The sequence below is a fragment of the Pseudomonas sp. GW821-FHT02H06 genome, assembly GCF_059421525.1.
The window spans coordinates 55136-281723 of record NZ_JBWKVD010000007.1; the positions used below are offsets into that span (position 1 = coordinate 55136).

Sequence of the window (226588 nt, forward strand, 5' to 3'; positions counted from 1 at the left end):
CCCTGACTTGAACTGCTCGACGCCGGTGTAGGTCACACCGTCAGTGGCGCGTTCGATGGTGTGATCGACGTAATGCTCGACCTTGTCCTGCAGGGCCGCGACGGTGTCGATGCCGGCGAACTGGCGACGCAACTTGCGCGCGATGGCCGGTTGCAGAATCCAGCCGAGGGAGCCGGCCAGGCGCGGAAATCGGAAATGCGTGAGGATCGCGAGGAACGCCTTGTCACCCAGCAGCCGATCAAGTACGGCTTTTACTTCGGTGTCGTCGTACGGTCGGATGGCATCGAATTCGCCCATCATGCTCTCTTGTCGGAAACGGCTAAGGTAAAGGAGGTCGAGTCCGGTGCAGCAGCGAGTCACGACACCACAGGCTTGATGCCTGGGCGGCGGCCGCACAACAAGGCGGCTTCGCTCAAGGTGTCGACTCAGACTGATGCCCGGATGCTGAGGAATAAAGCTCGACCCGCAAACAAGTCGGCGATTATACGCAAAACTGGGCCCGGAGACTGCGATGCAGGAAATACAGGATTACGACTGCCCTTATTGTGGCGAACCGGTGGAGGCGGCGCTGGATCTGTCCGGCGGCGATCAGACTTACATTGAAGATTGCCCCGTCTGCTGCCGGCCGATCATCTTCAGCCTGCAAACCGATGGGGAAGAGTGGACGCTGGACGTCCGCAGCGAGAACGAGTGATGCGCAAGATTTATGAGCCCGAACACCTGATGGAAGGTGAGCTGCTGCAGGCCATGCTCGCCAGCGAAGGCATCGAGTCCCACATCACCGGGCGTCATTTACTGGGCGCCGTTGGGGATTTGCCGGCGTTCGGGTTGTTGGGCCTGACGGTCGAGGATGACCAGGCCGAGCGGGCGCGTCTGTTGATCACCGAGTACAATGCCGCCTTTCCGCTGCCCGGTGACGAGCCGGACAGCTATCCCGATGTGTTGCTGTGCTGAATCCGGTTCGCGCGCGCCTCATTCGCTTTCAAAAAGAGTTGTGCTGAACCCATGTGTGGACGTTATGCGCTGTTTCGTTGGTCGCCTGCCTTTGCGGCCCTGCCCGGATTTCCGAGCGACCAGCAAGCGCAGTGGAATATTTCTCCTGCCGCTTCTGTCTTGATGGTTCGGGCAGCGCCGGGCGAGGTCGAGGAGGGCGCCGAGCGCGGACGCGAAGTGGCGCGGGCACGTTGGGGGCTGACGCCGCCCTGGCTTACCGACATGTCGCGCACGCCGGCCCATGCTCGCGCTGAAACCGTAGCGGAGCAGCCGATGTTCAAGCAGGCGTTTCGTGAGCGACGTTGCCTGCTGCCGGCCAACGGCTTTTATGAGTGGCGTGGCAGCGTGCGCAAGCGGCCGTTCTGGCTCACGCCGGCCGAAGGATCGACGCTGTATTTCGCGGCGATCTGGGAGGCCTATCCCGTTGAAGGCCACATCTACCTGAGCGTTGCTGTGGTCACGCAGTCGGCCATGAGCCAGCGTCGACCGTTGATTCTCGACGAAGAAGGGCAGCGCGCCTGGCTTGATCCGGACTGCCCGCTGATCACCTTGCAGGCCATGCTCGCCGCCCCGCAGATGCAACTGCGCGAACGGCCTTTGGCCAATCTGGTGAACGATCCGAAGCTCAACGCGCCGGAATGCCTGACGCCGTTGTAGTGCTGTCTCACGGTGTGAATCGCGATCCCGTATTTCTTTCCTGTTACACAGCCGCGTTTTCCTGCGCCTTTTCACATGGCAGACGGCTGGCATCTGGTGCTCGGCCCGCGTATTGCCTAGGATGGCGCGATTGTTTCAATGGAGATACGAAATGCGCAGGATTTTTGCTCTTTGTGGCGTAACGGCAGCGTTGCTGGTGGCCGGGTGTCAGGCGGTCAATACCACCACCGGCGATTCGGTGGGTGTCGAGCGCAAACAATACATGTTCAGCATGCTGTCGACGGACGAAGTCAACAAGATGTACGCCCAGTCCTATCAGCAGACGGTCAGCGAAGCCACGTCCAAAGGCGTGCTCGACAACAGCAGCGCCGAGGGCAAGCGCGTCCAGGCCATCGCCAAGCGTCTGATTGCCCAGGCACCGAAATTGCGGCCCGACGCGGCGCAGTGGCAGTGGGATGTGAACCTGATCAAAAGCGATGAGCTGAACGCCAACTGCGGTCCCGGCGGCAAGATCATCGTTTACAGCGGCCTGATCGATACGCTCAAGCTTAGCGATGACGAACTGGCGGCGGTCATGGGCCACGAAATTGCGCACGCCTTGCGCGAACACGGCCGTGAAGCCATGTCCAAGGCCTACGGTGTGCAGATGGCGAAGCAGGGCGCCGGTGCATTGTTGGGGTTGGGGCAGGACAGTCTGGCGCTGGCCGACACCGTGGTCGATTACAGCCTGACGCTGCCGAACAGCCGCGCCAATGAAAACGAAGCGGACTTGCTGGGCCTCGAGCTGGCTGCTCGCGCCGGTTACAACCCGAATGCCGCGATCACGCTGTGGCAGAAGATGGAAGCCCAAGGCGGCGCGTCGCAGCCGGAGTTCATGAGCACCCACCCGGCTTCGTCCAACCGGATCGCCTCGCTGCAGGCGGCGATTCCGAAAGTGATGCCGTTGTATCAGCAGGCGCCGAAGGGCTGATCAACGCCTGATCCCGGTAGCAGACACGGTCATGTGGGAGCGAGCTTGCTCGCGAAGAGGTCGGGACATCCGCTGCATCTTCAGCGACTGGAATGCCGTCTTCGTGAGCAAGCTCACTCCCACATGGACTGAGCTTGCTCGCGATCATCAATTGTCGGCGCATATCTGCGAAACGGTTGAAGAGCATCGCGAGCAAGCTCACTCCTGCAAGGGCATGGGGTCTGTGGCTACACCCAGCCGCTGATCTGCATCGCCTTGTACACCGCAACGATCGCCAGAACGAAAAATGCACCCGCTGCCAGACGACGAATCAGCGTCAGTGGCAGTTTCTCCGCAGCAAAATTACCCGCCAGCACCACCGGCACATTGGCCAGCAACATGCCCAGCGTCGTGCCGAGGATCACCAGCCACAAGCTTGGGTATTGCGCCGCCAGCATGACGGTCGCGATCTGCGTCTTGTCGCCGATTTCCGCGATGAAGAACGCGATCAGCGTGGTCAGGAAGGGGCCGAACTTGCGACTGGTGCTGGCTTCGTCGTCGTCCAGCTTGTCCGGAACCAGCGTCCACAGCGCCGTGGCGGTAAAGCTGGCGGCCAGGATCCAGTGCAGGACGGCGTCGGAGAGATAGCTGCTGAACCATGCGCCAACGGCACCGGCCGCAGCATGGTTGGCCAGCGTGGCTGCGACAATCCCGGCAATGATGGGCCAGGGTTTGCGGAAGCGAGCGGCAAGAACGAGCGCGAGGAGTTGGGTCTTGTCACCGATTTCAGCCAGTGCGACGACAGCGGTGGGGACCAACAGGGATTCCAGCATCAGGGTTTTCCTAAGGGGCGGGTCAACACGGCTATGACACGTACAACCTCCCCGCCCCGGGTCAGGATGTTCGTGTCATAGGTCTTGTCAAACCACCGATCCGTCTGAGCGGATCTGGGGTCGCACGCACCATGGTCTGAGGACCAAGTATGTTGATGCGTGCCGGACGAGCATGGCGCTCGTGGGAGACTACTCCCCTAGGACGGTGCGGATTCTGCCTACACGTCTCGTGTTCGGCAAGCGCTAATTATCACGCACGTTTCGCACGGTAAATCCGGAAGCCCTGGCCCTCGGCCATGATTGCGCACGGCCCCAGATGCGACTCGATGATCGGCTGATAGCGCAGGAAGCTGTTTGCAACCAGGCGCAGTTCGCCGCCTTTTCTCAGATGTTCTCGTGCTTTTTTCAGCAGATTTTCAGTCGCGGCGTAATCAGTGTGGACGCCGGTATGGAACGGTGGATTGGTCAGAATCACGTCCAGATCGCTCGGTGCGGCGTCGATTCGGTTACCCGTCAGCACGTCGGCTTCAAGGCCATTGGCGGCGAGGGTTAGACGGCTGCTGGCGGTGGCGAACGCATCGACATCCAGCATCGTCACGCGTGTTTCGGGGTAGCGGCGTTTCACCGCCGCACCGAGAACGCCCGCGCCGCAGCCGAAATCGAGCAAATGGCCGGCGGGAAGTCGATCAATGTTTTCCAGCAGCAGGGCCGAACCCCGGTCCAGACGGCCGTGGCTGAACACGCCCGGCAGACTCACCACCTTCAACGCGCCGCCTTCGATTTCGATGTCGAAACGTTTGGCCAGGCTGTCGAGCTCGACGGCTTGCGGAGGCGTTTCGACGGTGACTTGCCAGAGCTGGCAATGCCGGGCGCTGTCGAGTTTGCGCGTACGCCCGAAGGGGCTCAGCTGGCGGGCAGCGGCTTCAATGCCACCGCGTTTTTCGCCCACCAGAAACAGCTCGCGTCCGGCCAGGCGGGAAGCGAGGGCGTTAATGAGGTAATCAGCGAGGTCGCGGGCCTTGGGCAAAAACACCACCGCGGCTTCAAAGGGTTCGCCCGGGGCCTCGGTGCCGAAGTGCACGCGCTCGGGAAATCGTGTCCCGAGGGTGTCGAAGTCGCCAGCGTGCCAGCTCCAGCCGCGCGCGTTGGGCAGCTTGCTCAGCAAGTCGTCGGCAGGGAGGCCGGTCAGCAGCAAGGAACCCTGAAACAAATCGGCCTGTCGGAGTAACACTTCACTGCGCGGGTCCATCATCGGCTCCTTGAAAAAAAGGGCGAAGTCTAACAGGCCTGCCACGCCGCGCACGCGCTGTGCGGCCGAGTGGCGAGCCTGCGAAAAGCTACGTGTCAGCTGACGACGCGGACCGGCTTGCCCTCATAGAACGCCAGAGCGTTTTCGTTGATCTGGCCGACGATGCGCTGCCGCGCTTCCTGGCTGCCCCATGCGCTGTGGGGCGTGATGATCAAGCGCGGAATATCGCCCGACAGCAGCGGATTGCCATTAACCGGGGGCTCGACCGTCAGCACGTCGGTGGCCGCGCCGCCGAGTTGGCCGTTGCGCAGGGCATCGGCCAGTGCCTGCTCGTTGATCAAGCCGCCGCGCGCGGTGTTGACGATGAAGGCTTTGGGTTTCAGCAGGCTCAACTCGTGGGCGCCAATCATGTCCCGAGTGTGCTCGTTGAGCGGGCAGTGCAGGGTGAGGGCATCGACTTGGGGCAGTAGCTCATTCAGTGGCACGCGATCAGGGCGAGCAGGACGACCAGGGATCTGACCCGACAGCACGCGCATGCCGAAGGCTTCGGCCAGCTTCGCGACCGCGCCGCCCAGCTCGCCATGGCCCAGCAGCCCCAATGTTTTGCCTTCCAGCTCGACGATGGGGAAGTCCAGCAAGCAAAACTGCTTCGATTTCTGCCACTGGCCTTGGTGGATCGCTTGTTGATAGTCAGGCAAGCGGGTGGCCATCGCCAACAGCAACATCAGCGTGTGCTGGGCCACGGAAGGGGTGCCGTAGCCCTGACAGTTGCTGACCACCACGCCATGCTTACGCGCGGCGTCGAGGTCGACATTGTTGACGCCGGTGGCCGTCACCAGCACCAGTTTCAGCTTCGGACAGGCGGCGAACGTGGCGGCATCGATCATGATCTTGTTGGAAATCGCCACATCGGCGTCCTTCAAACGCTCGGCCACCTGATCGGGTGTGGTGCTGCCATGCAGCACTAGTTCGCTGAAGGTTTCACGCCACGGCGCGAGGTCGAGATCCCCCAGATCCAGAGAGGTGTGATCCAGGAAAACTGCTCGGCGTTGAGTGGGCATCAGCTGTACCTTTTGCTCGGTGGGTGGGAGGCGTAATGTGACGAGCCTACCAGAGCCTGCCGCTCGCCATAACGCCTGGAGAACTTCGATGTACTGGACCGAATTTTTAACCGTTGCGCTGATTCACCTGCTGGCCGTCGCCAGCCCCGGTCCGGATTTTGCCGTCGTCGTGCGCGAAAGCGTGACCCACGGTCGCAAGGCCGGCACCTACACCGCCATGGGCGTGGGCACCGCAATTTTCCTGCACGTCGGCTATTCGCTGCTGGGCATTGGCTTGATCGTTTCGCAGTCCATCGTCCTGTTCAATGCCTTGAAATGGGCTGCGGCGGCGTACCTGATTTACATCGGCATCAAAGCACTGCGCGCCAAACCTGCAAGCGCATCGGATGCGCCCGTGGACATCGCCAAAGGCGAGCGCACCGCGCGTGGCGCCTTCACGGCCGGGTTCGTGACCAATGGGCTGAACCCGAAAGCGACCCTGTTTTTCCTGTCGCTGTTCACCGTCGTGATCAATCCGCACACGCCGATCCTGGTTCAGGCGGGCTATGGCGTTTACCTGGCATTCGCGACCGGCGCATGGTTCTGCCTGGTGGCACGCCTGTTCAGCCAGCCTCGGATTCGCGCGGGCTTTGCGCGGATGGGCCATTGGTTTGATCGGGCGATGGGTGGTGTATTGGTTGCCTTGGGGTTGAAGCTGGCGTTGACGGAAATGCATTGATGGTGGGTTTTTTTCAAGGTTGTGCCTGAACGCTTATGCTAACTCTTTAAGGGCTGTTTAAAGAGCAACCTGGGAGAGTTAGCGCTGCTCTGTACTTAACGCCAGGAGGTGATGGCTTATGAGACTATCTCAGCCCCAAAAGCTTTTGGATCTCGATACCTTTTTGCCTTCAGATGGTGAAGATGATGTTGAGATGTCTTGGGTCGATAACTCGCTCACACTTAACATCTATTACGATCCGGAGCTTCCCGGTATCGTGCGGGCAAAAAAAGCCTTTGTCTTTTTGTCGCCTAGCTATTTCGTAAAGACACCGTTCCCGGGGCATAGCTTTTTTAGTTGCCCTGACGACCGGGATTTATCGTTGCTAAGCTGTTTGGTGGAGTACAAAAGCTCAGAAATGCTGGATATCGCGAATAAGCCCCCCGGCTTGCCTAGATACCGGCATTTTCGGGTATACCTACACTCTGTAGGGGCGGCACTCCACATCGTTGCGCAGTCATTTGAAGTTATAGACTAGTCTTGGGAGGAAGCCACTCCGCAGGGACTTTATCGATTAGCCACACTTCATTTTCGGCCTTATAAAACTTGAAGCCCATTTCATGCATTCGAAGGGCTTCAATTTCCAGGACAACTGCCTTGCCATAGCGAAGCCCTACGGAATGGGCAGTCTCAGGGCTTTCCGACAAGTGCACATGGTGACGTGCTCCCGGCTTCAGCCCCTCGGCGTAGATTGATTCCAGAAAACGGGTGGCCGTTCCATGGTAGAGAAATTTGGGCGGTATCATCGGCGCGTGTTGAAGATTTACTGTGCGAGTTGAATGACCTTGCGCGGCTCGGATAAGTTGTCGGCTTTCTGAAATAATAAATCTTTTCTTCTCGCTTTCGTTAACCACCTTTTCCAACAGGTCTCGGTCAATAACGCGATTATTTCTCGAGGCGCACAGGATTAGCGCATCGATATCGGCCCATCCATCTGAATCCAGCTCCAAGCCGATGGCTTCTGGTTCATGCCTTAAGACATAACTTAAAAACTTGCTGGTTTCGTCAAGTAATTTCTTGTCCACACCGATTCCTCATAATGGCCAGCATTGAACGTGAAAGCTAAAGCTTCATCCGAAGAAAATCAATCCTGACCTCTGCTGCATCGTTATTCAGCAACGTTGGAACATTCTTGAGCGGTTAGGTATTCCAATGACACCTTTCTTATGATCTCGGCGGCACCGAAAAAATTCTTTATATCGGTCCAGAATTTCCTAGGCCAAGTTGGTATTTTTTAGGCACCTCAGACCAACAATTCATCCCTTCGGCTGATCCGATCGACGCGCCCAGGCCCTACAGTGCATATTTTCAGCCCCCGCACCTGCACCGTGAAAAGGGATTCCTATGCTGCACACCCGCGTGATTCCGCCCGCCGAAGGGGCGTACCAGTATCCTCTGTTGATAAAGCGACTGCTGCTGTCAGGCGTGCGCTACGAAAAAAACCGTGAAATCGTTTACCGGGACCATTCGCGCTATTCGTATCAAATGCTCAACGAGCGCATCTGCAGGCTGGCCGGTGCGCTGACGGCGGCCGGGGTCAAGGCGGGTGACACCGTGGCGGTGATGGATTGGGACAGCCATCGTTACCTGGAATGCATGTTCGCCATTCCGATGATTGGCGCGGTGATCCACACGATTAACGTCCGGCTTTCGCCCGAGCAGATCCTGTTCACCATGAACCATGCCGAAGACAAGCTCGTGCTGGTGAACAGCGAATTCGTGCCCCTCTACAACGCCATCGCCGGGCAACTGACGACCGTCGAAAAAACACTGTTACTGACCGACACCGATGGCGCGACCGCCGACCTGCCCAATCTTGTGGGCGAGTACGAAGCGTTGCTGGCCGCGGCGAATCCGTACTATCAATTCGAGGATTTCGACGAGAACTCGGTGGCGACCACGTTCTACACCACTGGCACGACGGGGAACCCCAAGGGCGTTTATTTCACCCATCGCCAGCTCGTGCTGCACACCATGGCCGTCGCGACGATCATGGGCAGCGTCGAAGGCATTCTGGGCGGCGACAAGGTTTACATGCCAATCACGCCGATGTTCCACGTGCATGCGTGGGGCGTGCCCTATGCCGCAACGATGCTGGGCGCCAAACAAGTGTATCCCGGCCGCTACGATCCCGAATTGCTAGTGGAGCTCTGGCAAAAAGAGAAGGTCACGTTTTCCCACTGCGTGCCCACCATCATGCAAATGGTCCTCAACGCCAAAGCCGCTCAGAACATGGATTTCACCGGCTGGCACATCATCATCGGCGGCAGCTCGCTCAATCGTTCGCTGTACGAGGCAGCCAAGGCCAAAGGCATTCAGCTGTCTGCCGCCTACGGCATGTCCGAGACCGGGCCATTGGTGTCGGTTGCGCACCTGAATGACGACTTGATGGCCGCCAGTGAAGACGAACGGACCGCCTACCGAATCAAGGCCGGCGCGCCGGGCGTGCTGGTTGAGGCGGCGATTGTCGATGGTGAGGGCAATTTCCTGCCTTCCGACGGCGAGACCCAGGGCGAACTGGTGCTGCGCGCACCGTGGCTGAGTGAAGGTTATTACCGCGAGCCGGAGAAGGGCGCCGAACTGTGGGCCGGCGGCTGGCTGCACACCGGCGACGTAGCGACGCTGGACAACATGGGCGGGATCGACATTCGTGACCGCATCAAAGACGTGATCAAGACCGGCGGCGAGTGGGTATCGTCGCTGCAGTTGGAGGATCTCTGCAGTCGCCATCCCGGTGTCCGTGAAGTGGCCGTGGTGGGTATCGCCGATCCTCAGTGGGGCGAGCGCCCGTTTGCGCTGCTGGTCGCCCGCGAGGGTCACGTCCTGGATGCCAAGACCCTTAAGGAACATCTCAAGCCATTTGTGGAACAGGGGCACATTAACAAGTGGGCGATCCCCAGCCAGATCGCCCTTGTTACCGAAATTCCCAAGACCAGCGTCGGCAAGCTCGACAAGAAGCAAATACGTCAGAACATCCTTGAGTGGCAGGGCAGTAACAGCGCTTTCCTCTCCACGCTCTGACGCTTTCCTTCGCGGCCATTTCATCGGTTCATCTCCGTGAAAATGTGCCGCGAAGGCTCTAATCCGGCGTCTTCCTTGCCAATTCTCTTTTTTCAGCCATGCTCCCCCTGCGTTGTGATTTGCCACTCTGGAGTCGGCGTGCCAGAGGTGTTGGCGCTGCAAATCACACTTTAGAGGGATCAAGCAGCAGCACCTGCTGGCTATAGTCGGCAGTAGGTAGGTACCGGAGAAAAAGCGCACTGATCGTTTCGCAGTTGTTTGGCTGCCCGATCGGCGTTGACACCCAGGCACTGCGGCCCGTCCGCCTGAGTCGTTTCTGGAAGCACCCACTGCCATAAAAATAAAAGCACATGGAGTAGCGTCGATGACATCAGCTAACCAGTTCTGGCGCCGGGCTAAATTGCCCCTGGCCGTCAGCCTCGCTTCCACGCTCGCCGGCCCTGCATTCGGCGTCAGTTTCAATATCGGAGAAATCGAAGGCAACTTCGACTCGTCGCTCTCAATAGGGGCAAGCTGGTCCACCCAGAACGCCAACAAGAACCTGATCGGCTCCAACAACGGCGGTCACGGTCTTTCGCAAACCTCCGACGACGGTCACTTGAACTTCAAAAGCGGCGAAACGTTTTCGAAGATCTTCAAGGGCATCCACGATCTTGAACTGAAATACGGCGACACCGGTGTGTTCCTGCGGGGCAAGTACTGGTATGACTTCGAGCTCAAGGACGAAAGCCGTGACTTCAAGGACATCAGCGATTCCGGCCGCAAGGAAGGCGCCAAATCCTCAGGTTTCGAGCTGCTCGACGCATTCGTCTATCACAACTACTCCATTGCCGATGAGCCGGGCTCGGTGCGTCTGGGCAAGCAAGTCGTCAGTTGGGGTGAAAGTACCTTCATCCAGGGCGGCATCAACAGCATCAACCCGGTCGACGTGTCCGCGTTCCGTCGCCCTGGCTCGGAAATCAAGGAAGGCCTGATTCCGGTCAACATGTTCTACCTGTCGCAAAGCCTGACCGAAAACCTCTCGGCTGAAGGCTTTTACCAGCTGGAATGGGATCAGACGGTCGTCGACAACTGCGGCACCTTCTTCTCGCAACCGGACGTGATCGCGGACGGCTGCAACAGCAACCTGGCCGTACTGCGTACCCGCAACAGCCTAAATGCGGCTCTGCCTGCCGCGTTGCGTGGCCCCGTTCAGAACACGCTGGCTGCGCGCGGCGTGAACTTTGGTAATCCTGACGAGGGCGCAGTGGTCGCCCGCGGCCCTGATCGCGATGCCCGGGACAGTGGCCAGTACGGCCTGGCCATGCACTACAACTTCGAGCCGCTGGACACCGAGTTCGGCGCCTATTACATGAACTACCACAGCCGTCTGCCGATCTTCAGCGGCAAGGGCGGGCCGGCAAGCGCCTACAGCGCAGCGGGTCTGGTTGGCGGTCTGGCGGCCAACGGCGTTCCTCGAGGCGTCGCGGCGGCCCTCGCGCCAACCTTGTTGCCCGTCGTGGTCGCTGCCAACTCCAGCTACTACGTTGAATACCCGGAAGACATTCACCTGTTCGGCCTGAGCTTCTCCACCACCTTGCCCACCGGCACGGCGTGGAGCGGCGAAGTCAGCTATCGCCCTAACGCACCGGTGCAGTTGAACACCACCGACATCCTGTATTCCGGCCTGTCGCCGCTGAACTCGAACGTGTCGCTGCTGCAGGGCGCACCCGGCCAGGACCAGAAAGGCTATCGCCGCAAGGAAATCAGCCAGGCGCAGACCACCTTCACGCACTTCTTCGACCAGGTGATGGGCGCCGAACGTCTGACCGTGGTGGGTGAGGTGGGCTGGACCCACGTCGGCGGGCTGGAAAGTACATCGAAACTGCGTTATGGCCGCGACCCGAGCTATGGCCCGGGCCCGCTGCCAGGCGGTCAATGTCAGACCCTCAACGCCAGCACCCTGGGCACTGCCGCGCAGAACAACCTCAGCCGCTACTGCGAAAACGATGGCTTCACCACCACCGATTCGTGGGGTTACCGCGCTCGCGCCATCTGGGATTACAACAACGTCTTCGCCGGGGTGAACCTGCGTCCGAGCGTGGCCTGGTCCCACGACGTCGACGGCTACTCGCCAGGTCCCGGCGGCAACTTCGAGGAAGGTCGTAAGGCCGTGAGTCTGGGCCTCGACGCCGAGTACCAGAACACCTACACCGCCAACCTTTCCTACACCAACTTCTTCGACGGCAAGTACACCACCGTGGACGATCGCGACTTCGTAGCGCTCAGCTTCGGCATGAACTTCTAAGGACAATAATGAAAATGAAAATCACGAAGGGTCTGTTGCAGGTTGGCGTGTTGGGTCTGTCGTTGTTGGCGACCAGCGTGATGGCTGCGGTGTCCGACGCCGAAGCCGCCAAGCTGGGCACCACGCTGACGCCGATGGGCGCGGAAAAAGCCGGCAACGCTGCCAACACCATTCCGGCCTGGAGCCCGATGCCGACCAATGCTGGCGCCGTGGACGACAAAGGCTTCCTGGCCAACCCGTACGCCAATGAAAAAGCGCAGTTCACCATCACTGCGCAGAACGTGGATCAGTACAAGGACAAACTCGCCCCGGGCCAGTACGCGATGTTCAAGCGTTACCCGGACACCTACAAGATGCCGGTCTACCCGTCCCATCGTGGCGCGACTGTGCCCGCTGACGTATTCGCCGCCATCAAGAAAAACGCCACCAACACCAAGCTGGTGGGTGGCGGCAACGGCCTGGAGAATTTCGAAACCGCAGTGCCGTTCCCGATTCCGAAGGATGGCCTTGAGGTCATCTGGAACCACATCACCCGTTATCGCGGCGGCAGCGTCTCGCGTCTGGTCACCCAGGCCACGCCGCAGACCAACGGCTCGTTCAACCCGGTGTATTTCCACGACGAGTTCGTCTTCCGCGACAAGATGAAGGATTTCGATCCGAAGAACCCGGGCAACATCCTGTTCTACTTCAAACAGGAAGTAACGGCGCCGGCGCGTCTGGCAGGTTCCGTACTCCTGGTGCACGAAACCCTCGACCAGGTCAAAGAGCCGCGCGCGGCGTGGGTCTATAACGCCGGGCAGCGTCGCGTACGTCGTGCGCCACAAGTGTCCTACGACGGGCCGGGCACCGCCGCCGATGGCCTGCGCACCTCCGACAACCTCGACATGTTCAACGGCGCGCCAGACCGCTACGACTGGAAGCTGATCGGCAAACAAGAGATGTACATCGCGTCCGACAGCTACAAGCTCGACGATCCGAAGTTGAAATACACCGACATCATCAAGGCCGGGCACATCAATCAGGACCTGGCGCGCTATGAACTGCGTCGCGTCTGGCACGTGACTGCCACGCTGAAAGAAGGCCAGCGTCACATCTACGCCAAACGTGACTTCTTCATCGACGAAGACACCTGGCAGGCAGCGGTCATCGACCACTACGACGGTCGTGGTCAACTGTGGCGCGTGGCTGAGGCCCACGCCGAAAACTACTACGACAAACAGGTGCCGTGGTATGCCCTCGAAGCTCTGTACGACCTGCAATCAGGCCGCTACCTGGCGCTGGGCATGAAGAACGAAGAGAAAAAAGCCTATGACTTCGGCTTTACTGCCACTGTCAGCGACTTCCAGCCCAACGCGCTGCGTCAGGAAGGCGTGCGCTAACGGCTGACCGAACAAGCGGAGAGCGTGCAACGTTGATCACAGCTACAGCGCACTGAAGTCCTCCGCTGTTTCACCCTATGGCTGAACCCCATAGCGCAGAAAGGAAACACCCCGAATGGTCGGGGTGTTTTTTTTGACCAAGGTTTGCGTCCACAGGACGCTGTTCCTCTTTATGCGTGGATCACGGCGGAAATGAAAAATGCTGTGCTCGAACCGAGCCGTCATCCAGCTCCTTTATCGCAACATTCTTCAGATGCTCCGAGCCGAACGAGTTCGCGGTGCAGGTTTTGCTCATGATGGTTTTGTTGAGCTTGAGTACCTCTAGAAACGCTTTGGCACCGAAGGTTTGTTGAGGCACACCTACGACATATCCGTACTCACCCGTGCGAAATCCAAAATAGGTGGTGTATGTCGCCTTATCTACCCACCGAAAAAGCGGGCGGGTTGCTCGGAATGTTTGCGTCATCTCATCCTTTTCAGGCGTCCCGAATCGATAGGTGATGGTTTCTTTGTTGGCACTGCTGCATAGAGAGACTGACCGCTGCTTTTGCTCATCAAGACGGCAACCGGCAATGAGGGTTTCGTTTTTGAGGCAACTGACGTCTTCACTGGCGAGAACTGACACGCTTATCAGAATCGTAACTGTGAATCCGAGGCTCAAAATCGACTTGATGCATGTACTTCTTTGATTCACTCTTTTCATGCTTCGGACTCATTCAGCTCGACGCTTACTTGACCAAGGAAATACCACGCCATCAATGTCCGCATGTGCCCCGCAAATACCCAGGCCTAACGCGGTTGGGTCGACATTTCTCGACGAGATGATCAGCGCTGCATCCGTTCGGATCATCCGTACTCGTCCGTGCGCGGTTTCGTAAATCAGGTGTCGGCCAGCTTCTTTCATGAGAAATGAAAACACACAGACATGCTGATTGGCCTGGGTGCTTTCAAGCGTCACCAGATAGTCCTCACCTTTTTTGCGTACTTCTAAACTGTCGTTGAAAACGTCTGAGCAGTCAGATCCGTTCTCTGGCGAGGTGCAAAGCAAACTGCCTACTCTGAACGTACCCTCCCAAGAGAAGTTAGCTTGTGCGTTGGTGGACGAACTCGCTACAGCAACTGTCGTTGCGCAACCGACACCAATAATGGCAAAACGCTTGGGAAGCGCCGCCATCCACACGCTGCATCTCATATAAAGCACTCTCCTAAAATTGGGCATATGCAGGTAGTATCTCGAGCAGGGTTTACTTGTAGCCAAGTGATTTTAAGTTTTCAGGAACTGCGTATCCTTGCTTGTATTCAAGCGTGTATGAGTTGGTTTTCTGCCCCAGGGTAGTGGTCTCACAGTTGGCTTCAGCTCCAAACGATCTTGTATTTCTCACCGTCTCTCTGACGACGATGTCAGCGTAACTCTCTCGCGACTGCTGCATTGCCAGAGTCATGTGCCTTTCTTGAAAGCTTCCACCGCAGTGCGTGTCCCATTCACCAACCCGCTCTTGGACAGTGAGTCCTTTCAATACATTGTTCAATCCGTTGTCACCTAAGCTGTATAGACTCAGCGAGGTCGAACCGTATGGATTTGGCTGTGACGATCCTTCCCACAAAGTCCGGATCCCGAACGCAACGTTATTTTTATCTAATCGGTAATTTGCCGTGTCTATCGTTATTCCATAACTATTGATTGCGCCTGCGTCGAGAGTTTCCTTCTCACGGGTTGTGCCCACGATGCTTTGCGTAGATGGGTCTATGATCACTAAATCCAGGTCAGCAATTACATCTGTTTTGATGGCGGTTGCGAAAATCAGGAATCCTGATGCAGGCCACCGCTTACAAACTGTCTCGTGCTGCGTGGGGTCATAGTCTTCATAGCGCTCAGCGATTAAAGAGCAGATCCTTGAAAGGTGCGAGCTGCCGTCTGCGCAAAAACAGTCCGCAAAAGCGAATATCTCTGTGCTTTTGAGAATTCCACCGAGGAGGACTAGGCTCATTGCTACTTTCATAGAAGTACCCCTTCTATTAGCTCGTATGCCTCTTTTCTCTCGGTCAAGCCCATCGCGCCGCCGTTTACCTTTCTTGTAATTTTGCCTACGTCCGCAAGACCCCCGCCGCTTTCGGATTCGTAGATCTTATAACTCACCCAGAACCACAGCGCGCTTCTGATTGCGTTTGGCATCTCATTGATCAGCTCCGGATTTGCAACGGTATCTGGAACTTTCCCGGGCCAATAGATGCTGTAGTTCTGCATGAAGTCATGATATTTTTCATAGCCTGTAATCTGAATCAGCCCTCTGCCTCGAAAGTTGAAGCCATCTTCTGAATGCGTCATTCGATTGCCGTTCAGTCGTTGAAAATGCTTCCTCCCTATGGCGCGTTGGTTTGAGCTGCGCACTATTTTCCCCTGAGGGTTTTTCAGATACGCATCCGCATCCGCTTCACCGGGATGGGACCGGTAATATGAGCTAAAAGACTTAAGCGCCGAGGCGGAATATTCCCAACTCTCGGTTATTCCTTTCATGGCGGGTCCAACTTCACCTTTAACTTGAGCGAAAAAGTGGCGCTGCCTTAATCGGGTATCTAACCTGAATTCCAGAAGCCGCCCATTTATCTCATCAATCACCAGAGCAATGTCCTCTGGAGTTGCTTGAGGAAATATCTGCTTTAACTGATCGGGAGTGATTTGTAATCGATCTGGGCTAGAAAAGAAGCCCAAGAGCCCCACCGGATGCAGGTGATGCACCTTCCCATCCGCCGGCAACCCAAGCCGCCCGGCCACCTCGGCCCACCAACTCATCGCCTTGATCCGCTCCTTCTCTGCCAGCCAGTTGCGGTTAGGCGTCGAGCCGCCATGCCCCAGCAAGTCATCCAGCGCATCCCACTTGCCCGGGACGTGATGCCATTCGCTTTGGTAGCGAACGATCAACTGCGAAATCGACTGCGCGTGGGCTGGCAATCTCAGTGCGGCTTGTATTTCGCTACCGCTGAGCTTGCCGTCACGGTTGCGGTCAATGATGTCGAACAGGCGCTTTTTGATCGGGCCTTGGTCGGCCTTGTCAGCCGCCGCGCCATGGCGGGTGATCTCGTCCTCGTTGAACCGGCCTGATGCACGCATAAAAGAGGCGAGCATGCTCCGCGGCGAATCGTAGTCGGCGAGGGTCTCGTAGCCTTCCCACGACCAAGGACTGAGCCACGGCGTCACGCCGACTTCTTCACGCACCCAGCCGTCGAGCAGGTTGTTGTCGGCGTCGTGCAGCAGCCCGTCGAGGCGATACCAGTTGCACGCTTTGCTGTCGCCACTGGCAGGTACAGCGATTTTTCTCTCGGCCGGCAAGCCGTCGATCAGGGTTTTAGGAAGCAACAATTGCGCGGCGCTGAGGTGACCAACCGCTTTCAACGTCGGCGGTTTTTTGCTGCTGAACGTGCCCTGATGCGCGATTACGCGAGTGCCTTTGACGAGTTTCAGCCAAGTCCTGCTGCTGGCGGGCAGTTTGTCTGCCCAAACGCGGCTGAGGCTCAGGAACATTTTCACGTCGCCCGCGCTGAACACCTCCAGGTGCAGACGATTCTCCGGGTAATCGACGGCGCCTTCGTGATATTGGCCTATGTGCCCGATCAGTTCACCGGCCTTGATCGCAACCGGCTTATCCAGAACGACAACGATGCCTCTCGCTTCCGGCTCGGCCGCGCCGCTTTGCAACGAAGCGAAGTGCACGTATTGATTGACCTGCTCCAGCTTGCGAAACCGGCCTGTGCCACTGACCGTCACCTCGGTGCCTGGATACAGCGTGCCGATCTCGTTGCCTTTGCAAACCATTGGCTGAGCACGGACGTTCAGGGGCGTCTCGGAAACGACCCTATGCTGAACGCCCGCTATGGGCCGCAGATAGTCGGCGCAGACATAACCTCGCAACGCGCCGCTGGCGTCTTTCAGGTGATCGGGGCCGGGGGTGTTTTCCAGCTTGCGATAAGTGCCTTCGCCGCTGACCTGGACTTCCGCACCACGCGGCAGCCAGCCAATGATCGCGCCCTTGCTCGCCTTGTTGCGCACGTTCAGTCCGCGTTGCCCGGGGTAGTCCCCATGGATGTCGTTAACGTCGACGCGAACTTGAAGGGTCGATCCGGATTTCCAGAATCCTGGCCTGACGACAGCCGAGTCTTTTTCGTACGCCGCCCAATCCCGCAAATGCATGTAGAGACTGTAAATAATCAGACTCGGCGGCGTGTCCGTGCTGCCCTTGATGGCAGGCGGCTGCAGGCGGTGTCGCACCAGCACGAAATTCCGCGAGAACGGCTTTGAAACGAGCTGTTTATTGACGAAATACGTCGTGTCAGGCGACTGCTCATCAATGCGATAGGCCACCACTTCACCGTCCGCGATGCAGTGCACGCTCGACTGGTCCAGCGTGCCCGCCGTTCCCGCATCAAAATGCACACCGCCATGCCAGAGCCCGCTGCTGCCGAGGGGATAGCTGCCGCTTGCGGCGTTTGCCAGATGGGTCAGGTGCTGGAGCGAATCGCGTTTATCGCGGAAGGGATGGCTCCAGTTTTGGACCGGTATCAGTGCGTCGTTGTTTGACTCTACGCCGGTGGATGGAGGAGGCGGCAATGTGTCGGGTGTCGGCAGCATAGGCTGCTGTAAGTCATCAAGCGCGTAGCGTGGTGCGAACAATCGTGTCATGGAGGTGGCTCCTGCTTTTCCACGAGATAAGCCAGCAAAGCTGCCGCTCTGTCGGCGAGGTCCCGGTCAACGTCCTGTTCGACCGATGCATCCGAACCTCGCGCTACGGCAAGGCCAGATTTGGTGCGCACGATGGCGAATTCCAGCGCGCGGTTCCAGAGGGGGAAATACGAACAGGAGATTTCCACGCGCATTTGCGGATGGGTCCCACACGAGGCAATCGTCGAGGATGGAGATGCGCTGGCCGACTACACTGCAGCGGATGTAGGACCGTGTATCTCCCCAGACATATAAACCAACATTCGCCCTGTTGATTGGATACGTTTTCTTACAGTCTTTCGTCTAACAATGTTCAAAAGGCACGGCATAGCCGCTAGTCTCCCGACATCTGAACGCCGAACAACAAGCACTCCAACAAGAGCCGGCCATGACTGATCTGTCGCGTTTGCAAGGATTCGCAAATCACGCAGTCACTGCGTTGGAAGGCCGTTTCTTCCGTCCGCCACTGCCTGAGGGTTATGTATCGAGACCTCGATTGTGCGAGCGGTTGAGTGCGGGTCTGTCTGGGCGTCTGTTGTTGATCAGTGCCCCGGCCGGTTTTGGTAAAAGCTCACTGGCGGTGGAGTTCTGCGAGAGCCTGCCCGATCAGTGGCAGAACCTCTGGCTGGGTCTGAGCCACCGGGACAGCGACCCGGGCCGGTTTCTCGAACGTCTTCTTCGCGGTCTCCAGCAATTTTTTCCGCAGCTCGGCAGCCAGGCGCTTGGCCTTCTGAAAATGCGTCAGCGTCACCAGCCCTTTGCCTTCGAAGAGTGGCTGGACGGTTTACTGGACGAGCTGGCAATGCACCTGATGTTGAGCAAACCGCTGCTGCTGGTGCTTGACGACTACCACTTGGTGCAGGGCCCCGTGCTGGATCGCTGCCTGCAATTTCTCCTTAATCATCTGCCTGCGGGCATGAACATCATGGTCACCAGCCGGCAGAGGCCGAACTGGCACCTGGCGCGTCTGCGGCTGTCGCGTCAATTGCTGGAATTGTCCGAGCAGGACCTGCGGCTGACCGACGACGAGTCGCTGGCGGTGCTGGATCAACAGCGCAATGGCTTGAGTGAGGAAGCACTGCAGGCCTTGCTGCAACGCAGCGAGGGATGGGTGGCCGGCCTGCGATTCTGGCTGCTGGCGGCCAACGAAGCGGGCAGTAGTGCGCTGACCCAAGGGCTCAACGGCGGGGAAGGGCTGATCCGGGATTACCTTCTCGAAGAGGTCATCGATTGCCTGCCGGCGGACGTTCAGGTCTTTCTCTATGAAACGGCGTGTCTGGAGCGTTTTGGCGGTGCCCTGTGCAACGCCGCGCGCGACAGTCACGACAGCGACGAAATGCTCGGTTACCTGCAAGCGCATCAGGTGTTTCTCGTCCCGCTGGACGAGCACGGTCGCTGGTTTCGCTATCACCATTTGTTCTCGGATCTGCTGCGCGCGCGCGCCGGGCCCAGTGTCACGCCGCAACAAAGACGCGTGCATCTGAATGCCTGCCGCTGGTTCAGCGACCAAGGGTTGCTCGACGAAGCCATTGAACAGGCGTTGCGCGCGGGGCATCTGGATGTGGCGGCCAATCTGGTGCAGAACCTGTCTGAAGAACAACTGCTCGCCGAGCAAAACGTCGGCATGCTGCTGCGCTGGAAAATGGACTTGCCCGATAGCCTGCTGGTCAGCACGCCGCGTTTGATCGTGCTGTACGCCTGGGCGCTGGGCCTGGCGTGTCAGCTGGACGCGGCCGAGGAGTTGGGCAATCACCTCAGTCGATTTCTGCCGGCACCTTCCGCGACCGCGCAAAATTCGATGCTGGCTCAGTGGCTGGCGCTGAGCGGGATCATCGCCCGAGGCCGCGGCGACAGTGAAACGGCCCGGCGCTATTGCAGTGAAGCGTTGGTCAGTCTGCCGCTGAAGCGATATGGCCAGCGTTTACTGTGCCTGTCGATCCTGGCGAATCTGGCTATCACCGATGGAGATTTATGGCGCGCCCGTGCGCTGAACCGTGATGCCCTTGAGTTGGCGCAGCGGGTGGCCAATCCATTGTTTGAAGCGCTGGCGCACTACGACCGCGCTCGCACCTTGCAGGCCCGTGGCGAAACACTCCGCTCGATGGAGGAAGTGCGCCAGGGCTTGCGACGTTTGAATGGCCTGTCTTCACAAAAACTGTACGCGGTGCGCGCGCGCCTGACGTTGTACGAAGGCTATTTGCTGGTGCAGTTCCTTCAACCGGAGGCGGGGCGCGAGCGCTTGACTGCCGGGCTGGCCGAGGCACGCGCCTGCCGTGACATCAGCGTGCTGATCGGCCACTGCGTGATTGCCGGAATGGAGGGGCGCGAAGGGCGCTACGCCGAAGCCTTCGCCGAGCTGGCCGAGGCCGAGCGGTTGATGCACATCTGGGACGTGCCGCCGGTTTATTACCTGGCAATGATCACCCTCGCCAAATGCGAGCTGTGGCTGGCCCAGGGCCGTATCGACCTGGCCGACGCGTGGCTCCTGCGACTGGGGCAGACTTACGGCGGCAACCAACCCGCCGCCGCCCCGGAATGTTCGCCGCAACTGCCTCAGCAGATCGAAACGCTGCGGGCGGTTCTTGATCATATTCAGGGCCGCACCGAAGAGGCGATGATGCGGCTGCACGGTCTGGTGGAGTATGCCCAGCGGATCGGCGCAGGACTGCTCGGCCTCAATGCGCTGAGTCAGCACATCCTGTTGTTACTCGACACATCACGCGGGCCCGAAGCCGATGAGCTCTTTCTACAAAGCCTTCAGCTCGCCACGGGTGGTGCGGTTCTGCCCTTCCAGCGCCTGATCCGTGGTCATCCCGACTGGCTGCGTGAGCAACTGCATAAACGACCCTCATGCCGGCTGGTCGATTACCTGCTTCAGCAACTTCCTGAAGCTGCGCCTGGCCAGGGGCTGCCTTGCTTGCGCATGGCCAGCGAGCCGTCCACCTGCATCAGCGGCAATGGCGGCGACCACCTCAGCGCGCGAGAACTCAGCGTGCTGCAGCTGATCGCGCAAGGCTGCTCCAATCAGGAGATCAGCGAACGCTTGTTCATTTCCCTGCACACTGTTAAAACCCACGCCAGCCATATCAACAGCAAGCTGGGTGTTGAGCGACGCACTCAAGCAGTGGCCCGGGCACAAGAGCTGGGATTGCTGGGCTGATCGATCGGTATTTAAATACCTATTTATGCCAAAAAAAATCCACTTTAGGCATTTAATTGCCTTTTCTGCGCTTCAGTCCGAATGTTTAGGCATTAAATTGCCGAGCAGCCTGTGATGCAGCTGACCCTCCAACACTACCTGTCGGGACGATGGCACGACGCGATCAGCCTGCTATGAACGACGAAATACGCCAGCGCGGCATCATCCTCGACGAGCTTCGGGGTCAGTTGTTGGAGGGGAGCGTTTCCATGGGCGCTGCCGTCAAACGGCTGCGGACCGAAATCACAGGACTGCGCCAGGAGCAGTTCGCGAGCATGTGCAAAATCTCGTTGCGCACACTGCGTCAGATCGAGCAGGACGAGGGTAATCCGACGGTGCAAACCCTCAACGCCGTGTTCAGGCCCTTTGGTATGCAGGTCGGCATTATTCCATTGCTACGCCGGCCGGCGGGAACCAGTCTCTAAGGCGTAATCGCACCGATAAGCCCGACGGCAGGCTCAAGCAGCGGGCTGACCGGCCCACATGCTGGCCACGTCCAGCAGGCCCCACTCCTCAGCCAGTTCGAACTTCAGGATGCCGTCTCGTACCGTGGGGCACGCAAGGTTGATGACTTGCGGCTCGAAGGGCATTCGGGTCCGGGTGGACAGGAAAACTTTCACTTTCGGGTGCAGCAGGGACTGTTCATCCTGCTCGACCACCACGCCCAGGCGCTCGCTTTTCAGGCGAACCAGCGCGCCGACGGGATAGATACCAACGGTCTTGACGAAGTGCTGGAACACCTTCGCATCGAAGTGGCCTTTCCAGGACGCCATTTCGCGAACCGAATGCGCGGCATCCCAGCCCTTCTTGTAGGGCCGGTCTGAGGTCACCGCGTCATACACGTCACAAATAGCGCCCATTTTCGCCAGCAGGCTGATCTCGTCGCCCTTCAGGCCGTGGGGATAACCGCTTCCGTCGACCTTTTCGTGGTGATGCAGGCACACGTCCATCACCAGTCGGGTTACCCGCTCGCAACCCTGGAGGATTTCCAGCCCGGCCTGCGGATGATGCTTCATGACCTCGTATTCTTCGTAGGTGAGACGATCGGGCTTATTGAGAATGGCCGAGTCGATCATCATTTTGCCGACGTCATGCATCAGCCCCGCGACGCCGGCTTCCCGCACTTGATCCTCATCCAGATCCATCTGCCGCGCGAGCGCGACCATCAATGCGCACACCGCCACCGAATGCATGTAGGTGTACTCATCCGTCGTTTTCAGGCGCGACAGGCTGATGAGCGCGTGGGGATGGCGCATGACGGAAGTGGAAATTTCTTCAACCAGTAGATCGACGTCTTCGGTATTCATTGCCCGGCTCATCCGGGCATCGCTGAACATGGTCATCACTGCCGCTTTCGCGCGCCCGCAAATCAGGCGCGCGCGGGCCAGTTCCAGTTCGAGGCTGCACGCCCCAGTCTCGGCAGGGTCGGGACACTCGGGGGAGGTCTGATCCGCTGGCGAGCTATCGGCAGGGCTTTTGCCAAGGCGAGTGTCAATCCAGACCTCACGGGTCGATGCCTGAATGTGCCGCAACACCGCGTCGTCGCTGAGTTCGCGCTCGACGTGGGCAGTCCAGAAGGGATCGTTGATCCGTGGGCGGCAGAACTCGTGGATGTACATGCCCAGCGTGAGGTCGGAAACGGGGATTTTTCTTAGCATAGAGTCAGCTCTTGCGCGTGAATACAGCGCTGCCTTGCCTGAAAGTGAGAGCGATCTTTGTTCTTTGCTTCATCACTGCGCTTTCCTGTACTTGCGCATGGCCAGTATAGGAAAGCGCTGGGGAAATGAAACTCCCTTGAATGTTGTGGGAATTACACTCCTTATAGATAAATATCAAACCTAATCAGTAGCTTGCATAGATTATTGGCGTTGTTTGACAAATCTCGCATCGAATAAATGCGATGAACAGCATGTTCAAAATGCATATAAATATTTGCTTTTTATATTAAAGAATTGCTGCCCTTGGCCGTGCACTGGCGGTTCAGGCCGCGTTAAGGAATTTTTGACGGGGACCGTGCTCTAATTGCCCAAATCGTCGGCCTTTATGTTTGGCCGTAGAAAAGCAAAACAGGAGCTCTCCTTGATGTTGACCTTTCGCCGTTTGATCATCGCTGCCACCGCACTGACCGTGCTTTCCGGCTGCGCGACGCAGAATCCATACGACAATCAGGGGCAGGCGCAGAACTCCGGCGGGATGAGCAAGACCGCCAAGTACGGCGGTCTGGGTGCATTGGCCGGCGCGGTCGCCGGTGCTGCCATCGATCACAACAACCGTGGCAAAGGTGCGCTGATTGGCGCTGCCGTGGCAGGCGCGGCATCTGCCGGTTACGGCTACTACGCCGACAAGCAGGAGGCTGCACTGCGCGCCAGCATGGCCAACACCGGTGTTGAAGTTCAGCGTGAGGGCGACAACATCAAGCTGGTGATGCCGGGCAACATCACCTTCGCCACCGACTCGTCTGCCATCGCCAGCAGCTTCTATGCGCCGTTGAACAACCTGGCCGGCTCGCTGAAGCAGTACAACCAGAACATGATTGAAATCGTCGGCTACACCGACAGCACCGGCAGTCGCCAGCACAACATGGACCTGTCGCAGCAGCGCGCCCAGAGCGTGGCGACCTACCTGACTTCCCAAGGCGTTGACGCAGCTCACCTGTCGGTGCGCGGTGCCGGTCCTGATTCGCCGATCGCCAGCAACGCCGACGTCAACGGCCGTGCCCAGAACCGCCGCGTCGAGGTCAACCTCAAGCCGATTCCTGGCCAGCAGTACCAACAGCAGCAATAACCGCGTGACGTGAAACCAAAAACCCCGGCCAGTGAGCCGGGGTTTTTGCGTTTGGACCTACGGGCGCTTAGCCCGGGTAACGGTCATGCATCTGCGCGAGCAACGTGTCCTTGTCTTCCCACAGCCGGTTGATCCACTGCTGAAACTCCAGGCGGTAGGCATCGTCCTGGTCGTAGCTTTTGCCAATGAACTGCGGCGGGATCTGCACTTCTTCAAAATGCGCGACGACTTCGCGCACGTCCCCGCAGAGCAAGTCCCAATACCCTGGCCGACCAGCCGGGTAATGAATGGTCACGTTGACGATGGATTCCAGCTGCTCGCCCATGGCATCCAGCACGAAAGCAATGCCGCCTGCCTTGGGCTTCAACAGGTAACGGAACGGCGAGTTCTGCTGTGCGTGCTTGGCTTCGGTGAACCGCGTGCCTTCGACGAAATTGAATATGCCGACCGGGTTGTTGCGAAACTTCGCACAGGTGCGGCGGGTGGTGGCCAGGTCCTTGCCTTTCTTTTCCGGATGCTTGGCCAGATACGCCTTGCTGTAGCGCTTCATGAACGGAAAGCCTAGCGCCCACCAGGCAAGGCCAATCACCGGCACCCAGATCAGCTCTTGCTTGAGGAAGAACTTGAGCGGGCGAATGCGTCGGTTCAGCACGTACTGCAGCACCATGATGTCGACCCAGCTCTGGTGATTGCTCGTCACCAGGTACGAGTGCTGATAGTCCAGGCTTTCCAGCCCGCTCAGGTGCCATCGGGTGTGACCAAGCACATCCATCCAGGCGTTGTTGTTGCTGATCCACGCTTCGTGGATGTGGCTCATCAGCCAGTCGGTGACCTTCTGCGCGGCCGGGAAGGGCAGGCACAGTTTGAAGATGGCAACGACGAACAGCGGCGTGCAGCAGAGAATCGTGTTGAGCGCCAACAGCAACGAGGCGATGACGCCACGCAAAGGGGCGGGCAGGAAATCCATGTGAATCGAACTCCGGGGCAGTCAGCCGCCGGTGGGTGCCGGCGGGGTTATTGTGGGCATGCGATATTGCAGCGCAATGTTATTGCGGCAGCGTGGCCGCCTGAATCGCCGTCAGTGCAATGGTGTAGACGATGTCGTCAACCTGAGCGCCCCGCGGCAGGTCATTGACCGGCTTGCGCAGGCCTTGCAGCATCGGACCGAGGCTCACGCAGTCCGCACTGCGCTGCACCGCTTTGTAGGTCGTGTTGCCCGTATTCAAATCCGGAAACACGAACACATTCGCGCGACCCGCCACTGGGCTGTTCGGCGCCAATTGTCGGGCGACGTGCTCGTTGGCGGCGGCATCGTATTGCAACGGCCCGTCGATCAACAGACCGCGCTGGGTTTCGCGCGCCAGTTGCGTGGCTTCGCGGACCTTTTCCACTTCCTCACCGCTGGCCGAGTTGCCGCTGGAATAGCTGATCATCGCCACCCGCGGTGACAGGCCGAACGCCACGGCCGAGTCCGCGCTCTGCACGGCGATTTCCGCCAGCTCGGTGGCGGTCGGGTGCGGGTTCATGATGCAGTCGCCGTACACCAGCACCTGCTCCGGAAACAGCATGAAGAACACCGATGAAACGAGGGTGCAACCGGGTGCGGTCTTGATCAGCTGCAGGGCAGGCCGAATGGTGTTAGCGGTCGAATGGATCACCCCTGACACCAGTCCGTCCACTTCGTCGAGGGCCAGCATCATGGTGCCGATCACTACCGTGTCTTCCAGCTGCTGCTCGGCCATCGGCGCATTGAGGTTTTTGCTGCGGCGAAGATCAACCATCGGCGCGACATAGCGCTCGCGGATCTGGTCCGGATCGAGAATCTCCAGGCCCGGCGGCAAGTCGATGCCGTGGGCGCGCGCAACGGCGTTCACTTCCTCGGGCTTGGCCAACAGCACGCAGCGGGCAATGCCCCGGGCCTGACAAATCGCCGCCGCCTGGACGGTCAACGGCTCGGCGCCTTCGGGCAGCACGATGCGCTTGTTTGCCGCCTGGGCACGCTGGATCAGCTGATAGCGGAACACCGCGGGCGACAGGCGCATCTCACGGGGCGTGCCGCAACGCTGATGCAGCCAGTTGGCATCCAGATGGCTGGCGACGAAATCGGTGATGATCTCCGCGCGCTCGCGGTCATCGATGGGGATTTCCTTGTTCAGCTGATTGAGCTGCGTCGCGGTGTCGTACGAACCTGTGCTCACCGACAGCACCGGCAACCCGGCCTGCAGCGCGCCTCGGCAGAGATCCATGATGCGCGGATCGGGCAGGGTGTCGCTGGTCAGCAACAGTCCGGCCAACGGCACGCCGTTCAGCGTCGCCAGGCTCACCGCTAGAATGATGTCATCGCGATCCCCCGGCGTGACCACCAGCACGCCCGGCTTGAGCAACTGCAGCGTGTTGAGCACCGTGCGGGCGCAGATGATGATCTTCGACATGCGCCGCTGTTCGTAGTCACCGGCGTTGATCACTTGCGCACCGAGCAGATCGGCGACGTCGCGGGTGCGCGGGGCGTTGAGGTCGGCCTGAAACGGGATGCAGCCAAGTAAACGGAAATCACCGCTGCGCAACAGCGGCGAGTGTTCCTTGAGCCGCGCCGAGAAGGCTTCCATGCTCTCGTCGGTGCGCACTTTGTTGAGGATCACGCCGAGCACTTTCGGGTCTTTCGGGCCGCCGAACATCTGCGCCTGCAGCTCGACGCGGCCGGAAAGCTCGGTCAGCACTTCGTTTTCCGGGGCGGATACGAGAATGACTTCCGCATCCAGCGCCTTGGCCATGTGCAGGTTGACCCGCGCGGCATAGCTGGCGCTGCGGGTCGGGACCATGCCTTCGACGATCAACACATCACGGCCGATCGAGGCTTCCTGATACAGCTTGATTATTTCTTCCAGCAGCTCGTCAAGCTGGCCTTCGCCGAGCATGCGTTCGACGTGGGCCAACCCCAACGGCTTGGGCGGCTTGAGGCCGTGGGTGCGGGCGATCAATTCAGTCGAACGCTCCGGGCCCAGATCCCCGGGATGAGGCTGGGCGATCGGCTTGAAAAAACCGACCTTGAGCCCGGCGCGCTCCAGGGTGCGCACCAGCCCCAGGCTGATGGACGTCAGGCCCACACCAAAATCTGTGGGCGCGATAAAGAAAGTCTGCATGCGGGCTTCTCGAAAATGAGCAGTGCAAGGGTCATGGCGCTATGAATTCAGCCATCGGACCGGATAAACCAGGACGCTGTTCAGTCGCAGCGTCTCAACGGGGCCCAAGGTTATCGTTATCTGACCCCTACGCGCACCAGCCGCAGTGAAAGGACTGACCGATTTTCGCCTGGCGCTGCGCGGGATCGAGCACCCAGGCGCGGGATTGCCAGGGCGGGTCGTGACGCAAATGCTGGGTGTGACCGCAGGAGAGCACGACCACCCAGTGACCGTCCGGGTCCTGAACAAAGCCGGTAATGATCGAATGGGGGGAGGGGGCTTTCGGGGATTCCAATCGGGGCCGTCCGTCTGAGTTGCGTTCGCTTTCGCGCGAGTGCTTGGTTAGACTTGGTCGCTCATATCTATTTGCAAAAGGTCTCGCCCCATGCCGATCGCCGCCAACAAGGCTGTCTCCATCGACTATACCCTGACCAATGACGCTGGTGAGGTCATCGACAGTTCTGCCGGCGGCGCGCCGCTGGTTTACCTGCAAGGTGCAGGCAATATCATCCCGGGTCTGGAAAAAGCGCTGGATGGCAAGGAAGTCGGCGACGAACTGAAAGTGGCCATCGAGCCTGAAGATGCGTACGGCGAATACTCCGCCGAGCTGGTCAGCACCCTCAATCGCAGCATGTTCGAAGGCGTCGACGAACTGGAAGTCGGCATGCAGTTCCACGCTTCGGCGCCGGACGGCCAGATGCAGATCGTGACCATCCGCGATCTGGACGGCGATGACGTCACTGTCGACGGTAACCACCCGCTGGCCGGTCAACGCTTGAACTTCGATGTGAAGATCGTCGCCATCCGTGATGCAAGCGAAGAAGAAATGGCCCACGGTCACGTTCACGGCGAAGGTGGTCATCACCACTGATTGTCCTGCTAAGCTGAATGAGTTGGCCAGGCGTCCTCGCGGTCTTGTGAAAACGTTTGTTTTTGCGGTCTGACAGGGCGCCTTTTTCGGCCAAGGGTTTCTAGGGGAGTCGTCATGAGTGTATTTCACGAGCTGAAGTTGAAGGCTCTGGATGGCCAGGAGCTGCCCCTCGCCCCGCTCAAGGGCAAAGTGGTTCTGGTGGTCAACGTCGCGTCAAAGTGTGGCCTGACGCCGCAGTACGCTGCGCTGGAAACCCTGTATCAGAAGTACAAAGACCAAGGCTTCAGCGTCCTCGGGCTGCCGTGCAATCAGTTCGCCGGCCAGGAGCCTGGTAGTCAGGAAGAGATTCAGGCGTTCTGCTCGCTGAACTACGGCGTAACCTTTCCCCTGGGGGACAAGCTTGAAGTCAACGGACCGCACCGGCATCGTCTGTATCAAATGCTCGCGGGCGAAGGCGCCGAGTTTCCCGGCGACATCACCTGGAATTTCGAGAAATTTCTTGTCGGCAAGGATGGACGCGTTCTGGCCCGCTTCTCCCCAAGCACGCTTCCGGATGACGCCAAAGTGGTGAGTGCGATCGAGAAGGCACTGCCCTAGTATTTCAATTCGCTGTCCTTCTTTTGAGCCTTAATCACTCCAGTCAATAGTGCTTCGTATCCCCTGCGCTTCGGCTCATTCTGTATGACCTTCATCATATTTCCAGAATGCCGAGGACGCCTGCATGCCTGTTCAAGCCTTGTTCAAACCCTTCCACTTGGGCAGCCTCGAGTTGCCGACGCGCATCGTCATGGCGCCGATGACCCGCTCGTTTTCACCTCGCGGCGTACCCAATTCCAAAGTCATCGAGTACTACCGTCGTCGTGCGTCTGCGGGCGTTGGCTTGATCATCACCGAAGGCACCACCGTCGGGCACAAGGCGTCGAATGGCTACCCCAACGTGCCGCAGTTCTTTGGCGAAGCGGCACTGGAAGGCTGGCGCAAGGTGGTGGAAGCGGTTCACGAAGAAGGCGGCAAGATCGTGCCGCAACTCTGGCACGTCGGCGCCGTGCGTCGTCTGGGTACTGAGCCGGATGGCACGGTGCCGGCCTATGGCCCGACCGAGAAGCTCAAGGACGGTAACGTTGTCGTTCATGGCATGAGCAAGCAAGACATTGACGAGGTCATTGCAGCGTTCGCCCAGGCGGCGAAAGACGCGAAATCCATCGGCATGGACGGCGTCGAGATCCATGGCGCCCATGGTTATCTGGTCGATCAGTTCTTCTGGGAAGGCACCAATCAGCGTACCGACGAATACGGCGGCGACCTCGCGCACCGCTCACGCTTCGCCATCGAGCTGATTCAGGCGGTGCGAGCCGCCGTGGGCCCGGATTTCCCGATCATCTTTCGGTACTCGCAGTGGAAGCAGCAGGATTACAGCGCACGGCTAGTGCAAACGGTTGAAGAGCTCGACGCATTCCTCAAGCCGCTGTCCGACGCGGGCGTGGACATTTTCCACTGCTCGACGCGGCGTTTCTGGGAGCCCGAATTCGAAGGCTCCGACCTGAACCTGGCCGGCTGGACGCGCAAGCTCACGGGAAAGCCGACCATCACGGTGGGCAGTGTCGGACTCGACGGCGAGTTTTTGCAGTTCATGGTCAACACCGACAAAGTCGCCCAGCCTGCGAGCCTGGAAAACCTGCTCAAGCGTCTGGGTGACGAGGAGTTCGATCTGGTCGCAGTCGGCCGTGCGCTGCTCGTCGACCCGGACTGGGCATTGAAAGTGAAGGAAGGCCGCGAGCACGACATTTTGCCGTTCAGTCGCGAAGCCTTGGGTCGGTTGGATTGACGGTCCGGTTCCGTCCTTGATCGGGGACTACACCCCCAAAACAACCCCATCCCGCGTCTCGCTCGCAGCGCGCAGGTAAGTCTCGAATGAGTCGATAATCCCGGCCCATCCCTGACGACTGGCGTGCTGCCGGGCGTTCAGCCTGACCCGGCGCAACGTTTCGTCATCCTCCAGCATCCATCGCGCGGCATCAATGAAACCTTCCTCATCCCCCGGCATCGCCACTGCGCCGTTATGGCCGTGGCGAATATGTTGGGCCGCCGCCGCTTCGTCATAGGCGACTACCCCCAGCCCTGACGCCAACGCCTCCAGCACCACGTTGCCGAAAGTTTCAGTCAGGCTCGGAAACAGAAACAAGTCACTCGACGCATAGTGCGTTGCCAGCGAATCCCCTCGCTGGGTGCCGCAGAAGATGGCTTCCGGGAGCTGACGCTGCAGCGTCGGCCTGACCGGTCCATCACCAACAATCACCAGCCGCAGGTTCTTCTCGGGATAGGTGCTGACCAGACCATCAAAGGTGGTCTTTAGCAGGCCCAGGTTTTTCTCCGCGGCCAGCCGCCCGACATGCAGGACGGCCGTATCGCCCGGTTCAAGGCCCCAACTTTCACGCAGCGCACTCGAACGTTTCGACGGGTGAAACAACTGGCAATCAACGCCCCGGGACAGCAACTCCAACCGCTCGAAGCCTCGGCGTTCGAGCTCGGTTTTTTGCGTGAAGCTGGGCACCAGGGTGGCGTTGGAGCGGTTATGAAACCAGCGCAGGTAGGTCGTCAGCAGGCGCGTGATGAAACTCAGCCCGTACTGCCGCGTGTAGTGCTGAAAGTTGGTATGAAACCCGCTGACGATGGCAATCCCCAGCCGCCGCGCGGCGCGCAGCGCCGAAAGACCAAGCGGCCCTTCTGTCGCGATGTACAGCACGTCCGGGCGATTGCGCTGCCAGCGGCGCAGCAGTTTGTGCATCGACGACTGGCCCCACTGCAATCCGGGATACCCCGGAATCGGCCAGCCACGGCACAGCATCAAATCTTCCCCGGCCGCGCGCAATTCATCGTCGGTCTGCCGCGGCCGAATCACCTCAACCCGATGCCCCCGCAGGCGCAGCCCGTCGCACAAACGGCTGAGCGTATTGGCCACGCCGTTTATTTCCGGTGCATACGTTTCGGTGATCAGGGTAATACGCAGGGATTTACTCATGAGATCAGTTTCTGAGCGGGTCATTGCGCTTGTGTGGCGGTTGAGTGATGGATTTGTGACTGCAAATGGCTGGCCGGGATTCGGTATTGGCCGCGCTTGATCCTGACCGGTTTCAGAGCGACATACGACCCGGTCAGGTTCGGATACGACTGCGGTGACACGGGACGCGTCATTTACCAACGGTGAAGGGCACAAGCCTCGACTCGCCGATGCGTTCGAAGGCAGCCGGCTCCGGCACGTAGTGGGTCTGCACCGGGTTCAAACTGGTCAGTTGCAGGTGCGAACGGGGCTCTGCGGGCCTGGCAAGGTTCGCGGATTCAGCGTTGAGGGTCTGTGAAACGAAAGGCTGAGTCGCCTGCGCCAGTGCTTGCATGAATGCGGGAGCGTGGGGTTCCGGCTTCTTCTGCCTGTCCATCACAAAGGACGCGGGGTTGGCGGTCGTTTTTAGCAAGGTGTTAAGCGGTGTTGATTCCATGGGCATTTAACTCCTGTGGGTGACTACGCCGCGAGATTGAAACGCGGCGAGCGAATGCTCGCCCGGAGTGGGCATGTCCATGGTCAAACAAGGAAGCTGTGGGACGTTGTGAATAGTGTTGTAGGAACCGTCCTGATTTTCCGGAGGTTGATTAAAACAGTGTTTCCGCCTTTAGCATGCGTCGCCTCAACTTCTGGAGGAAACGCTGTGTCCGAGCCATTCAATACACCACCTGCTGCCGATTTGACGGCGTTGCCTACGAACGGCCCGCCGTTTTATACCGTGTCGCTGATCAAGCTGACGGTGATGATGTTCACCACTTGCGGGTTGTACGGGCTCTACTGGTATTACAAGAACTGGTCGCGGTACAAAGCCTGTTCGGCGAAACCGATCTGGCCGGCTATGCGCACGCTTTTCTGTTTTTTCTACTTTCCCTCACTGTTCAGCAAGGTAAATTCCGCGCTTAAAGAGACGGGTCGAGGCGGTATCCCTTACTGGGGCGTCTACGTAGCAGGGATCTACCTTCTTACGTTTACCCCTTCGATTGTCACTGGGTACGCATCGGGTTGGGGTAGCAGCCCATCCGCAGCGCTGGGGCTCATCCCGACCATAGGGGTCTACACCATTACGGGGCTGGGCCAGTTCCTGATTATCCTGAGGGTGCAATCGTTCATCAACCGGTTGGACGGCAAGTCTGGGGATAGTCGCAGGATCCGCTTCACGTTTGGGGACGTGGTCTGGACGGTGATAGGCATCTGTTATTGGGCGCTTTTAATGCTGATCTATGGTTGGTTGAGTCCAGCAAGCATGTAATAAAAAGGCCTCAATCGAGGCCTTTTCAATAAATCAGCGAATCCGCTCTGCCAGCGTCTCCGCCCCACGCTCCCTCACCCAGAACAACGTCGCTCCCGCCACCGCCGCCGGCATCATCAGGATGTTGACCACCGGTATCAGCAGCACCAGATACACAATCCCGCCGAAACTCATGCTCTGCCAACGCTTGGCGCGCAGCCAGGCGAGCATGTCTTGCCAGCTCATTTTGTGGTTGTCGGCGGGGTAGTCGATGTATTGGATAGCCATCATCCACACGCCGAACATCAGCCACAGCGGCGCAGCGACGAGGTTCACCACGGGGATCCACGAAAGGATGAACAGGCCGATGGCACGAGGGAGAAAGTAGCCCAGTTTGCGCATTTCCCGGCTCAGGGTGCGCGGGACCATTTCCACCAGCTCTCCCCAACTGAACGCAGGAAAATCGTCCGTCCCGCGCAGGACCACTTCCACCTTCTCGGCGAGAAAGCCATTGAACGGCGCGGCGATGATGTTGGCGATCATGGTGAAGGTGAAGAACACCATCAGGGCGACAAGCGCCACGAACAGGGGCCATAGAATGTAATTGAGAAAGCCGAGCCAACTGGGTAGGGTCGGCATGAAGGAGTCGACCCACAGCCTGAATTCGTGGCCGGCGAAGTAGATCATGGCGCTGAACAGCACCAGATTGATCGCCAGCGGCAGCAGGACGAACAGGCGCAGACCGGGGCTCAGGACCAGTTTCAGGCCTTCGCGCAAGTATTGCGGGCCGGACAGGGCGGGTGCAGGCATGTGTGCCTCCAGGCAGTGATATCGCGCCGACCATACCGGCTTTGCTGCAGGGGCGGAAGCGCAGCAGCAGGGGCGACACTCGCTGAAACAATCGTGCAGCGGTGAAGTCTATGCAGGACTGCGATCGCGAAGCGGAAGATGCACATAGCGCGGGCCTATGAGCTGGATTGTGAAACGATATTTCCTTAATCTTCTCCGCCCCGATAAGCTTGCGGGCAACTTTCACCGTTGCTGTGCCCCACGTGGCAGCTTCACGTTTTCAGGATCGGCGGGCGCCACCCTTGCGGCGTAGGCCTCGTCAGTCCCAATCCTCTCAACCGGTACGCCGGTTCAGACCCAGTGACTCCGACCACGCGTAACGATGGCCGGTCAATAGGAGTGTGTCATGTCTGATGTACGTCATTCGCGAGTGATTATTCTCGGCTCCGGCCCTGCCGGTTACAGCGCGGCAGTCTATTCCGCGCGCGCCAACCTCAAGCCGTTGCTGATCACCGGGATGCAGGCGGGTGGTCAATTGACCACCACCACCGAAGTCGACAACTGGCCGGGCGACCCCCATGGCCTGACCGGCCCTGCATTGATGGAGCGTATGCGCGAACACGCCGAGCGTTTCGAGACCGAGATTGTGTTTGATCACATCAATGCAGTGGATCTGGCGGGCAAGCCGTTCAGCCTGAAAGGCGACAACGCCACTTACACCTGCGACGCGCTGATCATCGCCACTGGCGCCAGCGCCCGTTACCTGGGTCTGCCGTCCGAAGAAGCGTTCATGGGCAAGGGTGTTTCGGCCTGTGCGACCTGCGACGGTTTCTTCTATCGCAACAAGCCGGTCGCAGTGATCGGCGGCGGCAACACCGCTGTCGAGGAAGCGCTGTATCTGGCCAACATCGCCAGCAAGGTCACCCTGGTTCACCGCCGCGATACCTTCCGCGCCGAGAAGATCCTGATCGACAAGCTGCATGCACGCGTCGCTGAGGGCAAGATCGAGCTCAAACTCAACGCGACCCTGGACGAAGTCCTGGGCGACAACATGGGCGTGACCGGTGCGCGCTTGAAGAACAACGACGGCAGCTATTCCGAAGTGACCGTCGACGGCGTTTTCATCGCCATCGGCCACACGCCGAATACCAGCCTGTTTGACGGTCAGTTGGCGTTGAAAGACGGTTACATGGTCGTTCAAGGCGGTCGCGAAGGTAATGCGACGGCCACTAGTGTTGACGGTGTTTTCGCCGCCGGCGACGTGGCGGATCACGTGTACCGTCAGGCCATCACCTCGGCTGGCGCAGGCTGCATGGCTGCACTGGACGTCGAGCGCTACCTGGACGGTCTGGCGAACGTTTCGTTCTGACCTGATCTCCAGCTGCAAAAAAACCGGCTCAGTGAGCCGGTTTTTTTATGTCCGTCAATTTTACTCAATGACTCAAGCGCCCACTCAGGCCTTGGGCTTGAGCGGCTCGGCGGAAAACTTCACGCCGGCCAGACCGTTCGCGATCAGCGCCCGAATGTTGCCGTGGTCAGAGCCTTCCGGCGTCTCCAGCACTGAGCGGTAGTGCTCGCCAAAAGCCAGCAGCGCTTCTTCGTCGCTCAGGCCTTCCAGCAGCGCCAGGCCGAGGGTCTTGCACGAACCTTCGTTCTGGCCAGCGGCGCTTTCCACCGGGCCGTTGCTGAACGCCTGAGGCTGATAGTCGTAGTGTGCGGCGATGAAGGCGAGCGTGTCGGCGAACATATGATTGCCGCTGGCGAGGCTGGCGCGCAGGGCGCTCAGGTCAGTCATGCTTGGGTTCCTTGGCAAACGCGGCTTGCTGCTCGGCGCTGGCTTCTTTCTGGTACGTGGATTTCCACTCGCTGTACGGCATGCCGTAAACCACTTCGCGGGCGTCATCGAGGGTGATGTCGATGTGCTTCTCGTCGGCCTCGGCCTTGTACCACTTGGACAGACAGTTGCGACAAAAACCGGCGAGGTTCATCAGGTCGATGTTCTGCACGTCCTTGCGGCTGTCCAGGTGTGCAACCAGACGGCGGAAAGCGGCGGCTTCGAGTTCAAGACGTTGTTGCTCGGTCATGGTGTGCTCTGTCGGTATTAAAGATGGGCGGATGATAAGAGTGGCGGCCAGGCCGGGCAAGCGTGCGTCTGCAACGGCAAGCCCAGTGGATCAGCGTGCCGCCGCCAGGGTGATCGACACCGATTCGGCAAAACGCAGCGCGTGGGGTTTGTCGACTTCGACTTCGGCGTATTGCACCGCTTCATGGGTCATCACCAGGTCGAGCACTTCCTGCGTCAGGCGCTCGAGCAGGGCAAAGCGGTTGCTTTCCACGTGCTGGATGATCGCCTTGGTGATGGTCCGGTAGTTCAGCGCGTGATCGATGTCGTTGTCGCGCACCGCTTCCTGTGCCGCGTACAGGATCGTCAGGTTGATCAGCACGTCCTGCTTGTTGAGGATTTCGGCTTCGTTGATGCCGATAAACGTACGCAGGCACAGGTCTTTGACCCTGATGCGTGCGGTACCGGGTTCGAGTCTTGCCATGGACTACTTGCTCCGTCCGATCAATTGCAGAAATTCCATGCGGGTCGTGGTCGACTCGCGGAAGGCACCGAGCATCACCGAGGTGTTCATGGTCGAGTTCTGCTTTTCAACGCCGCGCATCATCATGCACATGTGTTGAGCCTCGATCACCACGGCCACGCCTGCGGCCTTGGTCACGTCCTGAATCGCATCGGCGATCTGCCGCGTCAGGCTTTCCTGAATCTGCAGCCGCCGCGCGTACATGTCGACGATGCGCGCGATCTTCGACAGACCCAGGACTTTTCCGGTAGGAATGTAAGCCACGTGAGCCTTGCCGATGAAAGGCAGCAGGTGATGCTCGCACAGCGAGTACAGCTCGATGTCCTTGACGATCACCATCTCGTCGCTCTCGGACGCAAACAGCGCGCCGTTGACGATCTCTTCCAGGGTCTGCTCGTAGCCATGACACAGGTATTGCATCGCCTTGGCGGCGCGCTTGGGCGTATCCAGCAGGCCTTCGCGTTCAGGATCTTCACCCAGGCCGACGAGGATTTCACGGTAATGCTGTGGCAGTGACAGGGTCATCAATGGTTCCTCGGGGCGGCTTACTTGACGTGCCGTCCGCCGTTTACGGTCAGAGTGGTGCCGGTGACGTAGGAGTTATCCAGCAGATAGCGCAGGCTCTGGTAAATCACCTCGGCGCCGGGTTCGATCCCCAGCGCCGATTTTTCCAGTGTGCGTGCACGGTATGCCGCGTCGTCGTCGGGTTGAAACATCAGCATGGCCGGGGCGATGCCGTTGACCTTGATGTGGGGCGCATAGCGGGCTGCGAAGGACAGGGTCAGGTTTTCCAGGCCTGCCTTGCTGGCGCTGTAAGCGATGTGCTTGCTGCTGCCCCTGCGCGTGACGTCGTCGCTGATGTGAATAATGTCGGCCGGCTCCGAGCGCCGCAACAACTCGGCGCAGTGCAGATTGATGAGGTAAGGCGCCAGCATGTGCACACTGAACATTTGCATGAACACACCCGCTTCGTCCCCTGGCGTCTCGGCCAGCCAGTCTGACGCGTTGTGCACGATAGCCCTCAGGCTGTCGGTCTGCTCCTGGAGTCGGGCGACGAAATCCAGGATGCTCGTCTCCGAAGAAAAATCAGCTTGAAGCACCACAGCGCCCTGCGCCTTTAAATGCTGCACGCCCGGCCGCTCGCTGCGGTAAGTGATAATCACAGGCTGGCCTTCCGCCAACAGACGCTCGGCGCAATACAGGCCGACACGCTGGCTGGCACCGGTGATCAATACAGGGGCGGGGAAGCGGGCCATGATCTTCACGCATTCATCAACGGGGAGGGAGGTCTGGCGAATCGGTGCTGAATGACGAACAGTGGGTGCTCGCAGTGCGGCATCGAAAACGACCGTCGGGCAAAGTTACCCCAACGGTCGATACTTGTACAAGCACGGAAAAATGTACATGTTTTGGATAGGCGCTCCGCTGTGACATTTCATCGCGGTTGGGTATGAACGCCCCTGATTAGCGCCCTTCGCCGGAAGCTAGCGCGTGGAGGCGGGCTCGGTCGAGCCGACCGGTGCAGGCGTGTTGCTGTGCAGCCACCCCGCCAACAGATGGGTCGACAGCGGGATGAACCAGAACACCATCAATGGGGTGAGGATCAAGGTGCTGATCATGATGCGCGGGAACAGCTCCAGCTGACCGAGCAGCGGCCCCAGCGCGAAGTTGAAGATCAGCGACACCGGAAAGAATGCCAGCCAGATGGCAACGGCCTGCTTCCAGCGCGGCGGGCGCTGACCCACGGCGCCAAACCAGCCGTCGATGCCGCTCACCCGGTGCACCGAATTTTTGGCAAACAGACCACTGCCGCGCACCAGCCAGGAGCGTCGGGAGGCAGAATGCTCCCAGGCGTGCATGGTGGCTTCATCGGCGAAGCGGAAAATAATCTGGAATTCATCATCCCCGGGTGGCGGAGCGAGCACGCCTGACCCTAGATAGCCGGGGAAGTCTGTAGCGAGTTGTTCGCCTTCATGCAGCCAGGCAATCAGTTCCTGATAGCGGCCATGGGCGACGCGACGGGCAACCATCAGCGTGACGGGTGAGGTAGACATTGTGTATCTCCGATAAACAAGTGAGGTTCCCGGGTAGGGAAATCACATGGCGCGGCGCCGGGGTGGTGGCGATGCGTCAGCTTCACTGGAAAAAGCAAGCAAGGATTATTCCTGAAACCTGCGATAAAGCCAGAGGTGTTTGTCGGAAGGGGAGAGCTGTCGCGAAGGATCGCCGGATCAGGCAATCCTAGAGGTGCATCGAGGGGTGAATCTTGCGGTGTTCCTGAAGAATGTACTGACGCAGGCGCTCGGTGTCTTTCTTGCTGTTCTGGCTCAATCGATACGCGGCCAGACCATGCTGGGTCAAACGTTCGAAAGTGCCGCGCAGCGCGATAGGCACATAGCCCTCCGGACTGAACCAGGCAGCGAAAGATTTTGGCGGCTTGGTCTGTTTGCGCATTTCCAGCAGGATGCCTTTGAAGGAAACCTCATGCACCCAAAGCGCGGTGGGCGAGCCCCTTTGCGTTTCCAGAGGCATCGGCTCGGGCAGTATCAGGCGCCATGGGCGGATGCGCGGGCCTTCTTCAAAGATGCTCGGCGCACCCAGCTCCAGATGCAGCGCATGAAATTCGTCCTCCACCAGATGCAGTGGGAAGGTCATTTGCTGATTATCGAATTGAGCCTGAATCGTGACTTGCTCATGAGCGGCGAGGCGAGTCAGCAGATCCTGAATCTGCACACCGCCGTTAACCACCAGACTGCTGGATTTGTCGCGCACATTCAGCGTGGGGTTGTGCTGCATGTTCTGGATAAACTCCAGCTCATCAGGCGTGAGGATGTTGTCGCGCTGCATGGTCAAGCTCGATTAACCGGTTATTGAGAAAGCAGACAGATGGTTCGCGTTTAGGTTGCGACCGTTCGTCAGTTGCCAGATGTTACCCCTTCAAGATTTCATTCTCCAGCCGAGCTTGCGCCCGTTCGGCATTTAACTCGACTCCTTTCCGCCGGGCGTATGGCCATTGGGTCGGATCAATTGGAGTGCCGATCTGAAGGTAGTACATAAGCAGAGATGGGACAGGAAATTTCCAGCATCGTTGAAAGTCATTTGGATCAACGGCGCGCTGATCACTGGGCTTGCCGTCTGGCATCGCAACGCTGGCAGTTCAAGACATGCCGCCGCACTGAGGCATAATGCCGCACAATTTTTACCGGTCACAGGATTAACCCATGAAAGTCGCGATTATTGCGGGCTCGGTATATGGCTCGGCTGAAGAGGTCGCCCGCCACGCCCAACAGATCATCAAGGATGCAGGGTACGAGGTGCTGTTCAACCCACGCGCCACCCTGGCCGATTTGCAAACCTTTGGGCCGCAGGCTCTGCTGGCAGTGACCTCGACCACGGGGATGGGCGAGCTGCCGGACAACCTTCAGCCGCTCTACCACCAAATCCGCGACGTGCTGCCTGCTGCATGGCGTGGGCTGCCCGGTGGTGTGATCGCCTTGGGCGATGCGAGTTACGGCGACACGTTTTGTGCGGGCGGCGAGTTGATGCGCGAGCTGTTTGGCGAGCTTGGGATCCGCGAGGTGCAGGAAATGCTGCGACTGGATGCCAGCGAAACCGTGACGCCGGAAAGCGACGCCGAGCCCTGGCTGGCAGCGTTCATCGGGCAGTTGAATAGCTGAGTGGCGCGCTGACTGCGACCCGTCCCGATCAAGGCATGACCAGCCATCCCCCAACATTATTGATCACCATTCAGCGGGTATTGTGTTGATTGTGACCCGGCAGCGAGTCGTTGACACTCGATGACTGTTTCGCCCGCTATTGCCGCTGCTGACGCCTGATTAGTTAAGGACAGCGGTGGCAAAGTCGGCATCATCATTGGGAGAGCAGCATGAGTGAGTCCGTACGTTTTGAAGACAAAGTGGTAATCGTCACCGGTGCGGGCGGCGGATTGGGGCGAGCTCACGCGCTGCTGTTCGCGCAACATGGCGCGCGCGTGATCGTCAACGACCTCGGCGGTTCGGCCCATGGCGAAGGTGCCAATGCTTCAGCGGCGGATCGAGTGGTCGCGGAAATCCGTGAAGCGGGCGGCGAGGCGGTTGCCAATCATGATTCGGTCACCGACGGCGACAAGATCGTCCAGAACGCCCTCGATGCCTTCGGCCGCGTCGACGTTGTGGTTAACAACGCCGGCATCTTGCGCGACAAAAGCTTCGCCAAAATGGAAGATGCCGACTGGGATCTGGTTTACCGCGTGCATGTTGAAGGGGCCTACAAAGTCACCCGCGCGGCCTGGCCCCACCTGCGGGACCAGAATTACGGCCGCATCATTTTTACCTCGTCCACTTCCGGCATTTACGGCAACTTCGGTCAGGCCAACTACGGCATGGCCAAGCTCGGCCTGTACGGGCTGACGCGCACGCTCGCGGTCGAAGGGCGCAAAAACAATATCCTGGTCAACGCCATCGCGCCCACCGGTGGCACGCGCATGACCGAAGGCTTGATCCCCGCCAGTGTGTTCGATCTGCTCAAGCCAGAGTTGGTCAGCCCACTGGTGGTGTACCTGGGCAGCGAGCAGTGCCACGACAGCGCCGGCCTGTATGAAGTGGGCGGCGGCTGGATCGGCAAAGTCCGCTGGGAGCGCAGCCTGGGCGCCGGCTTCGACCCACATGCAGGCTTTTCACCGGAAGACGTCGCGTCGCAGTGGCAAACAATCAGTGACTTCAGCGATGCGGTGCATCCGGCTGACAATGTCGAAGCGCTCAAGGAAATGATGGCCAATCTGCAGAAATTTTCCTGATCGTTGTTTTATCAATAGTCGGCCAGTTCGGGCGATCGAACTGGCCGTTTTTGTAGGAAGGTTATTTGCCGCGATGTAGGAACGGTCTCTGAATGAGGCAATGATTCCGTCTTCACTTTTTCAGCCTAAACCCCGCCCCGAGTCGCCCGACATGCCTGAGGATCAACCGATTTTCAGGAGGTTTTATGATTGGCAATCTGAGCAAGGTGCAGGAGCGGCTGAGGGTCTACAGCGCTGTCCCGGACAAGCAATTTAACGTGCGCTCCGGCCTTAATCCTCAAGAGGAGGCGGTAAAGCAGAAGGTGCGTCAGTACTGGGCGGACAAGAGCATTCCTGATGTTAAAAAGCTGGAGGGCTTGAACATCAACCTGGCTGGATTTGATCCGCGTAAGACCAGTAACAGGCAACTGATGGAAATCGGCGTTCTACTGGCCGAGCAAGGAATTATCGATGGAGACCTCATTGGCTCTATGTCTAGCATCAATGTCAAGTTCGATGCGCTAGGAAACGAGATTAATATGGATGAGGAGGTCAATGCGTATGAGTTCTTCACCCAGCAATTCGATCGACTGCAGGATTCTATCAAGCAAGGCAATGAAATGGCGAAGGGCGCCGTGGTGGATCTGAACACCGCCGTTTCTGTGCTGATGGCACTGGAGGAACATGCAAAGCGTCCACGCGAGCGCTCATTGGTGAATATTCGTGCCTGAGGTATATGAGTGCGCAGCCAGGGGCACAACCGATGTGCCCCCCGGCCTTCAGCTGTTACATGGGGACCACGCAACTTCCTGAGTAACGCGTCGGCACAGGACTTTGTACGTTATCGAGTACCAGTCGGAATGTGCCAGCACCGAACAAGCCTGATGGATCGTACGTTTTACCAGTCACCGAAGACCAACTTCCCCCTTCAAGCTGTTTAGGAATGTCGCTAGAAACGCTGTGGGATCTTTCTGAGCTTTGTTTTTGAGCGGAAGGATGGACCATCGCAAGCATGAAAGGCATCCGGAAAGTGTCCTGAGTCCAAAGCAAAAAAAAGCCGCTGCAATCGCAGCGGCCAAATAAGACGTTGAATCCAGGAGCTTCAAAACACAACGTCGGTGACGACGGTCGAGCGCATCCTCAAGCCATTCAAGGGCCAGTGGGCTGCTCAGAGGGCGCGAAGGTTAAGGGGTTTGTTGAAACCGAAACAGCGTGCTTTGTGACAAGCAGTTTTACAGCCACAGCAACAGTAGGACCTCGCAACGGGGTCGCAGGAAACGCTCTTTTTTCCTGCTTCATGGGTCGGCTGGTCTCGCCCATCGCTATCAATAGTTATCCCATCGATCTGCGACTCAGCGGTTTAGATGACAGCTCTTTCGGATTGCCCACGTATTTCACACTTTGGCTGGATGCCTTTGTGGCGCGGGCGGTCATCTTGGAGCTGTAGAGATGTCTGATCACTTTTTCAAAAATCATCCCCATCAGAAAGCGGGTTCGCTGCTCGATCACGCCAATAACGAAGGCGAGCTGTCTGCGTTGCTGATTGCGCATTTGCGCGAAGCCCCGACCGTACGTCTGGCCGCCAGGCAGATGCTGACGCAAGCACTGGGTCGCGTGACACGATTTCCCAACCCTGACGCGTTGTTCATTCACAGAAACAATCCTGGAGGATCCGATCCGGCACCGCTCTCGCTGACCGAGACTCTGTTGCGTGCGTTCATCGGAGACACCGCTCACCTTGATCATCAACAAGCGGTGTTGTCGACGCGAAGAGACTCCGCTCACGCTGCATATGGACTGCCAGGCCTGGACATCGGCGCAATCAGAGACATGTTGCCTGATCTGCTGAAAAGGCTGCCCGGCTTTTTCAAGTTCACTCTCGATCATTACTGGGCTGTGGACGAGCAAACTTTCACCCGAATCCCCTGTGAGGACGCCGTCCGTGGCACACGCGGTGAAGTCTTCGAGACTTTGCAGTCGTGGGTGCTTAGCCACGCCATCGCTTTGACCGTCGGCACCCGAGAGCTCGACACTCAAGAAAAGAACCGCCTGCTGAGCGTTGTCGATTCCCCCGACTGCAAGGGCCGTTATGCGCTGTCATTGCGCACATCGGACGGCGCAGTGCTGCCATTGATCGGGGTCTACGTAGCGACTGCCAAAGACGTCAATGTCATGCCGCTGGTTTCCGATGGCCCTGATGCCGCCGTCTATCTGTTCAGTCCCTATGGCGGGGTGGAGGAGTTCGCAACGCTCGACGCGATGGAAGCTGAGTTCAAGCAGCGCCTGATTCAGAACGACTCACGCGATCTGCTGCTGGGTTATCTCTCGCTCGAACATCAAATTCTGCTTGCCGACCATTCGGCGGTTGCTGTGCACCTCGACTATTCGCTGATGAAAGAAAAACCGGCGGCCCGCTACGTCGCCAGCCTTCGCGAAAAACAGCTGAAAGACTTCGACTACTTGCGTGCCCAGGCGCCGTTGAGCAGTGGCGACCCGGATGCCCTGTTGCAGATGTTCGACGACGTGAGCCGTCTGGACGATCTGGAGCAGGCCCTGAATGTTCGCTATCTGGACCTGCTGGCATTCGTGCATGAGCGGCGTCTGCCGGAATGGCTGCGGTTCGCCGCGCCGACAGATCGTCAGCGCTACGACGCGCTCGCAGAGGAGCAGTCGGTTTGTGAAGCGCGAATGCATACCCAGTTGGCTGGCATCGAGACACCCGAAGTCTTCGCGCGGGAAGAAATCGCGGCCTATTTGATCGAGCGTCTGGGTTACACCCTTGACCCGTCCACAGTGACGATCCATCTGCCCGATGAAATGCAGTTCGCCGACGCGCCGCTGAAGACTGTTTACACCAACACTCTCTTGGGATTCGCACTCGACGGTATGCCAGACACAGACCTCAATCTGGGCCCGAGTATCGAGGTCGATCCCGCTTACTCTCACTTACGCCTGAATTTCGATTTCGTGTGCCGATTGGTGCGAGAGCTCAATTTGAAGCAGCGTTACGGGAGCGAAGTAGAACGTCGGTACCGCGACCAAAGCACCTTGGATGCCATGAGCGCGTTGCGCGCCAGCAACATCGCGTTGAGTGCCTGGGCAGCGAAACTGCAAGGGCATATTTCGGATCGTGGTCTCGCCTTGATCGAGCAAGTGCAGTCGAACCTTGCCGGCAGCCCTTCGATAAAGGTTGGCGCCCTTTACCTCAAAGGCGGCAATCGGCGATTGGAAGATGTGGTCGTCATCAGTGAGATCAACGGAGATGACGAGTTTTATGTGCTGTACGCACCGGGTCAGCCAAATGGTCGCGAGATATTCGACTTCGACACCTGGCGCAAGCTGTCCCTTGAAGTCGGCAGTTGGACGGGTAACGCGCGCGGTGCGCAGTACCTGCTCGATCAGACCGTCGTCAATCCAGACCAGCACGTCGTGCCGTACATCGAAAGCATCCGGCTGAAGCCTTCGCAGTGGTCTAGCGACAGCGTCCAGTTAGTCGCCGTCAACGCCGCCTCTTTCAACGACGCGCTGTCGAGCTTGAGCCATTACAAGGTCGAGCAAATGCTGGCCCGCAATCAGATTGTCTCCAGTGGGCGGCTGCAGCACGTCACCGAGCAACACCGGATGGCGCAGGTGGTGCTGGCCCATCGGGTTGCAGCATTGAACAAAGCCTACGATGAGTTCGGAATCACGCCTTGGCGCGAAGCTGCCCGCCGCGAATGCGAGCGTTTGATCGACAGGCATCTCAAGGCGTCCGGGGTGCCGGGACGTATCGACCCGGACACTGTGTTTTTCGACGTCGAGGACAACGCTGGCGAGAGTGAACCGGATTTTGGTCGCTACACCACGCTCAGATGCCTGACGGACCTGTTCATGGTCGGGTACTCGGAAGAGGAATACGACTTTGATCCCGATGCCGCCGTGTATTCGTCGATTGGCCAGGATGTCTCCGGGCTCTCGGGTGACTTCGTAGACGAGATGATCCGCAGTTCCAACTATGCCGATGAGTACATCAAAAAACTGCGCCAGCACACGTGGGACCTCACCAATTCCCCGCCGGCCAGAGTGCGCGCCTTGTTCGCGCGCAAAACCCACTGTGAACTGCGGCGTGACGCGTTGATTGAGTACGCCGCAGGCCGGCTTGACGCTGATCAGTACAACTGGCTTGTGCGGATGGTCACGGGTCTCGACAGCAGTATCGTCGGGAACAACATTCAGGCGCCGGGGACACTTCATCTGCTGATCATGGCGTACAAATCCTTTGCCAATATCTACGTTTTCAAGCCGGATGAAGCCAACGCTCGCCTGGGAACGCTGGTCTACACACCGGGTGCGCCCGATGGCTATTTGTTCCGCCAGGAGGATGACGTTGTTCGCTCTGTGTCCCGCCCCGGCATGAGCCGTTATTACTATGATCAGGTCTATTACGGCGCTCAGCGCATCATCGGAACGTTGATGCAAAAGCTTGAGATGTCGCCCGTCGTCGACGGCAAGCCCTATAAGGTTTCTCAGTCGGCGCCGGTGACACTACAGGGCTTGCATGGGATTGCGGTGCAGCACTTGATCGTGGATATCGACACCCAGACCGAGAGTGTCAATGAGCGAAGGTTGCTCAATACGTATACCTTCGTCCGTAAATACGGCGGCCAGCTGGCTGGCTTGAACCCGATGACGAAGCTGGTCTGGACGGCGATTCACGCTGGCGTTGATCTCTTCCGCGGAATCCGTGCGTATCAGGATGGCGACCGTGCGCGCGCCAGGGGCTACTTCATGAAGGCTGCATTCGGAGCGTTCAAAACGGCCAAACAGGTCCGCAAGATCCGCAAGGCCGAGAAACTGAAGCGCTTGGGCAAGGCGGCAAAACCATCGTCGGGCAGTGTGCCGCGGTTCCGATAATCAGTGCAGCGCGCCCATTCCGGGCAGCTGAACCAACCGTTGAGTGAGCCGCACCCGTTGGACCGGGTCCTCGCTCAACATCAACGCATGCTCCAGGTCGAAACGCTCGGCCTGCGGGCACTCCAGATGCTGGTACAGGGTGGCACGAGCGAGGTAATCGCTGGTGTTGGCCTGGCCCAGCTCCATCACACGAGTCGCGTCCTTGAGTGCGGCGAGCAAGTCGTCGTTTAGCTGATGCAGGTACCGCAGGTTTCGCGACAGCCGCTGCAGCATTGCCGCTGGCGTTGCGGTTTTCATGTGCTCGGCCTTGAGCTGCATGTCTGCACCGAACTGGCGCAGCAGCAACTCACGACAGTCTTTTGGGTAAAGCCTGCGCCCGCCACAAGGGTCCAGCGTATGGTCGGCACCGGGCACACGCAGCAGAAAGTGACCGGGGAAGTTAACACCCTCGAGCGGGATTTCCAGCCGTTTGGCTATTTCCAGCGCAATCAACGCCAGCCCCAGCGGTTGACCGCGACGACGTTCAAGCACTTTGTGAATCAGGGCAGCCTGGGGTTTGGGCTGGGCAGCATCGTCCTGCTGAAATCCCAGCGTCGCCAGTTGCCGCAGCAATGGCTGGGCAAGCTCCGCAGCCGGCAATAAAGGAAGGGCTGCGCTGACACTACGTTCCAGCGCGGTGAGCTGGTCGCGGATAACCTGGAAATCAACCTGGCCGTCGTGCTCCGTGGCGATCCACGCAGCGGCTTCGAACGTGGACGGCGGATTGCGTCCTAGACAGGCAATGCATTGCTGGCGCGGATTCATCGACCTCTCCGGCAGGATATGACGGCTAAGAAGAGTTAACGGATGGCTCTGTTTTATCCCTGGCTGCCGCCTTCGTCCAGCATTGATTCATCGGGCACGTTGAATGGCAGTCCGTCGTCCGGATCCCCACGGGTCGGCCTTCTTTTTTTCAACCAGCGCCTATACTCGCCAGTACGAAAAAGGGGAGCAGTGCCCATGTTCGCTCTCATGCAAAGCTCACGCGTGCAATCACTGCACATGATGGTTGAACCCCTCACCGGCCTGAAGGCGGTGATTGCGATCCACAGCAGCCGCAAAGGCCCGGCGATGGGGGGCTGTCGCTACCTCTCCTATCCAAACGAAGAGAGCGCCATCGAGGATGCCATTCAGCTGGCAAGGAACATGAGTTACAAAGCTGTGCTTGCCGGGTTGTCACTGGGTGGGGGAACGGCGGTGATCATGCGCCCGGCACATGTGCCTGATCGAGCTGCCTTGTTCGAGGCGTTCGGGCGATTCGTGCAGACCCTCGACGGCCGTTACGTCACGGCCATGGACAGCGGCACTTCCAGGGAGGACATGGACTGCATTGCCCAATTCACCCCGCACGTCACCAGCACCACGGCAGTCGGCGATCCATCTGCGCACATCGCGCTAGGGTTGTACGCCGGGATTCGGACCACGGCCATGGCAAGACTGGGCAGCGATAATCTGGAAGGTTTGCGCGTGGCGATTCAGGGCTTGGGGCATGTGGGTTACGCGCTCGCCGAACAGCTGCATGCCGCGGGCGCCGAGTTGTTGGTAGCTGATCTGGACAGCGGCAAGGTGCAGCTCGCCATGGAGCAATTGGGCGCCAAGCCGATTGCCAGCGAAGCACTCCTCAGTACGCCTTGCGACATTCTTGCGCCGTGCGGGCTGGGCGGCGTACTCAACAGCCACAGTGTGACCAAGTTGCGTTGCGCTGCAGTGGCGGGCGGCGCCAATAACCAGCTGAGCTGCGCCGCCATTGCCGACCAACTGGAAGCGCGCGGCATTCTGTATGCCCCGGATTACGTGATCAATTCCGGCGGTTTGATCTATGTCGCGCTGCATCATCAGGGGCAAAGCCCGGGGACCATCACTGCGCATCTGTCTCAGATCGGCACGCGGCTGACCGAAGTGTTTGCCCATGCGCAAGCTGAAAAGCGCTCACCCGCGCGGGTCGCAGATGAGCTGGCAGAACGGCTGCTGGACATGGACTGAATCGCTTTCGTGTCAAACCTGCATTCAACTTTCTGAAGCTGAAGTCGCCGGCCTGATTACTCTGCCGGCTCCGCCGCGGGTGCCAGCTCGTTGAGGGCCAGGGCATTGCTCTTGAACGCGGCAGCGAAGACGGCGCGGTTCTTTGCCATGAAAATACTGGCGTCTTCGGCGTGTTTTTCGGAGAGGCCGGCGACGTTCTTCATCAGCACATCGGTGAGCAGTTCGGCCAGTTCCAGCATCTGATCATGGGCATCGGCGAGTTTGCGGTCCACGAACGTAGTCTCCAAATCACGGGTACTGCGGTAAAGGGTTTCAACAGCCATTGTTGGCCTCGTCGTCATTTCCAGAGTTGTAAGGGATCAGCCCGGGCGCTCAACGCTTCGGCCGACGGATGATGCAAAGACAGCGTACTCCGTCTTTTTACTGTTTATTTATACAGTGCGCAGCATAGGTGAATCGCCGCAGCTTGGGTAGGGGGTGCGCGCTCACTTTTTTCGCCATGCGCGGCCTTGCGACATCTGGTCACGTTCTCAAGCTTAGCCGATGGCCCTATTAATGCTTGCCCTCGGACATCCCGCACGCGCAAACCGTCATGCGCGCGCAGCATCATCCGGTCCGGGTCACTCAAGGAAGTACATCGTGAACATCAATGCGGCCTTAGGCCTGCGTCGACAGATCCACCGCTGCGCTGAATCGCAGCGCTCGTTATGAACAGTTTTGGTTGGGTCAGGGGAGGTGAGGGATGGGTGGTGTGAAATGGGCAGATCGGATGCGGGCCAAGCTGCATGGCGGCGCCAACAGCCTGGGCAACTTGGCCGTTGAAGCGTTTCACTATCTGGCGCTGTTCGGCATTGGCGCGGTGACCGCTTACGCCGCGATTAAAGCGTTCGTCGGCATGCTCGGGCAGGAATACATCGCCGTGGATGATATTTTGCTGTTGTTCATCTACCTCGAATTGGGCGCGATGGTCGGGATTTATTTCAAGACCAACCACATGCCCCTGCGCTTCTTGCTGTACATCGGGGTGACCGCTTTGATCCGTTTGCTGATCAGTGACGTGTCGCACCACAAGGCGCCGGATCTGGGGATTATCTACGTCTGTGGCGGCGTGCTGTTGCTGGCGTTCTCGATTCTGGTCGTCAGGTACTCCTCGTCGAGGTATCCGTCGGTGCAGGAAAAAGTGGAGTAGGGATGGGTGAGTCCTTGTCGTTTAGGGCTCATTCCACACTTGTCCGACTAATTCTTGGCGTTTGGCGTGCATGCGGTTAGCGGCCAACGCCGAGAAGTCGCGGTACGTTTCCGCAGCGTTCGTATCGGTCCACGATTGCCCGGATATAGCTCTTTTACATTCTTGCCTTTTTAGCAATTTCTTCTACCATTTTGAGCATGTCACGGCCTTCGATAAGTTCTATATAAAAATTGCTATACGCTCCAGAGAGGTCACGATATTTTCGGAGGTTTGATTCATCCATAATTCGATGGCCTGGTATGTCTCGTGCTTCGACCTGGGTATTAATCTCACCTCGCTCGGCGGCCGATATTAAAGGCTCCATATGCTCATACAAAGCGAGTGCTGCCGGTTCCTTTTCTTTATACCGTTCTAATTGCTTGCGTAACTCGATTGCAGTCTGTTTCAGCGCTAGTATGTCCATACTGATTCCTAATTGTCGATTTCGCCAATGAGCTTTGCTGCGGACCATTCTTGCCGATTAGGCACTAAATATTGTGCCGCCCCGCCTGTTCTGGTGATTCTCCCGCCGAATTCCACTGTCGGTGCAACCGTGCTCTTGAAAACTTCGGTGGGCTGGAGTGGCGTAATTTCAAACACGTGATATCTAGCATTTTCACTCGTAACCGGTAAGCCGAGTGCATCCGCTAGAGTTTTATCGGATTTAGCCGCCGCTTGCAATTCTTCCATTGTGGTGAAGAATGGTGAGAAGGCAGAGACGCCTTCTTGTGTCACAGGTACGATTTTCACAAGTGGTGTTGTAATGTTGGTGGTGACCGGTACGGTACTTCCTGAAGCTACATGACTGATGGCTCTTTCCAAGATATCTGGAAATGGTAACTCAGGGTCTGCCTTTGCGATTTTAGCGATATATTTTTGTCCGTCAACGCTTTGCAGATAATCACGGACCTGCTGGTTACTTAAGCCCTTTGGCTCAAGTGTCTTCACAGAGTTTCGTTTATGCTCGACTGACACGAACTCTGGGTCTTGCTTGGCGTAAAAGTCACGCATCTTACTTTCCCGCACCAGCTGCTCGACTGAAGTGACCCCCCTGATCTGTAATTCAGGATGTCCCAAAAGGTTCTCTTCATTTTTTGTGAGCCATTCAACGATTGGTTTGCTGGAAATATCTGCTCGTAGCTTGGCACTCCTCGTCGCGATACTTTCCAAACTGTTGGATACCCCCGCTCTCATCTGCCCTCGAGTGAGATAAGTGACAATAGCCATCAGTAATAGCAAGACCAATTGCTCTTGCCCTTGGGCCAGCAGCCGAGCTGCGCGCTCTATGCGGTCTTGGATCATCGCAGCGGAACCGCCAGTGGGGTCAAGGCCTGGATCTTTCAAGCCGTCTTCAGCTTGCCACGCAGTGCATAGCCCTTCGTATATCGTCGATAGGCATGGCCCGATACCTGCCGAGAAATAACCAGCGATTGCATATAACCCAAGCGCTGCCATGATCAAGTTTCCGACCTGCAACCCTACACTTGCGCCGATTGCCGCGCCGGGCAAGGCTCCAGCACCTAAAGCAAGTGAGCCGGCTGCGCCACCCATCGCAGCTCCCATCATTACGCTGCCGCCCACGATCATCACAACTTCCTGCAACAGCTTAATCAACTCCGGCAGAATTTCCTCAATATTGATCGACGCCCATTTGCGCCGAATGTTCATCTGCATGATGGGGGAGGATAAGTCCAGCGCGTGGCGAACATTATCGATCTTATGCCCACCCACGTATCTGTAGGCTTGAGTTGCGCCGTTACTGATGCGGCGGGTGAAGCCGTTCCAGCCGTCATCAACGCCCTGATTCAGCTCACTGAATTTTTGGTCGAGGTTTCGCTCGATGTCGCCCCAGCTAGGTAAATTAGCGAAAAAATCCATTTAGCGGTTAGGTCTCCATTGTTGGGCGGCATTTACGCCCAGATGGTGGTCCGACAGGACCACGGCATGCCGCTAATTTAGGACTACAGCCGCAAGAAAACAACTGAGAGTGGATTCTATCCTTCGCCATTAGCGCTACGACCAGTGATGCTTCAAGCAGTTGGCAGGTTGTTGCTGCAGCGGCGACCGAGATACTTTGCAAGATGGGATGGTCGTTCGGTACGAACTTGCCTCTCCCTTGTAATCGCCGCTTGCAATCAGCGAGCTGTTTTACGATGAGCTATCCACCAGCGAATCCAAAAAAATGCCCCGTCTAAGCGGGGCATTTTTGCGTGCGGCAGTTCGTTAATTCACCCACACCCCAACATGGTAATGCCAGCCATCGCCTCGACTTTCCCAGTACGGATGTTGATAGCGATAGCCCGGCCGTACCGCTTCCCAGTGGCCGTGCTCGGCGACGTAGCGGTTGCCGTTCCAGCGCCAGTAGCCGCGGGACCAGATGTAGCCCGGGCGCGGGGCCGGTTCTTCTTCGATGACGCGCACGGGCGGCGCTTGCGGGGCGACGACTTCGACATACTCGGCGCGGGGTGCGGGTCGGTCGACCACTCGACGTTCGTGTACCACTCTTTCTTCCACGCACCCGGTCGCCAGGGCCAGCGCGCCAATCAGCGCTATGTATCGTAGAGACATATCGTCACCTCAGACTTGTCCAGACTCTGCTGCTCGCCGTTCAGTTGTGTAACGGGGCAGCCGGCTTGCTACAGGTTTGTTGTAACAGGTGCTTTCTGTCTGGGGGCTGAATCGGCGGGACTTAGAGGGGAATCGGCGATCATTGGCGGGGGCAGGGCGCATCAACAATGATGCCCGGCAGAGGCTGCGCTGGAGAGGTGACAGAGATCACCTCACTCCATGCGCATCGAACAATCAGATGCCGGCAGTCAGCTGCGGACGGCCAAGGAAGCTGGTTCGGGTGGGCGGCGGCGAGAGTTGCTTGAGGTCGCCGTCGGTCATGGCTGCCAGGATCTTGATGGCGCTGTGGCCCTGTTCGATGGCGATACCGAACTGGATGCTCTCGATCAAACGACGCAGACGCTTGGGCGAGTTGCGTTGCTCCGCGCTGAGCAGGCGTTTGGCGACCACACCTGACTCATTCGACAGCGTCAGCATGATGGTCCCGTCGAGACCCTGAATACTCAGGTTGACCCGGTAGTCGGGGTGGAAGGCGTCAGTGATCAGTTGAAAAGGGTTATCCATGGCCTGTTACCTGTTAACGATCTGCATAAGTTGACTGGGGGTGAATCCTTTTAGTTCTCGAAGCCGATCAACGGTTAATGATTCCTGCCTTGGCCGCTCTCGCTGAAGTCGCGGTGATATCCATCAGTGGTCCGTTGAAACGTCGTCTCATTGAGCGAGTCACTGCGCGCGGAGCTATTAAGCATGCGGCGTGCAGGTGAGGTGTAAGCTCGACGATACAAAGCTTGCAGGGTTTGGGCCACAAGGGACGAAAGGAGTAAATGCTTTCAACAGGTGGACCGCGGGCCGCTGAATCGAGAAGCAGGTCATGGTTTAGGCGTCCATTTTGTACTGGCTAACTGTTTGGATAATTCCCACTCGGCACCATTTGCGCGCCCCATGCGTCCTTTGTGTGCGAAAGGTTGGCCAGTGAAGTCGCCGCGTGTTTAGCGCAGCTCACAAGGCGAACGTTCGGCGCTTAACGAACGCGCAAAAAGAAGGGGCGGGCCCGTTTCCAGGCCCGCCCTCCATCAGCAGTTCAGTGTTTCAAGGCTGCTGCATCAGCCGTGCAATGCTTCATCCTTCTCGAGAAATTCTTCTTCGAGCAACGCGTCAGCACTGACCGGCTCGTCATCCAGATCGCTTTCAATCACCGGCGCCGCGCCTCGTTTGTTGCCGCGCAGCTTTCCGAAAAGATGTTCCAGGGCGTGGTCCAGTTTGACCGCTGCGCCATCCACGGCCTGATCAATTGAATCGGCCTTGTGGGTAACAGAAATGGGTTGGTGTCCTTTTGGCCGGGCTTCCATCTGGCAACGGATGTCGTGGGGGCCGGGCTTGTCGCCGTTTTCGTCGTTGATGTGGACCTCAACGCGGGTCAGATCCTCTTCGTATCGTTCGAGCGTAGTTTCAACCGTGGTTCGTACCCACTCCTCCAGACGGACGCTGTTTTCGATGTGGTTATCGCTGTTGACCTGGATTTGCATAGTTCTTCCCTTACTTTGGCTTGCTCGGGAGAGTCTGGACGAGGTGTTTTTCGTCTGCCCTCATTCACAGTGTTGGCGCCGATCTACTAACAATTCAACCCCTTGGAACCGAGAATATATTTCGCGGACGCGGGAACTCGACCGGCAAGTCCATTTTTACTGGGCTGCGCCTTTTCAGGGTCTGGTTTCAGGCGCTGCAGATTTGTTGCGAGATTCGTCGGACATCTTTTGCGCATGAGAATATTTATCATTAATATCGCGCCTCGCATCCTCTCACCCAGTGCCTGACCATGATCGATCAGCCTCCGTCCTTGAACTCAGCGCGTCAGGACCTCGACCACGAGGCCCCGAAAGCTGCACGCGCGCGGTTTCTGGAGGTGTTTCTGTCACAGCGCCCGCAAATGGAGGCGCTGGTCAGCCGAAGGGTGGGTTGCCGGGCGACGGCGGCGGACCTGGTGCAGGACCTGTTTCTCAGGTTCTGGCGGCGTCCGCTGGTGCAGGTCGAGGAACTCAACACCTACCTGATGCGCTGCGCTGGCAATATCGCCATTGATCATCTGCGCAATGAAAGCACTCGCGCCCGGCTCAGCGACGAGTTGCTGCCTGACGCGCATCGGCCCGAGACTGACGAACCCCAGGCGGCGCTGGAGGCGAGCAATGATCTGCGCCACATCGAAGCGGCGTTGCGCGGATTGCCGGAGAAAACCCGGCAGATCTTCCTGCTCAATCGTATCCATGGGCGCAAGTACGCCGAAATCGCCAAGGCCATGGGCCTTTCGCAGAGTGCCGTGGAGAAACACATGATGCGCGCCTTGCAGGCCTGCAAGGCGAGCGTTAATGAGGACGCCGCGCGGATTGTGCCCCTTGGTGGGAAATCCGGGGGCTTACGTCGATGAACGCCGTTTCTGATCAAAGTGCCGATCCGCACACCATCGCGCTGAGCTGGCTCAGTGTGTTGCACAACCAACCGACGGTCGCCGATCAGGCGTGTTTTAGCCGCTGGCTGCACGCCGACCCCGCCCATGCCGAGGCGTACGCTCAGGCCCAGGTGCTGTGGGAACTGAGCGAAGAGCCTGCCGCCACACTGGCCGAAGAGGACGCCGCCGCGCTCGACGCCTTGTTGCGGAAAATGGACGCGCCCACGCTGCAACGGCTCCCGCGCTGGGGAGCGGCGCTGGCGATGGCGGCGTGTCTGGTGCTGATGGTGAGCGTCGGGATGGGCTGGAATCCGCAGCGCTGGGCAGAGGATCTGAGCGCCGATTATGTGTCCGCACCGGGGCAGGTCCGGACCGTGGCGCTGGCCGACGGCTCGCAGGTGACGATGGACGCTGACAGCGCGATCGCCGTGCATTTCGATGCGGGTGAGCGGCACGTCGAGTTGCGCCGTGGCGCCGCATTCTTTCAGGTCACCCATACCGGCCAGCCGTTTGTAGTCGATGGCGGACGCGGGGAAACCCGGGTGCTGGGCACGCAGTTCGAAGTGCGGTTGCAGCCCGTCGGGGCGCAAGTCACCGTGCTGTCGGGACGCGTTGGCGTAAAGGCGGCCTCCGATGCGCCGCAGCAGATTTTGACGGCCGGTCAGCGGGTCACTTATGACCGCGAACGCACCAGTGATCCGCAGCCTGTCGACAGCGAAAGCCAGTTGGCCTGGCGTCAGGGCTGGCTCAATTATTCCCGCACGCCGCTCGCCGATGTCATCAGCGACCTGAACCGCTATTACCCGGGGCGAATCATGTTGCTCAACGATCAGCTGGCCGCGAAGACCGTCAGCGGCAGCTTTCCCAGCCGCGATCCGCAGGCCGTGCTGGCGGCGTTGAAGTCCGTCATTGGCTTTGAGCAGTACGAAGCGCTCGGGCGCGTGATCGTGATCCGTTGATCACAGGCGAGCTGTTGCGGTGTAGCGCATTCATACGGGGTTGATCGATGTGAGAAGTGGGTATGTCGTTTGGGTTGTAGCGGTCTGGAGCGCGTGCGCTCAGGCAGCCGTGCCGGCCTACGACTTTTCGATCCCGGCCAAACCGCTGCCCCAGGCGCTGAGGGATTTCAGTCGGGTGACAGGGCGGGGCGTGATTTACACCCAGGAAACGCCCTACGCCGTGGATGCCCCGGCGGTGAACGGCTCGTTCAGTGCGGAGCAGGCGTTAGGCGTGCTGTTGAGCACGTCTGGCCTCACCTTCCGCCGTGCCACCGACGACACCTTCACGCTGCAATCCCGACCCGCCGAGGGCACGGTCACCCTTGGCGCGACGCAGATCGATTCCACACGCAGCGGTGCCTACAGCTATCAGCCGCCTGCTGTGACATCGGTGATGCGCAGCGCAACCCCGCGACTGGAAAACCCCCAGGCGGTGAGCGTCGTTCCGGCGCAGGTGTTGAGCGATCAGGCGCCGCGCAACCTCGATGACGCGCTGGCAAACGTAAGCGGCGTGACCCAGGGCAATACCCTCGGCAGCACCCAGGACACGCTGATGAAGCGCGGTTTTGGCGACAATCGCGACGGTTCGATCATGCGCGACGGCATGCCGGTGGTGCAGGGCCGCAACCTTAATGCCACGGCCGAACGCGTCGAAGTTCTCAAGGGTCCGGCATCGCTGTTGTATGGGATTCAGGACCCGGGCGGTGTCATCAATGTGGTCAGCAAGCGCCCGCAGTTGCAGTCGGCCAACGCCCTCACAGCTCGGGGATCAAGCTACGGCGCAGGCAAAAACGGCAGCGGCGGAACACTTGATAGCACCGGCGCCATTGATGGCGTTGATGGGGCGTCAACCGGTCTGGCCTACCGCTTGATCGTTGACCACGAAGACGAAGATTACTGGCGCAATTACGGCGTGCACCGTGAGTCGCTGGTGGCGCCATCGCTTGCCTGGTATGGCGATGACACCGAAGTGCTGGCGTCCTACGAGCACCGGGAATTTCTCTCGCCGTTCGATCGCGGCACGGCCATCGATCCGCGCACCAACCGTCCATTGAACATCCCAGCGACCCGGCGTCTGGACGAGCCATTCAACAACATGGAGGGGCGCTCGGACCTGTATCGATTCGAGGTCGACCAGACCTTCGACGACAACTGGAAGGGCCACCTCGGCTACAGCTACAACCGCGAGACCTACGACGCCAGCCAGGTGCGCGTGACTGCCGTCGATCCGGCAACCGGGACGCTGACCCGCTCCATCGACGGCACCGGGAGCGCCCTGAGCACCGATCGCTTCACCACCCTCACCTTGAGCGGCGACACCTCGCTGGCCGGCATGCGGCACGAGCTGCTGATCGGCGTCGATGACGAATACCGCAAGATTGCGCGCGGTGAGTTAATTCGCCAGAAAAGCCTAAGCACGTTCAGCTATTTGAATCCGGTGTATGGCCAGGAAGCGGAGGGTACTCAGGTCAGTGCGGCGGACAGCCATCAGCTCGACATTTTGCGCACTGACTCGGTGTTTGCTCAGGATTCCGTGCACCTCACCGATCGCTGGATTTTCGTCACGGGCGCGCGTTATCAAGTGTTCGATCAGCAGGCAGGCAAAGGCTCGCCGTTCATGCGCAACACCGATTTGAACGGGCAAAAGTGGATTCCGCGAGCGGGGCTTGTCTACCGCTACAGCGACGAGCTGTCGTTCTATGGCAGCTACACCGAAGCGTTCAAGCCCAACTCCAGCATCGCCACGCTGGCGGGCGGCACCGTGCTGGATTCGGCGACGCCGCCCGAAGAATCGAAAGCGTGGGAGATGGGTGCCAAGTGGGATTCGTCCGATGGCATCAGTGCGACGCTGGCGCTGTTCGACATCAGAAAGCGCAACGTGCTGGTGGCGAATTTTGACTCGCTGACCGCAGACACGGTGTACACGACGGCGGGCCAGGTGCGCTCGCGGGGTCTGGAACTGGACGTGGGCGGGCAGCTGTCAGAACGCTGGAGCCTGATTGGCGGTTATGCCTTCACTGATGCCTGGGTGGTTGAGGACCCGACATTGAAAGGCAACCGCTTGCAGAACGTGCCCCGGCACAGCGGGTCGGTCTCGGCGGTGTACGACTTTGGCGCGGTGATGGGGGCAGACCGTTTGCGAGCGGGCTTGGGCGGCCATTACGTCGGCGAACGCCCGGGCAATCCCGACAACGATTTTGATCTGCCCGGCTACACCGTCGCCGATGCCTTCGCGACCTACGAAACCCGTCTGGACGGGCAGAAAGTGAAGTTTCAGCTGAACGTGAAGAACCTGTTTGATCGCACGTATTACAGCTCGGCGGTAAGCCGTTATTTCGTGTCGCTGGGAGATTCGCGGCAGGTGGTCATGGCGACGACGCTGGAGTTCTGAAGGTCTTCCCCTTCCGAGGCGAAGTCCTGGCGATTTACGCAAACCCTGTAGGAGTGAGCTTGCTCGCGAAGGCTGTGGTCCGGCCGGTAAGCGGTCGGCGGATGTACCGGCCTCTTCGCGAGCAAGCTCACTCCTACAGTTGATATAGGTTGGGTCAGTTGGAGTGGGTGACACTCGAAGAGCATTTACTGAAACGCAGCCCGGTACTCACTCGCCGTTGCGCCGACTGACTGTTTGAACCGGTTGCTGAAATGACTGGCGCTGGCGAAGCCGCATTCCAGGGCGATCTCGCCAAATGGCTTGCGCGTCGAGCGCAGCAGCTCCCGGGCGCGGTTGAGGCGTCGGGCGAGGAGGTATTGGTGGGGCGGCAGGCCGAAGCTTTCGCGGAACATCCGTGCGAAATGGTATTCCGACAACGCGCACATGCCCGCCAACTGGCCGAGGCTCAAGGGATCGGCCAGGCTCAGCTCGATGAACTCGACCAACTGACGGCGTAAGTGCGGCGCCAATCCGCCTTTCAAGCGCAACCCTTCGCGCAGCCCCACCTGGCGCAGGACCATGTGATCGAGCAGCTCATGGGCGAGACTGCTGGTGAGCATGCGTTCGCCGGGCTCGCTCCAGTCCATGCGGATCAGGCGATGAAAGCGCTCGGCCTGCAGCGAGTCGTCCAGAAACGTGTGTTCCTGCAACGCCAGCTGGCGCGGCTCGCGATCCAGCAGCGTGACGCAATTGAGGGCGAACTGCTCGGGGCTGATGTACAGATGCGCCAGGCGGATTTCCCCGTTCACCACCCAGGAAGACTGATGGCCGGCCGGCAGCGTGCAGATCTTGTCCGGGGCGCCTTTCTTGTCTGGTTGATCGCGGCGGAACGTCCCGGTGCCGCCGTCGATGTAGCACGACAGGGTGTGGTGCGTCGGCGCGTGGTAGTTCTGCGCGTCGTGGCGGTTGTTCCACAACGCCGACATCACCCCGTCACCCAAGGGCGCGCACTTCTCCAGCTGCGCGTGGGGCGAGCTGTTCAGGGATTGAAAAACCTGGATGGTTTCGAGTGACGACATGGGGACTCCTCTACGCCTCGCATCCTACTCCGCGCCAAGCCGCCTGCCAGCGGGGCGACGATCAAATGCGCAAGTTTCTGCAAGTGAGCGCAGACCCGCGCCGCCAGACTGAGGCTTCACTGGGGAGCCTGACATGAACATCACGTTGTATCTGCTGACCGTTTTGATCTGGGGCACGACTTGGATTGCCTTGAAACTGCAACTGGGCGAAGTCGCCATTCCGGTGTCGATCGTCTATCGCTTCGGCCTCGCGGCGCTGATCATCTTCGCCCTGTTGTTGGCGACCGGGAAACTGCAGAAGGTCAATCGGCGCGGGCAGCTCATTTGTCTGGCGCAAGGGCTGTGCCTGTTCTGCGTCAACTTCATGTGCTTCTACACCGCCAGCCAGTGGATCCCGACCGGTCTGGTGGCGGTGGTGTTTTCCACTGCGACACTGTGGAACGCGCTCAATGCGCGGATCTTCTTCAAGCAGAAAATCGCGCGCAACGTGGTGATGGGCGGCACCTTGGGCCTGATCGGTCTGGCGTGCCTGTTCTGGCCGGAGCTGGCCGGGCACAGCGCCAGTCGCGAGACCTTGATCGGCCTGGCGCTGACCCTGCTCGGCACGCTGTGTTTCTCGGCGGGGAACATGCTTTCCAGCCTGCAACAGAAGGCCGGACTCCGCCCGCTGACCACCAATGCCTACGGCATGCTGTATGGCGCGACGATGCTGTGCGTGTATTGCGTGCTGAGCGGCACGCCGTTCGCGTTTGAGTGGAACGCGCGGTACATCGGCTCGTTGCTGTATCTGGTAATCCCGGGTTCGGTGATTGGCTTTACGGCTTACCTCACTCTGGTCGGCCGCATGGGCCCGGAACGCGCAGCGTATTGCACGGTGCTGTTCCCGGTGGTGGCGTTGAATGTGTCGGCGTTTGCCGAAGGCTACCAATGGACCGCCCCCGCGCTGATGGGGCTGGTGCTGGTGATGGCCGGCAACGTGCTGGTGTTCAGGAAGCCGAGGGTGGTTGTGCCGGTGGGCGCGAAGCTAGCGTAAGGAAGGCTGAGACCTTTGATCGTTCCCGCGCTCTGCGTGGGAATGCAGCCTGTGACGCTCCGCGTCAACCTGCCCTAATGGCGCGGAGCGCCGGGAGCGGCATTCCCACGGGGACCGTGGGAACGATCATCACAAGAGCTGTGACGCTCAGCCCTTCCACACCTGCGCATTCACCAGATCCTGCGGCTTCTCGCCCAGCAGCGCGGCGCGCAGGTTGGCGTAGGCGCGGTCGGCCATGGCCTGGCGGGTTTCGTCCGTCGCCGAACCGATGTGGGGCAGCGTCACCGCGTTGCTCAGCGCAAACAGCGGCGATTCAGACAGCGGCTCTTTTTCGTACACGTCCAGACCGGCGCCGCGAATGGTGCCGTCCTGCAGCGCCTTGATCAGCGCCGGTTCGTCGACGATCGGACCGCGGGCGATGTTCACCAGAATCGCGCTCTTCTTCATCAGCGATAGCTCACGGGTGCTGATCAGGTGCGTGGTCTTTTCGCTGAGTGGCACCACCAGACAGACGAAATCCGACTCAGCCAGCAACTGATCCAGCGTACGGAATTGCGCGCCCAGTTCCTGCTCGAGGGCGGTCTTGCGGCTGTTGCCGCTGTACAGGATCGGCATGTTGAAACCCAGACGACCGCGCCGCGCGACCGCTGCGCCGATGTTGCCCATGCCCACGATGCCCAAGGTCTTGCCGTAGACGTCGGTGCCGAAATGCGGCGCCTCGATGCTGCGCTTCCAGTTGCCGGCCTTGGTGTAGGCGTCCAGTTCGGCGACGCGGCGGGCGCTGCTCATGATCAACGAGAAGCCCAGATCGGCCGTGCTTTCCGTCAGCACGTCGGGGGTATTGGTCAGCATGATCCCGCGTTCGGTGAGGTAGCCGACGTCGTAGTTGTCGTAACCGACCGAAATGCTCGACACCACTTCCAGCTGCTTCGCGTTCTCCAACTGCTCACGCCCCAGCTTGCGACCGGCGCCAATCATGCCGTGGCTGTGGGGCAGGGCTTCGTTGAACTGCGCGTTCAGATCACCCTTTTTCGGGTCGGGGATGATCACGTTGAAGTCTTGCTGCAGGCGCTCGGCCATTTCCGGTGACACGCGGCTGAAGGCAAGGACGGTCTTTTTCATCGGATAGCTTCTCTCGGCAGGTCAGAAGGGCAATGCGTAGCACGCTAACATTCTTGCCGAGGGATTGGCAGGGTTCCGCCGTAACGCTCACGTGATGACTAAACCGTCTCCGGCAACACATGGGTCTGCAGGTCCGCTTCATGGGCGGCCATGATTTCCGGCAGGGACCCGCGCAGGTACTCGACCCAGGTTTTGATCTTCGCATCCAGGTACTGCCGCGACGGGTAGATCGCGTACAGGTTCAGCTCGTGGGAGCGGTACTGGGGCAGTACTCGCACCAGCGAGCCATTACGCAAACCCTCGATCGCCGAGTAGATCGGCAGAATCCCGATGCCCATGCCGCTGCTGATCGCTGCCTGCATGGCGTCGGCCGAATTCACCAGAAACGGCGAGTTGCCGATGGTCACGGTTTCCTGACCTTCCGGGCCGTCGAACGCCCACTTTTCCAGCGGGAACACCGGACTGACCAGACGCAGGCAGGCGTGATTGAGCAAGTCGGCCGGTCGATGCGCCATGCCGAACGCCTTGATGTAGGCCGGCGAGGCGCAAACGATGCTGTAAGTGATGCCCAGCCGCTGGGACACGAAGCCCGAATCCGGCAGCTCGCTGGCGAGCACGATGGACACGTCGTAACCCTCTTCGAGCAGGTCCGGGACGCGATTGGTCATGGTCAGGTCGAACGACACGTCCGGGTGATTGCGCCGGTAGCGGGCAATCGCGTCGATGACGTAGTGCTGGCCTACGCCGGTCATCGAGTGGACTTTCAGCTGCCCGGCCGGGCGCGCATGGGCGTCGCTGGCTTCGGCTTCCGCTTCTTCCACGTAACCGAGGATCTGCTCGCAACGCAGCAGGTAACGCTTGCCCGCTTCAGTCAGGGCGATGCGGCGCGTGGTGCGGTTGAGGAGTCGGGTTTGCAGGTGGGCTTCGAGGTTGGAGACAGCGCGCGAAACGTTTGCGGTGGTGGTGTCCAGTTGAGCGGCAGCAGCGGTGAAGCTGCCCGCCTGCGCCACGCAAGTGAAGGCGCGCATGTTTTGCAGAGTGTCCATTGGCCGTTCTCAGGTGAGATAGCAAATTGTGACATGAAGTAACTGATCCATGTCAGCCATACCAAAGGATTATCTCCTGTTCGGTAACAAAGATTCGCAGAAGTCCCGGCTTATCGCCGGACTAGACGCCCCCTAGAATCGCCGCATCATCGATTCCCCCTCCATTCAGGTAATTGCAGCAGTGCCGCGTCGTCTCGTCAGAGGGCTCAAGCCCCTCAGTGTGTGGGCTTTAACGTTACTCATCAGCGGCTGCATCGGAACTGGCGGAATCGCCCCACAAGGCACAGCGTTGTCCCCCGACGCGCTGGCCACCGACGACGCCATCAAGGCGGCCGACACAGACGCCCACTGGCCGGCCGGTCAGTGGTGGCGCGCCTATGGCGACGAACAACTCAATCGCTGGATCGAACTGGCCGCGCTCGGCAGCCCCAGCCTGGCGATTGCTGCCGCGCGGGTGCGTCAGGCCAAGGCCATGGCGGGCATCGCGGAATCGGCGGAATCCCTGCACATCTCCGGCGACAGTACGCTGAAACGCCACAACTGGCCGACGGATCAGTTCTACGGTCCGGGTGAGCTGTCGAACACCAGCACGTGGGACAACAACGCCTCGCTGGGCCTGAGTTATTCCCTTGATCTGTGGGGCCAGGAGAGCAACCACTCCGAACAGGCGCTGGACATGGCGCACATGAGCGCGGCCCAGGAACGTCAGGCGCAACTGGAATTGCAGGACAACATCGTCCGCGCGTACATCCAGTTGTCCCTCAACTACGCCCAGCGTGACATTGCCCAAGCCACACTCGCGCAACAGCAGCAGATCGTTGATCTGGCCCAGCGCCGTCTGAAAGGCGGCATCGGCACCCATTTCGAGGTCAGCCAGGCGGAAACCCCGCTGCCGGAAACCCATCGTCAGATTGACGCGCTGGACGAGGCAATTGCCCTGAGCCGCAATCAGATCGCCGCGCTGGCGGGCAAAGGCCCGGGCGAGGGCGCACGTCTTCAGCGCCCGACGCTGTCGCTGAATGCTGCATTGAAATTGCCGTCGGCGCTGCCGGCCGAATTGCTGGGACAGCGCCCGGACGTGGTCGCCAGTCGCTGGCGGGTGGCGGCGCAGGCGCGGGGCATTGATGTGGCCCATGCCGGGTTTTATCCGAACGTCGATCTAATGGGCAGCCTCGGTTACATGGCCACCGGCGGCGGCATGCTGGAATTCCTCGCCGGCAAGAAATTCAATTACAGCGTTGGCCCGGCGATCACGTTGCCGATCTTCGACGGCGGGCGTTTGCGTTCGGAGCTGGGCGTAGCCTCAGCGGGCTATGACGAAGCCGTTGCGCAGTACAACCAGACCCTGGTGATGGCGCTGAAGAGCATTTCCGATCAATTGATTCGCCGCGAGTCGATGGACAAGCAGCAACAGTTCGCCGATCAGTCGGTAGCCGCCGCGCAGAAAACCTACGACATCGCGATGGTCGCCTATAAACGCGGCCTGACCGATTACCTCAATGTGCTCAACGCGCAGACGCTGTTGTTTCATCAGCAGCAGGTGCAGCAACACGTCCAGGCCGAACGCCTGACGGTGCACGCAGAATTGGTGGTGGCGCTGGGGGGAGGGTTGATGGCGGGCAATGATTCGCCTGCGCCGGAAAGGACCGCTGCGCCGAAAACGCCGGTGTCGCTGGCGGTGTTCGATAAATGATGCGCTCCGGCAGGGCCTGGCGATGAGCGCCGCTTTTAACTGGCTCAAATCCCTCGAATGGCGTCGCGGCCTCAATGACTGGGCGCGCAGCGATGGCGTGACGTGGATCTACATCGCCAAGGTGCTGATCGCGGCATTCTTGACGTACTGGATCGCCATGCGCCTGGAACTGCCGCAGCCGCGTACGGCCATGATCACCGTGTTCATCGTGATGCAGCCGCAGAGCGGTCAGGTGTTTGCCAAGAGTTTCTACCGCTTGCTCGGCACGCTCGCCGGGTCAGTAGTGATGGTCACGTTGATGGCGCTGTTCGCGCAAAACAGCGAGCTGTTCCTCGGCAGTCTGGCGATCTGGGTCGGCTTCTGCTGCGCCGGGGCCGCGCGCTATCGCAACTTTCGCGCCTATGGTTTTGTGCTGGCCGGCTACACCGCCGCAATGACTGGGCTGCCCGCGCTCGCTCACCCCGATACCTCATTTATGGCCGCCATGTGGCGGGTGCTGGAAATTTCCCTTGGCATCGTCTGCTCCACTTTGGTCAGCGCTGCAATCCTGCCGCAAAGCGCCGGCGCGGCGATGCGCAACACCTTGTATCAGCGCTTTGGCACCTTCGCCCAGTTCGTCATCACCGGCCTGCGCGGCGAGAGCGATCCGGCGTCGTTCGAGGCCAGCAACGTGCGCTTCATCGCCGATGCCGTGGGACTCGAAGGCCTGCGCGCGGTCACGGTGTTCGAAGACCCGCACATGCGCCGTCGCAACGGCCGATTGAATCGCCTGAACAGCGAATTCATGACCATCACCACGCGCTTCAACGCCCTGCATCAATTGCTGGAACGCTTGCGTCGACGCGGTGTGACACCGGCCGTTCAGGCCATCGAGCCCGGCCTGACTGCGCTGACTGGATTGCTAGAGCCTTTCGCCGGTCGCGCGCTGACCAACGCCGACGCCGCGCTGCTCGCCAATCGGTTGAGCGTGTACAAGGCCGACTTGCCCGAGCACGTGCGCAGCCTGCGCGCCCAGTTCGTCAAGACCGAGCCCGGCGACGATGACCTGCTGGATTTCCATACCGCTTACGAATTGCTGTATCGCTTCGTCGATGACATGCACGACTACGCCCAGACCCACGCGTCCCTGGCCGATCACCGCCATGCGCGGGAGAAGTGGGTCGAGCCCTTCGTCTCCACCACCAGTTGGCTGTCTTCGCTGGCCTCCGGCGTGCGCGCGACCTTTATTCTCGCGGTCATGTCGGTGTATTGGGTGGCGACGGCCTGGCCGAGCGGTGCGTCGATGACCCTGGTGTCCGCCGCCACGGTGGCGCTTTCCGCGACGACGCCGAACCCGAGGCGCATGTCGTTTCAGATGGCGTGCGGGACGTTTCTGGGGGCGGTGCTGGGTTTTTTCATCACGTTTTTCGTGCTGCCGCGCATCGATGGTTTCCCCCTGTTGTGCATGGTGCTGGCGCCGGTGTTTGTGCTCGGGACGTTCCTGACCACACGGCCGCAATGGGTGGGATACGGACTGGGGCTGCTGATTTTCTTCAGCATCGGTTCGGCGCCGGACAACCTCACGGTCTACAACCCGTATGCGTTCATCAACGACTACATCGCCATGGTCCTCGGCATGCTGCTGTGCGCGGCGGCGGGGGCGATCATTCTGCCGCCGAACAGTCGCTGGCTGTGGCAGCGGCTGGAAGGCAATCTGCGTCAGCAAGTCAGTTTCGCCATCAGCGCGCCGCTGCGCGGAATCCGCTCCAGCTTCGAAAGCCGCACCCGTGACCTGATGCATCAGGCCTATGGCCTGGCCGCTGGCAAACCCGAGGTGCAACGCAACCTGCTGCGCTGGATGTTCGTGGTGCTGGAGATTGGCCACGCGATCATCGAGTTGCGCCGCGAGCAGGACATCCTGCCGGTGCACCCCAGCTATGCCGAATCGCAACCCTGGCGGCAGGCGATTCGCGCCATGGGCCGCTCGCTGATTCGCCTGTTCATCCAGCCTGATCGCCACAACCTGGCGCGCAGCCTGTCGGCCGTCGATCACGCCATCGTCTGCGTGCAGAACACCGACGAGCCCTTCGCACCGCACTTCGACACCTCGGCGTTGCGCCGGGTGAAAAGCTACCTGCACTTCATCCGCACCTGCCTGCTGGACCCGCAATCGCCGCTGGCAGGCGCTGCGTCAGAGCCGGCGTCTGTGGCCTCGCCCCAAGGACAACTCAATGCCTCGTGAACTCGCCTTCCACGGCGTGTACATGCCGACCGTGACCGTCATGTTTCTGGTCGCGATGGTGCTTTCCTGGGCGCTGGACCGCTTTATGTCCGGCCTCGACCTGTACCGTTTTTTCTGGCATCCGGCGCTGCTGCGTCTGAGCCTGTTCAGCTGCATTTTCGGCGCCATGGCGCTCACTGTTTACCGTTGAGGCACGTTGGTTGAGATGAAAAAGCTCTTCAGTCTGATCGCGACTTTGTTGATTCTGGCGCTGGCCATCTGGATCGGCCGGCTGCTGTGGATTCATTACATGGACACGCCATGGACCCGCGACGGCCGGGTGCGCGCCGACGTGATCAACGTCGCTGCCGATGTCAGCGGCGTGGTGATCGATGTGCCGGTGAAGGACAACCAGCCGGTCAAAAAAGGCGACCTGCTGATGCAGATCGACCCTGAGCACTATCAGCTGGCGGTGAAGCAGGCCGAGGCCATGGTGGCGTCACGCAAGGCGACGTGGGAGATGCGCAAGGTCAACGCCAATCGGCGCAAGGACATGGACGCCCTGGTGATCTCCGCCGAGAGCCGCGAAGACGCCAGCAACGTCGCCACCTCCGCCCAGGCGGATTATCAGTTGGCGGTCGCCCAGCTCGAAGCCGCGCAGTTGAACCTGCAACGCACCAAAGTGCTGGCGGCGGTGGACGGCTACGTCACCAACCTCAACGTGCATCGCGGCGACTACGCGCGCATCGGCGAAGCGAAGATGGCCGTGGTCGACAGGAATTCGTTCTGGGTCTACGGCTTCTTCGAAGAGACCAAGCTGCCCCACGTCAGGATCGGCGATCCGGCGGACATGCAGTTGATGAGCGGTGAAGTCATGAAGGGCCACGTCGAGAGCATCGCCCGCGCCATCTACGATCGTGATAACCCGGAGAGCCGCGAGCTGATTGCTGACGTCAACCCGACGTTCAACTGGGTACGACTGGCCCAGCGCGTGCCCGTGCGCATTCACCTGGATCACGTGCCGGAAGGGGTTGTGCTGGCGGCGGGGATCACCTGCACGGTGATTGTGGATCCCGTAGTCGAGCCGTAACGCAGAGGGCAAGGTATGACGGGTATCTCCCTGAATGATTGAGCTCCTGTGGGAGTGAGCTTGCTCACGAAGACGGCGTTTCAGGCGCTAAAGCTGTAGCGGATGTTCCGCCCTCTTCGCGAGCAAGCTCGCTCCCACGAGTTCCATGACCGCAGGTTCATCTGCGGTGGCCGTCAATGGCGCTTATCCAGCTTGAAGCGTTTGCTCAGAATCCACTCCAGCAAGGCCTTGGGCAGCAAGCGCTCCATGAGCGGCAGCGCGCGGCTGCCATTGCCGGATCGCAGCAAACGCGGTGGATGGCTGCGTTGCACGGCGTTGAGCACGTCGCGGGCGAAGTCTGTGGCGGGTGTCGGATTGCCCTGGGACGCGTTGGCCCTCGCGCGGATGCCTTCACGCCACGGCCACCACGACGAATCCTGATGAATCACTTGCTCGGCCTCATGGCTGGCGTTTTGCGCGAAATGAGTGTCGATGGCGCCCGGCTGGACTTCCATCACCCGGATGCCGAAAGGCGCCAGCTCCATGCGTAAAGCGTCGGTCATGGCATGGACAGCGGCCTTTGAAGCGCAATATGCCCCCGCGAACGGCGTCACCAGCACGCCCGAAACGCTGCCGATGTTCACCACCAACCCCTTGTTGCGACGCAGCATTGGAAACAGCGCGCGCGTCACCCCGACCACGGAAAACACATTGGTTTCGAACTGTCTGCGCATGGCCTCGACACCGCCATCCAGCAGCGGGCCAATGCCACCGTAGCCTGCGTTGTTGACCAGCACGTCGAGCCCTTTGCCGTGTTGATCAAGCTCGCAGACCAGCAGATCAATCGCTGCGCTGTCATTGACGTCCAAGGCCACGGCACGAAAACCTGCAGCGGTCAGTGCTTCCACATCGGCCGGCTTGCGTGCCGTCGTCCAGACCTCATGGCCTGCCGCTTTGAAGGCATCCGCCATGGCGCGGCCGATGCCGCTGGAACAACCGGTGATCAACACCACAGACATGGTTCAATCCTTGAAAAAAGAGAAGGGCGGCGCTCAGCCGGAGAACGTGCCTTGCAGGCGTTCGGCACGAAACTCCAGGGTCTGCGGCCGATAACCCGGACGCAGCGGCGGCATCGGCAAGCAATCTTGCCACTGACTGCCGGGCAACAAATCGCCCGGCCCGCGATAACGCGGTGCGGTGTAGGTGTCTTCGGCCAGATTCACGGTATCGCCCGGCGCGTAGGCCGCGATCTTCCAGCGCAGTTCGGTAAGCGAGACCTTATTACCGTTATCGATCAGCACCAGCAACGGGCGGCCCGTCGGGCATTGCTGCGGCGCATAGTTAACGCGCATCTGCAGGCGCTCAAGGCGCTGCTCATCGCGGCTGTCCTCCCAGACCACAAACGCCGCCACCACACCCAGCCCGACTGCCGCCGCCAGAGAAACAGGCAGGGCTTTGGAGGGATAGCGCAGGAGCAGGACCAGCCAGGTGAACAGGAGTACGGCGCCGAAAATCATCGTGTCGATCTCGCGATTGCAGATGCGGGCATCGTACCGAAAGGGGAGGGGATTGGGCTAATGGTGGTTCGTCTGATTCAAGGTCGCACAGGTATGAAAGCCCATAAAAAAGCCCCCGAAAACCCTCTGCGGATGGGGAATACGCAGAGGATTGACGGGGGCCTAGTACTACTCGGTGAAGCGGTATTAACGCGCGATGGTCTGGGTCTTCACGCCGGCTTCGATGCCAGGGGTGGAGCGGCCGTAGACGTCTTCGAAACGTTCGATGTCGTCTTCGCCCAGGTAGCTGCCCGATTGGACTTCGATGATTTCCAACGGGATTTTGCCCGGGTTGCGCAGGCGGTGAACCGAGGCGATCGGGATGTAGGTCGACTGGTTCTCGGTCAGCAGGAACACGTTGTCGTCGCAGGTGACCTGAGCGGTACCCGATACAACGATCCAGTGTTCAGCGCGGTGGTGATGCATCTGCAGCGACAGGCTGGCGCCCGGCTTGACGGAAATGCGCTTGACCTGGAAACGGCCGCCCATGTCCACGGAGTCGTACGAGCCCCATGGGCGATAGACTTCGAGGTGGTTCTGGGTTTCGCTGCGGCCTTGCTCATTGAGCGTGTTGACCAGTTGCTTGACGCCCTGAACCTTGTCTTTGTGGACGATCATCATGGCGTCTTTGGTTTCGACGACAACGACGTTGTCCAGGCCGATCACGGTCACCAGTTTGCCGTTGCCCTGAATCATGCAGTTGCGGCTGTCCTGGATCACGACATCGCCTTTGGCAACGTTGCCGTTTTCATCTTTGGCGCTCACGTCCCACAGGGAAGACCAGCAGCCGACATCGCTCCAGCCCGCATCGAGTGGAACCACGCAGGCGCGCTGGGTTTTTTCCATGACGGCGTAGTCGATGGAGTTGTCAGGGCAGCAGGCGAAGCTCGCCTCGTCCAGGGAGATGCTGTCGCCGTCCTGCTTGCTGCGCTCGAGGGTCAGCAGGCAGTTGTCGTAGATATCCGGATCGTGCTTTTTCAGCTCTTCCAGGTAACGGCTGGCGCGGAACAGGAACATGCCGCTGTTCCAGTAGTAACCGCCGGCCTGGACGAATTCCTGGGCGCGTTGTTCATCAGGCTTCTCAACGAAGTGCTGCACGCGGCTGACGCCTTCCGGCAGCAGGGCGTCGGCGGTGGACTTGATGTAGCCGTAGCCGGTTTCAGGCTTGGTCGCCGGGATACCGAACAGCACCATTTCGCCACGCTCTGCAGCAACGGTGGCCAGGGCCAGCGCACGTTGCAGGGCTTTCTGATCGTCGATCACGTGGTCGGCTGGCAGCACCAGCATCAACTCGTCACGACCTTCGTTGGCCAGCATCATCGCGGTGATGGCAACGGCAGGCGCAGTGTTGCGACCAAACGGTTCCATGATCACGGCCTGAGTTTCCAGACCCAGTGCATTGAGCTGCTCGGTGACGATGAAGCGGTGATCCTTGTTGCACACCACGACAGGGTGCTGCATGCCGTCGAATTGCAGGCGCTCGACGGTCTGTTGGAACAGAGTGTGTTCGCCGGTCAGCGCCAGGAACTGTTTAGGAAACTGTTTACGCGAAAGAGGCCAGAGTCGGGAACCGCTACCACCTGACAAGATCACTGGAATCATTTTGTTTCTCCGTTAAGCAAAAATCGTTCGAATGGGCTGTAGGTCTTTTCGGTCTTTCTGGTTTTTGTCTTGCATCGCCCGGCGTCCTCTTGGCTGTCTGCTTGCTCCGCAGTGCCTGACGCCGAACGCTTAATTCCGTAAATCCGTGGCAGCGCGCGGTTGATCACGCGCGCTGCCGGCGGCCTCTCGGCCAGATTCAACGCTTACTGAGTGCCCGTCGGGCGCTTGACCCAGACTGGCGACAGGCTGCTGCCGCTGCCGGTGACGTAGAGAACGGCGGCTTCACCGCGCTCCAGTGCAACCGGCTTCAGGTCAGCCACTTTCTTGTCGCCGTCGAACAGCGCGAAGCTGACTTTGACCGGGTTGATTTCACGCTCGCCGGTGCCCTTGGCAGACACAGCCTTGACCACGTCGGTCTTGCCGTCAGCGGTTTTCAGGGTCAGCGACTTGTCACTCAGGTTCTGTACGCGAACCAGGGACTTCTGCTTGTTCTTGAACGGAGGCTCTTCGACCAGTTGCGGCGCGCCCGAAGTGTTGTTGACGATGGTGTAGTAGTGATCGCTGGCCAGTTTCACCGGCAGGGACTGGCTGCCGACTTTGGCGGTGTAGTCGCCCTGGGGCATGAAGCCGAAGTCACTGCTGGCCAATGGGCCGATTTCGTTGAGGCTGGTGTTGCCGACGCTGGCGGAGATTTCGCTGCTGCTGGCGTTGTACACACGCACGAAGGTCGAGCCTTTTGGTGCGGTCGGGCCGTACAGCGCGGCGTCGCCACCGGCGAATGCGGAAAGGGATACGAAGCCCAGGCTCGCGGCCAGCACGCAGGTTTTCAGCAGGTTGGTTTTGCTCGAACGAACTGGCATTGGGTTCTGCGAAGTCATAGTCAAAGAGTCCTCTCAGTTTTGCGCCCGGGTGGGCGACTTGGAGTTGTTGGCGTTGTCCGCCAGATTCTGTTGGGGGTCACGGGCCTTTTTGAGTTCAGCGATCCACTGTGGGTCGAACTCGGTCAGGTCGTTGTGAGCGGGCAGGTAGCGTTCCGGGAATTCCCAGATCAGCACCTGCGGGGGGCTGCTTTTGAAGGCGTCGGTCTGCAGGTACTTGAGCATCGGCAGGATCGGGCCATGGCCGTCTTCGGCGTAATTCACGACGTCTGCGTGCAGGGCCTGTTTGAGCGCACCGGCGAAGTTCCAGTTGGGGTTGGCGCTGTAGCTGGTGCCAACCAGGCCGACCGCAACCGAATTGTCAGCGAACAGGGGGTCATCACTTTCGGCGCCAGCCTCAGCCGGGTTGGTGCTGCGCTGTTGCAGGTCGTCCGGCTTGGGCAGCAGGTTGCTGAACAGCGGATCCAGCGGCAGGAAGTTGGTCAGATCGCCCTTGTAGGGTTCGGTCGTCTTGGCTTCAGTGACGAAGTTCTGCGGTTCAACGTTCAGCGGCAGCTGCTTGCTGATCACGTCACCCAACTGCTGGGCAACGATTTCCGCGCCCATCGGCGTCCAGTGAGTGTCGGTGCGCAGGAACACCTGGCCCTTCTCTTTGGCGCTTTGCAGCGGCGTGAGCAGATCAGGGGCGAGGATGCCGGCCTGATTAACCTGAGCGTGGAACTGCTGATACAGATCGGTGTGCAGCGTGGCCGGTTTGTTGTCACCGACGTGCTCCGGGTACAGACGCGTCTTCGCCGGAATGATCGCCAGCACCAGCTGCGTGCCTTGCTTTTTCAGGGTGTCACGCACGCCCTGAATGATCGCCAGGTTGTCTGCTTCGTTCTGCTCGCCGTTGGCAACGGCGTCGAATTCTTCGTCGGTGTACAGCCACTGGTCCTTGCCCAGGATCACGCCCGGACGACCTTCGTTGAACACCTTGTAGTCCAGCGCTGCCCAGAGGTTGGTGCCCAGACGCTTGATCGGGAATTCTTCGTCGTAGTGGGTTTCCACCGCTTTGGTCCAGTGACCATTGAGCACGGTGGTCTCCTTCGACGTCGAGAAACCGATGAAGCTGCGCAGCGACCACAGGCCCAGCACCAGCAGAATCGCCAGGAACAGGAAGATGTAGAGGAAACGTAATGAACGGGTCATGTCAGGCTCCTCAGAACTGGAAGTAAAGGAACGGCGAGAAACTGGCCGCCGAGAGTTTCAGGATCGATGCAACGAACATCAGCAGGATCAGGGCGCGCATGACATAGCGCGACCAGTCGACGGTCCAGTAGGCAGGCTGAACCTGCGCTTCGGTGCCGACGATGTAACCCGGTTGATGGATGCTGCCCGGCTTGTCGCCCGGCACGGCCTTGATCAGGCCGGGCTCGGCAGCGGCAGGGCCATCGGCCTGTACGGGCTTGTCGGTCGGCTTGCCCGGTGCACGGTTGCGGTAGAAATCACGCAGGCCGAAGAAAGCGAGGGTGATGTACGCCACAACCAGGGTCGCTACTTGCAGGCCGGTGAGGCTGGCGCGGTTGAGTTCCGACAGGCCGAGATCGCTGAAGCTGAACATGGCGCCGTACATACGAGCGGCAACGTGCAGGTTTTCCGAGCGGAAGATGACCCAGCCCATGACCACCAGCAGGAAGGTGAACGCCCAGCGAACGACGTTGAAGGTGCGCGGCGCGGTGTTCAGGCCGATGGCTTTTTCGATCGCCAGCCACACACCGTGCCAGGCACCCCAGACGATGTACGTGATGTTGGCGCCGTGCCACAGACCACCCAGCAGCATGGTCAGAAACAGGTTGCGGTAGGTCGCGACCTTGCCGCCGCGGTTGCCGCCCAGCGTGATGTACAGATAGTCACGCAGCCAGGTCGACAGGCTGATGTGCCAGCGGCGCCAGAACTCGGTGATCGATTGGCTGATGTAGGGCTGTTTGAAGTTTTCCATGAAGCGGAAACCCATCATCAGGCCCAGGCCGATGGCCATGTCGCTGTAACCTGAGAAGTCGAAGTAAAGCTGCGCGGTATACGCCAGCGCGCCGAGCCATGCGTCACCCGTGGTCGGGTTCTGCAGGGCGAAGCAATGATCGGCGACCACTGCCAGCGTGTCGGCAATGAATACCTTCTTGATGAAACCCTGCATGAACCGCGTGCAGCCCTCGGAAAACTTGTCGAGGGTGTGCGTGCGGTTGTTGAACTGATCGACCAGGTCGCGGAAACGCAGAACCGGCCCTGCGATCAGGTGCGGGAAGATCGCCACGAACGCTGCAAAGTCGATGAGATTTCGCGTCGCCGGTGTGTCGCCACGGTAGACGTCAATGATGTAGCTGATGGACTCGAAGATGTAGAACGAGATACCGATCGGCAGCAACACGTGGGTCAGGATGAAGGGCTCAAGGCCGATCGACGTCATCATCGCGTTGATGCTGTCCACGCCGAAGTTGGCGTACTTGAAATAGCCAAGGATGCCCAGGTCGACCACCACGCCGAGCAGCAGCCAACGCTGAGCCGGTTTGGTTCTGACCCCGGCGGCGCCTACGCGCAGGCCGATCCAGTAGTTCCACAGCGTCACACCTGCGAACAGCGCCAGAAAGTCCACTCGCCACCACGCGTAAAACACGTAGCTGGCGACCAGCAGCAGCAGGTTGCGATAGCGTTGCCCGCTCAGGTAGTACAAGCCGAGAAACACCGGCAAGAACAGGAACAGGAACACGTTGGATGAGAAAACCATCCTTTATCTCTCCATTTGTCCAACTTCAAAGGCCGAAGCCCCCCCAAACCCCCCACGAAAAATGGAGGGGTGAAACATGCATCCGCCGACTCCCCGCAGGAGTGAGCTTGCTCGCGATACGTCAGTCCGGTTGATGCCGCTCTGACTGATACATCGCTATCGCGAGCAAGCTCACTCCTACAGTGGGTTCGCTGTGGATCACACCACGGCGAACACTGCTGGAGCCTTTGCTCTTACGAACCGCCCTTGTCACCCTTTTCATGGGTCGGGTCATAAGTGCGGGTCAGGTCGCCGCCAAGACGGAAGTTCTTGAACGGCTGCATCTTGTGTTTCTGTTCAAGCACGTCCGGGCCGCAGTCATACAGCGAGCAGTACGGTTCCAGCCAAGCGAATTTCATGTCGGTCTTCAGATCCGTCATGTCCTGCTTTTCGCCATCGCGGGCGGCGAATTCGCTGCCGGAGTTCTTCACGCCAGCCAGCACGCGATCACCCAGACGCTTGAGCGCACCGTTGTTTTCCTGACGCAAATCGACACCGTTGGCCTGGGCGAAACTCGCGATCATGGCCAGAGGCGGAAGTGCGTAGTTGTGGTACGCCAGCGCACGCTGTTTGCGCTTGAGCTCGTTCGGCAGGAAACCTTGCGGGTCAACCTGATTGGCGCCGATCTTGAATTCCTTCACTGCCCAGTCAAACAGGTCTTGGCGATTGGTCGCGACTGCGGTGGACATCACGGCCCAGGCGGCCCAGTAGGAGTGGTTGTTAGTCTTGTCGAGCGGCAGATTGTTCCAGTCGCTTACGACGTGATCCGCCAGTTTGCTGAACCAGGCCTCAATCACCTGCGATTCCTGCTGGCGGGTGGCCAGAGGATGCGACTCGGAGAACTTCAGGCGCAGATAGGCGGACGACATGCTGCCCAATGCCCATTTGCGCATCGACTTGCCGGTGTGGTTGAAGTCGGTGGACTCCAGCGCATCGGCCTTGGCCCAGGTGGTCAGCATGTTCAGCGCGCAATCGAGCTGTTCCGGGCGACCGTCACGCATGTACTGCATCACCACCTTGCTGGTGGCGCGCTCCATGGTGGTGATGTCTTTGGTCGCATCACGAAAAGCCTGATCGGAGACCATATTCAGCGTCGCGCGGGCTTTGTCCGAGCCTTCGTATTTGCTGCGAAACTGCAGCGGACCGGTGTAGGGCTGCGGAATGGAGTCACAGCTGAACTTGCCCTGGCCCGTCTTGAATTTCTCGACACCTTCGTAGTAACCCTGCGGCGGGACGAGTGTCGACGCAGCGCTGGCGCCGGTGGCGAACAGTGCCGAGGACATCATTGCCAGCGACAGAAGGGTAGGGAGCATCAGTTTTGGAGTGTGCATAAGAGCCTCATAACCCGGCTTGCGCGGTTTGATGCGCGACATTCGGGAACACGTTGCGTTTGCATACTTTCGCTTCGACCTGCTGTGCCGCAGCGCCCGCTTCCGGACCCTGCACTTCCAGTGCGAGCAATTGCTGGTCAGCCCAGTCTTTGTCATCGCGCAGTTCGAAGGAGAAGCGCCCGTCGGTTTCAGATGTTTCAGGTTTCTCGATCTTCAAGTCTTCGTGGCGACCGTTCATGTACCAGAGGCGCGCCTGAAGGGTTTTCACCGAGTTGTCGGCGAACTTGATGTCGATCTGATTACTGCCGTTGCGCACATCCTTGATGCCGTTTTTACCGTTGACCAGCAACTCGTTGATCCCTGGTTTGAGGGTGGTGCTGGTGCTCATGATTGCCGGTTTGCCTTCACAGCCGTTGTCCAGCAGCGACATCATCTGGCGATAGATGGTCTCCTGATCCAGGCGGTAAAGCGGCGAGAATTCCCAGATGAGAATCTTCGGTGGGTGTTTCTGGAAGTCTTCGCTGCCCAGGTACTGCAGCATCGAACCTTCAAGGCCGCCGCCCGGGAAGGCGACGTTCAGCACATCAGCACCAATGTATTCCTGCAAAAAGCCGGCAAAGTTGTAGTTCTTGCCGCTGTGACTGGTACCGACCAGCGTGATCTCCGGATTGCCGGAGTCACCAAACAGGTCGCCGTCGGCTGCTTCGCCTTTGGGTTCCGTCTCGAACTGGTCCATGTACTGGATGGCGTAGCTCGTGCCGCACAATTGACCGGCCATGTTGTGAAGAGTGCCCTTCTTGCCCATGCGACCTGACAGGTGGGTCTCGAACTCACGGCGTGGAACACCGGCGAAGGCCTGCATTTTCTTCACGGAATCAGCGACGATTTTTGCTGTGCGCTGAGCGCCATACGGCGTCCAGTGCTGGTCACCGCGGAAGTAGAAATCATGGGCCTGTTGCTCGTTGGTCAACGGCGACAGGTCCGGCACGGTGTAGCCCATCTTCGCGAAACGACCGAGCATGGCCTGGTAGTTACGCAGCGCGGTGTTGTAGTCGAACTTGTCGCGCTCGGCCGGGAACAGCTTGTTGCGATCCACCAGCCCGCGGGTTGGCTGATATACGACGACCAGCTCTACACCCTTGCTCTTGAAGGCGTCGTGCAGCATTTGCATGCGGCGATAGCCTTCAGGCGTGGTGTCGAATTCGGTGCGCAGATCTTCGCGGGTCCGGAACAACCAGTCGCCCTGGGCCTGAACCAGCGTGGTGAAGTTCTGCTGGTAGCGGCTGACGTAGTTTTTTTCGTCGTGCGCTTCAGGGCACAGACTGCAGCAAGGCTCGGCCGTGAAGGTCGGGGCTGTAGTGTCCGCTGCATACGCGCTATTGCTGGCGGCGAACAGTGCAGCGGTCAGGCCCGAGAGGCTGAGCAGTTTGATCAAATGTGCGTGCATAGAAATATCTTCCTCAGTCCCGGAGTTGTTTCTGGCTTTCGACCGGGTCGATCAACACGGCTTTCTGTTGGCGCACCAGCAGATCGAGGATTTCGTCCTGACGGTCGCCCAATACACCGTTGAAGCTGATCCCGCTGGCTTTGGTCGGTGCGAGCATCGAGACTTTGTACAGCTCGACGCTCAGAGGCGAGTCGATGGACAGCGGGCCTGAACCGTTGGAGGTCAGTTCGCCGCCGACCATGATCAGCGAGACTTCGGCATCGAACGGGTCGAGCTTGATGTCGCGGTCAGTGTCCGACAGGTCCTTGATGTGGCCGTAGACGCCCATCAAACCGTTACCGATGGCCAGGTTTTCGTACAGCTTGATGTTGGTGCTGTTGCGAACCCGGATACCGTGACGCTTGTTGGCGAACACACGATTGCCCCACAGCAGGTTGTCGGCACTCTCATACAAGGTGATGCCGTCGGTGTGGTTGCGGTAGATCTCGTTGTACGCCACCAGGTTGTTCACGCTGTTACGGTCAAGGACGATGCCGGACAGGTGGTTGTCGTAGCTCTTGTTGTTGATGATGAAGCTGTCGTTCACCTCACGGGAGACGATGATCCCGTGCTTTTTCTTGGTCCCGTACACCGTGTTCTCGGCAATGATCAGACCGTGGGAACGGTCATGGGGGTCGATGCCGTAGATGATGTTGTCGTGGTAGGTGCTGCCCTTGACCACGAAGTCGCGGGTTTCATAGCAGTAGAAGCCGTACCACATGTCCGAGAAGTCAGAATTGACGATCCAGCCGGTTGGCTCGGCGCGGTTCATCTGCGCCTTCATGTTCGGTGTGTACTGGGAAATACTGACGCCGTACGACTTGCTGTTGTTGTAACCCAGGCTCGCCACTTTGGTGTTGAACATGTAGGTCTGGGTGCCACCCCAGGACAGCAGGAACGGGCGGAATTCCTTCGGCGCCTTGAACGTCGACGGGCCGTTGGACTTCTCGCTCCAGCCGGTCAGCTTGGTGTCGGACATGAACAGCAGGTTGTCGTTGACCAGAAACGCACCGGCATCCTGAGACAGGCGCAGCTCGGTGGTTTTCTTGTCGACTTCAAAGATGCCGTTCTTGCCGACAACGATCGGCAGACGCGCCAGAAAAACGCCCGGCGAGGTTTCGCTCAGGTATTGTTTAGGCACCTTCTTCGCCAGCTCCTGCAAGGTCATGTAGCCATCTTCGATGAAGATCGCCTGGGGGATGCCGTGCTGACGGGCCACCCATTCGGCCATCTTGTTGTCACCGCCGATGAATTCTTTCAGCGAGTCTTCCTGCATCATGCGTTTGATCGCAACCTTGCCCGGCTTGCTGCGCACGATCTTCTTCTGCATGGCCTGCTGGGTGTAACCCGAGAGGTCAGGCAGTTTTGGTTTGTCCATCAACAGCGGCTCAATGGGCGGACTGCTGATGGAGTAGGTCTTGGCCTGATGCAGGCCTTTGACCAGCACATCCTTGCCATCCGCCGGATGCGCCGCAGGGGCGGGAACCGGCAGCGGGCTGTTGGCCATGGCCGCAGTGCTGGCGAGCAGCAAGGCGCTGCTCAGCACAGCGCTTTCCAGCAGGGCATAGGGCCATGCCCGGTGACGCAATCTGCTTGCTTGACTGTTCATCTCATTGCACTCCTATCGCGGCTTGCATCAGAAGCGCCAGATGACGTCGACGATGGCGCGGTGCATGTAATCGTCTACACCGCTGTGGTACGCATCGCCCGGTTTGAACACGCCTGCACGCAGACGAATCAGCGCCGACGGTTCGTCGAACGACTGGCTTACCGCAGCAGGCAGCAGGCCTTGCTTGAAGTACTTGGTGACGACGAGGTCCATTTCCTGGCCCAGGTCCTTGCGGCCGTCTTCGAGGGGCAGCGAGGCAAAGGTGCTGACGCCATCGTCATCGACATTTTCCTGAGCAGGGTTGATGCCCGCGCCGCCGATGCCCGAATGGCCGTCGACGCGACGGAACTTGTGGTAGATCAGCGAGGCGTCGTACTCGTCCTGCATCTGCCAGGACGCGAACAGCGAGCCCGACTCTACGTTGGCCATTTCGCCCTGGAACGCTTCACCGAAGCGATGCACGCGCGAGCGGGTACCGGTCCAGTTCGAGCGGTTGCTTTCCAGACCGTTCTGCTCGTAGTTCTTGCTGGCGCGGGAGTAGGCGCCGCCCACTTGCCACATCGGGTCCAGACGGAAACGCAGGCCCAGGTCGGTGGCCCAGCCGTTGACGTTTTCGCTGTTCTTCTCACCGGCCACGTACTGATCTTCGGCCGCGTTGTAGGTGGTGCCGATGCGGTCACGATCACCGGTCAGCCAGGTCAGGCTGCCCCAATAGTTGACGGTGTTCAGGTTGCGGTAGTTGTACGCGTCGCTGTTGGCCTGCAGACCCAGCCAGGTCAGGTCGCCACGCGAAGTCTTGTCCAGGTCGTCGATGGCTGAGCCCTGTTGTTTCAGGCTGCCGCCGTCATGACTGTGGTGCGCACGAACGCCTGCCCATTGGCCTGGCGTCCATTGGTATTCCACGTCGCCATACAGGTGCGAGCGATCCTTGTCCTGTGCCGACAGCTCGGTCAGGTCGGTACGGTATTCGCTGAAACGCTGGGCGGCGCCCACTTCTGCCTTGAGCAGGGTGGTGTCGAAGGTCCAGTTCACCGCTTCGATGTTGGTGTCGTGCCACTGACCGTCGTCATTGCGCAGACGCTGACGACCGACTTTCAGGATCTCGCCAGGGTAAGGCGTGAAACCGCTGTAGCCGATCCAGAATTCGCGCAGGGCAGCGTAGCTGTCATCCACTTTGCGGCTGTTCGACGTGCTGCGCGAACGCTGGGCGCTCTGACCGTTTGCGTCAGTGACCTGCTGATCCAGCGGGTCGGTCTGAATGGTGTCGGTAGCAGTAACTACCTGGCCCATCGCGTAACCGCTCCAGTTGCCCCACTCGCCATAGGCCCACGGACGCAGATCCAGACCGACACCGTTGACGTCGCCACCGCTGCGGGTGCCGAGGTCACGGTCGTCTTCCATCTGGCCGGTCGCTTTGACTTCGATGCCGAAATTCTGAGTGTCGGTCAGGGCTGCCAGTGTCGGCGTGGCCCAGATCAGGGAGAAGCCCAGACCGAATCCGGCCGCCATCAGAGGGTTCAACTTAAGCTTCATAGAGGTGCGTCCCCGCCGTCTTTTTCTTCTTGCAGTGTCTGCAAGGCCAACGCGTTTTGCGCGGTTGTGCCGCGGACCTGCTGTTCTCGCTGGAGAAGGCTCTGCGCCTGGGCGCGCTTCTCAGGCGGCAATTGTTCGTTCAGTTGTTGCGCAAGATCCGTCGCTTGCGGCGTGCCCTGAGCCAGTGCGAGCTGGCCGAAGACCCATGCGTTGACCGGATCAGGCTTGATACCTTTGCCTTGCGAGAACAACTGCGCGAGGGCGAAGTCGGCACTGTTCTGGCCACCGCGTGCGGAGGTCAGCAACTGGTCGACAGCTTTCTGCGGGTCTGGATGGCCCAGATAACCCCGGCGATACAGCTGACCCAGGTAGTAATGCGCGGAGATTTGCGTCGCAGCGGCCTTGGTCAGGTGCTCTTCGGCTTTCTTCGCATCCGGCAAGACCAGCTTGCCTTCGTAATACAGCTTGCCCAGCAACAGTTCGGCGCGCGGTTGATCTGCAGCACGGCCGTTGTCCAGGTATTCCATCATCTTGTTGACGTCGCCCAGTTCGGGGAAGTCGTACAGCAACTGCGCCAGGCTGACCCACGAAGCGGGGTAACCGGGGGCGACTTTCTCCAGCAGCGATTGCGCGGTCTTTTCGTCCGGCTTGCCGATTGTCGAATCCGCCAGCACGCGAGCGACGCTGTCGACACGCATGGCAGGCACGCTGCCCATGGCGTAGCCGCTTTGCATCTGCTCGATCAGCGCAGCCTGTTTGTCGGCTTCGCCACGCTTCTGGTAGACCGTCGCCAGCTCGGTGTAGCAAACGTCAGTGGTGCGCAGGGCTTGCTTGCAGATGCTTTCGACTTCAGCCAGATGCTGGTCGTAGGTGCCCTGGGTGCGATATAGCAGCACCTGGGCCAGACCCGCTTCCGGGTAACCGCCAGCGCGCCATTCGTTGATCTTCTGCTGCGCGTTCACGTTCGGGAACGTGTGCGGGTATTGCAGATAGAGCATCGCCAGCGGAATCAGCGTGCCGGCTTCGCCATTGGCGAAGGCTTTCTTCAGCAGACCTTCGGCTTCACGTTGCTCGGCCTCGGTGGAGTTCGGCTTGACCGCCAGCAACTTGCCCAGGCGCGATTGCGCCCGAGGCGAAGTGGCGGCTGCAGCGCGATACGTTGCCTCGGCCTGCTTGATCAGCTCCGGGTCGCGGGTACCCACCTGGATATCCGCGAGGCCGACCTGTGCATCGCTATAGCCCAGGTCCGCCAGTTGCCGATAGTTTTGCTCCGCCAGCGCGGTGTCGCCGCGTTTCAGGGCTTCGTTGGCCAGGCGCTGATCGGGCAGGCCGGCACAGCCGCCCAAACCGATAGCGATCGCCAGGCTCAACAATGTAGGGGCTGACAAGCTTCGTAGTGGGCTAGCCATGTTTAGAAACCTGCCGCCGTGGCTTTATCGATCAACCAGTTCAGCGACGGGCCACGAGTGCTCACCACTTCAACCGGGCGACCTGCCAGGCTGCTGTTGATGGCTTCGTCAGGCTGGATCTGAACGCGGATGTCAGAAGACAGGTCAGCAGGGCTCAGGGCCGTGGCGCTGACGATCTTGCCGCTGTGGTCGCCGTCTTCGCCAGCGACCTGGAAGGTCACGCGAGCGCCCGGCTGTACATCGGCGAACTGACGATAGGTGAAGCGAGCATCGACATTGGCTGCGACGTTGCGCGGGACCATCTGGAAGATCACTTGACCTTTGCTGGCGTACTGACCGTCGGCGACCAGTTGCTTGGCCACGACGCAATCGCAAGGGCTGGTCATGGTGCCGGCCAGTTGACGACCGAACAGTTCTTCAATTTTGGCCGGCTGCATTTCGTCCGGGTCCAGGTTACCTTTCAACATGTCCAGCATGCTGGTGTTGAAGGTCGCCAGCGGAGCGCCTTTGGCGACGTTGCCGTTAGGGGCGACCAGACTGGTCACAGTGCCTTCACGTGGCATAGTGACATCCAGGCTCGGCACGCTGACCAGGCCCGACGTGGAGTGGCTGACGAAGTACATGCCGTAGACCGATTTGGCGACGAAGCCGAACGCAATCACACCGACGGCGAAGATGCCGATGCTGAAGGTCACGGCACGCAGACGACCGAATGCGCTCAGGCCGCTGCCGCCGTCCTTGGATTTGCGTGCCTTGGTGAAGTTATCGCGCTGCAGGGTCGCCAGCACTTCGCCCATGCTGATGAGGTCGCCCGACAGGTGCGAAGTGATCAGATGACGCAGAGTCGAGATGTCTTGCGATTCCAGATTCTGGAACTGGCAGCCGACACGGCCGGTGCTCGAATCGATGGTGCGCACCTGCAGGTCGACGTCCATGGCCAGACCGAGGTTGTCGATCAGGAACTGCAGACGACCCTTGATGACCTCACCGACGGCTGGACGCAGGTTGGCAGGCGCTACAAAGCTCAGACCGCCTGCGGAAAGGTCCTCGACACGCACCAGCGGAGCGTTCGGCTGACCATTTAGCAGTCGCAGTTTGGCCGGGATCTTGACCCGTGCGTGCTGACGCTGGGCTTCGGATTCATGTACGACATTGGCATTCACGGCTGTATTCATGGTGGTAATTCCTGATTAATCGAGTTGATCCATTGTTTCGGTCAGAGGCCCGGTCAGACCATTGTCAGCAGCACGGCAACGAAGATGCTGCCAGCCGAGAAAGTCATGGTCCGCGACGACCAGGTGTTGAACCAACCCTGGAAGCTGGCCATGTCGCGGCTCAGTTTTGTGTCCTGGCGGGTCCAGGACTGTCGGTCGAGACGGAAGAAGACGTAGATCTTCATCAGTGCGCCAACGATCTGGTTGTAATAGAGAATCATCGGATAGGCCGGCCCGATCTTGTGGCCGCTGCACGACAGCAGCAGCGTCAGGATCAGACGGGTGATGCCAATCCAGAGCAGGTACGCCAGCAGGTATTCGATACCGAACTTCAGGCTCGCCAGCATCGCCACGGTCAGGCCAAGGATCGACGTCCACATCGACACGCGCTGGTCGAACAGCACGATGCTGGTGAAGACCCCGAGACGACCAACGCCCAGACCCAATGCACGGGAGTTCTGCCGAAGGTTGTTGCCGTACCAGCGGTACATCAGCTTGCGGCTGGCCTTCAGGAAACTTTTTTCCGGCGGGTGCTCAACGGTGTTGATCGCGGCATCCGGTACGTAGAACGTGTCGTAGCCCAGGCGCATCAGGCTGAACCAGCTGGACTTGTCGTCGCCGGTCAGGAACTTGAAGCGGCCCAGACGCCAGTGCTGCAGCGAGTCGCTTTCCACGTCGGCGATGAACGCCGGGTCCGTCACCACGGTGGCGCGGAACACCGACATACGGCCGGTCATGGTCAGCACGCGCTTGGACAGCGCCATCGAGCACATGTTGATGTGACGCTGAGCGAAACGCAGCTTGTGCCACTCGCTCATGATGTAGCCGCCGCGGACTTCACAGAACTCGTTGGTGGTCAGGCCGCCGACGTTGCCGAACAGCTGGAACCACGGCACGGTTTTCTGCACCACGCCCTCAGCCAGAACGGTGTCACCGTCGATCACCGCAACCACGGCGCGGTCGTCGGGCATGTGGCGGGAGATGGCGCGGAAACCGAACGCCAGGCCGTCACGCTTGCCGGTACCGGCGATGCGCACGAAGTCGAGCTTCACGTGCTCCGGCGGGTTGTACTTGGCCCACAGTGCCTTGACCAGCAGCTCGTCGGACATTTCCACCAGGGAGCACACGATGGTGGTCGGGAAGCCGCATTTGATGGCTTCGCGAATCACCGAGCTGTACACCTGAGCGGTGGTCAGCGCATCGATACGAAAGCTGGTGACCATCAGGAACACGTGGGATGGATCGGCTGCCTTGCCCAGCTTGCGCACTTTACGGCGCAGGTGCGGGTAGACGATGTACAGGAAAATCATGCCGCGCACGAAGTGCGTTGCGCCCATCGAGTAACGCCAGATGCCGACGATACCGATCAGGAAAATAAAATCTTTGGAGTGCGAGTCAAACAGCGATGCAGGCAGCGCCATGGCTATGGCCGCCAGCAACGTCAGATAAAACAGCCAACCTGCGGCCTGGAGGAAGCCGTGCTTCAGCCTTTGCATAGTGTGTATCCCTAAGTCAGTTGCAACCTCAAGCCGCAAGCTTCAAACCTCCAGTCGCTGGCGCTGACGCCCGGGACTGGAGGGATGAAGCCTGAAACTTGCAGCTCGTGGCTTGCAGCTCGCTGTGTGTTACCAGCAGATACCTTCGATTTGACCGTTTTCGGTGGTGGTGCCTTTCATGAAGCCCACCAGGTCAATCACACGCTTGCCGGCTGGCGCGTTGTTGGCGAGTGCACGGAAGCGCTCGTCGCGGTTACCCAGGATGATCACGTCGGAGTTGTTGATGACCGCGTCGAAGTCCGAGTTCAGCAGGGACGAAACGTGCGGGATCTTGGACTCGATGTAGTCTTTGTTGGCGCCGTGAACGCGAGCGTATTCGACGTTGCTGTCGAAGATGCTCAGGTCGTAGCCTTTACCGATCAGCATTTCTGCCAGCTCGACCAGTGGGCTTTCGCGCAGGTCATCGGTACCGGCCTTGAAGCTCAGACCCAGCAGGGCGACTTTGCGAGTGTCGCTGGCGGCGACGATGTCGAAAGCGTTCTGAACCTGGGAAACGTTGCTGCGCATCAGGGAGTTGAGCAGGGGGGCTTCAACGTCCAGAGAGCTGGCGCGGTAGGTCAGGGCACGGACGTCTTTCGGCAGGCAGGAACCGCCGAACGCGAAGCCTGGGCGCATGTAGTACTGCGACAGGTTCAGAGCCTTGTCCTGGCAGACCACGTCCATCACTTCACGGCCGTCGACGCCGACTGCCTTGGCGATGTTGCCGATTTCGTTGGCGAAGGTGACCTTGGTCGCGTGCCATACGTTGCAGGTGTACTTGATCATTTCGGCAACGGCGATGTCCTTGCGGATGATCGGTGCGTCGAGTTCTTCGTACAGGGACTGCAGAACGTCACCGGACGCCTTGTCGAATTCGCCGATAACGGTCATCGGAGGATGGTCGTAGTCGGCAATCGCGGTGCTTTCACGCAGGAATTCAGGGTTGACCGCGACACCGAAGTCGACGCCGGCTTTCTTGCCCGAGCAGTCTTCGAGGATCGGGATGACAACGTTTGCGACGGTGCCCGGCAGAACGGTGCTGCGCACGACGATGGTGTGACGGGTGCTCTTGTCACGCAGTACGAAGCCGATTTCGCGGCAGACCGATTCAATGAAGTCCAGCTCCAGATCGCCGTTCTTTTTGCTTGGCGTGCCGACGCAGATCATCGACAGGTCAGTGTCGCGAATGGCGGCGGAGAAGTCTGTGGTGCCGCGCAGTTTGCCGGTCTTGATGCCGGTTTCCAGCAACTCGCCCAGACCTGGCTCAACGATTGGCGACTTGCCCTTGTTGATCAGATCGATCTTGGCGGCGGAGATGTCCACGCCAACAACATCATGACCACGCGCCGAGAGGCAGCCTGCGCAGACTGCACCGACATAGCCCAAACCAAAGATGCTGATACGCATAGTAATCTCCTCGATGTTTACGCCATTAGTTGGCCGAATATAAAAACTGTCTTACAACTTTTGCGCACTCGTACGCACGGCAATGAATGTCGCGTGACAAGCACAGGCAGAATTAAGGGGTGAGTTACCTATATGAAAGGCAAACCCGAATGTTACAGATCAAAAGTGTCGAGTAGCCCATACATATTTATATAGGTTCCCGATCTGGGATGTGGCAGGCACTCCAGCGGATGGTTTGCGCGTCGTGCTCAGGCGTTCAAGGACAAGGCTTTTAGCCGTCTCCCGATGAATCAGCCCCGATTCACGACTGCGGGCACCCGAATGGTGCTAGCTCAATTCACTTCAACTAGTTTGGTGCGTGACTCCTTGTACGTACCACTTGACCGACGGGTCTAACTTCGTTGAGAAGCAACTTCCAGATCTGTCCATGTGCCATGTAAGAGATGTCCTACATGGGGGACGAGAATTGTTACGGGATGTAGGAGCGTGGGCATTCCCCATAAGTTCCGGGCCGCTCGTCCTCTTTTTGAGATTTTTCGTAACACCAGGCGGTTTTCAGCAGGATCCAACGTGGGGCCAACCAAGGTTTGAGCCTTAGTTTGTAAGGCTTTGGCCGACGTGCAGACTGGAGTACCACTCGTTCAAATCAACGTGCCGAAATCTGCAAAAAAAGTTGTTAAATTTTTGAGAAAAAAAAGAGCACTTAGTTTCTGACTGTTAGTTGGCGCCAATTAGTCGGCAGCACTACCGTTCGTCCGCGCAAACTGCAGGTTATGAACTAAGTAAGTGTGGGAATTTGCGAACAGAGTCACTGTTAATCTTTACTTTCGGTTGGATGGATAGACGCATTCGAATGATGGGACCAACCGATGCGCACTAAAAATGCAAGGCAGGTGTCCTGAGAAGTGCACCGAAGTGGGATTGAATAACGTCGCGGCGCCCGTCAACGATTGAAGACGGGCAATGCTTGCTGGCGAAAGGACGGGTAGGTGCAGGTCAGGCGTCTTGCTCATCGCGCAGGAAAATGAGCTTGTCCGGGGAGGACAGCTCTTTGCTGTATCGATAGCCGTGAGCATCGAACTGCGTCAGGTCTTTGGGCTTGCTGATACGCTCGGAAATCACGAAGCGAGTCATCATGCCCCGGGCTTTCTTGGCGTAGAAACTGATGATCTTGTACTGACCGTTTTTCTGGTCGCGGAACTCGGTTTCGATCACGCGGGCATTCAGTGCCGGACGCTTGACCGCTGAAAAGTACTCGTTCGACGCCAGGTTGAGCAGCACATCGTCGCCTTGTTCTTTCAGCGCTTCGTTCAGCCACTCGCTGATGCGGTCGCCCCAGAATGCGTAAAGGTCCTTGCCCCTGGCATTGGCCAGCTTGGTGCCCATTTCCAGGCGATAGGGTTGCATCAGGTCCAGAGGACGAAGCAATCCATAGAGCCCGGACAACATACGCAGGTGCTTTTGGGCGTACGTCAGATCGGGTCCGCTCAGGGTGTCGGCGTCGAGACCGGTGTACACGTCACCCTTGAATGCAAGCAGCGCCTGTTTGGCGTTTTTTGGGGTGAACGCCGGATTCCAGCTGCCAAAGCGGGCGGCATTGAGGCCGGAGAGCTTGTCGGACAGATGCATCAGCTCACCGATCTGCGCCGGGGTCATGTCGCGCAGCTGGTTAATGAGCTCCTGAGAGTGATCCAGAAATTCCGGCTGGGTGTAGCGCTTGGTGGTGGGCGGTGTTTCAAAATCGAGGGTTTTGGCTGGGGAAATCACCATCAGCATGGGCAGGTCTCCTTTGATCGTCGGGCGATTCTAGGGGTTGCGTGCGGATCACTCCAGCTATGGTGTCGATAGGCGCGCTCCTGCAGCAGCGGTGCCGGAATCCGGCATTCTGGCCCAAGGCAAATCCGCTATAGTGCCTCGCCGGTTTTCGGCCTCTTTATCAAGGATTGGGAGCACGTCGTGTTGCGCATGCTGTTATTGATCGGAGCCTGTTTGCTGGGGCTCAACGCACAGGCGGCCACGGGCGATATTGCGATGCTGGATCGCGCAGTCTGGCCGGAGGCTCTGGAAACGCCGCAGCTGTTCGACGTGGCGTCTCGTGCGCAAATTCTCAGCTTCGCCCATCAGTTGCTGGAAAGCGAAAACCTCAGCGACGCCCAGCTGAGCGCGCGTCTGGGCCTGCGGCAGATCAACCTGCCGACGGTGAACCTGATCCGCACACGGCTATGGACGCGGCTGTTCGAGAACTGGACATTCGCCGAAAAAACCTGTGAAGCCGACGCATCATTCTGTGTGCTGGTTGACGACGTGCCGATGCTGCGTCAGCGCGCCGCCGAATACAAAGTGGCCGATGACTCCTTCTATGCCAAGTGGGCTGCGCCGGCCGATGCCTTCAACCAGCGTTATCTCAACGAACTGTTGCGCATGGCCGCCTTGTTCCCGCAGACCAGCAGCGAGATCGAGCGCTACAACTCAGACGAACTCAGCGGCGAAGAAATGCCCGATAGGACCTTCCTGCTCAATTTCGAGAGCGGTCCGACCGTTGCTGACGGGGCGACTGACTGGCTGGCCGACTTCATGCGCCAACAGAAGATCACCGCCACGTTCTTTGTGCTGGGCAAGGCCCTGCAAAGTCGTCTGGACAGCACCTCGCCCCAGGCGCTTCAAACGCTCTACCGCCAGCAATGCGTCGGCCTGCAGGGCTGGGAGTTCAGATCCCACGCCCACTGGCGCGACTGGCAAGACTCCATCGAGCGCACCGCCGCGCTGGTTCAGCAGCTGCTACCGGACAATTTCGTGCCGCTGTTCCGCCCGCCTTACGGCCATCGTCGTGCCGACAGCGCGCCATTCTTCCGCGACCAGCAGCTGCGAGTCTCTCTGTGGAACATTGATTCCCAGGACAGCACCGGACGCATCAGCGCCGAGCAGGCTGCCAACCGGGTGCTCACGCTGATGCTGCTCTGGCGGCGCGGCAATGTGGTGTTTCATGACAGCACGGACAAGCCGCAGCAGGCGGTGCCATGGCTGATGGCCAATACCGCGCAAAGCGGCGTGATGTGGGAAGACTGCCATATCTATCCGCAGCAGTTGGCGGACGAAGAAGATGCACCGGATGAGGAGGATGATACGCCCGACGATGACGCCGCAGACGAACCAGCCGAGCAGCCGGGCGCAGCGGTTGAGCAGACGGTGCCGCCAGTGAAAGAAGGGGAACAATGAAAGGGTAGGTGGGAAATTTCTGAGGATTTGTCCCGGACCGGACTTCCGACTTTAAACGCGGCTGACCCATCCGCCAAGGGCTAATTGTCCCCCCGAGAAATAAACTTCAAAAAGCGCCGAAACGCGTTTTTATGTCATCGGTTTTGCGGTATTACGACAACAGACCGCCGAACCCTGCAACACAGGTGGCGTCATTCCAGACCCCACTTTGCGCAATTTTCTCCTGCCTCAAGGGGAAAGCCTCGGCGGCCTTTTCGTGGCGCAGCATCGCTGTGTGTTGCGTCACTTGGCTACTACAAAGGTGAGCGAGTATGGATGACCACGGACGCACCCCTTCCTCTAACCAGCCAATCCTTTACGTGCTCGATACCAACGTATTGATCCATGATCCAAACGCGCTTCTGAATTTCGAAGAACATCACGTAGCACTCCCCATGACGGTCCTGGAAGAACTGGACAAGCTCAAGGCGGGCAAGCACTCGGTGGCTGCTGAATGTCGGCAGGCGATCCGGTTGATTGACAAGACACTCGGCGAAGCGACCCCGGAGGAGGTTGAAAAAGGCGTACCGATCGATCGCGGTACAGGCGTATTCAAGGGTTATCTGTCCATCCTCATGAACAAGCGGCAAGAGCCCAACCGGGTGCTGCCTGACAACCTCAATGACAACATCATCATCAACCAGCTGATTGACCTGCATGCGCGGAAAAAGGACACGCGCATCGTACTGGTCACCAAAGACATCAACATGCGCCTGAAGGCGCGGGCCTGCGGCATCGAGGCCGAGGACTACAGCACCGACCAACTGGTCGACGACGTGTCGATGCTGTCCCGCGGCTACCACACCATGACCGGCTCTTTCTGGGACCGGGTGAGCAAAGTCGATACCCTCCAGGATCATGGCCGTACCTGGCACAAAGTGCAGATGATCGAGCAGATTCCGTCTGTGCACATCAACGAGTTCATCATCGATGAGCAAGGCTTCGTCGGTTGGGTCAAAGGCGTCAAGCCTGACGAGCTGCTGTTGCTGGACATGCACCAGGAGCCGCTGCTGCACCAGGAAGCGTGGGGACTGAAGCCGCGTGACATCTATCAGGGGCTGGCGCTGTTTGCGCTGCTCGATCCGGACATTCATCTGGTCAACCTGTCCGGCGCGGCCGGTTCGGGCAAGACCATTCTTGCCCTGGCCGCTGCCATCGAGCAGACCATGGTCAGCAAGCGTTATCGCCGCATCATCGCCACCCGAAGCGTGCAGGGGCTCGACCAGGAGATCGGCTTTTTGCCCGGCACCGAAGCAGAAAAAATGGAGCCATGGCTCGGCGCGATCACCGACAACCTGGAAGCGTTGCACATGGATGATGAAAACACCCATGGCAGCGTCGATTACATCCTGAGCAAGGTGCCGCTGCAGTTCAAATCCCTCAACTACATCCGGGGCCGAAGCTTCCAGCAGAGCCTGATCCTGATCGACGAATGCCAGAACCTCACGCCGCACCAGATGAAAACCATCATCACCCGTGCCGGCGCGGGCTCTAAAGTGGTCTGCCTGGGCAACCTGGCGCAGATCGACACGCCTTATCTGTCGGCAACCAGTTCGGGGCTGACCTACCTGACGGAGCGTTTCAAGGACTTCCCCAACGGCGTGCACATCAGTCTGCAAGGTGTCCCACGCTCGATCCTGGCTGAATACGCGGAGAGCCATCTCTAAAAGGTTCAAGCGTCAAGCCTCAAGCTGCAAGCTCGCGCTCACTCAATGTCGCTAGCTTGTAGCTTGTAGCTTGTAGCTTGTAGCTTGTAGCTTGTAGCTTGTGGCTAGCAGCCCTAACTCCCTACAATCCCCGCTCCTGTTCAGGAGTCATCCCGTGCTCACTCATCTCGATTCCCAAGGTCGCGCCCACATGGTCGACGTCACTGAAAAAGCCGTGACGTTCCGTGAGGCGGTGGCCGAAGCGCGCGTGCGCATGCTGCCCGAAACCTTGCAAATGATCGTCGCAGGCGGGCATCCCAAAGGGGACGTATTTGCCGTCGCGCGCATCGCCGGCATCCAGGCCGCGAAGAAAACCAGCGATCTGATTCCCCTCTGTCATCCGTTGATGCTTACCGGTGTGAAGGTCGAACTCACCGCCGAAAGCCCTGACACCGTGCACATCGTTGCGCGCTGCAAACTCTCCGGTCAGACCGGGGTGGAAATGGAAGCGTTGACCGCCGCCAGCATCGCCGCCCTGACCATCTACGACATGTGCAAGGCGGTTGACCGCGGCATGACCATCGAACACGTGCGGTTGCTCGAAAAGCTCGGTGGCAAGAGCGGACACTTCATCGCCGACGACCAGGTGCTCGCCCAATGACCATTCACGTACAAGTCCAATATTTCGCGCGTTTTCGCGAAACCCTCGGCACCGAGAGCGAGAACCTCGAAGGCTCATTCGCCACCATCGACGCCGTGCGCCAGCATTTACTCGAGCGCGGCGGTGTGTGGGAAGTGCTGAGTGAGAAAGGCATCATGTGCGCCCGCAACCAGGAGCTGTGCTCGCTGGACACGGCCGTCGAACCGGGCGATGAGGTGGCGTTCTTTCCGACCGTCACCGGAGGTTGATATGGCCGTTCGAGTACAAGCCGCCGCGTTCGATCCGGGCGCGGAACTCAATGCCATGCACGACGCCAACGTCGGCGTGGGTGCGGTGGTCAGCTTTGTGGGCTATGTGCGGGATTTCAACGACGGCCGTGAGGTAGCGGGGATGTTTCTCGAGCATTACCCCGGCATGACCGAGAAGGCGCTGGTTAAAATCGCTGATGAGGCGCGGCAGCGCTGGCCGTTGCTCAAGCTGGAAGTGATTCATCGCGTGGGCGAGTTGGAACCGGGCGAGCCAATCGTGTTCGTCGCGGCGGCCAGCGCCCATCGCCAGGCCGCGTTCGAGGCCTGTGATTTCGTCATGGACTACCTGAAAACCCGCGCGCCGTTCTGGAAGAAGGAAAACACTTCAGAAGGGCCGCGCTGGGTTGAGGGCCGCGACAGCGATCACATGGCTGCAGATCGCTGGAAATAGGCTGCGGGCTCAGCATTCGCAGGCGCGTGGAGTCATTCCGCCGCAGGAATCGCTCGCTGCACGCGCACCACCGGCCGTAGCAACACGGTCGGCGGCGTTTCGCAGCTGATCTTGCGGCCCAGCTTCTCTTCGATCGACGGCAGCTGATACGAATCGTCTTCCCCGGCGAAGCTGATCGACACGCCGTCTGCGCCGGCACGACCGGTCCTGCCGATGCGGTGCACGTAGTCGTCCGGGACTTCCGGCAGGGTGAAGTTGATCACGTGGCTGATGCCGTCGATGTGAATCCCGCGACCGGCGACGTCGGTGGCCACCAGCACGCGAATCTTGCCTTCGCGAAACCCTTCCAGCGTCTTGATGCGCTTGTGCTGCGGCACGTCGCCTGACAACTGCGCGGCATTGATGCCGTCACGCACCAGACGCTCTTCGATGCGTCGCACTTCATCCTTGCGGTTGGCGAACACCATCACCCGCTCCCAACCGTGGTCGTTGATCAGGTTGAACAACAGCTTGTACTTGTCGGCGCCGGCCACGGCATAGATGTGCTGCTCGACGGTGTCGCTGGCGACGTTCAGGGATTCGATCTCGACGATCGCAGGGTCCGTCGTCCACTGCTTGGCCAGGTTCATCACGTCTTCGGTGAAGGTGGCGGAGAACAGCAGCGTCTGACGTTCGCCCTTGTGCGGAGTCTGGCGAATGATCGAGCGGACCTGAGGGATGAAGCCCATGTCGAGCATGCGGTCGGCTTCGTCCAGGACCATCACCTCAACCATGTCCAGGTGCACTTCGCCGCGCTGGGCGAAGTCCAGCAGACGGCCTGGCGTGGCAACCAGAATGTCGCAGTGGCGCGCTTCGAGGTGCTTGAGCTGCTTGTCGAAATCCATGCCGCCCACGAACGTCATCACGTTGAGGTCGGTGTATTTGGTCAGCGCCTCGGCGTCCTTGGCGATCTGCACCACCAGCTCGCGGGTCGGCGCAATGATCAGCGCACGGGGTTCACCCATGTAGCGCTCTTTCGGCGGAGGCGTCTGGGTCAGCTGAGTGATGATAGAAATCAGGAAGGCGGCGGTCTTGCCGGTGCCGGTCTGGGCGCGGCCGATGGCATCGCGGCCTTTGAGGGTGTAACCCAGAACGCCCGCCTGGATCGGCGTGCAGTACGGGAAGCCCAGGTCCTGGATCGCGTGCATCAGTTCGGGAGCGAGGGGGAAATCGTGGAAACGGGTTTTGCCTTCCTGGGGTTCGACGACGAAGTCTTCGGGTTTCCAGGGAATGACGACGGGCTTGGGCGCACGTTCTCGGCGCGGGCGTTCAGCCCTAACGGGCGATGTAACGGCCGGTGCGGTGGCTGCCAAATGCTCGGGCGCAGGCACGTGCACTTCTGCTGCTGACGGTTCCCGGGAGACGCTTTCGGTCTGGCGCTCGGGGACGGGGAGGGGAGCAGCAGGCGCGAGCGGCTCAGCCTCGCTTTTTCCGAACATCTTTTTAAGTGCTTTGAGCACGGTGATCTCATCGATAGATTTAGGAATGTACGCCGGGGAGTGTAAAGCAAGAACCCGGCGCGGCGTAGTGTCCTAGCAAATCCGCAACGTAATTGGAAGGATCAATTGAGTGGACTAGCGAAGCTTATCCGCGAGCCAGACACCTATGTCGGAAATTTCCTGCGGTAACACTTCGTGCTCCATTGGGTATTCCTGCCATGTCACGGTGACGCCCTGGGCCTTCAAATGCTCGTAAGCCGCTCGCCCCATGGCGTGCAACACCACCGGGTCATTGCTGCCGTGCAAGCAATAGGCCGGGATGCGTTGCTGGCTGGCGGACAGGCTCATTTCGTCGCTGAAAGTCGGTGCGTACGTGGACAGCGCAAGTACGCCGCCGAGGGGGCCTTCCAAGCGCAGGAAGGCGGTGTGCAACACCACGGCGCCGCCCTGGGAAAACCCTGCCAGGAAGATTCGGGCCGGGTCTATGCCGCTGTCCCGTTGCTGTTCAATCAGCTTGATGACGTCTTGCGCCGAGCCTTCCAGCTCGCCGCTGTCGATGGCGCGGGCCGGGCTCATGGCCTTGATGTCGTACCAGCTGGGCATCGCGTAGCCACCGTTGATGGTGACGGCCCGGGTCGGCGCCTGCGGCAGAATGAATCGCGTGGTCTTCAGCGTCTTCTGCAGCATCTCGGCCACCGGCAGGAAATCGTAGCGATCAGCCCCCAGGCCGTGCAGCCAGATGACGCAGGCGTCGACTGCCAATTCCGGGTCGATGATCAGCGGTTCAGTCATGTGTGCTCCATTAGTGTGCGGCACCTCTGGCGCAGCGCTTTAAGGCGGTGCGCCAGCTCGTGTGCGGGTGAATGAAAGATGTCGCAAGGTTACAAGTTTTGATCTTGACCTGTCGCTAATTCGACATTGCCAGCATGGTGGTACGGGCTTTGCTACACAACCCGCGGAGTGAAGGCGCTCACCTCGGGCGGTAACACTAATAGGCTATCAAGCAGACAGCCGCGTGTTGCGTTAGAGGCAGCATGGAATCATCGAGCAGGATTCCCGGCACGATTCGCTTTGAACCTCGGGGTTCAAGGACATCATGGGGCTTCAGTCTGCTGGACTCGCAACATGCTGAACACGCGATGACCAGATGCCTGGCGTCGGTGGCGGTAAACGGGTTCAACGTCGCATGACCCAAAAACAAGCCAGCACGGGTCATGAATGCCTCACAAGGGTGCGACGGGGCTAAGGCTCCCACACAACAAAGAGCAAACTGGAGGTTTGAATGAAGATGTTGAAATCCACCCTGGCTGTAGTGGCCGCCGCTGCAGCGCTCGGTCTGACCGGGTTCGCTCAAGCGGGTGCCAAGCTGGACGCCATTCAGAAGAAGGGCTTTATTCAGTGCGGCGTCAGTGACGGTCTGCCAGGCTTCTCGGTTCCAGATGCAAGCGGCAAGATCCAGGGCATCGACGCCGACTTCTGCCGCGCTGTTGCTGCCGCGGTGTTTGGCGACGCGACCAAGGTCAAGTTCAGCCAGCTGAACGCCAAAGAGCGTTTCACTGCGCTGCAGTCCGGCGAAATCGACATCCTGTCGCGTAACACCACCTGGACCAGCTCCCGTGACGCGAGCATGGGCCTGGTATTCCCGGGCTTCGTGACCTATTACGACGGCGTTGGCTTCCTGGCCAACAGCAAGCTGGGCGTGAAAAGTGCCAAGGAACTGGACGGCGCGACCATCTGTATTCAGGCCGGTACCACCACTGAGCTGAACGTGTCGGACTACTTCCGCGCCAACAACCTCAAGTACACCCCGATCACCTTCGACACCTCCGACGAAAGCGCCAAGTCGCTGGAATCCGGTCGTTGCGACGTACTGACCTCCGACAAATCCCAGCTCTACGCACAGCGCTCCAAGCTGGCCTCGCCGAAGGACTACGTCGTCCTGCCTGAAACCATCTCCAAAGAACCGCTGGGTCCTGTTGTCGCACGTGGCGATGAAGACTTCAGCACCATCGTTCGCTGGGTGGGCTACGCGCTGCTGAACGCGGAAGAAGCAGGCGTGACGTCGAAAAACGTTGAAGCCGAAGCCAAATCCACCAAGAACCCGGACGTAGCCCGCTTGCTGGGTGCCGATGGCGATTACGGTCCGCAGCTCAAGCTGAAGAAAGACTGGGTCGTGCAGATCGTCAAGCAAGTCGGTAACTACGGCGAAATCTTCGAGAAGAACCTGGGCGCAGCCACTCCTCTGGAGATCGCTCGCGGTCAGAATGCTCTGTGGAACGCTGGCGGCATTCAATACGCACCACCAGTGCGTTGATTGACCTGCACCCGGCTGCGTGAATCGCAGCCGGGCGCTTTGTTGCATTTCTTCCGGGGCACTCCATGCAAAATCAAATCAGCGCACCCAAGCAGAGGCTCAGCCTCAGCGACCCTAAAGTGCGTGCGTGGCTATTTCAGATAATTACGGTTGTCGCCGTAGTCGCGATGGGTTGGTATCTGTTCGATAACACCCAGACCAACTTGCAACACCGGGGTATCACCTCAGGTTTCGGTTTCCTTGAAAACAGTGCCGGCTTCGGCATCGCGCAGCACCTGATTCCGTTCACGGAGTCGGACACCTACGCGCGGGTTTTCCTGATCGGTTTGCTCAACACGCTGCTGGTGACGTTCATCGGCGTGATCCTCGCGACCCTGCTGGGCTTCATCGTCGGCGTCGCGCGCCTGTCCAACAACTGGATCATCAACAAGCTGGCGACGGTTTACGTTGAAGTCTTCCGTAACATTCCGCCGCTGCTGCAGATCCTGTTCTGGTACTTCGCCGTGTTCCTGACCCTGCCGGGGCCGCGGGCTGCCCACGGGTTTCTCGGCTCGTTCTTCGTCAGCAGCCGTGGCCTGAACATGCCGGCCGCGATTGCCACCGATGCGGCGTGGCCTTTCGTGATCAGCGTGGTGCTGGCCATTGTCGCCATCGTGCTCATGGCGCGCTGGGCGAACAAGCGCTTCGAAGCCACGGGCGTACCGTTCCACAAGTTCTGGGCAGGCCTTGCGCTGTTCATCGTGATCCCGGCGCTCTGCGCGTTGATCTTCGGTGCGCCGGTGCATTGGGAAGTGCCCGAGCTCAAAGGCTTCAACTTCGTTGGCGGCTGGGTATTGATCCCTGAACTGCTGGCCCTGACCCTCGCCCTGACGGTCTATACGGCGGCATTCATCGCCGAAATCGTGCGTTCGGGCATAAAGTCGGTGAGCCACGGCCAGACCGAAGCGGCACGTTCGCTGGGCCTGCGTCCAGGGCCGACGCTGCGCAAGGTCATCATTCCGCAGGCGCTGCGGGTGATCATCCCGCCATTGACCAGCCAATACCTGAACCTGGCGAAGAACTCGTCGCTGGCCGCCGGTATCGGTTACCCGGAAATGGTTTCGCTGTTCGCCGGTACCGTGCTCAACCAGACCGGTCAGGCGATCGAAGTCATTGCCATCACCATGAGCGTGTACCTGGCGATCAGTATCAGCATTTCCCTGCTGATGAACTGGTACAACAAGCGCATTGCGCTGATCGAGCGGTGAGGAAACGCGCATGACATCCCATACTTTCAAACCCGACATGCCACCGCCGAGCAAAGTCTTCGGCCCGGTGGCATGGATGCGCCAGAACCTGTTCTCGAGCTGGATCAACACGCTGTTGACCCTGTTCGCGATCTACTTGATCTGGCTGGTTGTTCCACCGCTGCTGAGTTGGGCCATCTTCGATGCCAACTGGGTCGGTACCACGCGCGAAGACTGCACCAAGGCCGGCGCCTGCTGGGTGTTCATCGAACAGCGCTTCGGCCAGTTCATGTACGGCTACTACCCGCAGGCACTACGCTGGAGGGTTGATCTGACCGTCTGGCTGGCGATCATCGGCGTCGCGCCGCTGTTCATCAAAGTGATGCCGCGCAAGGCGATCTACGGCCTGTCGTTCCTGTTCATCTACCCGATCGTTGCGTACTTCCTGCTGCACGGCGGCGTGTTCGGCCTGGACCTGGTTGCGACCAGTCAGTGGGGCGGCCTGATGTTGACCCTGGTGATCGCCACGGTGGGTATCGCCGGCGCGTTGCCACTGGGTGTAGTGCTGGCTTTGGGGCGTCGCTCCGAAATGCCGGCCATCCGCGTGATGTGCGTGACGTTCATCGAGTTCTGGCGGGGCGTTCCGTTAATCACCGTGCTGTTCATGTCGTCAGTAATGCTGCCGTTGTTCCTGCCTGAAGGCATGAACTTCGACAAACTGCTGCGCGCACTGATCGGCGTGATTCTGTTCCAGTCGGCGTATGTGGCCGAGGTGGTTCGGGGCGGCATGCAGGCCATTCCGAAAGGTCAGTACGAAGCGGCTGCGGCCATGGGCCTCGGCTACTGGCGGCGCATGGGGCTGGTGATTCTGCCGCAGGCCCTGAAGCTGGTCATTCCCGGTCTGGTCAACACCGTGATCGCGTTGTTCAAGGACACCAGTCTGGTGATCATCATCGGCCTGTTCGACCTGCTCAACAGCGTCAAACAAGCTGCCGCCGACCCCAAGTGGCTCGGCATGGCGACCGAGGGTTACGTGTTCGCGGCCCTGGTGTTCTGGATCTTCTGTTTCGGCATGTCCCGCTACTCCATGCACTTGGAGCGTAAGTTGGACACAGGCCACAAGCGTTAGGAGTTTTGTGATGAGTGAAGCTATCAGTAAGCCTCTGGGCGCCGAAGGCATGATCCGGATGGAAGGCGTACACAAGTGGTACGGCCAGTTCCACGTGTTGAAAGACATCAACCTGAACGTGCGTCAGGGCGAGCGCATCGTCTTGTGCGGCCCGTCGGGTTCGGGCAAGTCGACCACCATTCGCTGCCTCAACCGTCTGGAAGAACACCAGCAGGGTCGCATCGTGGTCGATGGCACCGAACTGACGTCGGACCTGAAGCAGATCGAGACGATTCGTCGCGAAGTCGGCATGGTGTTCCAGCACTTCAACCTGTTCCCGCACCTGACCATCCTGCAGAACTGCACGCTGGCTCCGATGTGGGTGCGCAAGATGCCCAAGCGCAAGGCCGAAGAAATCGCCATGCACTATCTGGAGCGCGTGCGCATTCCGGAGCAGGCGCACAAGTATCCGGGCCAGCTGTCCGGTGGTCAGCAACAGCGTGTGGCGATTGCCCGCGCGCTGTGCATGAAGCCGAAGATCATGCTGTTCGACGAGCCGACCTCGGCCCTCGATCCGGAAATGGTGAAAGAGGTGCTCGACACCATGGTCGGCCTGGCGGAAGAAGGCATGACCATGCTCTGCGTGACCCACGAAATGGGCTTTGCCCGCACCGTGGCCAACCGCGTGATCTTCATGGACAAGGGCGAGATCGTCGAACAAGCCGCGCCGAACGACTTCTTCGATAATCCGCAAAGCGACCGTACTCGGCTGTTCCTCAGCCAGATCCTGCACTGAGTCAGGAGCAACGCACCACAGAAACCCGGGCCCAGTGCCCGGGTTTTTTCTTTGTGGGAGCGAGCTTGCTCGCGAAGACGGACGTCATCAAATGAGGAGTGGACACGTACTCCACCGCAAAACTGTACCCAATCCTCGTAAAACTTGTGTTCTCTGCCGATCTCCAACAGGATTACTCCTTTGCGCAATGCGCTGTTACATCCTCCTGCCCCCACGAGAATCCCATGACGACCAAGGCGCCGACGGCGAGCAGTTCCCGTTCCAATGCTTCGACTCCCCATGAAATTGACAAGCTGCTGATCGACGCGGAAGCGGATGACGAGCAAGTTCAGCAGCAACATCCTGTGCTCAAGCGCCCATGGTTCCTGTTGTTGGGCCTGGTGCTGGTGGCGCTGAACCTGCGTCCGGCGTTGTCGAGCATGGCGCCGTTGTTGAGTGAGGTGTCGCGAAGCCTGGGACTTTCGGCGGCCACGGCCGGCTTGCTGACCACGCTACCGGTGTTGTGTCTGGGTTTGTTCGCGCCGCTTGCGCCGATCCTCGCGCGGCGTTTCGGCAGTGAGCGCGTGGTGCTCGGCATATTGCTGACGCTGACCTGCGGCATCATTCTGCGCAGCTCGCTCGGCGAGTTCGGTCTGTTTGCTGGCAGCATCATGGCCGGTGCCAGCATCGGCATCATCGGGGTGCTGCTGCCCGGCATCGTCAAACGCGATTTCGCCAAACAGGCCGGCGCCATGACGGGCGTTTACACCATGGCGCTGTGCCTGGGTGCTGCCGTTGCGGCGGGCTCAACGGTGCCGTTGAGCGAAGTGCTGGGTAGCGGCAACGGCAGCGACTGGACGCTTGGCCTCGGCTTCTGGATCGTCCCGGCGATTCTCGCCGCGATCTTCTGGTGGCCGCAGACGCGTCAACGTCATGGCCAGCATCAGGTGGCTTATCGGGTGCGCGGTTTGCGCCGGGATCCTCTGGCCTGGCAAGTCACCCTTTATATGGGCCTGCAATCGTCACTGGCCTACATCGTGTTCGGCTGGCTGCCGTCGATCCTCATCGGGCGAGGACTGACTGCCGTTGACGCCGGCCTGCTGTTGTCCGGTTCGATCATGGTGCAACTGGTCAGCTCGCTGACCGCGCCATGGCTGGCCACTCGCGGCAAGGATCAGCGGATTGCGATTGTGCTGGTGATGCTGCTCACACTGGCGGGGCTGTTTGGCTGCCTTTATGCACCGCTTGAGCAATTGTGGGCCTGGGCCATCGTGCTTGGGCTGGGGCAGGGCGGCACGTTCAGCCTGGCACTGACCCTGATCGTGTTGCGCTCGCGGGACTCCCATGTCGCCGCCAACCTGTCGAGCATGGCCCAGGGCTTCGGCTACACCCTGGCGTCGCTCGGGCCTTTCGCGGTCGGCGTCGTGCATGACTGGACCGGCAACTGGGACTCGGTCGGCTGGATCTTCGGCATCATCGGCGTCGCCGCGATCATCGCCGGTCTCGGCGCCGGGCGCGCGCTTTACGTGGGTGTCACGAGCGAGAAAATCTGAGGGCTGACATTTTTTCCCCTGCGAATGCCCGTGCAAACCACGGTGCGGCCGCTTATCGTGCAGGCATCCTATTTCCATGGACGGCGTTCCCATGAGCGAGACCTTTACCAGCGAACACAACAGCACGCTGATTACGCGCTTTTACGAGGCGTTCAGCCGTCTGGACGCCGAGGCGATGGCCGCGTGCTACAGCGAAGACGTGGTGTTTTCCGACCCGGTGTTTGGCCAGTTGCACGGGCAGGATGCCGGCGATATGTGGCGCATGCTGACCTCCCGCGCCCGTGACTTCTCGGTGGTGTTCGACCACGTCCGTGCCGATGCCACGACCGGCGCTGCACACTGGGTCGCGACCTACCTGTTCAGCCAGACCGGTCGCACGGTGGTCAACGACATTCAGGCGCGGTTTGTTTTTCGCGACGGCAAGATCTGCGAACACAACGATCAGTTCGATCTGTGGCGCTGGTCGCGTCAGGCGCTCGGCACAAAGGGCGTATTACTGGGCTGGACGCCGCTTGTGCAAAACGCCATCCGTGCGCAGGGCCAGAAAGGGCTGAAGGCTTTTCAGGCCAGTCGCTGACGCTTGATAGAATCCGTTCCCCTCGCTACTGGTCCACGGTCCCGCATGTCTGAAGCCGAAATCGCCACCGCACCCGTGCCCGAAGCCGTGCCGGTCAAATCCTGGTTCGTGTATCTGGTGCGCGCGGCCAACGGTTCGTTGTACTGCGGCATCAGCAATGACCCGCAACGCCGATTCGCCCAGCATCAAAGCGGTAAAGGTGCGCGCTTCTTCAGCTCGAGCCCGGCGATGGCGCTGGTGTATGTGGAGGCCTGCCGCGACAAGGGCGACGCATTGCGGCAGGAGCGGTTGATCAAAAAGCTGCGCAAAAGCGCCAAGGAGTGCCTGGCCGCCGGCTACATCCAGCCGAGTGATGCCGCGCCATCACCCTGAGCGGGTATGCCGTGGGGCTTCGGGGGGATAAGCTGGTGGTTTCTCCCTGCGGATGGCCCGAAGCATGTCTGAGTTGATTCTTCACCACTATCCAACGTCCCTGTTCGCCGAAAAAGCCCGTCTGATGCTGGGCTTCAAAGGCCTGTCATGGCGCTCGGTCAACATCCCGTCGATCATGCCCAAGCCCGACCTCATGCCCCTCACCGGCGGCTATCGTAAAACCCCCGTCCTGCAAGCAGGCGCCGACATTTATTGCGACACCGCGTTGATCGCCCGGCGCCTGGAGCAGGAAAAATCGTCACCCACGTTTTATCCCGAAGGCCAGGAGTTCACAGCGGCGAGTCTCGCGGCGTGGGCGGATTCGGTGCTGTTCCTGCACGCGGTCAGCCTGGTGTTTCAACCGGCCTCCCTCGCTGTGCGGTTCGCCAAGGTTCCGCCTGAGGCTGTTAAGGCATTCGTTGCCGACCGCGCCACGTTCTTCGAGGGCGGCAGCGCCAATCGTGTGCCACTGGAAGTGGCGCAGCATCAATGGCCGACGCTGATGGCGCGTCTGGAGACCCAGCTTGAGCGCAACGGTGATTTCCTCCTGGGTGTTCCCTCGATCGCTGATTTCTCGGTGGCTCATACCCTGTGGTTCCTCAAACAAACCCCTGTGACGTCCCCGCTGGTCGATGCCTATCCGGCGGTGTTGAGCTGGTACGAGCGCCTTATTGCATTCGGTCATGGCGCACCGAGTGAATTGAGTTCGGGCGACGCGGTTGAAATCGCGCGTGCGGCTACCCCGGCGCCGGTGCCCGATGAAGATTTCACCGACCCCAATGGTTTTACTGTCGGCCAGCAGGTCACCGTGTCTGCCGTGGATTACGGGGTTAACGCAGTGGCGGGAGAGTTGGTATTCAGCGGCCGTGAAGAGATTATCCTGCGCCGCGAAGACGACCGCGCCGGCACCGTGCATGTGCACTTCCCGCGCTTTGGTTTTCAAATCAAGGCTGTTTAAACACCTCATGCGCAAATAAGCCCGGTGCAATGCCGGGCTTATCGCGATGCCTGATAATCGCTTTGTTTTAATTGCGGATTGATGTGGCTGATGGCGCGAAGTTGTCGTGACTGTCAGTTGTGACAGTTGTTACCCGATGCTACTTGAGTGCAGCGAGAATCTGCTCTTCGCTGAAGCCTCTGATCAGCGTGCCGTTTACGTCGATCAGAGGAATGCCGCGACCGCCGAGCGCTTCATAGGCCTTGCGGCCTGCAGCGTCTTTTTCGATATCGAACTCGGTGTAGCGAATGCCCTGGCTGTCGAGAAAACGCCGTGTCTGTTTGCAGTAGCCGCACCAGTCGGTGGCGTACAACGTCACCTTGGCGTTGGCCTGGGCGTGCTCCGATAAAGCTGAGGAGGGGTGAACCAGATTTTCGATCTTGCCCCAGTTCTGGTACACGACCACCGCCAGCATGATGAGCAAGAACTTCTTCAGGGTACGAACGAACATTCGGGTGTCGGCTCCTCGGCAAGGCTTAGCGGCGTTTAAGCTGATCGGTCAGCTGGGTCGGCAGTCCCTTGATGATCAGCGTGCCTTTCTCTTCGTCGTACTCGATCTTGTCGCCCAGCAGGTGCGCTTCAAAGCTGATCGACAGGCCTTCGGCACGGCCAGTGAACCGACGGAACTGACTCAGCGTGCGCTTATCCGCAGGAATCTCGGGCGACAGGCCGTAATCCTTGTTGCGGATGTGATCGTAGAAGGCCCGCGGGCGGTCCTCGTCGATCAGGCCGGACAGCTCTTCCAGAGCGATGGGCTCGCCCATTTTGCTCTGGCTGCTGGCATAGTCGACCAGCGCCTTGGTCTTCTCGCGGGTCGATTCTTCTGGCAGGTCTTCGCTCTCGACGAAATCACTGAAGGCCTTGAGCAGGGTGCGGGTCTCGCCCGGTCCGTCGACGCCTTCCTGGCAGCCGATGAAGTCGCGGAAGTACTCGGAAACCTTCTTGCCGTTCTTGCCCTTGATGAACGAGATGTACTGCTTGGATGCCTTGTTGTTCTGCCACTCGGAAATGTTGATGCGGGCCGCAAGGTGCAACTGGCCCAGATCCAGATGCCGGGAGGGCGTCACGTCCAATGCCTCGTTCACCGCCACGCCTTCGCTGTGATGCAGCAGCGCGATCGCCAGGTATTCAGTCATGCCCTGCTGGTAGTGCGCAAACAGCACGTGGCCACCGACCGACAGGTTCGACTCTTCCATCAGCTTCTGCAGATGCTCGACCGCGATGCGGCTGAACTGGGTGAAATCCTTGCCCTGATCCAGGTATTCCTTCAGCCAGCCACTGAACGGGTGCGCGCCGGACTCGGCATGAAACAGCCCCCACGCTTTGCCCTGTTTGGCGTTATAGCTCTCGTTGAGGTCTGCCAGCATGTTCTCGATGGCCTGCGACTCGGCGAGCTCCGAGTCCCGGGCATGGAGCACGGCAGGCGTGCCGTCGGGTTTTTTGTCGATCAGGTGGACGATGGCGTGACGGATCGGCATGGATTTCTCGGCTGCTGAAGGGGAACTGACCGGGACCAGACCAGGCCCGTGCGAAAGTCGGCAAGTGTACCGCAGACGGGGGGCGGAACGCTCTGGAAGGGCCGAAAACGCTGACCTCGGTCCATTAATATGACTTTTTTACGCCTCATGGGCGATAAAGCTGACCAAATGGGTAGGTAGGGGCGGATATTTGCGTTGCGCTGTGCTAGTTTTGCCCGGTCCTGAGCGCCCAAGCGCGCCAGGCGTGCAGTTTGTGGGCGTTCGGCCGAACCAAAGGCCGTTTACAGTATCTACATTTCGCGTCTGTACCACACTCTGCAAACCATTCGAATTTGATAGGGAAGGAACACCACCATGGCTCTGACTAAAGACCAATTGATCGCCGATATCGCAGAAGCTATCGACGCGCCTAAAACCACCGCGCGCAACGCTCTCGACCAATTGGGTCAAATCGTCGCTGACCAACTGGAAAACGGTAGTGAAATCACTCTGCCAGGCATCGGCAAACTGAAAGTCACCGAGCGTCCAGCACGCACCGGCCGCAACCCTTCGACTGGCGCAGCCATCGAAATCGCTGCCAAGAAAGTCGTCAAGTTCGTACCAGCCAAAGTGCTGACTGACTCGGTCAACAAGTAAGCGAAAACGCTGCTTGGTTGAGGAAACCGTGTGACGGAGCGATCCGGACACGGTTTTTTTGTGCCTGCGATTCGGTTATCGCTTCGGTCGCCGGCGTCCTAGCGCGGTGAAACCCAACGTGTCGCCTTCCAGGCGGCTTGCTGCGTCTTGTCGTGAAAGGTCCAGGCAACGAAGCGGCTCTGTTTCTGACCCTGGCCCATCTCCACCGTATGGCTCTCAACGGCCCCGGCTTTTTTCAGCGCGCTTTGAATCAGCGGCAGATTCGAAGCCTTGGACACCAGCGTACTGAACCACAGCACCTGCTGCCCGACCTGAGCGCTTTCGCTGATCAACTGCGTCACAAAGCGCGCCTCGCCACCTTCGCACCACAGCTCCGCCGCCTGGCCGCCGAAATTCAGCACCGGCAGCTTGCGCTTGGGGTCGGCCTTGCCGAGGGCGCGCCATTTACGCTGGCTGCCGCTTAACGCTTCCTCAGCCGAGGCGTGGAAAGGCGGGTTACACACGCTGATGTCGAAGCGCTCATCGGGCTGCAGCAGGTGGGTCAGGATGTGTTTAGGGTTGGTCTGCTCCCGGAAGCTGATGCTCTTGCTCAAGCCGTTGGCTTTGACGATGGTCGCCGCCGAGGCCAGGGCGATCTTGTCGATGTCCGAGCCCAGGAACGACCAGCCGTATTCGCCCTGACCGATCAGCGGATAGATGCAGTTGGCGCCGGTGCCGATGTCCAGCGCTGTGACAGACGCGCCGCGCGGGATGACGCCGTCGTTGCGCTCTGCCAGCAGGTCGGCGAGAAAGTGCAGGTAGTCCGCACGCCCCGGGATTGGCGGGCAGAGGTAGTCCGCCGGAATATCCCAATGGGCGATGCCGTAGAACGCTTTGAGCAAGGCGCGGTTGAACACCCGCACCGCGGCCGGATTGGCGAAGTCGATGCTTTCCTTGCCGTAGGGATTGAGGATCACGAACTTGCCCAGTTCGGGGCTGCTTTTGATCAGGCGCGGAAAGTCGTAATGGCCCTGATGGCGGTTGCGCGGGTGCAGGGTGGCTTTCTCACGCGGCGCGGCAGGCTTGGCCTGTTGAGCAGGTTTGGCTTTCTTGCGTGGGGTGTTGCGTTGGGGCTTGGGGGCGTCGGGGCTGGTCATCGGTGATGCGATTCTCGTGAAAGCACAACCCCTGTAGACGTGAGCTTGCTCGCGATAACCGTGTGTCAGTCAACGGTTAGGTTGCTGATTTACCGCTATCGCGAGCACGCTCACGCCTACAGGGGTCGTGGTCGTCAACCGGCCTGCGATTCAGGCCGGCTGATTTGGTCGGATTACAAACTCGCGATGCGGGCGTGCTGCTCCGCCAGTTTGCCCAGTGCCTGTTCGGCTTCGGCCATCTTCGCGCGTTCCTTGGCGATGACCTCAGGCGGCGCCTTGTCGACGAACGCGGCATTGGACAGCTTGCCGCCAACCCGCTGGACTTCGCCCTGCAGACGCTGGATTTCCTTGTCCAGACGCGCCAGTTCGGCGTCCTTGTCGATCAGGCCGGCCATCGGGACCAGCACTTCCATCTCACCGACCAGCGCGGTCGCGGACAGCGGTGCTTCGGCGCCGGCTTCCAGCACGGTGAACGATTCAAGCTTGGCCAGCTTCTTCAGCAGGTGCTCGTTCTCGTTCAGACGGCGCTGGTCTTCGGCGCTGACGTTCTTGAGGAACAACTGCAGCGGCTTGCCCGGGCCGATGTTCATTTCGCCACGGATGTTGCGCACGCCGAGCATCAGGCTTTTGAGCCATTCGATGTCGCCTTCGGCCGCGACGTCGATGCGCGCATCATTCGCCACCGGCCACGGTTGCAGCATGATGGTCTTGCCTTCGATGCCGGCCAGCGGCGCAAGGCGCTGCCAGATTTCTTCGGTGATGAACGGCATGAACGGATGCGCCAGACGCAGTGCGACTTCCAGCACGCGCACCAGCGTGCGACGGGTGCCACGCTGACGCTCGATCGGCGCCGTCTCGTCCCACAGAACCGGCTTGGACAGCTCCAGGTACCAGTCGCAATACTGGTTCCAGATGAACTCGTACAGCGCCTGGGCCGCGAGGTCGAAACGGAATTGATCCAGCTGACGGGTCACTTCGGCTTCAGTGCGTTGCAACTGCGAGATGATCCAGCGATCCGGCAGCGAGAGCTCGAACGCTTCGCCGTTCTGACCGCAGTCTTCGCCCTTGTCGAGCACGTACCGCGCGGCGTTCCAGATCTTGTTGCAGAAGTTGCGATAGCCTTCGACGCGGCCCATGTCGAACTTGATGTCACGGCCGGTGGAGGCCAGCGAGCAGAAGGTGAAACGCAGGGCATCGGTGCCGTAGCTGGCGATGCCGTCGGCGAATTCGTCGCGAGTCTGCTTCTCGATCTTTTTGGCCAGCTTGGGCTGCATCATGCCGGAGGTGCGTTTCTGCACCAGGGCTTCAAGCTCGATGCCGTCGATGATGTCCAGCGGATCAAGGACGTTGCCCTTGGACTTGGACATCTTCTGGCCCTGACCATCACGCACAAGGCCGTGGACATAAACGGTCTTGAACGGCACCTGCGCCGTACCGTCTTCGTTCTTCACCAGATGCATGGTGAGCATGATCATCCGGGCAACCCAGAAGAAAATGATGTCGAAGCCGGTGACCAGCACGTCGGTCGGGTGGAAGGTTTTCAGGAAGTCGGTCTGCTCCGGCCAGCCCAGGGTGGAGAACGTCCACAGACCGGAACTGAACCAGGTGTCGAGCACGTCGTTGTCCTGCTGCAGGGCAACGTCAGGACCGAGGTTGTGCTTGGCGCGGACTTCGGTTTCGTCGCGGCCGACGTAAACCTTGCCGGACTCGTCGTACCAGGCCGGAATGCGGTGGCCCCACCAGAGTTGGCGGCTGATGCACCAGTCCTGAATGTCACGCATCCAGGAGAAGTACATGTTCTCGTACTGCTTGGGCACGAAGGCGATGCGGCCGTCTTCAACGGCGGCGATGGCCGGTTCAGCCAGCGGTTTGGTCGACACGTACCACTGATCCGTCAGCCACGGCTCGATGATGGTCCCGGAGCGGTCGCCCTTCGGTACTTTCAAACCGTGGTCGTCGACGCTGACCAGCAGCCCGGCGGCGTCGAACGCAGCCACGATCTGCTTGCGCGCTTCGAAGCGGTCGAGGCCGGCGTATTCGGCGGGGAGGGTGCCGTCTACGGTGTCGTTCAGCGTACCGTCGAGGTTGAACACCTGGGCAGCGGGCAGCACGGCAGCGTTCTTGTCGAAGATGTTCAGCAGCGGCAGGTTGTGGCGCTTGCCGACGTCGTAGTCGTTGAAGTCGTGGGCCGGGGTGATCTTCACGCAGCCGGTGCCGAATTCAGGGTCGCAGTAGTCGTCCGCGATGATCGGGATGCGACGACCTACCAGCGGCAGCTCGACGAACTTGCCGATCAGCGCCTTGTAGCGCTCGTCGTTCGGGTTCACGGCGACGGCGGCGTCGCCGAGCATGGTTTCCGGACGGGTCGTGGCGACGATCAGATAGTCCAGACCTTCAGCGGTCTTCGCGCCATCGGCCAAGGGGTAGCGCAGGTTCCACAGATGCCCCTTCTCGTCGTGGTTTTCCACTTCGAGGTCGGAGATCGCGGTGTGCAGCTTGGTGTCCCAGTTGACCAGACGTTTGCCACGGTAGATCAGGCCGTCTTCGTGCAGACGCACGAACGCCTCTTTAACCGCTTCGGACAAACCGTCGTCCATCGTGAAGCGCTCACGGCTCCAGTCGACCGACGAGCCCAGGCGACGGATCTGGCGGCTGATGTTGCCACCGGACTGATCCTTCCATTCCCAGACTTTTTCGAGAAATTTGTCGCGACCCAGGTCGTGACGGCTCTGACCCAAGGCTTCGAGTTGGCGCTCCACCAGCATCTGCGTGGCGATACCGGCGTGGTCGGTGCCTGGCTGCCACAGGGTGTTGCGACCCTGCATGCGGCGGAAGCGGATCAGGGCGTCCATGATCGCGTTATTGAAACCGTGCCCCATGTGGAGGCTGCCGGTGACGTTCGGCGGCGGAATCATGATGGTGTACGAGTCGCCCGCGCCTTGCGGAGCGAAATAGTTTTCGGACTCCCAGGTCTGGTACCAGGAAGATTCGATGGCGTGCGGCTGGTAGGTCTTGTCCATGCGAGGCGGGAACCTGATCTGCTTTGAGTCGGAAAAGCCGACGAGTATAGCTTTTCAAGGCGGCGTCAAGCTACAAGCGGTAGGTCGGGTGCTACGAGCGGTGATGCCCGGAATCATCGCGGGCATCTGTAGGACTGTGCTTGCGCACGTTCCCGGGTGGGGGCAGAAGACAGCTTCAGTTGTTGTATTGACTCAGCAGCCGTTCCATTCGCGCATCAAGGCGGCGTTTGATCTCGTTCTCGATGTGCGGGGCGAAATCGTCGATCACGTCTTGCATGATCAACTGCGCGGCGGCACGCAGCTCGGCGTCCAGATGCAGCAGCGCCTCTGCATTCGGTGCTTTGGCGCTCGACGCGCTCGATACGTTGGCAGCTGGCGCGGGGGGTGTCGCCGCAACCGGCTCGGGGGTGAGCAGGGGAATGTCGTCGGTGTCGGCTTCGTGCTCATCGAGGGTCACGACCTGGCCGGTGACAACGTCGAACAGCAGCGGGATCTGCTCGTCGCTGTGCACGGACTCGGTCAACAGAGGCGGCTGGGCCGGATCATCGCCCAACAGCTGGCGAATCGACTCGAGGTCATCCAGCAGGTGCGCTGAATCTTTCAGGTGTTTTGAATTATCCATCGTGTGCTCAAAGACGCTGCAGCCGGTGATCTTGCAGAGGATAGCCCTGTTCGCGGTAGAAGCGAAAACTCTCGCGCGCCGCGAGGCGGATGGCGGGATCCTCGACAACGATCTCGGCGACACGCGCGAATCGTTTGAAGAAGTCCGGGATGCGCAGGTCAAGATTGACCAGCAGATCCTGATGTTGGCCGGGGTCGCTGCCGATACCCAGCGCCACGGGTGCGTCCTGGTCGTCTTCGACCGCGCCATGGGGAACGAACGCTTCGCCCCGGAAGCGCCACAGTCGGGCGTCCAGTTCCTCGCGTTGCCCGGCATCGCTGCAATGCAGGTACACCCGATGGCCGAGGCGCCAGGCCTTGTCGGTGAGTTTGCAGGCGAAGTCCAGGCGCGCGACGGGGTCGGCACTCGGCAGAATGTAGAAATCGACTTGGGTCATGGGTGATTCCAGAACGCTGGACGCGCCGACCGGGGAGGCCGACGCGTTTGCAGCGGCTTAAACGCCAGCGCGGTCGATCAGGTATTGGGTCAGCAGCGGAACCGGACGGCCCGTGGCGCCTTTGTCCTTGCCGCCGCTCAGCCATGCCGTGCCGGCGATGTCCAGGTGCGCCCACTCATAGGCCTTGGCGAAGCGCGAGAGGAAGCACGCCGCGGTGATGGTGCCGGCTTTCGGACCGCCGATGTTGGCGATGTCGGCAAATGGGCTGTCCAGTTGCTCCTGGTACTCATCGAACAACGGCAGCTGCCAGGCACGGTCGTCGGCGCGTTTGCCGGCTTCCAGCACCTGAGTGATCAACGCGTCGCTGTTGCCCAGCAGGCCGGAGGTGTGACCGCCCAGCGCGACGACGCAAGCGCCGGTCAGCGTGGCGATGTCGATCACGGCCTGTGGCTTGAAGCGTTCGGCGTAGGTCAGCGCATCGCACAGCACCAGACGGCCTTCGGCGTCGGTGTTGAGGATCTCGACGGTCTGGCCACTCATGGTCTTGACGATGTCGCCCGGACGCGTGGCGTTGCCGCTCGGCATGTTTTCAGCCGCCGCGACGATGCACACCAGATTGATTGGCAGTTGCAGTTCAAGCACGGCGTTCAACGTGCCGAACACACTTGCGGCGCCGCACATGTCGAATTTCATTTCGTCCATGCCCAGGCCCGGCTTGAGGCTGATACCGCCGGTGTCGAAGGTGATGCCTTTACCCACCAGCACGAAAGGCTTTTCGCTTTTCTTGCCGTTGGAGTACTGCATGACGATCAGGCGTGGCGGCTGAGCGCTGCCTTGACCGACCGCCAGGAACGAACCCATGCCCAGCTTTTCGATGTCTTTCTCATCGAAGACTTCGACTTTGAGGCCCTTGTTGGCTTTGCCCATCGCCTTGGCTTGCTCGCCCAGGTAGGTCGGGTGGCAGATGTTCGGTGGCATGTTGCCCAGGTCGCGGGTCACGGCCATGCCGGCAGCGATGGCCTGTGCGTGCTTGGCCGCGCGCTCGACGTCGGCGACGTTGGCCTTGGCGGTCAGCAGGGTGACTTTTTTCAGGGCGCGGGGATCGACTTTCTGACTCTTGAAGCGATCAAAAACGTATTCGCCGTCGGCCAGGGATTCGACCAGCAGGCGATTCTTGCCATACACGTCGCGATTTTTGACGTTCAGTTGATCGAGGGCAAAGGCGGCATCAACGCCACCCAGGCTTTTCAGGGTGCTGAGCGCGCCGCTGATGATTTTGCGGAATTGGCGATCGTTCAGCTCCGGCTCTTTGCCCGAACCGACCAGCAACACGCGTTCGGCTTTCAGGTTGGGCAGGCTGTGCAGCAACAGGCTCTGGCCGATCTTGCCCGACAGGTCGCCGCGCTTGAGAACAGCGCTGATTGCGCCGCCGCTCAGGGTGTCGAGGGTGTTCGCGGTGTCGCTCAGCGTGCGGCCTTCACCGACGGCGACCACCAGTGTGGCGGTCTTCAAGGTTTCTGCACTGACGCTTTTAACAACCAATTCCATGTCGGGGTCCCCGAATAAACTGTGAGTTATCGCACTTGAGCACACGGCTCGGCAGCGGCGCAGAGGTATTTACACCGGCATGCCTGCGGCAAGGCCCGCAGTTTGACCCTGCGAGCCAATGGATGACAACCCCGTCCGGGTGCGCGCGTGTGCCGGTTGCAGAAGTATCCCGCGCGCGCAGTGACAGACACACCCAATCACAGGATAATGCCGCATATTTTTTTGGTGGTACGCCGTCGCGCGCATCATGGCTGATTCATTTCATTGTCATGCCGCCTTAGCGTGACAACCCTGGAGTGTCTGGTTTGATTGTCTTCCGTTACCTGTCCCGAGAAGTGCTGGTTACCCTGAGCGCTGTCAGTGCCGTGCTGCTGGTAATCATCATGAGTGGCCGCTTCATCAAATACCTGGCCCAGGCTGCATCGGGCGCACTCGATCCGGGTGTCCTGTTTCTGATCATGGGTTTCCGTCTGCCGGGCTTCCTGCAACTGATCCTTCCTCTGGGGTTGTTCCTCGGGATTCTCCTGGCCTATGGCCGGTTGTACCTCGAAAGCGAAATGACCGTGCTGGCCGCCACTGGCATGAGCCAGCAACGCCTGCTGCTGATTACCCTCGCGCCGGCTGCGCTGGTGTCACTGCTGGTGGCCTGGCTCAGCTTCAGCCTCGCCCCCCAAGGCGCGACCCAGTTCCAGTTGCTGATCAACAAGCAGGACGCGATGACCGAATTCGACACGCTGGTGCCGGGTCGTTTCCAGCTTCTGCGTGACGGCAGCCGGGTGACCTACACCGAGACCATGAGCGACGATCGCATCAACCTGGGCGGCGTGTTCATCTCCGAGAAGAAGCTCGACGAGAAGAAAGACCACGGCATCACCGTGCTGGTCGCGGAAAAAGGCCGGCAGGAAATCAAGCCTGACGGCACGCGCTACCTGATTCTCGATAACGGCTATCGCTACGACGGCAACCCCGGCCAGGCCGATTACCGCGCGATCAAATACGACACCTACGGCGCTTTGCTGCCCAAGCCGGACATCAGCGATGAGGTCACTGACCGCGATGCCATCTCCACCAGCGAATTGCTAACCGGCGAAGACAGCCTGCGCAACCGGGCCGAGCTGCAATGGCGGGTCTCGCTGCCGATTCTGGTGTTCATCGTGACGCTCATGGCGGTGCCGCTGGCACGGGTCAACCCGCGTCAGGGCCGCTTCCTCAAGCTCCTTCCGGCGATTCTTCTTTATATGGCCTATCTCACCATCCTGATCGCCGCGCGCGGTGCGCTGGAGAAGGGCAAGATCCCGATGGGCCTCGGCCTGTGGTGGGTGCATGCGCTGTTTCTGTCCATCGGACTGGGGTTGCTCTACTGGGAGCCTCTGCGCCTGAAGATCGCGAGTCGCCGCAGCGTGTCGGGGGTGGCTCATGGTTAAGCTCGATCGTTACATCGGCAAAAGCGTGTTCATGGCGATTCTGGCGGTACTGGGGATCATCCTCGGGCTCGCCTCGCTGTTTGCCTTCATCGATGAAATGGCCGACATCAGCGATACCTATACCTTCTGGGACGCTGGCAGTTTTGTGGTGATGACGGCGCCGCGTCGCCTCTACGACATGCTGCCGATGGCTGCGCTGATCGGTTGCCTGATCGGTCTCGGCGCGCTGGCGAGCAGCAGCGAACTGACGATCATGCGTGCCGCCGGTGTGTCGATCGGCCGTATCGTTTGGGCGGTCATGAAACCCATGCTGGTGTTGATGGTTGCCGGGCTGTTGATCGGCGAGTACGTCGCGCCGGTGACCGAAGCCTCAGCCCAGGCCGCGCGCTCGCTGGCTCAAGGCACCGGCGACGCCCAGAGCGCCAAACACGGTCTGTGGCACCGTCAGGGTGAGGAGTTCATCCACATCAACACGGTGCAACCGAACGGCCTCCTGTATGGCGTGACCCGTTACCATTTCGACGACCAGCGCCACATGCTGACGTCGAGTTTTGCCAAGCAAGCCAACTTCAAGACCGATTACTGGTTGCTGAAGGACGTCACCACGACGGTCTTCCACGACGGTCGCACCGAAGTGGTCACCGCACCCGAAGAGCGCTGGAACGTCGCGTTGAGCCCGCAGTTGCTGAGCACGGTGGTGCTGCCGCCGGAGTCGCTGTCGATGACTGGCCTCTATGGTTACGCGCGTTATCTGGCCGATCAGGGATTGAACAACGGTCGTTACTGGCTGGCGTTCTACACCAAGATCCTGCAGCCGCTGGTGACCGTGGCGCTGGTGCTGATGGCGATTTCCTTCATCTTCGGTCCGTTGCGCTCGGTGACGCTGGGGCAACGGGTGTTTACGGGCGTGCTCGTGGGCTTCACCTTCCGCATCGCTCAGGATCTGCTGGGCCCGTCGAGCCTTGTATTCGGTTTCTCGCCCCTCTTCGCCGTGCTGGTGCCGGCGGGCGTGTGTGCGCTGGCGGGCATCTGGTTGCTGCGCCGCGCGGGCTGATATTCACCGCGCTATGAAAAGCCGACCCCTGGGTCGGCTTTTTTGTGGGCGAGATGCAGAAGGTTCAATTCCTGGTGCGGGGCACCCGCACCAGTTGCGTCTCGGAATACAGGTCATGCCAGCAGCGTTTCTGTTTGTCCATCAGGCTCCAGAAGAAACCCAGCCCGACACACAGCCACGATGCGATGGCGACGACGAAGCGCAGCAGCGCTTGCCACAGGCTGATGGCCGTTCCGTCGGCGTTCTGCACGCGTATCCCCCAGACCTGCATGCCCAGCGTCTGGCCCCCATGGGTCCAGAATTTGGCGAAGAAGCCGAACAGCGTGACCAGCAGAATCGAGGACAGCAGCGGGTCGGCGTCGAGCGCGCCGGACTCGGAGAGCTGGCGCAGTCTGGCTTCGCCGATAAAGCCCATCCAGACCAGCTTGTAGATAAACGTAATGACCATCAGCAATGCCACGCACAGCAGCGCGTCGTAGCTGATCGCAGCCATGCGCCGGCCCAATCCAGCGGGGGGAAAGTCGCCCCGAGGGCGTAACATCTGCGCATCATCGTTAACTGAGGTCATGGCTGCGCTCATTCACATGGGAGCGGCAGTTTACGGAATCGCAGGCATAAAAAAGCCCCTGATGTTGGCCATCAGGGGCTTTTTGCGTCGGCTGATCAGGCTTCAGCTTGTACTTCGTCAGCCTGCATGCCTTTTTGGCCCTGCACTGCGACGAACGTCACTTTCTGGCCTTCTTTCAGGCTTTTGAAGCCGTTGCCCTGAATAGCGCGGAAGTGGACGAACAGATCCGGACCGCTTTCAGGAGTGATAAAACCAAAACCTTTTTCATCGTTAAACCACTTAACGGTGCCGCTCTGACGTGTAGACATTTTCTTATTCCTTGACGCATTAAATTAATGACAGCCTCTTTCACGGGAAAGAGTACTGGGCTGGTTGCAGGAAGAAGAAACGTAGAGCGGGATGTAGCATTGCTTTTGGCGCTACTGCCCGGGTCACGATCCCAGCGACCCATGCAAACACAGTCCGAGAAACTCTACGCTAACTCTCGTTGAAAAAACAAGCCCCGGCTGGGCCAGTGTTCATGGGGGTTTTCGGCTTTTTTGAAAACATTAACCACGTTCGCAAGATCGATAGTTTTTAATGTTTAGAGGAGTATCTAAGTTCAATATTTTGACAGTTTAACGGTTGTAAACATTGGCGCCCGACTGCGGCACTCGCACAGTTTTATGCACTGTTGCGGTGCCGCATTTTTTGACGATGTTACTTAGCCGCGGAAGTAACGTGGCGGAACGAAAGGAGTTTTTGTCACTTGCATCGGGACTTTCTTGCCGCGGACGATTGCCCACACCGGTGTTTCCAGCGCGGTGAAACTGGCGTCGACATAGCCCATCGCCAATGGCGCGCTCAGCGTCGGGCCAAAACCGCCGCTGCAGACAGTCCCGATGGTCTTTCCATCGGCATCGACGATTTCAGCGCCTTCTCGCACGGGTGTGCGTTCCTGTGGCAGCAGGCCGACACGTTTGCGCGCCGCACCGCTTTGGTGCTGGGCGAAGATCTTGTCGGCACCGGGGAAGCCGCCTGCACGTGCACCATCGGCACGACGAACCTTGGAAATCGCCCACAGCAGGCTGGCTTCAATCGGTGTGGTGTCGGTGTCCATATCATGGCCGTAGAGGCACAACCCGGCTTCCAGTCGCAGCGAGTCGCGCGCGCCCAGGCCGATCGGCGCCACTTCGGGCTCCGCGAGCAGTCGACGTGCAAGGGCTTCTGCCTGATCTGCCGGCACTGAGATCTCGTAGCCGTCTTCACCGGTGTAGCCCGAGCGGCTGACGTAGCAGTCAATGCCGTCGATTTTCGCCGAGGTGTACTGCATGAAAGTCATTTTCGCGACTTCCGGCGCCAGCCGCGCCAGTGCGGTGACGGCGTGCGGGCCTTGCAGCGCGAGCAATGCGCGTTCGTTGAACAGCGGCGTGATCTCGCAGGGGCTACCGATGTGTTGCTGCAGGTGCGCCAGGTCTTGGTTCTTGCAGGCGGCGTTGACCACCAGCATGAGCTGATCGTTACCCAGATTGGCAACCATCAGGTCGTCGAGAATGCCGCCGTTCTCGTTGGTGAACATCGCGTAGCGCTGCATGCCGACCGGCAGATCGATGATGTCTACGGGCACCAGGGTTTCCAGCGCTTTCGCCGCGTCCGCGCCGCTCAACAGGATCTGACCCATGTGCGAAACGTCGAACAGGCCGGCCTGATCGCGGGTGTGCAGGTGTTCTTTCATGACGCCAGCGGGGTACTGAACGGGCATGTCGTAGCCGGCGAACTCGACCATCTTCGCGCCGAGTTCACGGTGCAGGGCATTGAGCGGGGTCTTCAGCAATTCGGTGGTCATGGGTCACTCCTTGAAAGCGGTTCCGGGTTCCCCGCGCAGGGCAGGGGACCCTATGAATTCGGGCTGATGTCAGCACTCGATAATGTTCACGGCCAGCCCGCCACGGGCTGTTTCCTTGTATTTGCTTTTCATGTCGGCGCCGGTCTGGCGCATGGTGCGGATCACTTTATCCAGCGAGACAAAGTGCTGGCCGTCGCCGCGCAAGGCCATGCGCACTGCGTTGATGGCCTTCACCGAGCCCATTGCGTTCCGTTCGATGCACGGCACTTGAACGAGGCCGCCAATCGGGTCGCAGGTCAGGCCGAGGTTGTGTTCCATGCCGATTTCAGCCGCGTTTTCCACCTGTTGAACGTTGCCGCCCAAGACTTCGCACAGGGCGCCGGCCGCCATGGAGCAGGCCACGCCGACTTCGCCCTGACAGCCAACTTCGGCGCCGGAGATCGACGCGTTCTCTTTGTAGAGAATGCCGATGGCCGCCGCCGTGAGCAGGAAACGCACGACGCCGTCCTCGTTCGCCCCGGTGATGAAGCGCATGTAGTAATGCAGCACCGCAGGAATGATGCCGGCCGCGCCGTTGGTGGGCGCGGTGACCACACGGCCGCCGTTGGCGTTTTCTTCGTTGACCGCCAGCGCGTACAGGTTGACCCAGTCGAGCACCGACAACGCATCGCGCAGCGCGGCTTCCGGGTTTTTGCACAGCTGGCGATGCAGCGCCGCCGCACGCCTTTTGACCTTCAGGCCACCCGGCAAAATGCCTTCGTTGCGGCAACCCGCCTCGACGCAGTCCTGCATGACCTGCCAGATGTGCAACAGGCCCTGACGGGTTTCGGCTTCGGGGCGCCACGCGGCTTCATTCGCCAGCATGATCTGGCTGATGGAAAGACCGCTGGCAGTGCAATGCACCATCAGGTCCCGTGCAGTTTTGAAGGGATACACCAGCGGCGTCTGGTCCTCCACGATGCGATCCGCGCCAGCCGCGTCCTCATCCACCACGAAGCCGCCGCCGACGGAGTAGTACTCGCGGCTGCGGACCTGTATGCCGGAGGCATCGAAGGCACGGAAAATCATGCCATTGGGATGGTAGGCCAAGGGCTTGCGAATCATCGCCAAGTGATGCTTTTCGATGAATTCGATACTGTGCTGGCCGAGCAGGTTCAGGCGCTCGCTGCTGCGAATCTGCTGCAGGCGCGCCGCAACGGTTTCGGTATCGACGGTGTCCGGGTGCTCACCTTCTAGGCCCAATAACACGGCCTTGTCGCTGCCGTGGCCTTTGCCGGTGGCACCGAGTGAGCCGTACAGCTCGACTTTGACGCAGATGATGGTTTCCAGCAGGCCATCGCGCTGCAAGCCTTCGGCAAAACGCGCCGCCGCTCGCATCGGGCCCACCGTATGAGAGCTGGAGGGACCAATGCCGATCTTAAACAGGTCAAATACGCTCAGCGACATGATGGGATTCCGGGAGGTGAAGCAGTAGCAAGCAGCAGGCTGCAAGCCGCAAGCGAAACCTCATCGGCTTTCGCTTGCGGCTCGCGGCCAGGCGCCTGTGGTTGTTTAAGCGTAGTCTTCGATCGACGGGCAGGCGCAGACCAGGTTGCGGTCGCCGAACACGTTGTCAACGCGACCGACCGGCGGCCAGTATTTGCCTTCGATCAATGACGCCACCGGGTAGACAGCCTGCTCGCGGCTGTACGGATGGCTCCATTCGCCCACCAGTTCAGCGGCGGTGTGCGGCGCGTTTTTCAGCGGGTTGTCGTCCTTGTCCAGCGCGCCGCTTTCGACCGCGCGGATTTCTTCGCGGATCTTGATCATCGCGTCGCAGAAGCGGTCCAGCTCCTCTTTCGATTCGCTTTCGGTCGGCTCGATCATCAACGTACCCGCGACCGGGAAGGACATGGTCGGGGCGTGGAAACCGAAGTCGATCAGGCGCTTGGCAACGTCATCAACGCTGATGCCGCTGGTTTCCTTCAGCGGGCGCAGGTCGAGAATGCATTCGTGGGCGACCAGGCCGTTGCTGCCGGTGTACAGCACGGGGTAGTGCTCTTCCAGACGACGGGAAATGTAGTTGGCGTTGAGGATCGCCAGTTGCGAAGCGCGCTTGAGGCCTTCGCCGCCCATCATGCGGATGTACATCCAGGTAATCGGCAAGATACTCGCGCTGCCGAACGGCGCCGCGCAGACCGCGCCTTCCTTGCGTTCCATCTTCGCGTGACCCGGCATGAACGCCGCCAGGTGCGATTTCACGCCGATCGGGCCAACGCCCGGGCCGCCACCGCCATGGGGGATGCAGAAGGTTTTGTGCAGATTCAGGTGAGACACGTCGCCGCCGAACTTGCCCGGTGCGCAGAGGCCGACCATGGCGTTCATGTTGGCGCCGTCGATGTACACCTGGCCGCCGTTGTCATGAACGATGCCGCAGATTTCGCGGATGCCTTCTTCGAACACGCCGTGGGTCGACGGGTAGGTGATCATCAGTGCCGCGAGGTGTTCGCGGTGCTCGATGGCCTTGGCGCGCAGGTCTTCGATGTCGACGTTGCCGCGGGCGTCGCAAGCGGTCACGACCACGCGCATGCCGGCCATGTTGGCGGTTGCCGGGTTGGTGCCGTGGGCCGAGGACGGAATCAGGCAGATGTCGCGACGCTCATCGCCACGGCTCTGGTGGTAAGCACGGATGGCCAGCAGACCGGCGTACTCGCCCTGGGAACCAGCGTTTGGCTGCAGAGAGATCGCGTCATAACCGGTGGCGGCGCAGAGCATCGCTTCCAGTTCGTCGGTCAGTTGCTGATAACCGGCGCTTTGCTCGGCCGGGGCGAAGGGGTGCAGGTTGCCGAATTCGGCCCATGTCACCGGGATCATTTCGCTGGCGGCGTTGAGCTTCATGGTGCACGAGCCCAGCGGGATCATCGTGCGGTCCAGTGCCAGGTCCTTGTCCGCCAGGCGACGCAGGTAGCGCATCAGCTCGGTTTCGGAGTGGTAGCGATTGAACACCGGATGGCTGAGGATCGCCGACTGGCGCTTCAGCTCGGCAGGCAGGCGCGCTTCCACGCTGTCTGCCAGCGCGGCGAAGTCAGGCAGGGCCTGGCCTTCAGCAGCGAAGAGAGACCACAGCATTTCGACGTCGGCTGGCTTGGTGGTTTCGTCCAGCGAAACGCCCAGACGCTCGGCGTCTACTTCACGCAGGTTGATTTCGTGGGCGCGTGCCTTGGCGTGCAGGTCGGCCGTTTTCGCGCCGGTGTTCAGGGTGATGCTGTCGAAGAAGAACGACTGCTCGGCCTTCAAGCCCAGCTGATTCAAGCCCTCGGCGAAAATCGCGGTCAGGTGATGCACGCGGTTGGCGATGCGGGTCAGGCCGCGCGGGCCGTGGTAAACGGCGTACATGCTGGCGATGTTGGCGAGCAGCACCTGCGCGGTGCAGATGTTGCTGGTGGCCTTCTCGCGACGAATGTGTTGCTCGCGGGTTTGCATGGCCAGACGCAGGGCGGTCTTGCCGAAGCGGTCAATGGACACACCGACCAACCGGCCGGGCATGTCGCGTTTGTAGGCGTCACGGGTAGAGAAATAGGCCGCGTGCGGGCCGCCAAAACCCAGCGGCACGCCGAAGCGCTGCGCACTGCCGATGGCCACGTCAGCGCCAAATTCGCCGGGCGGAGTGAGCAAGGTCAGGGCCAGCAGATCCGCTGCCACGGCGACCAGGGCATTGGCCGCATGGAAGCGCTCGACCAGTTCGCGGTAGTCGAACACGTCGCCATTGCTGGCAGGGTATTGCAGCAGCGCGCCGAAGAACTCGCTGACGTCGGTCAGTTGAGCTTCGTCCGCGACGACCACTTCAATGCCCAGCGGCTCGGCGCGGGTTTGCAGCACGTCGAGGGTCTGCGGGTGGCAGTGGGCGGAGGCGAAGAACTTGTTGCTGCTTTTGTTCTTGCTCAGGCGTTTGCAGAAGGTCATGGCTTCGGCAGCGGCAGTGGCTTCGTCGAGCAGCGAGGCATTGGCGATCGGCAGGCCGGTCAGGTCGCTGATCAGGGTCTGGAAGTTCAGCAGCGACTCCAGACGGCCTTGGGAAATCTCCGGCTGATACGGCGTGTAAGCGGTGTACCAGGCCGGGTTCTCCAGCAGATTGCGCAGGATCGGCGCTGGCGTGTGGGTGTTGTAGTAACCCTGGCCGATGTACGTTTTGAACAGCTGATTCTTGCCGGCGATGGCTTTGATGTCGGCCAGCGCGTCGGCTTCGCTTTGCCCGGCGGACAAGCCAAGAACGCTGGTACCTTTGATGGATTCAGGGATGACGCTGGCGGTCAGCGCGTCGAGGGAGTCATAGCCCAACGTGGTGAGCATGGCTTTTTCATCAGCGGCACGCGGGCCGATGTGGCGGGCGATGAACTCGTTGGCGGTGCTCAGTTCAATACGGTCAGTCATTGCGCGCTCCTCAGGCTTCGGCGTTGGCTTTGATCAGACGATCATAGGCGTCTTGAGTCAGCAGTTGGCCGACAGCATCGGGATTAGAGGGAATAAAGCGAAAGAACCAGCCCTGGCCGAGCGGGTCTTTGTTGACCAACTCCGGGTTGGCATCCAGCGCGGAGTTGGTTTCGACGACTTCGCCATCAAGGGGCATGTACACGCCGCTGGCGGCTTTAACCGATTCGACGGTGGCGGCTTCGTTGCCTTTGTCGTAGGACTGCAGCTCCGGCAGTTGCACGAAAACCACGTCACCCAGTGCGTCCTGCGCAAAGGCGGTAATGCCGACTGTCACGCTGCCGTCAGCTTCGGCGCGCAGCCACTCGTGGTCTTCGGTAAAGCGCAACTCGCTCATGAAATCTCCCCAGATGATAAATCGCCCGTTATGCCCGGGCGTGATGGGGTGAGTGCATAGCAAGTTTGCGGCCAAAGTGGGGAAGGGGGCGTAAACGTTGGGCTGCGCGAGTTGGCGTAGTGTGGGTCGCGCGGGCTTCTGGAACGAAATCGATACGGAGTACAGGAGCTTCGGTCGAGTTTTAACGTCCGAACGCCAAAAGACGTTATGTCTGGATGGCTGGAATGTTTTCGATACGGTGTTTCGATTTCGTTCCGGGCGCCGTGGGTGAGTGGGGTGTCTCGGACTTGTGGGAGCGACCGGGATGGCGCTCCACCTTGCTCGCGAAGGGGCAGGTACAGTCGCCGAATATGCAGCGGCAGGGATAATGTCTTTGCGAGCAAGCTCGCTCCCACCCGACCGGGGATTGATTCGAGATGGCGGCGCTTGAGTGACCGTGAATCTCCGTCGAGCTTTTTAGCTTTTTCCGGGAATGCCGTATTTGCGCAGCCGGTGCGCGATCGCAGTGTGGGATGTTTGCAGCCGCGCGGCCAGTTGCCGCGTCGATGGGTATTGGCTGTAGAGCTTTTCCAGCAGCGACTTTTCAAAATCCTCGACCGCCGCTTCAAGGCTTTCGATTTCGCCATCACTGCCCCTCGCCACCGACGTGCCGGCGATGTCGAGGTCGCCGATGTCGACCAGCGAGCTGTCGCAAATGGCCGCCGCGCGGAAGATCACGTTCTGCAACTGGCGAACGTTGCCGGGCCAGCGATTGCCAAGGAGAGCAGGGTAGGTGGTCGGGGCGAGGCGGCAGACCGGTCGCTGAATCTGCGTGCAGGCCTGCTCCATGAAATAGCGTGCCAGCATCAGGATATCCTGACCGCGTTCACGCAAAGGCGGCACGTCCAGATTGAGCACGTTGAGGCGATAAAAGAGGTCTTCGCGAAAGGTGCCCTCCGCGACCATTTTCTCCAGGTCGCGGTGGGTGGCGCTCAGGATGCGCACGTTGACCTGCACCTCCTTATCGCCGCCGACCCGCCGAAAACTGCCGTCGTTCAGGAAGCGCAGCAATTTGGCTTGCAGATACGGCGACATCTCGCCGATCTCATCGAGAAACACGGTGCCCTTGTTGGCGAGCTCCATCAGCCCGGGTTTGCCGCCCCGTTGCGCACCAGTGAAGGCGCCAGGGGCGTAGCCGAACAGTTCGCTCTCGGCGAGGTTCTCCGGCAACGCCGCGCAGTTCAGCGCGAGAAAAGGCGCTCCATTGCGCGCGCTCACGGCATGACACGCCCGCGCCACCAGTTCCTTGCCCGTTCCGGTTTCGCCCTGAATCAGCAGTGGCGCATCCAGTGCCGCGACCCGCTGTGCGCGTGCTTTAAGTGTGCGGATTGGCGCGGAGTCGCCCAGCAGCGCATCGAACCCTTCGGCGTGATCGTGGTGCAGTGCCGACAGGCGTTCGCCGATTCGGCTCGGTTGGTAAAGGGTCAGCAATGCGCCCGCGTCGGTGATTGGTGTGGCATCGAGCAGCAAGGCCTCGCCGTTGAGCGTGACTTCGCGCAGTGGCAGACGAAAGCCGTTTTCCAGCAGCGCCGATTGCAGGCCATCATCGGAGAACAGTTCGCCAATCGATTCCCCCGTCGGTTCCCGGCCATACAACGCAACCAGCGCCGGGTTTGCCAGCAGCACATGGCCTGCGCTGTCGAGGGCAAGCACCGGGTCGGTCATTGCTGCCAGCAGGGCATCCAACTGCAAGTGGCGGCGCTGGCCGGGAAGGATGTCGACCACCGTGATCGCTTCCACGCCGCGCACGCGAAACAGCCGGTCCTTGAGTTCTTCAAGCACGTCATGGCTCAGCGTCGGCGCGTCGATATAGACGTTGGGCGGCACCATTTCCACGGCATCGAGGTTCAGGTTGCGTGCGCCGAGGATGGCAAGCACTTCCTGAGTGATGCCGACGCGGTCGATGAACGTGACGTGAATGCGCATGGGGAGAGAAAGGACCCGCGGGAGTGAGGGAGGCGATTATGCCAGTAATCTCATCACCCATCGCGGTCCCGAGACGGGTCAGCGTGCTGGTCTATTCCAGATGCTCCGGCTTCACCGGATCACCGGATTTCATGTCGAGCGTGTGGCGGATGTCTTCGAACATCCGGTCGTACTCGCCGTGCATCGCGTGCAGGTCAGTGGTTCTCGGCAGGCCATGCTTTTCGAGTCTGCGCGAGGCATCACTGGCGAAATTGTAGGCCTTGTCCTTCGGCAGCTCGAATGTTTCGCTGACCGCCTGGCCATTGATGTCGCCTTCCAGGGTGAACTGCATGCCCGGTCCCGAATCGGTCTGGCTGACTTCGTAACGAATGTGAAGGTCGTAGCCGACATCGTGTGGTTGCAGAGCGGGGTGGACGATGTGCAGATGACCTGGCTCGAACATGACGATGGCTCCTGGGAAAGGTGATGGACCTAAGAGGACAGACCTGCAGGGCTGCCTCGGGTTCAGGTTCATATGCCGCGCATTGATTGTAGGACCGGCTTCAGCCGGGAAGGGGTCAGAGGTCACACTTCAGAACCAGGTGTGAAACCGGCCCACTTCCCGGCTGAAGCCGGTCCTACACCTGACGCCGCGAAGGCTCAGGCCGTGACCAGATCCACAGATTGACCAGCACCATGCCGGCTACCGCGAAGTAGATCCACCAATTGTGTTTCAGCAGCACCAGCATCATGACCGCGCAGATCAGCATGGTGACCGTGGCGCTGATCTTGGCCTTGCGCGCAATCATCTTGCCGTTTCGCCAGTTGCTCAGCATCGGTCCGAACACCCGATGATTCTCGAGCCAGGCGCTCAAGCGCGGCGAGCTACGCGTCGCCGCCCACGCCGCCAGCAGAATGAATTCGGTGGTGGGCAGGCCCGGAATGAAAATCGCGATGATGCCGATGGTCAGGCTCACGTAGGCGAGAATGCCAAACAGGATGCGGGACAGTTTACTGCCGGGTGGAGTACGGGTCATGGTCTCGGTAATGCAGAGTGAACAGGTGTTGCGGGATTTTCAGGTCCCGCAAAGGCGCTCAGCTTATCAGTGCCGGGCGCAAAAGGCCCGGCGTCAGGCGGGTTCCGCTTCAGACGCTGGAGCGTAGGCGTGCTGCAGCAGCACGTTGAAACGTTCGAAGGCCGCCACTGCGCCACGGTCTATCTCGCGCTCCTGTTCGGCGTTGAACGGCAGATCGTCAATGATCCGGACAAAGCGTTTCCAGCCTTCGGCGCGACCGCCTGACGGCTCACCCAGATGGCGCGCGCCGAACGTCTCGCTGAGGTTCAAGGCCACGGCGCGTTTGATCAGAAAGGCGGCGCCCAGCTTCGAACCCTCCGAGACGAACAGCCAGCCCAGCGCCTCGGCGAGGCTGGGCCCATCGACCGCGCCAGCGACCGGGGCAGGCATGTCAGCCTGAAGATCAAGCAGATCGGCTTTGGCCTGTTCGGCGCGGCATCGATCGGGCAGGTCGGCAATCAGCTCGATCAACTGCGGGTGCGTGTACAGCGTTTTCAGCTCTTCCTGGAACAGGTATTGGGCGCTGAGGAATCGGCGGTAGCTGGCCAGTGTCTCGAACGGCGCGTTGGCTTTCACCGCCTTGTCCAGTTGTTCATGGGGGGCATGGGTGATCTGGTTCAGTCGTTGCGAGCGACGAATGGCGTTGTCGGTCATAGGGTCTTCCTTGTAAATGAGGCGTTTGTTAACAAGACGAACGAGCGTTGCAGGCGCGTAAAAAATCACGCACCTGCAACGGGGATCGGTCAGATATCCCACACCACGTTCACGGCAAAATTGCGGCCTGGCTGGGTCAGCCGGTCGAGGTTGGCGGGGGCGGTGGCGCCGGCTTCGCCAACACCGTCGTAGCCGCGCACGTCATCCCACAGCCAGTATTTTTTGTCCGCGAGGTTGTACAGGCCACCGCTGACCGTGATGTCGTTGGTGACTTTGTAATAGCCCGTCAGATCGACGAGGCCAAAGCCCGGCGTCTTGAACCGGGTGGCACCGTCGGGGGCGTAGTAGTTACTGGTGTCGACCCGCGTCTTGCGCTTGACCAGCGTCCAGTTAAGCAAACCGCCGTAGTTGTTCTGGTCATAACCCAGCCCGACTACGCCGGTGAGCGGGTTGATGCTATTGAGGGGCTGGCCGGTGTCGTTGTTGCGGCCGTACAGATAGGCCAGCGAGCCTCGGGTGTAGAGGCCTTCGGGTGCGCCGAAGCTGTCCAGGTGCAGCCGGCCCTTGAGCTCAACGCCCTTGATCGTGGCGTGCCTGATGTTGTTGGACTGGAAGGTCGTGGTGGTGGAGTTGGCTGGAATCACTGCGTCCTCATTAATGAAGTCGCGATACGTGTTGTAGAACACCGCCAGATCAAACGTGCCCTCGTCGAAGTGACCGCGCAGCCCGGTTTCGTAGCTCTTGCTGGTCTCCGGTTTCAGGTCGGGATTGGGCTCGACGACGTAATTGCCCCGGGTGTTTTCGAAGCGGCCATACAAGGCTTTGGCGCTCGGCGTGCGGAAGCCCTCGGCGTACTGGCCGTACCAGGTGTAGGCGTCGTTGAACGCATACGTCAGCCCCAGCTTGGGTAATAGGCGATGCCATTTTTTGGTGCTGTCGTCGAACTGGCTCTTGCTGGTCAGGTTGACGCTCTTCAGAAATGAATCCGTGGCGTGCGGTTCGAGCGTGGTGTAGTCGTAGCGGGCGCCGGGCATGAAGGTCCAGTCGCCCCATTTGATCTGATCCTGGGCGAACAGCGCGTAGGTGGTGATCGTCGGATTCGGGAAGTCGTGGGTGGGTGCCACGATGTCGGAGGCAGTGGTGCTGACTGCACCGATGGTGCGGCAGGTTCCGACGACCGACGCACAGGTGGCTGATCCTGTTCGAAGCCCTGTCACCTTCTGTTGCTTGAGGGTCGTGCCGTACGTCAGCAAGTGCTGGGTGTCGCCAATGTCGAACGCTTTATCCAGCTGTGCGTCGAGGATCCATTGGCGTTCCTTGTAGTGGGTGTCGCGGGTGCGCCAGACATCTCGCAAAACCGCCCCGCTTCTGGGGTTAGAGGGAAGATACCTTTCAAGCGTATTTTGATCGGTCTTCGCAATCTGGTAGTTCAAGCTCCACTTGGCGTTGTCAGCCAGCACGCTGTCCAGCGCAAAGCTGTTTTCCAGGCCAAACCGCTCTCGGGTGATAACGTCGTTTCCTTCGCGTGAACCGTAGTAGCCGAAGCCAACACCAGCATTGAAAGGCCCACCCACCACACTCTTCTGATTGGTATGGGTATCGTCCTTGTACTTCTCGTAAGTGAACGCCAGACGATCATTGTCGCCATAGTTCCAGCCCAGCTTGGCCAGCACATTGGTTGCGCGGGCGTCTTCCGGGTTGGCTGCCGTGCGGGACAGCCCGGTCCCGCCATGCTCACCGTAGGACTCGGTCTCGTGGCCGTTGCGCTGGCTGACGTGCAGCAAACCGTCGACATTCCCCGCGCGGCCGGCAACCGTAGATGAATTCAACCAGCTGTTGTCTGCCGAGCTGTAGCCGGTTTTCAGACGGGCGCCCACATCCTTGCCCGGCTTGATGATGTCCTCGGGGTCGAGGGTGTAATAACTCACCGCGCCGCCGATGGCGCTGCTCCCATACAGCGCCGACGCAGGCCCGCGCAGGATCTCGACGCGCTTGATGATCTCCGGATCCACGTAATTGCGATGGGTGTTGGCGAAAGGGCCCTGGAAGAAGTTGTCCGGCACTTCGACGCCATCCACCTGCGTCAGGATCCGGTCGCCATCGATGCCGCGGATGTTGTAGCCGCTGGTGCCCGCACGCTGGCCGGCCCCGCCCACGGACACGCCAGGCTCGTCGCGTACCAGGTCGCGAATGCTGTTGACGTTGCGACGATCCAGCGACGCTCGGTCCTGCACGGTCACCGTGCCGGGTACCGAATCCACCGACTGCGCCTGACGCGTGGCGCTGACCGTGATCTGCTCCAGTTCCAGCGCGCTGGTTTGCTCGGCGGCAGTGACGGCGGGACTGTGCACTGCAGCCGCTAAAACGGTGATGGTCAGCAGGGAAAGCCCGAGGTGGTGAGTGGCGTTTGCCGAGGCGGATGAGGCGGGGTTGAAGCTGGACAGCATGGATAGCGCTCCCTGTCGTGCGGGTCGTCATAGTTGTTGCGAGATGATTCAAATAGGAATCAGTTGCATTGGCTATGACTAGACGTACGGGTCGCGGCTATCGCGTAAAAATAATTTCGGTGAGTGTCAGATCATCAGGTTTGAAGCAATGGCGCCGCAGCTTGGCGAGCAGTCCGGCGTCAGGTTTTTTTCCGCACAGCCAGCACCGCTGCTGCATCGAATACCGTTTGCGAGTGCCACACGGCCTCGGCGCTGGCAAACGCTTCTCGGTGGGCGGGATCGGCTTCGAGCCATTCCAGAAAGCGCGCGTGGGTTGCGGCATCTGCGATTTCCAGCTCGATCAGCCAGGTCAGGGCCTGGTCCATCGTCTCGGCAGCGCCCGCTGCATCGGCTTGAGCGCGGCGGGGTGATTGGGAGTCCGTCAAGGAGCGTCCTCAGGTCCACGGTTTGGCCGGCATTGTAGCGTCACTCAGAAGCACCCACTGACGAATTCTTGCGGATGAAACTCAGTGATCCAGGCGCGCCGCGACACTCAGGCAGAGCGTCATGATCAGCTTCAATTCTTTTTGCACGGTGCTGGTGGACACGCCCAGTTGCTCGGCGATCTCCAGATAACTTGCGCCGTGAAGCCGACTGAGGGTGAAGATTTTCTGCTGCCGGGGCGACAGGGTTTCCAGGCTCGCGCTCAGGCTTTCCAGCAGACGGTTGGCGTGGGCGGCGTCCTCCAGCGCGGAGTGGGGGGCGACGACATTATGAATATCGCTGATCGGCGCATCGTCATTGATGGTGCGCGCGTGAACGCGGCGGGCGCGCAGATGATCCAGGGCCAGATTGCGCGCGGTCTGGAAGACGAAGGGTTCGAGGTGCTCGATGGCTCGCTCGGTGAGTGCGCGGGTGACATGCAGGTAGGTTTCCTGGAGCAGGTCTTCGGCGGTGGTGTGGCTGCGGACCATGCGCTGAAGCGTGCGCAACAGCATGGTTCGCCGGGCGAGAAAGACAGTATTGAAGTGCGACTGAGTCACGGGGACACCCGACCAGAATTCAGCAGATGATAATGCTTATCATCTAGACGTCAGGTCAAGGCAGGGATTTGCACAGATTGTAAGGGCCGTTCGCCGGGACGGCAGTCATTACCGGGGAGGGAGCTGATCGCGAAGAGCCTGGTAAATCCGCTGACGGTCCAGCGGCTTGAATTCCGTCTTCGCGAGCAAGCTCGCTCCTACATTGAGGGGATCCCGTTACTTGCTTACTCGGCGTTCATCAACGCCAGGCAGTTATCCAGCATGCGGTTGGAGAAGCCCCATTCGTTGTCGTACCACGCCAGCACCTTCAGCAGGCGACCGCTGACTTTGGTGTGGTTCGCATCGAAGATCGACGACAGCGGGTTGTGATTGAAGTCGTGGGAAACCAGCGGCAGGGTGTTGTATCCGAGGATCTTCGAATGCTGGGCCGCTTCTTTCATGATCGCGTTGACTTCTTCGGCCGTCGCATCGCGCTTGAGCTGAATGGTCAGGTCGACCAGCGACACGTTGATCACCGGCACACGCACGGCCATGCCGGTCAGCTTGCCCGCCAGTTCCGGCAGCACCAGGCCGACCGCTTCGGCAGCGCCGGTCTTGCTCGGGATCATCGACTGGGTAGCCGAACGCGCGCGGTACGGGTCGGTGTGGTAGACGTCGATCAGGTTCTGGTCGTTGGTGTAGGCGTGGATGGTGGTCATCAGACCGCTCTCGATGCCCAGTTCACGGTTCAGCACCTGAGCGACCGGCGCCAGGCAGTTGGTGGTGCAGGATGCGTTGGAGATGACCTGATGGGATTGGCGAAGTACATCATGGTTAACGCCGTAGACGATCGTCGCATCGGCGCCTTTGGCCGGTGCAGAAATAATCACTTTCTTGGCGCCGGCGGTGATGTGGGCAGCGGCCTTGGTGCGGTCGGTGAACAGGCCGGTGCATTCGAACACCACGTCGATGTCCAGGGATTTCCACGGCAGCTCGGCCGGGTTGCGGATCGCACTGACCGCAATTCGGTCACCATTGACGGTCAGGCTTTCCTGATCGTGTTCAACGGAGCCGTCGAATTGCCCGTGAACCGTATCGAATTTCAGCAGGTGGGCGTTGATCTCGCTGTCGCCCAAGTCGTTGATGGCGACGACTTGCAGGTCCTGACGGTAGCCTTGGGTATAGAGTGCGCGTAGGACGTTGCGGCCGATTCGGCCAAAGCCATTGATTGCGATGCGGAGAGTCATACACCCGTCCTCAAGAATTTGTTGTTGGAATTACAAGATTATTCTCATAAAAATAGAAAACAACCCCTTTTAGTGGCAGTATTTTGTTTTATCTACAAATAGAAACCCGTCTGGCCGTCACAACTGGCTGAAAATCAAGTGCTTGCCGTCGCTCTCGTCTGAGCCCCGGATTTGATCGCAGCCTGGTGAAAGCGCCTGAACGAGTGACCACATCGCTAGCCTGGAGTCCATGACATGCATCCCCGCGTCCTTGAGGTAACCGAACGGCTGATTGCTCGCAGCCGTGAAACCCGTCAACGCTACCTGCAATTGATCCGGGGTGCGGCGAGCGACGGGCCGATGCGCGGCAAGTTGCAATGTGCCAACTTCGCCCACGGCGTCGCGGCATGTGGTCCCGAAGACAAGAACAGCCTGCGCATGATGAATGCGGCGAACATTGCCATCGTCTCTTCCTACAACGACATGCTCTCGGCGCATCAGCCGTACGAACACTTCCCCGAACAGATCAAAAAAGCGCTGCGCGAAATTGGCTCGGTGGGGCAGTTTGCCGGTGGCGTTCCGGCCATGTGTGACGGTGTCACCCAGGGCGAGCCGGGCATGGAGTTGAGTATCGCCAGCCGAGAAGTCATTGCGATGGCAACGGCGGTGGCGTTGTCCCACAACATGTTCGACGGTGCGCTGATGCTGGGCATCTGCGACAAGATTGTTCCGGGCTTGCTGATGGGCTCGCTGCGTTTCGGTCATCTGCCGACGATTTTCGTGCCGGGCGGGCCGATGGTCTCGGGCATCTCCAACAAAGAGAAAGCCGACGTGCGGCAGCGCTACGCCGAAGGCAAGGCGACCCGCGAAGAGCTGCTGGACTCGGAGATGAAGTCCTACCACGGCCCGGGCACCTGCACGTTCTACGGCACGGCGAACACCAACCAGTTGCTCATGGAAGTCATGGGTCTGCATCTTCCGGGCGCCTCTTTCGTCAATCCCTACACACCGCTACGCGATGCCCTGACACGCGAGGCGGCGTTCCAGGTCACGCGTCTGACCAAACAAAGCGGCGACTTCATCCCTCTCGGAGAGATTGTGGACGAACGTTCGCTGGTCAACTCGATTGTTGCCCTGCACGCGACGGGCGGTTCCACCAACCACACGCTGCACATGCCGGCGATTGCCCAGTGCGCGGGCATTCAGCTGACCTGGCAGGACATGGCCGATCTGTCGGAAGTCGTGCCGACCCTGTCCCACGTCTACCCGAACGGCAAAGCCGACATCAACCACTTCCAGGCTGCCGGCGGCATGTCGTTCCTGATCCGTGAGCTGCTCGACGCGGGCCTGATGCACGAAGACGTCAACACGGTCATGGGCCGTGGTCTGCGTCGCTACACCCAGGAGCCGTTCCTGGAAGAAGGCACACTGGTGTGGCGCGATGGCCCGATCGAAAGCCTCGACGAAAACGTCCTGCGCCCGATTGCCCGTCCGTTCTCGGCCGAGGGCGGCCTGCGGGTGATGGAAGGCAACCTGGGCCGTGGCGTGATGAAAGTCTCTGCCGTTGCGCTGGAGCATCAGATCGTCGAAGCCCCCGCCAAAGTATTCGAAGACCAGCAGGACCTCGCCGACGCCTTCAAGGCGGGCGAACTGGAGTGCGATTTCGTGGCGGTGATGCGCTTCCAGGGGCCGCGCTCCAACGGCATGCCGGAGCTGCACAAGATGACGCCGTTTCTGGGCGTGCTGCAGGACCGTGGGTTCAAAGTGGCGCTCATTACTGACGGGCGCATGTCCGGCGCGTCCGGGAAAATCCCGGCGGCGATTCACGTTTGCCCGGAAGCCTCCGACGGCGGACCGCTGGCGTTGGTGCGTGATGGGGATCTCATTCGTGTCGATGGCGTGAAAGGAACGTTGCAAGTTCTGGTCGAACCGGCAGAATTGGCCGCCAGAGAGCCGGCCATCGGTCGCTTGTCCCATAACGTGGGCAGCGGGCGCGAATTGTTCGGCTTCATGCGCATGGCCTTCAGCTCGGCAGAGAAGGGCGCCAGCGCCTTTACTTCGAATCTGGAGACGCTCAAGTGACATTGGCGATGGTGGGTGATATCGGCGGCACAAATGCGCGGTTTGCCATTTGGGAAGACGACCAGTTGCATTCGATTCGCGTATTCGCGACGGTCGATTACGCCAGTCCTGAAAAGGCCTTGACGGTCTATTTGCAGGACCTGGAATTGCAGCGCGGTGATGTCACCTCCATTTGCCTGGCCGTGGCCGGGCCGGTGACCGGCGATGATTTCCACTTCACCAACAGCCACTGGAAGATCAATCGGCAGGCATTCTGCGCCGAGCTGAAGATCGACCACCTGATCCTGGTCAACGACTTCACCGCCATGGCGCTGGGCATGACCCGCCTGAAGGACGACGAGTACCTGACCGTGCGTCATGGCAAGGGCGACCCTCGCGGCGCGCGGGTGGTGATCGGGCCAGGCACCGGACTTGGCGTCGGCACGCTGATCCGCAGCGGCGAAGCGCGATGGACTGCGGTGCCGGGGGAGGGCGGTCACGTTGATTTGCCGATCGGCACGCCTCGCGAAGCCCTGCTGTGGATGCGGTTGATGGCGACCCACGAGCATGTCAGCGCCGAGACGATTCTGAGTGGCGCCGGGCTGTTGCTGCTGTATCAAGTCAGCTGCGGGTTGGACGAGATCGAGCCTGAACTCAAATCCCCGGCGGCCATTACCTCGGCGGCGCTCAAGGGCGATCCGGTCGCCAGCGCGGTGCTCGAGCAGTTCTGTGTATTCCTCGGCCGGGTGGCGGGCAACAACGTACTGACTGTCGGCGGACGCGGCGGCGTGTATATTGCCGGTGGCGTGATCCCGCGGTTCGTTGATTTCTTCATGCAGAGCGGCTTCAACAAGGCGTTCGCCGAGAAGGGACTGATGAAGGATTACTTCAATGACGTGCCGGTCTGGCTGGTCACGGCCGAGTACCCCGGCCTGATGGGCGCAGGCGTGGCGCTGGATCAGTTCGCGGCGAGCGCAAGCGGCAAGCTATAAGCTGCAAGTCAATGCCGCGCATGGCTGGCTTGCGGCTTAAAGCTTGAAGCTCGCAACTGCTCCACCTATAACAACAATCCATTGCTCACAAGGACGACCATGTGAACGCTGTCAGTAAATCGATTCTGGTGGTCGACGATGACCAGGAGATTTGCGAGTTGCTGCAAGCCTACCTGAGCCGATCCGGTTTTCAGGTGCGCACGGTCGGCGATGGGGCGGAGTTTCGCCAGGCATTCAACGAAGAGGCCAGCGACCTGCTGATTCTCGACGTGATGCTCCCTGATGAAGATGGCTTCAGCCTGTGTCGTTGGGTCAGGCAGCATCCGCGTCAGCCGCATATTCCCATCATCATGCTCACCGCCAGCTCCGACGAGGCTGATCGCGTCATTGGTCTGGAGCTCGGCGCCGATGATTACATGGCCAAACCCTTCAGCCCCCGTGAGCTTCAGGCCCGGATCAAAGCCCTGTTGCGCCGTGCCCAGTTCGGCCAGGAACGCAGCGGCGGTGAAGTGCTGGTGTTCGATGAATGGCGGCTGGACATGGTCAGTCATCGGCTATTTCACAACGACGGTGAAGAAGTGATTTTGTCCGGCGCTGATTTCGCGCTGCTCAAACTGTTTCTCGACAACCCCCAACAGATTCTTGATCGCGACACCATCGGCAACGCCACCCGCGGCCGTGAGCTGATGCCGCTGGAGCGCATCGTCGACATGGCGGTCAGCCGCCTGCGTCAGCGTTTGCGTGACACTGGCAAGGCGCCGCGACTGATCCGCACCGTGCGAGGCAGTGGTTATCTGCTGGCAGCTAATGTGCTGCCCCAAGCCGGCAACGGTTACTGATACTCGATGGTGACCGACAGGAAACGCCGCTTGCCGGTGCCGCGTTCGCTGCTCGGACGCATGCTGCTGCTGACCTTGCTCGCTGTGTTGCTGGCGCAAACCCTGTCCAGCCTGATCTGGCTCTCTCAACTGCGCGCCACGCAGATGGAAGGCCTGGTCACCAGCGCCCGCAGTCTGGGTTTTTCCATGGCGGCGAGTGTGAGTTACTTCCGCTCGCTCCCCGTTGCGTTTCGGCCGCTGGTGCTCGATCAATTGCGCAGCATGGGCGGCACGCGTTTCTTTGTGTCCCTCAACGATCGGCCGCTGGAAATGCAGGTGCTTGAGCCCACCGTGCGCAAGACGGCGGTCATCGATGTGGTCGGTCAGGTGCTGCGGCAAAACCTCGGCGCTGATCCCGACATCCTCGTCCGCTTCGTGCGTCCCGAAGACCTGCGCATTTTCAACAGCGGTCTCAGACTCGACGAACTTCCGCGCTCATGGGCCCATTACGCGCTGACCCTTGAACCGGTCAATCCGCCCGTGCTGGTCACGCAGATCGAGCTGTCGCCCGGCGAATGGCTGTACATCGCCTCGCTGCTGCCTGAGCCCTACACCATGCTCGAAGCGGAAGGCCTGCCCTCGCAGCAAGTCTGGTTCATTGCTTTGACCAGTATTTTTCTGCTGGTCTTCATCGGTCTGCTGGTGCACTGGCAGAGCGGCCCGCTCAAGCGTCTGGCCCATGCCGCGCGGGATCTGTCGTTGGGCGCCGACGTCGAGCCGGTGGTGGAGGGCGGCGGCAGTGAAGTGGTGGAAGTGACCCGCGCGTTCAACACCATGCGCGATCGCATCAGCCGTTACCTGACCGAACGCGGCCAGCTGTTCAGTGCGATTTCCCACGACCTGCGCACCCCGATCACTCGCTTGCGGCTGCGCGTCGAGCTGCTCGAAGACGAACAGATGCAGGCCAAATTCACCCGTGATCTGGATGAGCTGGAGTTGCTGGTCAAAGGCGCGTTGCAGTGCGTGAAGGACACCGACATTCACGAGAACATCGAGCCGGTCGACCTCAATCACGCGCTGGATTGCCTGATCGAGCCCTATCTCTCCGCTGACGGTGCAGGCCGTGTCACGTTGCACGGCAAGGCGATGTCGATGTACTACGGCAAGCCCCTGGCGCTGCGCCGGTGCATGGGCAACCTGATAGATAACGCCATCAAATACGGCGACCGTGCGCACCTGTTCGTTGAAGACGACGCCGACGCGTTCATTCTTCACGTCGAAGATGAAGGCCCGGGCGTGCCTGAACAGCGAATGGAACAAGTCTTCGAACCGCACTTCCGGCTGGCCGGCAAACACCAGCAGGGTTACGGGCTGGGGCTTGGCATCGCCCGCAATATTGCCCACAGCCACGGCGGCGAAGTGACGTTGCAGAACATGCGCGAAGGCGGGTTGCGGGTCACGCTCTATCTGCCGCGTGGAGTGGAGTAATCCGGTCCCTTTCCTCAATGTCACAGCCCTGTGACATTTGCGCATCCCTTCGTTACCGTCCGCTCTAACCCCTTGGTTAGAATCCACGCAGCGCAAGCGCCACGACTTGCTCATGCATAACAACAAGAAAGGTCAGATATGAATTCGATTTCCCGTCTCGCTGCACTTATTTCCCTCGCCTCGTTGTTCCCTCTGAGCGCCATGGCGGCTGATGCCAAGGGCACCGTCGAAGTTGTGCACTGGTGGACGTCCGGTGGCGAAAAAGCCGCTGTCGATGTGCTCCGCGCGCAAGTTGAAAAAGACGGTTTCACCTGGAAAGACGGCGCTGTCGCAGGCGGCGGCGGTGCAACTGCAATGACCGTGCTCAAAAGCCGCGCCGTTGCTGGCAACCCGCCTGGCGTTGCCCAGATCAAGGGCCCGGACATCCAGGAATGGGCCTCTACCGGCCTGCTTGATACCGACGTGCTGAAAAACGTCTCCAAAGAGGAGAAGTGGGACAGCCTGCTGGACAAGAAAGTCTCCGATACCGTGAAGTACGACGGTGACTACGTCGCCGTGCCGGTGAACATCCACCGCGTCAACTGGCTGTGGATCAACCCGGAAGTCTTCAAGAAAGTCGGTATCGAAAAAGCCCCTACCACCCTCGAAGAATTCTACGCAGCGGGCGACAAGCTCAAAGCGGCAGGCTTCATCCCTCTGGCCCACGGTGGCCAGCCTTGGCAGGACAGCACTGTTTTTGAAGCCGTCGTTCTCTCTGTCATGGGCGCTGATGGTTACAAAAAGGCACTGGTCGACCTCGACAACGCTGCGCTGACCGGCCCTGAAATGGTCAAGTCGCTGACCGAGCTCAAGAAAGTCGCCACCTACATGGATGCCGACGGCAAAGGCCAGGACTGGAACCTGGAAGCCGCCAAAGTCATCAACGGCAAGGCCGGCATGCAGATCATGGGTGACTGGGCCAAGAGTGAATGGACCGCCGCCAAGAAAGTCGCCGGCAAGGACTACGAGTGCGTAGCGTTCCCGGGCACCGACAAGGCCTTTACCTACAACATCGACTCCCTGGCTGTGTTCAAGCAGAAGGACGCGGGTACTGCTGCCGGTCAGCAGGACATCGCCAAGGTCGTGTTGGGTGAAAACTTCCAGAAAGTCTTCAGCATCAACAAAGGCTCGATTCCTGTTCGCAACGACATGCTGGCTGACATGGGCAAGTACGGTTTCGACTCGTGCGCCCAGACCGCTGCCAAGGACTTCCTGGCTGACGCCAAAACCGGCGGCCTGCAACCAAGCATGGCGCACAACATGGCCACCACACTGGCCGTGCAGGGCGCTTTCTTTGACGTCGTGACCAACTTCATCAACGACCCGAAAGCCGATCCGGCCGACGCGGCGAAGAAGCTGGGCGCTGCGATCAAGTCTGCCAAGTAAGCCGTAACACCGCTTGCTCCATGTAGGAGTGAGCTTGCTCGCGATGGCGTCATGTCAGCCAATTCAGACGGCACTGACACGCCGCATCGCGAGCAAGCCCACTCCTGCAGAAGGCGGCGTGTTTGCACTCTTCATTCTTCTGTACTGGATTTCACCATGAGTTCTGTTGCTGTGTTCAGCAAAGCCTCGCCGTTCGATGCACTGCAGCGCTGGCTACCCAAACTGGTGCTGGCGCCCAGCATGTTCATCGTATTGGTGGGCTTCTACGGCTATATCCTGTGGACGTTCGTTCTGTCGTTCACCAACTCGACTTTCTTGCCGACTTACAAATTCGTGGGTCTGGCGCAATACGCGCGGTTGTTCGATAACGACCGCTGGTGGGTAGCCAGCAAAAACCTTGCGGTGTTCGGTGGCATGTTCATCGGCATCAGCATGGTGGTTGGCGTGCTGCTGGCGGTCTTCCTGGATCAGCGCATCCGCCGCGAAGGCTTTATCCGCACCATTTATCTGTACCCGATGGCGCTGTCGATGATCGTCACCGGTACGGCCTGGAAATGGCTGCTCAACCCGGGCATGGGCCTGGACAAACTGCTGCGTGACTGGGGCTGGGAAGGCTTCCGCCTGGACTGGCTGATCGATCCGGACCGCGTCGTTTACTGCCTGGTGATCGCTGCGGTATGGCAGGCGTCGGGCTTCATCATGGCGATGTTCCTGGCCGGCCTTCGTGGCGTTGATCAGTCGATCATCCGTGCTGCGCAGATCGACGGCGCGAGCATGCCGAAAATCTACTGGAAGGTCGTGCTGCCAAGCCTGCGTCCGGTGTTCTTCAGTGCGGTCATGATTCTGGCGCACATCGCCATCAAAAGCTTCGACCTGGTCGCGGCCATGACGGCCGGTGGCCCGGGCTACTCGTCTGACCTGCCCGCGATGTTCATGTACTCGTTCACCTTCAGCCGTGGCCAGATGGGCATGGGTTCCGCCAGTGCGATCCTGATGCTCGGCGCGATTCTCGCCATCCTCGTGCCTTATCTGTATTCCGAGCTGAGGGCCAAGCGCAATGACTAGTCTCGCCAACAAGCCCGCCCTCAGCCTGAGCCGCGTCGCCATCTATGTGGTGCTGATCGTTGCGGTATTCATTTATCTGGTGCCGCTGGTGGTCATGCTGCTGACCAGCTTCAAGTCGCCGGAAGACATCGGCAGCGGCAACCTGCTCAGCTGGCCGACCGAAGTGACGGCCATCGGCTGGATCAAAGCCTGGGCGACGGTGAAGGGCTACTTCTGGAACTCGTTCCTGATCACCGTTCCGGCGGTGCTGATCTCCACCACCATCGGTGCGCTGAACGGCTACGTGCTGTCGATGTGGCGCTTCCGCGGTTCGCAGTTGTTCTTCGGCCTGCTGCTGTTCGGTTGCTTCCTGCCGTTCCAGACCGTCCTGCTGCCGGCGTCTTTCACACTGGGCAAAATGGGCCTGGCGAGCACCACCACAGGTCTCGTGTTCGTCCACGTCGTTTACGGTCTGGCGTTCACCACGCTGTTCTTCCGCAACTACTACGTCAGTATTCCGGACGCACTGGTGAAAGCGGCACGTCTGGATGGCGCCGGCTTCTTCACCATCTTCCGTCGGATCATTCTGCCGATGTCGACGCCGATCATCATGGTCTGCCTGATCTGGCAGTTCACCCAGATCTGGAACGACTTCCTGTTCGGCGTGGTGTTCTCCAGCGGTGATTCGCAGCCGATCACGGTCGCGCTGAACAACCTGGTCAACACCAGCACAGGCGTCAAGGAATACAACGTTGATATGGCGGCGGCGATGATCGCCGGTCTGCCCACCCTGTTGGTCTACGTGGTCGCAGGCAAGTATTTCGTGCGCGGGCTCACGGCCGGCGCAGTCAAGGGGTAATCATGGCAACGCTTGAACTACGCAATGTAAACAAGACTTACGGGGCCGGTTTGCCGGACACCCTGAAGAACATCGAACTCTCCATCAAAGAAGGCGAGTTCCTGATTCTGGTCGGCCCTTCGGGCTGCGGTAAGTCGACCCTGATGAACTGCATCGCCGGGCTGGAAAACATTACCGGCGGCGCGATCATGATCGGTGATCAGGACGTCAGCGGCATGAGCCCGAAGGATCGCGACATCGCGATGGTCTTCCAGTCCTACGCGCTGTACCCGACCATGAGCGTGCGCGAGAACATCGAGTTCGGGCTGAAGATTCGCAAGATGAATCAGGCCGACATCGACGCCGAAGTGGCGCGGGTCGCCAAGCTGCTGCAGATCGAACACCTGCTCAATCGCAAGCCGGGGCAGCTCTCCGGTGGTCAGCAACAGCGCGTGGCCATGGGCCGGGCGCTGGCCCGTCGGCCGAAGATTTACCTGTTCGACGAGCCGCTTTCGAACCTCGATGCCAAGCTGCGCGTCGAGATGCGTACCGAAATGAAGCTGATGCACCAGCGCCTGAAGACCACCACGGTCTACGTGACCCACGACCAGATCGAAGCGATGACACTGGGCGACAAAGTGGCGGTCATGAAGGACGGCATCATTCAGCAGTTCGGCACGCCAAAGCAGATCTACAACGATCCGGCCAACCTGTTCGTGGCCAGCTTCATCGGCTCGCCGCCGATGAACTTCATCCCGCTGCGTCTGCAACGCAAGGACGGTCGCCTCGTCGCGCTGCTCGACAGCGGTCAGGCCCGTTGCGAGCTGCCGATGAGCATGAACGACGCCGGTCTTGAGGACCGTGAGGTGATTCTGGGCCTGCGTCCCGAGCAGATCGTGCTAGCGTCCGGTGATGCTGTCGGTCTGCCGACCATTCGCGCCGAAGTCCAGGTGACCGAGCCGACTGGCCCGGATACGCTGGTATTCGTTACCCTCAACGAGAGCAAGGTCTGCTGCCGTCTGGCGCCGGATATTGCACCCGCTGTGGGCGAGACCTTGACGTTGCAGTTCGATCCGGCGAAGGTTCTGCTGTTCGACGCCAAAACCGGCGAGCGCCTTGGCGTCCTGGCACCGAGTCAGTCGGTGGAGAACATGGGGAATGTCACGCGGCTCAACCGCAACTGATCCCGATGTGCAGGAGCACTGCACAAACGAGCACCTGTGACGGGTGGATGTCTGCCGTACAAAACCCGTCATGCACACGATGTACGTGGTTACAACGCTGTTCAAAAGCTAATAACAATAAAACGAGGATCCAAGGGATGAAAAAGGTACGTAACAAGTCGCTTAACCAGTTTCAGCTGATCGGTGGGTTGTCTGTCCTGAGCGCGTTGACGATTTCCGGAACGGCGTCTGCAATGGAGCCTTTCAAAGCCAGCGAGCACATGACCGGCGATTGGGGTGGTCTGCGTCAAGAGCTGTACGACAAGGGTTACGACTTCCCGATCGAGTACGTAGGCGAAGCCGCCTCCAACCTCAACGGTGGTTATAACGACGACAGAACCGGCCGCTACAGCGACCAGTTTGCGTTCGGCGTACAAATGGACCTGCAAAAAATCCTCGGCTGGCACGACGCAGAGTTCAAGCTCGCGATCACCGAGCGTAGCGGCAACAACATCTCCAACGACCGTATCGGCGATCCGCGTGCCGGCACGCTCAGCTCCTCCCAGGAAGTCTGGGGCCGTGGCCAGACCTGGCGTCTGACCCAGATGTGGGTCAAGCAGAAGTACTTCGACGGCAAGCTGGACATCAAGGTTGGTCGTTTCGGTGAAGGCGAAGACTTCAACAGCTTCCCTTGCGACTTCCAGAACCTTTCGTTCTGCGGCTCGCAGGTCGGTAACTACGTCAACACCTGGTACAACTGGCCTGTCAGCCAGTGGGCTGCCCGCGTGAAGTACAACATCACGCCTGAGTTGTTCGCCCAGATCGGCGTCTACGAGCAGAACCCTTCGTACCTCGAAACCGGCAACAGCTTCAAACTCAGCGGCAGCGGCTCCAAAGGCACCGTCGTACCGGTTGAAGTGGTGTGGTCGCCAAACGTCAACTCTCTGCCAGGCGAATACCGTCTGGGCTACTACGTGAGTAACCCGAGCGCCGACGATCTCTACGAGAACGAAAACGGTCAGCCACAGGCAATCGCCGGCGGTGACTTCAAGTCCCACAAAGACAAGCACGGCTGGTGGGTCGTGGCTCAGCAACAGCTGACCGCGCACAACGGCGACGCATCCCGTGGTCTGAGCATTTTCGCCAACGCGACTGTGCATGACAAAGCCACCAACTTCGTCGACAACTACCAGCAGGTCGGCTTCGTCTACAAAGGCCCGTTCGATGCACGTCCGAAGGATGACATCGGTATCGGCGTCGCGCGTATCCACGTGAACGATGATGCCCAGGACAACCGTCGTCTGGTCAACGCCGTCAACGGCATCGAAGACTACGACAACCCAGGCTACCTGCCGATCCAGAAGACCGAATACAACTCGGAAATCTACTACGGCGTGCACGTAACCGACTGGCTGACCGTGCGTCCCAACCTGCAGTACGTGAAGAGCCCTGGCGGTGTGGACGACGTTCAGAACGCACTGGTTGCCGGTATCAAGATTCAGTCGAAGTTCTAAGTTAAGCGGACGCTCCTCCGCGCTCCACAAACGATCAAGGGTCGTGTGTGCTTTACGGGCAGCCAAGCTGCCCGTTTTTTTTCGCGCTATTTATTCCGTAGCAATGGCTCCGCGTTCGGGGCATTTTTTCTCGCGTGACGAGTGACCGCCATCTGGAGTGCGACAACGATGCCCTTCAGGGACCCCGGCTCAACCGAGCACCCTCTTCAGCGTTTCTTCACCGCGGTGCGACCGCAACCGACCTTTCAGTGGGAACGCTACCAACAGCGTGATGTGCTGGTGATCAATCATGCGCAGTGCCAGGCCGTGTTCAGTCGGCAGGGCGCTCAGTTGCTGCATTTTGAACCTGCCGGGCAGAAGCCCTGGCTGTGGTGTGCCGCCCACTGGCCCCTGGTCGGCGCGATCCGCGGTGGCGTGCCGGTCAGTTGGCCCTGGGTCGGACGTCATCCGGGGGAGAGTGGTTGGCCGGCCAATGGCTGGGGCCGACTCCTCGACTGGAAACTGGTCGAAAGCCGCGAGCACGAGGCGGGCGTCACATTGCGCTGGCAACTCAAGCTGTGGGACTGGCAGGCCGATCTTTATGCCGAGCTCGGGCATTCGATGGACCTGCGCCTGGAGACGCGTCACGACGACAGCGAGCCTTGTCACTTCGGCCATGGCTTGCACGCCTACTGGCGCATCAGTGATGTGGCGGACGTCGCTTTGCAGGGGCTCGACGGTGCCCACGGCTATGACGAACTAAGTCGCAGCGCTTGCGAGCAGCGGGGCGAGCTTCGGGTTCATGGCAGTTGTCAGCGGGTGTTCGAGCATGCAGGCCTGTTGGAACTACAAGACGACGCCTGGCAGCGGCGGTTGAGCATCGACACCGGCGACAGCGACAGCACCGTCGTCTGGCACCCCGGCAGCCGACCCTTGCTCGGTGTGGGCGGCGATGAAGCGATGGGTTTCTTGCGCGTCGAGGCGGCGTCGGGTGTGGATGATTGCTTGAGCCTGGCGCCCGGGCAGCACGCCAGCTTAAGCCTGCAGGCAAGCCTGGTTCACTGAGTGTGGGAGCGGGGGATCGCCTGCAAATGAGGCGTTCCCTTAATTCAGCTCGTCGTCCGCCGGGTACCGGCTCGCGTTCAGGCTTTCCTTGATCTTGCGCAGGTGCGGCTGGAAGTCGACGCCCCGACGCAGGGTCATGCCGGTCGCCAGCACATCCAGCACCGTCAGCTGGACGATCCTCGACGTCATGGGCATATAGATGTCGGTGTCTTCGGGCAGCGGAATGTTCAGGCTCAACGTGCTGGCCTTCGCCAGCGGCGAGTCGGCAGCGGTCAGGCCCAGCACCGACGCGCCATTTTCACGGGCGATGCGCGCCACTTCCACCAGCTCGCGGGTGCGCCCGGTGTAGGAAATGATCACAAACAGCTCGCCGGTGTGGGCCACCGAGGCCAGCATGCGCTGCACCAGCACGTCGGCGTGGGCCGTGACGGCGAGATTGAAGCGGAAGAATTTATGCTGCGCGTCCAGTGCCACCGGCGCCGAAGCCCCGAGGCCGAAGAAGTGAATCTGCCGCGCCTGAATCAGCAGGTCGACCGCTTTGCTGATCAGGTTTGGGTCAAGCACCTGACACACACTGTCGAGGGACGCGATGGCGCTGCCGAAGATCTTGCGGGTGTAGGCTTCCGGGTTGTCATCGGCTTCCACGGCGCGGCTGACGTAGGCGGCGCCGCTGGCCAGGCTCTGGGCCAGTTGCAGCTTCAGCTCGGGATAGCCGCTGACATCGAACGAGCGGCAGAAACGGTTGACAGTCGGTTCACTGACCTTCGCGGCCTGGGCCAGCGCAGCGATGCTGAACCGGGTGGCCTGCTGCGGATTGCTCAGAATCGCCTCGGCGACCTTGCGCTCGGCCTTGTTCAGCTCTTCCAGACGACTCTGGATCTGCTCCAGAAGATTGCGTACGCGGTCCATTGTTTGTCCTTCTGATGAAACGGCGACAGGCCGGTCGACAGGCCTTTATTTGCAGTGGGGGAATTTCGGCCTTTAGCCTGTCGCAAAGGTGGCCTATCGTACTGAGGGCCTGTGGTGATCACCACTCTAATGTGGTTAAGGTGGGAATGTTGTGGTTATTACTACATTCGGCCTTGAGTAACGCCTTTAAAAAAGGTATTTGTAGCTTAACTTGATAAAAGAACCAACATTATGCTCTCGATTACGGTTGAACCGTGCACTTTTGCGTTGTTTGGCGCCTTGGGTGACCTGGCGGTACGCAAACTGTTTCCTGCGTTGTACCAGCTTGATCGAGCTGGACTGCTGCATGCCGAGACCCGAATTATTGCGTTGGCCCGTGAGCCGGGGACTCCTGAGGAGCACCTGGCCTACATTGATAAAAGCCTGCGCCGCTTCGTCCCCGAGGCGCAGCTTGAGACCGAACACGTGGAGCGTTTTCAGGCCCGCCTGAGTTACCTGCATGTGGACTTCCTCAAGGGCGAGGACTACGTCGCGCTTGCCGAAGCCGTGGGCGACGCGCCGACCATGATTGCCTACTTCGCGACCCCGGCGTCGGTCTATGGCGCCATCTGCGAAAATCTCGCGCTGGTCGGCTTGACCGATCGCACCCGCGCCGTGCTGGAAAAACCCATCGGACATGACCTCGCGTCGTCCCGTCGCGTCAACGATGCCGTCGCCAAGTTCCTGCCTGAAACCCGCATCTACCGGATCGACCACTATCTGGGCAAGGACACGGTGCAAAACCTCATTGCCCTGCGGTTTGCCAACAGCCTGTTCGAGACACAGTGGAACCAGAACCACATCTCCCACGTGGAAATCACCGTGGCGGAGAAGGTCGGCATCGAAGGGCGCTGGGGCTATTTCGACCAGGCCGGTCAGCTGCGTGACATGATCCAGAACCACCTGTTGCAGCTGCTGTGCCTGATCGCGATGGACCCGCCCAGCGACCTGTCCGCCGACAGTATCCGTGACGAGAAGGTGAAAGTGCTCAAGGCACTGGCGCCGTTCACCCCGGAGCGTCTGGCTACCCAAGTGGTGCGCGGTCAGTACATCGCCGGCTACAGCGAGGGCAAGCCGGTGCCGGGTTATCTGGAGGAAGAAAACTCCAACACCCAGAGCGACACGGAAACCTTCGTCGCCATTCGTGCCGATATCCGTAACTGGCGCTGGTCGGGCGTGCCGTTCTATCTGCGTACCGGCAAGCGCATGCCGCAGAAGCTGTCGCAGATCGTGATCCACTTCAAAGAGCCGCCGCATTACATCTTTGCCCCTGAGCAGCGCTTGCAGATCAGCAACCGCCTGATCATCCGCCTGCAGCCCGATGAAGGCATCTCGCTGCAAGTGATGACCAAGGATCAGGGTCTGGACAAGGGCATGCAGCTGCGCAGCAACCCTCTGCAACTGAGCTTCTCCGATGCCTATCGCAGCGCCCGTGTGCCGGACGCCTACGAGCGGTTGTTGCTGGAAGTCATGCGGGGCAATCAGAACCTGTTTGTCCGCAAAGACGAAATCGAATACGCCTGGCAATGGTGCGACCAGTTGATCGCTGGCTGGAAAAAGGCGGGCGATGCGCCCAAGCCTTACCCCGCTGGTTCCTGGGGGCCGATGAGCTCCATTGCTTTGATTACGCGTGACGGGAGGTCCTGGTATGGCGATATGTGAACTTGAATTTCCGGCGGGCCTGAAGGCCCACGAATTCGATAACCCCGAAGTCCTGGCGAACGCGCTGGCCGATCACGTGGCCGAGCGTTTGACGGCTGCGATTTCCAGCAACCCGCACGGCACGGCCACGTTGGTGGTGTCCGGCGGCAAAAGCCCGGTGGCGTTTTTCAAGGCGCTGGCACAGAAGCCCCTCGAGTGGTCGAAAGTCTGCGTGAGTCTGGCCGACGAGCGCTGGGTGCCCGTCGAGCACGCCGACAGCAACGAAGGCCTGCTCAAGCGTTTCCTGCTTCAGGGGCCAGCGGCGGAAGCGGAATTCTTCAGCCTCTATCGTCCGACCACGACGGTGGATGAAGCTGCAGCGGCGACTGACGAGGCGCTCAAGGCGCTGCCTAAGATTGACGTGCTGATTCTGGGCATGGGCGATGACGGGCATACCGCGTCGCTGTTCCCCAACAGCCCGCATCTGAAAGAAGCGCTGGACCTCAACAGCGACCGTCGTTGCCTGCCCATGCTCGCACCGACCGTCCCCCATCAGCGCCTGACCCTGACGCGTCCGGTCCTGGCGTCGGCAGCGACCACCATCCTGTCCGTCTCCGGTCAGGCCAAACTCGACACATTGCGCGCTGCACTGGCAGGCGATGACCTAGCCGAAATGCCAGTGCGCGCGTTCCTCAACCCGTCTCTAGAGATCTACTGGTGCCCATAAGCAAAGGATCAGCCGCCATGGAAAATACCCAAGTGAAACAGCCGTTGAATAGCATGGCGAGCAAGATTGCCCAGATCGACGCACTCTGCGCGAAAGCGAAGATTCTGCCGGTCATTACCATTGCCCGCGAACAGGATGTCCTGCCGCTGGCCGATGCCCTGGCCGCTGGTGGCCTGAATGCGCTGGAAATAACCCTGCGTTCCGAGTTCGGGCTCAAAGCCATTCGCATGCTGCGTGATGCGCGTCCTGAGCTGAGCGTCGGCGCCGGCACCATTCTCGACCGCCACATGCTCAAGGCGGCCGAGGAGGCGGGTTCACAGTTCATCGTCACCCCCGGCAGCACGCAGGATCTGCTGGAAGCCGCCGCGCTGAGCGAATTGCCGCTGCTGCCAGGCATCAGCAGCGCTTCGGAAATCATGATCGGTTACGCGCTGGGTTATCGCCGCTTCAAGCTGTTCCCGGCGGAAATCAGTGGCGGGGTTGGTGCGATCAAGGCGCTGGGCGGTCCATTCCCGGAAGTGCGCTTCTGCCCAACCGGCGGCGTCAGTGCGGCCAACCTGAAAAGCTACATGGCGCTGCCTAACGTGATGTGCGTCGGCGGCACCTGGATGATCGATAACGCGTGGGTGAAAAACGGCGACTGGCAGCGGATTACCGACGCCACGGCCGAAGCCATCGCGTTGTTCGACTGAGTCTGAATTTGCCGGTCAGGCTCCGCTTTCGACAGCTTCCGTTCAAGTGGAGGCTGGTTAACTGCTGAGCATGATCCGTTTATGGCGCCCTGTCGGGGCGTTGCTGCAGAAGTCGTTGTTGCATGGCTTTTTTACGGTGTTCCTTGGTCGGGAACGCCGTTTTTTTTTGCGCTTTTCATACGCAATAGATATGTACCGCACAGGCAGCGGCAGGAGCGCTTATCCTTGCCGCTCCTTTGTAGTTCGTTTCTCGATGGATTTACGGCGCCTTCGTCATGAAGGCGCCGTCTTTTTTTCTACGGGCTCACCGAAGGCTTTGATCCCGGCGCGGCCACTCGGGAGCAGACCCTACGCCAGCGCACGAAGTGCTGCCACCAACTGCTCGACATCCCTTGCCGATGTGGTGAATCCCGGTGTAATGCGGATGCACGTCCCGCAGGCCGAGCCTTCCCGCGTGACCGCAAAAATGCCGTGCTCATCTAGCAGGCGCTTGACCATGAGTTCCTGATCCGCGTGACGGCTGAAGCGGAATGACGTGATGCCGCAATAGAGCCGAGGGTCGTCCGGCGTCAGCACGTCGATGCCTTCGATGGTCCGCGCCTGAGTGACCCACAGGTCTCGCAGATAGGCCAAACGTGCGCCTTTGGCGGGTGCGCCGCCCATGGCGCGATGGTCGGCGAAGACTTTTGGCAGGGTCATCAAGGCCGGAATGTTCGGCGTCCCGTAAGGTACGCGACCGAGGATATCGTCAGCACTGTAGCGCTCGTCGGCCATGTCGGGGTCGATGGCGCTCAGGCGTTCCTCCTTCACGTAGATAAAACCCAGGCTCAGCGGTGCGCCAATCCATTTCTGCAGGTTGAATCCGGCGAACGACACGCCAAGGTCAGCCAGTTCGAAATCCAGCAGGCCTAGCGCGTGGGCGCCATCCAGAATGACTTCGATGCCGTGGGCCTTGGCCAGCTCGGCGATCGCTTTCACCGGCATTACCAGACCCGTGCGATGAGTGACGTAGGTCAGCGCCACCAGCTTGAGCCGCGGATGTGCGGCAAAGGCGTCGCGGTAAGTCTGCAGCAGCCCGTCATGGCTGGCGGGGTGTTGGTGAGTGACCTCAATGACCTCCACGCCGCGATTCTTCGCCAGCCAACGCATGCCGGTCTGCACGCTGTTGTAATCCAGGTCGCTGACCAACACCTGGTCGCCTGCCATGAGGCCGTTGTAGTTGCGAATCAGCCCTTGGACCGACTCCGACGCGGAGCGGGTGATGGCCACTTCGCGGACTGGCACGTTCAGCAGATCGGCCAGGTCAGCGCGAATGGTCTCGCTGTCTTCGGTATCGAACTTCTGCCGCACGTAGACCGAGTTGCTGCGATTGACGTAAGCGAGGTTCTGCTCGTAATCCTTGAGTGCTGCGCGGGTCATACGGCCGAAATAGCCGTATTCGAAATTGACCGGCCCGGGCTCGACGTCGTACTGCGCCGCAACCTGCTGCCAGAACGCTTCGTCCCGAGCCTGTTCATCCGCCAATTCCGTTATTGCGTATGCAGTGCTGTTCATCAAGCGGCTCGCTTTTATCTATGGGCGTTTAGTTGAAGCGTATGGGGGCTTTCGGCATGCCCTGGCGCAGCGGCTCGCGGGGCCGCGTGCGCAGCGGGTCCAGTAATGCCGAGAGGCCGTTGTGATCGATTTCATGCATCAGGGCCAACAGGCTGCCCAACTCTCCAGCCGGAAAACCTTGTCGGGCGAACCAGTTCAGGTAATCACCTGGCAAGTCTGCCAGCAACCTTCCCTGATACTTGCCGAACGGCATCTCGCGTGTGACTAACAATTTCAATTTCTCTGGATTCATCCAATAACCGTTTATCCGTTCGAGTGAACTTGAACGATACGTGCATTCTGCAATTGCTCAAACACACAGATCATGCATAAAGCGCGGCGCAACTGTCGCTTGATATTGTTAACTAATTGAAAAATATAGATTTTATTTATCAGCTAAAGCTGGCATGCACAGTGCAATATCCCCTCTATCGAGTGTTTCGTTAACAAGACCTTTGATAAACCTGCCAGAAAGGAACCGCAAAATGTCGGATATCAACAAAGAAGCCATCTCTATTCTGAATGACTTGATCGAAACCAGCATTGACGGTGAGAAAGGTTTTCACACTGCTGCTGAAGACGCCAAGAACCCGGAAATCAAGGCTTACCTGCTTTCCCGTTCTTCTGGCTGCAAGACTTCCGTTGCCGAGCTGCAGGCTGAAGTGCGTGCACTGGGCGGCGATCCAGAAGACTCCTCCAGCATTGCTGGCGGCGCACACCGTCTTTGGGTCAACCTGAAAAGCGCTTTGAGTGGCAAGAACGACGAAGCAGTCCTGAATGAAGTCGAAAGTGGTGAAGATCACGCGCTGAAGGCTTACAAAAAGGCCGCACAGGAAGCGACTGAGAAGAACCTCCCAGTCAACGTCACCACCCTGATCCAGCGTCAGCTGCAGGGCGTGCAAGCGAACCACGACAAGGTCAAAGCCCTGCGTGACACCGTTCGTGCTGCCAACAAGTAATTTGTAGCCGCTCGAAAAAATGCCAGCCAGTCTGGCGTTTTTTTATGCCTGCAGTTCGGTGGAGGGCGCGACATAAGGTTCGAATTCCACGCAATTCCTGCCATTTTTCTTGGCGCGGTACAGGGCCCGGTCCGCGGCCTGAAACAGCAGCTCGGGCACGTCATGGTTTACCGGCAGATGCGTGGCGACACCGATGCTGACAGTGATGGGCGCTGTGTCGTCAGCGAACGCCGGCAGCGCTTCAATCGCCAGGCGCAGCTTGTCTGCAATGACACAGGCACCTGCCTTGTCGGTTTCCGGAAGCACCACCATGAATTCCTCACCGCCGTAACGCGCGGCCAGGTCACCGGGCCTGCGGATACTGGCGGCCAGTGTCTGGGCAACGCTGCGCAAGGCGACGTCGCCGCCATGATGCCCGTGCCGGTCATTGAACGCCTTGAAGTGGTCCACGTCGATCATCAGCAACGCTAGGGGCCTTCCCGAACGCATTCCGCGAGCCCACTCCTGCTTGAGCACTTGGTCCAGCCTGCGCCGATTGGCCAGACCGGTCAGCCCGTCCGTTGACGCCAGCGCGGCCAGCTCGCGTTCGGCGTTCTGGCGCAGGCGCAGCTGGCGGCCCAATAGCCACGACAGCCAGAGAATCCCGATGCACAGCAAACCTGTGGCGCCCGCCACCAGCAACGCGTTGCGTTTCCACACGGCGTAGACATCGTCCCGCGATTGAGCGACCACGACGATCAATGGCAAGTCTCCAACCCGTGAGAAGGTGTAAAGCCGCTGTGCGCCGTCGAGCTCGGACACCGCCGCAAAGCTGCCGTTTACCTCTCTCAGAATGCGTTTGAAGTTGGGCCGCATGCTGAAGTTCTGGCCGATGAAGGTCCGGTTGTTGTCATCGGGTTGCCGGGCCAGCATCACGCCATCCGCGCTGAGCAGGTTGACGGTGCTCGTGGGGCCGATGTCCAGGGTGCGAAACAGTTGATCGAAGTACGACAGGCGCATTGATGCACTGGCAATGCCGACGAACTGGCCGTTGTCGGAGGGGAGGCGGCGACTGAAACTGATGCACAGGTCCTTGAAGCCCCAGCGTGACAGGAAGGGCCCGTCGACCACCAGCGCCAGCGAACCGCTGTCCCGGTGTTTCTGAAAGCCCGGCCGGTCGGAAAAGTTGTCCAGCCGAGGCGTCAGCGAGGTGGAGTCGGCGACGATGCGCCCGGTTTCATCCAGCAGCACCACATCGCCCTTAAAGGGCGCCGCCGTGGCCCGGTCGAAGAGCACCAGTTGCCGTAACTCCGGCGAGATCGTCATCACGTCGGGTCGTCGCCATGCAGTGATCAGGCCCTGAAGTGAGGTGTCGTACAGCTCGGCGTTACGCTGCACATCTGCGTCGATCAACTGCACCACGTTGTTTGCGGAGCGCACGGCGGCTTCGTTGGCCGTGCCCAGCTCCCGAAACAGCAACGAAGTCACGATGGCTAAGATGGCTGCCACCGCCAGGGTGCTCCCCAGCATCAGCATCTTCTCGGACCTTGATCTGACCCCTCGCGCTAATGGAGGCATGGCTGTCAGTGGCATCGCTCATCTCTGACGGTAATGGACGCGTCGGGCAGCGGTAAGGCTTATTCGCCTTCGTCGAACTTGTTATTGATCAGTTCGACCAGTCCCGCCAGCGCGGCATCGGCTTCTTCACCTTCGGTGGCCAAGTGAATCAGGGTGCCCTTGCCGGCCGCGAGCATCATGACGGCCATAATGCTTTTGCCGTCGACCATCGTCTCCGGCGTGCGACCGACCCTGATCTGGCAAGGGTACTTGCCGGCGACGCCCACGAATTTGGCGGCGGCCCGGGCGTGCAGACCCAGCTTGTTGATGATGGTGATTTCTAGAGCGGGCATCGCGATGGAGGTCCTTTCAGCTTAGGTCGCGGTGGCGGACCTGAACATTCTTGAGCGATTGCTGCAGCACCTGACCCAGACGTTCGGTCAGGTAGACGGAGCGGTGGTGTCCGCCGGTGCAGCCAATGGCAATAGTAACGTAGGCGCGGTTGCTGGCGGCGAAGCGCGGCAACCACTTATTGAGGTACGAAAAGATGTCCTGGAACATTTCTTCGACGTCCGGTTGAGCCGCGAGGTAATCGGCAACCGGCTTGTCGAGGCCGGACTGCTCGCGCAGCTCGGGCTTCCAGTACGGGTTCGGCAGGCAGCGCACGTCGAACACCAGGTCGGCGTCCACGGGCATGCCGCGCTTGAAGCCGAAGGATTCGATGAGGAAGGCAGTGCCCGGCTCGGGTTTGTTCAGCAGGCGCAGTTTGAGAATGTCGCGCAGCTGGTAGAGATTCAGGTGCGTGGTGTCGACCGTCAGATCAGCCAAGTCGATGATCGGACCGAGCAGGGTTTTTTCGTCACGAATCGCTTCGGCCAGCGAGCGGGTTGCCGTGCTCAGCGGGTGACGACGGCGGGTCTCTGAAAAGCGCTTTAGCAGGGTGGCTTCATCGGCGTCGAGAAACAGCACGTCGCACTGGATGTGCCGGGCCCGAACTTCGGCGAGCATGCGCGGGAATCGCGTCAGGTGACTGGGCAGATTGCGCGCGTCGATCGAGACCGCCAGCAGGGGCTCAGCCAGTTCGGTGTTGATCAGCGCGCGCTCCGCCAGCTCTGGAAGCAGGCCGGCGGGCAGATTGTCGACGCAGTAGAAACCGCTGTCTTCAAGGACATCGAGGGCCGTGCTCTTGCCGGAGCCGGAGCGGCCGCTGACGATGATCATCCGCATGATCAGTGACCGTTCTGGACGTCGAGCACGACGCTGTAGAGCTCTTCGTCGGTTTTGGCACCGCGCAGGCGCTTACGCACATCATCACGGTCGAGCATGCTGGCGATCTGGCGCAGCAATTCAAGGTGAGCATCGGTAGCCGCTTCCGGGACCAGCAACACAAACAGCAGGTCAACCGGTGCGCCGTCGATGGCGTCGAAATCGATGGGTTTCTCGAGATGCAGTACGGCGCTGACAGGCGTTGAGCAGCCCTTCAGGCGGCAGTGGGGAATGGCGATGCCATTACCGAACCCGGTAGAGCCGAGCTTTTCACGGGCAATGAGGCTGTCAAACACGACCTGCTCATCCAGATCAGGCACTTGCGTGCCGATCATTTTGGCGATGTTCTGGAGTACGGCTTTTTTGCTGCCGCCTGGCACGTTCACGAGTGAACGGCCAGGGGTCAGGATATTTTCAAGTCGGATCATGGGTGGGGAGTGTCAGCGAGCAGTCGCGCCTTGCAGCAGACTTTGCTGTTTTTCCTTATGTTTTTTGAGTTGGCGGTCAAGCTTGTCGGCAAGCAGGTCAATGGCTGCGTACATGTCGTCGTGTTCGGCGTTGGCAACCACTTCAGCGCCAGGAACGTGCAAGGTGGCTTCGATTTTCTGCTTGAGCTTCTCGACCTCCATGGTGACCTGCACATTCGTGATCTTGTCAAAGTGGCGTTCCAATCGGGCGAGTTTCTCGCCGATGTAGGTACGCAGAGGTTCAGTCACTTCCAGCTGGTGTCCACTGATGTTGACTTGCATACAGCTTCTCCTTCGTTGCCAGTGCATTAAGAGGCAGGCGTAATGCCTGCCACTGGAACGCTTTGACGTGTGACCTTTACATCAGTCGCTTGCGTTCGCTGGACGGCGAAATCCCAAGGGATTCGCGGTACTTGGCGACTGTGCGACGGGCCACTTGAATGCCTTGTGCTTCCAGTAAACCAGCGATCTTGCTGTCACTCAACGGCTTTTTCTGATTTTCCGCAGCGACCAGTTTTTTGATGATCGCGCGAATCGCCGTGGACGAGCATTCGCCGCCTTCGGAGGTGCTGACGTGGCTGGAAAAGAAATATTTGAGTTCGTAGATCCCGCGCGGGGTGTGCATGAACTTCTGCGTGGTCACCCGGGAGATCGTCGATTCGTGCATGCCGACCGCTTCAGCGATGTCATGCAGAACGAGGGGCTTCATGGCTTCGTCACCGTACTCGAGGAAGCCTCGCTGGTGTTCGACGATTTGCGTGGCCACCTTCATCAGCGTCTCGTTGCGGCTCTGCAGGCTCTTGATGAACCAGCGAGCTTCCTGCAGCTGATTGCGCATGAATGTGTTGTCGGCACTGGTATCGGCGCGACGCACAAAACCGGCGTACTGCGGATTGACCCGCAGGCGCGGCACGGATTCCTGGTTCAGCTCCACCAGCCAGCGCTCGTTGTCCTTGCGCACGATGACGTCAGGCACGACGTATTCGGCTTCGCTGGACTCGATCTGCGAGCCGGGGCGCGGATTGAGGCTCTGGACCAGTTCGATGACCTGACGCAGGTCGTCTTCCTTGAGCTTCATGCGGCGCATCAGTTGCGCGTAGTCGCGGCTGCCGAGCAGATCGATGTAGTCACTGACCAGCTTCTGCGCTTCCGCCAGCCACTTGGTTTTGGCGGGCAGCTGGCGAAGCTGCAGCAGCAGGCATTCACTCAGGTTGCGAGCGCCGATGCCGGCAGGCTCGAACTGCTGAATGCGGTGCAGAACGGCTTCGATTTCGTCCAGCTCGATATCGAGCTCAGGGTCGAAGGCGTCGAGCATTTCTTCGAGTGTTTCGTCGAGGTAGCCCTGATTGTTGATGCAGTCGATCAGCGTCACGGCGATCAGGCGATCGGTGTCCGACATTGGCGCCAGGTTGAGTTGCCACAGCAGGTGGCTTTGCAGGCTCTCGCCAACGGAGGTGCGGGTGGTGAAATCCCACTCGTCATCGTCGTTGCTGGGCAGGCTGCTGGCGCTGGTCTGATAGACGTCTTCCCACGCAGTGTCGACGGGCAGCTCGTTGGGAATGCGCTCGTTCCAGTCGCCGTCCTCCAGATTGTCGACGGTAGGCGCCGATTCCTGGTAGGTGGGTTCCTGAACATCAGCGTTGGGCTTTTGCTCTACGTTATCCGCCAAGGGGTCGGCGTTGTCGAAATCGTCGCCTTCCTCCTGCCGTTCCAGCATCGGGTTCGACTCCAGCGCCTCCTGAATTTCCTGTTGGAGATCCAGCGTCGACAACTGAAGCAAGCGGATTGCCTGTTGCAGCTGAGGTGTCATCGTCAGCTGCTGGCCCATTCTCAAGACTAGCGAAGGTTTCATGGCAGGGCTTAACACCTTATTCGCCGGCGCACTGCGCGCCATTTACTAGCAGGGCGCCGAGGGCGCCAACTTAAGCAAATTATATGCCTGAAGCTGGAGGGTTTGCCTAGAGTGTGATGACAATTAAAAAACGAGGTTGGCGATGGCGCACATTGCGGGAACCGCACAACCTCATGTCATCACTGCGGTTACAGGCGGAACTCGTGACCCAGATACACTTCCTTGACCAACTGGTTGGCCAGGATGGATTCGGCGTCGCCTTCGGCAATCAGCTGTCCATCGTTGACGATGTAAGCGGTTTCGCAGATATCCAGCGTCTCACGCACGTTGTGGTCGGTGATCAGCACGCCGATCCCTTTGGCCTTGAGGTGGTGAATGATCTGCTTGATGTCGCCTACGGAAATAGGGTCAACACCGGCGAAGGGTTCGTCGAGGAGAATGAATTTCGGCGAAGTGGCGAGGGCGCGTGCGATTTCCACACGGCGACGTTCACCGCCCGACAGGCTCATGCCCAGGTTGTCGCGAATGTGGGTGATGTGGAATTCCTGCAGCAGGCTTTCCAGCTCCTTGCGGCGGGCAGCGCGATCGAGCTCCTTGCGGGTCTCCAGGATCGCCATGATGTTGTCCGAGACGGAGAGCTTGCGGAAGATCGACGCTTCTTGTGGCAGGTAGCCAATACCGGCGCGTGCACGGCCGTGCATCGGCTGATGGCTGACGTCCTGGTCGTCGATCAGGACGCGACCCTGATCCGCTTGAACCAGGCCGACGATCATGTAGAAACAGGTGGTCTTGCCGGCGCCGTTGGGGCCAAGCAGGCCGACGATCTGGCCGCTCTCGATGGACAGGCTGACGTCACGTACGACCTGGCGGCTTTTATAGGCCTTGGCCAGGTGCTGGGCTTTCAGCGTCGCCATTACTGGGCCTTCTGCTGGTCGGTTTTCTTTTTCGGCTGGATGACCATGTCGATACGAGGGCGTGGTGCGGTGACCTTGGTGCCATTGGCACGACCGGCGTTCACGACCTGCTTGACGGTGTCATAGACGATTTTCTCGCCTTCGGACGTGTTGCCGTCGTTGACCACTTTGGCCTTGTCGATCAGCACGATGCGGTTCTGGGCCGCGAAGTACTGGATAGTGACGCCCCAGGCCTGAACGATCGGCTTGTCCACCGATGGCTTCTGCTCGTAGTAGGCCAGGTTGCCCACGGACGTGAACACGTCCACGTCGCCTTGCGGTGTACGGGTGATGGTCACGGTGTTGCCGGTGATCTTCATCGTGCCCTGGGTGATGATGACATTGCCTTTGTAGGTGGCGATGCCTTGCTTGTCGTCCAGCTGCGCGTCATCCGACTGGATGTGGATGGGTTGATCGCGATCCGTCGGCAGAGACCAGGCGCTCGCGCTTCCCAGTGCTGCGCCCAGGCCGAGCAAAAAAGGAAGGGTTTTAACGAGCCTCATACTGTCCTCTTACGTTGGATAGCAGGTTCATCCTGCTTTCTTTCAGATACGCTTTCATACCCGTGCCGGTCGTTACACCGCCAAGGCCGTCGATTCTAACGGGTTGGGCAGTCTCCGCATATTGCTTCTGCGGGAATACAGTCATGCGGCTGCTGGTGATGATGGTGGTGCGGTCTTTTTCGTCGGTGCGGTTGATGCGCACCGAGTCGATCAGCTCGACGTGATCGCCCCCCGGCGACACTTCGGCGCGAACGCTCTGTACGTGCCACGGGAAGGTAGAACCTCGATACATCTGCAGCACCGGCGTGGTCATCAGGGTGACGTCGGTGGCTTTCAAGTGCTCTACCTTGTCCGCGGTCATGTCGTACTGCATGGTCCCGTCGGGCAGGTACTGAATGCTGTGGGCGTTGGTCGCGTAGTAATCGACGGCGCTCTCATCCACGGCAGCCTTGGGTTGATCGAGGAAACTTTCCGGACTGATGTTCCAGTAGCCGACCGCTGCCAGCAGCAGTGCCAGCACACCGAACAGCAGAAACGTTCGAAACTTTTTGCTCAGCATAAATGCACTTCTATAGGTAGGCGGCGTGAGCCGCTTCGAGGTTGCCCTGAGCCTTCAGGATCAACTCGCAGAATTCGCGGGCAGCGCCTTCGCCGCCACGTGCCTGGGTAATGCCGTCGGCATGCTCGCGGACAAAGCTGGCGGCATTGGCAACAGCCATGCCCAGGCCCACCCGGCGAATGACCGGCAGATCAGGCAAATCGTCGCCCAGATACGCGACCTGCTCGTAGCTTAGATTCAGTTGCTGCAAAAGCTCGTCGAGTACCACGAGTTTGTCTTCGCGGCCCTGATAAAGGTGCGCGATGCCGAGGTTCTTCGCGCGCCGCTCAACCACGGGGGTCTTGCGTCCGCTGATGATGGCAGTCGTCACACCCGAGTTGATGAGCATTTTGATGCCCTGGCCGTCGAGGGTGTTGAAGGTCTTGAATTCACTGCCGTCTTCGAGGAAGTACAGGCGTCCGTCGGTGAGTACGCCATCGACGTCGAAGATCGCCAGTTTGATGTTCTTGCCGCGTTGCATCAGGTCATTCATATCGGCGCTCATTTACATGACTCCTGCGCGGAGCAGGTCTTGAAGATTGAACGCGCCAACCGGGCGATCGTTCTCGTCGACCACGATGAGTGCGCCGATCTTGTTGTCTTCCATGATTTTCAAGGCTTCGGCCGCGAGCATTTCCGGGCGCACGGTCTTGCCGTGGACGGTCATGACTTCATCGATGGTCGCCTGGCGTATGTCGATCGGGCGATCCAGGGTGCGACGCAGGTCGCCGTCCGTGAAGATACCGGCAAGGCGGCCGTCGCTCTCGAGGATGGCGGTCATGCCAAGCCCCTTGCGGGTCATTTCCATCAGCGAATCGCGAAGCGGCGTGCCGCGCGCAACCTGCGGCAGGTTGGCGCCAGTGTGCATGACATGCTCGACCTTCAGCAGCAGCCGACGACCCAGTGCACCGCCTGGATGGGAAAACGCGAAGTCTTCGGCGGTGAAGCCTCTGGCGTCCAGCAGCGCAACGGCCAGGGCGTCGCCCATGACCAGCGCCGCCGTGGTGGAGGAGGTGGGCGCCAGATTCAACGGGCAGGCTTCTTTTTCGACCCGCGCATTGAGGTTGACGTCAGCGGCCTTGGCCAGTGTTGATTCCGGGTTGCCCGTGAGGCTGATCATCTTGATGCCCAGCCGCTTGATCAGCGGCAGCAACGTGACGATTTCGGCCGTCGTGCCCGAATTGGACAGGGCCAGAATAATGTCGGCGCTGGTGATCATGCCCATGTCGCCGTGGCTGGCCTCGGCGGGGTGCACGAAAAAGGACGGGGTGCCGGTGCTGGCCAGCGTAGCGGCGATCTTCTTGCCGATATGCCCCGACTTGCCCATGCCTACCACGACCACGCGGCCCTGACTGCCCAGAATCATGTCGCACGCGTTGACGAAATCGGCATCTATATGCGCAAGCAAACCTTCCACGGCTTCTATTTCAAGGCGGATGGTGCTCTGTGCCGATTCAATCAGGTTGCGCGCATTGGACATATCGGAAGGGGTCGCATGGTGAAAGGCCGGGGATTATAGCGGCAATGTTCAAAAGCCTCACGCTTCATCGTTGCTGTTTGTTTAATGAACGGAGACGTCCTTCAGCAACAGCGTGATAAAGGCTGGCGGTGGGTACGAAAATTCCACACCGTCCTTAATACCCTTCTTTGTTTGCGACTCGACACGTTGGAGCTTGGGCGGCGTGCGACAGCGGTGGTATAGTCCGCCGCTTGTTCGGCCCCTCCAAAAGTGTGTCGTTCGTCAAGAACGCGGCATCTGAGAGACAGGTTGCATCGCAAGGAGTTTAGATGAGTGCCGATAACGCCTACGCGGTCGAGCTGAAGGGCGTTTCCTTCAAGCGCGGTGCGCGCAGCATCTTCAATAATGTGGACATCCGCATCCCCCGGGGCAAAGTCACCGGCATCATGGGGCCGTCGGGCAGTGGCAAAACCACTCTGCTGCGATTGATGGGAGCACAACTGCGTCCGAGCGCAGGTGAAGTCTGGGTCAATGGCCAGAATTTGCCGAAACTCTCGCGCAGCGATCTTTTCGATGCGCGCAAGCAGATGGGCGTGCTCTTTCAGAGCGGCGCGTTGTTCACCGATCTCGACGTTTTCGAAAACGTGGCGTTCCCGCTGCGGGTTCACACCAAGCTGCCTGAAGACATGATTCGCGACATCGTCCTGCTGAAACTGCAGGCGGTCGGACTTCGTGGCGCAGTCGATCTGATGCCCGACGAACTCTCAGGTGGCATGAAGCGCCGTGTTGCACTGGCGCGCGCCATCGCGCTGGATCCCCAGATCCTCATGTACGACGAACCCTTCGTGGGGCAGGACCCTATCGCCATGGGCGTGCTGGTTCGGCTCATCCGGCTGCTCAATGATGCGCTGGGTATCACCAGTATCGTGGTGTCCCACGACCTCGCCGAGACCGCCAGCATCGCCGACTATTTATATGTCGTCGGTGACGGTCAGGTGCTGGGGCAGGGCACGCCGCAGGAACTGATGGAGTCGGATAACCCTCGTATACGTCAGTTCATGACGGGCGATCCCGACGGGCCGGTGCCTTTCCATTATCCGGCGCCGGATTATCGCGACGATCTTTTGGGGAAGCGCTGATGCGCAGAAAGTCTTTAATGGATCGCGTACGCCTGATGGGGCGTTCGACGATCGATATGGTTGCAGTGCTGGGTCGTTCAGGGATTTTTCTGGTTCATGCGTTGCTTGGGCGCGGCGGAATCGGTGGCGGTTTTCAGCTGCTGGTTCGTCAGTTGCACTCGGTGGGCGTCATGTCCCTGGCCATCATCGTCGTGTCCGGGGTGTTCATCGGCATGGTGCTGGCGCTGCAAGGTTTCAGCATTCTCGCCAAGTACGGCTCCGAGCAGGCTGTGGGGCAGATGGTTGCCCTGACGTTGCTGCGTGAACTCGGTCCGGTGGTCACTGCTCTATTGTTCGCCGGTCGTGCAGGCTCTGCGCTTACCGCTGAAATCGGCAACATGAAATCCACCGAGCAGCTGTCCAGTCTCGAAATGATTGGTGTTGACCCGCTCAAGTACATCGTTGCACCGCGTCTGTGGGCAGGCTTCATTTCGCTGCCAGTGCTGGCGCTGATTTTCAGCGTGGTCGGCATCTGGGGTGGTTCGTGGGTGGCGGTCGACTGGCTGGGCGTCTATGAAGGCTCCTTCTGGGCCAACATGCAGAACAGCGTTTCGTTTTCCGATGATGTACTCAACGGTGTCATCAAGAGCGTCGTGTTCGCTTTTGTCGTCACCTGGATTGCCGTGTTCCAGGGCTATGACTGCGAGCCCACGTCCGAAGGGATCAGTCGCGCCACGACCAAGACCGTGGTCTACGCCTCATTGGCCGTACTGGGCCTGGACTTTATTATGACCGCCTTGATGTTTGGAGACTTCTGATGCAAAACCGCACCCTCGAAACCGGTGTAGGCCTGTTTCTGCTGGCCGGGATCCTGGCTTTGCTCCTGCTCGCCCTGCGCGTCAGCGGTCTGAGCGCCAGCGCCAACACCGACACTTATAAACTTTACGCAAATTTCGACAATATCGCCGGTTTGACTGTCAGAGCGAAAGTGACCATGGCCGGTGTGAACATTGGCAAGGTCACTGCAATCGATCTGGATCACGATACCTTCACGGGGCGTGTGACGATGGAAGTGAACAAGCGGGTCAACAACCTGCCTTCGGATTCCACCGCTTCCATCCTGACCGCAGGCCTGCTGGGTGAAAAATACATCGGCATCAGTGTCGGTGGCGATGACCAACTGTTGAAAGACGGCGGCGTCATCCATGACACCCAGTCCTCGTTGGTACTCGAAGACCTGATCGGTAAATTCCTGCTCAATTCAGTGGGCAAAGACGCCAAATGAGGAGTTTTTTCATGATCTCGATTCTGCGCCGTGGCCTTCTGGTGCTACTGGCCGCCCTGCCTTTGTTTGCTAACGCAGCCGCGTCCGATTCCGCTCACGATCTGGTTGATCGCACCACCAAGCAGTTGCTGGCTGACCTGTCCGCCAACAAGGAAACCTACAAGTCCAATCCGCAAGCCTTCTACGATGCACTTAACGGCATCGTTGGCCCGGTCATCGACGCTGACGGCATCTCCAAAAGCATCATGACCGTGAAGTATTCGCGCAACGCCACCCCGGCGCAGATGCAGCGCTTCCAGGAAAACTTCAAGCGCAGCCTGATCCAGTTCTATGGCAACGCGCTGCTCGAGTACAACAACCAGGGCATCACCGTTTCCCCGGCCAAGCAGGAAGCGGCCGATCGCACGTCCGTCGACATGTCGGTCAAGGGCAACAACGGCGCGGTCTACCCTGTTTCCTACACCCTCGTCAAAATCGGCGGTGAGTGGAAAGTGCGTAACGTGATCATCAACGGCATCAACATCGGCAAGCTGTTCCGCGATCAGTTCGCTGACGCCATGCAGCGCAACGGCAACAACCTGGACAAAACCATCGACGGCTGGGCTGGCGAAGTCGCCAAAGCCAAGCAGACCTCGGAAAGCTCCAGCGACAAGGTCGTCAAATGAGTCAAGCGTCCGTAACTGCCGCTGGCGCCGGAGAGCTGATGCTCTCCGGCGTGATCGACTATCGGACCGGCCCGGCCTTGCGTGAACAGGGCGCGGCGCTGATCAAGTCAAATACCGCTGCAGCCCTGACGCTCGATTGCTCCGGCGTCGAGAAGTCCAGCAGTGTCGGCCTGGCTCTGCTCCTTGCGTTCATGCGTGATGCCCAGGCCGCAGGCAAGTCAGTCACCGTCCGCGCGTTGCCTGAAGACATGCAGGAAATCGCCCAGGTCTCCGGCCTGACCGAGCTGTTGCAGCATCATTAATTGCTTTCATCGATCAAGCCCCTCGTCCGGCCCCTGCAAAGTAGGGTTCGCAACGAGAGGGCTTTTTTGTATGATGGCCGACCCGCGCGCGTAGGGCGCCGATTGAGGTTAAGCATGCAGGCCGTAGAAGTTAAAAGCTTCCTGGAAGCTAAGTTGCCAGATATCCAGGTCGAAGTTGAAGGCGAAGGCTGTAATTTCCAGCTGAACGTGATCAGCGACGAACTGGCCGCACTGAGCCCGGTCAAGCGCCAGCAGCAGATTTACACGCATTTGAACCCATGGATCGCCGATGGCAGCATCCACGCGGTCACCATGAAATTTTTCAGCCGCGCTGCGTGGGCCGAGCGCACCTGAGCCAACACGGCGTCGAGATTCCAATGGACAAACTGATTATTACTGGCGGCATTCGTCTTGATGGCGAAATCCGCATCTCCGGGGCGAAAAACTCTGCCCTGCCGATTCTCGCAGCCACGCTGCTGGCTGATGGTCCTGTGACCGTCGCCAACCTGCCGCACCTGCACGACATCACCACCATGATCGAGCTGTTCGGTCGCATGGGCATCGAGCCGATCATCGACGAGAAGCTCAGCGTCGAAATCGACCCGCGCACCATCAAGACCCTGGTCGCTCCGTACGAGCTGGTGAAAACCATGCGTGCGTCGATCCTCGTTCTGGGTCCGATGGTTGCCCGCTTCGGTGAAGCCGAAGTGGCACTGCCTGGAGGTTGCGCCATTGGTTCGCGTCCGGTCGATCTGCACATCCGTGGTCTTGAAGCCATGGGCGCGGTCATCGACGTCGAAGGCGGTTACATCAAGGCCAAGGCGCCGGAAGGCGGGCTGCGTGGCGCCAACTTCTTCTTCGATACCGTCAGCGTGACGGGCACCGAGAACATCATGATGGCCGCTGCCCTGGCAAACGGCCGCAGCGTCCTGCAAAACGCCGCGCGTGAGCCTGAAGTCGTCGACCTGGCGAACTTCATCAACGCCATGGGCGGTAAAGTCTCTGGCGCCGGTACCGACACCATCACCATTGATGGCGTCAAACGCCTGGGTTCGGCGACCTATCGGGTCATGCCCGACCGTATCGAAACCGGCACCTACCTGGTGGCGGCGGCGGCAACCGGCGGCCGTGTGAAACTCAAGGACACCGATCCGACGATCCTCGAAGCGGTACTCGAGAAGCTGCGTGAATCCGGCGCCGAGATCACCACCGGCAAGGACTGGATCGAGCTGAATATGCACGGCAAGCGTCCGAAAGCGGTCAACGTGCGCACTGCACCGTATCCGGCTTTCCCGACCGACATGCAGGCGCAGTTCATCTCGCTCAACGCCATCGCCGAAGGCACGGGTGCGGTCATCGAGACCATCTTCGAAAACCGCTTCATGCATGTGTATGAAATGCACCGCATGGGCGCGCAGATCCAGGTCGAAGGCAACACCGCGATCGTCACCGGCTGCACCAAGCTCAAGGGCGCGCCAGTGATGGCGACCGACCTGCGTGCTTCGGCGAGCCTGGTCATTTCTGCGCTGGTTGCCGAAGGCGACACGCTGATCGACCGCATTTACCACATCGACCGTGGTTATGAGTGCATCGAAGAAAAACTGCAGATGCTGGGCGCGAAGATCCGTCGCGTTCCGGGCTAGTCAGCAGCTGCGCGTTCGCCCGTGTCGATGTGATCGACGCGGGCGACGTGTCTGGCCATAGCGCCAGGATTTTCTGATTCGTTCCACTCTGGCTTCTTGAGCCGGAGGTAGTCGGGCGCCAGTTGCGACCCGGCACGCGCTGCTGATAAGGACTGACGTTTCCCATGTTGACCATCGCATTGTCCAAGGGCCGCATCCTCGACGACACCTTGCCGCTGCTCGCTGCGGCGGGCATTGTGCCGACCGAGAATCCGGACAAGAGCCGCAAGCTGATCATCCCGACGACCCAGGCCGACGTGCGCCTGCTGATCGTGCGTGCCACTGACGTGCCGACCTACGTTGAGCACGGTGCTGCAGATCTCGGCGTCGCGGGCAAGGACGTGCTGATGGAATACGGCGGCCAAGGGCTGTATGAGCCGCTCGACCTGCAAATCGCCCAGTGCAAGCTGATGACTGCAGGTGCAGTCGGCGCCGTCGAACCCAAGGGTCGGCTGCGTGTGGCGACCAAGTTCGTCAATGTTGCCAAGCGCTACTACGCCGAACAGGGCCGTCAGGTCGACATCATCAAGCTGTACGGTTCCATGGAACTCGCGCCGCTGGTAGGCCTGGCCGACAAGATCATCGACGTCGTCGACACCGGCAACACGCTGCGTGCCAACGGCCTCGAACCCCAGGACATGATTGCCCACATCAGCTCACGGCTGGTGGTGAACAAGGCATCCATGAAAATGCAACACGCCCGCATTCAGTCGCTGATCGACACCCTGCGCGCTGCCGTGGAGTCGCGACACCGCGGTTGACTGCATCGCGTGACCCTCATCAGGATCACGCCCAGCTATCCGTGTCATAGCCAAATTTCTCAGGTGCCCGCGCGGATGGCTTGCTAGCTTAGGCATCTGCCTATACGCGGCATCTGAGAAATCGCCATTCATTGAGGCCCACGCTATGACCACTCCCAACGCTATTCGCCGACTCAACGCTGCCGATCCGGACTTCGCCCGTCATCTGGATCATCTGCTGAGCTGGGAAAGTGTGTCTGACGACTCGGTCAATGAGCGTGTGCTCGACATCATCAAGAACGTGCGCGAGCGCGGCGATGCGGCGCTGGTGGAATACACCCGTCGCTTCGACGGCCTGGACGTTGCATCGATGGCCGACCTGATTCTGCCGCGCGAGCGTCTTGAGCTGGCACTGACCCGCATCACGCCGGCCCAGCGTCGGGCCCTCGAAAAAGCGGCTGACCGTGTGCGCAGTTACCACGAGCGGCAGAAGCAGGATTCCTGGAGCTACACCGAGGCCGACGGCACCGTGCTGGGCCAGAAGGTCACTCCGCTGGATCGCGCCGGGCTGTACGTGCCGGGCGGTAAAGCGTCTTACCCGTCTTCGGTGTTGATGAACGCCATTCCGGCCAAGGTCGCCGGCGTAGGCGAGGTGGTCATGGTCGTGCCGACACCTCGCGGTGAGCTCAATGAGCTGGTACTGGCGGCGGCTTGCATCGCTGGCGTCGATCGCGTGTTTACCATCGGCGGCGCCCAGGCGGTTGCAGCGCTGGCGTATGGCACCGAAAGCGTCCCGCAGGTGGATAAAGTCGTCGGCCCGGGCAACATTTATGTGGCCACCGCCAAGCGTCACGTGTTCGGCCAAGTGGGCATCGACATGATCGCCGGCCCGTCGGAGATTCTGGTGGTGTGCGACGGCCAGACCGACCCCGACTGGATCGCCATGGACCTGTTCTCCCAGGCCGAGCACGATGAAGACGCCCAGGCGATTCTGGTCAGTCCGGATGCCGAGTTCCTTGATCGCGTCGCCGCCAGCATCGCCAAACTGATGCCGACGATGGAGCGCGCGGAAATCATCCAGACCTCGATCAATGGCCGCGGCGCCTTGATCAAGGTAGCCGACATGACCCAGGCCATTGAAGTCGCCAACCGGATTGCGCCGGAGCACCTGGAGTTGTCGGTGGCTGACCCTGAGGCCTGGCTGCCGCAGATTCGCCACGCTGGCGCGATCTTCATGGGTCGTCACACGTCCGAAGCGCTGGGCGACTACTGCGCCGGTCCCAACCACGTGCTGCCGACTTCGGGCACCGCACGGTTCTCGTCGCCGTTGGGCGTGTACGATTTCCAGAAACGCTCATCAATTATTTTCTGCTCGGAGCAGGGTGCGTCCGAACTGGGCAAAACGGCCTCGGTACTGGCACGCGGCGAGTCATTGACCGCCCACGCCCGCAGCGCCGAATACCGCATCGTCGACACCGAACAAGAGGGCAACTGAGCATGAGCAAATTCTGGAGTCCCTTCGTCAACGACCTGGTGCCGTATGTGCCGGGCGAGCAGCCCAAGCTGACCAAACTGGTGAAGCTCAACACCAACGAAAACCCCTATGGCCCGTCGCCCAAAGCGATCGACGCCATGCGTGCTGCGGTCAGTGACGACCTGCGCCTGTATCCCGATCCCAACAGTGACGTGCTGAAGCAAGCCGTAGCGAGTTACTACGGCGTCGACGCCAATCGCGTGTTTCTCGGCAACGGCTCGGACGAGGTGCTGGCTCACGCCTATAACGCCTTTTTCCGGCAGGAAAAACCGCTGTTGTTCCCGGACATCAGTTACAGCTTCTATCCGGTGTACTGCGGCCTGTATGACGTCGACTACGAAGCCGTGCCGCTGGACGAGCAGTTTCAGATTCGCGTCGAAGATTACGCGCGTCCCAATGGCGGCATCATTTTCCCGAACCCGAATGCACCCACGGGCTGTCTGTTGGCCCTTGATGCCGTCGAGCAGATCCTCAAGAACAGCCCGGATTCAGTGGTGATCGTCGACGAGGCGTATATCGACTTCGGTGGCGAAACCGCGATCAGTCTGGTGGACCGCTATCCGAACCTGCTGGTCACTCAAACGCTGTCCAAATCGCGCTCCCTCGCCGGGTTGCGAGTGGGCCTCGCGGTGGGGCATCCGGACCTGATTGAAGCGCTGGAGCGGGTCAAGAACAGCTTTAACTCGTATCCGCTGGACCGCATGGCCATTGTCGGCGCAGCAGCGGCATTCGATGACCGTGAGTATTTCGAGCACACCTGCCAGCGCGTGATTGCCAGCCGTGAAGCGCTTGTCGAGCAGTTGGAGGGCAAGGGCTTCGAAGTGCTGCCCTCGGCCGCGAACTTCATCTTCGCCCGCCACCCTCAGCATGACGCTGCGGGTCTGGCGGCGAAGGTGCGGGAGCAGGGCGTGATCGTCCGCCACTTCAAACAGGCGCGCATCGCGCAATTCCTGCGCATCACCATCGGCACGCCCGAACAGAATCAGGCGCTGGTGGATGCGTTGGGGGACTTGTCGAACTGAGTTGACGGTTGCCTAACGGCAACCGATCAATTCTCCGCCGCAGGCGCCGTTGTCTGCGGTGGACGCACGCCCACTTCGGCGGTCAGTTTCAATTCCTTGCCGTTGCGCATGACCTGAATGGCAATCTTGTCAGTGGGTTTGGTGCGGGCCACCTGATTCATTGAGCGACGGCCGTCGCCCGCCGGCTCGCCGTTGATGCTCAAGATCACATCACCCAGTTGCAAGCCTGCCTTCTGCGCCGGGCCGTCGCGGAAAATCCCGGCGACCACGATGCCCGGACGATCCTTCAGCCCGAACGATTCCGACAACTCCTGAGTCAGCGGCTGTACCTCGATGCCCAACCAGCCGCGAATCACTTGGCCGTGTTCGATGATCGACTTCATCACCTCCAGGGCCAGCTTGGTCGGAATTGCAAAACCGATTCCCTGCGAGCCACCGGATTTGGAGAAGATCGCCGTGTTGATCCCGGTCAGGTTGCCGTTGGCGTCCACCAGCGCGCCGCCCGAGTTGCCGGGGTTGATCGCCGCGTCGGTCTGAATGAAGTCTTCGTAGGTGTTGAGGCCCAGTTGGTTTCGGCCGGTGGCACTGATGATGCCCATGGTCACGGTCTGGCCAACGCCGAACGGGTTACCGATGGCCAGGGCAACGTCGCCGATGCGGATAGCGTCGGAACGGCCAAGGGTAATGGAGGGCAGGTTCTTGAGGTCGATCTTCAGCACCGCAAGGTCGGTCTCGGGGTCGCTGCCGACGACTTTGGCTATCGTCTCGCGGCCGTCTTTAAGCGCGACGACAATCTGGTCGGCGCCGGAGGTCACGTGGTTGTTGGTCAACAGGTAGCCTTCCGGGCTCATGATCACCGCCGAACCCAGGCTCGACTGCATGCGCTTTTGTTTGGGCAGGTTGTCGCCGAAGAAACGACGAAATTGCGGGTCGTCGAACAGCGGATGGTTGGGTTTGTTGTTGTTATTGACCATCTTGGTCGTGTACAGATTGGCCACGGCCGGGGCGGCGTTGCTGACAGCGTCCGCGTACGAGACCGGCCCCTGTTGCACGAAGGTCTGTTGCGGCGCTTGCTGCAGGTTCACGTCCTGGCTTGGCAGCCCAACCCATTGGGGATAGCGCTGGATAATCAATAAAGCGATAAGCACACCAGCGAGCAAGGGCCAGCCGAGAAAACGCAGCGCTTTGAACATTGAGCGGAGTCCTGAAGGTAGAAGCGCCTAGCTGCGCCATAATGGCCGGCATTATACGAGGACCGACACGGTCTGGACTGCATATTTAGGAGACTTTTATGGCGGTTGCCTTGAGCACCCTGGTGGAAGAAGCGGACCGCTATCTCGGTAGCGCACGCATTCAGGATTATTGCCCCAACGGCTTGCAGGTCGAGGGCCGGCCGCAGGTCAGCCGAATCGTCTCCGGTGTCACCGCGAGTCAGGCGTTGCTGGACGCAGCCGTGGAGGCCAATGCGGATCTGGTGCTGGTGCATCACGGCTATTTCTGGAAAGGCGAGAATCCCTGCATCACCGGCATGAAGCAGCGTCGGCTGAAGACGCTGCTCAAACACGACATCAGCCTGCTGTCCTATCACCTGCCTCTCGATTTGCATGCTGAGGTAGGCAATAACGTTCAACTCGCCCAGCAACTGGAGATCACCGTCGAAGGCCCGCTGGACCCGGACAACCCGCGCATCGTCGGGCTGGTGGGCTCACTCAGCGAGGCCATGACCCCACGGGATTTCGCCCACCGCGTCCAAACCGCTCTGGGGCGCGAGCCGCTGTTGATCGAAGGCGACGGCATGATACGCCGGGTCGGCTGGTGCACCGGAGGCGGGCAGGGCTACATCGATCAAGCCGTGCTGGCCGGCGTGGACCTGTATTTGAGCGGTGAAGCGTCCGAGCAGACCTTTCACAGCGCCCGGGAAAACGGCATCAGCTTCATTGCCGCCGGCCATCACGCCACCGAGCGTTATGGTGTGCAGGCCCTGGGTGATTATCTGGCGCGGCGCTTTGCTCTGGAGCATCTGTTCATCGACTGTCCGAACCCGATTTAAAGCGTCTGAGGGTCCAAAGCATGAGGTATATGGTTAGATCGTTTCGATCTATCCCCGCCGCTGAATAGAATCAGGCCCCATGATAAAGTGCCTCGCTCGATAGAGCCCGCAGGCTCTCCATACACGTACGTTATCCCGTGAGTAACCATGGTCGACAAACTGACGCATCTGAAACAGCTGGAGGCGGAAAGCATCCACATCATCCGCGAGGTCGCTGCCGAGTTCGATAACCCGGTGATGCTGTACTCCGTCGGTAAAGACTCTGCCGTGATGCTGCATCTGGCGCGCAAGGCCTTCTTCCCGGGCAAGCTGCCGTTCCCGGTGATGCACGTCGACACCCGCTGGAAATTCCAGGAGATGTACCGCTTCCGCGACAAGATGGTCGAGGAAATGGGCCTGGACCTGATCGTGCACGTGAACCCGGACGGCGTCGCGCAGGGTATCAACCCGCTGACCCACGGCAGCTCGAAGCACACCGATATCATGAAAACCCAGGGCCTCAAGCAGGCCCTCGACAAGCACGGTTTCGATGCCGCGTTTGGCGGCGCCCGTCGTGACGAAGAGAAATCCCGCGCCAAAGAGCGTGTGTATTCCTTCCGTGACACCAAGCACCGCTGGGACCCGAAAAACCAGCGTCCCGAGCTGTGGAACGTGTACAACGGCAACGTCAACAAAGGCGAGTCGATCCGCGTGTTCCCGCTCTCCAACTGGACCGAGCTGGACATCTGGCAGTACATCTACCTCGAAGGTATCCCGATCGTCCCGCTGTATTTCGCCGCCGAGCGCGAAGTCATCGAGATGAACGGCACCTGGATCATGATCGATGACGACCGCCTGCGTAATCACCTGTCCGACGAGGACAAGAAGCGCATCGTCAAGAAGAAGGTCCGCTTCCGCACACTGGGCGACTACCCGTTGACGGGCGCTGTCGAGTCCGAGGCCACCAGCCTTACCGACATCATTCAGGAAATGCTCCTGACGCGAACTTCCGAGCGCCAGGGCCGGGTCATCGACCACGATGGCGCAGGCTCGATGGAAGAAAAGAAACGTCAGGGTTATTTCTAATTAGGGTGTCTGAACATGTCGCATCAATCTGAATTGATCAGCGAGGACATCCTCGCCTATCTGGGCCAGCACGAACGCAAGGAAATGCTGCGTTTCCTGACCTGTGGCAACGTCGACGACGGCAAGAGCACGTTGATCGGGCGGCTGCTGCACGATTCCAAGATGATCTACGAAGATCACCTGGAAGCCATCACCCGTGATTCAAAAAAATCCGGCACCACCGGCGACGAAGTCGATCTGGCGCTGCTGGTTGACGGCCTGCAGGCCGAGCGGGAGCAGGGCATCACCATCGATGTCGCTTACCGCTACTTCTCCACCGCCAAGCGCAAATTCATCATCGCCGACACCCCCGGCCATGAGCAGTACACCCGCAACATGGCCACCGGTGCGTCCACCTGTGACCTGGCGATCATTCTGGTCGACGCCCGCTACGGCGTGCAGACCCAGACCAAACGCCACAGCTACATCGCCTCGTTGCTGGGCATCAAGCACATCGTGGTCGCCATCAACAAGATGGACCTCAACGGCTTCGACGAGAACATCTTCGAGCAGATCAAGGCCGATTACCTGGCGTTCGCCGACCGCATTGCGCTGAAGCCGACCACGATGGAATTCGTGCCGATGTCGGCCCTCAAGGGCGACAACGTGGTCAACCGGAGCGAGCGTTCGCCGTGGTACACCGGCAAGTCGCTGATGGAAATTCTTGAAACCGTCGAGATCGCCAACGACCGCAATTTCACCGACCTGCGTTTCCCGGTGCAGTACGTCAACCGTCCGAACCTGAATTTCCGCGGTTTCGCCGGCACCCTGGCAAGCGGCATCGTGCACAAGGGCGACGAAGTCGTTGTGCTGCCGTCCGGCAAGAGCAGCCGCGTGAAATCCATCGTCACCTTCGAAGGCGAGCTGGAACATGCGGGCCCGGGTCAGGCCGTCACGTTGACCATGGAAGACGAGATCGACATCTCCCGTGGCGACCTGTTGGTGCATGCCGACAACGTCCCGCAAGTGGCCGACGCCTTCGACGCCATGCTGGTGTGGATGGCCGAAGAGCCGATGCTGCCGGGCAAGAAATACGACATCAAACGCGCCACGTCCTACGTGCCGGGTTCGATTGCCAGCATCACCCATCGTGTTGACGTGAACACGCTGGAAGAAGGCCCTGCCAGCTCGCTGCAGCTGAATGAAATCGGCCGCGTGAAGATCGCACTGGACGCGCCGATCGCCCTCGACGGCTACGACAGCAACCGCACGACGGGCGCGTTCATCGTCATCGACCGTTTGACCAACGGGACTGTTGCGGCCGGCATGATCATCGCCAAACCCGTGGTTGCGGGTGGCGGGAGTCATCACGGCGCGCTGGCCCATGTGTCGGCAGAAGAGCGCGCTCAGCGCTTCGGCCAGAAGCCGGCGACCGTGCTGTTCAGCGGTTTGTCGGGTGCGGGCAAGAGCACGCTGGCGTATGCCGTGGAGCGCAAGCTGTTCGACATGGGCCGTGCGGTGTTCGTCCTTGATGGCCAGAACCTGCGTCACGACCTCAACAAGGGCTTGCCGCAGGATCGCGCCGGTCGCACCGAGAACTGGCGTCGTGCCGCCCACGTTGCGCGTCAGTTCAACGAAGCGGGCCTGCTGACCCTCGCAGCGTTCGTCGCGCCGGACGCGGGCGGTCGGCAGAATGCCAAGGCGCTGATCGGCGATGATCGACTGATCACCGTGTACGTTCAGGCGTCGCCGCAGGCCTGTCGTGAGCGTGATCCGCAAGGGCTCTACGCCGCCGACAAGGACAACATCCCGGGTGAATCCTTCCCGTATGACGTCCCGCTGGACGCCGACCTGGTCATCGACACGCAGTCGCTGAACGTCGAAGAAAGCGTCAAGCAGGTGCTGGACCTGCTGCGGACCCGCGGCGTGATCTAAGCGCCGGTCGCCGAACAAGAAACCCGCCAGTGATGGCGGGTTTTTTGTTTCTCTTGCCATTGCGGATCGGGATCAATCCGCCGCCCACAAAAAAGCCCGCCCCTGATCACCCCAGGGGCGGGCTTTTTGCGAAACGTGTGTTCTTACTTCTTCAAACCGTAATGCTCATCCAGCATGCCGGGGGAGTCTGGCGACTTGGGCGCGTAGTCCTTCGGTGGTTCAGCAGCCGTGCGCGGCGGCGTCAGGCGATCGCGGTGCGGATGGAGCGCCTCCGGATGCAGCGCGGCCAGCAGGCGTTGACGGGTGATGTCGTCGGTCGCCAGGCGGTTGGCGCCTTCGGCCAGATGCTCCTGAACATCGTGGTAGCTCTGCGACAGCTTCTGCACCAGATTGGCGGTGCTGTTGAAGTGAGTGATCACTTCGTTCTGATAGGTATCGAAACGCTCCTGAACGTCATCCAGCTGGCGCTGAGTCCCGTTAGGCACGGCATTGGGCAGCGCGCGCGCCACGAAGAAACCGATGATCACACCGACCACCAGGGCGATGGTCGGCAGCAACCAAACTAAGAGCGAGTAATCCACGAGTCCTTCCTCTATAAACGGCTTTGCTTTACGTTAACGGCTCGAACCTGCGCTGTATAGCGGCGACGCGTCGCCAGCCTGCCAGCCACAGACAATCAGCTAGACGAGTCGACCCAATTGAAGGTCACGGAGTTCATTCTTGCTCATGCGTGAGACCCCTGTATTCATCGATGGCCCGGTGGGCCAACTCGAAGCGTTGTACCTTGATCTGGACGAGCCCAAGGGCATCGCGCTGATATGCCATCCTAACCCGGTTCAGGGCGGCACCATGCTCAATAAAGTGATCTCGACCCTGCAGCGCACCGCGCGTGATGCTGGTCTGATTACGCTGCGCTTCAACTATCGCGGCGTCGGCGCCAGCGCTGGCAGCTCGGACATGGGCGAAGGCGAAGTCGACGATGCACAGGCTGCCGCAAAGTGGCTGCGGGATAAACATCCCGATCTGCCCATGACGTTGTTCGGCTTCTCCTTCGGCGGTTTCGTGGCGGCTACCTTGGGCGGGCGTCTTGAGGCTGAAGGCGAAACCCTGAAGCATGTGTTCATGGTCGCACCCGCCGTAATGCGGATTGCCAACGTAGAGGCGTTGCCGCAGAAGGGCGCGCTGACGCTGATTCAGCCGGAAACCGACGAAGTCGTTGACCCACAACTCGTGTACGCATGGTCTGACACGCTTCAGCGTCCCCATGAGCTGCTGAAAGTGGCAGAATGCGGGCACTTTTTTCACGGCAAGCTGACTGATCTCAAGGATCTGATTCTGCCGCGCCTTTCGAATTGATCGCAGCACCCAAATAAGCGACTAGCCATGACCACTCGTATCCTGACCGGTATCACCACCACCGGCACGCCGCACCTGGGCAACTACGCCGGCGCCATCCGCCCGGCCATCGTTGCCAGCCGCCAGAGCGACGCTGACTCTTTCTACTTTCTGGCCGACTACCACGCGCTGATCAAATGCGATGACCCGCTGCGCATTCAGCGCTCGCGTCTGGAAATCGCCGCGACCTGGCTCGCGGCAGGGCTGGACGTCGAGCGCGTCACGTTCTATCGCCAGTCCGACATTCCGGAAATTCCCGAGCTGACCTGGCTGCTCACCTGCGTTGCCGGCAAGGGCCTGCTCAATCGCGCCCACGCCTACAAAGCCTCGGTGGACAAGAACGTCGAAGCCGGTGAAGACCCGGACGCTGGCATCACCATGGGCCTGTTCAGCTACCCGGTGTTGATGGCCGCCGACATCCTCATGTTCAACGCCCATCAAGTGCCTGTCGGTCGCGATCAGATCCAGCACGTCGAAATGGCGCGCGATATCGGTCAGCGCTTCAATCACCTGTTCGGCAACGGCAAAGAATTCTTCGTGATGCCGGAAGCGCTGATCGAGGAAAGCGTCGCGACACTCCCTGGCCTGGACGGCCGCAAGATGTCGAAGAGCTACGACAACACCGTGCCGCTGTTCACCAGCGCCAAAGACATGAAGGAAGCAATATCCCGCATCGTCACGGACTCTCGTCTGCCGGGCGAGGCCAAGGATCCGGACACTTCGCATCTGTTCACGCTGTACCAGGCATTTGCTACCAAGGAACAGGGCGACGAGTTCCGCGCCGACCTGCTCCAGGGGTTGGGTTGGGGCGATGCCAAGCAACGCCTGTTCCAGTTGCTGGACGCGGAGCTGGGCGAGGCACGGGAGAATTACCATCGCCTGATCGAGCGGCCAACCGACCTGGAAGACATTCTGCAAGCGGGCGCCGAGAAGGCCCGTCGTGTGGCCACGCCGTTTCTGGGCGAGCTGCGTGAAGCGGTTGGCCTGCGTTCATTCCGTACCGCTGCGCAAACCGTCACGGCGACCAAGAAGAAGGCCAGCAAAGGCCCTCGCTTCATCAGTTTCCGCGAAGACGACGGCAGCTTCCGCTTCCGCCTGCTGGCGGCCGACGGCGAGCAACTGCTGCTGTCGCGCAGTTTCACAGACGGCAAGGCGGCCGGCGCCGTGACCAAACAGCTGCAGCAGGGCGGTGAGCTGGACATTCGGCCCGAAGGCGATGCCTTTACCCTGTGGCTGAGTGATGCCTGTGTCGCCGACAGCCCGGCGTTCGCCGATGCCGCCGCCCGCGACGCCGCGATCGAGAGCCTGAAACTGGCGCTCGCGCCACAACAGGATTAATTGCCATTCCAATGGGCCATCGCTACAGTGACGGCCCGTTTTTGCTCCCTTGCAAGCGACTATGACCCCTCTAGAACGATACCAAGCTGACCTGAAGCGTCCGGACTTTTTCCACGACGCCGCGCAAGAGAATGCGGTGCGCCATCTGCAGCGTCTGTACGACGATCTGGTCGCCGCCCATGACCGCAAGCCGGGATTGCTGGGCAAGCTGTTCGGCAAGAAAGAGGCCCCGATTGTGAAGGGGCTGTATTTCTGGGGCGGTGTGGGCCGGGGCAAGACCTACCTGGTCGACACATTCTTCGAAGCGCTGCCGTTTGAAGACAAGACGCGCACGCACTTCCACCGCTTCATGAAGCGTGTGCACGAGGAGATGAAAAACCTCAAGGGCGAGAAGAACCCGCTGACCCTGATTGCCAAGCAATTCTCTGAAGAAGCGCGGGTGATCTGTTTCGACGAATTCTTCGTATCGGACATTACCGACGCGATGATCCTCGGCACGCTGATGGAAGAGCTGTTCAAGAACGGTGTGACCCTGGTCGCGACGTCGAACATCGTTCCCGACGGTCTGTACAAGGACGGTCTGCAGCGTGCGCGTTTCCTGCCGGCGATTGCGCTGATCAAGCAAAACACCGAAATCGTCAACGTCGACAGCGGCGTCGACTATCGACTGCGCCATCTGGAGCAAGCCGAGCTGTTCCACTTCCCGCTGAACGAAGCGGCGGAGGAGAGCCTGGGCAAAAGCTTCCGCGCGCTGACTCCTGAATGCACCAAGGCCATCGAGAACGATGTGCTGATCATCGAGAATCGGCAGATCAAGGCCATCCGTACCTGCGACGACGTGGCGTGGTTCGACTTCCGTGAGCTGTGCGACGGGCCGCGTAGCCAGAACGACTACATCGAACTCGGGAAGATCTTCCATGCGGTGCTGCTCAGCGGCGTCGAGCAGATGAGCGTGACCACCGACGACATCGCGCGCCGGTTCATCAACATGGTCGACGAGTTCTACGACCGCAACGTCAAGTTGATCATCTCGGCGGAAGTCGAATTGAAAGACCTGTACACCGGCGGCCGCCTGAACTTCGAATTCCAGCGCACGCTCAGCCGGTTGCTGGAAATGCAGTCCCACGAGTTCCTGTCGCGGGCGCATAAGCCCTAGGGAGCAGCTGCAAGCTTCAAGCGACAAGCTGCAAGAGGTCATCTCGCCACTTGCAGCTTGAGACTTGCCGCTTGAAGCTGACTCTAGGCCGCCTGCTGAAACTGCTGCCGGTATTGGTTCGGTGACAGGTCGGTGTGTTGGCGGAACAGGCGCGCGAAGAAGCTGGCGTCGTCGTAGCCCACTTCATAGCTGATGGTCTTGATGCTCTTTCGTGAGCCTGACAGCAAGCCCTTTGCGGTTTCGATCCGCAGCCGTTGCAGATAATGCAGTGGCTTGTCGCCCGTTGCCGTCTGGAAGCGGCGCATGAAGTTGCGGATGCTCATGCCGTGCTCCCGGGCCACATCCTCGAAACGGAATTTGTCGGCGAAGTGCTCTTCAAGCCAGTGCTGAATCTGCAGGATGATCACGTCCTGGTGCAGCTTCTGCCCGCCAAAACCAATCCGTCCCGGTGCGTAGCTGCGCTGCACTTCATAGAGAATGTCGCGGGCGACGGTCTGCGCGACATGGGCGCCGCAGAAGCGCTCGATCAGGTAGATGTACAGATCACACGCTGAAATCGTGCCGCCTGCGCAATACAGGTTATCGGCGTCGGTGAGGTGCTTTTCCTGATTCAGCAGCACGTTCGGAAAGCGCTCGGCGAATTCGTTGAAGAACCGCCAGTAGGTGGTCGCTTCCTTGCCGTCGAGCAATCCAGCGTCTCCCAGCCAGAATACGCCGCTGGCTTCACCGCAGAGCACGGCGCCGCGCGCATGCTGCTCACGCAGCCACGGCAGGATTTGCGGATAGCGCTCGCGCAGGGTGTCGAAGTCTTCGACAAAGGCGGGAAGGATGATGATGTCGCTGTGTTCAAGCACGCCGTCTACAGGGATCACGACGTCGCTGAAACTGCGGACTTCCTTGCCGTCCGGGCTGACCAGTCGGGTTTCAAACGCCGGCTTGAAGCCCTGTCCCAACTGCTTGCCGTAGCGCAGGCTGGCGAGGTGAAAGAAGTCTTTGGCTTGCATGAGCGTGGAGGCAAAAATTCCATCGATCGCAAGAATGCTGACACGCCGCAACGGCGCGTTTGGTTGGATAGACATAGTCTTTTGTTCTTATATGGGAAAGTGGTCAAGCAACGGCGTGATCGTCTTATTTTTTGTCGGATGTGTCCAGTGTCGCCGTCAACCGGCTGCGCCTACGCTCTGCTGACGTTTTGTCCGACAATTCTTCGCATCAGGTGCAGCCATGCTTCCCAGAACACTCTTCAGCTCGGAGCACGAGCTTTTCCGAAATAGCGTGCGCAAGTTCTTCGAACAGCACGCGGCGCCCTTTCATGCCCAGTGGGAGAAGCAGGGCCACATCGACCGCACGCTGTGGAACCGGGCCGGGGAGCAGGGCATGTTGTGTTCGCATTTGCCGGAAGAGTACGGCGGCATGGGCGCGGATTTTCTCTACACCACGGTGGTGATCGAAGAAATTTCCCGCCTCGGCCTGACCGGCATCGGCTTCTCCCTGCATTCGGACATCGTCGCGCCGTACATCCTGCATTACGGAAGCGAGGCGCTGAAGCTCAACTATTTGCCCAAGCTGGTTTCGGGGGAGCTGGTCACTGCCATCGCGATGACCGAGCCTGGCGCGGGTTCCGACCTGCAAGGGGTCAAGACCACTGCGGTGCTGGATGGCGACGAGTACGTCATCAATGGTTCGAAGACGTTTATCACCAATGGCTTTCTCGCCGATCTGGTGATCGTGGTCGCGAAGACCGACCCCAAGGCAGGCGCGAAGGGCACCAGTCTGTTCGTTGTGGAAGCGGGCACGCCCGGCTTCGCGAAGGGCAAGCGACTGGAGAAGGTCGGCATGAAGGCGCAGGACACGTCGGAACTGTTCTTCCAGGACGTGAGAGTGCCCAAGGAGAACCTGCTCGGCCAGGCCGGGATGGGTTTTGCGTATCTGATGCAGGAACTGCCCCAGGAGCGTCTGACGGTCGCCATCGGCGCCATTGCCTCCGCCGAAGCGGCCTTGCAGTGGACGCTCGATTACACGCGTGAGCGCAAAGCCTTTGGCAAGGCCATCATCGACTTCCAGAACACCCGCTTCAAACTGGCCGAAATCGCCACCGAAGTTCAGATTGGTCGTACGTTCATCGATCGGTGCCTGGAGTTGCATCTGGAAGGCAAGCTGGATGTGCCGACGGCAGCCATGGCGAAATACTGGTCAACCGACCTGCAGTGCAAGGTGCTGGATGAATGCGTGCAGCTGCATGGCGGCTACGGCTTCATGTGGGAGTACCCGATCGCCCGGGCGTGGGCCGATGCGCGGGTGCAGCGGATTTATGCCGGGACCAACGAAATCATGAAAGAGATCATCGCCCGGTCTCTGTAATCCTGTGCGGAACCCCAGAGGGGCCTTGTAAAGACCCTCTGCGGTTCCACAGTCAATCAGCGATCACGCAATCACCGATCAAGGCGCAGGATTCGGTTGATCCTTGTGAATCGCGTCAATGCCCGCCAGCACTTCATCCGACAGCACCAGTTCCGCGCTCGCCAGGTTGCTTTCCAGCTGCTCCAGCGTCGTTGCACCGATAATGTTGCTGGTAACGAAGCTGCGCCCGGTCACGAACGCCAGGGCCATTTGAGCCGGATCAAGACCGTGCTCGCGAGCCAGCGCAACATAACGCGCGCAGGCCGCTTCCGATTGCGGATTGAAGTAGCGCGTGAAGCGGCTGTACAGGCTCAAACGGCCCTTGGCAGGACGGGCGCCGTCGGCGTATTTGCCAGACAACATCCCGAAGGCCATGGGCGAGTAGGCTAGCAGGCCACATTGCTCACGAATCGCCACTTCCGCCAGACCCACCTCGAAGCTGCGGTTGAGCAGGTTGTAGGGGTTCTGAATGGACACGGGCCGCGTCAGACCATGGGCGTCGGACTCAGCAAGAAACTTCATGGTGCCCCACGGCGTTTCGTTGGACAGACCGACGTGGCGGATCTTGCCGGCCTTGACCTGCTCGTCCAGCGCTTCGAGCACTTCCAGCAGCGGGGTGAAGTGCTCCTCGCTGTGGTTGTAACCGAGCTTGCCGAAGAAGTTGGTGCTGCGCTCAGGCCAGTGCAATTGATACAGATCGAGGTAGTCGGTCTGCAGGCGTTTCAAGCTCGCATCCAGCGCCGCGACGATGTGATCGCGGTTGAATTTCAGCTGGCCGTCACGAATGTAATCAATGCCGTTGCCGGGACCGGCGATCTTGCTGGCGAGGATCCAGTCAGCGCGGTCGCCGCTCTGCTTGAACCAGTTGCCGATGATGGTCTCGGTGCTGGCGTAGGTTTCTTTCTTCGGCGGCACCGGATACATCTCGGCGGTGTCGATGAAATTGATGCCGGCGGCCTTGGCCCGTTCTATCTGCGCGAAGGCCTCGGACTGGCTGTTCTGCTCGCCCCAAGTCATGGTGCCGAGGCAGATTGCGCTGACATTGAGGTCGGTTCTGCCCAGTTGGCGGTAGTCCATTTGGCTCTCCTGTTTAAAAGAGCCATAAAAGCAGGTTGAAATTTTTTTCGCAATCTGCATAATTCCGCTCCTCTTTGTCGCTGGAGTGATGCCCCGCGCCAAAAGAAACCGCTGCGATCGAACGCGCTGACCCGAGCCCCCTATAGCGTTCGTGCCCGGCGGCCTTTGACTTGTCAAAGACCGTACTAATGAGTATGCTCCGCCGTCTATTTTTCAGGGCGGCCTTTGAGGCTATAAAGAATGAAAACTTTTACCGCTAAACCGGAAACAGTAAAGCGCGACTGGTTCGTCGTCGACGCTGCTGGTCAGACCCTGGGTCGTCTGGCCACTGAAATCGCGAGCCGTCTGCGTGGCAAGCACAAGCCGGAATACACTCCGCACGTTGACACTGGCGACTACATCGTCGTGATCAATGCCGAGCAGATCCGTGTGACCGGTGCCAAGACCACCGACAAGATCTACTACTCTCACTCCGGTTTCCCGGGCGGGATCAAGTCGATCAACTTTGAAAAGCTGATCGCCAAAGCTCCTGAGCGCGTGATCGAGACCGCGGTCAAAGGCATGCTGCCTAAGAACCCGCTGGGTCGCGACATGTATCGTAAGCTGAAAGTCTATGCGGGCGCTGCACACCCTCATACTGCTCAGCAGCCCCAAGAACTGAAGTTTTAACGGAATAGTTCATTATGTCGGCGACTCAAAATTACGGCACTGGCCGTCGCAAGACCGCAACCGCTCGCGTTTTCCTGCGTCCGGGCACCGGTAACATCTCCATCAACAACCGTTCCCTGGACTCGTTCTTCGGTCGCGAAACTGCCCGCATGGTAGTTCGTCAGCCGCTGGAACTGACTCAGACTGTCGAGAAATTCGACATCTACGTCACTGTCATCGGCGGTGGTGTGAGTGGTCAAGCTGGCGCAATCCGCCACGGTATCACCCGCGCTCTGATGCAGTACGACGAAACCCTGCGCGGCGCTCTGCGCAAAGCAGGCTTCGTCACTCGCGATGCTCGCGAAGTTGAACGTAAGAAAGTCGGTCTGCGTAAAGCGCGTAAGCGTCCGCAGTACTCGAAGCGTTAATTCGCTTCCGTTCAAAAAGAACGCTCAGTTTCTATACGAAGCTGGGCGTTTTTTTATGGCTGTCTTTTATTGATTCCGAGGGCCTGGTCAAGGAGATCTCGGATGCTGACGGGAGAGGGCGCCATGGGCAATGACGGCGTAAACACGGGCCGGCGTCGCTTCCTTGTGACGGCCACGTCTGTGGTGGGCGCAGCAGGGGCGGTCGGCGCCGCCGTGCCGTTCGTGGGCTCATGGTTCCCGAGCGCCAAGGCCAGGGCTGCGGGAGCGCCTGTCAAAGTCAACATCAGCAAGATCGAGCCCGGCCAGCAGATGATCGCCGAATGGCGCGGGCAGCCGGTGTTCGTTGTCCGTCGTACGCCCGAGATCCTTTCCCGTCTGGGCCAGCTTACCGGCAAGCTCTCCGACCCCGAGTCAAAGGCCTCCACCCAGCCTGGCTACGTCGATCCGGTGGTGCGTTCCATCCGGCCGGAAATCCTGCTGTTGGTCGGCATCTGTACCCATCTCGGCTGCTCACCGACGTTTCGCCCCGAAGTCGCCCCCGCTGACTTGGGCAAGGACTGGGTCGGCGGATATTTCTGTCCCTGCCACGGCTCCCGTTACGATTTGGCTGGCCGCGTGTACAAGGCACAGCCTGCACCGCTGAATTTGCCAGTGCCGCCGCATTCCTACGAGTCGGACTCAATCATCGTCATTGGCGTGGATCAGGAGGAAGCGTGATGAGCAGGCTCATGGACTGGATCAATGCGCGCTTGCCCGTGACCTCAATGTGGGAAAACCACCTCAGCAAGTACTACGTGCCCAGAAACCTGAATTTTTTCTATATCTTCGGCGCGCTGGCGTTGCTGGTGCTGGTCAACCAGATCCTCACGGGCATCTGGCTGACCATGAGTTACACGCCCACGGCAGAGGGCGCCTTTGCCTCGGTCGAGTCCATCATGCGCGACGTCGAATACGGCTCGATCCTGCGGTTGTTGCATTCGACCGGCGCGTCGGCATTCTTCATCGTCATCTACCTGCACATGTTTCGCGGCCTGCTGTACGGCTCGTATCAGAAGCCACGCGAGTTGGTCTGGATCTTCGGCATGCTGATTTATCTGGCGCTGATGGCGGAGGCGTTTACAGGCTACCTGCTGCCGTGGGGGCAGATGTCGTACTGGGGCGCCCAGGTGATCATTTCCCTGTTTGGCGCCATTCCGGTGATCGGCAACGACCTCGCACAATGGATCCGCGGCGATTATCTGGTCTCCGCGATCACCCTCAACCGCTTCTTCGCGCTGCACGTCGTGGCGCTGCCAATCGTGATCCTCGGGCTTGTGGTGTTGCATATTCTGGCGCTGCATGAAGTGGGCTCGAATAACCCCGACGGCGTCGACATCAACAAGTACAAGAACGAGAACGGCAACCCGCTGGACGGCATTCCCTTCCACCCGTACTACACGGTCAAGGATCTGCTCGGCGTCGTGGTGTTTCTGTTCATCTTTTGCTCGGTGGTGTTTTTCTTCCCGGAGATGGGTGGCTACTTTCTCGAGCAGCCCAACTTCGAGCCAGCGAACCCACTCAAGACCCCGGAGCACATTGCGCCGGTCTGGTACTTCACGCCGTTCTACGCGATCTTGCGCGCCATCCCGGACAAGCTTCTCGGCGTCATGGCCATGGGTGCGGCCATTGCCGTACTGTTCGTGCTGCCGTGGCTTGACCGCAGCCCGGTCAAATCGATGCGCTACAAGGGTTGGCTGAGCCGCGCGGGGCTTACGGTGTTTTGCGTGTGCTTCGTGACGCTCGGGATGCTGGGCGTTCTTCCGCCGAGCCCCGGGCGCGCATTGCTGTCACAAGTCTGCACCTTCACGTATTTCGCCAACTTCATCCTGATGCCGTTCTACACGCGCATGGAGCGGACGAAGCCGGTACCGGACAGGGTGACCGGCTGATGAAAACCCTGCTCGTTGTTTTGCTCATGGCCCTGTTGCCGGCGCTGTCGTTCGCGGATGAGCATGGCGCGGGCCTTGAGAGCGTTGATATCGATGTGTCCGACAAGTCCGCCCTGCAGGATGGCGCACGGACGTTCGTTGATTACTGCATGGGTTGCCACAGCGCCAAATTCCAGCGCTATGAACGCGTCGCGGACGATTTAGGCATTTCCCACGAGCGCATGCTGGAAAAGCTGGCACCTGCCGGAGCGAAGATCGGTGATCACATGACCATCGGCATGCAGCCCGCGGATGCAAAAGCCTGGTTTGGCGCGGCACCGCCCGATCTGACCCTAGTCGCCCGCGTGCGCGGAACTGACTGGCTCTATGGCTACCTGCGTTCGTTCTACGAGGACTCAACGCGGCCCTGGGGCGTGAACAACACCGTTTTCCCCGGCGTGGCCATGCCCAACGTGCTGGAAGGGCTTCAGGGGCGTCAGAGGCTTGCCTGCAAGGAGGTTCAGCGCGTCGAGGATGGGGGAAAACACACCGACACGCCCCTGAATCACGAAGCCTGCAATCAGCTGATCATCGTGCCCAACACTGGCACGTTGACCGAAGCGCAGTTCGACGAGAAGGTGAAGAACCTCGTCACCTTCCTCGCCTATTCGGCCAACCCGGACAAGCTGCAGCATCAGCGCATCGGCACCTACGTGCTGCTTTACCTCGCCGTGTTGTTCATCCTGGCCTGGCTGCTCAAGCGTGAATTCTGGAAAGACATTCGTTGAGCAGGCGTCTGATTCGCGTGTCGCGGCCACCTGCAGCAGCGCTGTTTCAGGTAATGGAGGCAGAGCGGGTATAGTGGCGGGCTGAAGATTGCAGAATCTACCTTGAGTAAATGAGCTATCTTGTCGCCCGCGTTGAACACCCGATCATCGTGGACGTCGCCGAAAGCGCCCTCGCGGCGCATCCGTATTTCTGCTTTTTGAATATCTACAAGCGAGGAGGACCGCCATGGGCGTGACCAATCGGTTGGCCTGTTACTCCGACCCCGCCGACCACTATTCCCATCGCGTGCGCATTGTGCTCGCCGAGAAAGGTGTCAGCGCCGAGATCATTGAAGTTGTCGAGGGCCGTCATCCGCCCAAATTGATCGAGGTGAATCCGTACGGCAGCGTGCCGACCCTGGTTGATCGTGACCTGGCGTTGTACGAGTCGACGGTGGTAATGGAATACCTGGACGAGCGTTATCCCCATCCGCCGCTGCTCCCGGTCTATCCGGTGGCGCGTGCCAACAGCCGCTTGCTGATCCACAGGATTCAGCGCGACTGGTGCGGTCTGGTGGATCTGATTCTGGACCCGCGCAGCAAAGAAGCCGCACGTGTTCAGGCGCGCAAGGAGCTGCGCGAAAGTCTGACCGGCGTATCGCCGTTGTTCGCGGATAAGCCTTTTTTCCTGAGCGACGAGCAAAGTCTGGTCGACTGCTGTCTATTGCCCATACTCTGGCGCCTGCCGATTCTGGGTATCGAATTGCCGCGGCCCGCCAAGCCGCTGCTTGACTACATGGAGCGCCAATTTGCGCGTGAGGCATTTCAGGCAAGTCTGTCTGGTGTCGAACGCGACATGCGCTAAGGCCTTAGGAGCCGTTTGATGAACTCCAGTCGCCCTTATCTGATCCGCGCGCTGTATGAGTGGATCGTCGATAACGATTGCACACCGCACGTACTCGTCAATGCCGATTACCCAGCGGTGCAAGTCCCGCAAGGCTTCGCCAATGACGGGCAGATCGTTCTGAACATCTCGCCGAGCGCCGTTCGCCATTTGCACATGGACAACGACGCGGTGAGTTTCGAAGGCCGCTTCGGCGGCGTTCCCCACAGCCTGTACGTGCCCATTGCCGCGATCATGGGCATTTATGCCCGCGAGAACGGGCAGGGCATGGTCTTCGACCTGGAGCCTGCTGTGGATGAAGACGAAGATCTGGACGTCGAAGACGACATGCCGCCACCGAACGACGAGCCACCACGCCCTACGGGCCGGCCGAGTCTGAAAGTGGTCAAGTAAGTCGCTTCTGCAGCAACGAAAAAGGCGATCCCAAGGGATCGCCTTTTTTGTGTGTGCCGATTGGCGGCTATCACACCGTCAGTCAATGTACTCAAACAGCTTCACGATCTTCTGCACGCCGCCGACGCCTTGCACCAGGTTGGTGGCGCGGGTGGCTTCGGCCTGGGTCAGCAGGCCCAGCAGGTAGACGATGCCGTTTTCAGTCACGACCTTGATGCGCGAGCCCGGGATGGCGCTGTCGGTGAGCATCTCGGTTTTGATCTTGCTCGTCAGCCAGGCGTCATTGCTGCGCGCCAGCATCGAGGACGGGCCGGTGACCTGCAGCTCGTTGTTGACCTTCTTGACCTTCTGCACCTGGCTGGCGGTTTGCTCGGCCAGTTGCTTGAGGTCGGCGCGCGGGGTCTGGCCGGCCAGCAGGACGATGCCGTTGAAGCTGGTCACGACGATGTGCGACGCGTTGTCCAGATCAGGGCTGGCCTTGGCGATGTTGACCGCGACCTTGGTCTCGATCAGCGAGTCGTCGATCTTGCTGCCGAAGGTGCGTGTACCGCGATCGTCATCGATCGGCGCTTCACGGCTGGCGTTGATCACCGAGCTGCATCCGCTGATGCCCAGGCAGAGCGTCAGGGCCAGCAGGCTAAGACGTTTGGATATCATTCTTCACTCCCGAACAGTTGGCTGTCGATCAAGTCGCAAAGGCAGTGGATCGCCAGCAGGTGGACTTCCTGAATACGTGCGGTGACTTTCGCCGGGACGCGGATTTCAACGTCCTCCGGCAACAGCAACGACGCAACGTCGCCGCCATCGCGACCGGTCAAGGCTACGACAATCATTTCACGATCATGTGCGGCCTGGATGGCCTGAATAATGTTCGCCGAATTGCCGCTGGTGGAAATCGCCAGCAGCACATCGCCCGGCTGACCCAGCGCACGAATCTGTTTGGAAAAGATTTCGTTGTAGCTGTAGTCGTTGGCGATGGAGGTGATGGTGGAGGTGTCGGTGGTCAGCGCGATGGCGGGCAGGCTCGGTCGCTCGCGTTCGAAACGGTTGAGCAGCTCCGAAGAAAAGTGCTGGGCATCGCCAGCCGAACCGCCATTACCGCAAGCGAGCATCTTGCCCTCGTTGAGCAGGGCGTTGACCATCACTTGGCTGGCTTGCTCGATGTGGGGTGCAACAACATCCATCGCCTGTTGCTTGGTGTCGATGCTGGCCTGAAAAAGCTGGCGAATTCGGGATTGCATGTCCATCTATGAAAACCTTAATAGGGGCGGCTGGTCGGGGCGGCGTCCGATAAGTCATCGGCGTCCCGGCACAAAACTGTGCAGCCCGCAAAGCAAAGAGCAAAAGAGCCAGTGTGGTTCGTTGGGTTGGTGCAGTAGGACCGGCTTTAGCCGGGAAGGCGGCCGATCTTACGCTGCAATCCCACGGAATCATCGCGTTTTCAGCAATCGAAAGCGTTGGTCAGCCAGTTAAGCGCGGGTGATGTGCCGGGAGCGCCATTGATCGCGACGACGTCGAAGCGGCACGGCGAATCGGCCCAGCGCACCTCGCTTTGCAGAAAGGACTGAGCCGCCAGCGTGAGCTTTTCCTGCTTGCGAAAATCGACGCTTTCCAGCGCACCACCCCAGCCGGCGTGGCGACGATACCGAACTTCGACGAATACTACTGTATCGCCGTCGAGCATGACCAGATCAAGCTCGCCGCGTTTGCATGACCAGTTGCGGGTAATCAGCCGCAACCCATGCTGTTGCAGGTGACGCAGGGCGTAGGCTTCGGCCTCGCGCCCTGCGGTTTGACGGGTCGTGCCTGAGGTCAAGGCGCGGTGTCCGGCAGGCGCTGGACCTTGCCGTCTACGAACTCTGCCCATGGCAGTTGACGCTCGATGCGTTGGCCCTGGCCGATCGCCAGGCTGCCGGACAGGCCGTCGATGCGGCTCTCAGGCAGCGTTTTCAACTGCGTCAGTCGTGGCGCCAGACGGTACGCGTCGATGCCCATGGCGTAGAGACGGCCAAGGCTGCCGGAGGCTTGTGGCCATTGCGCCGTCACTTGCTGGCGCAGTGGGTCGTTGGCGTTCAGCAGCCACGGGGTTTCGCAGAAGCGCACGCCGTTCAGGTCGTTGTACATCGCCGGGTCGCCGCTGTTGGTGAACAGGTGCGAAGTGGCATAGACCGGCACATCGCCGGCGTACTGGAAGACCATGGTCGGCTTGATCTGCTGAGCCTGCTGAGGCGTTGCAGCGAGGAACATGAAGTCCACGTCCTGGCGACGGGAAGGCTGAGCGGCCATCTGCGTGCCAGTGGCGCTTTGCACGCGCTGGGCGCGACCTTCGCTGTTGCGCAGCTGGAACAGATCGGCAACCTGTTGAGCGAGTGCGACCGGCTGGTCGATGCGCTCAGCACCCAGCAAGGTGCCGCCTTTGGCCTGCCAGCTTTGACGGAAGGCCTCCAGCACGCGATCACCCCATTCGCCCTTCGGCACCATGGCAACCGCACTGCGCTTGCCATCGGCCCAGGCACGGCGGGCCACTTCGCGGGCTTCGTCTTCCGCTGCCAGACCGAACTGGAACAGCTCGGCAGGGCCCTGGGTGCCGGAATCGCTGTAGTTCAGCGCCAGCGTGGTGATCGGCAGTTGAGGGCGAGCGCTCAGCTGTTTAACCAGTGGCTTCTCCAGCGGACCCACTACCAGTTGCACGCCTGCAGCCTTGGCTTGCGCATAAAAGGCGTCCATCGAGGTCACGCGGGAGCTGTCGAATACTTCGATCGCAGGTGGCTTCTCGCCGGCCTGCTGCGCTTGGTAGTTCGCGGCCATGAAGCCGTCACGCAGGGCGCGGGAGACCGAGGCGAGCGGACCGTCTTGCGGCAGCAGCAGCGCAATCTTGGTCAACGGCTGGCTCTTCAGGTCGCGCAGCTGCGCGAGGGCAGTCGGCAGCTGGCGCGCAGCCGGGTGTTGCGGATTCTGCGCCTTCCAGTTGTCGATGGCCGCCTGTTGCTGTTCCAGCGTGCCGGCGCCTTTGACCGCGCGGGCCAGGCTCAGCCAGCCGCCCATGTCATCGTTGGCCGAGCTTTGCAGCTGCTCGGGTGGCAGCGCAGCAACCAGCGTCCAGATGGCGTCGTTGTTGGCATTCAGGGCGTCGCCTTGCAGCAACGGGCCCATGAACACACGCTCGCTCGCAGCAGCGAGGGTCTGACCATCTGCTTCGAAAGCCCGGGCGCGAACGGTGTGGGTGCGGGTCTGCAGGTCAACCGGCATCTCGCCCAGATGCTGCATGCTCGGGTGGTTGAGGGCGGTCAGCGCAGCTTTCGGCTGGCTGCGACCCAATGCCAGTTCGGCAGACAGGGTGTTGGCGTAGATTTGCTTGTCGGTCTTGAGCTGATCCATCTGGACCTGCTCGAGAATGCTCGCGGCGCGGCTCGGGTTGTTCTGGCGCGCTGCCAGGTCGGCCGCCGTCAGTTTCAGCAACGCTGCCTGATCAGGCGATTTTGCCGCAGCGGCCTGTTCGAGCAGTTGTTCGATGCTGGCATCGGGGGAGCGAGGCAATTCGCCAAGGCTGGAGGAGGGCGAACCGGCACAGGCAGCCAGAAGGGCAGCGAGGCAGAGGGCAGAGAACAGCCGCAGGCAAGCGATCATGTGTATGTTCCTGATACTCGAGCAAATTAGCGTGGAAGTGTACCCAAGCACTGGCCGGGGCGCGACGTTGAAGGCGTTAAAGCGGCGATATTGATCGTCTCCGGGCGCGTCAGTTGACGTGAGTCGGACTGTCGCGGAGTCGCTGCCATGTTGCGGGTGTTCGAGCTGCTTTTCTGAACTCACGGGGTGCGACGTCCTGTTTTGTCGGCCGCAGCCTGTACAATGCAGGCTTTTACACAACATGAGGTGTGCGCTTTGACTGCTCCGGGTGCTTCGAATTCCACTACAGGCGCGCTTTATGTGGTGGCCACGCCGATCGGCAACCTGGATGACATCAGCGCCCGCGCCTTGAAGGTGCTGCGCGATGTTTCGCTGATTGCCGCAGAAGATACCCGCCACTCGTTACGGCTGATGCAGCACTTCGGCATTCCGACGCCATTGGCGGCCTGTCATGAGCACAACGAGCGCGAGGAGGGGAGCCGCTTCATCACGCGCCTGCTGGCCGGCGATAACGTCGCGCTGATTTCCGATGCCGGCACGCCGCTCATTTCTGACCCCGGTTACCATCTGGTGCGTCAGGCCCGGGCAGCCGGTATTCAAGTGATCCCGGTCCCGGGCGCCTGCGCCTTGATCGCGGCGCTCTCTGCGGCGGGGTTGCCCTCGGACCGCTTCATCTTCGAAGGCTTCTTGCCGGCCAAGTCGGTGGGCCGAAAGGCGCGGCTCGAACTCGTCAAGGAAGAACCGCGCACGCTTATCTTCTATGAAGCGCCCCATCGCATTCTCGAATGCCTTCAGGACATGGAAGCAGTCTTCGGTCCGGACCGTCCCGCCGTGCTGGGCCGCGAATTGACCAAAACGTTCGAAACCCTCAAGGGGCTGCCGCTGTCCGAGCTTCGTGCCTTTGTTGAGGGCGACAGTAATCAGCAGCGCGGCGAGTGCGTGGTGCTTGTGGCGGGCTGGAGCGAGCCTGAAGGCGAAGATGTGATTGGCGCCGAAGCGCGGCGGGTTCTGGATCTGCTGCTGGAGGAAATGCCCCTCAAGCGTGCGGCCGCACTGGCAGCAGAGATCACCGGCGTACGCAAGAACCTGCTCTATCAGGTGGCGCTGGATAAGCAGAAAGGCGTGTGACGGGATGTCGCGGGCAGCTCTGCAAATGGCGCGAGAGCCGATTAAAGCTTGTTCTTGAGCCGCCCTCCCATTAACCTTGGCGGCGGAGAGTCGATTGGACAGTCGCTGCCTTTCATTGTTCTGCAATGGAGGGGGGAGGAAAGTCCGGGCTCCATAGGGCGGAGTGCCAGGTAACGCCTGGGGGGCGCGAGCCTACGGAAAGTGCCACAGAAAATAACCGCCTAAGCACTTCGGTGCCGGTAAGGGTGAAAAGGTGCGGTAAGAGCGCACCGCACGTCTGGCAACAGTTCGTGGCTAGGTAAACCCCACTCGGAGCAAGACCAAATAGGGTTCCAAGGCGTGGCCCGCGCTGGAACCGGGTAGGTTGCTAAAGATGTCCAGTGATGGCCATCGTAGAGGAATGACTGTCCTCGACAGAACCCGGCTTACAGATCGACTCTCCACCTCCTTTTCTTCCCCTCGTTTGTACGATTTATCCCCTTCCGTAATACCAAAAAAATCTTAAACCTCACAAATCACTTTAACTTCAGACCTCATCTGTTTGTTCATCCACGGAAATATCCGTAGGACGGGTCTGAAATCCGCTACATCTCCTGCGTAAGTGTTCCTAAATATCCGTCCTGTAAGGGTTTTCCTCGTGAAGTCGCCTTGACGGTGTGGTGGGCGCATTCCTATAGTGTGCGCAAGTGGCGGAAAGTGGCGTGAAGTGGGTTTTTTGACCGCAAAAAGATAATATCTGGAGATCGCGCCTGTGTTCCGTGGTGCAAACGCAATCAATCTCGACGCAAAGGGCCGTCTCGCTATGCCGAGCCGGTACCGTGACGAGTTGGATTCGCGTAGCGCCGGCCAGATGATTGTCACCATTGATACCGTCGACCCGTGCTTGTGCATCTATCCGCTTCCCGAGTGGGAGTTGATTGAGGCCAAGCTGCGCGAGCTCGCCACATTCCGTGAAGAAAACCGTCGCCTGCAGCGGCTGTTGATCGGTAATGCGGTTGATCTGGAGTTGGACGGCAGCGGGCGTTTCCTGGTGCCGCCACGTTTGCGTGAATACGCCAAGCTCGATAAGCGAGTGATGCTGGTAGGCCAGCTCAACAAGTTTCAACTGTGGGATGAGGACGCCTGGAACGCACTTGCTGATGCGGACCTTGCGGCCATTCAAAAACCGGGTGCGATGCCCGATGAACTGCGTGATTTGATCCTGTGACTACGAATAGCGGCTTTACCCACATCACCGTACTGCTCGAAGAAGCCGTCGAGGCTCTCGCGGTGCGCGCCGATGGCTGCTATCTGGATGGCACGTTCGGTCGTGGCGGACATAGCCGCCTTATATTGCAGAACCTGGGGCCGGAGGGTCGGCTTCTCGGATTCGATAAAGATCCCCAAGCGATTGCCACCGGGCAAACGCTGGCGGCCGAAGACGGCCGCTTTGTCATTGTGCAGCGCAGCTTTGCTGAACTGGGCGCCGAAGCTCAAGAACGCGGGTTGGCGGGCAAGGTCAGCGGCATTCTTCTGGATCTCGGTGTGTCGTCGCCACAACTGGATGACCCCGAGCGCGGCTTCAGCTTCATGAACGACGGCCCCCTCGACATGCGCATGGACCCGTCCCGCGGCATCAGCGCAGCCGAGTTCGTCAATACCGCGCCCGCCGAAGAAATCGCCCGCGTTTTCAAGGAATACGGCGAAGAGCGTTTCTCCCGCCGCATGGCCGGTGCTGTCGTGGCCCGCCGCGAGACTCAGCCGTTCGAGCGCACCGGCGATCTCGCCGAAGTGCTGAAAGTCGCCAACCCGGCGTGGGAAAAGGGCAAGAACCCGGCGACCCGTGCGTTCCAGGGTCTGCGCATTCACGTCAACAACGAACTGGGTGATCTGGAAGCCGGCCTTGACGCTGCGCTGGACGCCCTTGAAGTGGGCGGCCGCCTGGTGGTCATCAGCTTCCACTCGCTGGAAGATCGCATCGTCAAATTGTTCATGCGCAAGCTGGTCAAGGGCGAAGCCGACAACCTGCCGCGCAACCTGCCGATCCGTCATCAGGCCTTCGAGCCGCGTATCAAACTGATCGGCAAGGCGCAGTTCGCGTCCGATGATGAAACCCGCGCCAATCCGCGTTCGCGCAGCGCCGTCATGCGCGTCGCGGAGAAACTCCGATGAACCGCGGTTTCTTCAAGCCCCTGCCGGGCGGCAGCTTCTTCATGCTGATGCTGTTTATCGCCGTGCTGGTGTCGGCGATCGGTGTGGCGTACAGCGCGCACTGGAACCGTCAGCTGCTCAACTCCCTTTACGGTGAACTCAGCGTGCGCGACAAGGCGCAGGCCGAGTGGGGTCGCCTGATTCTTGAGCAGAGCACCTGGACTGCCCACAGCCGTATCGAGGCCCTGGCCACTGATCAGCTGAAAATGCGCATCCCGAACGCCGCCGACATCCGGATGGTGTCGCCATGATGAAACTCGAAGGGGCGCTCTACCCGTGGCGGTTTCGCGTCGTGGTCGGCCTGCTGTCGGTCATGGTCATCGCGATCTGCTACCGCATCGTCGACCTGCAAGTCATCGATCACCGTTTCCTCATTGAGCAGGGCGATGCGCGCAGCCTGCGCACCGTTTCGATTCCTGCCCACCGTGGTCTGATCACCGACCGCAACGGTGAGCCGCTGGCCGTCAGTACGCCGGTCACCACCATCTGGGCAAACCCGTCCGAAATGCAGGCCGACAAGACCAAATGGGTCCAGCTTGCGCAAGCATTGGGGCAGGATCCCAAGGCATTGACGGATCGCCTCAACGAACAGGCAAGCAAAGAATTCATCTATCTGGTCCGTGGCCTGACTCCGGAGCAGGGTCAGTCGGTACTCGACCTGAAAGTCCCGGGCGTTTACGGCAAGGAAGAATTCCGCCGTTTCTACCCAGCGGGCGATGTCACCGCGCACATGGTCGGCTTTACCGACCTCGACGATCACGGCCGTGAAGGCGTAGAGCTGGCCTACGAAGACTGGCTCGCAGGCGTCCCCGGCAAGCGGCAGGTCATCAAGGACCGGCGCGGCAGGATGATCAAAGACCTGCAAGTGAAGAAAAACGCCAAGGCCGGCAAGACCTTGGCTTTGTCTATTGATCTGCGCCTGCAATACTTGGCGACCCGCGAGCTGCGCAACGCCATTCAGGAAAACGACGCCAAGGCCGGCAGCCTGGTGATCATGGACGTGAAAACCGGCGAAGTACTGGCGATGGTCAATCAGCCGACGTACAACCCGAACAACCGTCGCACCATGGTGCCGGCGGCGATGCGTAACCGCGCGATCATCGACGTGTTCGAGCCGGGTTCGACCATGAAGCCGATCTCCATGACTGCCGCACTGGAAAGCGGCCGCTGGAAGCCTAGCGACAAGGTCGAGGTGTACCCGGGCACGTTGCAGATCGGCAAATACACCATCCGTGACGTGACCAAAACCGAAGGCCCGATCCTCGACCTGACCGGCATTCTGATCAATTCCAGTAACGTCGGCATGAGTAAAGTCGCGTTCGACGTGGGTGGCGAAGCGATTTTCCACGCCATGCAGCGTGTGGGCCTGGGCCAATACACCGGCCTCGGCTTCCCGGGCGAGCGCGTCGGCAACCTGCCGAACTACCGTGAGTGGCGCAAGGCTGAAACCGCAACGCTGTCGTATGGCTACGGCCTGTCGGTGACGGCGCTGCAGTTGGTCCACGCCTACGCGGCGCTGGCCAACAACGGCAAGATCGTGCCGCTGACCATTCTCAAAACTGATAATCCAGCCGAGTCGGTTCAGGCCATTCCGGAAGCGACGGCCAAGACGGTGCAGGGCATGTTGCAGCAAGTGATCGAAGACCCGCGTGGCGTTTACCGTGCGCGCGTTCCGTCGTATCACGTGGCGGGCAAGTCCGGTACCGCGCGTAAGACATCCGTGGGCACCAAGGGCTACGCGGAAAACTCCTACCGTTCGCTGTTCGCCGGCTTCGGCCCGATGAGCAACCCGCGTTACGCGGTTGTTGTGGTCATTGATGAGCCGAGCAAAGGCGGTTACTTCGGTGGTCTGGTTTCCGCGCCTGTATTCAGCAAGGTGATGTCGGGCACGCTGCGCTTGATGAACGTGCGCCCCGACAACCTCGCGCCGATTCCGCCTGAGCAACAAGCCAACGCTGTGCCCGCCGCCGCCCCAGTCAAGGGAGGACGTGGCTGATGTCTTTGAATTTGAGCAAGCTGTTTGCGCAGTGCAACCGCGATCTGCTGATTCGCGAACTGACCCTGGACAGCCGCAAAGTGCGTCCGGGCGATCTGTTTCTGGCGGTTCCGGGCCTCAAGGTTGACGGCCGTGAGCACATCACCGACGCCATCGCCCACGGCGCGGCGGCCATTGCTTACGAGGTCGGAGGCGCCAAGGTGCTGCCGATCACCGATATCCCGATGATTCCGGTCAAGGGTCTGGCAGCGCAGTTGTCCGACATTGCCGGGCGCTTTTATGGCGACCCGAGCCGCAACCTGAACCTGATCGGTGTGACTGGCACCAACGGCAAAACCAGCGTGACTCAATTGGTCGCACAGGCGTTAGACAAGCTCGGCCAGCACTGCGGCATCATTGGCACGCTGGGCACCGGCTTCTATAGCGAGCTGAAAAGCGGCATCCACACCACGCCGGATCCGATCTCCGTGCAATCGACCCTGTACGACCTGAAAAGGGCCGGGGCCAAAGCGGTTGCCATGGAAGTTTCGTCCCACGGGCTGGATCAGGGCCGGGTTACTGCGTTGGCTTTCGACGTGGCAGTGATGACCAACCTGTCCCGTGACCATCTTGATTACCACGGCACCATGGAGGCTTACGCGGCTGCCAAGGCCAAGCTGTTCGCCTGGAATGACCTGCGCTGCCGTGTGGTCAATCTTGACGACGGGTTTGGTCGCCAGCTCGCCGCTGCGCCGCACCCTTCAAGGCTGATTACCTACAGCCTGGAAGACAGCAGCGCTTACCTGTTCTGCCGCGATGCGCATTTCGATGACGATGGCGTGCGCGCGACCCTGGTAACGCCCCAGGGCAGCCATGCGTTGCGCAGCAGCCTGCTTGGCCGTTTCAACCTGAGCAACGTGCTGGCTGCGGTCGGCGCGTTGATGGGGCTCGATTACCCGTTGGACGACATCTTGAAAGTCCTGCCGACGCTGGAAGGCCCTGCGGGCCGGATGCAGCGTCTGGGTGGTGGCTCGCGTCCGCTGGTGGTGGTCGATTACGCCCACACCCCTGACGCGTTGGAAAAAGTGCTTGCCGCCTTGCGCCCACACGCAAAAGGCCAACTGACCTGCCTGTTCGGCTGCGGCGGCGATCGCGATCGCGGCAAGCGTCCGCTGATGGCCGAAGTGGTCGAGCGTCTGGCCGACAAAGTGCTGGTCACCGACGACAACCCGCGCAGCGAAGACCCGGCCCGTATTTTCGATGACATCCGTGCTGGGTTCGTCTCGGCAAACGCAGTCGATTTCGTTGCCGGGCGCGGTCAGGCGATCGCGCAGATCATCGCCCAGGCGTCTGCTGCCGATGTGATCGTGCTGGCCGGCAAGGGCCATGAGGATTACCAGGAAATCAACGGGCAGCGTCAGCCGTTCTCCGATCTGGAAGAAGCCACCAAAGCGCTCGACGCCTGGGAGGCTGCACATGCTTAAGCCGCTCTCGTTCAGTGAACTGCTGGTGCCGCTCGACGCACGTCGTGTCGGCCATGACTGCAGTTTTTCCGGTGTCAGCATCGACAGCCGCGCAATCACGCCCGGCCAATTGTTCGTGGCGCTGACCGGCCCGCGCTTCGACGGTCACGACTATCTCGATCAAGTCGCTGCCAAAGGCGCAGTCGGCGCGTTGGTTGAACGCGAGGTCCCGGGCAGTTCGCTGCCGCAGTTGATCGTCACCGACACCCGCAAAGCCCTCGCGCAACTCGGCGCGATGAACCGCAATGCCTTCATAGACAAGCCGGTCGCTGCGATCACCGGTTCCAGCGGCAAGACCACCGTGAAGGAAATGCTGGCGAGCATCCTGCGCACCCGCGGTCCTGTGCTGGCGACCCGCGGCAACCTGAACAACGAATTGGGCGTACCGTTGACGCTGCTGGAGCTCGCGCCGGAATTCGACGCCGCCGTCATCGAACTGGGTGCGTCCCGGGTGGGCGAAATCGCTTTCACGGTAAGCCTGACCAAGCCCCATGTCTGTGTCCTGACCAACGCCGGGACTGCCCATGTCGGTGAGTTCGGCGGTCCGGAAAAGATCGTCGAAGCCAAGGGCGAGATCATCGAAGGCCTGGACGCTCGCGGTGTTGCGGTATTGAACCTCGAAGACAAGGCATTCGATATCTGGGTGGCCCGCGCCGGCTCGCGCAACGTGTTGAGCTTCGCGCTCAACAACAGCCGTGCTGACTTTTACGCCAGCGACCTGGGCATTGATGCGCGCGGTTGCCCGGCATTCACGTTGAACACCCCGAACGGCTCCGCGCCGGTGCAGTTGAATCTGCTGGGCACGCACAACGTTGCCAATGCATTGGCCGCGGCGGCTGCTGCCCATGCGCTGGGCGTTTCGCTCGCGGGCATCGTGACCGGGCTTGACGACGTACAGCCGGTCAAGGGCCGCACCGTCGCGCAACTGGCGGCGAACGGCATGCGCGTCATTGATGACACCTACAACGCCAACCCCACTTCCGTGGCTGCCGCGACCGACATCCTCACCGGTTTTCCGGGCCGCAGGGTTCTGGTGCTGGGCGACATCGGCGAGCTGGGCGCCTGGGCGGAGCAGGGCCATCGCGATGTCGGCGAATACGCGGTCGGCAAAGTCGACGCGCTGTATGCCGTCGGTCCGTTGATGGCCCATGCGGTCAAGGCTTTCGGGCAGGATGCCCGCCATTTTGAAACTCAGGCCGAGCTGATCGAAGCGCTTGGCGCCGAGCACGATAAAAACACCACCATTTTGATTAAAGGTTCACGCAGCGCTGCGATGGAAAACGTCGTAGCGGCCTTATGCGGAACACGCCTGGAGAAACATTAATGCTGCTGCTGCTGGCCGAGTATCTGCAACAGTTCTACAAAGGCTTCGCGGTCTTTCAGTACCTGACCCTGCGCGGGATCCTTGGCGTGCTCACTGCGCTGTCACTTTCCCTGTGCCTGGGCCCGTGGATGATCCGCGCCCTGCAGAGCAAGCAGATCGGTCAATCCGTGCGTAACGACGGACCCCAATCGCACCTGTCCAAATCCGGCACGCCGACCATGGGTGGCGCGCTGATTCTGTCTGCGATCGGCATCGCCACGTTGTTGTGGGCTGATCTGAGCAACCGTTATGTGTGGGTCGTGCTGATCGTCACGCTGCTGTTCGGCGCCATCGGCTGGGTCGACGACTACCGCAAGGTGATCGAGAAGAACTCGCGCGGGCTGCCGAGCCGCTGGAAATACTTCTGGCAATCGGTGTTCGGCCTGGGCGCGGCGATCTTCCTTTATATGACTGCGCAATCGCCCGTGGAAACCACGCTGCTGATCCCGATGCTCAAAGACTTCAGCATCCCGCTGGGCATTGGCTTCGTCGTGCTGACCTACTTCGTGATCGTGGGCTCCAGCAACGCCGTGAACCTCACGGATGGCCTGGACGGTCTGGCGATCATGCCGACCGTGATGGTCGGCGGCGCACTGGGGATCTTCTGCTACCTGTCGGGTAACGTGAAGTTCGCGGAATATCTGTTGATCCCTTACGTGCCGGGCGCGGGCGAATTGATCGTGTTCTGTGGCGCGCTGATCGGTGCGGGGCTGGGTTTCCTCTGGTTCAACACCTACCCGGCTCAAGTGTTCATGGGTGATGTCGGGGCGCTGGCCCTGGGCGCGGCTTTGGGCACCATCGCGGTCATCGTCCGTCAGGAAATCGTTCTGTTCATCATGGGCGGCGTCTTCGTAATGGAGACCCTGTCAGTCGTCATTCAGGTCGCATCCTTTAAATTGACCGGCCGCCGCGTTTTCCGCATGGCGCCCATCCATCACCACTTTGAACTCAAGGGCTGGCCCGAGCCGCGCGTGATCGTCCGTTTCTGGATCATCACCGTGATTCTGGTGTTGGTCGGCCTTGCCACGTTGAAACTGAGGTAGAACGAGTGTCACTGATCGCTTCTGACCACTTCCGCATCGTTGTCGGCCTCGGCAAGAGCGGCATGTCCCTGGTTCGCTTTCTGGCGAACCGGGGTGTGTCGTTTGCTGTCGCCGATACGCGGGAGCATCCGCCAGAACTCGCGACCTTGCGCCGTGACTACCCGCAGGTCGAAGTGCGCTGTGGCGAGCTGGACGTTGAATTCCTGTGCCGCGCCGATGAGCTGTATGTCAGCCCCGGTCTGGCGCTGGCAACCCCGGCCCTGCAGCAAGCGGCCATGCGCGGCGTGAAGCTGTCCGGCGACATCGAGCTGTTCGCTCGCAATGCCAAGGCGCCCATCGTGGCCATCAGCGGATCGAACGCGAAAAGCACGGTCACCACGCTGGTGGGCGAGATGGCGGCGGCAGCGGGCAAGCGTGTTGCGGTCGGCGGCAATCTCGGCACGCCGGCGCTGGACCTGCTCAGCGACGACGTCGAGCTGTATGTGATGGAGCTGTCGAGCTTCCAGCTGGAAACCACCGATCAGCTTGGCGCTGAAGTGGCGACCGTGCTGAACATCAGTGAAGACCACATGGACCGTTACAGCGGCCTGCCGGCTTATCACCTGGCCAAGCACCGGATCTTCCGCGGCGCGCGCCAAGTGGTGGTGAATTGTCAGGACGCGCTGACCCGGCCGTTGATCGGCGAAGGCGTGCCGTGCTGGACCTTTGGTTTGAACAAGCCCGACAGAAACGGCTTCGGCTTGCGCGAAGAGAACGGCGAGAAATATCTGGCCTTCCAGTTCGACAACCTCATGCCGGTCCGCGAGCTGAAAATCCGTGGTGGCCACAATCAGGCCAACGCCCTGGCCGCACTGGCCCTGGGTCATGCGGTGGGTCTGCCGTTCGACGCCATGCTTGCCAGCCTCAAGACATTTGCCGGTCTGGTTCATCGCTGCCAATGGCTGCGTGAGCTCAACGGCGTGAACTACTACGACGACTCCAAAGCGACCAACGTCGGCGCCGCGCTGGCAGCGATCGAAGGCCTGGGCGCCGACATCGACGGCAAGCTGGTGCTGATTGCCGGCGGCGATGGCAAAGGCGCGGATTTCACCCCGCTGCAAGCCCCGGTTGCTGCCCATTGCCGCGCCGTCGTCCTGCTGGGCCGCGATGCGGATTTGCTCGCCGCGACTTTCGGCGATTCGGTGCCTCTGGTACGCGTCACTACATTGGAAGAAGCCGTGCAACGTGCTGCTGATATCGCGCAGGAAGGAGACGCCGTGTTGCTGTCGCCCGCCTGCGCAAGCCTGGACATGTTCAAGAATTTCGAAGAGCGCGGACAACGGTTCGCCCGGGCCGTGGGGGACTTGTCATGATTTTTGGCGTGATCAAGCCGTACCCGTCGCCGATCATCAGCGGCCGTGGCGTTGACGTCGATTTCCCGATGCTCGCCGGCTGCCTCGCGTTGCTGGGCCTGGGCCTGGTGATGATCACTTCCGCGTCGTCGGAAGTGGCCGCTGTTCAGTCGGGCAACGCGTTGTACATGATGACCCGTCACCTGATCTATCTGGTGCTGGGCCTGATCGCCTGCGTCGCGACCATGATGGTGCCGGTTGCTACCTGGCAGCGCCTGGGATGGCTGATGCTGATTGGCGCGTTCGGTCTGTTGATTGCGGTGATCGTGCCCGGCATCGGGCGTGAGGTGAACGGTTCGATGCGCTGGATCGGCTTCGGCATGTTCAACGTGCAGCCGTCGGAAATCGCCAAAGTCTTCGTGGTGATTTTCCTGGCCGGTTATCTGATTCGTCGCCAGCAGGAAGTGCGCGAGAGCTGGATGGGCTTCTTCAAGCCGTTCATCGTGCTGCTGCCGATGGCGGGTCTGCTGCTGATGGAGCCGGACTTCGGTGCCACGGTCGTGATGATGGGCGCGGCGGCGGCGATGCTGTTCCTCGGCGGCGTCGGGCTGTTCCGTTTCAGCCTGATGGTCGCGCTGGCAGTGGGTGCCGTGTTCGTGCTGGTTCAGGCGCAGCCGTACCGGATGGCGCGTCTGATTACCTTCACCGACCCGTGGTCCGATCAGTTCGGTTCTGGCTACCAGCTGACCCAGGCGCTGATCGCCTTCGGTCGCGGTGAATGGTTCGGCGTCGGCCTTGGCAACAGCGTGCAGAAGCAGTTCTACCTGCCGGAAGCGCACACCGACTTCGTGTTCTCGGTACTGGCTGAAGAGTTGGGCGTGGTGGGTTCCCTCGCCACGGTCGCGCTGTTCGTGTTCGTCAGTATCCGGGCGATGTACATCGGCATGTGGGCCGAGCGCGCCAAGCAGTTCTTCGCTGCGTACACCGCGTATGGCCTGGCCTTCCTGTGGATTGGTCAGTTCCTGATCAACATCGGCGTGAATGTCGGTCTGCTGCCGACCAAGGGTCTGACCCTGCCGTTCCTCAGTTACGGCGGCAGCTCGTTGATCATCTGCTGCGCCAGCTTGGGCCTGTTGCTGCGCATCGAGTGGGAATCGCGCAACAACATGGGCAGTGAAGAGGCCGAGTTCCAGGAAAGCGACTTTGCCGAGGAGCCGACCCATGGCCGCCGGTAACGTTTTGATCATGGCGGGCGGCACCGGCGGACACGTGTTCCCGGCGCTGGCGTGTGCCCGTGAGTTCCAGGCCCGCGGTTACACCGTGCATTGGCTCGGAACGCCGCGCGGCATCGAGAACGAACTGGTGCCCGCTGCTGGTTTGAAGCTGCACCTGATCAACGTCACCGGTTTGCGTGGCAAGGGCCGGCTGTCGCTGCTGAAAGCGCCGTTCATGTTGATCAAGGCTTTGCTGCAGGCGCGCAAGATCGTGGGTGAGTTGAAGCCGGTCTGCGTCGTCGGTTTCGGTGGCTACGTGACAGGCCCTGGTGGTCTGGCGGCGAAGCTGGCCGGCGTGCCGCTGATCATCCACGAGCAAAACGCGGTAGCGGGCACGGCCAATCGCAGTCTGGCGTCGTTCGCCGCACGCGTCTGTGAAGCGTTCCCGCAGACGTTCGCCGCGTCGGCCAAGCGTCGCACCACCGGTAACCCGGTGCGTGCCGAGCTGTTTTTCGAAACGCCGCGCCAGACGCTGATCGGCCGCCGGCCTCGTTTGCTGGTGCTGGGCGGAAGCCTGGGCGCCGAGCCGCTGAACAAATTGCTGCCGGAAGCCCTGGCGCAAGTGCCTGCCGATATCCGCCCTGAAGTGTTTCATCAGGCCGGCAAGCATCACGATGAAGTCACCGCCGAGCGTTACCGCGCCGCCGGTGTCGAGGCGCAGGTCGCCCCGTTCATCAAAGACATGGCCCAGGCCTATGGCTGGGCAGATCTGGTGGTCTGCCGCGCAGGTGCGTTGACCGTCAGTGAACTGGCTGCCGCCGGGCTGCCGTCGTTGCTGGTGCCTTTGCCCCATGCGATCGACGATCACCAGTCACGCAACGCCGACTATCTGGCTCGCGAGGGCGCTGCCTTCGTCATGCCGCAAGCGACAACTGGCGCCGCCGAAATGGCCGCTCGCCTGAAAGAGGTTTTGATGCAACCCGAACAATTGAACCGCATGGCCGTCACGGCTCGCCAACTGGCCAAGCCTGACGCCACCAACACCGTCGTCGATATCTGCCTGGAGGTGGCCCATGGTTGAGAATCAACGCGCCATGCCACAGCCGGAAATGCGCCGCATCCGTCGTATCCACTTCGTGGGCATTGGCGGCGTGGGCATGTGCGGTATCGCCGAAGTGTTGCTGAACCTGGGCTATGACGTGTCCGGTTCCGACCTCAAGGCTTCGCCGGTGACCGAGCGCCTCGAATCGTTTGGCGCGCAGATCTTCATCGGCCATCGTGCAGAAAACGCATCGACGGCGGACGTGCTGGTGGTCTCCAGCGCTGTGAACACCTCCAACCCGGAAGTGGCGACTGCCCTTGAGCGTCGCATTCCTGTGGTGCCGCGCGCTGAAATGCTGGCCGAGCTGATGCGCTATCGCCACGGCATCGCGGTCGCCGGTACCCACGGCAAAACCACGACCACCAGCCTGATCGCCTCGGTGTTCGCGGCGGGTGGCCTTGATCCGACCTTCGTGATCGGCGGGCGTCTGAACGCTGCCGGCACCAACGCGCAGCTCGGCACCAGCCGTTACCTGATCGCCGAAGCCGACGAAAGCGACGCCAGCTTCCTGCACCTGCAGCCGCTGGTGGCCGTGGTCACCAACATCGACGCCGACCACATGGCGACCTACGAAGGCGACTTCAACAAACTGAAGAAGACCTTCGTCGAATTCCTGCACAACCTGCCGTTCTACGGTCTGGCCGTGGTCTGCATCGACGACCCGGTGGTGCGCGACATCCTGCCTTCGGTCAAGCGTCCGATCATGACCTACGGCTTCGATGACGCCGCCGACGTGCGCGCGATCAACGTGCGTCAGGACGGTATGCACACACACTTCACCGTGCTGCGTCGTGACCGCGAGCCACTGGATGTCTCGGTCAACATGCCGGGCAAGCACAACGTGCTGAACTCGCTGGCAACCATTGCCATCGCCACTGACGAGGGCGTCTCTGACGAAGCCATCGTTCAGGGGCTGTCCGGCTTCCAGGGCGTTGGCCGTCGTTTCCAGGTGTACGGCGAACTGCCGGTGGAAGGCGGCAACGTGATGCTGGTCGACGACTATGGTCACCACCCGCGTGAAGTGGCTGCCGTCATCAATGCCGTGCGCGGTGGCTGGCCGGACCGTCGTCTGGTCATGGTCTACCAGCCGCACCGCTACAGCCGCACCCGCGATCTGTACGACGATTTCGTGCAGGTGCTCAACGAGGCCAACGTGTTGCTGCTGATGGAAGTCTATCCGGCCGGTGAAGAACCGATTCCGGGTGCGGACAGCCGTCAGTTGGCCCACAGCATTCGTCAGCGCGGTCAGCTTGATCCGATCTACATCGAGCGTGGCGTCGAACTCGCCCCGCTGGTCAAACCCCTGCTGCGCGCCGGTGACATCCTGCTGTGCCAGGGCGCCGGCGACATTGGCGGCCTTGCACCACAGCTGCTGAAAAGCCCGCTCTTCACCGGCGCCATCGTGGCCTCAACCGAAGGTAAGCTGAAATGACAGCCGCCCTGCAGTCCGCCCTGTTCTCGACGCTGGAGCCGAAACGCTTCGGTCGCGTCGCCGTGCTCTTTGGCGGCAAGAGTGCAGAGCGGGAGGTGTCCCTGAAATCCGGCAGCGCAGTGCTTGAAGCCCTGCAAAGCGCAGGCGTCGACGCGTTCGGTATCGACGTGGGCGAGGATTTTCTGCAGCGGCTGGTCAGTGAACAAATCGATCGGGCGTTCATCGTCCTCCACGGTCGTGGCGGCGAAGACGGCACCATGCAGGGTCTGCTGGAGTGCCTGGAAATTCCCTACACCGGCAGCGGCGTGCTCGCGTCGGCGCTGGCGATGGACAAGCTGCGCACCAAGCAGGTCTGGCAGAGTCTCGGCTTGCCGACGCCGCGCCACGCCGTGCTGAGCAGCGAGGCGGATTGTATTTCTGCGGCGACGGAACTGGGCTTTCCTTTGATCGTCAAACCCGCCCATGAAGGTTCCAGTATCGGTATGGCCAAGGTGACCGGCGTCGACGAATTGATCGCCGCCTGGAACGCCGCCCGTACCTACGATTCGCAAGTGTTGGTCGAACAATGGATCGAAGGTCCGGAGTTCACCATCGCCTCTCTGCGTGGGCAGGTATTGCCTCCCATCGGTCTGGGTACTCCCCACAGTTTTTACGACTACGACGCCAAATACCTGGCCTCCGATACCCAGTACCGGATTCCGTGCGGCCTCGATGCAGCCAAAGAAGATGAACTCAAGGCACTCACGGCTCGGGCCTGTGAAGCGGTCGGCGTTGCCGGCTGGGCGCGCACCGATGTCATGCAGGACGCCGACGGCAAATTCTGGCTGCTGGAGGTGAACACCGTGCCCGGCATGACCGACCACAGCCTGGTGCCTATGGCGGCGCGTGCGGCCGGGCTCGATTTCCAACAGTTGGTGCTAGCGATTCTGGCCGACAGCGTCCAGGTGCGAGGGTAGATCATGCACGGCGCAACGGTTCGTCATCAGCAATCCGCTACCGGCCGCAACAAGCCGGTGCCGCGGGGTGCCAGCCGCATGGTTGCCAAGGAGCCCATGTCGTCGCGCATGCCACGGCCGAATTTCGGTTTCCTGCGCAGCCTGATGTGGCCGGTGCTGCTGGTGGTGTTTGGTTTTGGTACGTACGAAGCCGCCCAGCGCCTGCTGCCTTACGCCGACCGGCCGATCTCGCGGATCAACGTGCAGGGCGATCTGAGCTACATCAGTCAGCAAGCCGTGCAGCAGCGGATCGCCCCATTCGTGGCGACCAGCTTCTTCAACATTGATTTGGCCGGCATGCGCACCGAACTTGAGCAGATGCCGTGGATTGCCCACGCCGAGGTCCGCCGCGTCTGGCCGGATCAGGTGGTGATCCGTCTGGAAGAACAATTACCGGTTGCGCGCTGGGGCGATCAATCCCTGCTGAACAACCAGGGTCAGGCATTCACCCCGCGTGAGCTGGCCAACTACGAACACCTTCCGCAGTTGTTCGGGCCTCAACGGGCTCAACAGCAGGTGATGCAGCAGTACCAGGTCCTGAGTCAGATGTTGCGCCCGCTGGGGTTCTCCATCGCTCGCCTGGAACTGCGTGAGCGAGGCAGCTGGTTTCTGACCACCGGCGCAGGCACTGCAGGCCCAGGCCTGGAGCTGCTGCTGGGACGAGGCAATCTGCTTGAGAAGATGCGCCGCTTTATCGCCATCTACGACAAGACACTGAAAGACCAGATCACGAACATTGCGCGCGTCGACCTTCGTTACAACAACGGCCTGGCCGTTGGTTGGCGCGAACAGGCAGCAGCGCCAACGACGGACAAACCCGCCGTCGCGAAGAATTGATAAGAGGCAGGACCCATGGCAAACGTGCAAAGCGGCAAAATGATCGTCGGATTGGATATCGGCACCTCCAAAGTGGTGGCGCTGGTAGGCGAAGTCGCGGCTGATGGCACACTGGAAATCGTCGGTATCGGCACTCACCCGTCCCGCGGCCTGAAGAAGGGCGTGGTGGTGAATATCGAATCCACCGTGCAATCGATCCAGCGCGCAGTAGAAGAAGCGCAGCTGATGGCCGGTTGCCGGATTCACTCGGCGTTCGTTGGCGTCGCGGGTAACCACATTCGCAGCCTGAACTCCCACGGCATCGTGGCGATCCGTGACCGCGAAGTGAGCTCCGCTGACCTTGAGCGCGTGCTCGACGCTGCCCAGGCCGTGGCGATCCCGGCTGACCAGCGCGTGCTGCACACGCTGCCACAGGATTACGTCATCGATAACCAGGAAGGCGTTCGCGAGCCACTGGGCATGTCGGGCGTGCGCCTGGAAGCCAAGGTTCACGTGGTGACCTGCGCGGTGAACGCGGCACAGAACATCGAAAAATGCGTGCGCCGCTGCGGGCTGGAAGTCGACGACATCATCCTCGAGCAACTGGCCTCGGCTTACTCGGTGCTGACCGACGACGAGAAAGAGCTGGGCGTGTGCCTGGTGGACATCGGCGGCGGCACTACTGACATCGCGATCTTCACCGAAGGCGCGATCCGTCACACCGCGGTGATCCCGATTGCCGGCGACCAGGTCACCAACGACATCGCCATGGCGTTGCGTACACCGACTCAGTACGCCGAAGAAATCAAGATCCGTTACGCCTGCGCCCTGGCCAAACTGGCCGGCGCCGGCGAAACCATCAAAGTGCCAAGCGTCGGCGACCGTCCGCCCCGTGAACTGTCCCGTCAGGCCCTCGCCGAAGTGGTCGAGCCGCGCTATGACGAGCTGTTCACCCTGATTCAGGCCGAACTGCGTCGCAGCGGCTACGAAGACTTGATCCCGGCCGGCATCGTGCTGACCGGTGGCACCTCGAAAATGGAAGGCGCGGTCGAATTGGCCGAAGAGATCTTCCACATGCCGGTCCGCCTCGGCGTGCCGCACAGCGTCAAAGGGCTCGCGGACGTCGTCCGCAACCCGATCTACTCAACCGGCGTCGGCCTGTTGCTGTACGGACTGCAAAAGCAGTCTGACGGCATCTCGCTGTCCGGCCTTTCCGGCTCCGGTAGCAGTTATAGCGATGAACCGAAGGCCCCAGTGTTAGAGCGTCTCAAGCGCTGGGTTCAGGGGAATTTCTAAGATTCAAAAAGTGGTAGGCAGGCAACAGGCGACATAAAACTAGAGAACTGAAGGAGAGGGAACATGTTCGAGCTCGTAGACAACATCCCACAAAGCCCGGTAATTAAAGTTATCGGCGTTGGTGGTGGCGGCGGCAACGCAGTCAATCACATGGTCAAGAGCAACATCGAAGGCGTTGAGTTCATCTGCGCCAACACCGATGCTCAGGCACTGAAAAACATTGGCGCACGTACCATTCTGCAACTGGGTACCGGCGTGACCAAAGGCCTGGGCGCGGGTGCGAATCCTGAAGTCGGCCGTCAGGCTGCACTGGAAGACCGCGAGCGCATCGCTGAAGTGCTGCAAGGCACCAACATGGTCTTCATCACCACCGGCATGGGCGGCGGTACCGGTACCGGTGCGGCTCCGATCATTGCCGAAGTGGCCAAGGAAATGGGCATTCTGACCGTTGCGGTCGTGACGCGTCCGTTCCCGTTCGAAGGCCGCAAGCGCATGCAGATCGCCGATGAAGGCATCCGCGCGCTGTCCGAAAGCGTCGACTCGTTGATCACCATTCCCAACGAGAAGCTGCTGACCATCCTCGGTAAAGACGCCAGCCTGCTGTCGGCTTTCGCCAAGGCTGACGATGTACTGGCCGGTGCCGTTCGCGGTATCTCCGACATCATCAAGCGTCCGGGCATGATCAACGTCGACTTCGCTGACGTACGCACCGTGATGTCCGAAATGGGCATGGCGATGATGGGCACTGGCTGCGCCAGCGGTCCGAACCGTGCGCGTGAAGCCACCGAAGCGGCCATCCGCAACCCGCTGCTGGAAGACGTGAACCTGCAAGGTGCTCGCGGCATTCTGGTCAACATCACTGCCGGTCCTGACCTGTCTCTGGGTGAGTACTCCGACGTGGGTAGCATCATCGAAGCGTTCGCCTCCGAGCACGCCATGGTCAAGGTCGGTACGGTTATCGATCCAGACATGCGCGACGAGCTGCACGTGACTGTTGTTGCTACTGGCCTGGGTGCAAAAATCGAGAAGCCTGTGAAGGTCATCGACAACACCATGCAGACCGCTCAAGCCGCACCTGCGCAGCAGCACGCCGCACGCCAGGAGTTGCCTTCGGTCAACTATCGCGATCTGGACCGTCCAACCGTGATGCGCAATCAGGCACACGCGGGCGCAACAGCCGCAGCGAAGATGAACCCGCAAGACGATCTGGATTACCTGGACATTCCAGCGTTCCTGCGTCGTCAGGCTGATTAATGGGTTCTATCAGGGGTATAAGGGTGATTGGTGTTCAGCAAAGGCGGGGTCTGCTATCATCGCCAGCCTTTGTTGATACTAATTCGCGATACGCGCTGAAGCGGCCAATGCCATGATTAAACAACGCACCCTGAAAAATATTATCCGTGCCACAGGTATCGGCCTGCACTCGGGGGAGAAGGTTTACCTGACCCTCAAACCAGCACCTGTGAACGCTGGCATTGTGTTTTTCCGTACCGACCTTGAGCCGGTGGTCCAGATCAACGCTCACGCGTTGAATGTGGGTGACACCACGCTCTCCACGACGCTGTTCAATGGCGATGTGAAGGTCGATACGGTCGAGCACTTGCTGTCGGCCATGGCCGGCCTTGGCATCGATAACGCCTACGTTGAACTTTCTGCCTCCGAAGTTCCAATCATGGATGGCAGCGCAGGTCCCTTCGTATTCCTGATTCAATCGGCTGGCCTGGAAGAACAGGACGCACCGAAGAAATTCATCCGCATACTTAAAGAAGTGTGCGTAGAAGAAGACGGCAAGTCCGCCAAGTTCTTACCGTTCGAAGGTTTCAAGGTAGGGTTCGAGATCGATTTCGATCACCCGTATCTTAAGAACCGCACGCAAACGGCTTGTGTGGATTTTTCCAGCACTTCGTTTGTTAAAGAAGTGAGCCGTGCGCGGACATTCGGTTTCATGAAAGACATCGAGTATCTGCGTAAGCACAACCTGGCTCTGGGCGGCAGCGTTGAAAACGCGATCGTCGTGGACAAGGACGGCGTGCTGAACGAAGACGGTCTTCGTTATGAAGACGAGTTCGTGAAGCACAAGATTCTGGATGCCATCGGTGACCTGTATCTGTTGGGCAACAGTCTGATCGGCGAGTATCAGGGCTTCAAGTCGGGACACGGTCTGAACAATCGTTTGCTTCGTGCGTTGATCGCTCAGGAAGACGCTTGGGAAGTTGTGACCTTCGAAGATGCCAGCACCGCACCGATCTCTTACATGCGCCCTGTAGCGGCGGTGTAAACAGTCTCTTCTTCCTAGTTTTGATGTTTTCAGGCCACCTTCGGGTGGCCTTTTTTATGGATCGTCGATTAGATAGCGGGCATATCCGTTTTTTGTGTTTGCTGGAGTTATGGTTCCGCCCTTACGGCGGGTCACTTTTGGCAAAAGCGCCCGGATTGCCGGCCCAGCCAAAAGTAACCAAAAACGCTTTGCTCCTGGTTGGGCCCGACTTCGTCGGGTTCCTTCACTCCGGTCTCGCTCCGTGGGCCCGCGCCGAACGGACATCCATGTCCGCAACGGCGCTCTCGCCGCATCCATGCGGCTCGGCCCACTGCGCGAGAACTGCGTTCAGCCTGCACCCAAGTCGCGATGGCTGTCGTCTGAGCTTTTTGCGTATGAAGATCAAGATCAAAAGCAGATCAAGAACAGATCAAAAGCTTCCCGGCTGAAGCCGGTCCTACGGGGGGGCGCACCCGGTCCCGCAGGTGTACACGGTGCTTTTTAGTAGGACCGGCTTTAGCCGGGAAGGGGTCAGTGAAAACGCCGGCATCCTGCAGGTTTACGAATCCCCAGCCTCTTTAGGCACAGCATGCGCGGCCAGCCGTTCGAGCGCAGCACGCAGTTTCGGGTCGGTGATGCCTTCCGCTGTTGCGGTGATGGTCTCAGCCGCCGCGACCGACAGATCGCGCGTATGCCCAGCTTCGGTCCTGTGGGTTCTCGAGGGCTGTACCTTCAATTGCAAGCGGGTGAGGTTGGCAAATTCCTTGAACGCGACCAGTTGCCGTTGCAAACGCTTCTGTTGATAACGCAGTCGTGTCGCCCAGTGGCCGTCGGTGACGATGAGCAGCAGTGTACCTTCGCGCCATGACGCGACGTGGCAGTGCTCGCGGGCGGCGGGTTGTAGCTGGCTTTCCAGCAGACGCTGCAAGTGCGCGAGGCGTTGGGCGTGGTTGAAGATGGCTTTGAGGGGCCGGGCTTCGCGCAGAAGCACAGCCGGTGCGCGAGCGGGGAGGGGACGGAATGCCATGATGAGGTGCCTTGTGTTGCCTGGGCGTGATCTTAGCAGAATCGGTAGAAGCACCTTTGCGTCAGGCGCCCAGGGTGCAAACAAGCCGCGCAATCATGAAAAAACATTAATAAAACTTCTCACTCCCATGGGTTGAAGTCACGGGAAATGACCCTATTGTACTTCTGCCCCGTAACATTGCTGTGCCAGCATCGTGGAATAACGCCACTTTCCTCACCACCATTTCCGGGTAGAATGCTCGTTCGCATGCGGCCATGAGGGCTGCTCGGGCGACTCACGGGGCCGCCCTCCATCCCTATGTGTGGAAGATCCTTTCGATATGTTTGCACCTTTGTTAAAAAAACTTTTCGGAAGCAAGAACGAGCGCGAAGTGAAGCGCATGCTCAAGACGGTCCAGGTCGTCAACAGCTTCGAAGAGCAAATGCTCGCCCTCTCGGACGAACAGCTGCGCGCCAAGACCGACGAGTTGAAGGCCCGCATAGCCAAAGGTGAGACCCTCGACCAGCTCTTGCCAGAAGCCTTCGCGGTCTGCCGCGAGGCGGGTAAACGCATCATGGGCATGCGCCACTTCGACGTACAGCTGATCGGCGGCATGACGCTGCACGAAGGCATGATCGCCGAGATGCGTACCGGTGAGGGTAAAACCCTCGTCGCGACCCTCGCGGTCTACCTCAACGCACTGTCCGGCAAAGGCGTGCACGTGGTCACGGTGAACGACTACCTGGCCCGTCGTGACGCCAACTGGATGCGCCCGCTGTATGAATTCCTCGGTCTGACCGTAGGCGTGGTCACGCCTTTCCAGCCGCCGGAAGAGAAGCGCGCCGCCTACGCCTCCGACATCACCTACGGCACCAACAACGAATTCGGTTTCGATTACCTGCGCGACAACATGGCGTTCAGCCTGGAAGACAAATTCCAGCGTGAGCTGAATTTCGCCGTGATCGACGAAGTCGACTCGATCCTCATCGACGAAGCGCGTACCCCGCTGATCATCTCCGGCCAGGCCGAAGACAGCTCCAAGCTCTACACCGAAATCAACAAGCTGATCCCCAAGCTCGAGCAGCACATCGAGGAAGTGGAAGGCCAGGTCACCCAGCAGGGTCACTTCTCCATCGACGAGAAGTCCCGTCAGGTCGAGCTGAACGAGTCTGGTCACCAGTTCATCGAAGAGATGCTCACCGAAGTCGGTTTGCTGGCTGAAGGCGAGAGCCTGTATTCCGCGCACAACCTGGGCCTGCTGACCCACGTGTATGCCGGTCTGCGTGCCCACAAACTGTTCCATCGCAACGTCGAGTACATCGTTCAGGACGGCCAGATCCTGCTGGTCGACGAACACACCGGCCGTACCATGCCGGGTCGCCGTCTGTCCGAGGGCCTGCACCAGGCCATCGAAGCGAAGGAAGGCCTGAACATTCAGGCCGAGAGCCAGACCCTGGCCTCGACCACCTTCCAGAACTACTTCCGCCTGTACAACAAGCTGTCTGGCATGACCGGTACGGCGGACACCGAAGCGTTTGAATTCCACCAGATCTATGCTCTGGCCGTGATGGTCATTCCGCCGAACAAGCCGTTGGCGCGGAAAGATTTCAACGACCTCGTGTACCTGACCGCCGAAGAGAAGTACGCGGCGATCATCACCGACATCAAGGCCTGCCTGGCCGAGCAGCGTCCGGTGCTGGTAGGTACAGCGACCATCGAAACCTCTGAGCACATGTCCCGCCTGCTGGTGCAGGAAGGCATCGAGCACAAGGTTCTGAACGCCAAGTTCCACGAAAAAGAAGCCGAGATCATTGCCCAGGCCGGTCGTCCGGGTGCGCTGACCATCGCCACCAACATGGCCGGTCGCGGTACCGACATTCTGTTGGGCGGCAACTGGGAAGTTGAAGTGGCCAGCCTGGAAGACCCGACCCCGGAGCAGATCGCGCAGATCAAGGCCGACTGGCAGAAGCGCCACCAGCAGGTGATCGAGGCGGGCGGCCTGCACGTTATTGCCTCCGAGCGTCACGAATCCCGCCGTATCGACAACCAGTTGCGTGGTCGTGCCGGTCGTCAGGGTGACACCGGTTCGAGCCGTTTCTATCTGTCGCTGGAAGACAGCCTGATGCGCATCTTCGCCTCTGATCGGGTGAAGAACTTCATGAAAGCGCTTGGCATGCAGTCGGGCGAAGCGATCGAGCACCGCATGGTGACCAACGCGATCGAAAAAGCGCAGCGCAAGGTCGAAGGCCGCAACTTCGACATCCGCAAGCAGCTGCTCGAGTTCGACGACGTTTCCAACGAACAGCGGAAAGTGATCTACCACATGCGTAACAGCCTGCTGGCTGCGACCAACATTGGTGACACCATTGCCGAGTTCCGCGAAGAAGTCCTGGACGCCACCATCTCTGCACACATCCCGCCGCAGTCCTTGCCTGAGCAGTGGAACGTGGCCGGTCTGGAAGCCGCGCTGAACAGCGATTTCGGCGTGAAGCTGCCGATTCAGCAGTGGCTCGACGAAGACGATCACCTGAACGAAGACACCCTGCGTCCGAAGTTGATGGAAGCCATCTTGGCGGCCTACAACGAGAAAGAAGACCAGGCCAGTGCCGAGGCGCTGCGCACCTTCGAGAAGCAGATTCTCCTGCGCGTGCTGGACGACCTGTGGAAAGACCACCTGTCGACCATGGATCACCTGCGGCACGGTATTCACCTGCGCGGCTACGCTCAGAAAAACCCGAAGCAGGAATACAAGCGCGAGTCGTTTGCCCTGTTCCAGGAGCTGCTCGATTCGATCAAGCGCGACGCCATTCGTGTGCTGTCCCACGTCCAGGTTCGCCGCGAAGATCCGGCCGAGGAAGAGGCGCGTCTGCGTCGCGAAGCCGAGGAGTTGGCGCAGCGCATGCAGTTCCAGCACGCCGAAGCGCCGGGCCTGGATCAGCCGGACCTGCTCGCAGAAGAGGGCGAGGACGTTGCGGTAGCCGCTGCCGCCGCACTGTCGCCGGTACGCAACGACCAGAAGCTGGGTCGCAACGAATTGTGCTGGTGTGGTTCGGGCAAGAAATTCAAGCACTGTCACGGCCAGATCAGCTAATTCGCCCACCGCGAAGAGCTGTAGCTGACCTGTAATATCACGCCGCGACCGGCTCAGCCGTCGCGGCGTTTTTCAATCAATCGAGCCGTGTCGGCGATGCCGCGCGGTGTGACTGTCTTTCAAGGAGCGCACTTCATGGCTGTTGGTCTTGGTCCTTTGCCGACGCTGCACCCGGTTCCCGGTTTTGAACTTGGCATCGCTTCCGCCGGCATCAAGCGTCCGGGGCGCAAAGATGTTGTGGTCATGCGCTGCGCCGAAGGCTCCAGTGTCGCGGGCGTATTTACCCTGAACGCGTTTTGCGCGGCGCCGGTGATCATCGCCAAGCAGCGCGTGCAAGGCACCGTGCGTTATTTGCTGACCAACACCGGCAACGCCAACGCCGGCACGGGCGAACCAGGGCTGGCGGCTGCCGAGCGCACCTGCGCGAAGCTGGCCGAGATCACCGGGGTGGACGCCAGCGCCGTGCTGCCATTTTCCACGGGCGTGATCGGTGAGCCGTTGCCCGTCGAGAAGATCGAAGGCGCGCTGCAGGCCGCACTGGATGATTTGTCCGTCGACAACTGGGCCGCAGCGGCCACCGGCATCATGACCACCGACACGCTGCCCAAAGGCGCGAGCCGTCAGTTCGTGCTCGATGGCGTGACGGTCACCGTGACCGGCATCAGCAAAGGTGCAGGCATGATTCGTCCGAACATGGCTACCATGCTGGGCTACATCGCTACCGACGCCAAGGTGGCGCCGAGCGTGCTGCAGGACCTGATTCGCGACGGCGCCAACAAGTCGTTCAACCGCATCACCATCGATGGCGACACGTCGACCAATGACTGCTGCATGCTGATTGCCACCGGCCAGGCCGACCTGCCCGCGGTGACTGAAGCCAAGGGCCCACTGTTTGAAGCGCTGAAAAAAGCCGTCTTCGAGGTGTGCATGGACGTCGCCCAGGCCATCGTCCGTGACGGCGAGGGCGCGACCAAGTTCGTGACCGTCGAAGTCAACGGCGGCGGCAATCACCAGGAATGCCTGGACGTGGGTTACACCGTGGCCCACTCGCCGCTGATCAAAACCGCGCTGTTCGCGTCAGACCCTAACTGGGGCCGGATCTTGGCGGCCGTAGGGCGTGCGGGCGTGCCGAACCTGGACGTCAGCAAGATCGACGTGTTTCTGGGTGACGTCTGCATCGCCAGCAAAGGCGCCCGCGCCAGCACCTACACTGAAGAGCAAGGCTCGCTGGTGATGGCGCAGGAAGAGATCACCATCCGCATCGAATTGGGCCGTGGCGACTGCAGCGAAACCATCTGGACCACCGACCTGTCGCACGAATACGTGAAGATCAACGCGGAATACCGCACCTGAGTCACGAGCGAGTCCACCGGTTTCAACGGAGCCAAGACATGAGCCTGCACCTGATCATCGGCGACAAACGCTATTCCTCCTGGTCGTTGCGTCCTTGGCTGGCGCTTGCGCTGACCGGCGAGGCGTTCACCGATCAGGTGATTCGCCTGAATCAGGCTGACACCACGCGGCTGATTCTGGAGCATTCGCCGACCGGTAAAGTCCCTGCGCTAAAGTGCGAGCACGGCACCATCGTCGACTCATTGGCGATTTGTGAGTATCTGGCGGAGCGTTTTCCGAATGCAGGCTTGTGGCCGGCGGATATCGCCGCCCGCGCTCAGGCTCGGTCGGCGTGCGCGCAAATGCACAGCGGCTTTGTCGGGCTGCGCTCGCGTTTGCCGATGGACCTGCGTCAGGACGAGGCGCTGGAAGTGATTGCGGTCGAAGCTCAGGCCGATATCGACCGCATGGTTGCGCTGTGGCGTGAATGCCGCGCGGTGTCGGGCGTGAGCGAAGGTTTTCTGTTCGGCACGCCGGGCATCGTCGATGCGTTCTTCGCACCGGTCGCCGTGCGCTTTCGTACCTATCGCGTCGAGCTGCCAGCGGACGCGGCGGCCTACGTCGAAACGATTTATCAGTGGCTTGAGTTCAAACGCTGGCAGAAAGCGGGTCTGGAGGAAGGTTGAACGTGAAACGCATCCATGTGGCCGCGGCGGTTATCCGTGGCACCGACGGCAAGATCCTCATCGCCCGACGCGCCGACAAGCAGCATCAGGGCGGTCTGTGGGAGTTTCCCGGCGGCAAGGTTGAACCGGATGAATCGGTCGAGGCCGCGTTGTCCCGCGAGTTGCTTGAAGAGCTCGGCATCGTCGTCACTGCGGCGCGTCCGCTGATCAAGATCAAGCACGACTACCCGGACAAACAGGTGTTGCTGGACGTCTGGGAAGTCTCGTCGTTTACCGGCGAGCCCCACGGTGTCGAAGGGCAACCGCTGGCCTGGGTATCGCAGCGGGAACTGGCTGAGTATGAATTTCCGGCGGCCAATCGGCCGATCGTGGCCGCTGCGCGTTTGCCGGGTGAATACCTGATCACCCCGGACGATCTGGAAACGCCCGAGCTGCTGCGTGGCATACGTACGGCGGTGGCTGGCGGCATCAAGCTGGTTCAGCTGCGCGCGCCGAATATGTACGACCCGAAATACCGTGACGTTGCGGTGGACGCGGTCGGGCTGTGCGCGGGCAAGGCGCAGTTGATGCTTAAAGGGCCGAGGGAATGGCTGGGCGACTTTCCGGCAGCGGGCTGGCACCTGACCAGCGAACAGCTGCGTAAATACGCCACCAAGGGCCGTCCGTTTCCTGAAGATCGCTGGCTGGCAGCCTCATGTCATGACGCTGAAGAGTTGAGTCTGGCCGAGCAGATGGGCGTGGATTTCGTCACCCTCTCGCCTGTGCTGCCGACGCAAAGCCATCCGGACGGCCAGCCGCTGGGTTGGGAAAAGGCTCGCGACTTGATCGAGGGCTTTAGCAAGCCGGTTTATCTGCTGGGCGGGGTAGGGCCGACGGATCGTCAGCACGCGTGGGAATGTGGCGCGCAGGGTGTGGCGGGGATCAGAGCGTTCTGGCCGCAGGGCTAAAAGCTGTTCCGATCTGAGTTCGAGAACAAAGGTTGCTACACCGCAGATTCAACGGCGAATGAAGCCCCTATGGGAGCGAGCTTGCTCGCGAAGCTTTATCAGTCACCGCATCTCTAGCGGCTGAAACGCAGTCTTCGTGAGCAAGCTCACTCCCACAGGATTTGCGCTTGCCAACTGAGTTGCGGTGTATCAGGACAGCAGCACGTCAGGACAGCAGCCCCTCAGCACCGCAGCACTGTCTCACAAATCACTGCGGCTTCTTAGCAGGCTCCCACAAAATCTCCGCTACACCCTCACGCCGGGCGATGATCCGCGCCGCGACAAACAGCAAATCCGACAGCCGATTGATGTACGCCAGACCAACCCCGGCCAGTGGCTCGACCGCGTTCAGGTGCTGACAGCGTCGCTCCGCTGTACGCGCCAGGCTCCGGCAGACGTGGGCCTGGGCGATCAGCGTCGAGCCGCCCGGCAGGATGAAATTCTCCAGCGGCCCCAGCTCTTCATTCCAGTGGTCGATCGCCGTCTCCAGACGGTCGATCTCCGCCGCATTCAACGCCTGATATTCAGGCATCGCCAGCTCGCCGCCCAAGTCGAACAACCGATGCTGACACGGCGCCAATACGTCGATGACTTCCTGCAACGCCGGATGAGTCGCGACTGCCGCCGAAAGGCCCGCCAGCAATACGCCGACCTGACTGTTCAGCGAATCGACTTCCCCGATGGCCTCGACCCGCGGGTGATCCTTCGGCACTCGGCGACCATCGCCCAGGCCCGTTTCGCCGGTGTCACCCGTGCGCGTGTAAATTTTCGACAAGCGAAATCCCATGGCTCTACTCCCGGTCGTTCTGACCAATGACCTGTGGTGCAGGCATCTCTATCGAATTGTCCACCAGCGGCAGGCGCAAGGTGAAACAGGTGCCCTGGCCGAGGGTGGAATGCACTTCCATCTGGCCTTTGTGGTTGTTGGTGATGATGAAATACGACACCGACAGCCCGAGGCCCGTGCCCTGGCCGATCTCTTTGGTGGTGAAAAACGGCTCGAAGGTGCGCTTGCGCACGCTCTCGGACATGCCGATGCCGTTGTCCTCGACCTGGATTTCCGCCCAGGGCGGGTTCAGGCGCGTGCGCAAAATAATACGCCCTGGCTCCCTCGCGTCTTCACGCTGATGGATAGCCTGAGCGGCGTTCTTCAGCAGGTTGAGCAGCACTTGCTCCAGTTCGTTGGCTGTCGCAGGCACCGGGCCCAGAGCAGGATCGAACTGGCGAATGATGTTCTGGCCCTTGAAGTCAAAGCCGATGGTCAGGTCGAAGTCGTTGCTGGCGATCTCCACGGCCTGATCAATCAGTGCCGGCAGATCACAGGGCGCCAACTGCCGGTTGCTGCGTCGGCTGAAGCTGAGCATGTGGCTGACGATCTTCGCCGCCCGCGCTCCGGCCGACTGAATGCCGTCCAGCAACTGCGGCACTTCGCGGGCGATCAGGTATTGATTGACCGCGGCCAGCTCGATGCCTTCCTGCTGGGCCTGTTCCAGGTTCTTGAGCAGATCGGGCGACAGCCGACGGCGGATGTTCTGCACGTTGTGCATGATCGCGCCGAGGGGGTTGTTGATTTCATGGGCCATGCCTGCGGCCAGGCCACCCACCGAGAGCATCTTCTCGGACTGGACCATCATTTCCTCCAGCGACAGGCGCTGGGTAATGTCATCGATGCGGATCACCGCGCCACGGCCTGCATCGCCGGTCAGAGGGTAGAAGGTGAGGGCGTAATGACGCGACTCTTCGCCCTTGACCCAGGTGACACGCTCGATCTTGGTGACGGTGTGACGCTCGACGGTCTGCTTGATCTGCGGCAAAAACGCGCGCATCGGCGGGAATGCCGAATAAATCGGCTGGTTCAGCGCCTCGTCCAGTGGGGTGCCGGACAGGGCGCCGGCTTCCTGATTCCACTGGGTGACGTACAGTTGCTCGTCCAGGGCAATCAGCGCTGAAGGCATGGAGTCGATGATGCTGTTGAGATAGTTCTGAAACCCCGTGAGCTTCTTCTCGATCTTGCTGCGCACCTGCACTTCAAGCTCCAGCTTGCGGTTGGTGTGACGGGTTTCTTCCGCCAGACCCTGGGCCTGATCGTAGGCTTCCTGGGACTCATCGCGCGCGCGTCTGAGCTGCTGCTCACGGGCTTCCATGCGCGAGAGCATGGTGTTGAACGCCTCGGCGAGCGACCCGATTTCGTCCTTGTTACCGGGCCTCGCCCGCAGCGCGTAGTTCTCCTCGCGGGTGACCCGCCGGGACAAATCTTCAAGCTGGTAGATCGGCTCGGTGATGAAGCGCCGAATCTGCCGGGCGACACCGGCCCAGAGCAGGATGCTGAAAATCAGAATGCCGATACTGGCGGTCAGCGTGCCGGTGTAGAACGCCGTCGGCAGTTCGCTGCTCGCGACCAGCAACAGATGCCCCGGCGCTTGCCCTACTTTGGGAATGGGGATGACCTGAGTGTTGCGAAACTCGGTAATGCGCCAGCTCTCCAGATCCCGATAGTGGTCAGGCATGCGCAATTTGTCGCCCTGCTGCATCTGCGCCAGACGCGTACCGCTGCTGTCGTAAACAGCCGCCGCCCGCAACGGGCCGTAATTTTTCAGTTCCTTGAGCAGCGCCTGGGCGTTGTAGGTCGAGGATAAGGCTTGCTCGGACAGCCCCGGATTGCTGATCAGTCGACCGATCGTTTGCAACGCCTGGGGCGCCATCGCTTCCTGAGAGATGTAGTAGGCGGCGCTGATGAAGGTCAGGTTGGCGACCACCAGCACGGTGGTGAGCAATACCAGCAAGGCGGCCAGAAGTTTTTGACCGACCGGCAGGTTTTCGAGGCGCTGGCGCAATGGCATGGGGCAGGTCACCGGAAGGAGGAGCGGGCAGGTTAGCGCTGTTCCGCCCGTGAGCAAACCCGTCAGTCGCTGGGCAGACCTCGGGCGTTGAGGTGTTCGATCAGGCGCAGGCGCAACAGGTTCAGTGTGGGTGCCGGGCAATCAAGCGCCGCCGCCGTGGCGCAGACATGCCCGAGCAGGTAGCGGATCTCGGTGCGGCGGCCTTGGGCGACATCCTGATACATCGAGGAATAATTCGCAGCGGTGGCGGCAATCACCTGTTGCACTTGATCCAGCAACCCTTCAGCCGCGCCGGGTTGACCGCAGCAGTGCAACACGTGGCCGAGTTCGGCGCACAGCGCCGTCACTTCCTCCGCATGGGCCTGCAACTCGCCGTTGCGGCATTGATGCAACACGGTCAGCGGGTTGATGGCGCAGTTGAGCGCGAGCTTGCGCCAGAGGCGTTCGGCGATGTCAGCGGTCCACTGATGGGGGATGCCCGCCTGCTTGAGTTCGTCCAGCCAGGCCGGCGCCGCGCCTTGCTGCGTGTCGCCCAGCCAGTTGAAACCCTGTCCGGCGAACACCACGCTCCCGTCTTCATGGCGGTAGGCACCTTCGGTGCTGGAGACAAAGATGCAGCGGGCCTCAGGAATCATGGAGGCCACGGCGTCCTGGCTGCCCAGCCCGTTTTGCAGCAGGAGCACCTCGGCCCTGTCGGTCAGGCGATGGGCGACGGCTGCAACCGCATGTTCAGCGTCGTAGGCCTTGCATGCCACCAGCAGCCGTTGGATCGGTTCATCCGCGCTGACCGTCTGCGCCGGAATGGCAAACGTCTGACGCTGACCGTTTTCGTTGAGCGTCAGGCCGGCTTGTGCGTTGTAGGCCGCCAGTCGGGCCTCGTCGCGCAAGATCAACCGCACCGGCAGACCCGCCCGGGCCAGTCGCGTGGCCCACAGACTGCCCAAGCTGCCCGCGCCCAGCACATGCCAGCAAACGCGACTCAAAAGAAATCACGCCCGATGACGAAGATCTCGGCGCGCAAGGAAAACCAAATCAACATCGCAGGCTCACATGAACGTGGGAAAAGTCTCGTTATAATGACCGGGCTTTCATACCGTCAAGTCAGGCGTGCTCCATCCACATGTCGAGCCGCGCCGTATCAATTGGAGAATCTAAATGCCCTCGTTCGACGTAGTGTCTGAACTGGATAAACACGAAGTCACGAATGCCGTCGACAACGCGATCAAAGAGCTGGACCGCCGCTACGACCTCAAAGGCAAAGGCAGCTTCGAGTTCACGGAAAAAGACCTGCTGATCAAGATGACCGCCGAAGAAGGTTTTCAGCTCGAAGCCATGATCGAGATCCTCAAGCTGGCCCTGGTCAAGCGCAAGATCGACGTGCAGTGCCTGGAACTGAAGGACCCCTTCGCGTCCGGCAAGGTCATGAAACAGGAGGCCACGCTCAAGGAAGGCATCGACAAGGAGCTGGCGAAGAAGATCGTCGCTCACATCAAGGAAGCCAAGCTCAAGGTTCAGGCTGCCATTCAGGGCGAGCAAGTGCGCGTCACCGGCAAGAAGCGTGACGACCTGCAAGAGGCGATCGCTGCGCTGCGTGGTCACGAGTTCGGCATGCCGCTGCAATTCAACAACTTCCGCGACTGATTCCCCCGCGATTTGCCCTGCGATTTCATGTTGGCTCAGGAACCCGAGGGGTTCCTGTGCGTCCGAATGCAGGTCTGGCTGAAATAACGAGCCCACTTGGCGCCGTTGCTTCAGCCTTCCATGTCGCGACCCCGAGGAGAAATAGATGGACTTGGATTTAAACGGCCAGGTAGACCATCTGGTGAAAGCGTCTCAGGCCTGGATCCCGATGGTCATGCAATACGGCAGCAAAGTGCTGCTGGCAGTGGTCGTCCTGCTGGTCGGCTGGTGGCTGATCAATAGACTGACGTCCCGAGTGGGCGCGCTGTTGGCGCTGCGCCACGTCGACCTGGCGTTGCAGGGCTTCATCAGCAGCATCACCAACATCATTCTGAAGATTCTGCTGATTGTCAGCGTTGCCTCGATGATCGGGGTTGAAACCACCTCATTCGTGGCCGCGATCGGTGCGGCGGGTCTGGCCATCGGACTCGCGTTGCAGGGCAGCCTGGCGAACTTTGCCGGCGGCGTGTTGATTCTGCTGTTCCGTCCGTTCCGCATTGGCGACTGGATCGAAGCGCAGGGTGTGTCGGGCACCGTGGACGGGATTCAGATCTTCCACACCGTGCTGCGCACCGGCGACAATAAGACGGTGATCCTGCCCAACGGCAACCTGTCCAACGGCATCATCACCAACACCAACCGTCAGCCGACGCGCAAGATCACCTTCGACGTGGGCATCGATTACGACGCCGACCTCAAGCAGGCGCTGCAAGTGCTGATGGACATGGCGGATGATCCGCGCATCCTGAAGGATCCGGCGCCCCAGGCGGTGGTCGCGGCATTGGGCGACAGCTCGATTACCGTGTCCCTGCGTGTGTGGACCAAGACCGGTGATTTCGGTGACGTGTCGAACCGCTTCAACGCTGAAATTCGCGACCGCCTGCGCGCGGCCAACATCGACATCCCGTTCCCGCAACGGGTGATTCGTGTGGTGCAGGATGAGCAGCCCGCAAAGGCGTAACGCTCGATCGCAGAAACCAAAAAGCCCCGACTCGTGAGAATGCGGGGCTTTTTGTTGAGTGGGAAAGGCTATCTGGCGATGGACCTCGCTGCTTTGTAAGCGCTCACTCTCGTTCAGACGCCGCGCTGTCGTGCATAAACGCGGTCCCACAGGATAGGGTTCGCCAGCGAATCTTTTTACAGAACCGAATCCGCAGGCTTGGTTTGCTCTTCGGGTTCGGCCGCTTCTTCCCGCGCTTCTCGGCGTGCTTCCTGCGCCCAGTGCAGGGCGATCATGAACAACGTCGGCACGCCCATCAACGCGGTCGCCAGGAAGAAGTTGTGGTACCCCAGCTTCTCCACCATGACCCCGGAGTAGCCACCGATCAGGCGCGGCAACAGCAGCATGATTGAGCTGAGCAGCGCGTACTGAGTGGCCGAGAACTTGAGGTTGGTCAGGCTCGACAGGTAGGCCACGAACGCCGACGTCGCGAGGCCCGAGCTGAAGTTGTCCAGCGAGATCGTCACGATTAGCATCTTCAGGTTCGGGCCCATGTCGGCCAGCATCAGGAACAGCAGGTTGGTCGCAGCCGAGGTCACGCCGCCGATGAACAGGATCGGCAGAATGCCAAAGCGCACGATCGCCAGACCGCCAAACGCCGCACCGGCCAGGGTCATCACCAGACCGAAAATCTTGCTGACGCTGGCAATCTGATCCTTGGTAAAGCCCTGGTCGATGTAGAACACGTTCGCCATCACGCCCATGACTGTGTCCGACATGCGATACGTGGCGATCAACCCCAAAAGCAGAAAGGCCTGCCAGCGATAACGCAGGATGAAATCGTTGATCGGCGTCAGCACCGGCGCCAGACCGCGGCGGCCCATGGACGACAGGCAGGCCACGGTCAGCAGCGTGTAGAGGATCGCGCGCAGAAAGGCGCGGTCTTCCATCAGCAGGTCTTTCCAGGTGGTGCCCTGAAACAGCACGCTGGCGAAATCGGTGTTGTACAGCTGGGTGAACATCGCCGGCACCGAGACCAGCAGAATGATCAGCACGAACACTGAGGCCAGTTGATGGGCAAAGCCGTAGCGCACGGCCGACAGCTGGGTGCGGATCGGCACGGACGGTTCACGCATGATCAGGCTGGTGATCAGCGCAGGCACCATGAGCAGGCCGAACAGCACGTAGGTGCCGGCCCAGGCCGAGTGCTTGTAGGCAAAGCCGGTCGAACCGAAGCCTTCGGCGAAGTACAACGCGCCGGCAGTGGCGAGGAGGGCGGCGACGCGGTAGCCAGCCATGTAGCTGGCGGCGAGAGTCGCTTGCTGGCTGTCGCTGGCTATTTCCAGGCGGTAGGCGTCGATGGCGATGTCTTGGGTCGCGGAGGAGAACGCGACCAGCACGGCAATCGCGATCAGCCACGACAGATGCTGCTGCGGGTCACAGAACCCCATGCCGATCAGGCCCAGGGTCACCAGCGATTGCGAGAGCACCAGCCACGAGCGGCGTCGGCCGAGTCGGCCCAACAAAGGCAGGCTCCATTGATCGAGCAGCGGCGACCAGACCCATTTAAAGGCATAGGCCAGGCCAATCAGGCTGGCGTAGCCAATGGTTTCACGCGCGACGCCGGCTTCACGCAGCCAGACCGAGAGCGTGGAGAACACCAACATGTAGGGCATGCCCGCGGCAAAGCCGAGCAACAGGAGCACAAACGTAGAGGGGCTGGCATATGCGGCGAGCGCGGCGCGCCAGGTTTTGCGGGGCATGGGCTGGAATCTGCCTCAGTTTACGTAAACAAAGCGCGCACTCTAACCGTTGTGCTCTGTCGGGCGCCAGCCATGACGCTGCATATCCACACGATTGTTACGGATGGTCACGCCCTCGGCCCGCAAGCGCGCCCGTTGCTCCTCGCCCGACACGGTTCCGGGGGCCAGGCTGATGCGCCCGCCGGCGCCAATCACGCGATGCCAGGGCAGGCTGCTGCCGTCCGGCAACTGGCTCAACGCTCTGCCAACGAAACGCGCCGCTCGTCCCAAACCGGCCAGCTCGGCCAACTGACCGTAACTGACCACCTTGCCTTCCGGCACTTGATGCAGTGTGAGGTATAACGCTGTGCGCCGTGCCTCAGCGGGAGAGAGGCCGGCAGGGTCGTTTTGAGCCGCTGATTGTTCGATCACGCATTCGTTCCTGTAAAAGGGATGAACGGGAATTTTCGATAAGGAACTAGGGAAACTTCCTACTGTCAGTGTTACCTGTGTCGGCGGTCTGCCGATTGCCAACCCGTTATCTATCCGGATAATGCCCGATTCTCCGCGAACCAGAGCCTTGTCGTTGCTTATGTTGTCCAGAACCCTGTTGTGCGTTGCTGTTGCTACTGCTTCTACCCCATTGCTCGCCGACACCGTCTGGTTGAAAAACGGCGACAAGATGACCGGGACTATCAAGTTCTTCGACGGCGGCAAGCTGCTGATCAATACCAAATATGCAGGCGACGTCCCGCTGGACTGGAAGGAAATCAAGACGCTGGAAAGTGACCAGCACCTTTTGGTAAAGCAGGACGCCACCACTGGCGAAGTGTCCAAGTCGTTGCAGCCGGCCGAAGATGGCAAGGTCACGCTGGCCAATGGCGATGCGCCGAAGACGGTTGAACTGGCGAGCATCCAGCAGATCATCAAGCCCAAGCCGGTGGTCACCGATCTGGTCTGGAAGGGCAACGTCGATGCTGCACTGGACTTCCAGCGCGCCGAGAACGACACCGACGATTACAACATCGCCTTCAAGACCTCCGCGACTCATGGCCAGTGGCGCCACAACGCCAAGGGCGAGTACAACCGCGAATCGCAGGACAGCCTGACCACCACCAATAACTGGGACGCCGAATACTCGGTCGACCGGTTCTTCACGGACAAGTGGTTCTGGGACGGTCGTATCACCTACAAGCGTGACACCATTGAAGACCTGGCCCGTCAGCGCACCGTGGGTACCGGTCCGGGCTACCAGTTCTGGGACGACGAACTGGGCGCATTCAAAATCGGCGCGCTGCTTAACCGCACCGATTTCGAATATTCCAACGGCGAGAAGGACAACTTCTATTCCGTGTCCGGCACCTGGGACTACAACCGTTACCTGATCGGCAAGAAGGTCGAGTTCTTCACCAACGGTGAAGTCGGCAAGCCTATCAGCGGCGTGGCTGACTACAGCCTCGAGACAGAAGTGGGCCTGCGCTACAAAGTCACCGAATGGGCGTCGCTCAACCTCAAGGCCGAGAAAGACATCATCAGCGGCTCCGACAACGGCGACCTGGACAAGACCCGCTACACCGCCGGTTTTGGTGTTTCCTGGTAAAACAGCCTTATCAATGCCTGAGCGTGCGCAGATCACGACCTGATCTGCGTACGTTGGCTTGTTTCATTTTCAAGCGTTTTCTTTTTACGCGAATCCTCCGCGAAATCGTCACCCTCGCCCAATCTGGCACGTGCCGACGATAACGATTATCGTGGGGTCTGCGTCGCCGTCTGCTGCTTCGCGTCCTTCGATGCCTTCGGTTTACTGTTCAGGAGCCCCACATGAGCGCCAGCGCCAACCGGCAAGCCCGTACCTTGCTGCTCAAGGAATACCGCGGCGTGTTATCGACCCATTCCAAGTCGATGCCCGGTTACCCGTTTGGCTCGGTGGTGCCTTATTGCCTGGACGACCAGGGCCGTCCGTTGATCCTCATCAGCCGCATCGCGCAGCACACCCACAATCTACAGCTCGACGCCAAGTGTTCCTTGCTGGTGGGCGAGCGCGGCGCCGAGGATGTGCAAGCGGTGGGGCGCGTCACGCTGATGGCCGAAGCCGAGAAGATCAGCGACGAGGCGCAGATTGAAGCGGCCGCTCAGCGTTACTACCGTTATTTTCCTGAATCCGAGAGTTACCACAGCGCTCACGATTTTGATTTCTGGGTGCTGAAGCCGGTGCGCTACCGGTTTATCGGCGGGTTTGGCGCGATCCACTGGCTGGACGACGCGGCATTGGCCAATCCCTTCGCCGGGTCTGCCGAGATCAGCATGGTCGAGCACATGAATGCCGATCACGCCAAGGCCATCGCCCACTACGTCGAGCTGGCCGGTTTGCCACAGACCGAGCCCGCCACGCTGGTGGGCATCGACAGCGAGGGCATGCACCTGCGCGTGGGTCAAAGTCTGCACTGGTTGGCCTTCGCAGAGCCCTGTAATACGCCGATACACGTCCGCCAGGCCTTGGTTAACCTGGCTCACGCTGAAAAATGGCCCACACTTGAACAGGCCGAGGCTTGAATTAACGACTTTGCGACGTCACGTAAGGTCTACTGGAAGCCTTCTTCCGTCTAGGAACTCACTTTGATGCGCGTTTTTCTTCTGCTTTTATTGCTTTTTCCGGTGCTCGAGCTGTTCGTGCTGGTGAAAGTCGGGATGTCGATCGGCTTTCTGCCGACCTTCCTGCTGGTCGTTGCCGGGTCGATGCTCGGTGTTTTCGTGGTGCGGATCGCCGGTGTCGCCACCGCGTTGAGTGCCCGGCAGAGTCTGGCCCGTGGCGAGCTCCCTGCCCAGCAGATGCTCGACGGTTTGATGATGACCATCGGCGGCGGTCTGCTGGTGCTGCCGGGTTTTATCAGCGACGTGCTGGGCCTGCTGTTTCTCATGCCGTTCACCCGTCGCATGATCGTCGGCAAGGTGCGTAACCGCGCCGAGGCTCAGGCCGCGCGCCAGCGTGCGTTTGCCGAGAACATGCATGCGGCGAATTCGCCAGGTCCCATGCACCCCGGTGCTGCCCGCCCTGAAGCACGTCGCCCTGAAGTCATTGAGGGTGAAGTGATCGAAGGCGAGTTCGAACCCCTCGATAAAAAGTGATTCAACGTCACTACGACACGGCACCTGCGGGTGCCGTGTTCGTTTTCGCGACCGCCATTCATGCAAAAAATTTCTCGGGTCAGCCTTGAAATCGGCTTGCTCGCCCTTATGTATGGGTCACCGCAAGGTTTCTGGCGCGTTTCGTCAGACCGTATTCTGCGGTTCGCTCGCGAACCGTAACCGGCAAGCCCGGATGTTTTAACCCGCCGGTGTCCGCACCGGGCGTTTAAAAACCATAATTAGGAGATCGACAATGAAGCTTCGTCCTCTGCATGACCGCGTCGTAATCCGTCGCAGCGAAGAAGAAACAAAAACTGCTGGCGGTATCGTGCTGCCTGGTTCGGCTGCTGAAAAACCTAACCGTGGCGAAATCATCGCCGTCGGCAACGGTCGCATCCTGGACAACGGTGAAGTACGCGCGCTGGCCGTGAAAGTGGGTGACAAAGTGGTGTTCGGCCCTTACTCCGGCAGCAACACTGTGAAAGTAGACGGCGAAGACCTGCTGGTGATGAGCGAGAACGAAATTCTCGCGGTCGTCGAAGGCTGAGTTGATACCCCATTTCCCGTTACTACAAAGTATTTAAGGAATAACGATCATGGCTGCTAAAGAAGTTAAATTCGGCGATGCTGGCCGTAAAAAAATGCTGGCTGGTGTCAACGTCCTGGCCGACGCAGTAAAAGCAACTCTGGGCCCGAAAGGCCGTAATGTCATCATCGAAAAAAGCTTCGGCGCTCCGCTGATCACCAAAGACGGTGTGTCCGTAGCCAAAGAAATCGAGCTGAAAGACCGTTTCGAAAACATGGGCGCGCAGCTGGTCAAAGACGTTGCCTCCCGTGCAAACGATGACGCTGGCGACGGTACCACCACTGCTACCGTTCTGGCCCAGGCCATCGTCAACGAAGGCCTGAAAGCCGTCGCTGCCGGCATGAACCCGATGGACCTGAAGCGCGGCATCGACAAGGCGACCATCGCCATTGTTGCCGAGCTGAAGAAGCTGTCCAAGCCTTGCACCGACACCAAGGCAATCGCCCAGGTTGGTACCATCTCGGCCAACTCGGACAATTCCATCGGCGACATCATTGCCGAAGCCATGGAAAAAGTGACCAAAGACGGCGTTATCACCGTTGAAGAAGGTTCGGGTCTGGAAAACGAGCTGTCTGTTGTTGAAGGCATGCAGTTTGACCGTGGCTACCTGTCCCCGTACTTCATCAACAAGCCGGACACCATGGTGGCCGAGCTGGACAGCCCGCTGTTGCTGCTGGTTGACAAGAAGATCTCCAACATCCGCGAAATGCTGCCAGTTCTGGAAGCCGTTGCGAAAGCTGGCCGTCCTCTGCTGATCGTGGCTGAAGACGTTGAAGGCGAAGCGCTGGCGACTCTGGTCGTGAACAACATGCGTGGCATCGTCAAAGTTGCAGCGGTCAAAGCCCCAGGCTTTGGCGACCGTCGCAAGGCCATGCTGCAGGACATCGCTGTTCTGACTGGCGGTACCGTTATCTCGGAAGAGATCGGCCTGAGCCTGGAAACCGCTACCCTGGAACACCTGGGTAATGCCAAGCGCGTTATCTTGAACAAAGAAAACACCACCATCATCGACGGTGCTGGCGTTCGTGCCGACATCGACGGTCGTATCGCGCAGATCCGTCAGCAGATCGGCGACACGTCTTCGGACTACGACAAAGAAAAACTGCAAGAGCGTCTGGCCAAGCTGTCGGGCGGCGTTGCAGTGATCAAGGTCGGTGCCGGTTCCGAAGTTGAAATGAAAGAGAAGAAAGCCCGCGTTGAAGACGCCCTGCACGCAACCCGTGCAGCCGTTGAAGAAGGCGTGGTGCCTGGCGGTGGTGTTGCTCTGGTTCGTTCGCTGCAGGCGATTTCCGAACTGCGTGGCGACAACGCTGATCAGGACGTCGGTATCGCTCTGCTGCGTCGTGCGGTGGAAGCGCCTCTGCGTCAGATCGTTGCGAACTCGGGCGACGAGCCTAGCGTTGTGGTCGACAAGGTCAAGCAGGGCACTGGTAACTACGGTTACAACGCTGCGAGCGGCGAGTACGGCGACATGATCGAGATGGGTATTCTCGATCCGGCCAAGGTGACGCGTTCTGCTCTGCAGGCTGCTTCGTCGATCGCCAGTCTGATGATCACCACTGAGGCGATGATTGCTGATGTGGCTGATGAGAAGGCTGCTGGTGGCGGTATGCCTGATATGGGCGGCATGGGTGGTATGGGCGGCATGATGTAAGCCAGCCGTACCCCAATGTAGAAAAAACCCCGCTTCGGCGGGGTTTTTTTATGGGCTTTTTTTGGGCTTGGTGGGGGGGCATATCCATTATTTGTGGTGTGGCTGATTCACCTTTCCGCCCTTACGGCGGGTCACTTTTTCCAAGAGCCGAAAAGTAACCAAAAAGGCCCTGCTCCTGGTTTGGCCCCTCCTGCGTCGGGGTTCCTTCACTCCGGTCTCGCTCCGTGGGCCCGCGCCGAACGGGCATCCATGCCCTGACGGCGCTCTCGCCGCATCCCTGCGGCTCGGCCCACTGCGCGAGAACTGCGTTCAGCCTGCACCCAAGTCGCGTTTGGCGGTGTTTGGAATTCTTGTATACGAAGATCAAAAGCGGGTTTAAGCAGATCAAGGGCTTCCCGGCTAAAGCCGGTCCTACGGGGGAGCGCCGCCGATCCCACAGGGTGTACGCGGTGCTTTCAGTAGGACCGGCTTTAGCCGGGAAGAGGCCCGCGTGGGCGCCATCAATTTTTGGTCTGACCCCCGATCGTTCCCACGCTCTGCGTGGGCATGCATCCCGTGACGCTCCGCGTCATCCTGAAATGGCGATTACCCTGTAACGGCTTCTCCATTCACCACCACGTTCTTCTTCTTGGCCGGTCGGTACAGCACAAAGTAATACGCCCCCAAACACAGCAGCCAGCAGAACACCGCTGTCCAGATGTTGTGGGAAAAGAAGTGCGCGCCTTGAAGCATTCGTCCGACGGAGAAGACGGTGCCCAGGCCCGCCGCGAAGATCAGGCCGGCTTTGGCCAGGCGGGGTTTGCGGTCGCGGAAGACGAAGAACAGGGCGAACAGTGTGAAACCGGTGGCTGCATGACCGCCGGGCCAGCAGCGGCCGGGTTTGTCGGTTTGCGGGCGGGGGCTGAGGAGTTCGCTGTAGGTTTCCTGGCCGCCGAATTCTTTCAGGCTCCACGGGCATTGCACCGATGTCACGACTTTCACCGGCGTAACAAAGCTGGTGGATAACGCCATCGACAGCACCAAGCAGCCCAACTCGCGTTTCCACGGCTTCAGCACGTTGACGAAGAACGAGGCGATGAAGCTCACGAAGGACAAAACGCCGATGGCGATGACGGCTTGTTTGGCGCGGTCGTGCAGGACGTCTTCGAGAAAGAAGCTGTGCCGACCGATGAACTCGCCCGCTACGGGGTCGTAGGCCAGTTTGGCGATGTCCATGTCCAGCGAAGTCAGTTCCAGCAAGATCAGAACGATGGCGGTCACGGCCGGGATGCCCAGATAAACCCAGAAGTTGATCGGGCGTGAGGCGGGCCGTTCGAGTGCGTGTGACATGGCGAATCCCGTGTAGTGGGCGAGGGGGAGCGGGGGTTTATTGAGCCAGAGCGGTGCGAAGTCTGAGCAGAACGCTGTCGCGGCGCCGTGAACCGCGAGTGAAAAAAACGTTATGCACGGAGGTGCTGGCCCTTGAGCGCGCATCGCCGTAAGCTGCCGCCAACTCTGACCTTGTTGAACGGCATCTCGCGCCGTGTCCCGGGTCTCGCCACACCGCATAGGGAGACACGCGCCATGAGAATTCTGCTGGTTGAAGACAACCGCGACATCCTGGCAAACCTCGCCGATTACCTCGGTTTAAAGGGTTACACCGTCGATTGTGCCCAAGACGGCCTGTCCGGTCTGCACCTGGCGGCCACCGAGCATTACGACCTGATCGTCCTCGACATCATGCTGCCCGGCATCGACGGTTACACCCTGTGCAAGCGCCTGCGTGAAGACGCGCGCCGCGACACGCCGGTGATCATGCTCACCGCCCGCGACCAGCTCGACGACCGCCTGCAGGGTTTCCGCTCCGGCGCCGACGACTACCTGCTCAAGCCGTTCGCGCTGTCGGAACTGGCGGCGCGCATCGAGGCGGTGCTGCGGCGTGCCCAGGGTGGCGGGAGGCGTACCCTGCAGGTCGCCGATCTGATCTACGACCTGGACACCCTGGAAGTGACTCGCGAAGGGCGTCTGCTCAAACTCAACCCGGTGGGCCTGAAATTGCTGGCGGTGTTAATGCAGAAGAGCCCTCACGTCCTGCGTCGTGAAGTGCTGGAAGAAGCCCTGTGGGGCGATGACTGCCCGGACAGCGACAGCCTGCGCAGCCATGTTCACCAATTGCGCCAGGT

The 226588-nt window shown here is 60.1% G+C and carries 214 protein-coding genes, 1 other RNA gene, 2 pseudogenes and 1 riboswitch (2 of these 218 cut by a window edge); of the genes and pseudogenes, 115 read left to right on the plus strand and 102 right to left on the minus strand.

Translation table 11 applies throughout. The features are described 5' to 3' along the window. Positions 1–297 carry the start of a 1-acyl-sn-glycerol-3-phosphate acyltransferase gene (locus AC07VF_RS13460; RefSeq protein WP_192174927.1) on the minus strand. The gene continues 867 nt to the left of window position 1, outside the view, so the window shows 297 of its 1164 coding nt (coding positions 1–297); it begins with the start codon at positions 295–297; its stop codon lies off the left edge, out of view. A 214-nt stretch (positions 298–511) separates the two neighbouring features. On the opposite strand from AC07VF_RS13460, the gene AC07VF_RS13465 reads away from it, so the two are divergent. The 4 genes from AC07VF_RS13465 to AC07VF_RS13480 all read left to right on the plus strand — a co-directional run bounded on the left by AC07VF_RS13465 (position 512) and on the right by AC07VF_RS13480 (position 2620). After that, complete coding sequence (locus tag AC07VF_RS13465; protein WP_192174926.1) at positions 512–694, plus strand: CPXCG motif-containing cysteine-rich protein; 183 nt, start codon at positions 512–514, stop codon at positions 692–694. Further along, positions 694–954: a putative signal transducing protein gene (locus AC07VF_RS13470; protein WP_192132565.1), complete on the plus strand. Its 261-nt coding sequence runs from the start codon at positions 694–696 to the stop codon at positions 952–954. The genes AC07VF_RS13465 and AC07VF_RS13470 overlap by 1 nt, the downstream gene beginning before the upstream one ends. Before the next feature lie 51 nt (positions 955–1005). Next, positions 1006–1650 carry an SOS response-associated peptidase gene (locus AC07VF_RS13475; protein WP_495009147.1) on the plus strand — a complete coding sequence of 215 codons (645 nt, stop codon included), beginning with the start codon at positions 1006–1008 and terminating at the stop codon, positions 1648–1650. 151 nt (positions 1651–1801) lie between these two features. Beyond that, entirely contained in the window at positions 1802–2620 is an 819-nt protein-coding gene (locus AC07VF_RS13480) for a M48 family metallopeptidase (protein ID WP_192174923.1), read from the plus strand. Positions 2621–2847: 227 nt separating this feature from the next. Here the strand turns inward: AC07VF_RS13480 and AC07VF_RS13485 are convergent, their stop codons facing one another. The 3 genes from AC07VF_RS13485 to AC07VF_RS13495 all read right to left on the minus strand — a co-directional run bounded on the left by AC07VF_RS13485 (position 2848) and on the right by AC07VF_RS13495 (position 5742). Next, complete coding sequence (locus AC07VF_RS13485) at positions 2848–3432, minus strand: TMEM165/GDT1 family protein (RefSeq protein WP_122622580.1); 585 nt, start codon at positions 3430–3432, stop codon at positions 2848–2850. An 89-nt stretch (positions 3433–3521) separates the two neighbouring features. Beyond that, positions 3522–3642: riboswitch (yybP-ykoY riboswitch) on the minus strand. Between the two features lie 40 nt (positions 3643–3682). Beyond that, positions 3683–4681 (minus strand): methyltransferase, encoded by a 999-nt coding sequence (locus AC07VF_RS13490; protein ID WP_495009146.1) that lies wholly within the window; start codon positions 4679–4681, stop codon positions 3683–3685. A gap of 95 nt (positions 4682–4776) precedes the next feature. Next, positions 4777–5742: a 2-hydroxyacid dehydrogenase gene (locus AC07VF_RS13495; protein WP_495009145.1), complete on the minus strand. Its 966-nt coding sequence runs from the start codon at positions 5740–5742 to the stop codon at positions 4777–4779. 88 nt (positions 5743–5830) lie between these two features. On the opposite strand from AC07VF_RS13495, the gene AC07VF_RS13500 reads away from it, so the two are divergent. Continuing rightward, entirely contained in the window at positions 5831–6460 is a 630-nt protein-coding gene (locus tag AC07VF_RS13500; RefSeq protein WP_495009144.1) for a LysE family translocator, read from the plus strand. 118 nt (positions 6461–6578) lie between these two features. Then, a complete protein-coding gene (locus tag AC07VF_RS13505) occupies positions 6579–6977 on the plus strand; it encodes a hypothetical protein (protein WP_495009143.1) in 399 nt (132 codons plus the stop codon). Here the strand turns inward: AC07VF_RS13505 and AC07VF_RS13510 are convergent. After that, the gene (locus AC07VF_RS13510) at positions 6967–7524 is read right to left on the minus strand and encodes an RNA 2'-phosphotransferase (protein ID WP_495009142.1); all 558 of its coding nucleotides are present in this window, start codon (positions 7522–7524) and stop codon (positions 6967–6969) included. The genes AC07VF_RS13505 and AC07VF_RS13510 overlap by 11 nt on opposite strands. 319 nt (positions 7525–7843) lie before the next feature. On the opposite strand from AC07VF_RS13510, the gene AC07VF_RS13515 reads away from it, so the two are divergent. From AC07VF_RS13515 to AC07VF_RS13525, 3 genes are all read left to right on the plus strand, one after another. Beyond that, positions 7844–9520 carry a fatty acid--CoA ligase gene (locus tag AC07VF_RS13515; RefSeq protein ID WP_495009141.1) on the plus strand — a complete coding sequence of 559 codons (1677 nt, stop codon included), beginning with the start codon at positions 7844–7846 and terminating at the stop codon, positions 9518–9520. 364 nt (positions 9521–9884) lie between these two features. Continuing rightward, a complete protein-coding gene (locus AC07VF_RS13520) occupies positions 9885–11807 on the plus strand; it encodes a DUF1302 domain-containing protein (protein ID WP_192174914.1) in 1923 nt (640 codons plus the stop codon). 14 nt (positions 11808–11821) lie between these two features. After that, positions 11822–13186, plus strand: coding sequence for a DUF1329 domain-containing protein (locus AC07VF_RS13525; protein WP_192174913.1), 1365 nt, complete (start codon positions 11822–11824; stop codon positions 13184–13186). A 181-nt stretch (positions 13187–13367) separates the two neighbouring features. Here the strand turns inward: AC07VF_RS13525 and AC07VF_RS13530 are convergent, their stop codons facing one another. From AC07VF_RS13530 to AC07VF_RS13550, 5 genes are read right to left on the minus strand one after another with little or no spacing between them, the layout of a single operon-like run. Continuing rightward, on the minus strand, positions 13368–13889 hold the full coding sequence (locus tag AC07VF_RS13530) for a hypothetical protein (RefSeq protein ID WP_495009140.1): 522 nt from the start codon (positions 13887–13889) through the stop codon (positions 13368–13370). 9 nt (positions 13890–13898) lie between these two features. Further along, the gene (locus AC07VF_RS13535) at positions 13899–14378 is read right to left on the minus strand and encodes a hypothetical protein (RefSeq protein ID WP_495009139.1); all 480 of its coding nucleotides are present in this window, start codon (positions 14376–14378) and stop codon (positions 13899–13901) included. 52 nt (positions 14379–14430) lie between these two features. Further along, positions 14431–15186 (minus strand): PA3715 family protein, encoded by a 756-nt coding sequence (locus AC07VF_RS13540; RefSeq protein WP_495009138.1) that lies wholly within the window; start codon positions 15184–15186, stop codon positions 14431–14433. Further along, complete coding sequence (locus AC07VF_RS13545; protein WP_495009137.1) at positions 15183–17861, minus strand: hypothetical protein; 2679 nt, start codon at positions 17859–17861, stop codon at positions 15183–15185. Before AC07VF_RS13545 ends, AC07VF_RS13540 begins: the two co-directional genes overlap by 4 nt. After that, positions 17858–18055, minus strand: a complete 198-nt coding sequence (locus AC07VF_RS13550; RefSeq protein ID WP_495009136.1) for a hypothetical protein — start codon at positions 18053–18055, stop codon at positions 17858–17860. Before AC07VF_RS13550 ends, AC07VF_RS13545 begins: the two co-directional genes overlap by 4 nt. 233 nt (positions 18056–18288) lie before the next feature. On the opposite strand from AC07VF_RS13550, the gene AC07VF_RS13555 reads away from it, so the two are divergent. Continuing rightward, positions 18289–21060, plus strand: coding sequence for a winged helix-turn-helix domain-containing protein (locus AC07VF_RS13555; protein WP_495009135.1), 2772 nt, complete (start codon positions 18289–18291; stop codon positions 21058–21060). Between the two features lie 173 nt (positions 21061–21233). Next, positions 21234–21524: a helix-turn-helix domain-containing protein gene (locus AC07VF_RS13560; protein WP_282371939.1), complete on the plus strand. Its 291-nt coding sequence runs from the start codon at positions 21234–21236 to the stop codon at positions 21522–21524. 33 nt (positions 21525–21557) lie between these two features. Here the strand turns inward: AC07VF_RS13560 and AC07VF_RS13565 are convergent, their stop codons facing one another. After that, the gene (locus AC07VF_RS13565) at positions 21558–22757 is read right to left on the minus strand and encodes a cyclic di-GMP phosphodiesterase (RefSeq protein ID WP_495009134.1); all 1200 of its coding nucleotides are present in this window, start codon (positions 22755–22757) and stop codon (positions 21558–21560) included. Positions 22758–23181: 424 nt separating this feature from the next. Here AC07VF_RS13565 and AC07VF_RS13570 point away from each other — a divergent pair, with 424 nt between their 5' ends. Beyond that, entirely contained in the window at positions 23182–23883 is a 702-nt protein-coding gene (locus AC07VF_RS13570; protein ID WP_192171876.1) for a YiaD family glycine zipper/OmpA-like lipoprotein, read from the plus strand. Positions 23884–23950: 67 nt separating this feature from the next. On the opposite strand, the gene yihG is transcribed toward AC07VF_RS13570, so the two are convergent. The 3 genes and pseudogenes from yihG to AC07VF_RS13585 all read right to left on the minus strand — a co-directional run bounded on the left by yihG (position 23951) and on the right by AC07VF_RS13585 (position 27479). Then, positions 23951–24850 carry a 1-acylglycerol-3-phosphate O-acyltransferase, YihG family gene (yihG, locus tag AC07VF_RS13575; RefSeq protein ID WP_495009133.1) on the minus strand — a complete coding sequence of 300 codons (900 nt, stop codon included), beginning with the start codon at positions 24848–24850 and terminating at the stop codon, positions 23951–23953. Positions 24851–24929: 79 nt separating this feature from the next. Beyond that, positions 24930–27023 (minus strand): phosphate acetyltransferase, encoded by a 2094-nt coding sequence (gene pta, locus AC07VF_RS13580; RefSeq protein ID WP_495009132.1) that lies wholly within the window; start codon positions 27021–27023, stop codon positions 24930–24932. Positions 27024–27150: 127 nt separating this feature from the next. Next, positions 27151–27479 (minus strand): annotated as a pseudogene (locus AC07VF_RS13585) (DUF3565 domain-containing protein). Here AC07VF_RS13585 and AC07VF_RS13590 point away from each other — a divergent pair. The 3 genes from AC07VF_RS13590 (at position 27448) to AC07VF_RS13600 (ending at position 29758) form a co-directional block, all read left to right on the plus strand. After that, positions 27448–27933 (plus strand): FKBP-type peptidyl-prolyl cis-trans isomerase, encoded by a 486-nt coding sequence (locus AC07VF_RS13590; protein WP_074884740.1) that lies wholly within the window; start codon positions 27448–27450, stop codon positions 27931–27933. The pseudogene AC07VF_RS13585 and the gene AC07VF_RS13590 overlap by 32 nt on opposite strands. A 114-nt stretch (positions 27934–28047) precedes the next feature. Further along, positions 28048–28530: a glutathione peroxidase gene (locus AC07VF_RS13595; RefSeq protein ID WP_192171873.1), complete on the plus strand. Its 483-nt coding sequence runs from the start codon at positions 28048–28050 to the stop codon at positions 28528–28530. A 124-nt stretch (positions 28531–28654) separates the two neighbouring features. Further along, complete coding sequence (locus AC07VF_RS13600) at positions 28655–29758, plus strand: NADH:flavin oxidoreductase (RefSeq protein ID WP_495009131.1); 1104 nt, start codon at positions 28655–28657, stop codon at positions 29756–29758. Positions 29759–29785: 27 nt separating this feature from the next. Here AC07VF_RS13600 and AC07VF_RS13605 read toward each other — a convergent pair whose 3' ends face one another. Then, positions 29786–30952: a glycosyltransferase family 4 protein gene (locus tag AC07VF_RS13605; RefSeq protein ID WP_495009130.1), complete on the minus strand. Its 1167-nt coding sequence runs from the start codon at positions 30950–30952 to the stop codon at positions 29786–29788. 169 nt (positions 30953–31121) lie between these two features. Then, a complete protein-coding gene (locus AC07VF_RS13610) occupies positions 31122–31427 on the minus strand; it encodes a hypothetical protein (protein WP_495009129.1) in 306 nt (101 codons plus the stop codon). A gap of 207 nt (positions 31428–31634) precedes the next feature. Between AC07VF_RS13610 and AC07VF_RS13615 the strand changes: the two genes are divergently transcribed. Continuing rightward, positions 31635–32240, plus strand: a complete 606-nt coding sequence (locus AC07VF_RS13615) for a hypothetical protein (protein ID WP_495009128.1) — start codon at positions 31635–31637, stop codon at positions 32238–32240. 33 nt (positions 32241–32273) lie between these two features. On the opposite strand, the gene cysZ is transcribed toward AC07VF_RS13615, so the two are convergent. Continuing rightward, positions 32274–33029 (minus strand): sulfate transporter CysZ, encoded by a 756-nt coding sequence (cysZ, locus tag AC07VF_RS13620; RefSeq protein ID WP_495009127.1) that lies wholly within the window; start codon positions 33027–33029, stop codon positions 32274–32276. A 385-nt stretch (positions 33030–33414) separates the two neighbouring features. Here cysZ and trxB point away from each other — a divergent pair, with 385 nt between their 5' ends. Further along, entirely contained in the window at positions 33415–34377 is a 963-nt protein-coding gene (gene trxB, locus AC07VF_RS13625; protein WP_495009126.1) for a thioredoxin-disulfide reductase, read from the plus strand. Positions 34378–34461: 84 nt separating this feature from the next. Here the strand turns inward: trxB and AC07VF_RS13630 are convergent, their stop codons facing one another. From AC07VF_RS13630 to AC07VF_RS13660, 7 genes are all read right to left on the minus strand, one after another. Further along, positions 34462–34803 (minus strand): HopJ type III effector protein, encoded by a 342-nt coding sequence (locus AC07VF_RS13630; RefSeq protein WP_495009125.1) that lies wholly within the window; start codon positions 34801–34803, stop codon positions 34462–34464. Next, positions 34796–35092 carry a DUF1244 domain-containing protein gene (locus AC07VF_RS13635; protein WP_192171866.1) on the minus strand — a complete coding sequence of 99 codons (297 nt, stop codon included), beginning with the start codon at positions 35090–35092 and terminating at the stop codon, positions 34796–34798. Before AC07VF_RS13635 ends, AC07VF_RS13630 begins: the two co-directional genes overlap by 8 nt. Positions 35093–35182: 90 nt before the next feature. Next, on the minus strand, positions 35183–35554 hold the full coding sequence (gene folX, locus AC07VF_RS13640) for a dihydroneopterin triphosphate 2'-epimerase (protein ID WP_065991860.1): 372 nt from the start codon (positions 35552–35554) through the stop codon (positions 35183–35185). 3 nt (positions 35555–35557) lie between these two features. After that, a complete protein-coding gene (folE, locus tag AC07VF_RS13645) occupies positions 35558–36118 on the minus strand; it encodes a GTP cyclohydrolase I FolE (RefSeq protein WP_192171865.1) in 561 nt (186 codons plus the stop codon). Positions 36119–36138: 20 nt separating this feature from the next. Further along, a complete protein-coding gene (gene folM, locus AC07VF_RS13650) occupies positions 36139–36849 on the minus strand; it encodes a dihydromonapterin reductase (RefSeq protein ID WP_346627121.1) in 711 nt (236 codons plus the stop codon). Between the two features lie 228 nt (positions 36850–37077). Then, entirely contained in the window at positions 37078–37647 is a 570-nt protein-coding gene (locus AC07VF_RS13655; RefSeq protein WP_192171863.1) for an antibiotic biosynthesis monooxygenase, read from the minus strand. Between the two features lie 187 nt (positions 37648–37834). Next, positions 37835–38440 carry a hypothetical protein gene (locus AC07VF_RS13660; protein ID WP_192171862.1) on the minus strand — a complete coding sequence of 202 codons (606 nt, stop codon included), beginning with the start codon at positions 38438–38440 and terminating at the stop codon, positions 37835–37837. Positions 38441–38814: 374 nt separating this feature from the next. Here AC07VF_RS13660 and AC07VF_RS13665 point away from each other — a divergent pair, with 374 nt between their 5' ends. The 3 genes from AC07VF_RS13665 (at position 38815) to AC07VF_RS13675 (ending at position 41098) form a co-directional block, all read left to right on the plus strand. After that, positions 38815–39270, plus strand: coding sequence for a flavodoxin (locus AC07VF_RS13665; RefSeq protein ID WP_192171861.1), 456 nt, complete (start codon positions 38815–38817; stop codon positions 39268–39270). A 209-nt stretch (positions 39271–39479) separates the two neighbouring features. Then, a complete protein-coding gene (locus AC07VF_RS13670) occupies positions 39480–40388 on the plus strand; it encodes an SDR family oxidoreductase (protein ID WP_346626991.1) in 909 nt (302 codons plus the stop codon). A gap of 185 nt (positions 40389–40573) precedes the next feature. Continuing rightward, positions 40574–41098: a hypothetical protein gene (locus AC07VF_RS13675; protein ID WP_282371925.1), complete on the plus strand. Its 525-nt coding sequence runs from the start codon at positions 40574–40576 to the stop codon at positions 41096–41098. 601 nt (positions 41099–41699) lie between these two features. On the opposite strand, the gene AC07VF_RS13680 is transcribed toward AC07VF_RS13675, so the two are convergent. Further along, entirely contained in the window at positions 41700–42020 is a 321-nt protein-coding gene (locus tag AC07VF_RS13680; protein WP_346626993.1) for a hypothetical protein, read from the minus strand. Between the two features lie 180 nt (positions 42021–42200). On the opposite strand from AC07VF_RS13680, the gene AC07VF_RS13685 reads away from it, so the two are divergent. Further along, positions 42201–45260 (plus strand): dermonecrotic toxin domain-containing protein, encoded by a 3060-nt coding sequence (locus AC07VF_RS13685; protein ID WP_495031058.1) that lies wholly within the window; start codon positions 42201–42203, stop codon positions 45258–45260. Here the strand turns inward: AC07VF_RS13685 and AC07VF_RS13690 are convergent, their stop codons facing one another. Continuing rightward, entirely contained in the window at positions 45261–46064 is an 804-nt protein-coding gene (locus AC07VF_RS13690; protein ID WP_346630866.1) for a SirB1 family protein, read from the minus strand. Between the two features lie 195 nt (positions 46065–46259). On the opposite strand from AC07VF_RS13690, the gene AC07VF_RS13695 reads away from it, so the two are divergent. Continuing rightward, entirely contained in the window at positions 46260–47282 is a 1023-nt protein-coding gene (locus AC07VF_RS13695; RefSeq protein ID WP_346630865.1) for a Glu/Leu/Phe/Val dehydrogenase family protein, read from the plus strand. 56 nt (positions 47283–47338) lie between these two features. On the opposite strand, the gene AC07VF_RS13700 is transcribed toward AC07VF_RS13695, so the two are convergent. After that, on the minus strand, positions 47339–47605 hold the full coding sequence (locus AC07VF_RS13700; protein ID WP_346630864.1) for a YebG family protein: 267 nt from the start codon (positions 47603–47605) through the stop codon (positions 47339–47341). A gap of 419 nt (positions 47606–48024) precedes the next feature. Between AC07VF_RS13700 and AC07VF_RS13705 the strand changes: the two genes are divergently transcribed. Then, entirely contained in the window at positions 48025–48471 is a 447-nt protein-coding gene (locus tag AC07VF_RS13705; protein WP_495009123.1) for a phosphate-starvation-inducible protein PsiE, read from the plus strand. Positions 48472–48625: 154 nt separating this feature from the next. On the opposite strand, the gene AC07VF_RS13710 is transcribed toward AC07VF_RS13705, so the two are convergent. From AC07VF_RS13710 to AC07VF_RS13730, 5 genes are all read right to left on the minus strand, one after another. Further along, the gene (locus tag AC07VF_RS13710; RefSeq protein ID WP_065991887.1) at positions 48626–48934 is read right to left on the minus strand and encodes a hypothetical protein; all 309 of its coding nucleotides are present in this window, start codon (positions 48932–48934) and stop codon (positions 48626–48628) included. A gap of 8 nt (positions 48935–48942) precedes the next feature. Continuing rightward, a complete protein-coding gene (locus tag AC07VF_RS13715) occupies positions 48943–50388 on the minus strand; it encodes a DUF6861 domain-containing protein (protein WP_346630863.1) in 1446 nt (481 codons plus the stop codon). 345 nt (positions 50389–50733) lie between these two features. Further along, the gene (locus AC07VF_RS13720) at positions 50734–51078 is read right to left on the minus strand and encodes a YXWGXW repeat-containing protein (protein ID WP_122535300.1); all 345 of its coding nucleotides are present in this window, start codon (positions 51076–51078) and stop codon (positions 50734–50736) included. A 234-nt stretch (positions 51079–51312) separates the two neighbouring features. Continuing rightward, complete coding sequence (locus AC07VF_RS13725; RefSeq protein WP_282371920.1) at positions 51313–51642, minus strand: DUF3509 domain-containing protein; 330 nt, start codon at positions 51640–51642, stop codon at positions 51313–51315. 539 nt (positions 51643–52181) lie between these two features. Beyond that, positions 52182–52604, minus strand: a complete 423-nt coding sequence (locus AC07VF_RS13730; protein WP_065991892.1) for an HPF/RaiA family ribosome-associated protein — start codon at positions 52602–52604, stop codon at positions 52182–52184. Between the two features lie 290 nt (positions 52605–52894). On the opposite strand from AC07VF_RS13730, the gene AC07VF_RS13735 reads away from it, so the two are divergent. The 3 genes from AC07VF_RS13735 to AC07VF_RS13745 all read left to right on the plus strand — a co-directional run bounded on the left by AC07VF_RS13735 (position 52895) and on the right by AC07VF_RS13745 (position 56911). Further along, on the plus strand, positions 52895–53500 hold the full coding sequence (locus AC07VF_RS13735) for an RNA polymerase sigma factor (RefSeq protein WP_346626998.1): 606 nt from the start codon (positions 52895–52897) through the stop codon (positions 53498–53500). Further along, complete coding sequence (locus tag AC07VF_RS13740; protein WP_495009122.1) at positions 53497–54480, plus strand: FecR family protein; 984 nt, start codon at positions 53497–53499, stop codon at positions 54478–54480. The genes AC07VF_RS13735 and AC07VF_RS13740 overlap by 4 nt, the downstream gene beginning before the upstream one ends. Before the next feature lie 109 nt (positions 54481–54589). Continuing rightward, on the plus strand, positions 54590–56911 hold the full coding sequence (locus AC07VF_RS13745; protein WP_495009121.1) for a TonB-dependent siderophore receptor: 2322 nt from the start codon (positions 54590–54592) through the stop codon (positions 56909–56911). A 185-nt stretch (positions 56912–57096) separates the two neighbouring features. Here AC07VF_RS13745 and AC07VF_RS13750 read toward each other — a convergent pair whose 3' ends face one another. Next, positions 57097–57969, minus strand: coding sequence for a helix-turn-helix domain-containing protein (locus AC07VF_RS13750; protein WP_495009120.1), 873 nt, complete (start codon positions 57967–57969; stop codon positions 57097–57099). A gap of 133 nt (positions 57970–58102) precedes the next feature. Here AC07VF_RS13750 and AC07VF_RS13755 point away from each other — a divergent pair, with 133 nt between their 5' ends. Beyond that, a complete protein-coding gene (locus AC07VF_RS13755) occupies positions 58103–59002 on the plus strand; it encodes a DMT family transporter (protein WP_495009119.1) in 900 nt (299 codons plus the stop codon). Positions 59003–59149: 147 nt separating this feature from the next. Here AC07VF_RS13755 and AC07VF_RS13760 read toward each other — a convergent pair whose 3' ends face one another. Both AC07VF_RS13760 and AC07VF_RS13765 read right to left on the minus strand, forming a co-directional pair. Beyond that, a complete protein-coding gene (locus AC07VF_RS13760) occupies positions 59150–60124 on the minus strand; it encodes a 2-hydroxyacid dehydrogenase (protein ID WP_495009118.1) in 975 nt (324 codons plus the stop codon). Between the two features lie 98 nt (positions 60125–60222). Continuing rightward, entirely contained in the window at positions 60223–61170 is a 948-nt protein-coding gene (locus tag AC07VF_RS13765; protein ID WP_133772022.1) for a LysR family transcriptional regulator, read from the minus strand. Between the two features lie 181 nt (positions 61171–61351). On the opposite strand from AC07VF_RS13765, the gene AC07VF_RS13770 reads away from it, so the two are divergent. The 4 genes from AC07VF_RS13770 to AC07VF_RS13785 are packed head-to-tail and all read left to right on the plus strand — an operon-like array spanning position 61352 to position 66153. Continuing rightward, positions 61352–62863 carry an efflux transporter outer membrane subunit gene (locus tag AC07VF_RS13770; protein WP_495009117.1) on the plus strand — a complete coding sequence of 504 codons (1512 nt, stop codon included), beginning with the start codon at positions 61352–61354 and terminating at the stop codon, positions 62861–62863. 22 nt (positions 62864–62885) lie between these two features. Then, positions 62886–65084 carry an FUSC family protein gene (locus AC07VF_RS13775; protein ID WP_495009116.1) on the plus strand — a complete coding sequence of 733 codons (2199 nt, stop codon included), beginning with the start codon at positions 62886–62888 and terminating at the stop codon, positions 65082–65084. After that, on the plus strand, positions 65074–65274 hold the full coding sequence (locus AC07VF_RS13780) for a DUF1656 domain-containing protein (protein ID WP_065991906.1): 201 nt from the start codon (positions 65074–65076) through the stop codon (positions 65272–65274). Before AC07VF_RS13775 ends, AC07VF_RS13780 begins: the two co-directional genes overlap by 11 nt. Positions 65275–65289: 15 nt before the next feature. Then, positions 65290–66153: an efflux RND transporter periplasmic adaptor subunit gene (locus AC07VF_RS13785; protein WP_495009115.1), complete on the plus strand. Its 864-nt coding sequence runs from the start codon at positions 65290–65292 to the stop codon at positions 66151–66153. A gap of 173 nt (positions 66154–66326) precedes the next feature. Here AC07VF_RS13785 and AC07VF_RS13790 read toward each other — a convergent pair whose 3' ends face one another. From AC07VF_RS13790 to yaaA, 15 genes are all read right to left on the minus strand, one after another. Further along, on the minus strand, positions 66327–67151 hold the full coding sequence (locus tag AC07VF_RS13790; protein ID WP_495009114.1) for an SDR family oxidoreductase: 825 nt from the start codon (positions 67149–67151) through the stop codon (positions 66327–66329). Positions 67152–67184: 33 nt separating this feature from the next. After that, positions 67185–67649 (minus strand): multidrug transporter, encoded by a 465-nt coding sequence (locus AC07VF_RS13795; RefSeq protein WP_282373218.1) that lies wholly within the window; start codon positions 67647–67649, stop codon positions 67185–67187. 186 nt (positions 67650–67835) lie between these two features. Then, positions 67836–69290 carry a mannose-1-phosphate guanylyltransferase/mannose-6-phosphate isomerase gene (locus tag AC07VF_RS13800; RefSeq protein ID WP_192171841.1) on the minus strand — a complete coding sequence of 485 codons (1455 nt, stop codon included), beginning with the start codon at positions 69288–69290 and terminating at the stop codon, positions 67836–67838. Positions 69291–69493: 203 nt separating this feature from the next. Next, a complete protein-coding gene (locus tag AC07VF_RS13805) occupies positions 69494–70150 on the minus strand; it encodes an alginate O-acetyltransferase AlgF (protein WP_205487279.1) in 657 nt (218 codons plus the stop codon). A gap of 33 nt (positions 70151–70183) precedes the next feature. After that, a complete protein-coding gene (locus tag AC07VF_RS13810) occupies positions 70184–71359 on the minus strand; it encodes an alginate O-acetyltransferase (RefSeq protein WP_495009113.1) in 1176 nt (391 codons plus the stop codon). A gap of 10 nt (positions 71360–71369) precedes the next feature. After that, positions 71370–72932: an MBOAT family O-acyltransferase gene (locus tag AC07VF_RS13815; RefSeq protein ID WP_192171839.1), complete on the minus strand. Its 1563-nt coding sequence runs from the start codon at positions 72930–72932 to the stop codon at positions 71370–71372. 233 nt (positions 72933–73165) lie between these two features. Then, complete coding sequence (locus AC07VF_RS13820) at positions 73166–74302, minus strand: mannuronate-specific alginate lyase (protein ID WP_192171838.1); 1137 nt, start codon at positions 74300–74302, stop codon at positions 73166–73168. Positions 74303–74309: 7 nt separating this feature from the next. Further along, positions 74310–75749 carry an alginate O-acetyltransferase gene (locus AC07VF_RS13825; RefSeq protein WP_495009112.1) on the minus strand — a complete coding sequence of 480 codons (1440 nt, stop codon included), beginning with the start codon at positions 75747–75749 and terminating at the stop codon, positions 74310–74312. 13 nt (positions 75750–75762) lie between these two features. Next, the gene (algG, locus tag AC07VF_RS13830; RefSeq protein WP_282369541.1) at positions 75763–77397 is read right to left on the minus strand and encodes a mannuronan 5-epimerase AlgG; all 1635 of its coding nucleotides are present in this window, start codon (positions 77395–77397) and stop codon (positions 75763–75765) included. A gap of 27 nt (positions 77398–77424) precedes the next feature. Continuing rightward, positions 77425–78930 carry an alginate export family protein gene (locus AC07VF_RS13835; protein WP_192171835.1) on the minus strand — a complete coding sequence of 502 codons (1506 nt, stop codon included), beginning with the start codon at positions 78928–78930 and terminating at the stop codon, positions 77425–77427. Next, positions 78927–80339 carry an alginate biosynthesis TPR repeat lipoprotein AlgK gene (gene algK / locus AC07VF_RS13840; RefSeq protein ID WP_133772048.1) on the minus strand — a complete coding sequence of 471 codons (1413 nt, stop codon included), beginning with the start codon at positions 80337–80339 and terminating at the stop codon, positions 78927–78929. The genes AC07VF_RS13835 and algK overlap by 4 nt, the downstream gene beginning before the upstream one ends. Before the next feature lie 2 nt (positions 80340–80341). After that, positions 80342–81514, minus strand: a complete 1173-nt coding sequence (locus AC07VF_RS13845; protein WP_282369544.1) for an alginate biosynthesis protein Alg44 — start codon at positions 81512–81514, stop codon at positions 80342–80344. 53 nt (positions 81515–81567) lie between these two features. After that, positions 81568–83049: a mannuronan synthase gene (alg8, locus tag AC07VF_RS13850; RefSeq protein ID WP_192171833.1), complete on the minus strand. Its 1482-nt coding sequence runs from the start codon at positions 83047–83049 to the stop codon at positions 81568–81570. 129 nt (positions 83050–83178) lie between these two features. After that, positions 83179–84495 (minus strand): nucleotide sugar dehydrogenase, encoded by a 1317-nt coding sequence (locus tag AC07VF_RS13855; protein ID WP_192171832.1) that lies wholly within the window; start codon positions 84493–84495, stop codon positions 83179–83181. 996 nt (positions 84496–85491) lie between these two features. Further along, positions 85492–86271, minus strand: coding sequence for a peroxide stress protein YaaA (gene yaaA, locus AC07VF_RS13860; RefSeq protein WP_282369550.1), 780 nt, complete (start codon positions 86269–86271; stop codon positions 85492–85494). 183 nt (positions 86272–86454) lie between these two features. Here yaaA and AC07VF_RS13865 point away from each other — a divergent pair. The 5 genes and pseudogenes from AC07VF_RS13865 to moaE form a co-directional block, all read left to right on the plus strand. Beyond that, positions 86455–87645: pseudogene (locus tag AC07VF_RS13865) on the plus strand (polysaccharide deacetylase family protein); the annotation flags it as partial. A gap of 377 nt (positions 87646–88022) precedes the next feature. Beyond that, the gene (locus AC07VF_RS13870; protein WP_495009111.1) at positions 88023–89417 is read left to right on the plus strand and encodes a PhoH family protein; all 1395 of its coding nucleotides are present in this window, start codon (positions 88023–88025) and stop codon (positions 89415–89417) included. A 154-nt stretch (positions 89418–89571) separates the two neighbouring features. After that, a complete protein-coding gene (moaC, locus tag AC07VF_RS13875) occupies positions 89572–90057 on the plus strand; it encodes a cyclic pyranopterin monophosphate synthase MoaC (RefSeq protein ID WP_282369556.1) in 486 nt (161 codons plus the stop codon). A gap of 2 nt (positions 90058–90059) precedes the next feature. After that, on the plus strand, positions 90060–90305 hold the full coding sequence (locus AC07VF_RS13880) for a MoaD/ThiS family protein (RefSeq protein ID WP_192171893.1): 246 nt from the start codon (positions 90060–90062) through the stop codon (positions 90303–90305). 1 nt (position 90306) lies between these two features. Beyond that, on the plus strand, positions 90307–90756 hold the full coding sequence (gene moaE, locus AC07VF_RS13885) for a molybdopterin synthase catalytic subunit MoaE (protein WP_495009110.1): 450 nt from the start codon (positions 90307–90309) through the stop codon (positions 90754–90756). A gap of 32 nt (positions 90757–90788) precedes the next feature. On the opposite strand, the gene rhlB is transcribed toward moaE, so the two are convergent. Both rhlB and AC07VF_RS13895 read right to left on the minus strand, forming a co-directional pair. Continuing rightward, positions 90789–92255 (minus strand): ATP-dependent RNA helicase RhlB, encoded by a 1467-nt coding sequence (rhlB, locus tag AC07VF_RS13890; RefSeq protein WP_495009109.1) that lies wholly within the window; start codon positions 92253–92255, stop codon positions 90789–90791. A gap of 114 nt (positions 92256–92369) precedes the next feature. Beyond that, complete coding sequence (locus AC07VF_RS13895; RefSeq protein WP_495009108.1) at positions 92370–93026, minus strand: alpha/beta hydrolase; 657 nt, start codon at positions 93024–93026, stop codon at positions 92370–92372. Between the two features lie 490 nt (positions 93027–93516). On the opposite strand from AC07VF_RS13895, the gene AC07VF_RS13900 reads away from it, so the two are divergent. The 8 genes from AC07VF_RS13900 to AC07VF_RS13935 all read left to right on the plus strand — a co-directional run bounded on the left by AC07VF_RS13900 (position 93517) and on the right by AC07VF_RS13935 (position 101156). Next, positions 93517–94548 carry an amino acid ABC transporter substrate-binding protein gene (locus AC07VF_RS13900; RefSeq protein WP_122535855.1) on the plus strand — a complete coding sequence of 344 codons (1032 nt, stop codon included), beginning with the start codon at positions 93517–93519 and terminating at the stop codon, positions 94546–94548. Positions 94549–94613: 65 nt separating this feature from the next. Continuing rightward, positions 94614–95795: an amino acid ABC transporter permease gene (locus AC07VF_RS13905; protein WP_192171825.1), complete on the plus strand. Its 1182-nt coding sequence runs from the start codon at positions 94614–94616 to the stop codon at positions 95793–95795. A 10-nt stretch (positions 95796–95805) separates the two neighbouring features. Then, positions 95806–96903: an amino acid ABC transporter permease gene (locus tag AC07VF_RS13910; protein ID WP_192171824.1), complete on the plus strand. Its 1098-nt coding sequence runs from the start codon at positions 95806–95808 to the stop codon at positions 96901–96903. A gap of 10 nt (positions 96904–96913) precedes the next feature. Next, positions 96914–97678: an amino acid ABC transporter ATP-binding protein gene (locus AC07VF_RS13915; protein WP_037014923.1), complete on the plus strand. Its 765-nt coding sequence runs from the start codon at positions 96914–96916 to the stop codon at positions 97676–97678. Positions 97679–97902: 224 nt separating this feature from the next. Next, positions 97903–99210 (plus strand): CynX/NimT family MFS transporter, encoded by a 1308-nt coding sequence (locus AC07VF_RS13920; protein WP_495009107.1) that lies wholly within the window; start codon positions 97903–97905, stop codon positions 99208–99210. A 91-nt stretch (positions 99211–99301) separates the two neighbouring features. Further along, the gene (locus AC07VF_RS13925) at positions 99302–99787 is read left to right on the plus strand and encodes a nuclear transport factor 2 family protein (protein ID WP_495009106.1); all 486 of its coding nucleotides are present in this window, start codon (positions 99302–99304) and stop codon (positions 99785–99787) included. A gap of 45 nt (positions 99788–99832) precedes the next feature. Then, a complete protein-coding gene (locus AC07VF_RS13930; RefSeq protein ID WP_192171821.1) occupies positions 99833–100159 on the plus strand; it encodes a GIY-YIG nuclease family protein in 327 nt (108 codons plus the stop codon). Between the two features lie 64 nt (positions 100160–100223). Beyond that, positions 100224–101156 carry a glutathione S-transferase family protein gene (locus AC07VF_RS13935; protein ID WP_192171820.1) on the plus strand — a complete coding sequence of 311 codons (933 nt, stop codon included), beginning with the start codon at positions 100224–100226 and terminating at the stop codon, positions 101154–101156. 139 nt (positions 101157–101295) lie between these two features. Here the strand turns inward: AC07VF_RS13935 and AC07VF_RS13940 are convergent, their stop codons facing one another. Together AC07VF_RS13940 and yejK are read right to left on the minus strand one after the other, a co-directional pair. Then, on the minus strand, positions 101296–101646 hold the full coding sequence (locus tag AC07VF_RS13940) for a glutaredoxin family protein (RefSeq protein WP_495009105.1): 351 nt from the start codon (positions 101644–101646) through the stop codon (positions 101296–101298). Between the two features lie 25 nt (positions 101647–101671). Beyond that, positions 101672–102673, minus strand: a complete 1002-nt coding sequence (yejK, locus tag AC07VF_RS13945; RefSeq protein WP_074884246.1) for a nucleoid-associated protein YejK — start codon at positions 102671–102673, stop codon at positions 101672–101674. Between the two features lie 354 nt (positions 102674–103027). On the opposite strand from yejK, the gene AC07VF_RS13950 reads away from it, so the two are divergent. Further along, a complete protein-coding gene (locus AC07VF_RS13950) occupies positions 103028–103309 on the plus strand; it encodes an HU family DNA-binding protein (protein ID WP_037014905.1) in 282 nt (93 codons plus the stop codon). 98 nt (positions 103310–103407) lie between these two features. On the opposite strand, the gene rlmF is transcribed toward AC07VF_RS13950, so the two are convergent. From rlmF to AC07VF_RS13975, 5 genes are all read right to left on the minus strand, one after another. After that, positions 103408–104445, minus strand: a complete 1038-nt coding sequence (gene rlmF, locus AC07VF_RS13955; RefSeq protein WP_495009104.1) for a 23S rRNA (adenine(1618)-N(6))-methyltransferase RlmF — start codon at positions 104443–104445, stop codon at positions 103408–103410. A gap of 173 nt (positions 104446–104618) precedes the next feature. Next, on the minus strand, positions 104619–107465 hold the full coding sequence (locus tag AC07VF_RS13960) for a valine--tRNA ligase (RefSeq protein ID WP_495009103.1): 2847 nt from the start codon (positions 107463–107465) through the stop codon (positions 104619–104621). Between the two features lie 175 nt (positions 107466–107640). After that, entirely contained in the window at positions 107641–108087 is a 447-nt protein-coding gene (locus AC07VF_RS13965) for a DNA polymerase III subunit chi (RefSeq protein ID WP_495009102.1), read from the minus strand. A 7-nt stretch (positions 108088–108094) separates the two neighbouring features. Further along, positions 108095–108523 carry a DNA polymerase III subunit chi gene (locus AC07VF_RS13970; RefSeq protein WP_192171815.1) on the minus strand — a complete coding sequence of 143 codons (429 nt, stop codon included), beginning with the start codon at positions 108521–108523 and terminating at the stop codon, positions 108095–108097. A 57-nt stretch (positions 108524–108580) separates the two neighbouring features. After that, entirely contained in the window at positions 108581–110071 is a 1491-nt protein-coding gene (locus AC07VF_RS13975) for a leucyl aminopeptidase (RefSeq protein ID WP_282369593.1), read from the minus strand. A 305-nt stretch (positions 110072–110376) separates the two neighbouring features. Here AC07VF_RS13975 and lptF point away from each other — a divergent pair, with 305 nt between their 5' ends. Together lptF and lptG are read left to right on the plus strand one after the other, a co-directional pair. Then, on the plus strand, positions 110377–111495 hold the full coding sequence (gene lptF / locus AC07VF_RS13980) for an LPS export ABC transporter permease LptF (protein WP_192171813.1): 1119 nt from the start codon (positions 110377–110379) through the stop codon (positions 111493–111495). Then, positions 111488–112549 (plus strand): LPS export ABC transporter permease LptG, encoded by a 1062-nt coding sequence (gene lptG / locus AC07VF_RS13985; RefSeq protein WP_192171812.1) that lies wholly within the window; start codon positions 111488–111490, stop codon positions 112547–112549. The genes lptF and lptG overlap by 8 nt, the downstream gene beginning before the upstream one ends. Positions 112550–112613: 64 nt before the next feature. On the opposite strand, the gene AC07VF_RS13990 is transcribed toward lptG, so the two are convergent. The 14 genes from AC07VF_RS13990 to gap form a co-directional block, all read right to left on the minus strand. After that, positions 112614–113117, minus strand: a complete 504-nt coding sequence (locus tag AC07VF_RS13990; protein WP_495009101.1) for an RDD family protein — start codon at positions 113115–113117, stop codon at positions 112614–112616. A gap of 95 nt (positions 113118–113212) precedes the next feature. Continuing rightward, on the minus strand, positions 113213–113425 hold the full coding sequence (locus AC07VF_RS13995; RefSeq protein ID WP_003227496.1) for a cold-shock protein: 213 nt from the start codon (positions 113423–113425) through the stop codon (positions 113213–113215). Positions 113426–113820: 395 nt separating this feature from the next. Beyond that, positions 113821–114942, minus strand: coding sequence for a glycine cleavage system aminomethyltransferase GcvT (gene gcvT, locus AC07VF_RS14000; protein ID WP_495009100.1), 1122 nt, complete (start codon positions 114940–114942; stop codon positions 113821–113823). A 69-nt stretch (positions 114943–115011) separates the two neighbouring features. Beyond that, a complete protein-coding gene (locus tag AC07VF_RS14005) occupies positions 115012–116388 on the minus strand; it encodes an L-serine ammonia-lyase (protein ID WP_192171809.1) in 1377 nt (458 codons plus the stop codon). A gap of 105 nt (positions 116389–116493) precedes the next feature. Continuing rightward, positions 116494–119352, minus strand: coding sequence for an aminomethyl-transferring glycine dehydrogenase (gene gcvP, locus AC07VF_RS14010; RefSeq protein ID WP_495009099.1), 2859 nt, complete (start codon positions 119350–119352; stop codon positions 116494–116496). A 10-nt stretch (positions 119353–119362) separates the two neighbouring features. Continuing rightward, positions 119363–119746 (minus strand): glycine cleavage system protein GcvH, encoded by a 384-nt coding sequence (gcvH, locus tag AC07VF_RS14015; RefSeq protein ID WP_192171807.1) that lies wholly within the window; start codon positions 119744–119746, stop codon positions 119363–119365. Between the two features lie 456 nt (positions 119747–120202). Then, positions 120203–121711, minus strand: coding sequence for a transcriptional regulator GcsR (gene gcsR, locus AC07VF_RS14020; protein ID WP_192171806.1), 1509 nt, complete (start codon positions 121709–121711; stop codon positions 120203–120205). 91 nt (positions 121712–121802) lie between these two features. Further along, positions 121803–122153 carry a DUF5064 family protein gene (locus AC07VF_RS14025; RefSeq protein WP_346627019.1) on the minus strand — a complete coding sequence of 117 codons (351 nt, stop codon included), beginning with the start codon at positions 122151–122153 and terminating at the stop codon, positions 121803–121805. A gap of 175 nt (positions 122154–122328) precedes the next feature. Further along, a complete protein-coding gene (locus tag AC07VF_RS14030) occupies positions 122329–122727 on the minus strand; it encodes a YbaN family protein (protein ID WP_192171804.1) in 399 nt (132 codons plus the stop codon). 93 nt (positions 122728–122820) lie between these two features. After that, the gene (locus tag AC07VF_RS14035; protein ID WP_463583371.1) at positions 122821–123420 is read right to left on the minus strand and encodes a biliverdin-producing heme oxygenase; all 600 of its coding nucleotides are present in this window, start codon (positions 123418–123420) and stop codon (positions 122821–122823) included. 89 nt (positions 123421–123509) lie between these two features. After that, on the minus strand, positions 123510–125867 hold the full coding sequence (locus AC07VF_RS14040) for a TonB-dependent hemoglobin/transferrin/lactoferrin family receptor (protein WP_495009098.1): 2358 nt from the start codon (positions 125865–125867) through the stop codon (positions 123510–123512). A 179-nt stretch (positions 125868–126046) separates the two neighbouring features. Next, positions 126047–126292 carry a FecR/PupR family sigma factor regulator gene (locus AC07VF_RS14045; RefSeq protein ID WP_495009097.1) on the minus strand — a complete coding sequence of 82 codons (246 nt, stop codon included), beginning with the start codon at positions 126290–126292 and terminating at the stop codon, positions 126047–126049. 81 nt (positions 126293–126373) lie between these two features. After that, positions 126374–126889, minus strand: a complete 516-nt coding sequence (locus AC07VF_RS14050; RefSeq protein ID WP_495009096.1) for an RNA polymerase sigma factor — start codon at positions 126887–126889, stop codon at positions 126374–126376. A gap of 224 nt (positions 126890–127113) precedes the next feature. After that, a complete protein-coding gene (gap, locus tag AC07VF_RS14055; protein WP_122535884.1) occupies positions 127114–128115 on the minus strand; it encodes a type I glyceraldehyde-3-phosphate dehydrogenase in 1002 nt (333 codons plus the stop codon). 234 nt (positions 128116–128349) lie between these two features. Here gap and edd point away from each other — a divergent pair, with 234 nt between their 5' ends. From edd to AC07VF_RS14105, 10 genes are all read left to right on the plus strand, one after another. Beyond that, complete coding sequence (edd, locus tag AC07VF_RS14060) at positions 128350–130176, plus strand: phosphogluconate dehydratase (protein ID WP_192171800.1); 1827 nt, start codon at positions 128350–128352, stop codon at positions 130174–130176. After that, positions 130173–131147, plus strand: a complete 975-nt coding sequence (locus AC07VF_RS14065; RefSeq protein WP_346627024.1) for a glucokinase — start codon at positions 130173–130175, stop codon at positions 131145–131147. The genes edd and AC07VF_RS14065 overlap by 4 nt, the downstream gene beginning before the upstream one ends. 101 nt (positions 131148–131248) lie before the next feature. Beyond that, positions 131249–131986 carry a response regulator gene (locus AC07VF_RS14070; RefSeq protein WP_122535887.1) on the plus strand — a complete coding sequence of 246 codons (738 nt, stop codon included), beginning with the start codon at positions 131249–131251 and terminating at the stop codon, positions 131984–131986. Between the two features lie 6 nt (positions 131987–131992). Next, entirely contained in the window at positions 131993–133453 is a 1461-nt protein-coding gene (locus AC07VF_RS14075) for an ATP-binding protein (RefSeq protein WP_282369619.1), read from the plus strand. A 138-nt stretch (positions 133454–133591) separates the two neighbouring features. Beyond that, complete coding sequence (locus AC07VF_RS14080; protein WP_495009095.1) at positions 133592–134878, plus strand: ABC transporter substrate-binding protein; 1287 nt, start codon at positions 133592–133594, stop codon at positions 134876–134878. Positions 134879–135034: 156 nt separating this feature from the next. Then, positions 135035–135943: a carbohydrate ABC transporter permease gene (locus tag AC07VF_RS14085; protein WP_037014845.1), complete on the plus strand. Its 909-nt coding sequence runs from the start codon at positions 135035–135037 to the stop codon at positions 135941–135943. Further along, positions 135936–136781, plus strand: a complete 846-nt coding sequence (locus AC07VF_RS14090; protein WP_495009094.1) for a carbohydrate ABC transporter permease — start codon at positions 135936–135938, stop codon at positions 136779–136781. Before AC07VF_RS14085 ends, AC07VF_RS14090 begins: the two co-directional genes overlap by 8 nt. Positions 136782–136783: 2 nt before the next feature. Further along, positions 136784–137944 (plus strand): ABC transporter ATP-binding protein, encoded by a 1161-nt coding sequence (locus AC07VF_RS14095; RefSeq protein WP_495009093.1) that lies wholly within the window; start codon positions 136784–136786, stop codon positions 137942–137944. A 137-nt stretch (positions 137945–138081) separates the two neighbouring features. Continuing rightward, positions 138082–139437 (plus strand): carbohydrate porin, encoded by a 1356-nt coding sequence (locus tag AC07VF_RS14100; protein WP_192171796.1) that lies wholly within the window; start codon positions 138082–138084, stop codon positions 139435–139437. 168 nt (positions 139438–139605) lie between these two features. Next, positions 139606–140481, plus strand: coding sequence for an aldose epimerase family protein (locus AC07VF_RS14105; RefSeq protein WP_346627027.1), 876 nt, complete (start codon positions 139606–139608; stop codon positions 140479–140481). A 39-nt stretch (positions 140482–140520) separates the two neighbouring features. Here AC07VF_RS14105 and AC07VF_RS14110 read toward each other — a convergent pair whose 3' ends face one another. Then, complete coding sequence (locus AC07VF_RS14110) at positions 140521–141390, minus strand: MurR/RpiR family transcriptional regulator (RefSeq protein ID WP_065992054.1); 870 nt, start codon at positions 141388–141390, stop codon at positions 140521–140523. A gap of 231 nt (positions 141391–141621) precedes the next feature. Here AC07VF_RS14110 and zwf point away from each other — a divergent pair, with 231 nt between their 5' ends. The 3 genes from zwf to AC07VF_RS14125 are packed head-to-tail and all read left to right on the plus strand — an operon-like array spanning position 141622 to position 144489. Beyond that, positions 141622–143091, plus strand: coding sequence for a glucose-6-phosphate dehydrogenase (gene zwf / locus AC07VF_RS14115; protein WP_122535895.1), 1470 nt, complete (start codon positions 141622–141624; stop codon positions 143089–143091). Further along, positions 143078–143797: a 6-phosphogluconolactonase gene (pgl, locus tag AC07VF_RS14120; protein ID WP_192171794.1), complete on the plus strand. Its 720-nt coding sequence runs from the start codon at positions 143078–143080 to the stop codon at positions 143795–143797. The genes zwf and pgl overlap by 14 nt, the downstream gene beginning before the upstream one ends. A 17-nt stretch (positions 143798–143814) precedes the next feature. Then, positions 143815–144489: a bifunctional 4-hydroxy-2-oxoglutarate aldolase/2-dehydro-3-deoxy-phosphogluconate aldolase gene (locus AC07VF_RS14125; RefSeq protein WP_122535897.1), complete on the plus strand. Its 675-nt coding sequence runs from the start codon at positions 143815–143817 to the stop codon at positions 144487–144489. Between the two features lie 348 nt (positions 144490–144837). Here the strand turns inward: AC07VF_RS14125 and AC07VF_RS14130 are convergent, their stop codons facing one another. Then, positions 144838–146043 (minus strand): aminotransferase class V-fold PLP-dependent enzyme, encoded by a 1206-nt coding sequence (locus AC07VF_RS14130; RefSeq protein WP_495009092.1) that lies wholly within the window; start codon positions 146041–146043, stop codon positions 144838–144840. A 28-nt stretch (positions 146044–146071) separates the two neighbouring features. Next, positions 146072–146335 carry a DUF3820 family protein gene (locus AC07VF_RS14135; protein WP_495009091.1) on the minus strand — a complete coding sequence of 88 codons (264 nt, stop codon included), beginning with the start codon at positions 146333–146335 and terminating at the stop codon, positions 146072–146074. 232 nt (positions 146336–146567) lie between these two features. Between AC07VF_RS14135 and AC07VF_RS14140 the strand changes: the two genes are divergently transcribed. Beyond that, positions 146568–147041 (plus strand): PA2169 family four-helix-bundle protein, encoded by a 474-nt coding sequence (locus AC07VF_RS14140; RefSeq protein ID WP_192132711.1) that lies wholly within the window; start codon positions 146568–146570, stop codon positions 147039–147041. A 42-nt stretch (positions 147042–147083) separates the two neighbouring features. On the opposite strand, the gene AC07VF_RS14145 is transcribed toward AC07VF_RS14140, so the two are convergent. The 11 genes from AC07VF_RS14145 to AC07VF_RS14195 form a co-directional block, all read right to left on the minus strand. Beyond that, complete coding sequence (locus AC07VF_RS14145) at positions 147084–148613, minus strand: sensor domain-containing diguanylate cyclase (protein WP_495009090.1); 1530 nt, start codon at positions 148611–148613, stop codon at positions 147084–147086. Between the two features lie 44 nt (positions 148614–148657). After that, positions 148658–148930 carry an HPr family phosphocarrier protein gene (locus tag AC07VF_RS14150; protein WP_065992070.1) on the minus strand — a complete coding sequence of 91 codons (273 nt, stop codon included), beginning with the start codon at positions 148928–148930 and terminating at the stop codon, positions 148658–148660. A gap of 16 nt (positions 148931–148946) precedes the next feature. Continuing rightward, the gene (rapZ, locus tag AC07VF_RS14155) at positions 148947–149804 is read right to left on the minus strand and encodes an RNase adapter RapZ (protein WP_192171789.1); all 858 of its coding nucleotides are present in this window, start codon (positions 149802–149804) and stop codon (positions 148947–148949) included. 2 nt (positions 149805–149806) lie between these two features. Further along, positions 149807–150271 carry a PTS IIA-like nitrogen regulatory protein PtsN gene (ptsN, locus tag AC07VF_RS14160; RefSeq protein WP_192171788.1) on the minus strand — a complete coding sequence of 155 codons (465 nt, stop codon included), beginning with the start codon at positions 150269–150271 and terminating at the stop codon, positions 149807–149809. A gap of 12 nt (positions 150272–150283) precedes the next feature. Further along, entirely contained in the window at positions 150284–150592 is a 309-nt protein-coding gene (gene hpf, locus AC07VF_RS14165) for a ribosome hibernation-promoting factor, HPF/YfiA family (protein ID WP_037014798.1), read from the minus strand. Between the two features lie 76 nt (positions 150593–150668). Beyond that, complete coding sequence (locus AC07VF_RS14170) at positions 150669–152162, minus strand: RNA polymerase factor sigma-54 (RefSeq protein ID WP_192171787.1); 1494 nt, start codon at positions 152160–152162, stop codon at positions 150669–150671. Positions 152163–152350: 188 nt separating this feature from the next. Further along, positions 152351–153076, minus strand: a complete 726-nt coding sequence (gene lptB, locus AC07VF_RS14175; RefSeq protein ID WP_074884367.1) for an LPS export ABC transporter ATP-binding protein — start codon at positions 153074–153076, stop codon at positions 152351–152353. Next, positions 153076–153618 carry a lipopolysaccharide transport periplasmic protein LptA gene (gene lptA / locus AC07VF_RS14180; RefSeq protein ID WP_037014791.1) on the minus strand — a complete coding sequence of 181 codons (543 nt, stop codon included), beginning with the start codon at positions 153616–153618 and terminating at the stop codon, positions 153076–153078. Before lptA ends, lptB begins: the two co-directional genes overlap by 1 nt. After that, entirely contained in the window at positions 153605–154177 is a 573-nt protein-coding gene (lptC, locus tag AC07VF_RS14185) for an LPS export ABC transporter periplasmic protein LptC (RefSeq protein WP_192171786.1), read from the minus strand. Before lptC ends, lptA begins: the two co-directional genes overlap by 14 nt. 10 nt (positions 154178–154187) lie before the next feature. Continuing rightward, complete coding sequence (kdsC, locus tag AC07VF_RS14190) at positions 154188–154721, minus strand: 3-deoxy-manno-octulosonate-8-phosphatase KdsC (protein WP_065992081.1); 534 nt, start codon at positions 154719–154721, stop codon at positions 154188–154190. Continuing rightward, on the minus strand, positions 154722–155696 hold the full coding sequence (locus AC07VF_RS14195) for a KpsF/GutQ family sugar-phosphate isomerase (protein ID WP_282369013.1): 975 nt from the start codon (positions 155694–155696) through the stop codon (positions 154722–154724). It lies immediately after the preceding gene. Between the two features lie 308 nt (positions 155697–156004). On the opposite strand from AC07VF_RS14195, the gene AC07VF_RS14200 reads away from it, so the two are divergent. From AC07VF_RS14200 to hisC, 10 genes are all read left to right on the plus strand, one after another. Next, the gene (locus AC07VF_RS14200; RefSeq protein WP_122535907.1) at positions 156005–156814 is read left to right on the plus strand and encodes an ATP-binding cassette domain-containing protein; all 810 of its coding nucleotides are present in this window, start codon (positions 156005–156007) and stop codon (positions 156812–156814) included. Beyond that, positions 156814–157611 carry a lipid asymmetry maintenance ABC transporter permease subunit MlaE gene (gene mlaE / locus AC07VF_RS14205; RefSeq protein WP_192171784.1) on the plus strand — a complete coding sequence of 266 codons (798 nt, stop codon included), beginning with the start codon at positions 156814–156816 and terminating at the stop codon, positions 157609–157611. Before AC07VF_RS14200 ends, mlaE begins: the two co-directional genes overlap by 1 nt. Then, on the plus strand, positions 157611–158078 hold the full coding sequence (mlaD, locus tag AC07VF_RS14210) for an outer membrane lipid asymmetry maintenance protein MlaD (protein WP_192171783.1): 468 nt from the start codon (positions 157611–157613) through the stop codon (positions 158076–158078). Before mlaE ends, mlaD begins: the two co-directional genes overlap by 1 nt. Before the next feature lie 11 nt (positions 158079–158089). Next, positions 158090–158743, plus strand: coding sequence for an MlaC/ttg2D family ABC transporter substrate-binding protein (locus AC07VF_RS14215; RefSeq protein ID WP_282369007.1), 654 nt, complete (start codon positions 158090–158092; stop codon positions 158741–158743). After that, positions 158740–159045, plus strand: coding sequence for an STAS domain-containing protein (locus AC07VF_RS14220; protein ID WP_495009089.1), 306 nt, complete (start codon positions 158740–158742; stop codon positions 159043–159045). The genes AC07VF_RS14215 and AC07VF_RS14220 overlap by 4 nt, the downstream gene beginning before the upstream one ends. Before the next feature lie 114 nt (positions 159046–159159). Next, positions 159160–159399 (plus strand): BolA family protein, encoded by a 240-nt coding sequence (locus tag AC07VF_RS14225; protein WP_065992095.1) that lies wholly within the window; start codon positions 159160–159162, stop codon positions 159397–159399. Positions 159400–159422: 23 nt separating this feature from the next. Further along, positions 159423–160688 (plus strand): UDP-N-acetylglucosamine 1-carboxyvinyltransferase, encoded by a 1266-nt coding sequence (gene murA, locus AC07VF_RS14230; protein WP_122536135.1) that lies wholly within the window; start codon positions 159423–159425, stop codon positions 160686–160688. A 164-nt stretch (positions 160689–160852) separates the two neighbouring features. Next, the gene (hisG, locus tag AC07VF_RS14235; RefSeq protein ID WP_192171780.1) at positions 160853–161488 is read left to right on the plus strand and encodes an ATP phosphoribosyltransferase; all 636 of its coding nucleotides are present in this window, start codon (positions 160853–160855) and stop codon (positions 161486–161488) included. 145 nt (positions 161489–161633) lie between these two features. Beyond that, positions 161634–162962: a histidinol dehydrogenase gene (gene hisD / locus AC07VF_RS14240; protein WP_282368997.1), complete on the plus strand. Its 1329-nt coding sequence runs from the start codon at positions 161634–161636 to the stop codon at positions 162960–162962. Between the two features lie 2 nt (positions 162963–162964). After that, the gene (gene hisC / locus AC07VF_RS14245) at positions 162965–164023 is read left to right on the plus strand and encodes a histidinol-phosphate transaminase (RefSeq protein WP_423574154.1); all 1059 of its coding nucleotides are present in this window, start codon (positions 162965–162967) and stop codon (positions 164021–164023) included. Positions 164024–164049: 26 nt separating this feature from the next. Here the strand turns inward: hisC and algW are convergent, their stop codons facing one another. Further along, positions 164050–165216 (minus strand): Do family serine endopeptidase AlgW, encoded by a 1167-nt coding sequence (gene algW / locus AC07VF_RS14250; protein ID WP_192171777.1) that lies wholly within the window; start codon positions 165214–165216, stop codon positions 164050–164052. A 98-nt stretch (positions 165217–165314) separates the two neighbouring features. Here algW and AC07VF_RS14255 point away from each other — a divergent pair, with 98 nt between their 5' ends. The 3 genes from AC07VF_RS14255 to cysN all read left to right on the plus strand — a co-directional run bounded on the left by AC07VF_RS14255 (position 165315) and on the right by cysN (position 169052). Then, positions 165315–166073: a Nif3-like dinuclear metal center hexameric protein gene (locus tag AC07VF_RS14255; RefSeq protein WP_192171776.1), complete on the plus strand. Its 759-nt coding sequence runs from the start codon at positions 165315–165317 to the stop codon at positions 166071–166073. A 147-nt stretch (positions 166074–166220) separates the two neighbouring features. Beyond that, positions 166221–167138 (plus strand): sulfate adenylyltransferase subunit CysD, encoded by a 918-nt coding sequence (gene cysD / locus AC07VF_RS14260; protein ID WP_065992104.1) that lies wholly within the window; start codon positions 166221–166223, stop codon positions 167136–167138. A gap of 15 nt (positions 167139–167153) precedes the next feature. After that, positions 167154–169052 carry a sulfate adenylyltransferase subunit CysN gene (gene cysN / locus AC07VF_RS14265; protein WP_282368989.1) on the plus strand — a complete coding sequence of 633 codons (1899 nt, stop codon included), beginning with the start codon at positions 167154–167156 and terminating at the stop codon, positions 169050–169052. Positions 169053–169195: 143 nt separating this feature from the next. Here cysN and AC07VF_RS14270 read toward each other — a convergent pair whose 3' ends face one another. After that, on the minus strand, positions 169196–169633 hold the full coding sequence (locus AC07VF_RS14270) for a Z-ring associated ZapG family protein (RefSeq protein WP_133772171.1): 438 nt from the start codon (positions 169631–169633) through the stop codon (positions 169196–169198). Positions 169634–169778: 145 nt separating this feature from the next. Here AC07VF_RS14270 and AC07VF_RS14275 point away from each other — a divergent pair, with 145 nt between their 5' ends. From AC07VF_RS14275 to zapE, 3 genes are all read left to right on the plus strand, one after another. Next, positions 169779–170408 (plus strand): alpha/beta hydrolase, encoded by a 630-nt coding sequence (locus tag AC07VF_RS14275; RefSeq protein ID WP_192171774.1) that lies wholly within the window; start codon positions 169779–169781, stop codon positions 170406–170408. A gap of 27 nt (positions 170409–170435) precedes the next feature. Further along, a complete protein-coding gene (locus AC07VF_RS14280) occupies positions 170436–171785 on the plus strand; it encodes a tryptophan--tRNA ligase (RefSeq protein ID WP_463583386.1) in 1350 nt (449 codons plus the stop codon). Positions 171786–171846: 61 nt separating this feature from the next. After that, on the plus strand, positions 171847–172941 hold the full coding sequence (gene zapE / locus AC07VF_RS14285) for a cell division protein ZapE (protein ID WP_495009088.1): 1095 nt from the start codon (positions 171847–171849) through the stop codon (positions 172939–172941). Positions 172942–173024: 83 nt separating this feature from the next. On the opposite strand, the gene AC07VF_RS14290 is transcribed toward zapE, so the two are convergent. Beyond that, positions 173025–173945, minus strand: coding sequence for a GlxA family transcriptional regulator (locus tag AC07VF_RS14290; RefSeq protein ID WP_172612965.1), 921 nt, complete (start codon positions 173943–173945; stop codon positions 173025–173027). A gap of 220 nt (positions 173946–174165) precedes the next feature. Here AC07VF_RS14290 and AC07VF_RS14295 point away from each other — a divergent pair, with 220 nt between their 5' ends. Next, entirely contained in the window at positions 174166–175302 is a 1137-nt protein-coding gene (locus AC07VF_RS14295) for an acyl-CoA dehydrogenase family protein (RefSeq protein WP_282368981.1), read from the plus strand. Between the two features lie 78 nt (positions 175303–175380). On the opposite strand, the gene AC07VF_RS14300 is transcribed toward AC07VF_RS14295, so the two are convergent. Continuing rightward, on the minus strand, positions 175381–176418 hold the full coding sequence (locus AC07VF_RS14300; RefSeq protein WP_495009087.1) for an NADP(H)-dependent aldo-keto reductase: 1038 nt from the start codon (positions 176416–176418) through the stop codon (positions 175381–175383). Between the two features lie 240 nt (positions 176419–176658). Between AC07VF_RS14300 and rplM the strand changes: the two genes are divergently transcribed. The 7 genes from rplM to AC07VF_RS14335 all read left to right on the plus strand — a co-directional run bounded on the left by rplM (position 176659) and on the right by AC07VF_RS14335 (position 181465). Continuing rightward, entirely contained in the window at positions 176659–177087 is a 429-nt protein-coding gene (gene rplM, locus AC07VF_RS14305; protein ID WP_019693576.1) for a 50S ribosomal protein L13, read from the plus strand. Positions 177088–177101: 14 nt separating this feature from the next. Next, complete coding sequence (gene rpsI / locus AC07VF_RS14310) at positions 177102–177494, plus strand: 30S ribosomal protein S9 (protein ID WP_065992123.1); 393 nt, start codon at positions 177102–177104, stop codon at positions 177492–177494. A gap of 123 nt (positions 177495–177617) precedes the next feature. Continuing rightward, the gene (gene petA / locus AC07VF_RS14315; protein WP_192171891.1) at positions 177618–178211 is read left to right on the plus strand and encodes a ubiquinol-cytochrome c reductase iron-sulfur subunit; all 594 of its coding nucleotides are present in this window, start codon (positions 177618–177620) and stop codon (positions 178209–178211) included. Beyond that, positions 178211–179422 (plus strand): cytochrome b, encoded by a 1212-nt coding sequence (locus tag AC07VF_RS14320; RefSeq protein WP_495009086.1) that lies wholly within the window; start codon positions 178211–178213, stop codon positions 179420–179422. Before petA ends, AC07VF_RS14320 begins: the two co-directional genes overlap by 1 nt. Then, on the plus strand, positions 179422–180189 hold the full coding sequence (locus AC07VF_RS14325; RefSeq protein WP_495009085.1) for a cytochrome c1: 768 nt from the start codon (positions 179422–179424) through the stop codon (positions 180187–180189). Before AC07VF_RS14320 ends, AC07VF_RS14325 begins: the two co-directional genes overlap by 1 nt. A gap of 226 nt (positions 180190–180415) precedes the next feature. Beyond that, positions 180416–181033 (plus strand): glutathione S-transferase N-terminal domain-containing protein, encoded by a 618-nt coding sequence (locus AC07VF_RS14330; protein WP_037014722.1) that lies wholly within the window; start codon positions 180416–180418, stop codon positions 181031–181033. 18 nt (positions 181034–181051) lie between these two features. Continuing rightward, positions 181052–181465, plus strand: a complete 414-nt coding sequence (locus tag AC07VF_RS14335) for a ClpXP protease specificity-enhancing factor (protein WP_192171768.1) — start codon at positions 181052–181054, stop codon at positions 181463–181465. A 78-nt stretch (positions 181466–181543) separates the two neighbouring features. Here AC07VF_RS14335 and AC07VF_RS14340 read toward each other — a convergent pair whose 3' ends face one another. The 4 genes from AC07VF_RS14340 to AC07VF_RS14355 all read right to left on the minus strand — a co-directional run bounded on the left by AC07VF_RS14340 (position 181544) and on the right by AC07VF_RS14355 (position 185092). Continuing rightward, positions 181544–182122 (minus strand): BON domain-containing protein, encoded by a 579-nt coding sequence (locus AC07VF_RS14340; RefSeq protein WP_192171767.1) that lies wholly within the window; start codon positions 182120–182122, stop codon positions 181544–181546. Then, entirely contained in the window at positions 182119–182712 is a 594-nt protein-coding gene (locus AC07VF_RS14345) for a phosphoheptose isomerase (protein ID WP_065992135.1), read from the minus strand. Before AC07VF_RS14345 ends, AC07VF_RS14340 begins: the two co-directional genes overlap by 4 nt. A 194-nt stretch (positions 182713–182906) precedes the next feature. Continuing rightward, positions 182907–183281 carry a YraN family protein gene (locus AC07VF_RS14350; RefSeq protein ID WP_282368964.1) on the minus strand — a complete coding sequence of 125 codons (375 nt, stop codon included), beginning with the start codon at positions 183279–183281 and terminating at the stop codon, positions 182907–182909. Further along, positions 183278–185092 carry a penicillin-binding protein activator gene (locus tag AC07VF_RS14355; RefSeq protein WP_495009084.1) on the minus strand — a complete coding sequence of 605 codons (1815 nt, stop codon included), beginning with the start codon at positions 185090–185092 and terminating at the stop codon, positions 183278–183280. Before AC07VF_RS14355 ends, AC07VF_RS14350 begins: the two co-directional genes overlap by 4 nt. Positions 185093–185314: 222 nt before the next feature. Between AC07VF_RS14355 and rsmI the strand changes: the two genes are divergently transcribed. The 18 genes from rsmI (at position 185315) to lpxC (ending at position 204778) form a co-directional block, all read left to right on the plus strand. Then, positions 185315–186220, plus strand: coding sequence for a 16S rRNA (cytidine(1402)-2'-O)-methyltransferase (rsmI, locus tag AC07VF_RS14360; RefSeq protein ID WP_423574143.1), 906 nt, complete (start codon positions 185315–185317; stop codon positions 186218–186220). An 86-nt stretch (positions 186221–186306) separates the two neighbouring features. Beyond that, positions 186307–186664, plus strand: an RNA gene (gene rnpB / locus AC07VF_RS14365) — RNase P RNA component class A. A 307-nt stretch (positions 186665–186971) separates the two neighbouring features. Beyond that, positions 186972–187427, plus strand: coding sequence for a division/cell wall cluster transcriptional repressor MraZ (gene mraZ / locus AC07VF_RS14370; RefSeq protein ID WP_192171890.1), 456 nt, complete (start codon positions 186972–186974; stop codon positions 187425–187427). Continuing rightward, on the plus strand, positions 187424–188371 hold the full coding sequence (rsmH, locus tag AC07VF_RS14375; protein ID WP_423574142.1) for a 16S rRNA (cytosine(1402)-N(4))-methyltransferase RsmH: 948 nt from the start codon (positions 187424–187426) through the stop codon (positions 188369–188371). Before mraZ ends, rsmH begins: the two co-directional genes overlap by 4 nt. Then, positions 188368–188661 carry a cell division protein FtsL gene (ftsL, locus tag AC07VF_RS14380; RefSeq protein WP_192171762.1) on the plus strand — a complete coding sequence of 98 codons (294 nt, stop codon included), beginning with the start codon at positions 188368–188370 and terminating at the stop codon, positions 188659–188661. The genes rsmH and ftsL overlap by 4 nt, the downstream gene beginning before the upstream one ends. After that, complete coding sequence (locus tag AC07VF_RS14385) at positions 188661–190406, plus strand: peptidoglycan D,D-transpeptidase FtsI family protein (RefSeq protein ID WP_407073217.1); 1746 nt, start codon at positions 188661–188663, stop codon at positions 190404–190406. The genes ftsL and AC07VF_RS14385 overlap by 1 nt, the downstream gene beginning before the upstream one ends. Then, positions 190406–191869 (plus strand): UDP-N-acetylmuramoyl-L-alanyl-D-glutamate--2,6-diaminopimelate ligase, encoded by a 1464-nt coding sequence (locus tag AC07VF_RS14390; RefSeq protein ID WP_495009083.1) that lies wholly within the window; start codon positions 190406–190408, stop codon positions 191867–191869. The genes AC07VF_RS14385 and AC07VF_RS14390 overlap by 1 nt, the downstream gene beginning before the upstream one ends. Next, positions 191862–193232, plus strand: a complete 1371-nt coding sequence (locus tag AC07VF_RS14395) for a UDP-N-acetylmuramoyl-tripeptide--D-alanyl-D-alanine ligase (RefSeq protein WP_495009082.1) — start codon at positions 191862–191864, stop codon at positions 193230–193232. Before AC07VF_RS14390 ends, AC07VF_RS14395 begins: the two co-directional genes overlap by 8 nt. Next, the gene (gene mraY, locus AC07VF_RS14400; RefSeq protein ID WP_037014691.1) at positions 193232–194314 is read left to right on the plus strand and encodes a phospho-N-acetylmuramoyl-pentapeptide-transferase; all 1083 of its coding nucleotides are present in this window, start codon (positions 193232–193234) and stop codon (positions 194312–194314) included. Before AC07VF_RS14395 ends, mraY begins: the two co-directional genes overlap by 1 nt. 5 nt (positions 194315–194319) lie before the next feature. Continuing rightward, complete coding sequence (murD, locus tag AC07VF_RS14405) at positions 194320–195666, plus strand: UDP-N-acetylmuramoyl-L-alanine--D-glutamate ligase (RefSeq protein WP_495009081.1); 1347 nt, start codon at positions 194320–194322, stop codon at positions 195664–195666. Beyond that, entirely contained in the window at positions 195663–196880 is a 1218-nt protein-coding gene (gene ftsW, locus AC07VF_RS14410; RefSeq protein WP_133772211.1) for a putative lipid II flippase FtsW, read from the plus strand. Before murD ends, ftsW begins: the two co-directional genes overlap by 4 nt. Further along, positions 196867–197940: an undecaprenyldiphospho-muramoylpentapeptide beta-N-acetylglucosaminyltransferase gene (gene murG, locus AC07VF_RS14415; protein WP_192171757.1), complete on the plus strand. Its 1074-nt coding sequence runs from the start codon at positions 196867–196869 to the stop codon at positions 197938–197940. Before ftsW ends, murG begins: the two co-directional genes overlap by 14 nt. Next, complete coding sequence (gene murC / locus AC07VF_RS14420) at positions 197933–199393, plus strand: UDP-N-acetylmuramate--L-alanine ligase (RefSeq protein WP_133772215.1); 1461 nt, start codon at positions 197933–197935, stop codon at positions 199391–199393. The genes murG and murC overlap by 8 nt, the downstream gene beginning before the upstream one ends. After that, a complete protein-coding gene (locus AC07VF_RS14425; RefSeq protein ID WP_495009080.1) occupies positions 199390–200349 on the plus strand; it encodes a D-alanine--D-alanine ligase in 960 nt (319 codons plus the stop codon). Before murC ends, AC07VF_RS14425 begins: the two co-directional genes overlap by 4 nt. Before the next feature lie 3 nt (positions 200350–200352). After that, positions 200353–201225, plus strand: coding sequence for a cell division protein FtsQ/DivIB (locus tag AC07VF_RS14430; RefSeq protein WP_282368937.1), 873 nt, complete (start codon positions 200353–200355; stop codon positions 201223–201225). 15 nt (positions 201226–201240) lie between these two features. Next, positions 201241–202500 (plus strand): cell division protein FtsA, encoded by a 1260-nt coding sequence (gene ftsA, locus AC07VF_RS14435; protein WP_037014678.1) that lies wholly within the window; start codon positions 201241–201243, stop codon positions 202498–202500. A gap of 63 nt (positions 202501–202563) precedes the next feature. Further along, positions 202564–203754 (plus strand): cell division protein FtsZ, encoded by a 1191-nt coding sequence (gene ftsZ, locus AC07VF_RS14440; RefSeq protein ID WP_074884474.1) that lies wholly within the window; start codon positions 202564–202566, stop codon positions 203752–203754. 112 nt (positions 203755–203866) lie between these two features. Next, positions 203867–204778 carry a UDP-3-O-acyl-N-acetylglucosamine deacetylase gene (gene lpxC / locus AC07VF_RS14445; RefSeq protein WP_065992158.1) on the plus strand — a complete coding sequence of 304 codons (912 nt, stop codon included), beginning with the start codon at positions 203867–203869 and terminating at the stop codon, positions 204776–204778. Positions 204779–205316: 538 nt separating this feature from the next. Here the strand turns inward: lpxC and AC07VF_RS14450 are convergent. After that, positions 205317–205784 (minus strand): DUF721 domain-containing protein, encoded by a 468-nt coding sequence (locus AC07VF_RS14450; RefSeq protein ID WP_346630813.1) that lies wholly within the window; start codon positions 205782–205784, stop codon positions 205317–205319. A gap of 319 nt (positions 205785–206103) precedes the next feature. On the opposite strand from AC07VF_RS14450, the gene secA reads away from it, so the two are divergent. The 4 genes from secA to AC07VF_RS14470 all read left to right on the plus strand — a co-directional run bounded on the left by secA (position 206104) and on the right by AC07VF_RS14470 (position 211819). After that, a complete protein-coding gene (gene secA / locus AC07VF_RS14455; protein ID WP_192171753.1) occupies positions 206104–208854 on the plus strand; it encodes a preprotein translocase subunit SecA in 2751 nt (916 codons plus the stop codon). Positions 208855–208989: 135 nt separating this feature from the next. Next, positions 208990–210207: a bifunctional glutamate N-acetyltransferase/amino-acid acetyltransferase ArgJ gene (gene argJ, locus AC07VF_RS14460; RefSeq protein ID WP_463583399.1), complete on the plus strand. Its 1218-nt coding sequence runs from the start codon at positions 208990–208992 to the stop codon at positions 210205–210207. A gap of 38 nt (positions 210208–210245) precedes the next feature. Then, entirely contained in the window at positions 210246–210872 is a 627-nt protein-coding gene (locus AC07VF_RS14465) for a glutathione S-transferase family protein (RefSeq protein WP_495009079.1), read from the plus strand. Between the two features lie 2 nt (positions 210873–210874). Continuing rightward, complete coding sequence (locus tag AC07VF_RS14470) at positions 210875–211819, plus strand: Nudix family hydrolase (RefSeq protein ID WP_495009078.1); 945 nt, start codon at positions 210875–210877, stop codon at positions 211817–211819. Positions 211820–212066: 247 nt separating this feature from the next. On the opposite strand, the gene AC07VF_RS14475 is transcribed toward AC07VF_RS14470, so the two are convergent. The 3 genes from AC07VF_RS14475 to AC07VF_RS14485 form a co-directional block, all read right to left on the minus strand. Further along, entirely contained in the window at positions 212067–212645 is a 579-nt protein-coding gene (locus AC07VF_RS14475) for a cob(I)yrinic acid a,c-diamide adenosyltransferase (RefSeq protein ID WP_192171749.1), read from the minus strand. 4 nt (positions 212646–212649) lie between these two features. Continuing rightward, complete coding sequence (locus AC07VF_RS14480; protein ID WP_495009077.1) at positions 212650–214698, minus strand: sensor histidine kinase; 2049 nt, start codon at positions 214696–214698, stop codon at positions 212650–212652. A gap of 62 nt (positions 214699–214760) precedes the next feature. Next, the gene (locus AC07VF_RS14485; RefSeq protein ID WP_495009076.1) at positions 214761–215681 is read right to left on the minus strand and encodes a putative 2-dehydropantoate 2-reductase; all 921 of its coding nucleotides are present in this window, start codon (positions 215679–215681) and stop codon (positions 214761–214763) included. 172 nt (positions 215682–215853) lie between these two features. Between AC07VF_RS14485 and AC07VF_RS14490 the strand changes: the two genes are divergently transcribed. Together AC07VF_RS14490 and AC07VF_RS14495 are read left to right on the plus strand one after the other, a co-directional pair. Beyond that, on the plus strand, positions 215854–216339 hold the full coding sequence (locus AC07VF_RS14490; RefSeq protein ID WP_065992166.1) for a YajQ family cyclic di-GMP-binding protein: 486 nt from the start codon (positions 215854–215856) through the stop codon (positions 216337–216339). 151 nt (positions 216340–216490) lie between these two features. Beyond that, positions 216491–217339: a mechanosensitive ion channel family protein gene (locus tag AC07VF_RS14495; protein ID WP_346627122.1), complete on the plus strand. Its 849-nt coding sequence runs from the start codon at positions 216491–216493 to the stop codon at positions 217337–217339. 176 nt (positions 217340–217515) lie between these two features. Here AC07VF_RS14495 and AC07VF_RS14500 read toward each other — a convergent pair whose 3' ends face one another. Both AC07VF_RS14500 and AC07VF_RS14505 read right to left on the minus strand, forming a co-directional pair. Continuing rightward, a complete protein-coding gene (locus tag AC07VF_RS14500) occupies positions 217516–219081 on the minus strand; it encodes an AmpG family muropeptide MFS transporter (protein WP_346627057.1) in 1566 nt (521 codons plus the stop codon). 42 nt (positions 219082–219123) lie between these two features. Then, on the minus strand, positions 219124–219492 hold the full coding sequence (locus tag AC07VF_RS14505; RefSeq protein ID WP_495009075.1) for an MGMT family protein: 369 nt from the start codon (positions 219490–219492) through the stop codon (positions 219124–219126). Between the two features lie 160 nt (positions 219493–219652). Between AC07VF_RS14505 and AC07VF_RS14510 the strand changes: the two genes are divergently transcribed. The 5 genes from AC07VF_RS14510 to groL all read left to right on the plus strand — a co-directional run bounded on the left by AC07VF_RS14510 (position 219653) and on the right by groL (position 224426). Then, positions 219653–220660: a DUF481 domain-containing protein gene (locus tag AC07VF_RS14510; protein WP_065992174.1), complete on the plus strand. Its 1008-nt coding sequence runs from the start codon at positions 219653–219655 to the stop codon at positions 220658–220660. Between the two features lie 221 nt (positions 220661–220881). Next, entirely contained in the window at positions 220882–221613 is a 732-nt protein-coding gene (locus tag AC07VF_RS14515) for a HugZ family pyridoxamine 5'-phosphate oxidase (protein WP_495009074.1), read from the plus strand. 66 nt (positions 221614–221679) lie between these two features. Further along, positions 221680–222186: an FxsA family protein gene (locus AC07VF_RS14520; RefSeq protein ID WP_192171743.1), complete on the plus strand. Its 507-nt coding sequence runs from the start codon at positions 221680–221682 to the stop codon at positions 222184–222186. A gap of 253 nt (positions 222187–222439) precedes the next feature. Next, complete coding sequence (locus tag AC07VF_RS14525; RefSeq protein ID WP_065992178.1) at positions 222440–222733, plus strand: co-chaperone GroES; 294 nt, start codon at positions 222440–222442, stop codon at positions 222731–222733. Between the two features lie 49 nt (positions 222734–222782). Beyond that, complete coding sequence (gene groL / locus AC07VF_RS14530; RefSeq protein WP_133772246.1) at positions 222783–224426, plus strand: chaperonin GroEL; 1644 nt, start codon at positions 222783–222785, stop codon at positions 224424–224426. 585 nt (positions 224427–225011) lie between these two features. Here groL and AC07VF_RS14535 read toward each other — a convergent pair. Further along, on the minus strand, positions 225012–225755 hold the full coding sequence (locus AC07VF_RS14535) for a phosphatase PAP2 family protein (protein WP_495009073.1): 744 nt from the start codon (positions 225753–225755) through the stop codon (positions 225012–225014). Between the two features lie 234 nt (positions 225756–225989). Here AC07VF_RS14535 and colR point away from each other — a divergent pair, with 234 nt between their 5' ends. Then, positions 225990–226588 carry the 5' portion of a two-component system response regulator ColR gene (colR, locus tag AC07VF_RS14540; protein WP_037014624.1) on the plus strand. The gene runs 85 nt beyond the window's last position, so only the first 599 of its 684 coding nucleotides appear in the window; its start codon is at positions 225990–225992; its stop codon lies beyond the right edge, outside the window.

Bases quoted from the DNA above. Each gene is read 5' to 3' on its own strand.
- hpf (WP_037014798.1), bottom strand. From the start codon at position 150,592: ATGCAAGTCAACATCAGTGGACACCAGCTGGAAGTGACTGAACCTCTG.
- AC07VF_RS13810 (WP_495009113.1), bottom strand. From the start codon at position 71,359: ATGACCCGTTCATTACGTTTCCTCTACATCTTCCTGTTCCTGGCGATT.
- AC07VF_RS13725 (WP_282371920.1), bottom strand. From the start codon at position 51,642: ATGGATAACCCTTTTCAACTGATCACTGACGCCTTCCACCCCGACTAC.
- lptG (WP_192171812.1), top strand. From the start codon at position 111,488: ATGGTTAAGCTCGATCGTTACATCGGCAAAAGCGTGTTCATGGCGATT.
- AC07VF_RS13845 (WP_282369544.1), bottom strand. From the start codon at position 81,514: ATGAATACAGCCGTGAATGCCAATGTCGTACATGAATCCGAAGCCCAG.
- alg8 (WP_192171833.1), bottom strand. From the start codon at position 83,049: ATGCAAAGGCTGAAGCACGGCTTCCTCCAGGCCGCAGGTTGGCTGTTT.
- AC07VF_RS13730 (WP_065991892.1), bottom strand. From the start codon at position 52,604: ATGCAAATCCAGGTCAACAGCGATAACCACATCGAAAACAGCGTCCGT.
- AC07VF_RS13895 (WP_495009108.1), bottom strand. From the start codon at position 93,026: ATGACTGAACCGCTGATCATCGACCCGGAATTGGCAGTCGACGCCTGC.
- rapZ (WP_192171789.1), bottom strand. From the start codon at position 149,804: ATGCGGATGATCATCGTCAGCGGCCGCTCCGGCTCCGGCAAGAGCACG.
- edd (WP_192171800.1), top strand. From the start codon at position 128,350: ATGCATCCCCGCGTCCTTGAGGTAACCGAACGGCTGATTGCTCGCAGC.
- AC07VF_RS13480 (WP_192174923.1), top strand. From the start codon at position 1,802: ATGCGCAGGATTTTTGCTCTTTGTGGCGTAACGGCAGCGTTGCTGGTG.
- AC07VF_RS13595 (WP_192171873.1), top strand. From the start codon at position 28,048: ATGAGTGTATTTCACGAGCTGAAGTTGAAGGCTCTGGATGGCCAGGAG.
- AC07VF_RS14525 (WP_065992178.1), top strand. From the start codon at position 222,440: ATGAAGCTTCGTCCTCTGCATGACCGCGTCGTAATCCGTCGCAGCGAA.
- AC07VF_RS14140 (WP_192132711.1), top strand. From the start codon at position 146,568: ATGTCGGATATCAACAAAGAAGCCATCTCTATTCTGAATGACTTGATC.
- AC07VF_RS13630 (WP_495009125.1), bottom strand. From the start codon at position 34,803: ATGACTGACCTGAGCGCCCTGCGCGCCAGCCTCGCCAGCGGCAATCAT.
- AC07VF_RS13825 (WP_495009112.1), bottom strand. From the start codon at position 75,749: ATGCACGCACATTTGATCAAACTGCTCAGCCTCTCGGGCCTGACCGCT.
- AC07VF_RS14195 (WP_282369013.1), bottom strand. From the start codon at position 155,696: ATGTCCAATGCGCGCAACCTGATTGAATCGGCACAGAGCACCATCCGC.
- AC07VF_RS14215 (WP_282369007.1), top strand. From the start codon at position 158,090: ATGATCTCGATTCTGCGCCGTGGCCTTCTGGTGCTACTGGCCGCCCTG.
- AC07VF_RS14080 (WP_495009095.1), top strand. From the start codon at position 133,592: ATGAATTCGATTTCCCGTCTCGCTGCACTTATTTCCCTCGCCTCGTTG.
- AC07VF_RS14480 (WP_495009077.1), bottom strand. From the start codon at position 214,698: ATGCCATTGCGCCAGCGCCTCGAAAACCTGCCGGTCGGTCAAAAACTT.
- AC07VF_RS13720 (WP_122535300.1), bottom strand. From the start codon at position 51,078: ATGTCTCTACGATACATAGCGCTGATTGGCGCGCTGGCCCTGGCGACC.
- AC07VF_RS14095 (WP_495009093.1), top strand. From the start codon at position 136,784: ATGGCAACGCTTGAACTACGCAATGTAAACAAGACTTACGGGGCCGGT.
- zwf (WP_122535895.1), top strand. From the start codon at position 141,622: ATGCTCTCGATTACGGTTGAACCGTGCACTTTTGCGTTGTTTGGCGCC.
- AC07VF_RS14345 (WP_065992135.1), bottom strand. From the start codon at position 182,712: ATGGACATGCAATCCCGAATTCGCCAGCTTTTTCAGGCCAGCATCGAC.
- AC07VF_RS13465 (WP_192174926.1), top strand. From the start codon at position 512: ATGCAGGAAATACAGGATTACGACTGCCCTTATTGTGGCGAACCGGTG.
- AC07VF_RS13995 (WP_003227496.1), bottom strand. From the start codon at position 113,425: ATGTCTACACGTCAGAGCGGCACCGTTAAGTGGTTTAACGATGAAAAA.
- lptB (WP_074884367.1), bottom strand. From the start codon at position 153,076: ATGGCGACGCTGAAAGCCCAGCACCTGGCCAAGGCCTATAAAAGCCGC.
- AC07VF_RS13475 (WP_495009147.1), top strand. From the start codon at position 1,006: ATGTGTGGACGTTATGCGCTGTTTCGTTGGTCGCCTGCCTTTGCGGCC.
- AC07VF_RS13545 (WP_495009137.1), bottom strand. From the start codon at position 17,861: ATGACACGATTGTTCGCACCACGCTACGCGCTTGATGACTTACAGCAG.
- AC07VF_RS13570 (WP_192171876.1), top strand. From the start codon at position 23,182: ATGTTGACCTTTCGCCGTTTGATCATCGCTGCCACCGCACTGACCGTG.
- AC07VF_RS13800 (WP_192171841.1), bottom strand. From the start codon at position 69,290: ATGATTCCAGTGATCTTGTCAGGTGGTAGCGGTTCCCGACTCTGGCCT.
- AC07VF_RS13500 (WP_495009144.1), top strand. From the start codon at position 5,831: ATGTACTGGACCGAATTTTTAACCGTTGCGCTGATTCACCTGCTGGCC.
- AC07VF_RS13530 (WP_495009140.1), bottom strand. From the start codon at position 13,889: ATGAAAAGAGTGAATCAAAGAAGTACATGCATCAAGTCGATTTTGAGC.
- AC07VF_RS14490 (WP_065992166.1), top strand. From the start codon at position 215,854: ATGCCCTCGTTCGACGTAGTGTCTGAACTGGATAAACACGAAGTCACG.
- AC07VF_RS14325 (WP_495009085.1), top strand. From the start codon at position 179,422: ATGAAAACCCTGCTCGTTGTTTTGCTCATGGCCCTGTTGCCGGCGCTG.
- cysZ (WP_495009127.1), bottom strand. From the start codon at position 33,029: ATGCCTGCACCCGCCCTGTCCGGCCCGCAATACTTGCGCGAAGGCCTG.
- AC07VF_RS13610 (WP_495009129.1), bottom strand. From the start codon at position 31,427: ATGGAATCAACACCGCTTAACACCTTGCTAAAAACGACCGCCAACCCC.
- AC07VF_RS13485 (WP_122622580.1), bottom strand. From the start codon at position 3,432: ATGCTGGAATCCCTGTTGGTCCCCACCGCTGTCGTCGCACTGGCTGAA.
- rlmF (WP_495009104.1), bottom strand. From the start codon at position 104,445: ATGACCAGCCCCGACGCCCCCAAGCCCCAACGCAACACCCCACGCAAG.
- AC07VF_RS14300 (WP_495009087.1), bottom strand. From the start codon at position 176,418: ATGGACTACCGCCAACTGGGCAGAACCGACCTCAATGTCAGCGCAATC.
- AC07VF_RS13735 (WP_346626998.1), top strand. From the start codon at position 52,895: ATGATCGATCAGCCTCCGTCCTTGAACTCAGCGCGTCAGGACCTCGAC.
- AC07VF_RS13495 (WP_495009145.1), bottom strand. From the start codon at position 5,742: ATGCCCACTCAACGCCGAGCAGTTTTCCTGGATCACACCTCTCTGGAT.
- AC07VF_RS14130 (WP_495009092.1), bottom strand. From the start codon at position 146,043: ATGAACAGCACTGCATACGCAATAACGGAATTGGCGGATGAACAGGCT.
- AC07VF_RS14280 (WP_463583386.1), top strand. From the start codon at position 170,436: ATGACCACTCGTATCCTGACCGGTATCACCACCACCGGCACGCCGCAC.
- AC07VF_RS13910 (WP_192171824.1), top strand. From the start codon at position 95,806: ATGACATCCCATACTTTCAAACCCGACATGCCACCGCCGAGCAAAGTC.
- AC07VF_RS13635 (WP_192171866.1), bottom strand. From the start codon at position 35,092: ATGACCGAGCAACAACGTCTTGAACTCGAAGCCGCCGCTTTCCGCCGT.
- lptA (WP_037014791.1), bottom strand. From the start codon at position 153,618: ATGAGGCTCGTTAAAACCCTTCCTTTTTTGCTCGGCCTGGGCGCAGCA.
- AC07VF_RS13605 (WP_495009130.1), bottom strand. From the start codon at position 30,952: ATGAGTAAATCCCTGCGTATTACCCTGATCACCGAAACGTATGCACCG.
- AC07VF_RS13755 (WP_495009119.1), top strand. From the start codon at position 58,103: ATGAACATCACGTTGTATCTGCTGACCGTTTTGATCTGGGGCACGACT.
- AC07VF_RS14105 (WP_346627027.1), top strand. From the start codon at position 139,606: ATGCCCTTCAGGGACCCCGGCTCAACCGAGCACCCTCTTCAGCGTTTC.
- AC07VF_RS13815 (WP_192171839.1), bottom strand. From the start codon at position 72,932: ATGGTTTTCTCATCCAACGTGTTCCTGTTCCTGTTCTTGCCGGTGTTT.
- AC07VF_RS13765 (WP_133772022.1), bottom strand. From the start codon at position 61,170: ATGGACACTCTGCAAAACATGCGCGCCTTCACTTGCGTGGCGCAGGCG.
- AC07VF_RS14150 (WP_065992070.1), bottom strand. From the start codon at position 148,930: ATGCCCGCTCTAGAAATCACCATCATCAACAAGCTGGGTCTGCACGCC.
- AC07VF_RS13710 (WP_065991887.1), bottom strand. From the start codon at position 48,934: ATGGACATACTAGCGCTGAAACAGACTGCAATCGAGTTACGCAAGCAA.
- AC07VF_RS13750 (WP_495009120.1), bottom strand. From the start codon at position 57,969: ATGTCGTCACTCGAAACCATCCAGGTTTTTCAATCCCTGAACAGCTCG.
- AC07VF_RS14330 (WP_037014722.1), top strand. From the start codon at position 180,416: ATGGGCGTGACCAATCGGTTGGCCTGTTACTCCGACCCCGCCGACCAC.
- AC07VF_RS13600 (WP_495009131.1), top strand. From the start codon at position 28,655: ATGCCTGTTCAAGCCTTGTTCAAACCCTTCCACTTGGGCAGCCTCGAG.
- AC07VF_RS14320 (WP_495009086.1), top strand. From the start codon at position 178,211: ATGAGCAGGCTCATGGACTGGATCAATGCGCGCTTGCCCGTGACCTCA.
- AC07VF_RS13705 (WP_495009123.1), top strand. From the start codon at position 48,025: ATGGGTGGTGTGAAATGGGCAGATCGGATGCGGGCCAAGCTGCATGGC.
- AC07VF_RS14355 (WP_495009084.1), bottom strand. From the start codon at position 185,092: ATGATCGCTTGCCTGCGGCTGTTCTCTGCCCTCTGCCTCGCTGCCCTT.
- AC07VF_RS13555 (WP_495009135.1), top strand. From the start codon at position 18,289: ATGACTGATCTGTCGCGTTTGCAAGGATTCGCAAATCACGCAGTCACT.
- AC07VF_RS13670 (WP_346626991.1), top strand. From the start codon at position 39,480: ATGAGTGAGTCCGTACGTTTTGAAGACAAAGTGGTAATCGTCACCGGT.
- AC07VF_RS14390 (WP_495009083.1), top strand. From the start codon at position 190,406: ATGTCTTTGAATTTGAGCAAGCTGTTTGCGCAGTGCAACCGCGATCTG.
- AC07VF_RS14255 (WP_192171776.1), top strand. From the start codon at position 165,315: ATGGCGGTTGCCTTGAGCACCCTGGTGGAAGAAGCGGACCGCTATCTC.
- AC07VF_RS13965 (WP_495009102.1), bottom strand. From the start codon at position 108,087: ATGGATAATTCAAAACACCTGAAAGATTCAGCGCACCTGCTGGATGAC.
- AC07VF_RS14135 (WP_495009091.1), bottom strand. From the start codon at position 146,335: ATGAATCCAGAGAAATTGAAATTGTTAGTCACACGCGAGATGCCGTTC.
- AC07VF_RS13930 (WP_192171821.1), top strand. From the start codon at position 99,833: ATGTCTGAAGCCGAAATCGCCACCGCACCCGTGCCCGAAGCCGTGCCG.
- folM (WP_346627121.1), bottom strand. From the start codon at position 36,849: ATGGCCCGCTTCCCCGCCCCTGTATTGATCACCGGTGCCAGCCAGCGT.
- AC07VF_RS14520 (WP_192171743.1), top strand. From the start codon at position 221,680: ATGCGCGTTTTTCTTCTGCTTTTATTGCTTTTTCCGGTGCTCGAGCTG.
- AC07VF_RS14475 (WP_192171749.1), bottom strand. From the start codon at position 212,645: ATGGGATTTCGCTTGTCGAAAATTTACACGCGCACGGGTGACACCGGC.
- AC07VF_RS13565 (WP_495009134.1), bottom strand. From the start codon at position 22,757: ATGCTAAGAAAAATCCCCGTTTCCGACCTCACGCTGGGCATGTACATC.
- AC07VF_RS14500 (WP_346627057.1), bottom strand. From the start codon at position 219,081: ATGCCCCGCAAAACCTGGCGCGCCGCGCTCGCCGCATATGCCAGCCCC.
- AC07VF_RS13535 (WP_495009139.1), bottom strand. From the start codon at position 14,378: ATGAGATGCAGCGTGTGGATGGCGGCGCTTCCCAAGCGTTTTGCCATT.
- AC07VF_RS13970 (WP_192171815.1), bottom strand. From the start codon at position 108,523: ATGACCCAAGTCGATTTCTACATTCTGCCGAGTGCCGACCCCGTCGCG.
- gcvH (WP_192171807.1), bottom strand. From the start codon at position 119,746: ATGAGCGAGTTGCGCTTTACCGAAGACCACGAGTGGCTGCGCGCCGAA.
- hisD (WP_282368997.1), top strand. From the start codon at position 161,634: ATGACCACTCCCAACGCTATTCGCCGACTCAACGCTGCCGATCCGGAC.
- algK (WP_133772048.1), bottom strand. From the start codon at position 80,339: ATGGCTAGCCCACTACGAAGCTTGTCAGCCCCTACATTGTTGAGCCTG.
- AC07VF_RS13560 (WP_282371939.1), top strand. From the start codon at position 21,234: ATGAACGACGAAATACGCCAGCGCGGCATCATCCTCGACGAGCTTCGG.
- ftsL (WP_192171762.1), top strand. From the start codon at position 188,368: ATGAACCGCGGTTTCTTCAAGCCCCTGCCGGGCGGCAGCTTCTTCATG.
- AC07VF_RS14200 (WP_122535907.1), top strand. From the start codon at position 156,005: ATGAGTGCCGATAACGCCTACGCGGTCGAGCTGAAGGGCGTTTCCTTC.
- ftsA (WP_037014678.1), top strand. From the start codon at position 201,241: ATGGCAAACGTGCAAAGCGGCAAAATGATCGTCGGATTGGATATCGGC.
- AC07VF_RS13700 (WP_346630864.1), bottom strand. From the start codon at position 47,605: ATGGCTGTTGAAACCCTTTACCGCAGTACCCGTGATTTGGAGACTACG.
- groL (WP_133772246.1), top strand. From the start codon at position 222,783: ATGGCTGCTAAAGAAGTTAAATTCGGCGATGCTGGCCGTAAAAAAATG.
- AC07VF_RS13855 (WP_192171832.1), bottom strand. From the start codon at position 84,495: ATGCGTATCAGCATCTTTGGTTTGGGCTATGTCGGTGCAGTCTGCGCA.
- AC07VF_RS14030 (WP_192171804.1), bottom strand. From the start codon at position 122,727: ATGACCCGTACTCCACCCGGCAGTAAACTGTCCCGCATCCTGTTTGGC.
- AC07VF_RS13520 (WP_192174914.1), top strand. From the start codon at position 9,885: ATGACATCAGCTAACCAGTTCTGGCGCCGGGCTAAATTGCCCCTGGCC.
- zapE (WP_495009088.1), top strand. From the start codon at position 171,847: ATGACCCCTCTAGAACGATACCAAGCTGACCTGAAGCGTCCGGACTTT.
- ftsW (WP_133772211.1), top strand. From the start codon at position 195,663: ATGATTTTTGGCGTGATCAAGCCGTACCCGTCGCCGATCATCAGCGGC.
- AC07VF_RS13675 (WP_282371925.1), top strand. From the start codon at position 40,574: ATGATTGGCAATCTGAGCAAGGTGCAGGAGCGGCTGAGGGTCTACAGC.
- AC07VF_RS14040 (WP_495009098.1), bottom strand. From the start codon at position 125,867: ATGCTGTCCAGCTTCAACCCCGCCTCATCCGCCTCGGCAAACGCCACT.
- petA (WP_192171891.1), top strand. From the start codon at position 177,618: ATGGGCAATGACGGCGTAAACACGGGCCGGCGTCGCTTCCTTGTGACG.
- AC07VF_RS14090 (WP_495009094.1), top strand. From the start codon at position 135,936: ATGACTAGTCTCGCCAACAAGCCCGCCCTCAGCCTGAGCCGCGTCGCC.
- hisC (WP_423574154.1), top strand. From the start codon at position 162,965: ATGAGCAAATTCTGGAGTCCCTTCGTCAACGACCTGGTGCCGTATGTG.
- rpsI (WP_065992123.1), top strand. From the start codon at position 177,102: ATGTCGGCGACTCAAAATTACGGCACTGGCCGTCGCAAGACCGCAACC.
- AC07VF_RS14275 (WP_192171774.1), top strand. From the start codon at position 169,779: ATGCGTGAGACCCCTGTATTCATCGATGGCCCGGTGGGCCAACTCGAA.
- yihG (WP_495009133.1), bottom strand. From the start codon at position 24,850: ATGGATTTCCTGCCCGCCCCTTTGCGTGGCGTCATCGCCTCGTTGCTG.
- rplM (WP_019693576.1), top strand. From the start codon at position 176,659: ATGAAAACTTTTACCGCTAAACCGGAAACAGTAAAGCGCGACTGGTTC.
- mlaE (WP_192171784.1), top strand. From the start codon at position 156,814: ATGCGCAGAAAGTCTTTAATGGATCGCGTACGCCTGATGGGGCGTTCG.
- yaaA (WP_282369550.1), bottom strand. From the start codon at position 86,271: ATGCTGATGGTGATTTCCCCAGCCAAAACCCTCGATTTTGAAACACCG.
- cysD (WP_065992104.1), top strand. From the start codon at position 166,221: ATGGTCGACAAACTGACGCATCTGAAACAGCTGGAGGCGGAAAGCATC.
- AC07VF_RS14085 (WP_037014845.1), top strand. From the start codon at position 135,035: ATGAGTTCTGTTGCTGTGTTCAGCAAAGCCTCGCCGTTCGATGCACTG.
- rsmI (WP_423574143.1), top strand. From the start codon at position 185,315: ATGCAGGCTTTTACACAACATGAGGTGTGCGCTTTGACTGCTCCGGGT.
- AC07VF_RS13915 (WP_037014923.1), top strand. From the start codon at position 96,914: ATGAGTGAAGCTATCAGTAAGCCTCTGGGCGCCGAAGGCATGATCCGG.
- AC07VF_RS13990 (WP_495009101.1), bottom strand. From the start codon at position 113,117: ATGACCTCAGTTAACGATGATGCGCAGATGTTACGCCCTCGGGGCGAC.
- AC07VF_RS14125 (WP_122535897.1), top strand. From the start codon at position 143,815: ATGGAAAATACCCAAGTGAAACAGCCGTTGAATAGCATGGCGAGCAAG.
- AC07VF_RS14290 (WP_172612965.1), bottom strand. From the start codon at position 173,945: ATGCAAGCCAAAGACTTCTTTCACCTCGCCAGCCTGCGCTACGGCAAG.
- pta (WP_495009132.1), bottom strand. From the start codon at position 27,023: ATGCAGACTTTCTTTATCGCGCCCACAGATTTTGGTGTGGGCCTGACG.
- ptsN (WP_192171788.1), bottom strand. From the start codon at position 150,271: ATGATCCGACTTGAAAATATCCTGACCCCTGGCCGTTCACTCGTGAAC.
- AC07VF_RS13740 (WP_495009122.1), top strand. From the start codon at position 53,497: ATGAACGCCGTTTCTGATCAAAGTGCCGATCCGCACACCATCGCGCTG.
- gcsR (WP_192171806.1), bottom strand. From the start codon at position 121,711: ATGCGCATTCACGTCACGTTCATCGACCGCGTCGGCATCACTCAGGAA.
- kdsC (WP_065992081.1), bottom strand. From the start codon at position 154,721: ATGAGCGCCGATATGAATGACCTGATGCAACGCGGCAAGAACATCAAA.
- trxB (WP_495009126.1), top strand. From the start codon at position 33,415: ATGTCTGATGTACGTCATTCGCGAGTGATTATTCTCGGCTCCGGCCCT.
- AC07VF_RS14510 (WP_065992174.1), top strand. From the start codon at position 219,653: ATGTTGTCCAGAACCCTGTTGTGCGTTGCTGTTGCTACTGCTTCTACC.
- folE (WP_192171865.1), bottom strand. From the start codon at position 36,118: ATGACCCTGTCACTGCCACAGCATTACCGTGAAATCCTCGTCGGCCTG.
- AC07VF_RS13470 (WP_192132565.1), top strand. From the start codon at position 694: ATGCGCAAGATTTATGAGCCCGAACACCTGATGGAAGGTGAGCTGCTG.
- AC07VF_RS13870 (WP_495009111.1), top strand. From the start codon at position 88,023: ATGGATGACCACGGACGCACCCCTTCCTCTAACCAGCCAATCCTTTAC.
- lptC (WP_192171786.1), bottom strand. From the start codon at position 154,177: ATGCTGAGCAAAAAGTTTCGAACGTTTCTGCTGTTCGGTGTGCTGGCA.
- AC07VF_RS13540 (WP_495009138.1), bottom strand. From the start codon at position 15,186: ATGAAAGTAGCAATGAGCCTAGTCCTCCTCGGTGGAATTCTCAAAAGC.
- AC07VF_RS13900 (WP_122535855.1), top strand. From the start codon at position 93,517: ATGAAGATGTTGAAATCCACCCTGGCTGTAGTGGCCGCCGCTGCAGCG.
- AC07VF_RS14100 (WP_192171796.1), top strand. From the start codon at position 138,082: ATGAAAAAGGTACGTAACAAGTCGCTTAACCAGTTTCAGCTGATCGGT.
- AC07VF_RS14075 (WP_282369619.1), top strand. From the start codon at position 131,993: ATGGTGACCGACAGGAAACGCCGCTTGCCGGTGCCGCGTTCGCTGCTC.
- AC07VF_RS13775 (WP_495009116.1), top strand. From the start codon at position 62,886: ATGAGCGCCGCTTTTAACTGGCTCAAATCCCTCGAATGGCGTCGCGGC.
- AC07VF_RS14110 (WP_065992054.1), bottom strand. From the start codon at position 141,390: ATGGACCGCGTACGCAATCTTCTGGAGCAGATCCAGAGTCGTCTGGAA.
- AC07VF_RS14465 (WP_495009079.1), top strand. From the start codon at position 210,246: ATGAGCCTGCACCTGATCATCGGCGACAAACGCTATTCCTCCTGGTCG.
- secA (WP_192171753.1), top strand. From the start codon at position 206,104: ATGTTTGCACCTTTGTTAAAAAAACTTTTCGGAAGCAAGAACGAGCGC.
- murG (WP_192171757.1), top strand. From the start codon at position 196,867: ATGGCCGCCGGTAACGTTTTGATCATGGCGGGCGGCACCGGCGGACAC.
- AC07VF_RS13940 (WP_495009105.1), bottom strand. From the start codon at position 101,646: ATGTTCGTTCGTACCCTGAAGAAGTTCTTGCTCATCATGCTGGCGGTG.
- AC07VF_RS13760 (WP_495009118.1), bottom strand. From the start codon at position 60,124: ATGAAAAAGACCGTCCTTGCCTTCAGCCGCGTGTCACCGGAAATGGCC.
- AC07VF_RS13780 (WP_065991906.1), top strand. From the start codon at position 65,074: ATGCCTCGTGAACTCGCCTTCCACGGCGTGTACATGCCGACCGTGACC.
- AC07VF_RS13515 (WP_495009141.1), top strand. From the start codon at position 7,844: ATGCTGCACACCCGCGTGATTCCGCCCGCCGAAGGGGCGTACCAGTAT.
- AC07VF_RS14220 (WP_495009089.1), top strand. From the start codon at position 158,740: ATGAGTCAAGCGTCCGTAACTGCCGCTGGCGCCGGAGAGCTGATGCTC.
- AC07VF_RS14025 (WP_346627019.1), bottom strand. From the start codon at position 122,153: ATGTTCGAGCCAGGTCATCTGCACATCGTCCACCCCGCTCTGCAACCA.
- AC07VF_RS14035 (WP_463583371.1), bottom strand. From the start codon at position 123,420: ATGACCGACAACGCCATTCGTCGCTCGCAACGACTGAACCAGATCACC.
- AC07VF_RS13665 (WP_192171861.1), top strand. From the start codon at position 38,815: ATGAAAGTCGCGATTATTGCGGGCTCGGTATATGGCTCGGCTGAAGAG.
- mlaD (WP_192171783.1), top strand. From the start codon at position 157,611: ATGCAAAACCGCACCCTCGAAACCGGTGTAGGCCTGTTTCTGCTGGCC.
- AC07VF_RS13795 (WP_282373218.1), bottom strand. From the start codon at position 67,649: ATGATTTTCGGCGCCGTACTCCTGTTCACCTGGCTGGTCCTGCTCCTG.
- argJ (WP_463583399.1), top strand. From the start codon at position 208,990: ATGGCTGTTGGTCTTGGTCCTTTGCCGACGCTGCACCCGGTTCCCGGT.
- AC07VF_RS14395 (WP_495009082.1), top strand. From the start codon at position 191,862: ATGCTTAAGCCGCTCTCGTTCAGTGAACTGCTGGTGCCGCTCGACGCA.
- hisG (WP_192171780.1), top strand. From the start codon at position 160,853: ATGTTGACCATCGCATTGTCCAAGGGCCGCATCCTCGACGACACCTTG.
- AC07VF_RS13790 (WP_495009114.1), bottom strand. From the start codon at position 67,151: ATGTCTGTGGTGTTGATCACCGGTTGTTCCAGCGGCATCGGCCGCGCC.
- AC07VF_RS14295 (WP_282368981.1), top strand. From the start codon at position 174,166: ATGCTTCCCAGAACACTCTTCAGCTCGGAGCACGAGCTTTTCCGAAAT.
- AC07VF_RS13975 (WP_282369593.1), bottom strand. From the start codon at position 110,071: ATGGAATTGGTTGTTAAAAGCGTCAGTGCAGAAACCTTGAAGACCGCC.
- AC07VF_RS13590 (WP_074884740.1), top strand. From the start codon at position 27,448: ATGCCGATCGCCGCCAACAAGGCTGTCTCCATCGACTATACCCTGACC.
- AC07VF_RS13835 (WP_192171835.1), bottom strand. From the start codon at position 78,930: ATGAAGCTTAAGTTGAACCCTCTGATGGCGGCCGGATTCGGTCTGGGC.
- lpxC (WP_065992158.1), top strand. From the start codon at position 203,867: ATGATTAAACAACGCACCCTGAAAAATATTATCCGTGCCACAGGTATC.
- AC07VF_RS14385 (WP_407073217.1), top strand. From the start codon at position 188,661: ATGAAACTCGAAGGGGCGCTCTACCCGTGGCGGTTTCGCGTCGTGGTC.
- AC07VF_RS13655 (WP_192171863.1), bottom strand. From the start codon at position 37,647: ATGTCTACCTCACCCGTCACGCTGATGGTTGCCCGTCGCGTCGCCCAT.
- AC07VF_RS13695 (WP_346630865.1), top strand. From the start codon at position 46,260: ATGTTCGCTCTCATGCAAAGCTCACGCGTGCAATCACTGCACATGATG.
- AC07VF_RS13920 (WP_495009107.1), top strand. From the start codon at position 97,903: ATGACGACCAAGGCGCCGACGGCGAGCAGTTCCCGTTCCAATGCTTCG.
- folX (WP_065991860.1), bottom strand. From the start codon at position 35,554: ATGGCAAGACTCGAACCCGGTACCGCACGCATCAGGGTCAAAGACCTG.
- AC07VF_RS14005 (WP_192171809.1), bottom strand. From the start codon at position 116,388: ATGTCGCTGAGCGTATTTGACCTGTTTAAGATCGGCATTGGTCCCTCC.
- murC (WP_133772215.1), top strand. From the start codon at position 197,933: ATGGTTGAGAATCAACGCGCCATGCCACAGCCGGAAATGCGCCGCATC.
- AC07VF_RS13660 (WP_192171862.1), bottom strand. From the start codon at position 38,440: ATGCAGCGCGACAACATCCTCACGCCTGATGAGCTGGAGTTTATCCAG.
- murA (WP_122536135.1), top strand. From the start codon at position 159,423: ATGGACAAACTGATTATTACTGGCGGCATTCGTCTTGATGGCGAAATC.
- AC07VF_RS13905 (WP_192171825.1), top strand. From the start codon at position 94,614: ATGCAAAATCAAATCAGCGCACCCAAGCAGAGGCTCAGCCTCAGCGAC.
- AC07VF_RS13690 (WP_346630866.1), bottom strand. From the start codon at position 46,064: ATGAATCCGCGCCAGCAATGCATTGCCTGTCTAGGACGCAATCCGCCG.
- AC07VF_RS14515 (WP_495009074.1), top strand. From the start codon at position 220,882: ATGAGCGCCAGCGCCAACCGGCAAGCCCGTACCTTGCTGCTCAAGGAA.
- AC07VF_RS13525 (WP_192174913.1), top strand. From the start codon at position 11,822: ATGAAAATCACGAAGGGTCTGTTGCAGGTTGGCGTGTTGGGTCTGTCG.
- AC07VF_RS14340 (WP_192171767.1), bottom strand. From the start codon at position 182,122: ATGATATCCAAACGTCTTAGCCTGCTGGCCCTGACGCTCTGCCTGGGC.
- AC07VF_RS13935 (WP_192171820.1), top strand. From the start codon at position 100,224: ATGTCTGAGTTGATTCTTCACCACTATCCAACGTCCCTGTTCGCCGAA.
- AC07VF_RS14425 (WP_495009080.1), top strand. From the start codon at position 199,390: ATGACAGCCGCCCTGCAGTCCGCCCTGTTCTCGACGCTGGAGCCGAAA.
- AC07VF_RS14535 (WP_495009073.1), bottom strand. From the start codon at position 225,755: ATGTCACACGCACTCGAACGGCCCGCCTCACGCCCGATCAACTTCTGG.
- gap (WP_122535884.1), bottom strand. From the start codon at position 128,115: ATGACTCTCCGCATCGCAATCAATGGCTTTGGCCGAATCGGCCGCAAC.
- AC07VF_RS13960 (WP_495009103.1), bottom strand. From the start codon at position 107,465: ATGGACAAGACCTACCAGCCGCACGCCATCGAATCTTCCTGGTACCAG.
- cysN (WP_282368989.1), top strand. From the start codon at position 167,154: ATGTCGCATCAATCTGAATTGATCAGCGAGGACATCCTCGCCTATCTG.
- AC07VF_RS14145 (WP_495009090.1), bottom strand. From the start codon at position 148,613: ATGCCACTGACAGCCATGCCTCCATTAGCGCGAGGGGTCAGATCAAGG.
- pgl (WP_192171794.1), top strand. From the start codon at position 143,078: ATGGCGATATGTGAACTTGAATTTCCGGCGGGCCTGAAGGCCCACGAA.
- yejK (WP_074884246.1), bottom strand. From the start codon at position 102,673: ATGCCGATCCGTCACGCCATCGTCCACCTGATCGACAAAAAACCCGAC.
- AC07VF_RS13805 (WP_205487279.1), bottom strand. From the start codon at position 70,150: ATGCCAGTTCGTTCGAGCAAAACCAACCTGCTGAAAACCTGCGTGCTG.
- algG (WP_282369541.1), bottom strand. From the start codon at position 77,397: ATGAACAGTCAAGCAAGCAGATTGCGTCACCGGGCATGGCCCTATGCC.
- algW (WP_192171777.1), bottom strand. From the start codon at position 165,216: ATGTTCAAAGCGCTGCGTTTTCTCGGCTGGCCCTTGCTCGCTGGTGTG.
- AC07VF_RS14225 (WP_065992095.1), top strand. From the start codon at position 159,160: ATGCAGGCCGTAGAAGTTAAAAGCTTCCTGGAAGCTAAGTTGCCAGAT.
- gcvP (WP_495009099.1), bottom strand. From the start codon at position 119,352: ATGACTGACCGTATTGAACTGAGCACCGCCAACGAGTTCATCGCCCGC.
- AC07VF_RS14335 (WP_192171768.1), top strand. From the start codon at position 181,052: ATGAACTCCAGTCGCCCTTATCTGATCCGCGCGCTGTATGAGTGGATC.
- AC07VF_RS13715 (WP_346630863.1), bottom strand. From the start codon at position 50,388: ATGGATTTTTTCGCTAATTTACCTAGCTGGGGCGACATCGAGCGAAAC.
- AC07VF_RS14430 (WP_282368937.1), top strand. From the start codon at position 200,353: ATGCACGGCGCAACGGTTCGTCATCAGCAATCCGCTACCGGCCGCAAC.
- AC07VF_RS13785 (WP_495009115.1), top strand. From the start codon at position 65,290: ATGAAAAAGCTCTTCAGTCTGATCGCGACTTTGTTGATTCTGGCGCTG.
- moaE (WP_495009110.1), top strand. From the start codon at position 90,307: ATGGCCGTTCGAGTACAAGCCGCCGCGTTCGATCCGGGCGCGGAACTC.
- AC07VF_RS13505 (WP_495009143.1), top strand. From the start codon at position 6,579: ATGAGACTATCTCAGCCCCAAAAGCTTTTGGATCTCGATACCTTTTTG.
- AC07VF_RS13490 (WP_495009146.1), bottom strand. From the start codon at position 4,681: ATGGACCCGCGCAGTGAAGTGTTACTCCGACAGGCCGATTTGTTTCAG.
- AC07VF_RS14450 (WP_346630813.1), bottom strand. From the start codon at position 205,784: ATGGCATTCCGTCCCCTCCCCGCTCGCGCACCGGCTGTGCTTCTGCGC.
- AC07VF_RS13950 (WP_037014905.1), top strand. From the start codon at position 103,028: ATGGCTCTGACTAAAGACCAATTGATCGCCGATATCGCAGAAGCTATC.
- gcvT (WP_495009100.1), bottom strand. From the start codon at position 114,942: ATGACCACCGAATTGCTGAAGACCCCGCTCAATGCCCTGCACCGTGAA.
- AC07VF_RS13925 (WP_495009106.1), top strand. From the start codon at position 99,302: ATGAGCGAGACCTTTACCAGCGAACACAACAGCACGCTGATTACGCGC.
- AC07VF_RS13550 (WP_495009136.1), bottom strand. From the start codon at position 18,055: ATGCGCGTGGAAATCTCCTGTTCGTATTTCCCCCTCTGGAACCGCGCG.
- AC07VF_RS13820 (WP_192171838.1), bottom strand. From the start codon at position 74,302: ATGCACACTCCAAAACTGATGCTCCCTACCCTTCTGTCGCTGGCAATG.
- ftsZ (WP_074884474.1), top strand. From the start codon at position 202,564: ATGTTCGAGCTCGTAGACAACATCCCACAAAGCCCGGTAATTAAAGTT.
- mraY (WP_037014691.1), top strand. From the start codon at position 193,232: ATGCTGCTGCTGCTGGCCGAGTATCTGCAACAGTTCTACAAAGGCTTC.
- AC07VF_RS14170 (WP_192171787.1), bottom strand. From the start codon at position 152,162: ATGAAACCTTCGCTAGTCTTGAGAATGGGCCAGCAGCTGACGATGACA.